Source organism: Streptomyces sp. AM6-12, from assembly GCF_044327085.1.
GTDB lineage: Bacteria > Actinomycetota > Actinomycetes > Streptomycetales > Streptomycetaceae > Streptomyces.
The window spans coordinates 1,409,151-1,636,868 of record NZ_JBIQWN010000001.1; the positions used below are offsets into that span (position 1 = coordinate 1,409,151).

Sequence of the window (227,718 nt, forward strand, 5' to 3'; positions counted from 1 at the left end):
CGCGCAGGTTCACCGGGTTCGCTGGCCGCTGCGACCGCTGGACTGGTTGGATTACGGCCGGCAATGAGGTGTTCGGTCCGGGGCGTGCACGGTTCCCCCGCGATCCTGCGTCGGGAGGGCACATGCAGCGCGGTGAGGTCTGGTTGGCGGACTTTGACGAGCGGCGGCCGGTGGTACTGCTGTCAGGAGACGAAGCGTCCGGGTTCCGAGCGATGCAGGTCGTCGCTCCTGCGGGGACCGAGATCAGCGGTGTGGCCGTCGAAGTGGCAGTGGGGGCGCCCGAGGGGCTGCCTGTCGAGGGCGTCCTTCGAGTGGCGCTGCCACGTCCCGGTCTTGTCCCGTGCACTTGGCTGGTCACGCTGGCCAAGGAAGATCTGACCGAGAAGGTGGGAGTCTTGTCGTCAGCGAAGCTCGGCGAGATCGAGGACGCCCTCCGTGCCGGTGGACTCGAGCAGGCGGCGCGCTAGGCTGCTTGATCAGGCAACGAGCGGGGGCGGCTTCCCCAGCGAAGGCCCTTCTCGGCGTGCAGGGCCCGGGTCTGGATCGTGTGGTTCGGATGATGCGTGTTAGCCAGGGTGAACTGCCGCAGCGGCCGGAAGCGGGCCTCGACGCTAGCCCCCAAGTAGTGTCAAAACTTGGCGATATCACTCTCCGCCAGCACCGGGCGGTGTCGCCGCCGCTCGACAACCGGTGTCAGGACTCACCGATAAAGCCAGAAGCCGTCGGCAGGTGTCAGTCGGTATCCGCTCCTCGAGTTGGTTAGAGAGACACTTCTCACGGGCGTCGATACCGTTGACGCCGAGGACAGGCCCAGGTTCGGGGCAGGTGGACGGCATGGACAGGCCCATGCGCACCACCAGACCGTTCAGAGACACGCACAGGCTCGTCAGCACGCTGTGCCGGTGCGTCCTTGGAACCCGACTGATATGCCCGCACGCTGGCGTCACAGCGATCGAGGGAGACGCGGGATGAGCGGCGTGGGAGGCATCACCACCCTGGTTGTCCATGAGGGCGGCACGGCGGTGGTGGGCGTCTTCGGTGAACTGGACCAGTTCACCGGTCCGGAACTGTGCGCTGTCCTGGCTGAATGTCTGGATCAACGGCCGGTCCGGCTGCTGCTGGACCTGTCCGGAGTGTCGTTCTGCGACGCGGCCGGCCTCACGGCCTTGGTGGCGGCCAGAAACGGCGCCTTACAGGCCGGGGCGGAATTCGCTTTGACCGGCGTCCAGCCGGTTCTGTTTCGCGTGCTTGCGATCACGGGCCTCGACGCCGTGTTCGTACTGCGACCACAGCACGGTCCCGCTGCCAGTTCCAACCCTGCTTCCTGACACCCTGTCGGCGCTCACTCGAAAGCCGCCGCCGCCGAGCAGCGCCAGCGGCTGCGGACAGGTCAGCTGTGAGGGTTCGGACAGGCGGACGATACGGCCCTGCGCAACGACCGCTGTCGGCTCAGGGGCACTGGCCCCGCCATGCGTCCTAGCGCCTGAGCGGAGTCCGATTCACCGTTCGCTCAGGGAGCAGGCATGGGTGCAGGATCGCGGGGTATGCGCGCTGTCGTCGGCCGTTTCGGCAGGCAGCAGCGGTGAGATCGATCGTGGGAGGGTATCAGCATGGCGCCCAGCACGCTGGCAACGCACACCCGGACGGCCGAGTTGCCGGAGGTCGCCGATCCTTCCCAGGTGGCGCCCAAGGACGCTCGCGAGCTGTCCAAGCTCTTCTTCCAGCAGTTGGCGGTGCTGGAGGAGGGCACCGCGGAGTACAGCTACGCCCGTAACACGCTGATCGAGATGAACATGTCCCTGGTCCGCTACGCGGCCGGCCGGTTCCGCAGCCGGGGGCCGGAGGAGATGGAGGACATCGTCCAGGTCGGCATGATCGGCCTGATCAAGGCGATCGACCGGTTCGAGCTGTCGCGCGAGGTGGAGTTCACCTCCTTCGCCATCCCCTACGTCGTCGGGGAGATCAAGCGCTTCTTCCGCGACACGACCTGGGCCGTGCACGTGCCGCGCCGGCTGCAGGAGGCCCGCGTCCAGCTCGCCAAGGCGACCGAGGAGCTGCGCAGCCGTCTGGACCGTGATCCGACGGTCAAGGAGCTGGCGGAGCTGATGAGCCTGTCCGAGGAGGAGGTCCGCGAGGCCCGCTTGGCCTCGAACGGTTACAACTCCTCCTCCCTGGATGCCACGCTCAACGGGAGCGAGGATGGCGAGGCGGCGCTCCAGGACTTCATCGGAACCGAGGACACGGCTCTGGAGCTGGTGGAGGACTTCCACGCCCTCGCTCCCATGATCGCCGAGCTCGACGAGCGAGACCGGCAGCTCATTCACATGCGGTTCGTGGAGGAGCTCACCCAGGCCCAGATCGGTGAACGTCTGGGTGTTTCGCAGATGCACGTCTCGCGACTGCTGTCCCGGTGCCTGGCACGGCTGCGCGAAGGCATGCTCACGACCGGCTGAGCCTATTAGCGGTACCCCTCTTGATACCCGCCATGGCTGCGGCGGGCATCAGCCGTGCTCAGCTCGTCCGGCTGACGGGGTCAGACGGCAAGTGCGTCGCGCAGGGTCGGGTGGCAGGGGATGACCTCGGTGAGGCCGACGATCCCGAGGGTCTCGGAGACAGCGCGGCTCGGTGCAGCGAGTCGCAGCCGACCGCCAAGGCGCTGCGCCGCGTGATGAGAGGCGATGAGAGCATTGATGCCGCTGGAGTCCATGAAGGTGACGCCGCTGAGATCCACCACCGTCACCTGAGCGGCAGCGTCATCAGCGGTCAGGGCATCCAGCAGCTGCGGAGCACTGTCGAGATCGATCTCGCCGCACGCCGTGACCACCCGGACGCCACTGGTATGGCTCAGGTTGATCGACAGACGCGCATTTCCTGCAGAACGGTTATCCGCCACAGTCCCTCAGCAAGTGTCGGTGCCGCCGAACCCAGCACTTCCTCGATGTGGATCTGCTCGCGCATGGTACTGGTACTGCACCCGGATGGCCCTGCCACCCACAGGTACATGTTGCGCGTGCGCGGTACCCGCCCGGAGGAACGGCCTACGCGAGCGGGGCGGGAGTGACAGGACTGATGGGCGCGGACCCGGAACGCGAGTGTTGCCACGGACCGAACTCCACGGCGGTCGAGGAAACCATCGCGCTGTCGGGAGACGGCTCCTGCATCGTCGAAGCCCGTCACCGAACCGGCGCCTTCTTCACCGGGGACGCAGCCGCCAACCGTCCAACGAAGGTGACGGGGCACCTCGTTGGCTTGGCGCAGCTCGTGGTTAGCGATCGCTTCGATGGAAGCGACCAGCCGCCGCAAGACGGCCGGGACGCTCTCGCAGCCGGGGTCGGCAGGGTTCGCCTGCGAGAAATGGCGCACGGTCCAATGCGCCGGCACGTGAGTCGTCCTTCGCACGGGTGATGCGCCGATGCAGGCGCGTGCCGACAAGCGGGCTGCGGCCAACACCACGCAGGCTCCGGCCCGCTGTCAGCGGTCCAGGCGCCGCCAGCAGGTCTGCCCTGATCCGACTCCCAGCTCCAGCGGCAGGAGTTGCCAGGCGATGTCCTGGTGCAGGACGTACAGGATGCCCTGCAGACAGAGCCGATCACCCACTGGCCTCGGCCTCGGCGACCGCATCGGCCAGGGCGGCCGCAGCGGCTCGATCAGCGCCCACAAGTCATCGTCCACGATCCACGGCCGAGTCGTCACACCCGCCGAACGATCAGATCGTCACAACAGTCACGCTCGACCGGGACACCTCAGCAAGATCTCGGGGGGCTTGGACAGCCATGCGTCGTGGTCCGATTTCGCCACCCAGTCAGCTGGGCCCGCCGTGAGGTTACGGGCGTGAGGTGCGTGTCAGGCGTCCGCCGCGTACCGCCAGAACTCCCTGATCACCGGTGCCGGCACGGGACCCATCGCCGCTACCTGAGTCAGCAGGATGGTGACCGCACCCGTGGCCGGGATGACGTGCGCCGCTGTGCCCGTGCCGCCGACCCAGCCGTAACGGCCGGGCACATTCCACGGGTTGGACCGGTCGATGTCGACCGAGCCGCCGAAGCCCCAGCCCTGGCCCTCCAGGAACAGCCGGCCGATGTCGCGCTGGACCGGATTCGTATGGTCGGTGGTCATCATGCGGACGGAGTCGGCCGACAGCACCCGGCGGCCGTCGGCCGCCACCCCGCCGGCCAGCAACATCCGCCAGAAGGCCAGCCAGTCGTCGGCGGTCGAGGCCAGCCCGCCGTTGCCGAGCGGTAGCGCGGGCAGGCTCCTCCACTCGCCGTCCGGGCCGTCGGCGAGCTCCAGGCTGCCGTCGTCGCCTGGCCTGTAGAAGCTGGTGAACCGGCCCCGCTTGGCGGTCGGCACCTCGAAACCGGTGTCCACCATGCCCAGCGGCCCGAAGATCCGCTCCGTCAGGAACTCCGGCAGCGGCTGGCCGGTGACCCGCGAAATCAATACTCCCTGCAGGACGGAGCAGGTGTCGTACAGCCAGGCGGCGCCCGGCTGGTACAGCAGCGGGATGCGGCCGAGCGCCGCCACCCACTCGTCGGCCGGCGGGAAGCTGCTCGGCACCCGGCCGTCCTTTTGCACCGTGAACAACTCCTGCACCGCCGGCAGTGTGAAGTCGGAGGGGAATCCGTACCCGGCCTGGGAGGCCAGCACGTCGAATACGGTGATGGGCCGGTCGGCCGGCACCACGTCGTCCACCGGGCTCGCCGGCGTGCGTACGACCACCGGCTTCCCCAGCTCCGGCAGCCACATCCGGATCGGGTCGTCCAGTGCGATCGTGCCCTCCTCCACGAGGATCAGCAGTGCGGCGGCGGTGACGGACTTGGTGATCGAGGCGACCCGGACGATGGAGTCCCTCGCCATCGGGGCGCCGTCGCCGGCATCCTGTGCGCCGACGGCCGCCACCTCGATTTGGTCACCCCGGGCCACGAGGCCAACCGCTCCCGGCAGCGCACCCGCACCGATGTGGGCTTCGAGCAAGTCGTGCAGGGTCGTCACAAGGTCCGCCTTCCAGAAGATTGCTGTCGAAAACAGACTCCCGCAGGGGCCCGGAATCATCGGCCTCGGCTGGTCTGGTGGCCGGAGCCTTGCCAGGTGGAGGAGGTGGTGGTGCGCACCCTCGAAGAGGTGCCGGAGGGTGCCACGCACTGGTCGAAACAGGAGCTGGCCAATTGGGTGCTGATCTCGCCCACGAGCGTGCTGCGGATCTGGCGGGTGTTCGGGCTGCAGCCATGGCGCACGCAGAACTTCAAGATCTCTCCAGACCCGCTGCTGAACGACACACTGGCGTGGACCGCATCGCCCTGCCGTTCCGGCTCGGGGCAGGCAATGACCAGTGCGTCTTCACTCGTACCCCGCCACTGACGGCAGTTGATGAGCGGGCCCCGAGCACCGAGCGGTGAATCGGGGCACAGTCGGCCGGCGACTCCCGCCCGCGAAGAGTGCGTAGGCGAGAGTCTGCTGTAGCGGAGGCGCTGGCTGGGATTGCAACCCGTGCCGGCAAGGCCGCGCGTCGCCGCAGCAGCGGTCATGGTTCAGCGGCTCTCCCGGCGGTCGCCCACCCCGGGGAACCTCGCCGCTGCCCCATAGCACCTCTGCACGCCAAGACCTCACCCGATCGGCCTACACGGCGCCCGCGCCGATGTGCGGCGTACCCCGTTCGGCCGCATGGTGAGGGTGGCCAGGTTGCCGCCGAGCAGCAACTGTGATCGCTGCAGCAGGGAGGCGTCGTGACCGTGATAGCTCTGCTCGTCCCGGTGGTGCTCATCCTCATTCTGTTCGGGACGTCCGCTCTGGAAGACCTTCTGTTCCCGCCGCCTCGAGCACCCTCCCCGGAAGGGCAGACGGCGAGGCCGAATGATTGACGCTTTCAGCCCTGGCAGAGATGCAAGAAATTAGGAGCGCAATTCGCAAAGCGTGCCCATCTTCGGCGCGCGGACGCGGCAGTGGGGCCGGACACGTCGATCCCGGCCCCACTCAAGTCCGGCTGCGCCACGATCGGCTGCAGCCCCGCCCCAGCTCGCCGTCAACTGACCTGAACGGTGAGCGGCGAGGAGTGGAACGTACCCGACTTGGTCGCCACCCGCACCTGCTCGGTGCCCCTCTTGGTGAACGTGCGCTTGATCGTGTAGGTGCCGTTCTTGTTGACGACGGCGGTGGTCTTCAGCGTGGTCCACTTGCCGTTGTGCCTGTGCTGGAGCACCAGCGTGGAGCCGGCCTTGATGCCTTTGACCCGGCCGGTGAACACGACGGTGTTGCCCACCTTGACGGCCTTGTGGTTGGCCGAGACGGTGATCGAGCCCATGGTGGTCGGTGTCCGCGACGGCTTCACGCTCGGCATGCCGGTGCGGGTCATGGTGGGCTTGGGGGCCGGTGTCCCGGTCGCTGCGACCGCTCCGGCCGTACCGGTCGACAGCAGGGCGGCGGACAGGGCACCGGCGGCGAGCGCACGGGTGTGATGACTTCGGGTGACGCTCATGTGGGTCTCCTGGACTGGTCGGAGTTCCCCCCTGGGAGCGAGTCGGCCATTCGGGACGGCTCGCGCATCCAGGCTGGCCCGAGCATGGCGGAGCGGCATGTCCAAGCGAGTACCGAAACCGTTGAAATATTCATCAATTCCCACGAAGCCGCAGGTCGGTCAGCAATATGCCACCGCCCACTGCTAGCTCGCTTCCACCGTTCGTCACTGGAATGGCCGAATGCGAATACGTAGAGCGAGCACTGAGGGATCGCAGGGCTGGCCGGTACGGCCTGTGCGCACCAACCTGTTCCACGGGGCGCGCCGCGCCCGGCGGGCCACCCGCTCGGAGGTCTTTGCCGGGCGCGGGTCGACCGGGTCAGGTTTGCTGAGTTGGTGTCCGGCGGGCGGACGAAGACCGGCCCGGCCCTAGGGTGTGTCGTCAAATGATCTTCGGTCGTGGATCATGGTCGGGTGATACGTCGCCATGAACTGTCCGATGCAGAGTGGGCCTTCGTGGAGCCGTTGCTGCCTCGGTCTGAGCGGGGCCGCAGACGGCTGGACGACCGGACGGTCCTCAACGGGATCGTGTGGAAGTTTCGGACTGGCACGGCTTGGCGGGACGTGCCCGAGCGGTATGGCTCCTGGGCAACGCTGCACACCCGCTTCCGCCGGTGGGCCAGGGACGGCACCTTCGAGCGGATGCTTCGGGCCGCCCAGGCGAGGGCTGACGCGGCTGGGGACATCGAGTGGCTGGTGTCGGTCGACTCCACGATCGTCCGGGCCCACCAGCACGCGGCCGGAGCACGAAAAGGGGGCTCCGTGCTCCAGGGCTGGGCCGGTCCAGAGGCGGTCTGACCAGCAAGATCCACCTGGCCTGCGATGCTCTGGGCCGACCGCTCGCCTTCACCGTCACCGGAGGGAACACCAACGACTGCACCCAGTTCACCACCGTGATGGAGACGATCCGGGTGCCCCGGCTCGGGCCAGGAAGGCCCCGGACCCGACCCGACCACGTCGTGGGCGACAAGGGCTACAGCTCCAAGGCCATACGCACCTGGCTGCGGCGGCGTAACATCCGGCACACCATCCCGGAACGGTCCGACCAGGTCCGCAACCGGCTCCGACGCGGCAGTCACGGCGGACGCCCGCCGGCCTTCGACAAGCAGGTCTACAAGCGGCGCAACGTCGTCGAACGGTGCTTCAACCGCCTCAAGCAGTGGCGCGGCATCGCCACCCGCTACGACAAGACCGCCGAGTCCTACCAAGCAGCCATCACCCTCGCATCGCTCCTGATGTGGGCGTGACACTTTGACGACAACTCCTAGACGAGAAGAAGTCGTGTTCCAGCACAGCATCAGTCGTGAGCGTTGGACCGCTCGGGGGCACCGGGGTAGCCCGATGAGCGGTATGAGGGCTGCCTCAGCTTCTTCGACGTGCGCGGCCTCGTCTCTCGTCCGCTGAGAATCACGGTGGAGGCCACCACCCTATCCGGCGAGACCACGACCACGGTGTACGAGCGCGGCCTCGCCCGCCTCATTCACCATGAGCTCGACCACCTCGACGGGCTGCTGTACACCACGCGGATGCGCGACGGAGTCACCCCGATCCCGGTCGAGGAGTACCGGCAGACCGTCCGCGCCTGGGCCTACGAGTAAGCCACCTCCCCGAGACCGGTCGCCGAAGGGAGCACCGCGGCCGAGCGGCCACCGATCCCCGGGCCGAAAGCCTTCACCCCCCTCGTCGCCAAGCAGGTCCGGCGCCGCGTGCAATCGGGTGTCTCCGCTCGTCATGGCCCTCGCGACGGTGCAGTCTGGACTGCATGAATGTTCGGCGGCGCGAGGCCGGGGTGCGGAAGCCCTGGCAGTCGAAGCAGGCGCTGCTGGCGGTCCCGATCGTGCTCATCGTCGTGATCACGGCGGTGGACCAGCTCGTACCGGAAGACGTTCACCTCAGCCCGCTGCTGGTGGTCGCTCCGGCGATCACCATCGCCTTCGCGGGCCCGTGGCTGACCGCCCTGGTCGGCTTTCTGACCGTGGTGGCGCAGGCGTACATCGGCTGGCGCTTCAACGTGCTGATGACCCGCAACGTCTTGGTACAGATTCTCGCTCTTGCGGTGATGTCGGCCTTGGCGGTGCTCTTCTGCGTGGTGCGTGAGCGCCACCGCCGTCAGCTGGCGCGGGTGCGGACGGTCGCCGAGGCCACGCAGCACGTGCTGCTGTGGCCGCTGCCCGACCAGCTCGGAAGTGTGCAGGTCGCGGTGCTGTATCTGGCGGCTGACGACGAAGCCCAGATCGGCGGTGACCTGTATGCAGCCACTTCCACCGAGACCGGTGTCAGGATCATGATCGGTGACGTGCGCGGCAAGGGACTTCCGGCCATCGGCGAGGCCGCCCTGCTCATCGGGGCCTTCCGGGAGGCCGCTCATGAGCACGCCGGATTGCCGCAGCTGGCCGCCGCACTGGAACGCAGCGTCACCCGAAACCTGGCGAGCCTGGCTCCCGTGGAGGAGAACGAGGAGAGGTTCGCCACCGCGTTGCTGGTCGAGATCCCTGAGGAGGACGGCATCGCGCGCATCATCAGCTGCGGACACCCCCCACCGCTGTTGATCAGCGCGGACGGCGTCGTCCTGGTTCCGGTGAACCCCGCTCCCCCCTTGGGAACCGGCTCGCTCGGCCCTGTGACCTACACGGTTGACATGTTCTCCTTTCAACCCGGTGACACCCTGCTGCTCTACACCGATGGCGTCATCGAGGCACGGGGCACCGACGGTGGCTTCTATCCCTTCGTCGAGCGGGCTGCGCAGTGGACCGGCTACAGCCCCGAGAAGCTGGTGCACTTCCTTCGCTGTGATCTCCTCACCCACGCGGGCGGCCGTCTCGACGACGATGCGGCGGTGATCGCACTGTGCCGCTCTCGCAGCACGCACAGCCAGCACCTGGAGATGCGGAGGTGAAAGAAGGGCAGAGGCCCGCCGGCCAGCGCCAGGGCCGCTGCGGGCACGCAGCACGCGATGCACGCAGCCGCCCTGGCTTCGCCCTCGGAGAGCAGGCGAAGTACGGCCCATCGAGCCGTCATCCGGTGACATGCTTTCCGATCAATCCCACACTCGAAACGCTCGCCCACCGTGTCGTGACCGGTTCGGTTGAGCGGGTTCCGACTCCAATAGACCGGACCTATCCGCGCCGGGCGCGCTTACACCTGGTGGGGACGTCCTCCAGTAGCGAGGTCGGTGCCCTGCCGCTCCAGCTGCCGGCCGGGGCGGTACATCGGCGCAGATCTGCTCGGCACCCGTACGCTCTTCAGATCGTGCCGGGAATCAGACAGGAAAGTGGTCCGGGCGACCCGCGCCATGTCCGGATCGGTGGCGCAGAAGCTGTTCTTCAGCTCCTCACCCAGCTCGGGCTGCTCCGCATTCCCCATGATCACCGGAGTCATCGCAGCCGACCAGCCCAGGCAGTTCACCTCCAACGATGCCAGCAGCTCCTCGATATCTCGGCACTGAAACCGCCCCGGTAGCCGTCGTCGATACAGCGCGGGGACGGCCCCGCCATCGCCAGTGCGGCGATCCGCTCAGGAGCCATGTCGGCGGCCAGTACGCCGATCATCGCGCTGACGGAGTGTCCCACGAACACCGCATCGCGCAGGTCGAGTGCTTCGCACACGTCCACCGCGTCCTGCGCGTATCCGGCCAGGGAGGCGTACCGATCCTCCGAGAGCGCGGAGGGGATCGGCGCGGCCGGAACCCGCGTAGTCGAACAGCACGACCCAGTAGTCGTCGGTCAGGGCAGGGACCGTCAGCCGCCACATGGTCTGGTCGCAGCCGAAGCCGTGAGCCAGTACCACCGTTCGCCCCTGCGGGTTGCCGGTGACGGAGATGTTGTTCCTGCGGAGGATGTTTCCGTGGCCGTCACTCTTTCAGACCACGTCCCGTCTGACGTGGCTGCGTGTAGCACCTCCCGCCCTGCCCACGACCTTCGCAAGTCTGTGTGTGGATGCCTTCTACGCTTCCATGGCGCCTGCAGCCTCGATCGCGATACCAAGGTCCACCGGATCGAGGTAAAAATCGGGCTGCCGCACAGGAGAGTTATGAGGTTTGAACGACCGGGTATCACCCTTTTGGCGGATATTGCCCCAATTGGACATTGAAGCCCGCACAGCTCTGCGCCGCCACCGGTCATTCTTCGACCGCCTGCTCACCGCCTCACCAAACGAAGGAGGCCACCATGATCGCCCTCGGCATCATCCTGCTCATCGTCGGATTCCTCCTGCATATCGGCATCCTGTGGACGATCGGGATCATCCTGCTCGTCATCGGGCTCATCCTGTTCCTTCTCGGCTCCGTGGGACACGCCGTTGGCGGCCGACGCCACTACTGGTAGGCGCGTGAGGGCATACAACTCGACGACGCTGGTGCACCGGCTACTGGGGGCCGGGACGATCCGGCCGCTCAGTGCTAGGCAGCCGAACGGCGTGGTCCATTGCCTGCACGACGGGTCAGGCCCACCTTGTTCGGATGAATTCCTTGCCGGAGATCCTCCTGAAAGCCTGCGCCGGTGGCCTGTTCGTCGTGGCGTTCGCCCTGGTGGCTGAGGCCGTCCAGCCCAAACGGCTGGCCGGCATCTTCGCTGCGGCGCCCTCGGTGGCCTTGGCCAGTCTGATCCTGACCGTCGTGTTCAAAGGCAGCCATGACGCGTCGCTGGCAGCCCGCGGCATGATCGGCGGAGCGGTCGCGTTCACCGCCTACACCATCGTCGATGTGCCCGCCTTGGGCAGGCTAGGGGCACTGCGCGGCTCGGCGGCAGCGCTCGTGATGTGGCTCGCGCTGGCGGCCGCCGTCACCCTTGCGGTGGCACCATGAACGCCCCGCAACCCGACAAGAACGCGGAGAACACCGACCGGGTACGGCTGACGCCGGGCGCCGCGCGGCAGATGCCGCGCAAGGACCTGCTCATCCGCTTCGCCTTCGGGGCGGGCGTGTCCCTTCTCGCCGCGATCGTCTCCACGGTGTTCGGTCCATTCCCAGGCGGGGCATTCCTCGCCTTCCCCGCCATCCTGCTGGCGAGCCTCACCCTGGTGGCCAAGGAAGACGGCCTTCGCAGCGCTCGCGAAGACACCCGCGGAGCGACCCTGGGCACGCTCGGCCTGCTGGCGTTCTCCCTTCTCGCCACCACGCTGCTGCGCAGCCACTCGGCCTGGCTCGCCTTGACCGTGGCCACTGCCGCCTGGCTCGCGGTCTCACTCGCCGCTTACGCCCTCGCTCGCGCAGCGGGCAAGAGGCAGTGATGCTCCCGGACCGAACGCATCGCCGGTCCGTCCGGCTTCCGAGGTCCCAGCGAAGCAACCCGGAGCGGCATGGCGCCCAAGTCCACACGCACGCGGTGAACGACCGGCCAGTCATGCATTCCGCCCGCGTACGACCGGGGCGGCCTGTCCTATCGCCGGGAGGGCGGTTCCGCCCGCCGGGACTCAAGCCTGCTCGAGGCTCTCCCCGAATTCGTGTAGAGCCTGGTGGTTCCGGTTGGCCGCCAGTAGGTGCCCAACGAGGATCACCCCGGCGACCGGCCATTCGATCAAACCGGTCACCGTGAGTAGACCAACCCCGCCGAAGAACGCCAGCTGGTCCGGCGAAGCCGGTAGGGCGAACTCACCCACCAGCGGCAGGGTCAACCGAACAGTGCCGCGGTCGGCCGCATTGGCCTCCACCCCTCGGCCATCATGCCCGGACGGTGCCGAGCTACCGGTAGGTGGATTTCTCCGCGTCGTCGAGGAAGCGGTATCGGCAGCCATCGAACTACCTCCGGTCCATTCCGTCGCCATCGACACGAGTCCCCGGATCGCGCCGCCGCATGCGAGCGGTTGCGCGTACTGCCGGTCCGGGGATTCAGCGTGTAGGAGCTCGCGTTCACCGCCCCAGGGCTGCAAGCCGTTGGCCGAAAGTGCCGGCGTATACGCCTTCGACAAACCGACAAACCTTGCGGCTCGCCGTGACCAGCGTGCGGCCTTCGCTGTGGCGAACATGGTCGCGTCTGGCGGTCGACCCGAGGTCCACCTGCGCCAGCAACGCTCTCGCCCAAGGTCTGTGTCGACCTGATCCCGTCCCCCTCTCACAGATGCAGAGCCGGGCCGAACCTGCAGCCGCTCGTGCCCAGCCGCCGTGACCGACGAACTCCGACATGGGGGGTCGAGGGCCACCGGGGCGAGTAGCTGTGGGGCGTGCCGTTCGACGAGCCGGGTCAGGCGTTGGCTCAGCTCATTGATCTGCCCGGTGAGCTGTTCTGGAGAGGCAGGCCCTGCTCGCAGTCCGCTTTCCCCCAGCGGCCTGATCGTCCTTCCACGACGTGCCCTCCGCTCCCGGGCGTGCTCTGCCGGGCCGGGCGGGCAGTCATGGTGGCGTGCACCGCATCCGCACGAGACGACCGGGTACAGGGACGGCAGCGCGGATCGGGACGATCGGGAATCGGCCAGGGGCTACCCTTTATGCCCGTGGTCCCGGCAATCGTCCCTGGCCCTCCCACTTGAGGTATAGAGGTGTGCTCAGCGTGCAGGACGTCCGGATCGACCTGTCGGCCTTCGGTCTCAGTGAAGCAGCCCGGTGTACTGCCCAGTTGCGGACGTCCGTCGCGCGTGTGCCCACCCAGGACGCGGCGGCACAAGCGATCGCCGACTTCTTCTACGACAGTCTGGTCGACGGGCAGGCCGGACGCGCCTGTGCTGCGGTAGGCGTCTTCCTTGCCGGGCCTCGGGAGGCCGTCACCGCGGCTGGACGTCCATGGCGGCGTATGTTTCTGGCTGGCTTCCGTGGACCGTGCGCCCGCTCGCCCGGCGCGGAGGGTGCCAGCCCGACGAACGTGCCCGCGCTGTCGCCCGGCACCTTCGAGAAGGCGCCGTCGGTGTATCGGCTGCTCGAACGCCTAAGAGTCACGGCCGAGGACGCGAACGGCGAAGTACCTCCCGTGAGGGACGTCGACGTCTTCCACCTGCCCGCCAGCCAGGTGGACGGCCTGGAGGAACTTCTCCCGGGGCAGGATGTCCGTTCCACACTCGTCTTCGGGGGAACCCTGGCGCCGGGCGAGCGGTTCGCAGTGGTGCTGTTCTCCCGGGTTCCGCTGTCCGCCGAGGTCGCCACGCTGTTCCGCACTGTCACCGGCAGCACGCGCCTGGCACTGCTGTCCGCCGGGCAGCCGTCGCCCACCGTGGAGGCGGACGCGGCCCGTTTCGCCCTGGAGAGCATGGAGTATTTGGTCGAACAGCGGGCCGGGCACCTGCAGACGGTGGTGGCGCAGCTGCGTTCGGCCACGACGGAGCTGCGACGATCTCAGAAGGAGTTGGAGCGGCGGGAACACGAACTCCGCGAGGAGGCGGCGATCGTTGAGCTGCTGCAGGAGGCCGGCAGCCTCCTGGCGGCGGAACTCGACCTCGACGCGCTGGTCCAGCACGCGGTCGACGCCGCCACCCGTCTGGCCGGGGCGGCGTTCGGCGCCTTCTTCTACAACATCCTGGGCGAGACCGGAGAGTCGTACCTGCTCTATGTGATCTCCGGTGTTGACCGGTCGGCCTTCGACAAGTTCCCCATGCCGCGCAACACCCAGGTGTTCGAGCAGACCTTCCGGGGCTTCGGCGTGGTGCGGTCCGACGACATCACGCAGGACCCGCGGTACGGGCACAACGCACCGCACCACGGGATGCCGGAAGGGCACCTGCCGGTGCGGAGCTACCTGGCCGTTCCGGTGATGTCCCGAGGGACCGTGCTCGGCGGGTTCTTCTTCGGCCATCCCGTGCCGGGGATTTTCAAGGAACGACACGAGCGCCTGGTCACCGGCGTCGCCGCGCAGACCGCCGTGGCGCTGCAGAACGCGCAGACGTACCGCCAGGAACGGGAGGCGGCCACAGAACTGCAACGTCATTTGCTGCCGGCGCTGCCACGCGTCGACGGGGTGGCCAGTACGTGGCGATACCTGCCCGCCGCGCGGGATCGCGGTGCCGGCGGTGACTGGGTGGACCTCATACCGCTCCCGGACGGCGAAGTGGCGCTGGTCGTCGGCGACGTGATGGGCAAGGGTGTCAGAGCGGCGGCGGTCATGGGTCAGATCCGCACCACCTGCCGTGCCTACGCGCAGCTTGGTCTCGCTCCCGCCGACGTGCTGGAGCAGCTGAGCGTCCTGGTGGACGACATCGCCCCCGGCTCCATCGCCACCTGCGTCTACGCGGTGCTCGACACACGCCGGGACCGGCTGCGCGCGGCCGTCGCCGGGCACCTGCCACCGGCCCGGCGCGACCAGGAAGGCACCGTCACGTTCATGGACGAGCAGGTCGGACCGCCACTGGGCGTGGGCAGGCACCGCTACATGGAGCAGGAGGTCCCGCTGCCACCCGGAGCACGGTTGCTGCTGTACACGGACGGCCTGGTCGAACGCCGCGGACGCCCCATCGACGACGGCCTGCGGCAGCTGCGGGAGCTGTTGGCCGGGCCCGTGGGCGAGATCGAGGCGGACTGCGACTCGTGGCTGGACGCCCTGGCCGGCGGGCAGCACGACGACGACATCGCCCTGCTGTACCTGCACCGGCCGGAGGACGCGTCGCACCAGGTGGTGACGGTCGTACGGGACTACGCCCCGGTCTCCAGCGCCGTCCCCGACGCCCGCGACCTGGTGGCCGACGTCATGCGCCAGTGGGGTCTGCGGCATCTGGCGAACGACATGATGCTCATCGCGGATGAAATGGTCGCCAACGCCGTCCGCCACGCCAGGACACCGCTGCGCGTCGAGCTGCGGCGAGCCGGTGAACGTATCGTCCTGGAGGTCACGGACAGCAGCGCTGAGGAGCCGCGTCTCATCGTGTCCCAGCCCGGCGAGTTCGGGCACCGGGGCATATTCCTGATCGACGCCATCGCGACACGATGGGGCACCCGCTGGATCGACGGAGGGAAAGTGGTGTGGGCGGAGATCAAGACCTCGTGACGACTCACCCCGGCCGTTTCCTCGGCCGGCACAGGAACAACCAGCCGACCCGTTCACCCCGGACACGGAAGAGACGCCCTCGATGACCTCTGCCCCCGGCCCCGGGGCTCGCAAGCCCTCCGACAGCTCGCCACCGGTCGGCTCCCGGAGTATGGTCCCGCCCGGCCCGACGCTGAGCCTCGCTTCGCACCGCGGTCCACGACACACGGTCGTCGCCGTCGACGGCCCCATCGACTACCACAGCGCGCCCCAGCTGCTGGGACATCTCACCACCACCGAGATCCAGAATGTGCCCCTGCTGATCCTCGACCTGACCCGCGTGGACTTCTGCGACTCCAGCGCTTTGGGAGCCTTCGTCGACATCCACCGCCGCCGTGCGGCCGCGGGGCACCGGTTCGCGTTGATCGGTATACAACCCGAGGTCAGACGCATCCTCGAGCTCACCCGTCTCGCGTCCGTGCTGCCGCTGCATGAGACGGCCGAGGACGTACTCCCCGAAGACTGACTCCCCAATCGCCGGCGAGGAATGAAGGTCGCCGCCCAGCCGAGGGGCACGGCCGACAAAGGGGGTTGCCGCAGGTCGTCAGCATGCCGTGCGCCCGGCGCCTGATCTCCTCAGTGGGCAGCGGTGGCCGGCAGGTATCCGACTCCTCCGGACGCCGCGCCGGAGGCGTCGGCACGGCGAGCACCATGGTGAGTCCGCCGCCGGGCGTGTCCTCGGCGCGCAAGGCGCCGCCGGTGGCCTCGGTGAAGCCGCGGGCGACCGCGAGGCCGAGTCCGACACCGTTGCCGCGCGGGGAGTCTCCGTAGCGCCGCCAATCTGACTCAGAAGATGCAGGGCGCCCTGATGAGCCGGCTGATGGCCGCCGCGGCTACCAACGATACGGTCGCGGCCCAGCTCATCCGGGTCTTGGCCCCCCTTGACCAGATTGATGGGCAGCAGGCCCAGGCTTCGGGCCCCAGCTGATCTGAGGGCTTGGGCAGGGCCTCGTTCGTACCGAAGCAGTCACGAAAGACCTGCCGAGATCATCGGCGCGCGAGCGAGACGATTCCGGCGGAGACCTGCAAGCGACCTTCTCGGACGAGCCGCAGACAGCCGGAGCAGGAAATCGACGGTGCCGGATCAACGCGTGGCCCCGCCGAACCGGAAAGAGGCCCCCTGTGGGGGCCTCTTTCCGGTTCGCGGAGGTCAGTGCTTGAAGGCGTCCTTGGCCTTTTCCTTGGCTTCGCGGGCGTCCCCGGTGCTCTTCTCTGCCTGACCTTCGGCGGCCATACGGTCGTTTCCGACGGCGCCTCCCAGAGCCTCCTTGGCCTTACCCTTGGCCTGCTCGGTCTTCGCCTTCGCCTTCTCGTTGGCAGTCACAGAACAACGCCTCCTCGCAGCTTGGGGACCGCAGTCGCGGTAACCGGCTCGTGCCCCTGCTTCCCCTTGATAAACAAGGTCCTGATCTCGAATGCCGAGGAAAAGGCAGGGAAGACGGGCGGGCAGGAGGTCGATAACTATGGTTCCCCTGCTTCTGGTCCTGCTTCTCGCGGTCATCCTGTTCGGTGCCGGTTTCGCCGTCAAGATCCTTTGGTGGGTGGCCCTCGCCGTCCTGGTCGTGTGGCTGCTCGGTTTCGTCATGCGCTCCACCAGTGCCGGGGGTGGTCGCGGCCGCTGGTATCGATGGTGACCTGACCACCCATCACGGGATGATCTCGCGTCGGGTCTTGCCTTCCTGGGTGCGGCGTTCGTAGTACGCCTGGGTGCGGGGGTCGTGGCGCAGGCGGGTGAACACGATGCGGTGCAGGGCGGCGTTGGCCTGACGGTCGCCGCCGTGGTTGAGCCGTCGCGTGATTCGCCGCCCGGAGGAGTACTCGGTGGGGCTGACTCCGCAAAGGGCCGCAAAGGACGCCTCGGTGTTCAGTCGCTCGGGGTTGTCTCCCATGGTGATCAGGAGAGTGACGGCGCTGTCCGGACCGATGCCCACCGGTACGAGCAGCTGTGGGGCGTGACGTTCGACGAGCCCAGTTAGGCGCTGTTTCAGCTCGTCGATCTGTCCAGTGAGCTGCTCGATACGCTCGGCGAGCATGCGCAGCGTCATGTGGGTGGCCTGGGCCACCGCGTCCTCGTCTCCCCCACCAACGGGTGGGCTGAGGGTCGCGCAGGTGCGGAACAGCTCGGCATTGCCCAAGCTCGACAACCGTTCCCGCAAGGCGGGATCGGCGATGACCAGGACGGCCTTTAGCTGGTTGATCGCCTGGGTACGGGCCTTGACCGCGGAGTCCTTGGCCAGCTTGAAGATCCGAGCGCTGTGCACCGGACCATCACCGGACTTTGCGCGAGCCCGGGCGCGACCGCTGAGCACGGCCCGCGCGGCGGCCTGAGCGTCGAGCGGGTCCGACTTCCCCAGCAGCCGGCGGGCCGAGCGGTCGGGCCGGTTCACTTCATATACCTCGACCTGCTGCGCCAGCAGGTAGCGGGACAGGCCCGCGCCGAAGGTGCCGGTGCCCTCCACCCCGGCACGGCGCACCGTACCCCGCTTGCGGGCCCAGACAAGGAGCTGTCGGTAGCCGGCCGCCGTCGCGGGAAAGGACTCGGTTCCCAGGACCTTCCCGAGCGGGGAGATCACGGCGGCGACATGAACCTCGCCGTGCGTGTCCACGCCCAGGACGACCTCGCCCGGAACAGGAGGATCCGTGCTGGTGGAGGAGGTGCTGCGCTGTCTGGTCGTCATGGTGGTTCGCCTCCCGCGGGTGACGTGCTGGGTGGATGGCACCGGCCCGCTCGGGCGGTCTGAACCGTGATGGCGCCTAAATTCGGCAAGGCCCCTATGGGGACACGCCCCGTGGCTCGGTGGCAGGCAGCATCCCGCAACGGCAGTCGACAGGTCCGTGACTGGACACTTCGGTCATAGATCTCACGAGTCAGTGGCTGTTGTCGTTCCGAATCTGAGGGCGGCGTTTTCGCTGTTCAGGCATAGGGTCGGTGATTCGGCGGGAGTGGTGACGTGTCCTGTCGTCGCTCCCCGGGAGGTTGCAGATGCCGTCGGTCGTCGGACTGCTGAAACAGCACGAAATCGCCGCTCGCCGTCGAGTCGACGGGTTGCGTGAGGAAGCTGATCGCATCCAGGCCGAGCTGGCCGCGGCCGAGCAGGAATGGCAGGAGTGGGCGATCGCCCGCAGGCGGGTGGGCACCGTCCTGGCTCCGGACGATGGCAACATCCCTGGTCAAGAGGCTGTCCCCGGCCCACAGGGCGAGGACACGCATTCGGCGCCCGGGCAAGCAGCGAAACCGAAGTCGCAGGTGCCGGTGCGGCGTGAGGGGCTGGCCCGGTCGGTGCTGTCGGTGGACTACCAGCGCATCCTCACCGCGCTCGCGGACCGGCACCGGCTCCATCAAGGGCCGCTGACCTGCCAGGAGTTGGCCGTGACGTTCGGCCTGGACGCAGTGCCGGCCAATGTGGAGGCACTGCGGTCGAAGGCGAAACGCCTGGTCGCGCGCGGCTGGCTGGCCGAGAGGCAGCCGGGCCGGTTCACCCTCGCCCAGGGGCCATCCGGGCAAGACGGCGCGTCATGAGCAGGGTCATCGACCAGTAGACCATCGCCTCGGCGCTGGCGGTGCGCCGCTCGAAGTCGCGCACCAGACGGCGGGTGCGCATCAGGTGGGCGAAGAACCGCTCGACGATCCACCGCTTGGGCAGCACCACGAAGCCGCGCGTGGCGTCGCTGCGTTTCACGATCGCCACGACCAGAGCCAGTGTGGTGAGGCAGTGGGCGACGAGGCCGCCGGTGTAGCCGCCGTCGGCCCAGACCAGTTCCAGCCGGGCGTGCACGTCGGCGACCTGCCCGAGCAGCACCTGGGCGGCGATGCGGTCGCCGGTGTCCGCGGCGGTGACCATCACGCCCAGCAGCAGGCCGAGCGTGTCGACCACGACATGCCGCTTGCGGCCATTGATCAGCTTGCCGCCGTCGAAACCGCGGCTGTCCGATCCGACGACGGCATCCGCCTTGACGGACTGCGAATCGATCACGCCGGCCGTCGGCTCCGTATCCCGTCCCTCCCGCTCGCGGATCCGTGCGCGCAGCCGGTCGTGGAACTCCTTGACCAGCAGGTGGTCGCGCCAGCGGCGGAGGAACGCATAAGCCCGGTCCCACGGCGGGAAGTCGGCGGGCATCGCCCGCCACTTGATCCCGTTGTCGACCAGGTAGCGGATCGCATCGAGCATCGCCCGGTGGCAATACGCCTCGGGCTGCCCTCCCCGGCCCCGCATCCAGGCCGGCACCGGCAGCAGCGGGCGGACCACGGCCCACTCCGCGTCCGTCATGTCCGACGGATACCGCCGAACACGTTCCGGGTGATCGGCCGCATTTCCGAACCGGTGGGCGACACAATCACACGACGAAAACGTCGAGTTGAACTCCACCGGCGCGAGCACGTAGAACTGCGGCAACAGGGTCTCCTGGATCTCGGTCGGCTTCGCAACCCCGAGCTACCAAGAGGCCCTGCCTTCATGCCCGCAGCCAGCGGCGATCACCCGATCGAGACTCCCGTTCGACGCGCACCCCTCAAGATCGGAAAGACAACAGCGTCTAAGTAGACGGCGCTCATCGGATGCGGCTCGTCCATCTGGTCATCGGACAGGATGTGTCGCAGCGTGTCCGGGGCCGCGTGCACGAGGAACTCGGGGTCGGCCAGGAGGGTGTCAAGGTCTCCTGCCTCATGGGCATGGCGGGCGGCGTGCACGAGCAGATAGGGGTGGGCCGTCGCCCAGCCGCCCGGTGCGGCCCGGATTTCGGAGAGCAGACGCGCCCACACCGCGCGCGCATGCCGGGCTCCCGGCTCACTGCCGTCGGTGCCCTCCGCGCGCTCGGGACCGCCGGTGTCCACGGCGGCCGGGGAGTGCCAGGGCTCGGCCCGGAGGTGATCGGCCAGGCCCTGGTGGAAGAGGCGGTAGACCGTGTTGCCCTCATCGTCGACAGCGGTCCGCAGATAGAACCGTGCCGCTTCGAGCGCGGCGCGCACGTCTTCCAGTGTCAGCTCCTCCGGCGAGGGGGCCGGTGATTCCGGGTCCTCTGCTTCGAGGGCGTTCGGCGCCGGGCCGTCCGGGTCCGCCTGCGGAGCGAGGAAGACTTCTGTGACGAGCCGGACGATTTCCTCCGGCATGCCTTGGCCATACGCGAAGGCCAAGGCTGCCAGCACCGGGCGCAGCAACACGGCCCCGTCTCCGCGCTGGCGCAGGTCCATCTCCAGGACCTGCCCCAGCCCACGCGGCACCTCCGCCGCCAGCCGCCGGGCGTGTGCCACACTGGTGACGGGCGGACGGTCCAGAACGTGCCGGGCGTACAGTCCGGCTACCAGGAACTCGCCCCATCCCAGCCGCCGTCCGAACCGCGGGACGAGGACGTGCGCCGCCGTCCGGGCGATGGTGTCGGCGGCGGGCTCGCGCTCGGCCGAACCATACTCGGGCGTGGCGGTCAGCAGATCGCGCAGATACTTGTGGATCTCCTGACGTAGCCGGGGCCTTGGCACCCGGCCCAGGTCCACTACGCCGCCGCTGCGGCGGGCGCTCGCCAGCAGGGCGGTGAAGCGGCTGTCACGGCGCAGGCCCACGAGCAGCCGGACCACGGGCTGTTTGTCCGCGCGCCGCTCGCGGCTCAACTGAAGCAGCATATGGCCCAGTCGCTCGGGTTCCTCGGCCTCATCGATCGCATCGACGATCAGGACGGGTGGCCTATCGCGGTCGCGCAGAGCGTCTGCGAGACATTCCATGTCCCAGTGGGGGATGTCTGGTGGGGCCTCCGACAGCTTCCACTGGCGGGCCACCGCCGCGGCTACTTCGGTCACGGAGCGGTGCCGTGCGTGGACGACAGCGAGGTCGGGCACGGCGGGAATATTGGCGAAGCGCTGCCAGAGATGGCGTGTTTTCTGTCGGAGCTTCGGGTGGGCGGCACACACCACCACTCCCAGAAGGGCCGACTTACCGACCCCCGCCTTGCCCGTGACGACGCCCAGTGCTGACCTCCGCCCACTTTCGCGCAGCCACCGGCACAGTTTCTGCACTTCCTCCTCGCGTCCCTGGAAGTAGGCGACGTGCGCGGCGCTGGGCACCTGCTGCGCACCGGATGCCCTGCTGGCGAAGTGCACAACGTCGACGGCGTCGTCGAGCGCGGGCAGCAAGCGCTCCGGCTCCGGTTCGAGGCCGGGCGCCGTACCAGCGAAGGAGGTGACATCGACGGATTCGTCGAGGAGTGCGGTCAGATCGGGATCCAGCACCTGCCCGGAGCCGAGCTGGGCGCTGTAGCGCGGGTTGCGGAAGAAACGCAGGTGCGAGAGGTCGGTACCCATCGGGACCCACGAGGAATAGGCGTCCTGCGTCCAGCTGCCCTGCGCCAGCCGGGCGACCTCTTTGTTCACCTCGCGGCAGAACTTGTTCAGCGGGATGTACTGCAGCGATTCATGAACCCGCAGTCTCTCCTCGCTGAAGCGGCACAGGACGTTGACGACGGCGCGGGTCAGGCGGCCGTCGTACGCGGGCGAGTCGCCGGAACTCGCAGCGATCACCCAACCCTTGCGCCGCTCGACGCGTGCCAGGGCCTGCCATGCGTACGCCGCGGCACGCCCCGAGTAGCAGGTGTCGAGAATGAACAGGGTGCTGGGGCGGTCTTCGTGGTCCTCAACCCACTTGATCCACCCCTCGACGTCTGTGTCGGGCCGCCGCCCGTCTGCCCTAAGACGTACAGGCCGCCACTTCCCTCCTCGGCGAGCACGCCATGGGCGAGAAGGTGGACGATCAGGACGCCGTGCCTGCCTTTGACGGCACTGCGGATCGCGTCCTCAAGGGCCTCCGCCGTCATGGCGGGGCCGGCCGGGCCAGGAGGCGTCTCAACACACGTGTAGCCGAACCCCTCCAGGGTTTCTCGGAGGTCATGTGCGTAGGCCTCGGCGAAGTCCAGGCGGGGCAGCTCCTCCAACGACGGTTCTGCACCGGCATTCCCGCCGTACTCCGGAGAGAGGCCCAGTACCAGGGCGCCGCGCGTCAACTCCATCCGCCCACCCCGCGTTTGGTCCGTCGTCCTTCCCGGGCCAGCGTATCCAGGACCCCGGCGAGTAGTCCCGGCCTGGGGTGTTGATCTAGATGTTGGGCCGCGGCCTCCTGTCCAACCACCGGGTCGCCGGCGGCCGTCCCCAGGCACCAGGCCGCCACTAAGGGCGCCGCCGGCGACCCGGCCGACGCCAGGTCAGGCAGGTGCTCCAGTGACCGTCCCGCGGTGGCCGCCGCCATGGCCGCGGCGCCACGTCCCGCCCGTTGCCGGGGTGCGGGGATGCGGGAAATCGTTCTGCCCAGATTGAAGACCTCTCGGGCGGCATACCGTTTGAGGCATCGCAGAGTTCCCGCGCCGCACGCTGCGACTTGACCCTGGAGTCTTGTGTCGCCGAGTCCCCGCCTCCGTGCTCGGAGAGGAGAACCTCCAGCGAAAGGACGGCATGACAGACGCAGGAACCCACCCGCTCTCGCCTGCGTCTCCGACCGGGCCACTGCAAACCCGACCGTGAACCCGCACCGGCCGCCGGAACGACCGGACAGCCGGCACGGTGTCACGCGGTGTCATCCGTGGAGCGCCACGCACTCACGGAGCAGTGGTTCCAAGCGCAGCTGGGTATCCTCGCGATCGAACACCTGAAGCGCGTCCAGGCAGCTGACGATCCACCGCGCCTCGTCCTCGTCATCGATCTTGAGCGCGACGGCGGTCACCGCGCCCTCCAGGTCGAAGAAGCCGTCCGTGAACTCGTCGCCGAGGGCCCGGTACCCGGCGGTCAGCAGGGGATCCGCGTACACGCCGGTCGCCTCGGCGAACTCCCGGGCCTCGCCCCGGTTCGCGCGGAGGCCCGCCAGGCGGCGCAACACCTGGTCGGAGTCGCCCAGTTCCTCGTGCAGGCGGTGGGCGCGGCCGACCAGGAGCGGCCAGCCGCCGGTCAGTTCATGGAGACGCTCCAGTCGGTCCTCCGTATGGAACATGTTGACGCGTTGGGCCCAGCCGCGCAGGCTACGGTGGTCATGCCGACGCAACACCACCGGGGCAGCCGAGGTGGGTTCGGTTCCCCCCAGCAGAGAGCGCCACAGGGCGAGCTGAGCGGGGTCGGTGACGAGTACGACCGCTCGGGTGACCCCCGGAGTGGCGGGCAACAGCGTCTCGGCCAGGTCGACGGCTTCCCGGCAGGTCTCGGGCCGGACGGGGTCCCGGTAGTTGACGAAGTCGCTGATGACGACCCGTCGTTCACGGGGGCGGCCGCCGGTGAGTTCCTGCTTGTAGGCGCTGGGCTTGCCGACCGGTGGCAGCGTCCAGCCGTCGATCGGTCCGGCGATCGTACGCAAGGTCCGTGCGACGTCGGTGACTCCGGTGGCGGTGGTGCCGAGGACCACCCTGGTCCGGTTGGACCGCTCGCCCAGGAGGTCGTCGAGCTGGGTGTTGGTCAGCGGAGCCGGCCTGCCGTCGGGCAGCTCGGGGCGGCCCTCCTGCACGATGCTCTCCTGCAGTTCACAGTCCTGCTCGGCCCTGAGCAGACGGGCCTCCACCTCGTGGGAGGTACCGATCATGCGCAGGGCGTTGGGACCGCGCAGATGCCATCCCAGGCCGTCGTGGTTGGGCGCGAGGATGCCAAGACCGACCATCTCGGAGAGGTAGGCGCGGAAGCCCTCGGTGTCGAGCTGTTCGAATCCTTTGCGCCAGTAGGTCTCGCACTCCTCACGCAGCTCGGTGTCGCTCAGCCGCACCTCCAGGCCGTGATGGCGGGCGTGGTACGCCAGCACATTGGCGATCACGTCGTAGCGGTGGTCGAGGCTCAGCGTGTCCTTGAAGGCCGCCGAGATGCCGTCCCGGAGCGCGGCGTCCGCCTCCACGATCTCGATGTCGGTCACCTCCACCTCATAAGGGGGTTCCCCGGCTCCGCGCCGCGCCCGCTTGCGGTGCATCAGCTCGACCAGCCGGTGCCCGAACATCTGTAGCAGGAACGGCTGGTACGAGCAGTATCCGAGGACGCGGTTGACGAGATCCAGGTCCTTGAACTCGAACCCGAGCGCCCGCATCGGCTCGACCAGCAGTTCCGCAGCCGACTGGGGAGCCAGCGGGCCGATGACCTTGGGGGTCTGAGCGAGGTGCCCGAACGGTCCGTTGCTCGCGAGCTTGGAGAAGCGCTGCACGGAGTGAAGTCCTGCGAAGACGACCTTCGCCGCGTCCTTGGTGTCGGACCCGAGGCCCTTGAGCTTCTTGGTCTGGTCGAACCGCGGGGCGTCGGCCTCGAAGAACTGGTCGCACTCGTCGAGCAGGATCAGCAGCCGGCGACGGGAGTCCCCGTCCAGCCACGTCCGGATGCCGGCGCGCACCCGCTCGGAGATCTCATGTCGCTTTCCACGTCCCTGCTGCCGTTCATCGAGTACCTGTGCCACGCTCAGCTCCCTCAGCAGAACGCTCCACAGCGCCTCCGGCCCGCGTGAGCTGCCTTTGCCGATGTTCTCCTGGTCGAGGTTGACGTACACCGTCTGGTGATAGCCGGGACGCTGCTCCATGAACCGTTCCCCCGCGTCGGCGAGCAGTGCCGACTTGCCCAGGCCCCGGCCACCGTAGATGACCTGGGTGCCGCGCGGGTCGAGGATGCTCTTGCGTTCGGCGTCGCGGCCGTAGAACATCTCGCCGCCGATCCGGCCGCGCTTCTCCCTGATGTACGGGTTGACGCCGGAGAAGGGCAGCAGGGTCTGCGTGGCGGCGCTGACCTGGCGGTTGCCGCAGGCAGCGAGATAGGCGAGGGCGGCGTCGTCCACGACCAGCAGCGGCTGCAACCGGTCGGAGCCGGCGGCGAGTTCGGCTCGGGCCTCGCGGCTCAGCGTGCCGAAGTAGACGACCAGAAGGCTCGCTCCGCTGGTGTCGCGCTCCGCCCAGCTCATGACGACCTTGGCGGGCGGCCTGCCCCAGACCATCATCACCCGCAGGTTGCCGCCCTGCTCCTTGATCTGCGAGCCGAACGCGGGCGCCTTCGCCCTGCCGTTGATCTCCACGCCGGTCGCTTCGAAGAGACGGTATTCCCGCCGGTGCTGGGACCGGTCGTCGAGCGGCCTGGCGCTCTTGGCGTCATAGCCGAGGAGCTTGAGGAGGGGCGGCACCTGCCGCGTCGGGGCCACCTGGAGCCTGTCCTTGCGCTCCGTTGCGGCAAGCGCGCGCCACTCGTCGAGAGCGTCGGCCGCCAGCGCCGCCTCGTCGGTGGAGAGACCGCCGTAGTCCAGGACGGGGAGCATCGGATGCTTGCCGCCGGACCGGACCAGCTCAACGAGGTCGCGGTCGATCCCTCCGGGCAGGCCGTCCGGCACGAGCGGGAAGAACTCGGTCAGATGGGACTCGCCGCCCTCGATCTCCGGGACGGGTTCGCCGATCTCCAGGAAGTAGACGAGGTCGGCGGCGGTGGCCAGGTCGTTCGTCTCCAGGCGCCGCAGGACCTGGGCCCGCTCCTCCACGGAGGGGTCCAGGGCGTCGAGCCGGGCCCGGATCCGGTCCGCCGCCTGTTGCCGGAAGGCCGGCAGGCCACTCCGTACCGTGTCGAGTGCCCGCCGCACGTGCAGCAGGTCGTGCCGGTCGGCGCTTTCGAGGCGGTTGTGGGCGTCGGCGAGCAGCTCCTGAAGGCGCAGGTCCTGGTCCTCGGTCACGGCGCCGTCGGCCTGAGCGCGGTGCAGCTCGGCGACGAGTGCGTCGTGTGCCTTCCGCAGTTGCGTGCGCCGGGCGGTCTCCCGGTCGGCGATCTCCACTTCCTCGGGCGGGACGAACTCCCCCGCCCCGGCGGCGGGCAGCAACCCGCGTCCGGCCAGCTCGACGATGTCCCGAGCCGCGGTGAACGCGTCGTGGGAGAGCCGCTCGTCCAGGGCCTCCTGCCAGCTCCGGTGGACCGCGGTCAGCAACTCGCCGAGTGACAGCGGCTCGTCACGGGTGTCGCACACCTTCAGCCGCTCCGCGTCCAGCACGAGCGCTGGGTCGACGGAACCAACGGAACGCGTGGTCACGGTGTCGCCGGCCAGCAGAGCGAACAGCTCCTCCATCGAGGCGTGGGCCGCCCAGGCCATCGCGCCGGAGAGGGCGTCCGGACGCCGCGCCAGCCCCTCCAGTTCACCCAGCGCCGCTTGCCTGCCGTCCAGCAGGGACTGGCGCAGCGAGGAGATCTCCTTGACCGCCCTGTTGCCGTCGGAACGGTCGCTGCGACGGGTGCCGTCGACCGCCAGGCACCACTCCTTGACCAGGCTGACGGCCCGCTCCACGAGATGCACCAGGTCTTGCCGCCCGGAGCCCTGCAGCGGCTTGCCGCTGGGCGCGCGGTACTTGCGGTCCATGCGGTCGATCTCGCTGTTGACCTCGGCCAGCTTCGACAGCCGGTCGACCTGCTCCCGCGCCTGTTGCAGTGCTTCCCGGTTGTCGCCGACGACGGTCGTGAGCAGCGATCCGAGCATCCCGTCGCCGGGAGCGAGCCAGCGCTTGGCGATCTCCGTCGCCCGTGCGAACCGCAGCCGCTGCGGTGTGAGCAGGGCACGGCTCTGATCGCGCAGCTCCCTCAGCCGGGCCTCGGTCTCGGAGACGTCGGCGACCAGCGGCGAAGCGATCAACAAGGCGCCGCTGAGGGCACGGTCGGCGACGGCGGTCGCCGCCTCCCCCAGCCGGTCCGGGAGCCGGGGCACCAGCGCCTTGAGCTGAGCGCCCGCGGTGTGGTCGCCGGTGATCAGCGCGGTACGCAGGAGGGCGGGCAGCAGGAGGAGTTCACTGCCCTCGGTGTCCTGGCCCGCATATCCGCCGTACTCCTGGAGCAGGTCCGCCGTCAGCCGGGCGCTCTGGCTGTCCCCGGAGGTCAGCAGCGCGGCGGCACCGGCCAGTCGGAGCGCCGCCACTTGGGGCTCGGGGTGGCCGGCGGCCTTCGCCACATGGTGGGCGAGCCCGAAGCGCCGCTCCACGACCAGCTGCGCCAGGGCCCGCTCGGCCGCGGCCCCATCGGCCAAGTCGTCCGCGGCCGGGGTCGCCTCCGGGCCGGGCGTGTGCTCGGCGGGAGAGACCGTGGGAGCAGCGGGCGTCTGGACAGGCGTGTCGGCAAACGTGGGGGGCTCCGGGTCGCTGTCGGCGGCCGGCGCGGCGTCTTCGGCGGGGGCGTGGACCGGCTCGGTGGTCGTCGTGGCTTCCGGCTCGGATGCGGGCTGGGGCGCGATCGCCTCGGTCTGTGCGGCCGATAGTACGGTTCCGTGCCCTGCGGTGGTCTCGGCGGCGGGCTCAGAGGCGCCGTACGCCTCGGCGGTCCCAGCCGGTTGCGGGTCACCGTCACCGTCCGTCGGCTGGTCCAGCGTCAGCTCAGGGGCGATGAGCACCGCCATGGCGCACGCGGGCAGGACCCGTACGACCTGCCCCTGCAGTGCCAGGATCTCCGTTGCGGCATCCTCCTGCCGTCCCAGCCTGATGAGCCGGGCCAGGGCGGCCAGCGCGGCGCTCTCCTCCCGTTGCGGCTCCCCCCAGGCCGGCACGTCCAGCAGGCGGCGGGCCGCGCCCCGCACGGCCTCGGCGGCAGCGACGGCAGCGACGGAGCTGTCCGGGCGGCAGGCGACATCCAGGAGTTCCCGCAGCGGTCGGCGGGCCTGGAGATCGGCTTCGCGAGCGTTGCGGTACGCGCGTGCGGCATGCGTCATGTCCTCCAGACGGCGGGGGATCCCCTCGATCCCGGCGCCCCGGAACACCGCGTCCACGTCGTCGAAGACAGCGCTCAGCGCGGCGAGCGGAGCCAGGTCCTCGCCCTGCGGAGGGCGGCCGTCCATGACCGCCCCGGTGACCTTCTCCGCGGCCTGGCGGGCCCTCGCGAGGGCGCTCTCCAGTTGCCGGCATGCCTCCTCGGGGGCCTCCACCTCGGTCCCGGTACCGACAGACGCGGGAACGATCTCCTCGTGCGAGGTGCCGGGGTCCGCTGCCGCGGTCTCCGGGGCGGGGGTGCTCATGCGCGGCCGGTCGGCTATGACAGCGCGCGCTGGTTCACTGTCCTCCACGAGCGCCAGCCCGTCCTCTTCCGCCGCTCCGAGGGCGACATCGGGGTATGCCTTCACCAGGGACCGCGCCGCGGCGCCGACGGCGGCGAGCCGGGCCGACTCCTCGTCGTCGGCCGTCGCCCCGAACCAGTTCTGGTCCGCCGCCCAGGCAAGGAGGTGGGCGTCGGTGACGGAGGCGTTGCACCACGCGAACACGGTGGCCCGGACCAGCGTGGCGCCCCACCGGGCAACCGGGTCGGGAACCGGCTCCCCGTCCCCCGCCAGGACGAAGTCGCCCACCTGGTTCATCACGGTGACCGTGAGGCTCCTGATCCCGCATGTGCAGGTGTGCTGCCGCGACTCGCGCCGCAGCCTGGCGAGGACGTCCCGGCACAGGGCGCTGCTCACCCGTCGAGGGGCCGACATACGGATGCCCAGATTGGTGAGCAACTCCTGGCGCTGCTTGGGCCGCAGGGAGTTGAAAGCGAGTTCCACCATGTCCGCCGTGAGGTCGTTCAGGGCGGCGACGGCCGGGGAGTCCAAGGCGTTGAGCGCGGTGGCCAGGCCGTCGAGGTCCTCGGCCGAGACGCTCGGCGGGGACCACGGTGGCCCTGTGACGACGTGGTAGCGGTCCTGCATGTACACGAACTCCGTTCCCGTGGGGTGATGGAAAGAAGAGAGAGGGCCGAAGCCATGGACGCGCGCAAGCCGTGGAAGGTCAGCGGCCACGCGTGTGCTCGGTCACGAACGTGTAGCCGTACGGCAGCTCCCAGCCGTCCGCCTTTCCCAGCCTGCGGCAGTACTCCCGAAAGGCCGCTCGCTGAACGTCGCTGGGCGAGCAACCCGGCCGCAGGCGGCGGAGGTGACCGGAGACGAACTGGGCCGCCAGCAGCCCCGCACCGTCCGGTTCCGTGTCCGTGCCGCCCCAGGGGCGTATCACCCGCCGCTGTACCGGGCGGTAGCCGATGAGAGGGATCATCGGCTCCCTGTCACGCGCCGGGAAGTGCGGTTGGCCCCAGGCGTCCCGGCTGCCGAGGGCCGGCTCCAGAAGCCGTTCGGCGAGCAGTTCCGCGACGGCCGATTCGAGGGCGTCGGCCTGCGACCGGGCCGGTCGGCGGCCGTAGACCGCGGTTGGCAGGACCGAGCGGTCCATCAGGGCGTGACCGTCAAGGGTGAGCAGGCCGCAACGGCGCACGGTGCGCATCACCAGCCGGCGGGGGCCGAGCCCGACCGCGCTGTCACCATGGCGGTCACTGCCCGGGGCGTCCTCCCTGGTGAGCACGCGAGGGTCGTAACAGTGCCCCGTCTCACGGTCACCGACGTGGACCCGTTCCCCGAGCCGCGTCGTGGCCAGGCGGATCACCGTACCGCCGTGGAGGTAGCGCAGCTCGAACATGAGACCGGGGAAGAAGTCGCGGGGCCAGGTGATTTCGGTCAACCGGCCCGAGTCGTCGGTGAGTTCGGCGGTGACGTCCTGCGTCGCCTCCTTCTCGTCCAACGCCTCGCCGACGTGGTCGAGTTCGAGGCGGACCGCGGGGCGCGTGCCATGGGACCGACGGAGGTCCTGCACGACGTACGGATGCAAGGGGAACCAGCCGTCGACGAGATGGGCCAGCCGCAAGGGTGCCCGCCAGGCGATCTCCTCGGCGTCGTTCCGCAGGAGTTCGCCGATGCCCAGGAAGGCGTCGTCGGCGAGAGGCAGATCGACGGGTTCGAGCTCTGCTTCCGGCTCCGGGTCCGGCGGCACGGACACCGTGGACTGCCAGCCGCGTCCGGCGGGGGCGAGGGGATCTCCGGGCGCCTCCGCAGCACCGGGATGGTGGGACCGCCACACGCCTCCCCCCTCGAAGGCGTCGTCGAGAGTGATCCGGGAGCCGTTCTCGAACAGACCCTGGTCGCTGTCCCCGTGCACGACGTCGGCGAGCGCCACGTTCGCCCGGCACACAGCGGCGGCGTAGCCCACTCCCCTGAGCAGTTCCGTCGCCCCCGGGAACCCGCGAAGCCGCGGTCCGACCGCGGTGAACACGGTGACCGGAGCGGTGAGGCCGTAGCGTCGTCTGCCTGGGGTGGCCGCGTGTTCCACCGCTGCCGCGAGGGACCTCATGTCATCGCCGCCCAGCGGTCCTGTGTCCCGCCAGCAGTCCGCGAGGGAGGCCCGGGTCAAGGCGTATTCACCCCATGTACGCAGGCGAGCACTGGAGTTGAGGACACCGCGCACCGTGTCGAGAAGACCCAGCAGCCCTGCCCGCAGGTCGTCGCCGCGCGTGCCGCCCACCAGTGCGGCGAGAGACACGGGAACGAAGGGGCTGAGCAACTGCTCGCGTGCCGTCGTCAGGAGATGGTCCGTGTAGGCCGTCAGCTCGTCGCACCGGGCCGCCTGCGGTGACGGATAGCAGACGTCGACGACGACATGCCCGTCCTCGTTGATCCATCGCCGACGCGTACGCAAGCGGTGGAGCTGGGCCGGTGACAGGCTCAGGGCCGGGCCGAAGGCTTGCGGGTCCGGGACGAGGAGTTCCCTGCGCTGCGGCGCGGGGTCCTTCCCCGGCCTGCCCGGACCCTCGGCGCCTGCGGGCGCCCCCGACACCCAGGCCGGTACGTCGCCGAGGGCGCCCACCCGGGGGTGGGCGCCCTCGCGATAGACGATCTCGGCGTAGAGCGGGTCCGACCCGGTGGCGACGCACACCATGGCGCCGACCGGAAGCACAGGCGCGCGCTCGCCGAAGGTGATCACGGGGAAGTCGTCGAGCCGCAGTGGGCTTCCGCCATAGCCCTCACCGCCGAGGTCGTACCCGAAGTAGGCGGCGTTGAAGGCGACGGTGGTGTGCACCGGCGCCGGCCGGGCCGCGACAACGGCTTCGAGATAGTGCCGCAGCCGGTCCCGTTCCTGGTCGGGTACGGCGTCGTAGCCCTTCGTCATGGTGGAGGTCAGCAGGGGCTGGTCACCGTACGGATCCGGAACCTCCTTCCCCCCGCGCTCACTGGCCGTTGCCGACGCATAAGGGTCCCCACCCATGACACCTCCGCCGCACTACAGGTCACCTCGGCCCGCCTGCGGTAATTCCGCAGACTATGCCCATCCGTGGGTTTCCCGTGGCACTTTCATCATTCCGCTATGACCGACAGCGGAAGCTTTGAGTCCCGGTGAGCCGGTCGCCGGGTCGCCGGGAGGTCGTGCCGTCCTTCCCCGTCCGCATGCCGTCGTCGTACCGGCTGATCGAGGCCGGCATCTTCGTGGAGTCGGAGACCTGGCCCGGCTGGCTGGAGCCGCTCTCGGTCTGCCCGAGGGACATCTCGTCTACGCCAAGGGGAACGTCCCACGCCGCCCATACCGTGCGGCACGCCGGTATCGTCATCCACCAGCACGCCCTCAACCTCGGCCAGGAAATGCCGCGTCGCCCATCGCGCTTCGTACGGCGGGCCGGTCCAGGCCGCCGCGAAAAGGGGTCACTCATTGACGGCGTCAACAACACCGGACTCCTGCGGCGGGTGTCCGTCGCGGAGCATGCCGAGGACCGCCCGTTCGACGGGGCCCCGAGTGGCGGGGACGCCGTAGGCTCCCTCGTCGCCCAGGTGTGGCAGAGCGGCGGCGACCGTGATGCCCTCCTCGTACAGCTCGATCACCCGGGGGTTGATGTAGGAGTTCCGGCAGACCGCGGGCGTGTTGCCGAGGTACCCGGCCACCTCGCGCGCCGCGCGGGCGATGGCGCGGCGGCGGGCGCTCTCGCTGCGGGCCACGGGCTGGGAGACGGCCAGCGCCACGGCCGCCATGACGGTGGCGTGCCAGGTGCGGAAGTCCTTGGCGGTGATCTCCAGGCCGGCCACTTCCTTCAGGTAGGCGTTGACGTCGTCGCCGGTCACGGTGTGCCAGGAGCGCCGCTCCCAGTAGGCCAGGAGCCGGTCGCCGTCGCCCCGGCGCTGGCGCAGCGCGGTGAGGCAGCGGCAGGCGGCGGGGTCCGCGACGGTCTGGACGATCTCCTTGCCGTGCTTGCCGGTGTAGGTGAACAGGACCGCGCCCGCGTGGCAGCGGGAGTGCTCGCGGAGCAGCGTGGTGAGGCCGTAGCTGTCGTTCAGTTCGGCGTAGCGGTCGCTGCGGATGCGGAAGAAGCCGAGGTCGAGCAGGCGTACGGCCGTGGCCAGGATCCGGTGCCGGGTCAGCCCACGGTCGTGCAGATGCCCCTCGACGGCCTCGCATACCGCGGGCAGGGCTTCGGCGACGTCGAGTACGTGCTCGTGCTTGGCCTGCTCCTGCTCCGCGCGGAAACGCGGGTGGTACAGGTACTGACGGCGGCCGGCGGCGTCCGTGCCGACGGCCTGTAGGTGCCCGTTGGCCCTGACGCAGATCCACACGTCCCGCCAGGCCGGCGGAATGACCAGTTCCCGGATCCGGGCCAGTTCCCCGGGATCGCGCAGCGAGGCGCCGTGCGGGTCCAGGTAGCGGAAGCCGCGGCCATGGCGCAGGCGGCGGAATCCGGGGTCGGTGGGACGGCTGTGGTAAAGGCGCATCCTCCTGCTGACCGGGTGGTTCAGCTTCCTGGACGGGGAGGCCACCGCCGGGGACGTGTTGGCGCTGAACCGGGTGCAGGAGGCCCTGCGGCAGGCGGGGCTGGAGCTCGAGGTCGCCTGGAGTCCCGGCTTCCGGTCGGCGGGGCCGTCCCTGACGCAGGTCCGCCCCGAGGACTACTCCCACCTGGTCTTCGTCTGCGGTCCGCTGCACGGCCCGCAGATCGAGGAGCTGCACCGGCGGTACCCGCACTGCGTGCGGATCGCCGTGGGCACCTCCGTGGTCGACGCCGGCAGTCCCGCCGTCACCGGGTTCCACCGGGTGCTGGCGCGGGACGCCCCCGGCGCGGAGCCCACGCCGGACCTGGCGGCCGACGCGCCCGTCCTCCCCGCCCGCCCGGTGGCCGGGGTCATCCTCACCCACGGCCAGCACGAGTACGGAGCGCGCCGGCGGCACGCGCGGGTCGCCGACGAGGTGACCCGCTGGCTGTCCGGCCTGGACTGCGCGCGCCTGGAGCTGGACACCCGGCTCGATGTGCACGACTGGCGGCTGAGTTCGGCGCCCGCCCAACTGGAGTCGGTGCTCTCCCGGCTCGACCTGGTCGTCACCGACCGGCTGCACGGCATGGTGCTCGCGCTGCGGGCGGGCGTTCCGGCGGTGGTCGTCGACCCGGTCGAGGGCGGCGCGAAGGTGACGGCGCAGGCGCGGGCCTGCGGGTGGCCCGCGCTGGTGCCCGTCGAGCAGCTGGAGGAGTCCGTGCTCGACCACTGGTGGGACTGGTGCCGGACCTCCGGCCGGGGGCGCCCGCGAGATCGGCGCCGGGTTGCGCCGGGGCGCGGCGGATCGTACCGGGGATCTGCTGGCGGCACTGCGGCCGGACGCCGGCGAGCAGCGGGACGAGCAGCGGGAGGGGTGACGGAACCCCCGGCGGGCCGGGCACCTTGTTTACGGCTCCGGCACCTTGCTTACGGCTCCGGTGCCGCCGCGTCACTCCGCGGCGATGCGGAACTCGAATTCGGGACGGTCCCATGGCACGGCGGGCGGGTTCGCGAGCGCGGTCCCGGTCCGCACCGCGCCGACGCGGTGGTAAAAGTCCTGGGACGGAACGTGCGAGACGACCTTGAGACGGTCGAGCCCGGCGGCGCGGGCCTCGGACCGCATGTGCGCGACGAGCTGTCGTCCGATGCCCTGCCCCTGCGCCTCGTCGGCGACGAACAGCAGGTCGAGCTCCGGCGGTGCGAGGATGAGCGAGTAGAACCCGAGGACCCGGCCCGCCTGCTCATCGGTGGCGACGGCCACGAAGGCGCGGTGGGCCTCGATGTAGTCGGGACCGACCCGGTAGCCCGCGACGGCGGACGCGTACTTGCCCTCGTACGCCTCCGACGCACGCACGAGCCGGGTGAGCCGTCTGGCGTCCCGCGCGACGGCCCGCCGTATCGTGACCGGCCGGCCGGCCGGAGAAGTACGTGGCGCCATCGGGCGAGTATGTCGTACCGGCGAGCGCCTCCGTACGGCGGGTCGGCCGCTCGGGACGGGGGCGCCCGGCTGTCCCTCCCCCACCTCCTCGCTGACGCGGTTTGACACCTCTTCAGGCGGTGACTACTTTCCCTAATCAATTAGGGAAAGGGTTACCTCGTGAAGTACCAGCTGCGCAGAGCCGGCGGCACCCCCGCCTATCAGCAGATCATCGAGCAGACCGAGCAGGCTTTGCGGCTGGGCGTCCTGAGGCCCGGCGACAAGCTGCCCACGGCCCGTGAGGTGGTCGAGACCGCCGCGGTCAACGGCAACACCGTGCTGCGGGCGTACCAGGAGCTCCAGCGGCGGGGCCTGGTCGAGTCCCGGACCGGGCTGGGCACGTTCGTGGTCGGCACGCTCGGCAGCGCCGACCGGGTCGACGGCTCCGGTCTGCGGCAGGAGCTGGAGCAGTGGATGACCCGCGCCAGGGAGCACGGCCTGGAGCGGGAGGACGTCATGGCCCTGGTCGTCTCCGTCGGGGACGCCTGCTTCGCGGAGCGGACGCGATGACGACGCTCACCGCGGCGGCCGTCCAGGCGGAGGGGGTCGGGCTGTGCGCCGGGCGGGGCGGGCGGCGCGGGCAGCTGCTCGCCGACTGCACCTTCCGCGTCCCGCGCGGCGCGGTGTGCGGGATCGTCGGCCCGAACGGCGCGGGCAAGTCCCTGCTGCTGTCGGCCGCGGCCGGGCTGATCCGTCCGGACTCGGGCCGGCTCACCGTGCTCGGGCAGCCGGCCGGCGCGGACGCGCTGCTCGGCGAGGTCGCCTTCGTGGACCAGCACCGCCCCCTGTACCCGCGGATGCGGGCCGCCGAGCTGCTGGCCATGGGCCGCGACCTCAATCCCCGCTGGGACGGCGAACTGGCCGAGGAACTGCTGGCGTTGGGTCGGATCCCGCTCACCAGCAGGGCCGGTTCCCTTTCCGGCGGCCAGCGCTCCCTGCTGTCCCTCGCCCTCGCCCGCGGCAAGCGGCCCCGGCTGCTGCTCCTCGACGAGCCGCTGAGCGACCTGGACCCGCTCGCCCGCCGCGCCGCCCTGGGCCTGCTGCTCGGTGACGTCGCCGACGGCGGTGGCACCGTCCTGCTCTCCTCCCATGTACTGGGCGACCTCGAAGAGGCCATCGACCACCTGCTGCTGATCGACGGCGGCCGGATCCGGCTGGCCGGCGAGCTGTCCGAACTCCTCGGCGCGCACCGCCTGCTCGACCGGCTCGGCCTGCTGGAGTGCCAGGCGGGTCTGGCGCCGTGGCGGGTGCACCCCGTGGACCCGGTGGACGCCGAGCCGCGGCACCTCACCCTCGTCCGGGTGGACCGGCAGGCGCGGACGCGGGAGACCGACGCCGAACTCCCCAGCCTGGAGGAGATGGTGGTCTCCTATCTGCGCTCCCCCTCCGTCGCGGGCTGGCTCGCCCCCGGCATGCGGCCGGGCGGGTACGGCGACGGCGGCGGGACGGTGGCTTCCCAATGCTGAAGTCAAGCCGCTGCGGTGACAGGAGGTGTCACTTGGTAGCACCGTCGGTCACGGATCAGGGCCCACGGAACGTTGACGCGTCGGCGGGCGAGCGCGATCACGGCTTGGGTGTGACGTTTGCCTTCGGCGCGTTTGCGGTCGTAGAACCTTCGCGAGTTGGGGTCGAACTGGATGCTCACCAGGGCCGAGGTGTAGAAGACTCGTTGCAGGCGTCGGTGGTAGCGCTGTGGGCGGTGCAGGTTTCCGCTGATCTTCCCGGAGTCGCGTGGTGCGGGGGTCATTCCCGCAAAGGCGGCGAGGCGGTCGGGCGTGGGGAACGCGTCCAGGCTGCCGCCGATGCCAACGAGGAGTTCGGCGCCGAGGACCGTGCCGATGCCGGGCATCGACTGGATCACTTCGGCGAGTTCGTGCTCGCGAAACCGGCCCTCGATGAGCTTGTCAGTCTCGCTGATCTTCTCGTTGAGGGTCATCACCTCCTTTGCCAGGGTCAGCACCATCCGCGAGATGGCGGCCTCGCCCGCAACGGCGGTGTGCTGCCGTTCGGCGGCCTCCACTGCTTTGGTGGCGAGGGCCTGGGCGCTTCGGACCTTGCGGTTGGTCAGCCAGGTGGTCAGCCGGCGCAGACCGGTGCGGCGGATCGCCGCGGGGCTCTGGTAGCCAGTCAGGAGGATCAGGGCACCGGCGGTGCCCATGTCCAGGGCTCGTTCCAGAGCCGGGAACATGCTGGTCAGCAAGGTCTTGAGCCGGTTGGTGACGCGAGTTCGGTCGGCGACAAGGTCGACGCGGTGCTCGGTCAAAAGCCGCAGTTCGATGGAGGCGTCGTCACCGGCACGGATCGGTTGCAGGTCGCGGCGCATGCGGGCCTGGTCGGCGATGACACGGGCGTCCCGGGCATCGGTCTTCCCCTGGCCGCGGTAGCCGTCGGAGGCCCGGTTGACCACAACGCCCGGGATATAGACGAGCTCCTGGCCGTGGTTGACCAGCAGAGCGATCAGCAGGGCCGGCTCGCCGCCGGTCATGTCCATCGCCCAGGTGACGTTCCGGCCGTCGGCGAGATCCAGAACGTCACCAATCAGCTTCAGCAGCTCGAGTTCATCGTTGGCCACCCGCCGCGACAGCAGGGTCTCGCCCTCGGCGTCCAGGACCAGACAGTGGTGATGGGTCTTGCCGCAGTCGGTCCCGGCCCATATCCGGCTCATCGTGCTCCAACTCGTCGTGCGTGTAGTGCGTACCACAGACGACCTCGCCGGCATTGCTCTACACAGCGACCTGTTCGCACTTCCCAATCGGCGGCCGAGTCGTCGTGGGGAGCCGGGCGGCCAAGCCACCGGAGCCACGGTCGGCAGCGGCATGAAAGCCACACCCAGCTCCCCTGGGTGCCACAACCCTACGAATGGCTGGGGCAGACCCAGGAAGAAGGTAGAGCGGCATGACCGTCTCCTCCCCCCTGCCGGTCGTACCGGTCCGGCTCGACCGGTCGGCCCTGTTCCCGGAGCCGGTGCCGTACCGGGCCCTGGTCCGGCTGAGCCTGCGGCGCCACCGCGGTGCCCTCGCCGTCATGGCGGTCTCCTCGGCCCTGCTCGCGGTGTGGGTGGTGCGCACGGCGGACGCGATGGCGCGGGCCCGTGCCGAACGCGCCGCGAGCTCGTGCGACCACCTCTTCTACCTCGACCGGTGCGCCGCGACGGCCCACCATGTCTCCGACGCGCTCCAGGCGGTGCAGCACGCGCAGTCCGCCCTCGTGGCCGTGCCCGCGCTCGTCGCCGCGCTGCTCGGCGCGCCGCTGCTGGCGCAGGAGTACGAGCGCCGCACGCACCGGCTGCTGTGGACGCAGTCGGTGCCCCGGCAGCGCTGGCTCACCGGTCAACTCCTCGTGCTGGGCGGCGCGTCCGTCGTGGTGGGTCTCGTCACCGCCGCCCTCGGCACCCGCCTCCACGCGGTCACCTCGCCGGCGCTCACCAACGACTCCTCCGCGTTCTCGGCGCTGCCGTACTCCTCCTTCGGTCCCGTCCTCGCGACGGCGACGCCGCTGGCCTTCGCGATCGGTGTCCTGGCCGGGGAACTGACGCGGCGCACGGTCCCGGCCGTGGTCTGCGCCCTCGCCGGTTACGCGGGACTGTTCTCCCTGCTGACCGGTCTGCGCCGGTTCTTCCAGCCGGCCCTCACCCGGTTCCCGCCGCACGGCTACGACCTCAGCCCCGACGACTGGCTGCTGCGGGACGCCGTGGTCACCGCGGACGGCCGCCGCCTGGCGTACGCCCAGTGCGGGCCCGCCGGCTGCCCCGACGGCTCACGGGTCTTCGACGTCTACCACAGCGCGGGGCAGCTGTGGCCCATGCAGTGGACCCAGGCGGCGCTGACGGTGCCGCCGGCCGCGCTGGCGGTCCTCCTCGTCTTCCGGTCCGTCCGCCGCCGCCGGCTCTGAACTCCGCCGCCCGTTCCGCGTTCCGCCGCCGGCTCCGACTCCGCGGCCACCTTCCCGATGCAGCAGCACACCCGTTGGAGGACACCTTCACCATGTCCGTCACCGCTGTCCCCGTCCCGCTCCCGCCGCCGGCCGCACGAAGCAGAGGCGGGGCGGGCGGCGGCCGGCTCGCCGCCGTGGACGCCCTGCGCCTGCTCGCGGCGGCCGGTGTGGCCGCCTACCACTACCTCGGCACCCCCACCCCGCACTTCTGGGGCAGCTACGACCTGACCCGGACCGCCCCCGTGCTGCACGCGCTGAGCCGGTACGGCTGGCTCGGTGTGGAGGCGTTCTTCCTGATCAGCGGGTTCGCCATCTGCATGAGCTGCTGGGGACGCACCCCCACGCAGTTCGCGGTCTCCCGGATCGCCCGCCTCTTCCCGCTCTACTGGACGGTCGTCCTCGCCATCGTCGTCGTCGCCTGGATCGCCCGGCTCGCCGGACAGCGGCCCGGAGCACCCACCGACCTGCGCACCACCCTCGGCAACCTGACCATGCTGCCCGGACCGCTCGGGCTGCGGACCACCGACGGGGTCGCCTGGACGCTGTGGGTCGAGGCCCGGTTCTACCTGCTGATGGCGGTGCTCCTGCTGATCGGCCTCACCTACCGCCGCACCATCGCCTTCTGCCTGCTGTGGCTGACCCTCGCCGCCATCGGCCGCGAACTGCACTCCGCCGTGCTGAACGAGTTCCTGCTCACCCAGTACGCCGGGCTGTTCGTCGCGGGCATGGCCCTCTACCTGATGCACCGCTTCGGCCCGAACCTGCTGCTGTGGCTGCTCACCGGGTTCGCCTGGTGCTACACGCTGACCCTGCTGGGCGACCGGGTCGCCGCGCACGCCGCCCCCGCGGCCCGCGGCGGGACGCCCGGCTGGGGCGTGTGCGCCGCGATCCTCACGGTCTTCCTGCTGCTGCTCGCCCTGTCCGGACCCGGTCCCCTCGGCCGGCTGCGCTGGCGCGCGCTGGTCTACGCGGGCGCCCTGACCTACCCCTTCTACCTGGTCCACCAGAGCCTGGGCATACCGGTCGTGCGCGGGCTGCTCAAGGCGGTGCCCGCGCTCGGCCTGGTCCCCGCCATAGTCCTCGGGCTGTGCTTCTCGCTCGCCCTGTCGGCCGCGCTCAACCACCTGGTGGACCGCAGACTCGGCGCCTGGCTGCGCCGCCACCTCACGGCCGACTTCGACGCCGCGCACGATCCGGTGGGGCGCCCCGCTCCCCCACCGGACCCGGCGGTGCGTCAGCCGTCCAGTCGTACCGGAACCGTCTGCCAGCCGTAGGCGATGAAGGACGGGACCTGCTTCAGCTCGCCGGGCGTGAAGGCGGGGGCCAGGCGGGGAAAGCGGTCGAACAGGGCGGACAGGGCGGTGCGGGCCTCCATCCGGGCCAGCGGGGCGCCGATGCAGCGGTGCACCCCGATGCCGAAGGAGAGGTGGTCGTCGGCGGCGCGCGCGGCGTCGAACGCCTCGGCGGTCTCCCCGTAGTGCGCCGGGTCCGTGCCGGCCGCGCCGAAGGTGGTGAGGATCGCGTCGCCCGCGGGGATGGTGACGCCGTCCACGGTGACATCGGTGACGGCGAACCGCAGCGGGAGAGCGGCGATGGAGGGCCGCACCCGCAGCACCTCGTCGATGACCTGGTCCCAGTCGAGGGCGCCCGCCCGGACAGCGGCGAGCTGCTCGGGGTGGGTCAGCAGCTCGACCACCGCGTTGGCGATCAGGTTCACCGTCGTCTCGAAACCGGCGCCGATGACCAGCAGGAGCGTGAACAGCAGCTCCTCCTCGCTGAGCCGGTCGCCCTCCTCGTCGCGGACCCGGATCAGCTCGGTGGTCAGGTCGTCGCCCGGATGCTCGGCGCGGTAGGCGATCTGCGCGGGGATCACCGTGCCGATCTGCTGCTGTACGAAGGCCGCGTGCTCGGGGCTCTGGTCGGTGGTGTCCATGATCGCCGCGACCAGCTCCCCCACGCTCTGCCGCAGGTGGTCGGGCACCCCGAACAGCTCGCAGATGATCTGCATCGGCAGCGGCTGCGCGAACGCCTCTTTCAGGTCGACGACGGCACCGTCCGCCCCCGACTCGGCCATCGTGTCGAGGAGTTCGGCGGCGACGGCATCGACCCGGCCGCGCAGGGCCTCGGTGCGCCGGGCGGTGAAGCTGGGCGCGACCAGGCGGCGCAGCCGGGTGTGGTCGGAGCCGTAGGTGGAGAGCATGTTGACCACGCCGATCCAGCCCAGCACCCAGCCCCACTCCGGGTGTTCACCGACCTCGGGCCACAACCGCCAGTGCTTGCGCGGGTCCTTGCTGACCCGCGGGTCGAGGATCAGGGTGCGCAGCGCGTCGTACCCGGTGGGCGCCCAGGCCGGGATGCCGCCGGGCAGCTCCACGGGGACGACGGGGCCCAGGGCGCGCAGCCGGGCGCTCTCCGCGACGATGTCGGACCCGAACGGGTCGATGGGGACGCGGGTGGGCGTAGTGGTCATGCTCGGGCTCCAGTCTGGGAGGACGAGGGGTCGGCGGCGGGACGGTCGGGGGTGCAGGGGGTGAACCGGACCGGCAGGGAGACCAGGGAGCGGTGGAAGGGGCCCGGCCGCCAGGTCAGCCGGTCGCGGGGCACGGTGGGCGCCATGTCGGGCAGCCACTGGGTGAGCCGTTCGATGGCCTCCGTGGCGATCAGCAGCCCCTCGTGCTTGACCGGGCAGGTGTGCGGGCCCGCGCCGAAGGAGAGGTGGGAGGCGTCCCGCGGGTGGTGCGCACCGCCGTGCTCCTCGTCCGCGAACAGCGCGAGGGCGCCGTACGACACGACGACGGGCACCGCGGCCCGCACCCACGCGCCGTGGAAGCTGAGCGACTTGCGGGCGTACAGCACCCCGTAGTTGGTGAGCGGGGTCTCGTAGCGCAGCACCTCGAGGACCGCGTCGCGCACGGTGCGCGAACCGCTGGTGAGGGTGGAGTAGTACGCCGGGTTGCCGAGGATGCGGGAGAGCGCGTTGCTGACCAGGTTGGTGGACGGTTCGTGGCCCGCGCCGAGGGTGAGGAAGACCTGCCAGGTGACCTCCTCGGGGGTGAGGCCCAGCGGGTGGTCGAGCAGCCGGCTGGTGAGGTCGTCGCCGCGTTTCGCCGTCTTGGCGGCGATCAGGTCCATGACGTACCTGCCGTACTCGGCCTCGCCCTGGGCGGACGCCTCGCCGCCCTCCATCAGCGCGCCCAGCGCGTCGTTGAGGCGGTCGGCCTCGCCCTCGGGGAAGCCGAAGAGGCTGTTGAAGACCAGCGTCATCAGCGGGCGGGCGAAGTCGTTCACCAGGTCCGCCTCGCCGCGCGGGCCGAACCGGGAGACCAGCAGGTGCACCGCCCGCAGCACCCGTTCGCGCAGGTCGTGCGGCTCGACCAGATCGAAGGCCTGGAGCAGGGCGGTGCGGTAGCGCACGTGCTCGGCGCCGTCGGAGAAGAGGGTGTTGGGCCGCCAGCGCATCATGCCGAGGATCGGCAGGTCCTCGGGGACCGTCGCCTGCCAGGGGCGCGGGTCGCGGGACCAGGTCGCGTCGTCGTGCAGCATGTCGAGCGCGGCCCGGCGGTCGGTGACCACGTACGCCGGTACGCCCGGCGCGAGTTCGGCCCAGCCGACCGGGCCCTGGGCGCGCAGCGCCTCGTAGTAGCGGCGCGGGTCGACGGCGAACCCGTCCTCCCACAGCCGTACCGGGGTGGAGCGGTCGAAGGTCTCCGCGGGGGCGGGGTACGCCGTCATGAGCGCACCTCCCCGGCCACCGCACGGGCGTTCAGGTCGATCAGGTGCTCCACGAGGGCGAGCAGCGCGTCCACGGAGGAGTTGCGGTCCCGCGCGTCGCACTCCACCAGCGGGGTCTCCGGTGCCAGGTCGAGGGACTCCCGCAGCTGCTCCTCGGGGTAACGGCGGGAATCCGGGAAGGTGTTGACGGCGACCGCATAGGTCAGCCCCGACTCCTCGACCAGCCCGAGGACGTCGAAGGAGGCGTCGAGGCGGCGGCTGTCCACGAGGACGAGCGCGCCGAGCGCCCCGTAGGCGATGTCCGCCCACAGCGCGCGGAAGCGTTCCTGTCCCGGCGTGCCGAACAGGTAGAGGACGGTCTCCCCGCCGAGGGTGATCCGGCCGAAGTCGATGGCGACGGTGGTGGTCCGCTTGTCCCGCACCCCGTCGAGGTCGTCGACGGCGGTGGACGCCTGCGTGAGGTGTTCCTCGGTGTGCAGGGGGCGGATCTCGGAGACCGCGTCGATCAGGGTGGTCTTGCCGACGCCGAACGGGCCGACGACGACGATCTTCACCAACTCCCGTGCCGCGGCGGGAAGGTGGAGTTCCCCGGCCCGGACACCAAAGTCGGCGGTCCGGTTCGCGGCCGGGAGGGGTTCAGAGCTTGAGGGCGCGGAGGCCATCGGCGACTCTCTTCAGCAGATCGTGATCGGGCTGGGCGGCGGGCGGGACGGGCGGGCGGGCCGTCACCAGACCCTGGTCGATCAGGGCGGCGGCGAGGACCCGGATGGCGGAGACCGGCAGCCGCAGCAGCGCCGCCGCCTCCACGACCGTCAGGGAGCCGCCCTCCAGCGACTGGAGCAGCGCGTGCTGGGCCGCGGGCAGGTCGCCGAAGACCGGCCCGGCGGCGGAGGTGAGCACCGACAGGCGCTCCAGGCTGTTGCGGCTGGGCCGGGCCACCCCCGAGGTGGAGAGGTAGGCGGGCACCAGCGGACGGCCGGACCGGTGGCCGTTCACAGCAAAGCGCCGCCCTCGGCCGCGCGGGGTGCCGCGGCCATCGCCTTCTCGCCGAGCCGCGCCACCTGGGAGTGCACGCGGTGGCCGAGCAGGTCGAGCCGGACCTCCGGGTCGCCGTACGCGGCCACGCAGGTGCCGTGGTCGGTGGGGGCGACCAGGATGTAGCCGTGGTCGGACTCGATCACGACCTGCCGCAGCTGGGCGGCGGGCATGTCCGCGAACGCGGCGGCGGCGGTGCGGCAGGCGCCCTGCACGGTGGAGGTGATCGCGGCGACCCGCTCGGCCGACTCCTGGGTGAGCGCCTCCGAGTAGCCGGATATCAGGCCGTCCCTGGTGAGCAGGACGGCGGCCTGCACATGCGGGACTTCGAGGATCGGGTCGAGAACCCACGCTGTGTCACCGGTGTCGCGGTTGGTCATCGGGAGGCGGTCCCTTCGGGTCGAGCTGCATCACGGGCAGCGGCGGTAGCCGACTGCAGGGCGCCGAGGGCCGCGGCGGTCTCCTCGGGCGAGCGGGCGGGGGCGGCGGTCCCGGCCGCGCTCGGCCGGATCATCGCCGCCTGGTCCGGCGAGACCTGACGACGGCGCCGGCGGGGGAGTTCGTCGGGACCGGGGGCGGGGTGGCCGGAGCCGGGCGCGGGGTGGCCGGAGCCGGGCGCGGGGTGGTCGGAAGCGGGGGTCGGGCGGGCGGTGGCGGGATCGGTCTCGGTTCCGGCCGTGGTCCCGGTCCTGGTCCCGGCCGTGGTCCCGGTCCTGGTCTCGGTTCCGGCGGCCTCGGGGCGGGACGCGCGCACCGGCTCCGGGCCGGGCGCGGGTTCCTCCGGGGCGGACGCGTGGGCGTGTTCGGGGTGCCCGGCGAGTTCGGCGAACGGTTCCGGCCGGGGCACCTCTCCGGTGCGGGTGGAGGGCGAGGTGCTCGCGGCGGCGGGGCGCAGCGCGGGGTCGATGTGGCTCAGCAGGTGCTTGTGGACCAGCAGGACCGCCCGTACGCCCCCGTACGGGGACGGCGTGGACAGGTCCACCGAGAGGTCGAACTGCCGGGTGAGCTGGCCGATCGCCGCGAGGCCCATCCGGGGCGGGTCGCCCAGGTCGGAGAACATGATCGGGTCGGTGCCCGCGACCACCCGCTGCGCGGCGGCCCGTTCGTCGGGCGCCATGCCGACGCCCGCGTCGTCCACGGTCACGGTGACACCGTTGTGGACGTGTTCGAGGTTGACCACGACGGAGGTGTCCGGGGAGGAGTGCCGCAGCGCGTTGTCGAGGAGTTCGGCGGCGATGATCGCGACGGGCTCCACGGCGTGCGAGACCAGCGCGGTACCGGGCTCCAGGTGGTTGTGCAGCTTGACCCGCCGGTAGCCGGCCAGCCGGGCCTGTCCGCCGGTGACGGCGTCCACGACGTGCGACTCCTCGCGGGCCAGGCCGACCCAGGCCCCGCAGACCACCGCGGCGACCTGGGCGCGGCGCAGCGACTGCTCGTTCTCGTGGTCCAGGCGGTAGAGGTCCTGCGCCAACTCCGGTTCGTCGTACCGCTGCTGGAGGCCGTGCAGGATGTCCTGGAGGCGGTAGAGGCTCGCCTGGATCTCGCGGGTGGTGCCGCGCATGCCGGCGCGTGCGGCGGCGTCGACCCGCTTGCGCTCCTGGAGGACCGCGGCGCGCAGGGCCTCCAGTACCGGCTCCATCGCCGCGCCCTCGGGGCCGAGCGGGCCGGGCACCGGTACGTGCGGGTGCGCGGTGCGGGACGCCTCGGTCGGCATGCGGCGGGTGACCAGGTGCTCCAGCTCCGTGGCGAACGCCTGCCGGATCCGTTCGGCCTCCTCGGCGCCGGCGCGGGCCAGTTGCTCGGCTTGGTGCCGCAGGCCGGTCATCTCCTGCCGCAGCCGGGCGCGTTCGCGCCGGGAGCGCCAGAGGCCGCTGCCCAGAGCTAGTGCCGACACCGTCCCGGCGGCCAGGCCGCCGAAGGCCAGCTCCGGTATCTCGATCATGGATGGGGACCTCGGGGATCTCGGATACGTCTGGGCGTGGAGTGGGCGTGGTGGGGCGTGGGACGGGCGTCCGGGTGAGGGGCTTCCGTGCAAGTAGTTGGCAAACTACACACTGTTCGCCGTCGGTTGCACCTGGCATTTGTCTGACTTCCGCGCGCTTTTGCCCATTTGACAGCCGCTCATCGCCCGATCCGTGGCCGAAATGGACTTCGGGACGCTCGCGCTCGGGAGGTTCGCGAGGAAAGGCGCCGGCTCGGTGGTCGGGGTGCGGTGGGCGGACTGGCGCCGCTGGAGGTCGGCCGGGGGCCGGTGGTCGGCGCTGTCCCCTTCGGCGCACGCCTTCGCCGGCACGGTGAGCGCGCACCTCGACGCGCGGGCCGGCCGGGAGGCGTCCATGAGCCGCGCCACCGCGCGCGCCGCCGGTCACAGGCGGAGGGGGACCACCGCCGGGCGTGCCGCGCCCCACCAACCAGACGGAAGGGGCCACCGCCGCACCTGCCGCGCCCCGCCGGCCAGACGGAGGGGAACCGCCGTCGCGCCTGCCGCGCCCCACCGGCCAGACGGAAGGGGACCGCCGTCGCGCCTGCCGCCCCCCGCCAGCCAGACGGAAGGGACCACCGCCGCACCTGCCACGCCCCGCCAGCCAGACGGAAGGGGCCACCGCCGCACCTGCCACGCCCCGCCAGCCAGACGCAAGGGGAACCACCGCCGCACCTGCCGCCCCCCACCGGCCAGACGGAGGGGACCGCCGCTGCGCCTGCCGCCCCCGCCGGTCAGGCGGAGGGGGCCGCCGTCGTGCCGTTGGACAGTTCCGTGACCAGCCGGGTGGCGAGGGGCACCTCGATGCCGTGACGCTCGGCCGCCCGCAGTACGGCGCCTCCGATCGCGTCCAGCTCCAGCGCCCGGCCGGCCTCCGCGTCGCGCAGCATGGAGGACTTGCTTTGCGGGGGGAAGGCGTCGTAGCGCGCCAGGATCCGGGCGGCGTCGCCCGGTCCGCCGCAGGCCCGGCTCACCGCGGTGGTCTCCTCGACCAGTGCCGCCAGCTCCTTCGAGTGCTCCTCCCGGATGCCGCCGATCGGCAGCCCGTAGCGCGTCGTGAGCAGGGCGAAGGGCGCGAGGAAGGCCAGCTTCGCCCAGAGGGCGGCGTTCTCGTCCGCGACGGTGCGCGTCGTGATCCCGGCGCCGTCCAGCACGGCGGCCAGCGGCGCGAGCCGGGCCTCGTCCGCGCCGGCCACATCGATCTCGGTGAAGGGGCTGCCGTGCTCGATGACGCCCGCGCCGGTACGGGTGGACTCGACCCGGATCACGGCCGGTACGATCCGCTGCGCGCCGTACCGCTCCCGCAGCGCGGCGACGTGCTCGACGCCGTTGAGCAGCGGCAGCACGAAGCCCCGCGTGAACCGGGCCGGGAGCCGGTCGAGGGCCGCGTCCAGCGCGGTGTGCTTGACGGTGACCAGGCACAGGTCCGCGGGTTCGCGCAGTTCGGTGTCGGCTTCCACGCGGGCGGTGAAGTCGCCGTGCTCCCCGCTGGACACCCGGATGCCGTCCCTGGCCAGCGTCCGCGCGGTGTCCTCGCCCGCCAGGCAGGTCACCCGGTGTCCGGCACGGGAGAGCAGGGCCGCGAGAAGGCCGCCGACGCCTCCGGGGCCCAGCACGGCGATGGTCCAGGGCGTTGTGGGTACGGCGTCCGGCGCGGTGTCCACAGAAGGGGTGCCCTCTCCTTGGGTCGCGGCTGCGACGGGGGAACGTCAGGATGTCCGGCAAGATCATCAGTTTGGGCCGGGGCCCCCGTCAAGCCCGGCGATCGCCGGTGACCCTTGGCGAAGCCCCGGCTTTCACACAGCGCGTCACGACTCTCTTACGCGCCGTCCCCGGATGACACGCCCTGCGGCACCCCTCGGCGCCGACGCCCCTCCCCCGGATCGGGCCCGTTCCGGGCCGTTTTGGGGCCCGATCCTGTGACGCCACCCATAGGAGCCAGATCACGTCCTAGGCCGGGCCGTAGAGACGGAACGCCCTGAGCTGCATGGACAGCGCCATATCGGTATATAACGGGCATTGCTCCGAAGTTGGGTAGTACGTCACATCCTTGCCAAGCACTTCGGCCCCGGCTAACCATTGCTGTCGTTGCCGGGAAGCAACGGGCCGGACCGAGCGGATCTCCGCCGGAACCATTCGCCCGGTCCCACCCGCAGCGCGGGGCACACCGCCCCACCGCCACCGCGGTCATCGCGGCAGGCACGACCTTGTCCCCCAGAGGAAGAGTTCACGCATGACCATGGCCACCACCCGCACCCGCATCGCCCGCCTCGCCGTCACCGGTCTCGCCGCCACCGGAGCCGCTGCCGCGGCCCTGACCCTGGTGCCGACCAACGCGCAGGCCGCCGAGATGCCCCAGGTGCACGCCTCTGTGGTCAAGGCCTCGCACACCACCGCCACCAAGGCGGGCTCCGGCAACAACCTCGACGGCTGGATCAAGCAGTCCCTCGCCATCATGAAGGCCAAGGGCATCCCCGGCAGCTACGACGGTCTGAAGCGCAACATCATGCGTGAGTCCGGCGGCAACCCGAACGCCCAGAACAACTGGGACGTCAACGCCAAGAACGGCGTCCCCTCCAAGGGCCTGCTCCAGGTGATCTCCCCCACCTTCAACGCGTACCACGTCGCCGGTACCGCGCAGAACATCACCGACCCGGTGGCGAACATCACCGCCGCGGCCAACTACGCCGCCCACCGCTACGGTTCGATCGACAACGTCAACTCGGCGTACTGATCGCACTGGTCGCACTGATCCACGCGGTCCCCGCGCCGAAGGCCGGTGCCGGCAGCTCCCACGCTGCCGGCACCGGCCTTTTCCATGCGCCGCGGAACGTTCGCTCAGGTGCCGTCCAGGGCGCCGAGTCCGGTGAGCGCGCCGACCGGGTCCAGATCGGGGGTGCCGCGGGGCCACCAGTCTTCCTCGCCGGGCTCGGACTCGTAGACGTACCACAGTCCGTCGCGGCCCAGCCGGAGCTGCACATGGCCGAGCGGATGGGTGAGCCGGTTGCGCCAGGGCCGGAAGGCGGGCAGGTCGGCGGCGAGCAGCAGCGGCCGGGCCCGGTCGAAGCGGCCGGCCGGCGGGTCCCACGGCTCCTCCAGGACGGCCAGCCCCTCCGCCCCGCCCTGCCGCCAGGCGGCGACCGCCCGCGCGAGGTCGGCCGGGGTGCGGTCGGTGGCCCGCGCGAGGGTCGCGTAGAGCGCACGGGTCGTCGCGGTCAGTCCGGAGCCGGGCCGGGCCGCGGCGAGCCGTACCGCGTCCTGCCACAGCGACAGGTCGCCGACCGGGTCGCGTCCGGTGGCGAGCAGCGCCTGCGCGCGGGCGGCGGCGTCGGTCGCCAGCTGGTCCAGCGCGAACGGGTCCGGCCCGCCGGGCGCGGCGGGATACGCCGGGGGCTGCTCGGGATGCGCGGGGACCGGCGCGGGCGGGGGCAGCGGGGGTAGGTCGCGCGGGGCGAGGGCCTCCGTGGCGCGTATGCCGGGCAGGGACGCGGACGCCCTGCCCTGTCCGTCGCGGGCCGCGCGCGCGGCGCTGCGCCGGGACAGCGCGTCGAGCAGCTCCCGCTCGCCCCGGCCGCGCAGGAGCAGCAGCACGAAGGGGTCGGCGTCGAGCAGCCGCGCCGTCTGGTAGCACAGGGCGGCCGCGTGTTTGCAGGGGTGGCCGGAGTCGGGGCAGGTGCACCGCGGGGCGAGATCGCCGGGGCCGGGCAGCAGCGGGACCCCGCAGTCGGCGAGGGAGTGCGGCAGTTCCTTGTCGAGCAGGGCGGCGATATGGCCGGGCCGGTCGGCCGCCGCGTCCAGGAACCGCTCCCACTCGGCGTCCGCCAGCGTCCGCACCCGCACCTGGACGCGGTACGGGCGGGGCCGGCTGCCCCGTACGTAGGCGAGGACCGAGCCCGGAGTGACGGTGATCGCGTCCACGTGCCCCTGATCCGCGTATCCCCGACCACGCGCCACCCGCTTGGCGTCCAGCGCGCTCCGCTCCAGCGCCGCCACCCACGCGTTGCCCCACCAGGTCCCGGCGAACGGCCCCTCCCCAGCCCGCTCCCCACGGGGCGCGAACGCCGGGAACGTACGCCGGTGTTCACCGTCCCGGTGCGGCGTGGCCATGGTCGGGGGCGCATGGGGGACGGCGGGCGCGGGCTCGGGCTCGGGGTGTGCGGAGGCGGCGCCGGCGGGCTCGGCTCCGGGACGGGCGGGCCCGGCACCGGCGGGCTCGGGCCCCGGGTGTGCGGGCGCGGCACCGGCGGGCTCGGACCACTCCGGCGCGGGGGCATACCCCGGCGCGGTGCCGACGGGCTCGGGACCGGGACGGCCGGGCGCGGTGCCAGTGGGCTCGGGACCGGAATGGGCGGGCGCGGCACCAGCCGGCTCGGGTCCCGAGTGTGCGGGCGCGGCACCGGCGGATCCGGACCGCTCCGGCGCGGAAGCGCCCCCCGGCGCGGTGCCGATTTCCGGGGCGGCGTCGGTCTCCAGGGCCGTTCCGGTCTCCGGGGCGGCGTCGGTCTCCGGCGGCATCCGGAAGGCGGTCTTGAGGAACTGCCGCATCTCACCGGCGGCCTTGAGTCGCGCGGCACGGGAGGTGTCGGCGGGGGGCTCGGAGGAACCCGCGGCGGAGATCACACCTTCGGCACCGGCCCGCGACGAGCGCCCGGCCGTACGCCGTCCAGCACGCTCCGCCTCCGCCTCCGCCCGCAACGCGTCACGCCGGGCGGCCCGCAGTGCTTCTCGGGCGATGTCGCCGGGGCGGGGGGCGGCGTCCGGGCGAGGCCCGGGGCCGGGGCGCGGTTCGGCGTCCGGCGTGGGTGTTCCGTCCCGTTGCTCCGCCCGCTGTTCCGCGCGCTCGGTGCCCTTGTCGGTGACGGCGGCCCGCAGGGCGGCCCTCGCGGCATCGGCGGGCCTCGGGGCGCGCTCGTCGGTACGACCGTCGAGGCACCCGGCGGTTCCCCGGGCTTCGGAGTCGCCGGGGACCACGGCACTTTCGCGGCCGTCGGCGCCGTCGAACCCCGGTGCATCCGCCCGCCCGGCGTCGTCGCCGCGGCCCGCCTCCGCACCGGGGTCCGTCCCCGCATCGCGACCCTCGCCGCCGCTTCCGGCGACCGGCCCGGCTTCCGCGGACCGGTCCCCCGGACCGTCACCGCCCGTCGTCCCCGATGCCGGCGTTGGGCAAGGCCGTTCACCGGCACCTCGCTCCCCGCCGGCCGGCACCGCCGAGGGCGCCCCCGGCTCCGGCAGGGACCGCGCCCGGCGCCGCGCCGCCCGCAGGGCCTCGCGGGCGAGGTCGGCCGGGTGGGCGGGATCGGCGGGGGTCATGGGGTGCTCCGCAGGGAGACGAGATCGGTCAGTTCGCGGTCGGTCAGCTCGGTGAGGGCGGCCTCGCCGGAGCCGAGGACGGCGTCGGCGAGCGCCCGTTTCGCGGCGAGCATCTCGGCGATCCGGTCCTCGACCGTGCCCTCGGTGACCAGGCGGTGGACCTGGACGGGCTGGGTCTGGCCGATGCGGTAGGCGCGGTCGGTGGCCTGTTCCTCGACGGCCGGGTTCCACCAGCGGTCGAAGTGCACGACATGCCCGGCGCGGGTGAGGTTGAGGCCGGTGCCGGCGGCCTTCAGGGAGAGGACCAGCACCGGCGTCTCACCGTCCTGGAAACGGTCGACCATGCGCTCGCGCTCCGGCACCGGGGTGCCGCCGTGCAGCAGGTCCACGGGGACGGCGCGGGCGGACAGGTGGGCGGTGATCAGCCGGGCCATGCCGACGTACTGGGTGAAGACCAGCACCGAGCCGTCCTCGGCGAGGACCGTGTCCAACAGCTCGTCCAGCAGGGCGAGTTTGCCCGAGCGGTGGACCAGCCGGTCAGCGGACGCGTCGTCCTTCAGATACAGCGCCGGATGGTCGCAGATCTGCTTCAGCGCGCCGAGCAGCTTCAGGACCAGGCCCCTGCGGGCGATGCCCTCAGCGGTCTCGATGGCCAGCATCGACTCGCGCACCACCGCCTCGTACAGCGCGGCCTGTTCGCGGGTGAGCGGCACCGGGTGGTCGGTCTCGGTCTTCGGCGGCAGCTCCGGGACGATGCCGGGGTCGGACTTCTTGCGGCGCAGCAGGAAGGGCCGGACCAGGCGGGCGAGCCGGTCCACGGCCTCCTGGTCCTCGCCGTTCTCCACCGCGCGGGCGTGCCGGGCGCGGAAGGACTTCAGCGGGCCGAGGAGTCCGGGGGTGGTCCAGTCGAGCAGGGCCCACAGCTCGGAGAGGTTGTTCTCCACCGGGGTGCCGGTGAGCGCCACGCGCGCGGGGGCCTTGATGGTGCGCAGCGCCTTGGCGGTGGCCGAGTAGGGGTTCTTCACATGCTGGGCCTCGTCCGCGACGACCATTCCCCAGGTGTGCCCGGCGAGTTGGGGCGCGGCGGAGCGCATGGTGCCGTACGTGGTCAGGACGAAGCCGCCGCCGGGGCCGGCCAGGGTGCGTTCGGTGCCGTGGAAGCGGCGGACGGGGACGCCGGGGGCGAACCGGTTGATCTCCCGCTGCCAGTTGCCCAGCAGGGAGGCGGGGCAGACCACGAGGGTGGGTTCCTCGCGCGCCCGCTTCAGGTGCAGGGCGATGAGGGTGACGGTCTTGCCGAGGCCCATGTCGTCGGCGAGGCAGCCGCCGAGGCCGAGGGAGGTCATCAGGTCGAGCCAGGCGAGGCCGCGCAGCTGGTAGTCGCGCAGGGTGGCGGCGAGCCCGGCGGGCGGCTCGGCGGGGCGCGGGCCCGCGGTGAGCCGGTCGCGCAGGGCGGCGAGGGCGCCGACGGGCACGGCCTCGACCCGCTCGCCGTCGATCTCGGCGGTGCCGGTGAGCGCCACGGACAGCGCGTCGACCGGGTCGAGCAGGCCCAGTTCACGCTTGCGCGCCTTGCGGACGAGGGCGGGGTCGACGAGGACCCAGCGGTCCCGGAGCCGTACGACGGGGCGGTGGGCCTCGGCGAGGGCGTCCATCTCGGCCTCGTCCAGCGGGTCGCCGCCGAGGGCGAGCTGCCAGCGGAAGCGCAGCAGGTCCTCGCTCTCGAAGAAGCCGGTGCCGTCGGTCGCGGAGCCGGGCGCGGGCCGTACCTCGGCGGTGGCGGTGAGGTCGCGGGCGAGGTCGCGGGGCCAGTGCACGGCGACCCCGGCGGCGGCCAGCCGGCCCGCGGCGACGCCGAGCAGGTCGCCCAGCTCCTCCTCGGACAGGGCGAGGACGTCGGGCACGTCCTGTTCGGCGAGCCGGTCCAGGGGCGGCCAGACCCGCCCGGCGCGGCGCACGGCGAGGGCCGCGTCGACGCGTGCGCGGGGGCCGAAGGCGGTGTCGGCCTCGCCCGCCCACAGGGCCGCCGCGTCGGTCACCAGGGTGGGGTCGGCGAGGCTGTGGACCTGCACGATCGCCGCTCCGGCAGCGCGGGCGCCCGCGCTCGCGCCGGAGTCGAAGGCGTCGTACGCGGACAGGTCCAGGCGCAGCGAGATGCGCACGCCCGCGTCCATGCCCGCGGCGACCTCGGCCGCCCACGCGTGCGCCCCCGGCAGGGGCTGGGGCTCGCGCGCGGCGAAGGGGCGGCCCAGGGCGTGGGCGGCGGCGGGGGTGCGGGGCAGGGTGTCGGCGATCGCGTCCAGGAAGGAGCGGACCAGCGCCTCCGGCTCGGGCAGCCGCAGCGGGCCGGGGGCCGGCAGCGGCACGGCGTGTCCCTCCGGGGGGAGGGCGGCGGCGATCGCGCGCAGGTGGGCGATGTCGTCGGGCCCCAGGGGTCCGGCCCGCCAGGCGTCCAGACCGCTCGGGGTGAGGCCGGGCAGCAGCCGCCCGCGGGCGACGAGCCGCAGGGCGTGCAGCGCGGCGGCGCCCCAGCAGGCCGTGGCCGGGTGTGCGGCGGGATCCCGGCGGGCGCGGACCAGCAGGGGCAGGGCCTCGGCGAGCGGCAGGCCCAGCGCGGGTACCTGCCGGCGGCGCACTCCCGCGCCGTGCCGGCGTACGACCGTCAGCTCCTCGGGGTCGGCGGCCGCGGGGGGCAGGGGCTCGCCCGCGGGGTCCCAGAAGGCGATGCGGCCCTCGCGCGGCAGCGGCGCGGGCACGTAGAGGGCGGCCAGGCGCACCGGCACCGGGTCCCCGCCGGACAGCACGCCGGGACCCACCGCCCGCTCTGCCGTCACCACCACACCGCTCATACCTTCTGCCACCTCCCGCCCGCACATCGGATCAGTCGTCTCCGACTCTACGGGCGGGGTCTGACAACCGGCCCCGCCACCGGGCGGGGACCGGACCGGACACCGGGCCGGAACCGGTCACGAGACCGCGCCAGGGCCGGTCCCGACGGCTCGCGCGGGGCCCGCCGGGACGGCACGCCGAGGGGACCGCCGGGAGGGCTGGCCGAGGGCCGCGACGACGGCTTGCCCGGAAGCGCCGGATGCCCGCTCGGGACCGCCGGGAGGCTCGCGCAGGGCCGCCACAGCGGCTCCGGGGCCGGCCGGAACGGCTCACTCAGGCCCGCCAGGACAGCTCACCCCGGAACGCCACGGCGGCTCGCTCCGGGACGTCGCGACAGCTCACCCCGGAACGCTACGGCGGCTCGCTCGCCGGTCCCGGAAGGCCGGCGCCCCGGTCGGGAACCGGCCGCCTGGCGCACCCGCGGCCCGGCACCACCCGTCACCGTGCCCGTACCGCCCCGCTACGGCACCGTCCTCGACACCACGTACACCATCGGGAAGTCCGGGTCGGCCAGGTTCACGACCACGTCCTGGGTGGGGGCCGGGTTCTTCTGGGTGTGGGTGAGGCCGTACCAGGAGCCGGAGCCGCCGAAGGTCCAGCCGCTGACCTTGCGGTCGCGGGCGCTCACCGCGATGTCGCCCTTCTTCAGCTCGTCGCGGCGGGCGCCCATGGACTGGAGGAAGGTGTCCAGGCCGGCCGGGTTGGTGCGGAACTGCACGTACAGGCGGCTGGTCTTCCAGTTGTTGGTCTCGTACGAGGCGATGTGGTCGGCCGGGCGCGGGACGTTCACCTGGTAGAGGCGGCGCTGCACCTTCGACGGCCAGCCGGCGGTGAGGCCCGTCGCGGAGTACTTGGCTTCCTTGTCCTTGCCGCTGTTGCGGCTCTGGTTCGCCGAGATCACCAGATAACCGGCCGGCACGCCGATGAGCAGCACGATGATCAGCAGGGTGAGCGCCCGGCGCCGGGCCTTGTGCCGGGGGTCCTCGGGGGGCCGCCGCGCCGGCTCCGGCGGGGCGGCCTGGCGGGGCAGGGAGGTGGTCATGCGGTGTCCCGTTCGCGGCGGGCCTGGGTGTACCGCTCGTAGCGCTCGTACCGTTCGACCCGGCGGCGCTTGGCGCGCCGGAACCGGCGGGCGACCAGGCGGGCCAGGTCGGCCGCGCCCACCATGCCGGCCTCGGGGCCGAGCTGGGCGCGGGTGATACGGGCCTCGGGGCGGTAGCCGCGGCCGGTGAGATGGCGCTTGAAGGCGTCCCTGGCGGGGCCGATGAGCAGATCGTCGGCGGCCGAGACGCCGCCGCCGATGACGAAGCAGGAGGGGTCGAGGGCGGCGGCCAGGTTGGCGATGCCGACGCCGAGCCACTGTCCGATGTCCTGGAGCAGCTCCACGCACATCGCGTCGCCCTCGCGGGCCAGCTCGGTGATCATCGGTCCGGTGATGTCGCCGATGTTGCCCTTGACGTGCTCGATGATGCCGTAGGCGACCGGCGAGTCGGCCTGGGCCAGCTCGCGGGCCTCGCGCACCAGGGCGTTCCCGGAGCTGTACTGCTCCCAGCAGCCGCGGTTGCCGCACGGGCAGCGGTGGCCGCCGGGCACGACCTGCATATGCCCGAACTCGCCCGCGACGCCGAACTTGCCCCGCTTGACCTGGCCGTCCTCCAGGATCGCGCCACCGATACCGGTTCCCAGTGTGATCATCACCAGGTGGTCCTCGCCGCGTCCGGCGCCGAAGCGCCACTCGGCCCAGGCGGCGGTGTTGGCGTCGTTGTCCACGAGCACCGGCACGGAGAGGCGACCGCTGAGCCGGTCGCGCAGCGGTTCGTTGCGCCAGGACAGGTGGGGGGCGAACAGGACGCGGTTGCGGTCCGCGTCGACCCAGCCCGCGGCGCCGATGCCGACCGCGTGCACGTCGTGCCGGTCGGAGAGGTCCAGGACCAGCTCGACGATGGTGTCCTCGACCACCTTGGGGCTCTTGGACTTGTCCGGGGTCTCCGTGCGGAGCTTCTCCAGGATGTTGCCGTCGGCGTCCACGACGCCCGCCATCACCTTGGTGCCGCCGATGTCGATGCCGACGGTGGGGACACGGGGGGCCGTCAGATGGGACCGGCGCTCCCGCGTACCGACCGTGCGCAGGACGGGGGCACGGCGGGAGCCGATGGGGGCCGTGAGGTCGCGGTAGGTGCTCATCGTTGGTCGATTGTGCCTCAACGACGGTAAGCGTGTCGTACGGGCGCGGGCCGCGGGCGGGCGATCGCGGGGGTGTCCCGGTTGACCGCCGCGCCCCCGCGATCCCTCAGTCGCGCTGGAGTTCGTGGCGCAGGACGTCCAGGTCGGAGCCGCCGGCCATCTGCGCGGTCAGCTCGTCCAGGGTGATCTCGTCCCGTGTGTGATTGCCCACCATCGCGCCGCGGCGCAGCAGCACGAACCTGTCCCCCACGAGGTACGCGTGGTGCGGGTTGTGGGTGATCAGGACGACGCCCAGGCCCTCGTCGCGGGCCGCGGCGACGTACTTGAGGACCACGCCGGACTGCTTGACGCCCAGGGCGGCGGTCGGCTCGTCCAGGACGAGGACCTTGGCGCCGAAGTGGACGGCGCGGGCGATGGCCACGCACTGGCGTTCGCCGCCGGAGAGGGTGCCGATGGGCTGGTCGACGTCGCGTAGGTCGATGCCCATGCGCAGCAGCGCCTCGCGGGTGGTGCGGCGCATCAGGGCGGTGTCGAGGCGCTTGAAGGGGCCGGTGCCCGTGCGCGGCTCGGAGCCGAGGAAGAAGTTGCGCCAGACCGGCATCAGGGGCACGACGGCCAGGTCCTGGTAGACGGTGGCGATGCCCCGGTCCAGGGCCTCGCGCGGGGAAGCGAGGCGGGTCTCCTCGCCCTCGATGCGCAGGGTGCCGGCGTCGTGCTGGTGCAGCCCGGCGATCATCTTGATCAGCGTGGACTTGCCCGCGCCGTTGTCGCCGAGGACGCAGGTGATCTCGCCCGCGTGCACCTGGAGAAAGACGCCGTCCAGGGCGCGGACGTTGCCGTAGTGCTTGCCGACGCCGGACAGCTCGACCAGGGGCGTCGCCGCGGGCGCCGTCCCCTCCGTCGTAGCCGTCGCCGTCTCGTCCGTCTGTGTCGCCGGCATCTCGTCCGTCATGTCGTCGCCTCCGCGCGCTTGCGGACCCAGGCGTTGAGCAGGGTCGCGAGGAGCAGCATCGCTCCGAGGAAGAACTTGAACCAGTCGGGGTTCCACTCGGCAAAGACGATGCCCTTGCTGGTCATGCCGAAGATCAGGGCGCCCACCGCGGAGCCGACCGCGCTGCCGTAGCCGCCGGTGATCAGGCAGCCGCCGATGACGGCCGCGATGATGTAGATCAGCTCGTTGCCGACGCCCTCGCCGGACTGCACGGCGTCGAAGGAGAACAGCAGGTGCTGGCCGGAGATCCAGGCGCCGAACGCGACGCCCATGTAGAGGCCGATCTTGGTCCTGGCCACCGGCACGCCGACCGCGCGGGCCGCGTCCTCGTTGCCGCCGACCGCGAAGATCCAGTTGCCGACGCGGGTGCGCAGCAGGATCCAGGAGCCGAGGGCGACCAGGGCGAGCCACCACAGGATGGTGATCTTGAAGTCGACGCCGCCGACGGTGACCGTCGAGGCGAAGACGGCGCGGGCGCTGGAGAAGCCCTGCATGTCGGCGATGGTCTTGGTGGAGACCGTGCCGTCGATCAGCTTGGTGAAGCCGAGGTTCATGCCGCACAGCATCAGGAAGGTGCCCAGCGTGATGATGAAGCTGGGCAGTCTGGTGCGGGTGAGCATGAAGCCGTTGAAGGCGCCGATGGCGAGGCTGACCAGGAGGGAGACGCCGACGCCGACCCAGGTGTTCGCCGTCATCTGGTAGCTGAACATCGAGGAGACCAGCGCCGAGGACGTCACGAGGACGCCGGCCGACAGGTCGAACTCGCCGCCGATCATCAGCAGGGCGACCGGCACGGCCATGATCCCGATGGTCGAGGAGGCGTACAGGACGGTGCTGAGGCTGGGGGCGCGCAGGAAGCCGTCGGCGACGAAGGCGAAGAAGACGAAGACGGCGAGGGCGCCGACGACCGAGCCCAGTTCGGGGCGGGCGAGGAGCTTCTTCAGCGGGGAGGTCCGCAGCAGCCGCTCGTCGACCGCCGGCTCGGCGGTCTGCTGGTCCGCGGTCATCGGGTGCCCCGCTCGGTGTACGGCGCCAGCGTGGCCGCCTGGTCCTTGGTGATGATCTGCGGGCCGGTCAGCACCGGCTTGCCGCCGCCGAGGACGTCGCCGTTGTACTTGTAGGCCCACAGCAGGTCGACCGCCTCGTAGCCCTGGAGGTACGGCTGCTGGTCCACCGCGAAACCCAGGGTGCCGTTCTTCAGCGAGGCCGCGACCTGTGCGTTGAGGTCGAAGGTGTCCACCTCGGCCTTGCTGCCCGCGTCGTTCTTGGCCTTGACGGCGGTGTCGGCGTAGGGCGCGCCGAGGGTGATGACGCTGTCCACCGACTTGTCGGCCTGGAGCTTGGCCTCGATGGCGGACTGCACGTCGGGCATGTTCGTGCCGTTGACGTAGAGCTTCTGGAGCGTGCCCTTGAAGGTCTTGGCGACGCCGTCGCAGCGCTGCTCGTGGCCCACGTTGCCCTGCTCGTGCAGCACGCACAGGGCCTTCTTCCGGCCGCGCTTGTTCAGCTCGTCGCCGACGGCCTCACCGGCGATGGTCTCGTCCTGGCCGATGTGGGTGAGCGCGCCGAACGCCTTGGACACCTCGGAGCCGGAGTTGACCGTGATCACCGGGATGCCGGCCTTCTCGGCGCGCTGGACGGCGGCCTTCATGGCGTCCGGCTTCGCCAGGGTGACGATGATGCCGTCGACCTTCTTGTCGACCGCCGCGTCCACCAGCTGGGCCTGCTGCTGGGCGTCGTCGTCGTGCGAGTACAGGAAGTTGATGTTGTCCTTGACTGCGGCCTGCTTGGCGCCGCTCTGCACGATGTCCCAGAAGGTGTCGCCGTCTCCCGAGTGCGTGATCATCGCGAAGGTCCAGCGGGGGGTGTTCACCGCCGACCTGCCCTGGGCGACGGCGGCCTTGCGGGCGTCCTCGGCCCGCTTCCCGCCGGTGCTGCTGCACCCCGCCAGGGACACCGAGAGTGCCCCTGCGAGCGCCATGACTGCCCAGGTCCGAAACCGTGCCACGAGGCCGTGCCCTTCTCGCTGTCTCCAGCTGACTCTCAGCTGTCCTTGCTCCGACGTGCCGATGGGGCGGGCGACCTCACCGTCGGTGTGTCCCGACGGCGACCGCACCGGCCCCAAACACTTCAGTATCGGACTCCGGGGGCGGCGGGCGGTCGGCCGGGGAGGAGATCCCGGTCACCTTGTCCGGACAATGCGACGAACGCACCGAGGCGGCCGAGGCCGTACGAGGGACCGGTCAGGGGCGTACGAGCAGCTGGAACTCGAAGGCGTAGCGGCTCGGCCGGTAGGTGTGGTCGCCGTACTCGACCGCGCGCCCTGTGTCGTCGTAGGTGGTGCGGCACATGGTGAGCAGCGGGGCGCCCCCGGTCTCCCCGAGCCGTTCGGCCTCCGCGGCGGTGGCGCCGCGGGCGCCGATCGACTGGCGGGCGCTGTGCAGGGTGATCCCGGCGGCGCGCAGCAGCCGGTACAGGCCGGTCGCCTCCAGCTGGGCGGTGTCCAGGTCGAGCAGGCCGGTCGGCAGATGATTGACCAGGTAGGCGATCGGCTCGCCGTGCGCGAGCCGGAGCCGTTCCACGCGGTGGACGTCGCCGCCCTCGGCGACCCTGAGCGCGGCCGCGATCTCGGGGGAGGCCGGGACGACGGTGTTGACCAGGACCCGCGTCGTGGGGCGCTGGCCCGCCGCCTCCAGGTCGTCGTAGAGGCTGCTCAGCTCCAGCGGGCGCCTGACGCGGCTGTGCACGACCTGGGTGCCGACGCCCCGGCGGCGGACCAGCAGCCCCTTGTCGACCAGGGACTGGATCGCCTGGCGGACGGTGGGCCGGGACAGGCCGAGCCGCGCGGCCAGCTCGATCTCGTTGCCCAGCAGGCTGCCGGGCGTGAGGCCGCCGTGCTCGATGGCGGCCTGGAGCTGCTGGGACAGCTGGAAGTACAACGGCACCGGCGAACCGCGGTCCACGCGGAGTTCGAGCGCGACGGTCGGGTCCACTTCTGGTTTCGGCACGGGCCCGAGCGTAGCCGTGCGCACAGTTGACGGGAAGTCGTGTAGTCCGGTTGTCCTGACATATGAATTGACAGGGGCCGTCCGCGCCGTCACTTTGTTTCCATGCGCATCGGGGTCATCGGTACGGGCCGCATCGGCGCCCTTCACGCGAACACGCTCAGCCGCCACCGCGAGGTCGGCTCGCTGATCCTGACGGACGCCGATCCGCCGCGGGCGCAGCGCCTCGCGCACCGCCTCGGCGAGACGGCGGCGCCGGGAGTGGACGAGATCTTCCGGTGGGGCGTGGACGCGGTGGTGATCACCACGACGACCGCGGCCCACGCCGAGCTGATCGGCCGGGCGGCCCGCTCGGGCCTGCCGGTCTTCTGTGAGAAGCCGATCGCCCTGGACCTCGCGGGCACCTTCCAGGCGCTCGCCGAGGTGGCGGCGGCCGGCACCGTGCTCCAGATGGGCTTCCAGCGCCGCTTCGACGCGGGGTACGCCGGGGCGCGCGAGGCCGTGCGCGCCGGGCGGCTCGGCCGGCTGCACACCGTACGGGCCCTGACCTGCGACCAGTCCCCTCCCCCGGCCGACTGGCCGGCACTGTCCGGCGGGCTGTTCCGGGACACGCTCGTGCACGACTTCGACATGCTGCGCTGGGTGACGGGCCGCGAGGTGAGCGACGTCTACGCGGTCGGCTCGGACGCGGGCCCCGCGATGTTCCGCGAGGCGGGCGACGTCTGTACGGGCGCGGCGCTGCTCACCCTGGACGACGGCACCCTGGCCACCGCGACCGCGACCCGCACGAACGGCGCGGGCTACGACGTCCGCATGGAGCTGGCCGGGGAGCGCGACACGGTGGTGGTCGGCCTGGACGACCGTACGCCGCTCGCCTCCACCGAACCGACCGGGCCGCCGCCCGCGGACAAGCCCTGGACCGGATTCCTGGAACGCTTCGCCCCCGCGTACGAGGCCGAGTTGTGCGCCTTCGTGGACGTGCTGCGCGGCGAAGGCCCCAACCCCTGCGACGGCCGGGAAGCCCTCCAGGCCCTGCGGATCGCCGAGGCGTGCGAGATCTCGCGCCGCGAGCGGCGGGCGGTGGCGATGGCGGAGATCCCGACGGCGGCGGGGCCCGGGGGCGGCTGAGAGCGGAGATTGGGAGTGCTGAGGGCCGGTCAGCGCTGCCTGCGGGCGGTCGTACGACGGTCACGCGCGCCGTACGACCGCCCGCAGGCACCTCTACCAGCGCACCGGCAGCTCCCGCAGTCCGCGCATGAGCATGCCCGGCAGCCACTGGTCGTGCGGGCCGTCCAGGGCGAGGGCGGGGGCGCGCTCCAGCAGGGTGGCGAGGGCGATGCGGCCCTCCATGCGGGCCAGGGGTGCGCCCAGGCAGTAGTGGAGGCCGTGGCCGAAGGCGAGGTGGCCGCGGGTGTCGCGGCGGATGTCGAAGCGGTCGGGGGCGGGGAACCGGGCGCCGTCGCGCTGGGCGGCGGTGAGGCCGACCATCACGTGTTCGCCCTTGTCGATGCGGACGCCGCCGATCTCCAGCGGCTCGGCCGCGTACCGGAACGTGGCGTTCTCCACCGGGCCCTCCCAGCGCAGCGTCTCCTCGACCACGCCGTCGATCAGGCTCATGTCGGCACGCAGGGCGGCGAGTTGGCCGGGGTGGGTGAGCAGGGCGAGGACGCCGTTGCCGATGAGATTGACCGTGGTCTCATGGCCGGCGATGAGCAACAGGAAAGCCATGCCGCGCAGTTCTCCGGGCGAGAGCCGGTCGCCGTCCTCGGCGGTGGTGCGCACCAGGTCGCCGAGGAGGTCGCCGGTGACCCCGGAGCGGCGCTTGTCCTCGATCAGTTCGGTGAGGTACGCGCCGAGCCGGGTGACCGCCTCGCGCTCGGCGACCGGGTCGGTCGGGGCGACCACCTGGGTGGAGATCTCGCGGAACTCCGTGCGGTCCATCTCGGGTACGCCGAGCAGTTCGCAGATGACGGTGAGCGGCAGCGGGTAGGCGAGGGAGGCGATGAGGTCGGCACGGCCCGCGTGGCCGGGTGCGAGCATCTCGTCCAGCAGTTCATCGGTGATCCGCTGGACGCGGGGGCGCAGTTGCTCGACCCGGCGCATGGTGAAGGCGCGGGTGACGAGGCCGCGCAGCCGGGTGTGCTGGGGCGGGTCGGTGACCAGGAGATATCTGCCGATCAGCGCCTGGTCGAGGAAGGTCACGCCGATCTTGCTGCCGTCCTTGGCGAGCCGGGGGTCGGCGAGCGCGGCGCGCGCCTCCTCGTACCCCACCACGAGCCAGGTCTCGTAGTCCTCGCCCGCCTCGGATAGCCGGACCCGGTGCACCGGGCCCCGCTCGCGCAGCCGGGCGTACACCGGATGCGGATCGCGCCGGAACGCGTCCCCGAACTCGCTCAGATCCACTGTCTGCCGTCGGTCCATGGCTCCCCTTCCGGACTCCCCCGAGGCCGACCGGGCGTATCCCGGTACCCGGAGAACGCGCACGGCGCCGGCGTGGTGCCCCGGCGGATGCGGATTCCCTCGCGGCGCGGGAGGGTTGGCCGGAACCGGTGGGCCGCGCGGCGGACAGGGGATCGCCCCACGGCCGTCGGGTGGGGTGGGGGCCGCGGGGCGAGGTCCGTGTGGATCAGCGGTCGGTCGGCGGTGCGTCAGCAGCCGAAGTCGATCAGATCGAACGTCTCGTAGTGGTCGGAGGTGTAGTAGTCCTCCTGGCTGCGCTCACCGGTGACGATGCGGCGGGCGCCGCGGGTGGAGGCGCCGGGGGTGACCACGGTGTACTCGTGGTAGTAGCCGGAGGACTCGCTGGGCAGGACGCCCTCGCGGTTGGAGAAGACCGTGCCGTCCTGCGAGTAGGGGAAGGGGCCGCCCTCGGCGATCAGGTCGAGGGTGTCGTCGGCCTGCGGCGGCAGGGCGCTGTGGCAGATGCTGCCGACGGAGGCGGCGGAGACGACGGAGGCGTTCGCCGTGGTGGCGGAGACGGTACCCCCGACGAGGAGTGCGGACAGGACTGCGGTTGCGGCGCCGAACCGAGCGGCGCGTGGGGGGAATCGCATGCCGCCATGATGATGCGGGTAGACAAGGACATGTCAACGACAACGCCGTGGAATTCCCCCGCAGGACACCCTGTTTTTCAACGAGTTCACTTTCCTCCGCAGGGCGCCCACAAGAAGGCCACGGGGCGGTCACCCCGGACGGCCGGGGGGCGCACACCTGGCATGCGTGGGGGCGCCCGGCGGCGCTCATCCGGCGTGCGTGGAGAACAGGCCCCCCGTCGGCCCCTGTTTGTCGCCGCCCTGGGCCTTCTTCAGGGCGTTGGCGAGGCTTTCGATGGTCAGGGACTGGAGGATGACGCGGCCGTTGCCCTCCAGGGTGGCCAGGGAGAGGCCCTCGCCGCCGAAGACGGCGTTCATGATGCCCTGGCGGTTGAGGCCGCCGACGCGCTGGACGCCGTACTGGATGCCCTCCTCGAAGGCGACCACACAGCCGGTGTCCACCTCGATACGGCCGCCGAAGTCCGCCGGGTTGAGGTCGATGAAGTTGCCCGCGCCGGCGATGATCACGGTGCCGTGCCCGGTGAACTTCTCCAGGATGAAGCCCTCGCCGCCACTCATGCCGGTGCGGCCGCCCGCGAAGGCGATGCCGAACTCCACCGAGGACTCGGCCGCCACGAAGGCGTCCTTCTCCGCGAACCAGGCACGGTGGCCGTCCAGTTCCAGCGCGCGCATCTCGCCGGGGAGCACGCCCGCGAAGCCGACCGTGCCCTGGCCGCCCTGCGCGGTGAAGTACTGGAAGGCCAGCGACTCCCCGGCCAGCATACGCTGCCCGACCTGCATGGCGGTGCCCATGGCCTGGCGCAGCAGGCCGCCCATGCCGCCGCTCCCGCCGCCCTGCTGCCCGCCGCCCCCGGAGGGGCCGGACAGCCGGGTCTCCATGGTCACGTTCGTGGTCTTGAACAGGAACTTCCCGGCCTCGCAGTACACGGTCTGGCCGGGATCCAGGTTGACGACCGCCATCTGCATGGCGTTGCCGACGATCTCTTGCTGAAGGGTCACGTCCGGAAGAACGAGAAAGGGCGGGGGAAGAGTTCCGGCCCGGCACGCGCGTGGCGCGGCTCACCTCCCGATGATCGCCGCCGGCGCCCCCGTACGGGACGGCCGCGCGGCCGGGGGCAGGGTGCCGTCGACCGGGTCGTGGAGGATACGGTCGGGCGGCGGGGTCAGCGCGGTCAGGCCGTATACCGTGGCGGTGACCATCAGGGGCGGCCCGCTGACGTAGGCGGTGTGCCCGGACCAGTCGCCGCGCCGGACCACCGCGTCGGCCACCGAACCGCTCTCGGCGCCGCCGCCGTCCTCACCGATCACCGGGACGACGCGCAGCCAGGGGCAGGTCTTCTCCAGGCGGGTGAGGGTGCCGGTGTCGTACAGCTCGTCCAGGGTGCGCGCGCCGAGGAACAGGTGGGTGCGGCGGCGCAGGGGGCTGCGGGACAGCTCGTCGAGCAGGGCGCGGGCGGTGGCCCAGCCGGTGCCGCCGGCCACGATCAGGAGGTCCCGCGCCGGGTCGCCGTCCAGGGTCATGGCGCCCTGGGCGGGGCCGAGGCGCAGCCGGTCGCCGACACGCGTCCCGGTGACCAGCGCGTCGCTGACGCCGCCGGGGCCGGTGCGGCGGACGTGGAACTCCAGTTCGCCGTCCGGGCGGGGCGCGCAGGCGACCGAGTACGGCCGCCAGGTCAGCGGCAGCAGCGGGGACTGGATCCGGGTGTACTGCCCGGCCTGGTAGGGAAACGGTTCGGCGGTGCGTACGCGCAGCACCGCGAGGCCGGGGCCGCGCAGCTCGTGGGCGGTCACCGTGCCGTTCCAGTACGGCGGTTCGGCCAGCGCGCCGGCCGCGCCCTCCACCATGGCCGCGACCGCGAAGCGCAGCATGCGCAGCCACGCCTCCTCCAGTTCCTCGCTCCAGCGCGCGCCGGCGCTGCGCCGCAGGGCCTCGGCGAGCGCCTGCTCGAACACCTCGAAGTGCACGGGCCGCACGCCGAGTTTGCGGTGGTCGCGGCCGAGGCGGGCGCAGAACCCGGCCACCTCCTGCGGCCGGTCGAGGTGTTCGACGAGGTACCAGAGGGCGCGCTCCAGATGGGCCCGCTGGAACTCCATGGAGTCGGGAAAGAGCGAGCGCAGATAGGGGTGGCGCTCGAACATGGCGTCGTAGAGGTGTCCGATGAGCTTGCCGAAGGGGGTGAGCAGCGGCAGCTGGCGGGTGATGATCCGCTGGTCGGCGGTGCCGTCGTACGGCTGCCCGCCGGCCCCCCGGGCACCGGCCGGCCGGCCTGCCGTGCCCGTGTCCGGGCGGGCGGACGGGGACAGGAGCCGCCGGCGCAGCCGCATCGCGTCCCGCCGGGCCAGGAGTGCGTGGTACTCGTCGCGGCCGTCGCTGCTGGTGGTGTTCACGGACTGGCTCTCTCCCTGCGGTTCCTGGCGCGCCGCCCTCCCGTGCCGGCCCCGTACCCGGCGGTCGTCGGCGCGCTTTTCCGGCGCCGTCTCCGGGTGGACCGCGCGGTGCGCCGGGTCATGGGCACCCGCGCAAGTCACCGCCGCGAGGGGCCCGTTCGCCGCTGGAAGTAGACGGTGGCGGTCGGACCGTGCCCCACGGCGCCGGAGGTCCGGCCGGAAGACGCGCCAGTATTGCACCGCGGGCGCGGTGCCGTCCGGCCCTGGCGATGGGGCCGTTCGGCCCTGTTCACCCCTGCCACCTGCTGGTTCGCTGGATGCGCGGCAGGCACCGCGGACAGCACGAGGGGCGGGCGCCCGCCTGGTCGCGGTGCCCGCCCCTCGCCTTTCCCGACGGTGTGTCAGCCGCCGAGTTCCTGGTGGCGCGCGGCCAGTCGCGCCGCCCCGGCCTCGGTCGGGGAGCCGTACAGGCGCAGCCGGGAGATGCCGCCGTCGGGATAGATGTCGATGCGCGCGTGGGTGCCGACGGCCGGCTCCGGCAGCACGAACCGGTGGTTGGTGTCGGGCTGGAGGCGGGTGCGGGGCAGGATCTCGCGCCAGTCGCCGTCCTCGCCGTCGCGCACCGAGACCGACGCCCAGCCGGCGCTGTTGCCCTTCAGGTAGGCGGTGTCGATCTCGACGGCGCCGATGCGGGACTGGGTGACGAGCCGGTAGCGGATCCAGTCGTGGCCCCGGTCGCGGCGGCGCCGGGTCTCCCAGCCGTCGTCCATCTTGCGGGAGCGGCCGGGCTGGATGGTGTTGGTGGCCGGGGAGTAGAAGCGGTCGGAGGCGTCCTCGACGCTGCCGCCGTTCTCCAGCGCGACTACGTCGAAGGTGCCGAGTGCCGTCAACCAGGCGGGATCCGGGGCGACTTCGCCGTACACGCGCAGGCGGGCGATGCCGCCGTCGGGGTGCTGGTTGACCCGCAGGTGGGTGAAGCGCTGCTCCAGCGAGACGGGGAAGCCGTTGGCGGCGTGGCCGCCGACGGGGGTGCGCGGCACCAGGGTCGTCCACTTGACGTCGTCGCCGAGCAGTTCCTCGGGCGAGGGCGAGCCGGGCACGGAGGCGGCCTCGACGGAGACGGCCTGCGGGTAGTTGCCGCGGAAGTGGGCGGTGTCCACGACGATGCCGCGGATCACTCCGGGGGCGCCGAGGCGGATCAGCGCCCAGTCGTGGTCCTCGGCGGTGGGCCAGGGGTCCTCGGTGGAGGCGCCGCGCCGGCGGCGGGTCTCCCAGCCGTCCATGATCTTGCCCTTGTGCCCGAAGTGCTCGGGGTCGAACTCGGCGCGCTCGGGCACCAGCAGGTTCTCGCGCATGGCGAAGAACTCGTCGTTCGCGGCGACGACACCGGCGCCGAGGCGGCGGTCGGCGAGGTTGGCGTACTGGGTGAAGGGGAAGTCGGCGGTGCGGTAGTCCGCGTACGGGTCACCGCCTCCGTAGGGGTTCGCGTCGCCGGTAAAACCTGGTGTCGCCGTCACGGTGATCAGGGGTTCCTCTCGGGAGTCGGGCGGATGGGTCTTCGGGGCCCGCGGGCGGGGCTCAGGGGCGGTCGAGCAGCGTGCCCTGGGGCGGGGTGAACTCGCCGTCGGCGACGATGCGCCGGCCGCGCAGCCAGGTGGACTTGACGACGCCGTGCAGCGTGCGCCCGGCGTACGCGGTGACCCGGTTGCGGTGCTGGAGTCCCGCCGGGTCGACGGTGAAGGTCTCGTCGGGGGCGAGGACCGCGAAGTCGGCGTCGTGGCCGGGGGCGATGGCGCCCTTGCGGCCGTCGAGTCCGACGAGGGCGGCGGTGCGCGCGGACATCCAGCGCACGACGTCCTCCAGGGTGTGGCCGCGCCTGCGGGCCTCGGTCCACACGGCGGGCAGGCTGAGCTGGAGGCCGGAAATGCCGCCCCAGGCGGTGGCGAAGTCGCCGGTCTTCAGGTCGGCCGTGGAGGGCGAGTGGTCGGTGACGACGCAGTCGATGGTGCCGTCGGCGAGCGCCGCCCACAGCAGGTCCTGGTTGGCGGCCTCCCGGATCGGCGGGCAGCACTTGAACTCGCTGGCGCCGTCGGGGACTTCCTCGGCGGTGAGGGTGAGGTAGTGCGGGCAGGTCTCCACGGTGATCCGGACGCCGTCGGCGCGGGCGGCGCGGATCAGCGGCAGCGCGTCGCTGGAGGACAGGTGCAGCACGTGCACCCGGGCGTCCAGCCGGCGGGCGTGGGCGATCAGCGCGGCGATGGCGGTGTCCTCGGCGTCGCGCGGGCGCGAGGCGAGGAAGTCGGCGTAGCGGGGGCCGCCCTGCTGCGGGGCGGCGGCCAGGTGGTGCGGGTCCTCGGCGTGCACGATCAGGAGGCCGCCGAAGCCGGCGATCTCGGCGAGCGAGCGGGCGAGTTGCTCCTGGTCGAGGTGCGGGAACTCGTCCACGCCGGACGGGGAGAGGAACGCCTTGAAGCCGAAGACCCCGGCGTCGTGCAGCGGGCGCAGGTCCTTGACGTTGTCGGGCAGCGCGCCGCCCCAGAAGCCGACGTCGATGTGCGCCTTGTCGCGGGCCACGTCCCGCTTGATCCGCAGGTGCTCGACGGTGGTGGTCGGCGGCAGGGAGTTGAGCGGCATGTCGACGAGGGTGGTGATGCCGCCGGCGGCCGCGGCGCGGGTGGCGGTCCAGAAGCCCTCCCACTCGGTGCGGCCCGGATCGTTGACGTGCACATGAGTGTCGACCAGGCCGGGCAGCAGCACGTCGTCGCCGACGTCCACCAGGCGCGCGCCGGCCGGGACCCCGGCGTCGTACGGCAGTACGGCCGTGATCGTCCCGGCGGACACGGCGACCGCGGCGGCCCGTGTCCCCTCCGGGGTGATGACGCGCGTCGAGCGCAGCACCAGTTCAGCGTCGGACACCCGGACCCCTTTCTGTACCGCCGTCGGACGCCCAGGGCATTGACGCCCGAGGAACGGGATATACGGCCACGAAACGGATTTCAACGTTCTGTTGAAGGAGTCTTCACTCCCGGTTCGGTGCCGTCAAGAGGCGTCCGCCCGGCGACGGCGCAGCGACGGGCACCCTGGACGTTTCCACAAAGCGGAATTAGAATTCCAGCAAGCAGAACGTAGCTCCGCACAAACGGGGAGTCAACCGCCCGCCGGGTAGGCTGCTGTCCCTCCGCCCGCCCCGAAAGGAACGTGCCGTGCCGACGTCGAGCGCCAGCACCCCCGAATCCGCCAAGGTCTCCGGCGGTGGCGGGGTCCAGTCCCTTGAGCGCGCCTTCGACCTGCTGGAACGGATGGCGGACGCGGGTGGCGAGGTCGGCCTCAGCGAGCTGTCCGCGACCAGCGGGCTGCCGCTGCCCACCATCCACCGGCTGATGCGCACGTTGGTCGCCTGCGGCTATGTGCGCCAGCAGCCCAACCGGCGGTACGCGCTCGGCCCACGGCTCATCCGGCTCGGCGAGTCGGCCGCCCGGTTGCTCGGCACCTGGGCGCGGCCTTACCTGGCGCGGCTCGTGGAGGAGACCGGCGAGACCGCGAACATGGCGCTGCTGGACGGCGACGAGATCGTGTACGTGGCGCAGGTGCCGTCCAAGCACTCGATGCGGATGTTCACCGAGGTCGGCCGCCGGGTGCTGCCGCACTCCACCGGCGTCGGCAAGGCGCTGCTGTCGGCGGTGCCGGACGACGAGGTGCGGGCGCTGCTGGGCCGGACCGGGATGCCCGCGGCGACGGACAAGACGATCACCACGCCGGAGGGCTTCCTCGACGCACTGGCGGAGGTGCGCAGCCAGGGGTACGCCGTGGACGACAACGAGCAGGAGATCGGGGTGCGCTGCCTCGCCGTCTGCGTGCCCGACTCCCCGACGGCCGCGGCGATCTCCATCTCGGGTCCGGCGGGCCGGGTGACCGAGGCCGCGACGGAGAAGATCGTGCCGATGCTCCAGCAGGTCGCGGCCGAGCTGTCGCGGTCGCTGGCGAGCTCCGGCGCGTAGGCCCGCGGGTCCGGCCGCTCCGGAACGGGAGTCGGTGATGAGGGAGCCCGGCGTACGGGAGCTGTTCGAGGTCATCGCGCACACCGCCCGGCTCCGCGAGGTCGAGCGGCACAACCACGCCACCCCGGAGCGCCGGGAGAGCGTCGCCGAGCACTCCTGGCATCTGGCGCTGGTCTGCTGGCTGCTGCACGCCGAGTTCGAGCGGGAGGCCGGCCGGCCGCTGGACCTGGCGCGGATGATCAAAATGTGCCTGATGCACGACCTGGTGGAGATCGACACCGGTGACCCCTCGGCCTGGAGCGGCGGCGACCGCGGCGAGAAGGCCCGGCGGGAGGAGGCCGTCGCGCTGCGGCGGTTCGGCGCGCTGCCGGGTGACCTGGCGGGCGAGTTCCTGGAGCTGTGGCACGAGTACGAGCGGGGGGACACGGCCGAGGCACGCCTGGTGCGGGGCGTGGACCGGCTCAACCCTGCCCTGATGCGCCTGCTCACCGGGCAGGGCTGGCACGGCGTGCCGGCCGGCGCCGAGGAGCTGGACCGGCTCCAGCTGCCCCGTGTGGAGGTGAGCGGGACGCTGACCGCGCTGTACCGGCACATCCGCGAACAGGCTCAGGAGCGGGGGCTGTTCGCGTCGGAGGGCTGATCCGGGCGGGGCAGCAGGCCCCGCGGCGCGGGTTCTCCGAACAGGTCCACCGCCGCCCTGACCTGCCGCAGCGCCCCCGACAGGGCGCTCATCGAGCCGATGGCGCCCGCGAGGAGCAGCAGGGAGCCGCGCAGCCGGGGTATCTCCGGGAAGCCGTCGCGGGCCATGGCGGCGAGCGCCGCCAGTTCCTCCTCCGCGATCGCGCGGTCCGGGAAGTCCGCGCGTACAGCGGCCAGTTCGCGGCGTAAGCGGGACACCGCCGTACGCAGCTCCGCCACCCTCGGGTCCTCTTCACCGCCGGCCCCCGGCCTGTGCCCCAAGCTCCGCAAAGCAGCCCTCCCCAGGCATGCCACGCCGTCGTGCGCGGGCCAGTAAACGCCACCCGGCCCGCGGAGCGCCACAGGGCGGGCCGAAATTCGGCCCGCGGCATCCCGGCAGCCGGGCCCCGGCCGGGTATGCAGGACCCATGACGGACATCCAGGACCCCACCGCGCAGGTCGCCGGTCTCGTGCTGGCCGCCGGGGGCGGCAGACGGCTCGGCGGACGACCCAAGGCACTGCTCGAACACCGGGGGCGACCGCTGGTCGAACACGCGGTGGGGGTGCTGCGGGCGGCCGGGGCCGCACGGATCCATGTCGTGCTGGGCGCGCGCGCCGGCGACGTGCGCGAGCGGGCGGACCTGGCCGGCTGCGTCCTCGTGGACAACCCGGACTGGGAGCGGGGCATGGGCTCCTCGCTGCGCGCCGGACTCGCCGCGCTCGCCCGGACGGACGCACGGGCGGCCCTGGTCCTCCTGGTCGACCAGCCGGGCATCGGCCCCGAGGCGGTGGCGCGGGTCCTCGGGGCGTACGACGGCGAGCACGCGCTGGTCTCGGCGGCGTACGACGGCACGCGCGGGCATCCCGTGCTGTTCGGGGCGGCCCACTGGGCGGGGATCGCCGAGGCCGCCACCGGGGACCGGGGCGCCCGCGCCTATCTGAAGGCCCACGAGGACGCCGTCCACTTGGTGGAGTGCGCGGATGTGGCGCGGCCGTACGACATCGACACCGAGGCCGACCTGAGCCACCTTGAGTGAACGGGGGTGTCGCCGGCCGGGTCCGTGGCACCCGGCGTCAGCTTGCCTCGACCCGGAGAATCTCGACATCAACAAACCATTGAAGTTCCACAATGAGGAAACTAGTATCCACTGCTCAGAAGCGTCCGGCCGCACAGCGGGCGCGATTCATCCCTTTCGTGCCTCTTGGCACGTGGTGCCACCGCTGAAGGAAGTGACAGCTCATGTCCGCACCAGCGCCGTCCCCGCTGGCCATCGTCGACGCCGAGCCCCTGCCCCGGCAGGAAGAGGTCCTCACGGACGCGGCGCTCGCCTTCGTGGCGGAGCTGCACCGGCGGTTCACCCCGCGCCGTGACGAACTCCTGGCCCGCCGGGCCGAGCGCCGCGCCGAGATCGCCCGCACCTCCACGCTCGACTTCCTGCCGGAGACCGCCGCCATCCGCGCGGACGACTCCTGGCGGGTCGCCCCGGCCCCGGCCGCGCTGGACGACCGGCGCGTCGAGATCACCGGCCCCACCGACCGCAAGATGACCATCAACGCGCTCAACTCGGGCGCCCGGGTCTGGCTCGCCGACTTCGAGGACGCCTCCGCGCCCACCTGGGAGAACGTCGTCCTCGGCCAGCTCAACCTGATCGCCGCGTACACCCGCACCATCGACTTCACCGATCCCAGGTCCGGCAAGTCGTACGCGCTGCGGCCGAACGAGGAGCTGGCGACCGTCGTCATGCGCCCGCGCGGCTGGCACCTGGACGAGCGGCACCTCGCCGACGCCGACGGCCGCCATGTGCCCGGCGCGTTCGTGGACTTCGGCCTGTACTTCTTCCACAACGCCCAGCGACTGCTGGACCTCGGCAAGGGCCCGTACTTCTACCTGCCGAAGACCGAGTCGCACCTGGAAGCCCGCCTGTGGAACGACGTGTTCGTGTTCGCGCAGGACTACCTGGGCATCCCGCAGGGCACCATCCGCGCCACCGTGCTGATCGAGACCATCACGGCGGCGTACGAGATGGAGGAGATCCTCTACGAACTGCGCGACCACGCTTCGGGGCTGAACGCGGGACGCTGGGACTACCTGTTCTCCATCGTGAAGAACTTCCGTGACGGCGGGCCCAAGTTCGTCCTGCCGGACCGCAACGCGGTGACGATGACCGCCCCGTTCATGCGCGCCTACACCGAACTCCTCGTGCGCACCTGCCACAAGCGCGGCGCGCACGCCATCGGCGGCATGGCGGCCTTCATCCCCTCCCGCCGGGACGCGGAGGTCAACAAGGTGGCCTTCGAGAAGGTCCGCGCCGACAAGGACCGCGAGGCGGACGACGGTTTCGACGGCTCCTGGGTCGCCCACCCCGACCTGGTGCCCATCGCCATGGAGTCCTTCGACCGGGTCCTCGGCGACAAGCCGAACCAGAAGGACCGGCTGCGCGAGGACGTGCACGTGACGGCCGCCGACCTGATCGCCGTCGACTCGCTGGAGGCGAAACCGACGTACGCCGGCCTGGTCAACGCCGTGCAGGTGGGCATCCGTTACATCGAGGCGTGGCTGCGCGGCCTCGGCGCGGTCGCCATCTTCAACCTCATGGAGGACGCGGCCACCGCCGAGATCTCCCGCTCCCAGATCTGGCAGTGGATCAACGCGGGCGTCGAGTTCGAGAACGGCGAGAAGGCGACGCCCGAGCTGGCCCGCAAGGTCGCCGCCGAGGAACTCGATCACATCCGCAAGGAGATCGGCGAGGAAGCCTTCGCCGCCGGGCACTGGCAGGAGGCACACGACCTGCTGCTGCGGGTGTCCCTGGACGAGGACTACGCCGACTTCCTGACCCTGCCGGCGTACGAGCAGCTCAAGGGCTGAGCCCTGGGGGACGGTCCGGGTGGCTCGGGGCTCGCCCCGGGCCACCCCGCCTTTTCCCGCCCGGTTCCCCGTCCGCCGTCAGCGCAGGTGGATCGCCCCGTCGTGTTCCACCGCCGGCTTTCCGTGCAGGTCGGGTACCTGCTTCAGCCAGTCCGGGCGGCCCGCGCGGGTGCGGGCGGCGCGGGCGGCGTCCTCGGCGGCGACCTGCTCGCGGCTCGGGAAGTCCGCGGGCAGCCACTCGGCCGACAGCCGCACGCGGGCCAGGAGATAGCCGACGTAGGCGTCCCGCACGTCGTCGGGCGTGGCGAACCCGGCGTCCTCGGCCAGCCACGCGTCCGGCACGTCGGCGACGATGGCCCGCAGCAGCTCCTCGGTGACGCGCGGGGCGAGTTCGGCGTCGGCGGCGCGGACGTCGGGGCCGTACGGGCCGAGGGCGTGGTGGCGGAAGTCGTAGCGCTTGCCCGGAGCCGTGGTGTCCCAGCGGTGGTGGAAGACGAGGGCGGCGCCGTGGTCGATGAGCCACAGCCGCGGCGGCACGGTGCCGAGCGTGGGCCACACCATCAGGTTGGAGCTGTGCACGGTGCGGTCGACGTTGACGGTCAGCGCGTCCAGCCACACCACGCGGCCCGCCTCCAGCGGGTCCACCGGGAAGTCGCGGGCCAGCTCCGGGGTGAGGTCGCGGGCGCCCGGCAGGTAGTCCATGCCGAGGTTCACCCCGGCGCTCGCGCTGTGCAGGTCGCGCACCTCCTGGTGCGGCTCCGCGTCGGCGACGGCCGGGTCGAAGTGGACGAGGACCAGCTCCGGGAACCGCAGCCCGAGCGCACGGGCCAGCTCCCCGACCACCACCTCCGCGACCAGCGCCTTGTGCCCCTGCGCCGAGCCGGTGAACTTCACGACGTACGTGCCCAGGTCGTCGGCCTCGACGATGCCGGGGACCGAGCCGCCGGAGCGCAGGGGTTCGACGTAGCGGGTCGCGGTGACCTCTCTCAGCATCGTTCGCGGCCCCACAGATCGTCTGCCTTGCTTCGCACGGTCGGCTCCGAGGCGGTGCGTCGGGCCGGGGCGGCTCCCCGGCCCGATCGATTATCCCCCGCGGCGACGGACCGCCCGGCGCGGTGTCCGCTCCGCGGAGCGGTTGCGTGACATCCCTCACAGGAAGGGGGCCACTAGGCGGCCCGGATAGTAGACGCCCCTTCGATGACATAGGGGATTTGTCCGTCTTGGGGCCGACGCGGGCCGCTCGACGGGCGAGGGCCTCCGGCGGGTGGAGCGGCCGTCCCTACTCGTCCAGGCAGCAGTGCTTTTGACGGTCCGCCGGATGGAGGCAAAGATCGCGATCGTGAAGTCGGCATCTTCGTGGGCGCCTGGCAAGGGTGCCGCGCGGCTACGAGGACGGGTCGTAGCCGGGCTCGTTGCGGTCCTGACCGGCACATGCTGAGACTGGGCGCTCGGCGATCACCGAGCGAGGTTCACACCATGGGCAAGCACCGCAAGACGCAGCACTTCCGGCGAATGGTCATCGGCGCCGTGGCGATCGGCGCGGTGGGCGTGCCGTCCGTCGCCCTGGCCTGTACGGACTGGCCGTCCGGCACGGCCGGGCAGAGCGCGGCCACGGACGCCACCCCCGTCGCACCGGCAAACACCCTCGTGCCCGCGGACACCCCCGCGCCCACGGACACGCCCGTGCCCGCAGGGACGGCGATACCCCAGCAGCCCGGCACCCCCCTGGCGATACCGACGCGGCGGGCGCACCCCCACCACCACGTACTGAAGGCCGCCGGCGCACCGGCCGCCACCCCGTCGGCCGGCACTCCCCCGGCCGACCAGACCGCGCAGACCGCGCAGACCGCGGCGGCCCCGGCGTCCGCCCCCGCCGCGACCAGCGCTCCCGTGACGACCACGCCGGCCGCCCCCGCCTCCGGCGTCGCCGCGCAGATCGTGCAACTCGTCAACGCCGAGCGCGCGAAGGCCGGTTGCCGGCCGCTCACCCTTGACGACAAGCTGACCAAGGCCGCGCAGGCGCACAGCGCGGACATGGCGGCCCACCAGAACATGTCGCACACCGGCTCCGACGGCTCCGACCCGGGCACCCGGATCACGCGGGCGGGGTACTCCTGGAGCGCGTACGGCGAGAACGTCGCCTACGGCTACTCCACCGCCGCCGAGGTCATGGAGGGCTGGATGTCCAGCCCCGGCCACCGGGCCAACATCCTCGACTGCGGGTTCCAGGAGATCGGGGTCGGTCTCGCGCAGCCCGGCAGCTACTGGACACAGGACTTCGGCACGGCCCGGTGAGCCGCCGGCCGTACGACGCGGGTCAGCCGTCGGCGAGCGGGTTGCGCAGCGGCAGATAGCGGGCGTCCGCCCCGTCCGCTCCCGTCCACCGCAGCAGCAGGTTGGTCTTGCCCGGCAGCGTCGGCGAGGCCAGCAGGGCGGGGATCTCCGGCAGGTCGTGCCGGGCGAGTGACCGGCGTACGGCGGGCCAGGGGTCGTACCCGCGGTGGTGCTCGGCCAGCGCGGCGGCGATCTCCATCAGGTGGTTGACCAGCAGGCAGTACACCAGCCGCTCCCAGCCGGCGGCACGCGGCACGTCCGGGAGCAGCTTGACGCCCTCGGCGTCCCGGAACAGCGCCTGCACGGGCGTACCGGCCGCGTCCACCGCGACCAGGGTGTTCTGGAGGTGTGCCTCCAGGACGACGCCGTGGGTGTCGAACGCGGTCAGCGCGGGCGGCACGACCTGGGCCAGGTACGCCTCCCACCAGGCCGCCGGGTCCGCCGCCGCGGTCAGCGGGCTGCCCTCGAAGCCCTCGGCGAGGCCGGCGGCGAGCAGCGGCACGGCGCCCGGCAGCAGATGGGCGCGCAGCCCGTCGCGGACCACCACGGCCAGCTCCTCGTACGCGAAGGCGGCGGTGCGGTGGCCGCGGTCGGCGAGCCAGGCGGCGCTCGTGCCCGTCGCGGCTCCCATCGCGGCGAAGGCGCGCGCGGCGGCGGTGTCGGTACGGCGCAGCCGGCGCAGGTCGTGCCGCCAGAGCCGGCGGATGTCGTTGGTGATGCGCACGTCCAGGCTGAACTTGAGGAACAGGTCGGCCCGCGGCTCGTACACCGTGCGGACGGCCGCCGTCGGCCAGGTGTCGAAGGCGGTGGTGCCGAGCCGGACCAGGCGGCCGTCGGCGAAGGCGGGGGCGAGGGTGTCGGCGACCAGGTCGAGCTGCCAGGGGTGGGCGGGCAGCAGCCGGTAGCCGGGCGGCGCGCTGCCCAGCGCGTCCAGGGCGCGCAGGTCGCCCTCCTCGGCCACCTGGTCCGCGCGCACCCCGAGCAGCACCAGCGGGAAGCGGGCGTGCGCCTCGGGGGCGTACGGCAGCCAGGACGCGACCGGGCCGCCCCCGCGCGCCTTGGGCGCCGGGTGGTAGGGGTGGCCGGTGATCAGGGACTGCTCGGAGCGCAGATAGGGGTCGTCGGGCGGGGCCGTGCGGGCGCGGGCGGCGAGCAGCGCGGCGACGGCCTCCCGGCTGTCGATCATCTCGGCGGGCAGGTCGCCGCCGGGCAGCCCGGTGTCCCGGCGCAGTTCCTCGGCGACGAGTTTGACCAGTTCGGGGTGGTCGAGGCGGTGCCAGGCGCCGGCCGCGAACACCTCGGGCTCGGCGGGCCGGCGGCCGGGGCGCACGCGCAGCAGCCGCCCGGTGCCGGGCAGCCGGTGGGCCGGCCGCTCGCCGGGGGCGGCGGGCAGCGGCTCGGCCACCTCCCGGAGCAGGCAGTTGAGCAGGGGGGCGGCCGCATAGGCGTCGGCGAGCCGGCCGACGGCGGCTGCGGGAGGCTTGGGGTCCACGCGTTCCATTCGTTCTTCGGCGGCGTTCTTCTGGGAGCCGTTCTCCTTCGAGCGTCGCACCCCTGGGGGGTGCGTTCTTCGCAGGGGCCCGGAAGCGATCAGTATGGCTTCGTATCCGGCCATGGTGCCGTCCTGCGACCATGGTGCCGTCTTCCGTACCCGGCCATCGTGCCCCGTACCGGCCGCGACCGAGGAGCCGTCCGTGTCCCACTCCCCCACCGCCGAGGCCGAGGTCGCCGCGGAGCTGAGGGCCGTACGCCCCGGACTGCTGCCCCGGTACCAGGCCGAGCTGCCCGGCGCCCGCGCGGCCGTGCTGACCCGGCTGTGGCGGGGCCTCGCGCACGAGCCGCTGCCCTGGATCACCGGCCGGACGCGCGGCGCGGGCGGCCTGGCGCTGCGGCTGCCCGGCGGCCGGACGCTGTACGGGCCGCACGCGGACCCGTACGCCACGCACGCCTACGCCGGCGCCGTGCGGCTGGACCGGGAGCGGTACGAGGATCCGGCCCGGCTGATGGCTCGGCTGGCGGCCGGTGGCGTGGCGGGGCCGGGGGCCGAGGGCTTCGCGGCGGAGCTGGGGCACAGCGTGGCCTCGCTGGCGCTGTCCCGCGCCGTCGCCGGTCACCCGGCGGACTTGCCGGTGGGGGGCCGCGCGGCCGGAGGTCCGGAGCGTGACTGGGAGTGGGAGCAGCGGGTGGTCGACGGGCACCCCTTCCATCCCAACTGCCGTTCCCGGCCCGGTCTGTCGGTCGCGGAGCAGCTCGCGTACGCCCCGGAGCACCGGCCCGTGGTACGGCTCGGCACGCTGCCGGTGCCGGCCGCCGAGTGCCTGGTGACCGGCGCCTGGCCCAAGGAACTGCGGGACGGGGGGCGGCTGTTGGTGCCGGTGCACCCGTGGCAGGCGGCGCATGTGCTCAAGCGGTCGTACGACGACTGGTGCGCGGCCCATCCGCTGATGTCCCTACGGACGCTGGCCGTGCCCGGCGGGCCCCATGTGAAGACGGCGCTGAGCGCCCGGCTGACCTCCTCGGTGCGGGACATCTCGCCGTACTCGGTCGAGGCGGCGGCGGTGCTGTCCGACTTCGCGGCCGAACTGGCCGGGTACACCGGCGGGTTGCTGCATGTCACCCGCACCCTGGGGGCGGTCGCCGCCGGGGGTCCCGACCTGGCCGCGCTGCTGCGGGAGTCCCCCGAGGGGTACGCGGGGCCGGGCGAGCGGGTCCTGCCGGTGGCCGTGCTCGCCACCACGCGGCTGCCCCACAACCCCGAGTGGCTGGCCGCGTTCACCCGGCTCGCGCTCACCGTGGGGCTGCGGCTGCTCGATCTGGGGGTGGCCCTGGAGGCGCACGGGCAGAACCTCCTGGTGGTGCTGGACGCCGACGGGACACCGCGGCGGTTGGTCTACCGGGATCTGGCCGACATCCGGATCAGTCCGGCCCGCCTCGCCCGGCACGGCATCGCGCCACCGCCGCTGGCCGGACGGCTGGTCACCGACGACGAAACCGCCCTGCGCCGCAAGCTGTTCGGCTCCCTGGTGGCGGGCGCGCTGGCCTCGGTGGCGGGCTCCGGTCCGGCGCTCGGGGCGGCGCTGGCGGCGGTCGTACCGGAACTGCCGGGCACGCCCGATCTCGCGGCGCTGTGCAAAGGTCCGGTGCCCGCGAAGGCGTTGATGCTGATGCGGCTGTCGCCGGGGACACCGGGCGACCAGTGGACGACCCTGCCCCACCCGCTCGTTTTGGAGCCCGGCACGGTTGATCAATAGGATCCGTCGATGATCAGAAGACAACGGCTGGCGGTAGGAGTGTGCGCTCTGCTCGCCGCCCTGACGGCCGGGCTCGCGTTCCCGGCCGCGGCGTCCGCCGACGAGACGGAGCAGGCCGCCCCGAAGGTCGAACTGGTGCTGGATGTCAGCGGATCCATGCGGACCCGTGACATCGACGGCGGCACCCGGATGGCGGCGGCGAAGCAGGCGTTCGACGACGTGCTCGACGCCACCCCGCAGGACGTGGAACTCGGCATCCGCACCCTCGGCGCCAACTACCCCGGAAACGACCGCAAGGAAGGCTGCAAGGACACCGCGCGGCTGTACCCGGTCGGCCCGCTGGACCGGACCGACGCGAAGACCGCGGTGGCCACGCTCCAGCCCACCGGCTGGACGCCGATCGGACCCGCGCTGCTGAAGGCGGCGGACGACCTCAAGGGCGGTTCCGGTACCCGCCGGATCGTGCTGATCAGCGACGGCGAGGACACCTGTCAGCCGCTGGACCCGTGCGAGGTGGCCCGCGAGATAGCCGCCAAGGGCATCGGCCTGACCATCGACACGCTCGGCCTGGTGCCCGACTCCAAGACCCGCGACCAGCTCAGCTGCATCGCGGACGCCACCGGCGGCACGTACACCTCCGTGCAGCACAAGGAGGAACTGACCGACCGGGTGGGCCAGTTGGTGCACCGGGCGGCCGATCCGGTGGTGACGCCCGTGGCCACCACCGGCGCCGGGCAGTGCGCGAGCGCGCCGACCCTGAAGTCCGGCCTGTACACCGACCGCGCGGCCTTCGGGCAGCAGCGCTGGTACAAGGTCGACGTCCAGCCCGGCCAGGAGCTGCGCGCCTCGGTGAGCGTCGCGGACGACCGGGCCGTGAACCCCTCCTACGGGGTGCTGTTGCGGGCGGTGACCCTCAAGGGGCGGGAGATCGTGCGCGGTGAGGCGGCCGGTACCGGGCGAACCGACATGATCTCCACCGGCCTGCGCTACCCGAAGCCGTCGAGCGACGACGACAACGCGCCGGCGGAGACGGTGTGCCTGGAGGTCGCGCACTCCTTCTCGGCGCCCGCGGGCGTGAAGACCACGCCGGGTCTGCCGCTGGAGCTGACCGTGGACGTGGTGAACGGTCCCCACCAGGCGCACGACGTGGCCTCGTTCGGGCTCGGGCGCGGCTGGTGGCTGCTGGGCACGCTGGTGCTCGTCGGCTTCGTCGCGGGTGTGGTGTGGGGCTGGCTGTCGCGCTGGCGGATCGCGATCTGGAGGACGAACTGATGCGGGCTGCACGCATATTGAGCGCCCTGGGCACGACGCTGCTGGCGCTCGGGCTGGCCGCGGGCCCGGCCGCCGCCGACTCCTCGCCCTCCCCCAGCGCCTCCGACGGCTCCGGGAACTCGGCGCCCACGCAGGCGGGCACGTCCTTCCGCACCGCGACCGAGCTCCAGCAGGGGCAGCGGGCCACGGCCTCCGGGTCCACCGGTGACTACCTGTACTGGTCGTTCCCCGCGGACACCGGGCAGCGGCCGACGGTCAGGGCGACCGTGAAGCTGCCGCAGACGCACGGTGCCGAGACCTGGCAGCTCGACGTGTTCGACGGGCTGCGCCGCCACCAGTCCTGCCAGTACGGCGCCTCCTCCCGCACCGCCGGACAGGGTGCGGGATCGGTCGAGTTGGCCTGTGTGCTGCGTACCGTGCGCGGCTGGGCGGAGCCGTGGTCCAACGACCCGCTGCCCGGTACGTACTACGTCCGGCTGACGGTCGTGGACCTCGGCGCGGCGGATCTCGGCCAGCCGGTGAACGCGCAGGTCCAGGTGGACTCCAAGGACATCGGCGGCTCCTCGGCCGTCGACGGCTCCCTGGGCAAGCCGCTCGTCCCCGGCATCGCGGTCAAGTCCGAGGCGCAGGGCGACGATTCCAGGACCGCCGTGCTCTCCAGCTTCGGCTCCCGTGACGGCTGGTCCTCCGGCTGGTGGTCCGACCGCTGGGTGTGGACGGGCATCGGCGCGGTGCTCGCGGCGCTGGCCGGCATCGGCGGGTACGCGCTGACGCGGGGCCACGGGCGTCCACCGACCGTCTGACCTCGCCGTAGCGCCACAGCGGAGTCTCGGCGTCCGGCTGTGGGGAAGGGCCCGCCCGCGTGGCGGGCCTTTTTCCTGCCCTCGCCCCGGCCGCCCGCCGCAGCCGATAACTTGGCGGCATGTCCGCGTTCATACAACAGCTTCCGGCGCTGGTCGGGGTCGTCATCGGGGCCATCGGCTCGTACCTGGCCATCGCCCGCGGCGACCGCATCCGCTTCCACCGCGAGCGGTCGGCCCGCTGGGAGGAGCGGCGGCTGGCGATCTACGCCGAGTACGCGAGGGCGCTCAAGCAGTCCGTCACCCTGGCCTACCGGATCGCGGCGCACCTGGGCATCGACCCGCACCCGCACCCGCTGTCCCCCGAGGAGGCCGCCTCCCAGCTGGCGGAGGCGACCGATGCCCGCGACCCCGCCGGGGAGGCGCTGCTCATGCTCGGCAGCACCGGCGTGGTGGACAAGGCCCGCGAGTGGGTCGTCGCGGTGATGGACATGGAGCGGTTCCTGCGCGACGGCACCCCCGAACCCGAGATCTGGGCGACCCTGATGACACGGCAGCGCGCCGCCCGCGAGGCGTACTACGCGGCCGTCCGGCGCGACCTCGGGCTGCCGCCCGGCCACTCGGCCGAATGGAGCCTGCCGGCATCCTCGTGAACCCACCGGCGCCGGCCGGGAGTTCGCTCACTCCTCCCGCAGCGCCTTCGCCACCGGCCCCTCGCCCTCCACCGTGACATCGCCCGCGCGCAGGGCCGCCGGGAGGGGAAGGGCGCCGCGGGCGACGGCCTCGGAGACCGGGGTCGTCAGGATGAGGCGCGCGTCCGCGGGGGTGGGCGCGGGGCCGTCGCCGTACACCGGCACCGCGTCCGCCGGCCCCAGGCCCGCCCGGACATGGAACTCGCCCTCCTCCAGGCTGACTTCGATCAGCCCCCGCACGCCGAGTCCCTCCAGGGCGCGCAGCACCGGCAGCGCGAACCAGTGGGCGCGGACCGCGTCCGTCGGGCGGCGTTCGCCGAGTTCGGTCTCGCCCCAGGCGCCGAACGCCTGGAGGACCGGCAGCAACACACGTCCCCGTGCGGTGAGTTCGTAGACCGTGGCCGCACCGGGCGGCGGCAGTCGGCGCTTGCCGGCCAGGCCGTCGCGTTCCATGTCCCGCAGCCGGGAGGCGAGGACGTCGGTGCTCACGCCGGGCAGATCCGCGTGCAGATCGGTGTAGCGACGCGGGCCGGCGAGCAGTTCCCGGACGATCAGCAGGGTCCAGCGGTCGCCCACGAGGTCGAGCGCGCGGGCCGCGGAGCAGTACTGGTCGTAGCTTCGGCGAGGTGGCATGCGACGCAGTCTAGACACCTTGTTGGACTTTCCAAGCTCCCGCTTGGTAAAACCAAGCAACACGAGTTCCGGGAGGGACGCATGGAGTTCCGGCAGTCGAACAAGCTCAGCGAGGTCTGTTACGAGATCCGCGGCCCGGTGATCGAGCACGCCGACGCGCTGGAGGAGGCGGGCCACAGCGTGCTGCGCCTGAACACCGGCAACCCCGCGGCCTTCGGCTTCGAGGCACCGGAGGAGATCCTCCAGGACATGATCCGGATGCTGCCGCGGGCCCACGGCTACACGGACTCCCGCGGTGTGCTCTCCGCCCGCCGCGCCGTCGCCCAGCGCTACCAGCACCTGGGCCTCGAAGTCGACGTGGACGACGTGTACTTGGGCAACGGCGTCTCCGAGCTGGTCTCCATGGCCGTACAGGCGCTCGTCGAGGACGGCGACGAGATCCTCATCCCCGCGCCGGACTTCCCGCTGTGGACGGCGGTGACCACGCTGGCCGGCGGCAAGGCCGTGCACTACCTGTGCGACGAGGGGGCCGACTGGAACCCGGACCTCGCCGACATGGCCGCGAAGATCACGGACCGCACCAAGGCCGTGGTCATCATCAACCCCAACAACCCCACGGGCGCGGTGTATCCGAAGGAGGTCGTGGAGGGCATCCTGGACCTCGCCCGCCGGCACGGTTTGATGGTGTTCGCGGACGAGATCTACGACCAGATCCTGTACGACGACGCCGTGCACCACTCGGCCGCCGCCCTCGCCCCCGACCTGGTCGTCCTCACCTTCTGCGGGCTGTCCAAGACGTACCGCGTGGCGGGCTTCCGCTCCGGCTGGCTGGTCGTCACCGGCCCCCGGCAGCACGCGAAGGACTACCTGGAGGGGCTGACCATGCTCGCCTCCATGCGGCTGTGCGCCAACGCGCCCGCGCAGTACGCCATCCAGGCCGCGCTCGGCGGGCGCCAGTCGATCCGTGAACTCACGGTGGCCGGCGGGCGGTTGTACGAGCAGCGCACGGTGGCCTGGGAGAAGCTCAATGAGATCCCCGGCGTCTCCTGCGTCAAGCCCAGGGGCGCCCTGTACGCCTTCCCGCGCCTCGACCCCAAGGTGCACCGCATCCACGACGACGAGAAGTTCGTCCTGGACCTGCTGCTGCGCGAGAAGATCCAGGTCGTCCAGGGCACCGGCTTCAACTGGCCCTCACCCGACCACTTCCGCATCCTCACCCTCCCCCAGGCCGACGACCTGGAGGCGGCGATCGGCAGGATCGGGCGGTTCCTCGGGGGGTACCGGCAGTAGGGGGCCGCGCGCTACGGCAGGCGCGGTCACACGCCGCACCACTGACCGGTGGCCGCCGTGCGCACATCGGCGGCCAGCACGTCCGGGTCGGTGTGCCACAGCAGCACGGAGACGCCGAGCGCGCCCGTGGTGCCGGTGTGGGTCTGCCGGGCGGCCCGGCGGACGTGCACGAGCCGTTTGCTCGTCGTCTCGGGGGTGTGCCGGTAGCGCTCGCCCGGCATAACGGGGATCCATACCCAGGCGGCCTGCGTGCCCGTGGGGCTCGGGGCGGGGACGGGCAGATCGGCCTGGAGGGCGAGATTGGCCTCCTCCAGGTTCAACCCCGCGTGCAGGCGGGCGAGTTCGGAGACCAGCGCGCCGGGGGCGCGCCCGGCGACCTCCACGACGACCAGCTCGCCCTCGCCGTCGACGGCGAACTCGGTGTGCACCACGAAGGCGCCCTCGGCACCGAGGGCGGCGACCACCGCGCGGTTCAACTCATGCGCGCGACGGGACAGTTCGCTGCCGAACGGGATGGTCCAGCCACCCAGTCTGCGGCCCTCGGGCAGGTCGAGCAGGGGGCCGAGGTACGTGCCGGTCTGGACCGGGTTGGGCACACCGTCACGGACCAGGGTGTTGACGTGGTGGAAGGTGCCGTCGAGGAACTCCTCGACCTGCCAGCCCTGTTCGCCCCGGCGCCCGGCGAGCCAGTCGCGCAGCTCGGGCTCCGTGCGGAGGATCGCGACGCCGCGCGAGTTGGCCTCCCGGCGGGGCTTGGCGACGGCCGGCAGTCCGATGGTGCCGGTGACGAGCGCGGTGCCGGGCTCCGGGTCCGGTACCCCGTCGGTGAGGGCGAGGAAGCGCGGCACGCGCACGCCGGCCGCGGCGAGGCGCTCCTTCATCAGCACCTTGTCGATGTAGTGCGCGGGGCGGGCCGGGTGCCGCGCGGGCAGGCCGAACTCGGCGCGCAGCTCGGCGCAGGAGATGAGGCAGTACTCGTCGTTGGTGACGATCTGCACCGCCCGGTCCCCGGCGAGGCGCCGGATCTCCGTGGCCCAGGTGTCGCGCGGCGCCCGGTGCACGGCCGGTGCCGTGCCCGGCGCGTCCTCGCGCAGCACGTCCTCGCCGTCGGCGTCGGTGAGGACGACGGTCTCCCAGCGCGCCGGGTCGAAGGTGGCCGCCGGGTCGGTGGTGAGCGGCTGCCGGGAGTGCAGGAGCACCGCCAGGGGGCGCGGGGCGGCGGCGTCCACCGGGCGGGGAGCGGGGGAAGAGGTCATGATCGGCCTGTCGGGTCGGCGCCGTCGCGGGCGGTCGGGGTGCGGGCGGCGGTCATGGGCGGTCCGGCGTCGGGGTGCCGCGGGCGTGTGCCGCCCGTCGCCGTAACAGGGTGCGGCGGGCCCGCCGGGGCCGGGGAACGGAGCGCCGTGAAAGTCCTCCGGCCGGAGCCGTACCGAGAACCGCCCCCGAGGTGGCCCGCGGTCATGCGGTCGCCGTCGATGATTCCCCCCTGAGCCTGCGGGCCCGTCAAGACGCACGGGCTTCGGCTGTCATCTCCGGGGAGTCAATCACCGCGGGTCCGGCCGGGGCAAGCGGTTCCGGCGGCACCCGGCGAAACGCGCTCCCCGTCGAAGGGGACCATCTGGCGCAGTCCGTCCTGCGGCGGCCGGGCCCCCGTGACACGGTGCTGCCAGACGAGCAGGAAGGCGCGGGGATGGGTGACCTCTTTCTCGTCCGGCACGGTGAGACCGAGTGGTCGCGGTCCGGACGGCACACCGGCTGGACCGACGTGCCCCTGACCGAACACGGCCGGCAGGAGGCGCGCCGGCTGGTGCCCCTGATCCGCTCGCACCGCATCGGCGCCGCCTTCGTCAGCCCCCTGCGGCGCGCCCGCGAGACCGCCGAGCTGATCGGCGTCCCCGACGCGCGCGTCGACGCCGACCTGCACGAATGGGACTACGGCGGCTACGAGGGCGTCACCACGGCGGAGATCCAGCGCACCCGCCCCGGCTGGTTCCTGTTCACCGACGGCGTCGCACCGGGCCCGCCCGGCCATCCCGGCGAGAGCCCGGAACAGGTCGGCGAGCGCGCCGACCGGGTGCTGTCCAAGGTCGACGCGGCCCTGTGCGACACCGAGGGCGTGGTGCTGCTCGTCGCCCACGGCCACTTCCTGCGCGTCCTGACCGCGCGCCACCTGGGCCTGTCCGCCCGCCACGGCGCCCTCTTCCAACTGGCCACCGGCACGCTGTGCCGCCTCGGTACGGAGCGTGGCCGGCCGGTGATCGCGGGCTGGAACATCCGGCCGAGCTGAGCGGTACGGCCCGTACCGCGCCCCTTGTCAGACCCTCGTCCTACGCTTCCCTCCGAGCCGCCGAACCCGCGGCCCGCCCCGGCGACACCCGGAGGGAGCGCATCGTGAGCCGAGAGCCGACCGCCGCCCAGCGGCGGGTGATCGACGCCGCCGACCCGGTCACCGGCCGACTGCGCGGCGCGGAGGCGCAGTTGACGGCGCTGGTGCGGCGGGGCCTCGCCTTCCGCCACCCGCGCCCGCCGCACGACCACTTCCTGACCCCGGCGGGGCAGCGGGTACGGGAGGCAGCGCCGGAGCCACGTATCCGGCAGGCGCCGGCCGAGCCCCCGCCGCGACCGGCGGCCGGCCTCGGGACCGGGGTGTTCGCCGCCCGGGTCGGCGGACCGGAGGAGGCTGCCCCCGCCTCGGACGCCGTACGCCTGCGCGAGGTGCGCGGCGCCTGGCAGGGCCTGCTGGAGCTGCGCCGGATGACCAACCCGGACGGCTCGGTGGACCGTCCGTGCGACTGGGAGCGCGGCCATCTGGTGCGGGCCGCCGCCCTCACCCTGGAGGCGGCCGGACACCGCCCGGAGACGGCGTCCGCCCCCGGCTACCGGGTGCGCCCGACCCCCCAGCCGGAGGCGGTCGCCGTGTACGCGCCGGACGCGGCGGCCCTGTCGGCCTGCGCGGACACGCTGGAGCGGGCCGGGTGGCAGCCGGGCGAGTACACCGCGCCGCGGACCCGGACCCGCTATCTGCTGGCGTCCCCGCGCCGTACCTGACCCGCGGGCGGCCTCCGCACCGTGCGTGGAAGGATCGGCGGTCAGACAGCGCCGCCGTACCGGAGCAAGAGGGAACAGCCGTGAGCGAACCGTTTTCCGTCCGTGTCACCGTCCGCGGGTACGAGACCGATGTCCAGGGCCACCTGAACCAGGCCGTATATCTGAACTACGCCGAGCATGCCCGCTGGTCGCTGCTCCAGGCCGCCGGCATCGGCCAGACCGCCCTGGTGCGGACCGGCGTCGGCCCCGTGGTCCTGGAGACGACCATCCGCTACCTTCGCGAACTCCTCGCCGGCGACGAACTGGACGTCACCTGCGCCTTCGAGTGGACCGCCGGCAAGACCTTCAAGGTCCACCAGGAGCTGCGCAAGACCGACGGCACCCTGGCCGCCGAAGTCACGGGCGTCGGCGGCCTCTTGGACCTGAAGGCACGCAAGCTGGTCGCCGACCCCGCCGGAATCTTCAGGGAACTCGCGAGCGATCCGGCGCTGTTCGGGCTGTGACCCACCGGACCACCACGCCCGGTATGGGGCGCGGCGACCGCCGCACCCCGTACCGGAGGCGTCAGTGCGCCGACGCCAACTCCTCCCCCGCCTCCATCGGATGTGTGACGTCCTGTGCGTCGCGGCTCCGGCCGAGGTGGTTGAAGACCAGGTTGAGCAGGACCGCCGTGACGCAGCCCGTGGAGATTCCCGAGTCCAGGACGATCCGGGCGGTGGCCGGGAAGGCGTGGTAGAAGTCCGGCGCGGTGATCGGCACGATGCCGACGGCCAGGGAGACCGCGACGATCAGGACGTTGTTGTCCTTGTCCAGACCGGCGCGTACCAGGGTCTGGATGCCGCTCGCGGCGACCGAGCCGAACAGGACGACGCCCGCGCCGCCGAGGACGGGGCGGGGGACGACGGCGATCAGGGACGCGGCCGCCGGGCACAGGCCCATCAGGACGAGGAAGCCGCCGCCGAAGGCCACGACGAAGCGGCTGCGGATGCGGGTCATGGCGACCAGGCCGATGTTCTGGGCGAAGGCGCTGCACATGAAGCCGTTGAAGAGGGGGCTGAGGGCGGAGCCCAGGGTGTCGGCGCGCAGGCCGGCCGCGATGGTCCGCTCGTCGGAGGGACGCTCCACGATCTCCCCGAGGGCCAGCATGTCGGCGGTGGACTCCGTCATGGAGACCACCATCACCACGCACATCGACAGGATCGCGGCGATGTGGAACTGCGGGGCGCCGAAGTGGAACGGCGTCGGGAAGCCGACCAGATCGGCCGCCGCGACCGGGGAGAAGTCGGTGGCCCCGAACGGTATCGCGATCAGCGTGCCGACGATCAGGCCGAGCAGTACGGCGATCTGCTTGAGGAACCCGCGGGTGAAGCGGCGCAGCAGCAGGACGATCAGCAGGGTGATGCCGGCCAGGGTGAGGTTGGTGGTGGAGCCGTAGTCGTGGGCCGCCGGGTCGGGGCCCTGGGCCCAGCCGAAGGCGACCGGGAGCAGGGAGACGCCGATCAGGGTGATGACCGAACCGGTGACGACCGGCGGGAAGAAGCGGACGGCCTTGCAGAACACCGGCGCGGCGAGGAAGCCGAGGAATCCGGCGACCATGACCGCGCCGAAGATCATCGGCAGCGCGTCGGACTTGTCCTTGGCGGAGGCGATGATCGCCGTCATGGGGGCGACACCGGCGAAGGTGACGCCGTTGACGAAGGGCAGCCGGGCGCCGATCTTCCAGAATCCGAGGGTCTGGAGGAACGTGGCGAGCCCCGCCGTGAACAGGCAGGCGCCGGTGAGAAAGGTGAGGCCGGTACCGGACAGACCGGCGGCCGCGCCGACGATCAGGGGCGGGGCGACGACCCCCGCGTACATGGCGGCCACATGCTGGAGGCCGCTGGTCGCCATCTTCAGGGCGGGGAGTTTCTCGTCCACCGGGTGGACGGGGACTGGCGCTGCTTCGGCGGGTTGGGCGGACACGGCGGGCTCCTCCGGTCGGTTAAGACACGTCGGCTGTGGACGTGGGTTTCAGGGAGGTGGGGCGCGACGGTCGTGCGGGACCGGGGGACCCGTGGGGGGTCGTGAACGGGACCCCTGGGGGTCGTGTATCGGGAACCGTTCCGGGGCGCGCACGCTCGCGCGCGCCCCGGAGCCGGCCGCCGTGGGCCCCGCTCGGGTCCACGGCTGCCGGCCGGGAGCCGTCCCTCCCGGCCGGAGTCGGGGGGCTCAGCCCTGGGCGGCGAGCTGCGCGAGGCGCCGGGCCTCGTCGCGGGTGGCGCGGGCGACGGCGTCCTCGTCGACGGTCAGCAGGCGGCCGTCCGCGACGATCTGACGACCGTTCACGAACGACGCGGTGACCGGGGCGGCCGCGCCGAAGACCAGCGCGGTCACCGGGTCGGCGATGGAGGCGTGGGCCAGTGTGTCCAGCTTCCACAGCACCACGTCGGCCAGCTTGCCCGCCTCCAGCGAGCCGGTCTCGGCGGCCCGGCCGAGCACGCGGGCGCCCCCGTGGGTGCCGAGCCGCAGCGCCTGGCGGGCGTTCAGCGCCGCCTCCTTGTGGGCGCCGAGCCGGTTGATGAGCAGGGCGTTGCGCAGCTCGGTGTGGAGTTCGCCGGACTCGTTGGAGGCGGTGCCGTCGACGCCGAGGCCGACCGGGACGCCGGCGGCGAGCATGTCGGGGACCCGTGCGATGCCCGCGGCGAGCCGGGCGTTGGACGAGGGGCAGTGGGCCACACCGGTCCTGGTGCGGGCGAAGGCCGCGATGTCGGAGTCGTTCATGTGGACGCAGTGCGCCATCCACACGTCCTCGCCCAGCCAGCCCGTGGACTCGAAGTAGTCGGTGGGACCCATGCCGAACAGCTCGTGGCAGAACTTCTCCTCCTCCACGGTCTCCGAGCCGTGCGTGTGCAGCCGTACCCCCAGTCGGCGGGCCAACTCGGCGGCGCTGCGCAGGAGTTCGGTGGAGACGGAGAAGGGGGAGCAGGGGGCCACGGCGACCTGGGTCATGGCGTCGAAGGAGGGGTCGTGGTGCTCCTTGACGGTGGCCTCGGTCGCGGCGAGCGCACCGTCCAGGCTCTCCACGGCGAAGTCCGGGGGCAGTCCGCCGTCCGACTCGCCGCGGTCCATGGAGCCGCGGGCGAGGGTGAAGCGGACGCCCGTCTCGCGGGCGGCGCGGATGATCGCGCCAGACAGGTCACCGGTGCCGCGCGGGTAGACGTAGTGGTGGTCCATGGCGGTGGTGACGCCGCCGCGGGCCATCATGGCGAGCGAGCCCTGGGCCGCCGTGTAGGCCATGGGCTCGTCGATGCGCGCCCAGATCGGATAGAGCGCGACCAGCCAGTCGAACAGGTTGTGGTCGGTGGCCAGACCGCGGGTGATCCACTGGTAGAAGTGGTGGTGGGTGTTGATCAGGCCGGGGGTCGCGAGATGTCCCCTCGCGTCGATCCGGCGGACCACGTTCTCCAGGTTCTCGGGGGCCGACCCCGCGCCGAGCGCCTCGATGCGGTTGCCGGCGAGGACCAGGTACCCGGAGGCGTACTCGGTGTCGTCGGCGTCGACGGTCGCGATCGAACAGTTCTCGATGACGATGCGCTGGGCTGCTGCCATGTTTCGTCCTTTTCGCTCAGCGGACTTCTGTGGGGAGGGCACGGCAGGACCCTGGGGAGATTTGAGTGCCGCGGCCGGGCTCCGGTGGGGTGGTACCCCGGCCGCGGGTGCCGAAAAGGAGGTCGATCAGAGTGCGGGGGAAATCAGAGGTTGGTGAGGTCCGCCGGGATGCGCGGCTCGCAGCCGTCCCGCAGGACGGTCGCCTCGATCAGGCCGTAGGGCCGGTCGGCGGCGTAGTAGACCTCGTTGTCGTTCTTGAGCCCGAACGGCTCCAGGTCGACCAGGAAGTGGTGCTTGTTGGGCAGTGAGAAGCGGACCTCGTCGATCTCGCTCCGGTTGTTGATGATGCGCGCGCCCATCTGGTACATGGTCTGCTGGAGGGAGAGCGAGTAGGTCTCCGCGAAGGCCTGGAGCATGTGCTTCTTGACCTGCTCGTACGACTTCTCCCAGTGCGGCATCTTCTGCTCGTCGTCGGTCCAGTTGAACCGCCAGCGGGCGGCGACGGAGGTCGCCAGGATGCGGTCGTGGGTCTCCTGGAGGGTCGTGTACTTGTCCTTGACGTAGCCCCAGAACTCGGAGTTGGTCGAGTTCATGACGGTCAGGTCCTTGAGGCCGGAGACGACCTCCCAGGACGAGCCGTCGTAGGTGATCTGGGTCAGCCGGGTCTCCTGGCCCTTGCGGACGAAGGAGTGCTTGACCTCGTCGGCGCCGATGAACCTGGAGCTGGCGTCGGAGGTGGCGATCCGCTCCCAGGCGTACTCCTCGATCCGGATCCGGGCGCGGTGGATCGGCTCCTGCGAGGTGACGAAGTGGCGGGCGAGGTGGATGCCGAACTGCTCGGCGGACTCGATGCCGTGCTCCTTGGCGAACGCGAACACCGTGTTCTTGGTGGTGTCGGTCGGCAGCACATGGGCGTTGGAACCGGAGTAGTGGACGTCCTCCATGTCGCCGCTCAGCGCCACGGAGACATTGAGGTCCTTGATGTGATGGGTGGCGCCGTCCCGCGTGATCTTGACGACTCGGTTCTCTGCCTTGCCGTACTGGTTCTGGCCCAGGATCACAGGGCGGGCAGGGCGGGAATTGACGGTCATGTAGCTAGCTCCCTCGGTAAACGGAGTAGCCGAACGGGTTGAGCAGCAGCGGTACGTGGTAGTGCTCGCCCGGTACGACGGCGAAGGTGATCGCCACTTCCGGGAAGAACACGGCCGGTCCGCTGTCCCGATTCGCGGGGGCGTCCTGCTGCGCATCGGCTTGCTGGTTCGCAGATTGCTCTCGGAAGTACGGCTCCACGGCGAAGTCGAGCCGCACCTGGGTGGTACCCGCCGGTGGGGCCGGCAGATCCTTGCACCGGCCGTCGGCATCGGTCGCGGAGCCGCCGAGCGATCGCCAGTCCGCGTCCCCGTCCGAGCGGGCGGAGAGGTGGACGGCGACGCCCTCGGCGGGGCGGCCGATCGAGGTGTCCAGGATGTGCGTGGACACGGAGGCGGTGGTGCTGGTGCTCATGGGTCAGGCGTCCTCTTCGACGAGTCGGGCCAGTCGGATGCGGTTGATCTTCCCCAGCTCGGCGCGGACGATCTCCCGCTCCCGCTCCGGCGCGTTGCCGATCCGCTCCTTGACCGCGTCCCGCATCCGCTCGCCGGTCAGACCGGTGGCGCAGATGAGGAAGACGTGCCCGAACCTCTCCTGGTAGGCCAGGTTGAGTTCGAGCATCTGGGCCTTGAGCTCCTCGGACGCGCCGGCCATGCCGCGCTGCTCGCGGGCCGAGGCCGGGTCGCCCGGCCGGGGCCGCCCGATCGGCGGGTGCCCGGCCATCGCCTCCGCCAGGTCGGCGGCGGTCAGCTCGGCCAGGGCGGCGTCGCTGGCGGCGTAGAGCTCGTCGGCGGTGGCGTAGGGGCGTGCGGCGGTCAGCCGTCGTACCCACGTCGTGGAGGCGCACGCCTCGTGGAGGGCGGCGGCGGCCGCCCGCTCCTCCAGATCGTTGAACCGGGCCAGACCCGGGGGCGTGGAAGTCGACGTCACGGGAGCCTCCGTGGCCGGATTCGGCCTTCGTGCTGAACGGGCTGCCGATAGCTAACGCCCCCGGAAACGCCGCGTCAACACTTTGTTGAAAAATCTGCGTTACGAGCCGTTACGAGCGCCGACACTTTCCGGACGCCTCAGCTGCCCTTCTCCCGGTTGAGGTAGTTGTAGACCGTGAAGCGGCTGACGCCCAGCGCGCTCGCCACGGTCTCCACCCCGTGCCGCACGGCGAAGGCGCCCCGTGCCTCCAGTATCCGCACGACCTCCTGTTTGGCCTTGCGGTCCAGGTCGGACAGGGGCCGGCCCTCGCGGCGCTCCATGGCGGCGAGGATGTGATCGAGGGAGTCGGCGAGCTGGGGCAGGCGTACGGCGACCACGTCGGCGCCCTCCCAGGCGAGCACGACGTCCTCCGGGCCGGCCTCGTCGGCCGGCACCATCACCCCGCCCATGGCGTCGACCAGCGGTTTCACGGCCGCGACGAAGGGCTCCTCCCCGGTCATCTATCACCCTCCCCGATCTCGCCACCGCCGTCGCCCAGCACGTTGACCTGGAGCGAGATCCGGGTGGCGCCCGCCGCGAGGCTCCGGCGCAGCAGCGCGTCCACCGCGGTGAGCACCTGCTCGGCGCCGCCCTCGGCGGTGTTGCCGAACGGGCCGACGTCCACGGCGTCCAGGGCCGCGGTCTCGATGACCTCCCGCGCCGCCAGGGCGTGCGCGGGGGCTTCTTCCAGGTCGAAGGGTTCGGTCGTGAACTCCACTCTCAATCGCACGCGCACAACCTAACGCGCGGTACGCGCCGTGGGGTGCCCCAGCCGGGAACCGTGGGCGGACCCCCTTGACAAGCGGCGACACACGACGGCAATCTTCCAATACGCAGAAACGAACTTCCGTAATGCGGAATAACTACCACGGAAGGGAGCGCGGCCCGACATGCCAGGTTTCGACTGGGGCACAGCCGCAGACCAGCGCTTCAACGTCAACCTGTCGATCCTCTTCACGGAACTCCCGCTCCTGGAGCGCCCCGCGGCAGCCGCCGCGGCCGGCTTCACCGCGGTCGAGCTGTGGTGGCCCTGGGTCGACTCCCCCACTCCCCCGCGATCCGAGCTGGACGCCCTGAAACGGGCGATCGAGGACGCGGGCGTACGACTGACCGGACTGAACTTCTACGCCGGACAGCTGCCGGGCCCGGACCGCGGCGCGCTGTCCGTCCCCGGCGAGGAGTCCGAGCGGTTCCGCGCCAACATCGATGTGACCGCGGACTTCGCCGCGTCCCTCGGCTGCACCGCGCTCAACGCGCTCTACGGCAACCGGGTCGACGGGGTGGACCCGGCCGAGCAGGACGCGCTCGCCCTGGAGAACCTGGTCCTCGCGGCCCGCGCCGCCGACCGGATCGGCGCGACGCTGCTGATCGAGGCGCTGAACGCGCCCGAGTCGCCGCGCTACCCGCTGGTGTCGGCGCCGGCCGCGGTGGAGGTCGTCGACCGGGTCAACGCGGCGACGGGCCTCGGGAACGCCTCGTTCCTGATGGACCTGTACCACCTGGCCATGAACGGCGAGGACCTGCCCGCGGTGATCGACCGGTACGCCGCGAAGACCGGCCATGTCCAGATCGCCGACAGTCCGGGCCGCGGCGCCCCCGGCACGGGCTCGCTCCCGCTGGCGGAGCTGCTGGACCGGCTGCGGAAGGCCGGTTACGAGGGCTGGGTGGGCCTGGAGTACAAGCCGGGCGACCGCCCGAGCGCCGAGGCCTTCGACTGGCTCCCGCGCGAGGCGCGCCCGGCGCGCTGAACGCCCCTGACATCGCACGGCTGTTGAGAGAGGCACCCCGAACATGAGCACAACGCTCCCGAAGATCGCCTGGATCGGCCTCGGCATCATGGGCTCCCCCATGTCCGAGAACCTGATCAAGGCGGGTTACGACGTCACCGGCTACACCCTGGAACAGGCGAAGCTGGACCGGCTGGCCGCCGCCGGCGGCACCGCGGCCCCCTCGATCGCCGAGGCCGTGCGCGAGGCCGACGTGGTCATCACCATGGTCCCCGCGTCCCCGCAGGTGGAGGCCATCGCCTACGGCCCGGACGGCATCCTGGAGCACGCCCGGCCCGGCACCCTGCTGATCGACATGTCCTCGATCACGCCGGGCACCTCGATCGAGCTGGCGGCCGCCGCGAAGGAGAAGGGCATCCGGGTGCTGGACGCCCCGGTGTCCGGCGGCGAGGCCGGGGCCGTGGAGGCGGTGCTGTCCATCATGGTCGGCGGTGAGCAGGCCGACTTCGACGAGGCGAAGCCCATCTTCGAAGCCCTCGGCAAGACCATCGTGCTCTGCGGGCCGCACGGCTCGGGGCAGACGGTGAAGGCGGCCAACCAGCTGATCGTCGCCGTGAACATCCAGGCGTGCGCCGAGGCCGTGGTCTTCCTGGAGAAGTCGGGCGTCGACCTCGCCGCCGCGCTCGACGTGCTGAACGGCGGCCTCGCGGGCTCGACGGTGCTGACGCGCAAGAAGGACAACTTCCTGAACCGCGACTTCGCGCCGGGCTTCCGGATCGATCTGCACCACAAGGACATGGGCATCGTGACCGACGCCGCCCGCAGTGTCGGCGCGGCCCTGCCGGTCGGCGCCGTGGTCGCCCAGCTGGTGGCGTCCCTGCGCGCACAGGGCGACGGCGGGCTGGACCACTCGGCGCTGCTTCGGTCGGTGGAACGGCTGTCCGGCGCGCAGGTCTGACGCCGCCCCAGGACCGGCCTCCCGGCCACCCCTGAGACTTCCGGGTCGCGGTGCCGTTGACACCTGTCCCGTCGCGCCCAATGCGGTGCCGCGGCCCGGAACCAAATTCAACAAACTGTTGACGCCCTGTTCACCCCACTCCTAGGCTCCACGCAGACTTCTAGGCTCCACAAAGCGGAAGACGATTTCCGCTGCCACCCGCATGGAAGGTCCACGATGTCGCAGCGCGTGCTCACGACAGAGTCCGGCGCCCCGGTCGCCGACAACCAGAACTCCGCCACCGCCGGCGTCGGTGGCCCGCTCCTGCTCCAGGACCAGCACCTCCTGGAGAAGCTCGCGCGCTTCAATCGCGAGCGGATCCCGGAGCGGGTGGTGCACGCCCGCGGCTCCGGCGCGTACGGCCACTTCGAGGTGACCGACGACGTCACCGGGTACACCCACGCCCACTTCCTCGGCGAGGTCGGCCGGCGCACCGAGGTGTTCGCGCGGTTCTCCACGGTCGCGGACAACCTCGGCGGCGCCGACGCGGTGCGCGACCCGCGCGGGTTCGCGCTCAAGTTCTACACCGAGGAGGGCAATTACGACCTCGTCGGCAACAACACCCCGGTGTTCTTCATCAAGGACCCGCTGAAGTTCCCCGACTTCATCCACTCGCAGAAGCGCGACCCGTTCACCGGCAAGCAGGAGCCGGACAACGTCTGGGACTTCTGGGCGCACGCCCCCGAGGCCACGCACCAGGTGACCTGGCTGATGGGCGACCGCGGCATCCCCGCGTCGTACCGGCACATGAACGGGTACGGCTCGCACACCTACCAGTGGACGAACGCGGCGGGCGAGGGCTTCTTCGTCAAGTACCACTTCAAGACGAACCAGGGCATCCGCTGCCTGTCCACCGAGCAGGCGCAGGAGCTGGCGGGCAAGGACCCCAACTCGCACCAGACGGACCTGCTCCAGGCGATCGAGCGGGGCATCCACCCGTCGTGGACGCTGTACGTGCAGATCATGCCGGCGGCGGAGGCGGCGGAGTACCGCTTCAACCCATTCGACCTGACGAAGGTGTGGCCGCACCGGGACTACCCGCTCCAGCGGGTGGGCCGGCTGGTTCTGGACCGCAACCCGGACAACGTGTTCGCCGAGGTCGAGCAGGCCGCGTTCTCGCCGAACAACTTCGTGCCGGGCATCGGTCCCTCGCCGGACAAGATGCTCCAGGGCCGGCTGTTCGCGTACGCGGACGCCCACCGGTACCGCCTGGGCGTCAACCACACCCAGCTCGCCGTGAACGCGCCGCGCGCCACGACCGCGGAGAACTACGGGCGCGACGGTCTCATGGCGGTCAACTCCCAGGGCCGGTACGCCAAGAACTACGAGCCGAACTCCTACGACGGCCCCGTGGAGACGGGTCGCCCGCTCGCGGCGCCGCTGCCCGTGTCCGGGCACACCGGCGCCCATGCCGCGCCGCTGCACACCAAGGACGACGACTTCTACCAGGCGGGCGAGCTGTACCGGCTGATGTCCGAGGAGGAGAAGCGGCGTCTGGTCGCGAACATCGCCGGGGGCCTCGCGCAGGTCTCCCGCGACGATGTGATCGAGAAGAACCTCGCGCACTTCCAGGCGGCCGATCCGGGGTACGGCAAGCGGGTGCGGGAAGCGGTCGAGGCACTGCGCGAGGACTGAGCGCTCCGATCGATCGGCAAGGCGGCGTGCGGGGCCTGACGGGAGGTCATGCCCGCGCACGCGGCCCGCGCCGCACGGACGGCCCGGATTGAGGGGTGGCCGTCCGGCGCGGCGCGGGCAGGGCGAGGACCGCGGCGGCGTGCGAGCCAGTGCGGTGGTCAAGGAGCCGGGTCCCTTCTCGACCAGAGTGAAGGGCCCCCGCCTCCGTCACACCCCCGCGGTCCCCACCCACCCCCTACCCCGTCCGGCGGCGCGACCGACCTGTCGCGCCCAGCGCCGCGCCGCCGGACGGCACCAACAGAACGCTCCCTACGCCGGCCCGACATCTCCGGCGAGGGAGCGTTCGGCATTGTCGAGAAGCTCCTTGTAGGTGAGGACTTCCACGCGGGTGACGTGCGCGTTGAACGTCCGCAGCGTCTCCCCGACCTCCTCCTCCGGCACATCGGAGTGCAGGGCGGGGTGGCCGACGAGCACAAGGGCGCCGGCCCGGCGGGTCTCGATGCCGAACTCCTCGCGGATACGCGCCCGGTTCTCGTCCAACCCGACGAGATAGTTGACCGCCTGTCCGACGGCCTCATGCACGGCGTCGGCCGGCACCCATGCGTTGCGGTGCCGTCTGATCAGGGGCCTCCTGAGCCCCATGGCCCGCTTCAGCTCCACGATGTGCAGGGCGCCGTCCGCCCGTATCAGCGGGATGTCCACCTCGTCGCCGGGCACCAGTCGCCGCCGGGCGGTCTCACCGACGTACCGGCCGCCGAAGATCCAGTGATTGCCTCGCAGGGCACGCTGAAGGTCCGCTTCCGTGGCGTCGGTGTCGTCCACGACGGCCCGCAGGGCCTGGAGGCCGGCGGTACGGCGCTGGAGTTCGGCGGCCTGGAGGAGCAGCCGGCCGTCGTGGTCGGCGGCGAGCAGCGCGAGCGTCTCCGGCGAGGTGGCGATCCGACGGGCCTCCGTCGCGGGATTCTCGATGTCGATCCGGTCACTGCGCAACAGGCGCTCCAGCCAGAGGGAGATTTCCGCTCGGCCGCGCGGGATGACATAGCGCCCCGGTCGGTCGTCGGGGGCTTGGAGGAAGCTTGTGTCGGCGCCTTGGGTCTTGAAGTGGGTGAGCACGTCCTGCGCGCTCGCGCCGGGGTGGTCCCGCAAGTACGCCTCGCTCGCCGCGATCAGCCATTCGTGCATGGCGCGCAGGGAGGACGCGACGAAGTCACGGTGCAGCTCCTTGCGCGCCCCGTCCTGGAAGATGCGGTACCGCTCCTTGAAATCAAGCTGGTTGATCCGGCCCTCCGCATAGTCCAAGGAGTCCTGCAACAGCCGTACGACGTGCCACTCCCCCGCGCCCGCCGCCGCGCCGCGCGCGGCCTCCACGTGCTCTACGAGTGCCTTTCCCCCTCTGCGCCTGCCGTTGCTCCCGCTGTGCATATGGGTGAGGGCGGCGGTCAGTGCCGACCGCACCGCTTCCTCGGACGTCTCCTCCTCCACCGCGCCGAGCTGCATCTCCAGAGCCATGTCGCTGCGTGTCGCCATGCGCGCCAGTCTGCCCGCGGGGTCTGACAAGCCCGGCGTGCGGGAATGCCGCAGGCGGGGCACGCTGGCGGTATGAGTAATTCGGGGCATCCGCACATCGTCGTGCACGCGCCCGCCCTCGACGGGTCCCGGCGGGTCACCGAAGGGGAGGTGACGCTGGGGCTGGCGTCGCATCTGGACGATGTGGTGGAGATCTTGCGGCTGGCCGATCTGGACCGGGTCGAGGTGGAGGAGGACGACCTCATCGAGTGGCAGGGGGGCGGGCCCGAGGACTGGCCGGGGCTTTCGGAGCACGAGGTGTAGGGGCGGACACGAGAAAGGGGCGGCCCGTACGGGCCGCCCCTTGCGTGTGCCGCGCGGCGTCAGCGGTTCAGCGCGCCGATCGCCGTCGGCGCGTGGGACGGCTCCGTGGCGAGGGGTTCGAACTCGGTGACGTCGCTGATGTCCATCGTGCGGCTCATCGAGATGTTCGTGACCCGCTCCAGGATCGCCTCCACCACGACCGGCACCCGGTACCGCGCCGCCAGCTTCTTCGCCTCCTCGAAGGCGGGGCCGAGCTGGTCCGGCTCGGTCACCCGCAGGGCCTTGCAGCCCAGGCCCTCGGCGACCTTGACGTGGTCCACGCCGTACACGCCGATCTCGGGCGTGTTGATGTTCTCGAACTCCAGATTGACCTGGAAGTCGATGTCCAGGCCGAGCTGCGCCTGGCGGATCAGGCCCAGGTAGGCGTTGTTGACCAGGACGTGCACGTACGGGATCCGGTGCTGGGCGGCGGCCGCCAGTTCCTCGATCAGGAACTGGAAGTCGTAGTCGCCGGACAGCGCGACCACCGCCGCCTCCGGGTCGGCCTTGGCCACGCCGATCGCGGCCGGGATCGTCCAGCCGAGCGGCCCCGCCTGGCCGCAGTTGATCCAGTGCCGGGGCTTGTAGACGTGCAGCATCTGCGCGCCGGCGATCTGGGAGAGGCCGATCGTGGTGACGTACCTCGTCTCCGGACCGAAGGCCCGGTTCATCTCCTCGTACACCCGCTGCGGCTTCATCGGCACGTCGTCGAAGTGCGTACGGCGCAGCAGCGTGGCCTTGCGCTCCTGGCAGGAGGAGATCCACTCGCCGCGGTCGGGGAGCCGGCCCGCGGCCTTCAGTTCCCGCGCCACCTCGACGAACAGCTCCAGCGCCGCCCGCGCGTCGGACACCACCCCGTAGTCCGGCGGGAAGATCCGGCCGATCTGCGTGGGCTCGATGTCCACGTGCACGAAGGTGCGGCCCGCGCGGTAGACGTCCAGCTTGTAGCCGGTGTGGCGGTTGGCCCACCGGTTGCCGATGCCGAGGACGAAGTCGGACTCCAGGAACGTGGCGTTGCCGTAGCGGTGCGCGGTCTGCACGCCGACCATGCCCGCGTTCAGCTCGTGGTCGTCGGGCAGCGCGCCCCAGCCCATCAGGGTCGGGATGACGGGGGTGCCGGTCAGCTCGGCGAACTCGGTGAGCAGTTCGCACGCGTCCGCGCCGATGACGCCGCCGCCCGCCACCAGCACCGGCCGATCGGCCGCGAGAAGGTACGACATCGCCTTCTCGATCTGCGCACGGGTCGCGGCGGGCTTGTACACCGGCAGCGGTTCGTACGTCTCCGGGTCGAACTCGATCTCCGTGAGTTGGACGTCGATCGGCAGGTCGATCAGCACCGGGCCGGGCCGGCCGGAGCGCATCAGGTGGAACGCCTGCTGGAAGACGCCGGGGACCTGGGCCGCCTCCAGCACGGTCACCGCCATCTTGGTCACCGGGCTCGCGATCGCGGCGATGTCGACGGCCTGGAAGTCCTCCTTGTGGATCACGTGCGTGGGCGCCTGCCCGGTGATGCACAGGATCGGGATCGAGTCGCCGGTCGCCGAGTACAGGCCGGTGATCATGTCGGTGCCGGCCGGTCCGGAGGTGCCGATGCACACGCCGATGTTGCCCGGCCGCGCACGGGTGTAGCCCTCGGCCATGTGCGAGGCGCCCTCGACATGGCGGGCGAGGGTGTGCTGGATGCCGCCGCCCTCCTTGAGGGCCTTGTAGAACGGGTTGATCGCGGCGCCCGGCACACCGAAGGCGTCGGTGACGCCCTCGAGCTTGAGGATCTCAACTGCCGCGCGAGCAGCGGTCATACGAGCCATCGAGTACTCCTGCCTCGGTGTCGGATGCGGTACTCCCGTCGCGCCCCGCGGTGAGCACAGTCTCCAGAGGTCCCATCAAATTCCGCATTATGGAATTTGCTTTCTACTATCTGGAAGCAATGTAGAGGTGGGTGTTGACCTCGTCAAGAGAGACAAAGACACCGGCAAGTGGCGCGGGAACGCCGGACAGACGCGGTACGGCGGGAGCACCATGGGTGCGCTGTCCCGAGGTGTCGTGCGAGAGTGAGTGGGCCATGCCCGAGAGCGTGCCGGTGCGCTGTCCGGCCTGTCGGCGCGAGCATGTCTACACCGCCCCGGTGTATCCCTGCGCCTGCGGAGCCCCGGCCACCCTGCGGCCTGACCGTCTCACCGCCCCGGCCGTGGCCGGACAGCGGTCCTGGGACGAGGAGTGGATCGGCGCCATGTGCGCCGTCTGCGGGCGGCTCAACCACTGGCCGCGCCCGGAACTGGGCTGCCCGTGCGGCACGGTGCTGCGCATCCCGGTGGTGGAGACGGACCCGGAGCAGGCGGGGGCCCCGACCGAGCCGCCCCCCGCACAGGCCGGCCCCCGCGCCGTCCGGCCCGAGCCCGCCCGGCCCCAGCCCGTCGGGACCGAGCCCGTCCGGCCCGAGTCCGCCGGGCCGACCCCGCCCCGCCGCGCCTTCCGGCCGCACGCCGTCCGCACCGCACGCGACGCCGTCACCGCGACCGCGCTGTATCTGCGCTGGCTCGGGTACGGGGACATCCGTCGCGCCGACCAGCGTCCGGCGCGCGGCATCGGGCTCGCGGCCCGCGGGCTGCTCGCCCAGGTGGACCCGGCGGTACGGCCCGCCGCGCCCCGCGATGTGGAGTGCCTGTGGCTGACCGCGATGACGGAGTCCGCCGACTGCGTCTACTTCTCCCTCGCCGGATACACCGACGCCGCCCGCGCCTGCGCGAACTCCCTGGGCGTACCGCTGTTCGTGCTGGACCTCGCGGGCGTCCCGCGGCCGGTGAACGACCCCGCCGACGCCCTGGACGCCGACGGCGCCCCGGAGACGGGGCGCCGCGCACGGCGGGGCTGACGCGGGGGGCTCAGTCCCGGTACCGCTCCCGCAGCTCGATCTTGCGGACCTTCCCGGACACCGTCATCGGGAAGGCGTCGAGGACGCTCAGCCTGCTCGGCACCTTGTAGTGCGCGAGCCGCCCCCGGCAGAAGGCGCGCAGTTCCTCCAGCGTCGGCGGGTCGCCCGCGTCGTGCGGGATCACGCAGGCCAGCACCTCCTCGTCGTACTTCTCGTCCGGCACCCCGACGACCTGTACGTCCCTGATCTTCGGGTGGGCGTAGAGGAACTCCTCGATCTCGCGCGGGTAGATGTTCTCGCCGCCCCGGATGATCATGTCCTTGATGCGGCCGACGATCTCCACGTACCCGTCCGCGCGCATCACCGCGAGGTCCCCGGTGTGCATCCAGCGGCCCGCGTCGACGACCTCGGCGGTCTTCTCCGGCTCGTCCCAGTAGCCGAGCATCACGCTGTAGCCGCGGGTGCACAACTCGCCTGCCGTGCCCCGGGGTTGCGTGACGCCGGTGGCCGGGTCGACGACCTTGACCTCCAGGTGGGGCAGGACGCGGCCGACGGTGGCGGTGCGGTGCTCCAGGTCATCGTCGGTGCGGGTCTGGAGGGACACCGGCGAGGTCTCGGTCATGCCGTAGCAGATGGCGACCTCGGCCATGTGCATCTCGGCGACGACCCGCTTCATCACCTCCACCGGGCAGGGCGAGCCCGCCATGATGCCGGTGCGCAGGGTGGACAGGTCGTACGACGCGAAGTCCGGGAGGTTCAGCTCCGCGATGAACATGGTCGGGACGCCGTACAGGGAGGTGCACCGCTCCCGCTGCACCGCCTCCAGGCCGGCCCCCGGTTCGAAGGACGGGGCCGGGATCACCAGGCAGGCGCCGTGCGAGGTGGCCGCCAGATTGGCCATCACCATGCCGAAACAGTGGTAGAAGGGAACCGGGACGCAAATGCGGTCCTGCTCGGTGTACTTGACCAACTCTCCTACGAAGTAACCGTTGTTGAGGATGTTGTGGTGGGAGAGAGTGGCCCCCTTGGGGAAGCCGGTGGTGCCCGAGGTGTACTGGATGTTGACCGGGTCGTCGCAGGACAACTCCGCTTCCCGCGCTGCCAGTTCAGACCGGTCGCCGACGACGCCGCGCGCGGTGAACTCCGCCCAGCCGGGGTCCCCGAGGTAGACGACCTCGCGCAGCTCCGGGCAGCCGCCGCGGACCTCCTCGACCATGGCGCGGTAGTCGCTGCTCTTGTGGCTGAGGGAGGCGAACAGCAGCCGGACGCCCGCCTGCCGCAGGACGAAGCCCACCTCGTGGGTGCGGTAGGCCGGGTTGATGTTGACCAGGATGGCGCCGGCGCGGGCGGTGGCGTACTGCACGAGCACCCACTCGGCGCGGTTGACCGCCCAGATGCCCACCCGGTCGCCCTTGGCGATGCCGCTCGCCAGCAGGGCGCAGGCGAGCCGGTCCACGTCGGCGTCGAAGGCGGCGTACGTCCAGCGGCGCCCGGCCGGCACGTCGACCAGGGCCTCGCGATCCGGCCAGGTCCGCGCCGTGCGGGCGAGGTTGGCGCCGATGGTGTCGCCGAGCAGCGCGGTGGTGCCGGTGCCGTGGGCGTACGACGGCTCGGGGGCGCTCACCGGAAGTCCTCCTCGCGGTACTCGTCCGCCGAGCCCTGCGCGGTCGCCTCGCGCAGTTCGATGCGGCGGATCTTGCCGGAGACGGTCTTGGGCAGCGCGCCGAACTCCAGTCGGCGGACGCGCTTGTAGGGGGCGAGCACCTGGCGGGAGTGCTCGAAGATGACCTTGGCGATGTCGGGGCCGGGCGTGTAGCCCTCGGCGAGCACGATGTACGCCTTGGGCACCGCGAGCCGCAGCTCGTCCGGGGCGGGCACCACGGCGGCCTCGGCCACCGCCTCGTGCTCCAGCAGCGCGCTCTCCAGCTCGAAGGGGCTGATCTTGTAGTCGGAGGCCTTGAAGACGTCGTCGGCGCGGCCGATGTAGGTCAGGTAGCCGTCCTCGTCGCGGGCCGCGATGTCGCCGGTGCGGTAGTAGCCGCCCGCCATGGCCTCGGCGGTGCGGTCCGGGTCGCCGTGGTAGCCGGCCATCAGGCCGATGGGCACGTCGGCGAGGTCCAGCGCGATCTCGCCCTCGGTGGCGCCGGGCGCGCCGGTGACCGGGTCGAGCAGCTCCACCCGGTAGCCGGGGCTGGGGCGGCCCATGGAGCCGGTCTTCAGCGGCTGGCCCGGCGGGTTGGAGACCTGGACGGCGGTCTCGGTCTGCCCGAAGCCGTCCCGGACGGTCAACCCCCAGGCTCGTCGCACCTGTTCGATGACCTCGGGGTTGAGCGGCTCGCCCGCGGCCACCACCTCGCGCGGCGGGGTGCGCAGTTGGCCGAGGTCGGATTGGATGAGCATGCGCCACACGGTCGGCGGGGCGCAGAAGGTGGTGACGTGGGCGCGGTCCATCTCGGCCATCAGCCGGCCCGCGTCGAACCGGGTGTAGTTGAAGATGAAGACGGTGGCCTCGGCGTTCCACGGGGCGAACAGGTTGGACCAGGCGTGCTTGGCCCAGCCGGGCGAGGAGATGTTCAGATGGACGTCGCCGGGCTTCAGGCCGACCCAGTACATGGTGGCCAAGTGGCCGATGGGGTAGGAGACATGGGTGTGCTCGACCAGCTTGGGGCGGGCGGTGGTGCCCGAGGTGAAGTAGAGCATCAGCGGGTCGTCGGAGCGGGTGGGCCCGTCGGCCGTGAACCCGGCGGGGGCGTCGTACGCGTCCTCGTACGGCAGCCAGCCCTCAGGCGCGCCGCCGACCGCGATCCGGGTGTAGGAACCGGGCACCTCGGCGAACTTGGGCGCGTCCCCGGACCGCACCAGCACATGCCTGACCCGGCCGCGCCCGACCCGGTCGCGCAGGTCGGCGGGGCCGAGCAGCGGGGTGGCCGGGATGACGACCGCGCGCAGCTTCATCGCGGCCAGCATGACCTCCCACAGCTCGGCCTGGTTGCCGAGCATGACCAGGACGCGGTCCTCGGCGGCGACGCCCCGCGCGCGCAGCCAGTTCGCGATCCGGTCGGAGCGCTCGGACAGCTCGGCGAAGGACAGCCTGGTCTCGCCGCCGTCCTCCTCCACGATGTGCAGCGCGGTGCGGTCGTTGCCGGCGGCGATCACGTCGAACCAGTCCAGGGCCCAGTTGAAGTGCTCCGGCCGGGGCCACGCGAACCCGTCGTAGGCGGTGGCATAGTCCTCGCGGTGTGCCAGCAGGAAGTCCCGTGCGTTCCTGAAGGCATCGGTCGCCGTCGTCATCCGTCGTCCTCCTATGTTCCCGACCATTGCCGGGCGGCTCCCCGGCATCGTCTAATCCGTGATGCAGGTCTCACTACCCCCGAACGGGGGTGTGGGCCCCGCGGGCACGGGGGTGTGGTCCGCACATCAGCCGCACCGAAGGAGCGATGAGGTGACAGCAGAGGCCGTGACGGTGGTGGAGATCCGCGGTGCGCTGCTCCGGCTGCGGCGCGCGACGGGGCTGCCGGTCGCCTTCGGCGGGCTGGTGGAGTCCGGCCGGCCGCAGGTGCGCATCAGCGAGCTGAGCGGCACGGCGACGGCCGCGCTGCGCTCGCTCGCGGTGAGTTCGGGCAGCGGTCTCGGCGGCAAGGCGGTGGCACTGGCCCGGCCGTGCGCGGTGACCGACTACTCCAGCTCCCGGCAGATCAGCCACGAGTACGACGTCCCGGTGGCCGCGGAGGGCATCCGCTCGGTGCTCGCGGTGCCGGTGGTGGTACGGCGCCGGGTGCGCGGGGTGCTCTACGGCGCGCTGCGCTCGGCCCAGCCGCTCGGCGACCGGGCGCTCGGCGCGGCGGTGGCGGTGGCGCGGGACCTGGAGCAGACGCTGGTGCTGCGGGACGAGGCGCGGGAGTTGCTGCGCGCGGCCGGCCGGGGCCCGCTCGGGGGCGCGGGGGCGCGGGCGTACGGCGGGGCGGGGGCGCAGCCGTACGGCGGGCCGGGGGCCTGGGAGCAGGTGCGGGAGGCGCACGCGGCGCTTCGGGCGCTCGCGCCCCGGATCACCGACCCGGTGCTGCGCGCCGATCTGCTGGCCGCCTGCGGGCTGCTGACGGCACCGCGCCCGGCCGGCGGCCCCGCTCTGGCGCCGCGCGAACTGGACGTGCTGTCCTGGGTGGCGGCGGGTGCGACCAACGCCGCGGTGGCCGAGCGGCTGGGGCTGCGCCCGGAGACGGTCAAGGGCTATCTCCGTTCCGCAATGCGGAAGTTGGGCGCACACACACGGGGGGAGGCGGTGACCGCGGCACGCAGGGCCGGGTTGTTGCCGTAGCCCCCGAGACGGGAAGGAAACGTTCCCATTCATGCGCGGATGCTTTGAATTTCCTCATGCTTGACCGTTTGTTATTTCCCTCACCACGGCTTCCGTCCGAATTTCAAGGATCGTTGCCTAGAATTTGGTCCGGACACGACATACGAGGGGAGCGGTGAACGTGCGACGGGACTTCCAGGAGTCTGCCCGATGCCGCTCGGACCTGGTCATCGGCCGCGAGGAACTGTGCGCCGCCGCCCGTGCCCACCTCGCCTCCGGCGGCAGTGTGCTGCTCCACGGACCGGCCGGAATAGGGAAATCGACCATCCTGCGGGCATTGGCCGAGGAATACGCCGCCAGCGCGCACATCGTCCTGCGCTGCTCGGCGACCGAGTCCGAATCCCACCTCCCCTTCCTCGCCCTCGCCGACCTCCTCGGACTGGTCCTCGACGACGTCTGCCCGCAGCTGCCCGCCGCCCAGCGCACCGCCCTGGAATCGGCGCTCACCGGCCGCGGCGAGTCCAGCCTCCAGCGCGACGGCCTCGCCCTGCGCCTCGCGGTGCTGTCCGCGCTGCGCGCGCTCGCCGCCCGCGGCCCGGTCCTGATCGTCGCCGACGACCTCCAGTGGCTGGATCCGGCCAGCGCCGAACTGCTCGGCTTCGCCGCCCGCCGGCTCGGCGGCACCCCGGTCCAACTCCTGTGCGCGGTACGGACGGAGGGCCAGGACAGCCAGGAATACGACCGGCATCTGCGGTCCTGCCCGCCGGACACCCTCGCCGTACGCATCGGGCCGCTCTCGCACGCCCGGATCGCCGAGCTGCTCGGCCACCGCGGCCACGGCGGGCTGCCCCGCTCCACGGTCCGCGAGGTGCACCGCACCAGCGGCGGCAACCCGCTGTTCGCGCTGGAACTCGGCCGCGCCCTCGCCGAGAGCCCCACCCCGCCCCGGCCCGGCGAGCCGCTGCCGGTGCCCACCTCGCTGCGCGCCCTGGTGCTCAGCCGCCTGGACATGCTGTCCGTGGAGGCCCGCCGCACCCTGCTGGTGGCCAGTGCCGGCGCCCGCCCCACCCCGGCGCTGCTGCACGCGGCCGGCCGTGAGAACGCCGAGGCGGAGTGCGCCCAGGCCGCCGAACTCGGGCTGCTGGCAACGGAGTCGGACGCCCCCGCCGTACGCTTCGCGCACCCCCTGATCTCCGCCGCGCTGTACGCGGAGGCGCCCGCACAGGAGCGGCGGGCCGCGCACGCGGCGCTGTCCACCGCCGCCTCCGACCCCATCGAGCGGGCCCGGCACCTCGCCCTCGCCACCACCGGCGCCGACCCGGAGGTGGCCGCCCGGCTCGCCGAGGCCGCCGCCCTCGCACGGGACCGCGGCGCGCCCTCGGTCGCCGCCCAGCTGGGGCTGCTGGCCGCCCGGCACACCCCGGCGGACGGCGTGCCCGGCCCGGAGGAGCGCCGGCTCGCGGCCGCGGAGGACGCCATCACCGCGGGCGAGGTGGACCTCGCGCGGGACATCGCGCGGGAGGTGCTGAGCCGGGCGAGCGTGCCCGCCGAACGGGTACGCGCCTGGATCATCGTCATCGACACCGCGGGCCACACCATGGCCGAGGTCGACGCCCTCTTTCCGCAGGCCCTCGCGGACGCCGGCGACGACCCGCGGCTGCTCGCCCTGGTCCACTACCAGCTGGGCTGGCGGGCGCTGATCGTGGAGGGCGACTTCACCGCGGCCCGCGACGCCGCCGCGCACGCCGCCGAGCTGGCCGCACACGCCAAGGACCGGCGCACCGAACTGCTCGCCCTCGCCTTCCAGGCGCAGACCGAGACCCTGATGGGCCATCCGGAGGCACCCCGCACCATCAAACGGGCCCTGCGCGAACCCCAGGACCCGCGGGTGGCCTGGCATCACAACGGGGCGGGCAGCGCCCGGTTCCGCTGGCTGGTCATGGGCGACCAGCTGGCGGAGGCGCGGGCCACCGTCACCGGACTGCTGCGCGAGGTGCGGCGGCGCGGCTCGGTGGAGAGCGAGGTGCACTTCCTGCGCGGTCTCGCCGAGACCGAGCTGCGCGCCGGGCACTGCGGGCGCGCCCTGGACCTGGCCCGCGAGAGCCTCAAGCTGGCCCGCGACTCCGGGATCGGCGAGACCGCCTCGGCCATGCTGACCTCCCTCGCGGAGGCGTCCGGCGGGGACGTGGACCGGGCGCTCACCCTCGCCCGCGAGGCGGTGGAGCACGCCGAGGGGGACGGCGACCAGATGTACCTCTCCCGGGCCCTGGGCGCGCTCGGGTACGCCCAGTTGGTGGCCGGGGACCCGGCGGGCACCGTGCGCTCGCTGCGCCGGGTGCGCAGCCTGGAGCTGGGCCTCGGCATCACCGACCCGGCCCGCGGCCGCTGGCAGGGCGACCTCGCCGAGGCACTGGTCCGCATCGGTGAACCCGCCGAGGCGCAGGACGTCATCGACACCGCGCGGGAGCACGCGCTCAGGCTCGGCCGGGAGAGCGTCCTCGCCGTCCTGGACCGCTCCGAGGCCCTGGTGCGGGCGGCACGGGGCGCGGGCGAGGCGGCGCTCGCCCAGCTGAGGTCGGCTCAGGACCGGCTCGGCAAGCTGGGCTACGGCCTGGAGGAGGCGCGGGCCGCGTTCGCGCTGGCCCGGCTGCGCGGCCGGCGCCCCGGGCCCGCGGCCTACGACGAGGCGACCCGGCTGTTCCGCCGCTGCCGGGCGCTGCCCTGGCTGCGCCAGGTGGACGAGGCGCTCACCATCCTCGCCGCGGAACCGCCGCGGACGGCGCCCACCGCGCCGCTGGACGCGCTCGATGTGCTGGACGTGCTGGCCGCGATGGAGCGTCAGGTGGCGGCGCTGGTCATGGAGGGCGCGACCAACCGGGAGATAGCCGCACGGCTGTTCATCAGCGTCAAGACGGTCGAGGCCACGCTCACACGGGTGTACCGCAAGCTGGGGATCCGGTCGCGGGTCGACATCGTCCGATTGGCCGCAGGTCGGCGCGCGCACTGAGCGCGGCGGCGGTTAACTGAGCCGGACCGAGGGTTTTCCCTCACCCGACCCCCTAGGGGGTTCCCTCATTGGGAGCCGAAGGTTCCGGACCTAGCGTAATGGGCGTACCGCTCGCCCGGGTACAGGGGGTCGGACCCACCCCCCACCACCGTGCACAACCCCTCTAGCCGTGCGAACCCCCCACCGGTGCAACCCCACTGAGGAGACTCATGTTCGGGCCCACACGTGCCAGACGGACCGCCGCGATCCTGACGGCGACCGCCGCCGCCGCGGCGACCGCGCTGCTCGCCTCCCCCACGGCGAGCGCAGCTCCCCAGCCCATTGTCGGCGGTACGACGACCACCACCACCGCGTACCCGTTCGTCATGCAGATCACGGACGCGTCCGGCAGTCAGTTCTGCGGCGGCACCCTGGTGGCCGCCACGAAGGTGGTGACGGCCGCGCACTGCATGGCCGGCGAGACCACCGGCAGCGTCCGCGTCGTCGGCGGCCGTACCAAGCTGAACGGTACCGACGGCACGGTGAGCAAGGTCAGCAAAATCTGGGTGAACCCGGACTACACGGACGCCACCAAGGGCGACGACGTGGCCGTGCTGACCCTGTCGACGTCGATGCCGTACCAGCCGGTGTCGTACGTCTCCTCCTCCCAGACGGGGGTGTACGCGGCCGGTACCACGGCGCGGATCCTCGGCTGGGGCACGACTTCGGAGAACGGCAGCTCCTCCAACCAGCTGCGGACCGCGACCGTACCGATCGTGTCCGACGCGAGCTGCCGTTCCTCCTACGGTTCGGACTACGTGCAGTCCGACATGGTGTGCGCCGGGTACAGCTCCGGCGGCGTGGACACCTGCCAGGGCGACAGCGGCGGTCCCCTGCTCATCGGGGGCGTCCTGGCAGGGATCACTTCTTGGGGCGAGGGGTGCGCGGAGGCGGGCTATCCGGGGGTCTACACCCGGCTGGCCACCTTCGCGGACCAGGTCACCGCACAGGTGAACTCGTGACCCGGAAGATCTCCCGAGTACCCCTCGGGTAAGGCCAGGGGGGCGTTGCGAGCGACCACGAGCAGCCCGCAGCGCCCCCCTCTCCACATGCTCGGCGACTCTCACCGAACCTTTCCCTGCCGGGGCTTTACCGCGGCGCGCCCGTGGACAGGGTGAGCGGAGGGAAAGGTTCCCCCTGTGACCGGCGCCGCCGGTGACGAAGGTGAGATCGCTGGAGGAGCAGAGATGACCGAGGCGTTGGTGCTGGGCGGCGGCGGAGTGGGCGGGATCGCCTGGATGACCGGGCTGCTCGCGGGACTCGCCGATGCCGGGCAGGACGTCACGGACGCCGGGCTGCTGGTCGGCACCTCCGCGGGTGCGGCCGTAGCGGCCCAACTCGGCAGCGGACTCGGTCTGGAGGAACTGTACGCGCGGCAGGTGGAGCCTTCCGCGCAGGCGCGCGAGATCATGGCGGACCTGGACATCGAGAGGTTCACCGCGGAGCTGGGCGGCGCGCTGGCCACGGCCGCCTCGACGGCGGACCTGCGGCGCGCGATCGGCGAGCTGGCGCTGGCCGCGCGGACGGTCGGCGAGCCGGAGCGGCGGGCGGTGATCGAGTCCCGGCTGCCCGTCCACGCCTGGCCCGAGCGGGAGTTGAAGGTCGTCGCGGTGGACGCCGAGACCGGCGGCACGAGGGTCTTCGACCGTGACTCGGGCGTCCCGCTGGTCGACGCGGTCGCCGCCAGCTGTGCGGTGCCGGGTGTGTGGCCCCCGGTGACGATCGCCGGGCGCCGCTACATCGACGGCGGGATCCGCTCGGTCGCCAACGCCGACCTCGCCTCCGGCGCGACCCGCGTCCTGGTCCTCGTTCCGCTGGGTCCCGCCGAGCCGCTGCCGAGCGACCACCCCCTGGACGAGACGATCGCCGCGCTGCGGGCGGGGGGCGCGGAGGTCCTCGTCATCGCCCCCGACGAGGCCTCCGCCACCGCGATCGGCCCCAACCCCCTGGACCCGGCGACCCGTACCCCGGCCGCGCAGGCGGGCCGCGCCCAGGGACGGGCACTGAAGCTGGATCGGGACCGGCATGGCCAGGCTCCCACCGCGGAGAGCCGCGGCAGCACGGCGTGGGGAGGGGTTCGGTCCACGGCTGGGGGGTGAGGGGGAACGGCGGGGACGGTCAGGGAGAGTCAGGGGCGGTGAGGGTGGGAGGCCCCGGCCGTGACGGGCGGTGAGCGGGGCCGGTGTCAGGGTACGCGGTCGGTACGGCGGTTCGGGCTCCGGCGCTCATGGACGACGCCGGAGCCGGTGAGCGGGCCCGGTGCCGGTGAGAGCGTCGGCAATGCCGTGCGCCTTCCTCGGCGGTGGGCGGGGTCGGCACTGCGGTGCGGACGCCGGCAGCGATGGGCGTGGCCGGTGTCGGCGAGCGGGTCGGGCGCCGGGTTCGGCTCCCGCCGGCCCACCCGCGCCGACCCGACCGCACCGAGTCACCCATGCCAGCCCGCATCCCCTTCGCACCCGCCCACACACACGCCAACGAGCCGGCGCCAATCCGCCTGCGTCTCACCGCGCTTGATCGCACACCGACGGCAGCCACGTCTGTCCCGGTGTCTCCCTCAGGGTGTCCAGGGTGGTGAGCAGGGCGGTCAGATCCCTGGGATGGGCCAGGTAGGTGATCGTGGATTCGGCGAAGGCGTCGCGGAGGGTCGGCGGCATGGCGTCGGAGGCGTCGAAGCAGTGGGTGGCGGACGGGGAGAGGAGCGTGGTGGCGAGGGAGCGGTGCCAGGCGGGGCCCGCGGTGGGCCGGACCCTGGTGTCGACGGAGAAGGCGGACTCGGCGTCGGCCCAGGCGCGTTGCGCGGCCGGCGCGGACAGGTAGCGGATCAGCCGCCGTGCCTGCGGGGTGGCGTGCAGGAGCGCGACCAGGTCGCCGGAGACCTCCCAGGAGTCCTTGGCGGTGGCGCCCGGAATGAGGTCGGCCGAGGGGTCGTAGCGGCCGTCGGCCCGCTGCCACGCGGTGGACTGGGTGCGGATGAAGGACGCCTGGTGTTCGAGCGTGCAGCCCCGAGGCGTGGCCGTGACCGGTGCGGAGGCCTGGGCGTAACCCGTCTTCAGGGTGCGCCGGAGCAGCTTCCCGGAGGTGCCCGCGCCCATCAGCCGGCCCCATGTCGTCCATGCCTGCCGTACCTCCGGCGAGCGCCAGGACAGCTTGCCGCTCGCCCAGGACTGGTAGACGCGCGGCCCGTGTTGCTGGAGCAGGATGTCCTCGATCCAGTCCGTGCCCGGCCACCCGCTGGTCGCGCCCGAGCCCATCCCCACGCACCACCGCTCCGGATCGTCCCGCGCCGCGAGACGCTGCCGCCCGCCGGTGCCGGCCGGGTACCAGACGATGCTCTTGAGGTCGGCCTTGAGCGGGAACCAGTACACATGCCCGTCCGCGAGCGGCATCGCCCAGGACGTGCCGAAGTCCTCCCGGGGGATGAGCCCGTCGAGCGGCTGGAGCTGCTTCTGGCCCGCGTAGTCGGCGAGTTCGCCGGGCCCGGTGAGCACCACCACGTCCGGTGGCGTCCCGGCCTCGACATCGGCGCCGAGCACCTGGCTCTCCGCCGAGCTGCCCTGGTAGTCCACGTGCACGTGGTACTTCCGCTCGAACGGCTCGATCACCGCCCGGCGCAGGTTCGTCTCGTCGCGGCCCGTCCAGTTCGCCAGCAGCGTCACGGTAGGCTCCCGGCCGAGGGCGCGGTCGCCCAGGACGAGAGCCGCCGCCAGCAGGACGAGACAGCCCGCGACCACGGTGACCGTCCGGGCGCGGCCGCGCAGTCGCCCGCTCACCGGGGCCTGAACCGGTACTCGTCGATGTGCCGCCGCAGTCCCGTCTCGGCCAGTGCCATGACCAGGATGCCTCCGATCAGTATCCAGCCGGCCGCCGCGGCGCGGAGACCGGTGTCCGCCAGGTACGTGGCGGTCGCCCGCCCCGCGTCGGTCAGTTCCCGCCCGGACAGCGGGCGGTCGAGCAGTCGCCGGGTGTCCGCCATCCCCGCGTGCGTCCACACCGTGAACAGCAGCGTGACGGCGAGCCCGGCCGCGAGCAGCGCGCCCGCGCCGAGCAGGCCCCGGTTGTAGCGGCGCCGGAAGCGGCGGCGCAGGAACAGCTGGGTCTCCAGCAGGCAGCAGGTCAGCGCGAGCGCGAGCAGCAGCGTCGCGGCCCAGCCGCACCACAGCAGCGGGCCGAAGGAGGTCTGCCGGTGCACGGCCGCGCGCTGCTGGGCCTGGAGGACCTTCAGCCGGGGCAGTATCCCGGCGCCGGGGTCCGCCAGGATGCTCGTCGCGTAGCTGAGGTACGCCTCGCGCAACACGCTCCCGGCGGACTGGACTTGGGCCTGCTGCACCTTGACCGCGTAGACGGTGATGAGCGCGGCGACGGTCTGGAGCGCCTGCCGTCCCGACGCTCCCCCCACGTCGTCCCCGGCGGCGGCCGCGACGCTCTGCGCGGCCACCGAGATCTGTTTCTGGAAGTCGCTGGTGGGGGTCGCCGCGCCGGCGTCCCGCTCGGCCTGCCCGAGGGCGTACAGCGCGGTGTCGAGGGACAGCACCGCCGGGGCGCTGGAGGTGCGCAGCGGATCGGCGTCGCCATGCACGCCCTCGTACGACAGGAAGAGGCTGAGCGTCAGCAGCGCCGACAGGGCGAGCAGCAGGCGGTGGCGGACGGCCAGGTCGCGGGCGGTCGTACTGCCGCGTACGGCGCCGGTGCCGGCGCTCATGCCGGCGGCCCGGCCAGCCGGCGGCCGCACTCGCCACCGCAGTACAGGGAGTCCGCCGGGCCGAGCCAGCCGCAGTCCGGGCACTCCAGGAGGGCGTCGGTGTCCGGGGGGATCTCGGGGGCGGGCGGCGGGGGCGCGGCCGGGTGGTGCGGCGGGGTGGTCATGGCGCTGGAGAGGATCAGGTGCTGCCAGTCGACGTCCTTGAGGCCACCGCGGACCCGGCCGCCGCCCGGCACGTCCTCGATCCGGCGCAGTGCGACGAGGAGGCGGGCGTCGCCGAGTTCGTCCGCCAGGCGCAGCGCGCGGGCGAGTTCGCGGTCCGCGGTGTCGCGGCCGTCGGTGCCGCGCAGCCAGGCCCGGTAGGCGCGGGCCACGGCGGCGCTCGCCTGCTGGTACAGCTCCTGCCGGTGCACTCCGGGGTGGCGCCGGGAGGCGTCGAGCGGGTTGTCGGTCCAGCGCACCAGGATGGGGCGGGCCCGTGGCAGTCGTACCGGATGCCCGAAGTCGGGTACGACGACCTCGGCGGCGGCGAGCTGGAGGTCCTCGCCGCGTTCCCGTCCGGTCGGATCGGCGGCCAGCACCACCTGGAAGTGCCGTACCTCCTCGCCCCAGGCGCGGGTGATGTACTCGGTGCAGCGTCCGGGGCCGGCGGCCGGCAGGAGTTCCTGTTCGCCGGGGACGACCTGTTTGACCTGGCGGATGACGGTGCCGGGGGTGGGGGTGAGCCGGATGCGCAGTTCGGGCACCGCCGTGCCGAGCAGTCCGTGCACCAACTCCTCGTAGGCGGCGGTGAGTTCGGACTCCTCACGGACGGCTCCGGCGCGGCCGTGCAGCCGCCGGGTGATGCGCAGCAGCAGTTCGGCGTCCCAGTCGTCGCCGATGCCCCAGGCGTCGCAGACGAAGCGGCCCTCGCAGGCGTCCAGCGCGGTGTCCAGGGTCATGGCGGCCCGGTCGTCGTGCTCGTTGCGGCCGTCGGTGAGCAGCAGGACGTGTTTGACGGGCGCGGGGTGGTCCTTCAGCAGCCGGCGGGCGAGGTCCAGCCACGTCCCGATGGCGGTGCCGCCGTTGGCGTCCAGGATGCGTACGGCCCGTACGGCGGCGGCGCGTTCGCCCGGCCCGGCGACGGCGAGCCCCGGATGGTCCGGGCCGGGGTGGACGACGGTGGCGTGGAAGTGGCCGGAGAGCACGGCGAAGGCGGTGCCCTCGGGCAGCAGCCGTACGGCGGCCACGGTGGCGTCCTTGGCCGCGTGCAGCTTGGCCGCCGGGTAGAGCATGGAGCGGGAGGTGTCCACGATCAGCACCTCGGCGAGCGCGGGCCCGCCGCCCGGCGCCCGTCCCCCGGTGAGCCCGGCGCCGCCGTGGCCGCGCACGCCGATCTCCAGGATGGCGTGCATCTCCCGCTCCTCGCCCCGCTCCTGGCCACTTGGTTCGGCGGGCAGGTCCTTCTGCTGGCCGACCTCAAGCGTCACCTCGATCTGCTCGGCCCTGTTCATCGGCGTCTCTTCCCGGGGGTCATGGGTGTCCTCAGAAGGTGGTCAACGGCCTTACCGCGTGGGCCAGATCGAGCAGCCGGCCGTGTTCCGGGGCGGTGCGGGCCTGGGCGGCGAGCTGGCGGAAGGAGTGTTCGAGGAGGGTGCGCAGGCCGCGTTCGTCGCCGGGCCCGAGGAGGTCCCCGGCCGGCCAGGACGCGGTGCCGCCGCCCAGCGTGTTCTCGCGGACCTCGGCGACCAGCCGGGCGCGGGTCTCGCCGTCCTCGGCGCCGCCGTCCAGGCGCAGTTCGGGCAGCCGCCGGGCCGCGTCGGCCAGGTCGGCGGGCGTGGGCGGCAGTCCGCCGAGGATGCCGGCGCGGATGCGGACGGCGGCGATCCGGGCGGCGTCGTGGTGGCGCGAGGTGGCCGGCACGTCGTCCAGGACGCGTACGGCGGCGTCCCGGTCGCCGCCGGCCAGGTGGCCGCGCGCGAGGCCGAAGGCAGCGGCGGTGTGCGCGCTGTCGCGTTTCCACACGGCCTCGTAGAAGCGCATGGCGCGTGCGGTGCGGGCGCCGTGCTCGGCGCAGTGGCCGAGGGCGAGCTTGGGCACGTACTCGCCGGGCAGCGCCCGGTACACCGCCTCGAACCGGGCGCCGGCGGGCTCCACTTCGCCGGTGGCGAGGTGCAGGACACCCCGGTGCCAGGCGATCCGCCAGTCGTGGGCGGCGGCGCGCTCGCCGAGCTGGGTCTCGGCCTCGGTGAGCCAGCCGGCCGCCGCGTCCCGCTCGCCGCGCCGGAGGTAGGCGCGGCACAGCCACAGCGCGGTCTCGGGGGTGCCGAGGCGGGAGTCGCGGGGCCACTGCCGGGCCACCTGGTCGGGGGCGTCGGGCGAGAAGGTGTCCAGGACCAGGGCGGCGCCGTCGGCGGGATCGGGGACCGGTTCGGGCAGGGCGCCGGCGACCTCGGCGGGCGAGGGCGGGCTCACGTCCAGCTCCGCCGGGCGCTCGCCGGGGCGGGCGGTCCAGTGGTCGAGGGCGGGGATCGCGCCGAGCCCGGCGTCCAGGCTGGCGGCGGTGGCGCGGAACCGGGTGGAGCTCTCGGGGAGCTGCTCGCCGAACCGGAGGCAGCGGAACTCCCTCAGCACTTCCCAGAGTTGGCGGGACATCTCGGCGGCCGACCGGAACCGGGCGCGGGGTTCGGGGTGGGTGGCGCGCTCGACGAGCCGGCGGAAGGAGTCGTGGGCGAGCCCGCGGGCCGGTTCGGTGTCGCGGGCCAGCGCCTGGAGGGTCATGCCGACGGTGTAGAGGTCGCTGTCGACGTGCCAGCCGCGCCGGTCGATCTCCGCCTTCGGCGGCGCGAACGTCGCGGTGTACACATAGGCGGACGCGCGGTCGCCGATCGCGCGGACCGCGCCGAGGTCGATGACCTTCACGGCCCGCCCGAAGTGGATGACGTTGGCGGGCTTCATGTCGCAGTAGAGCAGGCCCCGTTCGTGCATGTACTCCAGCGCACCGAGGATCTTGCAGCCGTAGGTGAGGACGTGGTCGAGGCGGGGGCGGCCGTGGAAGACGCGTTCGACGTCGTCGGCGTCGAACAGCTGTTGCAGGGAGCGGCCGCCGATGTAGTCCATGACCAGGTAGCCGGTGGACGTCCCGCCCGGCGGCCGGTGTTCGGCGTACGTGATGATCCGCACGATGTCCGGGTGGTGCAGGTCGGTGAGCGAGCGGCGCTCCTCGACGGCGGCGCGGCGGGCGAGTGCGCCGCCGGCGTCGATCTGGCTCTTGAGGACGACGCGGTGGCCCTCGGCACGGGTGTCCTCGGCGAGGTGGATCCAGCCGAGGCCGCCGCGGGCGAGGCAGCCGAGGACGCGGTAGTGCCCGGCGACCAGGTCGCCGCGGGCCAGTTGGGGCAGGAAGGAGTACGGCGTCCCGCAGCGGGGGCAGCGTCCGGTGGCGCGGGGGGGCTGGCCGCCGTACCCGAGCCCGATGATCATGCCGCAGCCGTCCGTGCCGCAGCGGCGGCCCTCGGTGGGCGGGCGCGGGTCGCCGACCAGCAGGACGTCCGCGGGTTCGGGCACCTCGGGGAGCACGAGCAGTCCGTGCTGGTCGAGTTCCCCGACCCCGGCCACGGCGTGCACGGCCGGCGGCCCCGGACTCTCCTCGACCAGGGCGGTCCTCGCGGCCGGTTCGCCGCGCGGCTCGGCGTGCCGGTGCCCGCAGGTGTCGCAGTAGCCGGTCCCCATGATGCGTCCCGCGCATCCGGGCCGGACACAGGAGCTGGTCATGAGCCGCACTCCTTCCGGGGGCCGGCGGCGCCGCGAGGGGGAGAGGGGAGGTGCTGGTCGGGGGTGCGGGCGTGTTCGCTGGGATGGGTGAGGGGCTCGGGCGGTGGGGTGGGGTGGCCGGGTTCGGCGTCGCTCCGCGGCCCGCCCGCCCCCGTCACGCCCGAGCAGAACCCGGTGAACCGGTCCGCCGCGGCCTCCGCGTGTTCGATGTCGCACGGTGTCCGGCGCAGTTGGGTGAGGGCGGCCTCGTAGAGGCGGTAGGCGGCCAGGACCCGGTCGCCCTGGTCCTCGGCGCGGCGGCGGCACAGGGGCCACTGGGCGGTGACCCGGCCGCGCAGTTCCTCCCAGCGGCGCAGCCGGGCGTCGAGCAGGTCGAGGGCCTGTTCCAGGCGTCGGCCGCGGCGTTCGGCGGCGTCCTCGAAGGTGAACAGCAGGTCGGCGCGCCGGGGTCCGCGGTCCTGTTCGGAGCTGTGCGCGACCCAGGCCCGCAGCATCAGGCTGCGGCCGACGGCGGTCTCGGCCTGGCCCATCAGCGGCTCGGTGCCGGGCCCCGCCGTCACCCGGTCCCGGCGGGCGTCCAGCGCGGGCCCCAGCACGTCGACGATCCGGTCGAGTTCCGCGCCGAGCCGGTCCCACCGCTCGCGCAGCGGCCGGTGCACCAGCAGCTCGGCGGCCCGCTCGGCCCCGCCCTCGCGGCGGTGGACCAGCAGCAGCCGGGCGCCGTGCCGGGCGAGCCGCTCCAACAGGGCGAGCAGCGCCTCGGGTTCGGCGCTCTGGTCGACGCCGACCAGCACCGCGGCGAGCGGCACGCGCAGGGTGGCGAGCCGTTCGGGCCGGGGGTCGTCGCGGACACCGAGGCGTTCGGCGATCCGGTCCATGACCTGGTCCGCCGCCAACTGCCGTACGTCCAGGGCGAGATCGTGCGCCCCGGCCGATGGCACGGTCTCGGGCGGGTCGTGACTGAAGGCGCTGGTGTTGCGGTGCGTGCGCAGCTCGCGGTCCGCGAGGGTGACGGCTCGCTCCAGGGTGAAGGCGCGATCGCCGCGGGCCGGTACGACCGTGACGAGCACCGGCCAGCCCTCGCCCCGGAACCACCCGGCGAGTTCGGTGGCGAAGGGCACGTCGAGCCGCCCCGCGCCGCCCGCCGCCCGGCCGCGCAGCCGGGGGTCGACCGCCGAGGCGCCGTCGGTCCAGGCGGCGACCTGCGGCAGATGGCTGAGGATGGTCTCGGTGGGGCTCATCTGGCTGAAGGCGGACACCTGCCCCTCGTCCACGCTGAGCACGATGCCGATCACCTGGTCGGTGGCATGGTCGACCACCGGGCCGCCGCTGAAACCGGGGGCGGCCAGTTCGCCGGGGGTGAGCGGGCGCAGCTGCACCCGGCTGTCCCGGCCGCGCGCGGCGACCAGGGTGGCGCCGTGCCAGCGACCGCCGTCGTCGCCGGCCGGGAAGCCGTACATGCTCACCGGACCGTGCGGCGAGGCCAGCCGGTAGAGGCGGGTGGCGTGTGCGGCGGGCAGTGGTTCGGCGAGGCGCAGCAGGGCGAGGTCGCCGCTGCGGTCGCCGAACGCGTCCTCCTGCTCGGGTACGTGCTCGTCCGGGTGGACGGTGGCGGCGACCGCGCCCTGTCCGGGCACGCCGACGAGCCGTACGGCGTACCGCACGCCGGGAGTGACGACATGCCCGGCGGTGAGCACCCGGTCGGGGGCGAGCAGCACCCCGGCACCGAGCACCCCGCCGTCCGGTGCCTCGATGCGGGCGATCCATGTCGGCGTGCGTAACCGGGACTTGACGGCTCGCTCCCCCGTGCGCGTCATGCCGCCGAGGTTACTCCCCGTACCGGCCCGGAACCACTGGTGTGCACGAGGCGGCCGGATGCGAAAATGCCCGCCCAGGTCGGCACCACCTCGCCGAGCACCGTGCGCAAGCAGGGGGCGCAGGCGGGCCTCGGCGGCACCGACTGCCGCAAGCCCACGCCGACGCGCGCGCCGCAGGGCCGCACGCGGCACCGTGCCCGCCGCGCCCCGCACCATCGGCGCCCTCGAGCAGCGCGGGTACACCGGCAAGGTCTACCGGCCCTGAGCGACCGCGGGACTGGGCCGACCGGGTGAGACGGTGGCGAGCTCCCGGTCCAGCCGGGCACATTGCCTACGATCGGCACGTGCCGACCTTCTGCCTCACCCGCACCGTGCCGCTCCCCCTGGACGAGGCATGGCGCCGGGTCACCGAGTGGCCCCGCCACTCCCGCACCGTGCCGCTGACCCGGATCAGGGTGCTCACCGGGGGCCCGACCGGCGTGGGCACCCGTTTCACGGCGCGCACCGGCGTCGGTCCGCTCGCCGTCGACGACACCATGGAGGTGACCGTCTGGCGTCCGCCCGCGAACGGGGAGGGCGGGCTGTGCCGGCTGGAGAAGCGGGGCCGGGTGGTGCTCGGCTGGGCGCGGATCGAGGTCCGGCCGGGGCCCGGCGGCCGCAGCCGGGTGGTGTGGCAGGAGGAGCTGCGGCTGCGCTTCCTGCCCCGCGCCCTGGACGGCGCGGTCGAGCGCACGGGCCGGGCGGTGTTCGGACGTGGACTGAACCGGCTGCTCAGACGGGCCTGAACGGGACGGCTACGCGGGCTTGAGCGGGGGGCTCGGCGGCCCCGGAGGGACCGGCTCGGGGCGGGCGAACAGCCTTACCTCCGGCCGGAGTTCAGTCCTTGCGTCCGGTCACCGCCACCGCCATGCCCAGCCCGATCATCGTCAGGCCACCGACGCCGCCGACCGCGGACAGCCGGCGGGGCGAGCGGGCGAACCAGCCGCGGGCGGCGGAGGCGGCCAGGCCCCAGACGCTGTCCGATACCAGCGCGAGGACGTTGAAGACCAGGCCGAGCAGCAGCATCTGGAGGGGCACCCGCCCCTGCGCGCGGTCCACGAACTGGGGCAGTACGGCGGCGAAGAACACCATCGTCTTGGGGTTGGCCACGCCGACCGCGAAGCCCTCCCCCAGGGTGCGCAGGCCACTCCGCTCCGGGGGTCCCGACCGGGTGAGCGCGGCCCGCAGCGAACCGCGTTGCCGCCATGTCCTGACGCCCAGGTGGACGAGATAGGCGGCGCCCGCGAGCTTGAGCGCGGTGAACAGGAGGGCCGAGCGCTCCACCACGGGTCCGATGCCGAGGGCCACGGCGGCGACGAGGACGTACGCGCCGAGGGTGTTCCCGGCGACCGTGGTCAGCGCGGCGCGGCGGCCGTGCGCCAGCGCCCGCCCGACGACGAACAGCACGCTCGGGCCGGGTATCACGATCAGCAGCAGGGACAGCGCCGCGAAGGCGAGCAGCCGGTCGGTGGAGACCATGTCCTCATGGAACACAGGGCCGGAGCGCGCGGCAATCGCTTTTCGCCGGGCGGCGTCGGGTTCTCGTGGCGGGTGGGGCGCGAGGCTCAGGCCACCGAGCCGATCCGCGCCGTCGTCGCCGTGCCCGTCGTCTCGTGGTGGATCGGCGTGTGCCCGCCGGTCAGGGCGGCGCCGCTGCCGCCGCGCCGGGCGGCGACGATCTCCGCGGCGATGGACAGGGCCGTCTCCTCGGGTGTGCGGGCGCCGAGGTCCAGGCCGATCGGGGACCGCAGGCGGGACAACTCGCGTTCACTTACGCCGACTTCGCGCAGGCGGCGGGCCCGGTCGAGGTGGGTGCGGCGGGAGCCCATCGCGCCGACGTAGGCGACCGGGAGGCGCAGCGCAACCTTCAGCAGCGGTACGTCGAACTTGGCGTCGTGGGTGAGGACGCACAGGACGGTTCGGCCGTCGGTCCCGGTGCGTTCCAGGTAGGTGTGGGGCCACTCGACCACGATCTCGTCGGCCTCGGGGAAGCGGGTGCGGGTGGCGAAGACCGGGCGGGCGTCGCACACGGTGACGTGGTAGCCGAGGAACTTGCCGACGCGGACCAGGGCGGAGGCGAAGTCGATCGCGCCGAAGACGATCATCCGGGGCGGGGGCACGGAGGACTCCACCAGGACGGTGAGCGGGGCGCCGCAGCGCGAGCCCCGGGCGCCGATCTCCAGGGTGGCCGTGCGGCCCGCGTCCAGCAGGGCGCGGGCCTCGGCGGCGACGGTGCGGTCCAGCTCGGGGTGGGCACCGAAACCGCCGTCGTACGATCCGTCGGGCCGCACGAGCAGGGCGCGGCCCGGCAGTCCGGCCGGGCCGGCCACGATCCGGGCGAGCGCCGCCGCCCGCCCGCGGGCGGCGGTCGCCAGCGCGGATGCGATCACCGGCCGGGCCGGATCGTCCGCCCGGACCGGGGTGACCAGGATGTCGATGACTCCGCCGCAGGTCAGGCCGACCGCGAAGGCGTCCTCGTCGCTGTATCCGAACCGTTCGAGGACGCTCTCCCCGTCCTTCAGCGCCTGTTGGCACAGCTCGTACACCGCGCCCTCCACGCAGCCCCCGGAGACCGACCCGATGGCGGTGCCGTCGGCGTCCACCGCGAGCGCGGCGCCGGGCTGCCGGGGCGCGCTGCCGCCGACGGCGACGACGGTGGCGACCGCGAAGTCACGCCCCTGGCCGATCCAACGGTTCAGCTCCTCGGCGATGTCCAGCATCTGTCGGTCTCCTCAGGATGGTTGCTCGAAAAGAGGGGCGCCGCCGCGTCCCTAGTGGACGCCGAGCCAGCCCTCGACGGGGTGCAGCGCGAAGTACACGAGGAAGACCGCGGTCAGCCCCCACATGAACGCGCCGATCTCCCGCGCCCTGCCCTGGGCCACCTTGATCGCCGTGTACGAGACGACTCCCGCGGCGACGCCCGTGGTGATCGTGTACGTGAACGGCATCAGGACGACGGTCAGGAAGACCGGAATCGCCGTGGCCCGGTCGCCCCAGTCCACGTGCCGCGCGTTCATCAGCATCATCGCGCCGATGACCACCAGCGCCGCGGAGGCCACCTCCTGCGGGACGATCGCGGTCACCGGGGTGAAGAACAGGCAGGCCGCGAACAGCAGTCCGGTGACCGCGGACGCGAGCCCCGTACGGGCGCCCTCTCCGACGCCGGTCGCCGACTCGATGAACACGGTCTGTCCCGAGCCGCCGGTCACTCCGCCGATCGCCCCGCCCGCGCCGTCGATGAACAGCGCCTTGGACAGCCCCGGCATCCGCCCCTTGTCGTCGGCGAGCCCGGCTTCCGTGCCGACGCCGATGATGGTGGCCATCGCGTCGAAGAACCCGGCGAGCACCAGGGTGAAGACGATCACCGCGATGGTCATCCCGCCGACCTTGCCCCAGCCGCCGAAACCGACGTTCCCGAACAGTGAGAAGTCCGGCATGGAGACCGCGCTGCCGTGCAGTTCGGGCGCGCCGGAGGCCCACTGGCGGGGGTCGATCACGCCGAGCCCGTTGAGGACGGCGGCGACGACGGTGCCGGAGACGATGCCGATCAGGATGGCGCCGGGCACGTTGCGGGCCTGGAGCATGAAGATCAGCAGCAGGGTGCCGGCGAAGAGGAGCACCGGCCAGCCGGTGAGCTGGCCCGCGGGGCCGAGGCTGAGCGGGGTGCCCTTGCCCGGGTGCACGAAGCCGGACTTGTAGAAGCCGATGAGGGCGATGAACAGGCCGATGCCCATGGTGATGCCGTGCTTGAGCGCGAGCGGGATCGCGTTCATGATCATCTCGCGCAGGCCGGTGACGACCAGCAGCATGATGACCGCGCCGTACACCACGCACATGCCCATCGCCTGCGGCCAGGTCATGTTGGGCACGACCTGCGCGGACAGCACGCCGGAGACGGACAGGCCGGCGGCGAGCGCGAGGGGCACCTTGCCGACGAAGCCCATCAGCAGCGTGGTGAGGGCCGCGGCGAACGCGGTCGCGGTGATCAGGGCCTTCTGGCCGAGGGTGTGCCCCTGGACGTCCTGGCCGGACAGGATCAGGGGGTTGAGGAGGAGGATGTACGCCATCGCCATGAAGGTGGTGACGCCGCCGCGCACCTCGCGCGCGACCGTGGATCCTCTCCGGGATATGTGGAAGTACCGGTCGAGCCAGGACCGGCCGGCCGGGACGCGGCTGCCGTCGCCGGCGTCCTCGGCCGTGGTCCTGGGCTCCACTGATGGTTGGGTCATGGTGCCGTCTCCCAAGGTTCACAGGGGCACCCGGTCAACTCCGGTGAGCTGAGCGGGATTTGGGATGTGCACGTAACCCGGGGGACGGCCCGGTGTGGCACGTGTTGGGGGGTGGGCCGGGGGTGAGCGATTGCCCGGCGGGGGGCGTTACGCCGTGCCCGTGAGGTGCTCCGGGCGTACCGGCGTCCTGTTCAGCTCCAGGCCCGTGGCGTTGCGGATCGCCGCGAGGACGGCCGGGGTCGAGGACAGGGTCGGTGCCTCGCCGATGCCGCGCAGCCCGTAGGGGGCGTGCTCGTCGGCGAGTTCGAGGACATCGACCGGGATGGTCGGCGTGTCGAGGATGGTCGGGATCAGGTAGTCCGTGAAGGAGGGGTTCCTGACCTTCGCGGTCTTCGGGTCCACGATGATCTCCTCCATCACCGCGACGCCCAGGCCCTGCGTGGTGCCGCCCTGGATCTGGCCGACCACGGAGAGCGGGTTGAGCGCCTTGCCGACATCCTGGGCGCAGGCCAGCTCGATGACCTTGACGAGGCCGAGTTCGGTGTCGACCTCGACCACGGCGCGGTGCGCTGCGAAGGAGTACTGGACATGGCCGTTGCCCTGGCCGGTGCGCAGGTCGAAGGCCTCGGTCGGCCGGTGCCGCCACTCCTCCTCCAGCTCCACGGCCTCGTCCTCCAGGACGTCCACCAGGTCGGCGAGCACCTCGCCGCCGTCGGTGACGACCTTGCCGCCCTCCAGCAGCAACTCCGCGGTGGCCCAGGCGGGATGGTAGGAGCCGAACTTGCGCCGGCCGATCTCCAGGACCTTCTCGCGCACCAGCTCGCAGGCGTTCTTGACGGCACCGCCGGTGACGTACGTCTGCCGGGAGGCGGAGGTGGAGCCGGCCGAGCCCACCTGGGTGTCGGCCGGGTGGATGGTCACCTGGGCGACACCGAGTTCGGTGCGGGCGATCTGGGCGTGCACGGTGACGCCGCCCTGCCCGACCTCCGCCATCGCGGTGTGCACGGTGGCGACGGGCTCGCCCGCGATCACCTCCATGCGCACCTTGGCGGTGGAGTAGTCGTCGAACCCCTCGGAGAAGCCGACGTTCTTGATGCCGACGGCGTAGCCGATGCCCCGTACGACGCCCTCGCCGTGCGTGGTGTTGGACAGGCCGCCGGGCAGCTGCCGTACGTCGGCGCCCTCGCTGGACTCCCACTGGCGCTCGGGCGGCAGCGGCATCGACGTGACGCGGCGCAGGAGTTCGGCGACCGGCGCCGGGGAGTCGACCGGCTGCCCGGTGGGCATGATGGTGCCCTGCTCCATGGCGTTCAGCTGCCGGAACTCCACCGGGTCCATGCCGAGTCGCTTCGCCAGCTTGTCCATCTGGGCCTCGTACGCGAAGCACGCCTGGACCGCGCCGAAGCCGCGCATCGCGCCGCAGGGCGGGTTGTTGGTGTACAGGGCGATGGCCTCGATGTCGACGTCGTCCACGACGTACGGCCCGATGCTGAGCGAGGAGGCGTTGCCGACGACGGCCGGGGAGGCGGAGGCGTAGGCGCCGCCGTCCAGCACGATGCGGCACTTGACGTGGGTCAGCTTGCCGTCGCGGGTGGCCCCGTGCTCGTAGTACAGCTTGGCCGGGTGGCGGTGGACGTGCCCGAAGAAGGACTCGAACCGGTTGTAGACGATCTTGACGGGCTTGCCGGTGCGCAGCGCCAGCAGACAGGCGTGGATCTGCATGGACAGGTCCTCGCGGCCGCCGAACGCGCCGCCGACGCCGGACAGCGTCATCCGCACCTTGCGCTCGGGAAGACCGAGCACGGGCGCGATCTGACGCAGGTCGGAGTGGAGCCACTGGGTGGCGATGTAGAGGTGGACGCCGCCGTCCTCCTCGGGCACCGCGAGCCCCGACTCCGGACCGAGGAACGCCTGGTCCTGCATGCCGAAGGTGTACTCGCCCTGGACGATCACATCGGCGCGGGCGGCGGCCGCGGCGGCGTCGCCGCGCACGATCGGCTGACGGTGCACGATGTTCGGGTGCGGGACGTGCCCGATGTGGTGGTCGTCGCGGTGCTCGTGGATGAGGATGGCGTCCGGGCCGAGGGCCGACTTCTCGTCGGTGACGACGGGGAGTTCGCGGTACTCCACCTTGATCTTGGCGGCGGCGCGGCGGGCGGTCTCCGGGTGGTCGGCGGCGACGATCGCGACCGGCTCGCCGTGGTGGCGCACCTTGCCGTGCGCGAGGACCGGGGTGTCCTGGATCTCCAGGCCGTAGTGCCTGACCTCGGTGGGCAGGTCGTCGTACGTCATGACGGCGTAGACGCCGGGCAGGGCGAGGGCCTCGGAGGTGTCGATGGAGACGATCTCCGCGTGTGCGACGGTGGAGCGCAGGATCTGGCCCCACAGCATGTCCTCGTGCCACATGTCCGAGGAGTAGGCGAATTCGCCGGTGACCTTGAGGGTGCCGTCGGGGCGCAGGGTGGACTCGCCGATGCCACCCTTGGTGCCCGAGCCCTGTGTGATCTTGGCAGGAACGCCGTTGGCCGGCATGTCAGACCCCCTCGGACTGGCGGGCGGCCGCGAGACGGACCGCGTCCATGATCTTCTCGTAGCCCGTGCAGCGGCACAGGTTGCCCGACAGCGCCTCGCGGATGTCGGCGTCGGACGGATTCGGGTTGCGCTCCAGGAGTTCGTCGGATGCGACGAGCAGGCCCGGCGTGCAGAAGCCGCACTGGACGGCGCCGGCGTCGATGAACGCCTGCTGGATCGGGGCGAGTTCGGTGCCCTCGCCGGCCTGGGAGTCGGTGCCGCCCTTGGCCGCCCAGCCCTTGGCCGCGTCCAGGGAGACGCCGTCCGAGTCGCCCTCGGAACGCTGCCGTGCGTGGTCGGCGAGGCCCTCGACGGTCACCACGTCCCGGCCCTCGGCCTGTCCGGCGGCGACCAGACAGGAACAGACCGGCACGCCGTCGAGCCGTACGGTGCAGGAGCCGCACTCGCCCTGTTCGCAGGCGTTCTTGGAGCCGGGCAGGCCGAGCCGCTCGCGCAGCACGTAGAGCAGGGACTCGCCCTCCCAGACGTCGTCGGCCTCCTGCGGGCGTCCGTTGACGGTGAAGTTGACGCGCATCACGCAGCTCCCTCGGTGTGGCGGGCGCCGCGGTACGACTCCCAAGTCCAGGTCAGCGTCCGGCGGGCCATCACGCCGACCGCGTGCCTGCGGTAGCTGGCAGTGCCCCGGACGTCGTCGATCGGGTTGCAGGCGGCGGCGCACAGGTCCGCGAACTGCTTGGCGACGGAGGGGGTGATGATCTTCCCGTTGTCCCAGAAGCCGCCCTCCGCCAGCGCGGCGTTCAGGAACTCCTCGGCGGCCTTGGCGCGCACCGGGGTGGGCGCGGCCGAGCCGATGCCGGTGCGCACGGTGCGGGTCTCCGGGTGCAAGGCGAGGCCGAAGGCGCACACGGCGATGACCATGGCGTTGCGGGTGCCGACCTTGGAGTACTGCTGCGGGCCGTCCGCCTTCTTGACGTGTACGGCGCGAATCAGCTCGTCGGGCTTGAGCGCGTTGCGCTTGACGCCCGTGTAGAAGTCGTCGATCGGGATCATCCGGGTCCCGCGCGCCGCCGACGCCACCTCGACCTCGGCGCCGGCGGCGAGGAGGGCGGGGTGGGCGTCGCCGGCGGGCGAGGCCGTGCCGAGGTTGCCGCCGACGCCGCCGCGGTTGCGGATCTGCGGGGAGGCGACCGTGTGCGAGGCGAGCGCGAGGCCCGGCAGCTCGGCACGGAGCTGTTCCATGATCGTGCTGTAGGGCACGGAGGCGCCCAGCCGTACGGCGTCCTCGCCGGTCTCCCATTCGTAGAGATCGCCGACGCGGTTGAGGTCGAGCAGGTACTCGGGCCTGCGGTGATCGAAGTTGATCTCGACCATCACATCGGTACCACCGGCGATCGGCACAGCGGTGGGATGCTCGGCCTTCGCGGCGAGCGCCTCCTCCCAGCTGGCGGGGCGAAGGAAGTCCATGACCGGCTCTCTTCTTCGTCTTGGGTTCTGCGGATTTGAGCCAATCCGTGTGCGGCGGGCCCGGCTCGTTCCTGTCGTGTTGACGTGGAGTGAAATCAGTACACCGCCGTGTACTCCGACGGGGTCAGTCACCGAAACCATGAAGGAGTTCGCTGGCCAGGTGAAGCATCTTGTAGATTCGTATGAACGGAGGACGTCGGCAACCTCTCCGTTTTCCCGGGGAAGCGGCCATTCCCCCGTCCCCCTCCGAAGATCCATCGTAGGTTTCGAGACAAGAAACGGCGGCAACTGAGATGCGGCTGCGCGCACTGCTGGACACCGACGCGCTGGGCCTGCTGCTGCTCGGCGGCGAGGACGAGCTGGACCGCTCGGTGCGCGGTGTGATGACGACCGACCTGCGCGACCCGAGCCGCTACCTGTCCGGCGGTGAGCTGGTGCTGACGGGCCTCGCCTGGCGGCGGGACGCGGCCGACTCGGAGCCGTTCGTACGGCTGCTGGTGCAGGCCGGGGTGGCGGCCCTCGCCGCGGGCACCGCCGAGCTGGGCGGGGTGCCGGAGGACCTGGTGGCGGCCTGCGCCAAGCACCGGCTGCCGCTGCTCGCGGTGGACGAGTCGGTGGCCTTCGCGACGGTCACCGAGCATGTCGTACGACAGGTGTCCGGCGAGCGCGCCGGGGACCTGGCCGCCGTGGTGGACCGGCACCGCCGGATGATGACCTCGGGCCCGGCGGGCGGCGGCCCCGACGTGGTGCTCGACCTGCTCGGCACCGACCTGGACCTGCGCGCCTGGGTGCTCTCCCCCACCGGCCGGCTGATCGCAGGCTCCAAGGTGGCGGGCCCCGAGCTGCCCGCCGGGACCTGCGCCCGGCTGGCCGCCGAGCACCTGGCCGCCACCCGCTCCGGCCGGCGCGCCCCGCACCGGGTCCCGCTGGGCGGCACGACGTACTCGCTCTTCCCGATCCGCTCCTCGGGGCGGGCCCCGGGCGCCGCGCGCGATGTCCGCGAGACGGTGCTGTCGGACTGGCTGCTGGCCGTGGAGGCGGACGCGGGCGACTGGGACGGGCAGCGCATGGACCTGCTCCAGGGCGTCACCCAGCTGATCGCCGTGGAGCGCGACCGCCGGGAGGCGGCCCGTACGGTACGGCGCCGGCTCGCCCAGGAGATCCTGGAGCTGGTGCAGACCGGCGCCGCGCCCGCGGAGATCGCGGCGCGGCTGCGGGTGGCCGCGCCCGTGCTGCTGCCCGGCCTCGGCGCGGCCCCGCACTGGCAGGTCGTGGTGGCGCAGGTGGAGTGGGACGGCGGGGACGTCGAGGGCGGTTCGGTGGCGCAGGCGCTGCTGGAGGAGGTCCTGGTGGACCCGCTGGCGACCGGCCCCGAGGCCGCAGACCGCATCGCCGTGGCGCACACCGGGGACGAGGCGGTGGCGCTGGTCCCGCTGCCCGCCGTACCGGCCGTCGCCGCGGACCGCGAGGGCGCGGAGACCGGGCTGCTCGCCGACGCGCTGCTCCAGGTGGTGCGCGAGCCGCTGTCGGCGGGGCTGGACGGCGACGGGCGGCTCACGCTCGGCGTCAGCGCGGCCGTGCACTCCGCGGAGGGGCTGCGCGGCGCCCTGGAGGAGGCCCGGCACGCCCGCCGGGTGGCGGCGGCCCGGCCCGGCCGGGTCTGCGCGGCCGGGCACCAGGAGCTGGCCAGCCATGTGCTGCTGCTCCCGTTCGTCCCGGACGACGTGCGGCGCGCGTTCACGGCCCGGCTGCTGGACCCGCTGACGGACTACGACCGCCGGCACCGCGCGGAGCTGATCCCGACCCTGGAGGCGTTCCTCGACTGCGACGGCTCCTGGACCCGCTGCGCCACCCGTCTGCACCTGCACGTCAACACGCTGCGCTACCGCGTCGGACGGATCGAGCAGTTGACGGGACGGGACCTGTCGCGCCTGGAGGACAAGCTCGATTTCTTCCTGGCGCTGCGGATGAGCTGAGCCGGGCGGGGCGAAGCGGACGAAGCGGGCCCCGCCGCGCCCCCACGACTTTGTGAAATCTTTCACCCACCCCCTTGGCCAGGTGTGGCGATCGGTGCTGGAATGCCGCCACCACTCAACAGCCCGATGGCGTGCCTGGGGAGGTCAACGTGGCGTATACCGCCATGTCTGGGAACGGAACGACCGCCGGTGACGATCCTCTCCAGACCGCGGTATGGCGGCTGCGCTCGCGGGCCTGCTGGGCCGACGCCGCGGCCCTGCTGCCGGCGGACACGCCGGACGCGGCGCTGCAACGGGCGATGCTGCTGGTGGAGCGCTGCCTGTACACGGAGGGCGGCTGGGCGGACGCGGAGGACGCGCTGCGCACGGCGGAGGCGCTCGCGCACACCGACGAGGAGCGGGGCGCGGCCGCGTGCGAGCGCGGGCAGCTCGCGTACGCCGCGACGCTGCACGGCGTCCGGGACCGGGTGGACGAGGCGCGGGCCGCGCTGGGGCGGGCGGCGGCGCTGATCCCGCCGGGGGCGGCGGGGCGGGCGCTGCTGGACTTCCGGCGCGGGCTGCTCGCGGAGAACCTGTCCCGGTCCCCGCAGGCGGCGCGCGCCGCGTACCGCCGGGCGCACGCGGGCGCGACCGCCCACGCCGATCCGCTGCTGCTGTCGTTCACCTGGCGCCATCTCGCCGGACTCGCCCTGCGCGACGGGGAGTTGGCGGAGGCGCGGCACGGGTTCGCCGAGTCGCTGCGGATCAGGGAGGAACTGGGGTACCTCGTCGGAACGGCGCCCGCGCTGGTGTCCCTGGCGGACACGGAGGACGAACCGGCGGCGTCCCGGCTGCGGGACGAGGCACGGCGGCTGTTCCGCCTCCTGGGGGGCGTGCCGACGTGGCTGGCGGCGCAGCTCGTCCCACCGGCCGCGGGACCGGCCACGGCGTGAGCGGGGGCGTGTGAGGCGCGGGGGCGTGCTCAGAGGGAACTGAGAGACGGCCGTGCCAGTGTGACGCGCCCCGAGACCCCCACTCCAGGAGAGCGTCGCATGACCCTCGTCAACGGGCTGCCGGCCCATGTCCTGCTCGTCCATGTCGTCGTGGTGCTGGTCCCGCTGACCGCCCTCGCACTGGTCGCCGCGGCGGTGTGGCCGCAGGCAGCGCGCCGGCTCGGCGTCCTGCTGCCCGCGCTGGGTCTCGTGTCCCTGGTCAGCGTGCCGCTCACGACGAACGCCGGTGAGTGGCTGGAGCGGCACGTCGACGACGATCCGCTCGTCCGCAGGCACACCGAGCTGGGCGACGGGCTGCTGCCCTGGGCGCTGGGACTGTTCGTGCTGGCCGTGGTCGTGTGGTGGGCGGCCCGCGCGGTGCTGCGCGCCGAGGGCGGCGGCTCGCGCTGGTCCGCGCTGCCCGTGCGGATCGTTCTCGGGCTGCTGTCCGCGGTGATCGCGGTGGGCGCGGTCGTGGACGTGTACCGGATCGGCGACTCGGGGGCGCGAGCGGCCTGGCACGACGGGTTCTCGAAGTCGGCGCACGGTGACCAGGGCGGCGACGGCTCCTGAGGCGCCCTGAAGGGGTGGGGTGCGGGGAGCCGCGCGGCAGCTCACGGCGGAGGGCGGCGCGCGTCGCCTCCGCTCAGGCCGCGCCCGCGAAGTGCTCCGCGACCAGGTCCCGCACCACCTCCAGGTCCCGCGCGACGAGCGCCTCCAGCAGGGACACGTGTTCGGCCGCGTCCGCGACCAGGTCCGCGCGGGCGTGCCGGACCGGGGCGCCGACCAGCGGCCACTGGGCGCGGCGGTGCAGCTCGCAGGCGATGCGGACCAGCTCCTCGTTGCCGGACAGGGCCAGCATCGCGCGGTGGAAGGCGCGGTCGGACTCGGCGTACGTCGCGGGGCAGCCGGACGCCGCCGCCCGGACCGTGTCCTGCGCGAGCGGCCGCAGCTCGGCCCAGCGCGCGGCCGGGACCGTACGGGCCAGCCGCAGCATCACCGGCACCTCGATCAGCTCCCGCACCTCCGCCAGCTCGGCCAGCTCCCGCGCCCCCCGCTCGACGACCCGGAAGCCGCGGTTGGGCACCACCTCGACGGCGCCCTCCAGGGCGAGCTGCTGCATCGCCTCGCGCACCGGCGTCGCCGAGACCCCGAAGCGGTCCCCGAGCACCGGCGCCGAGTACACCTCCCCCGGCCTCAGCTCGCCCGTCACCAGCGCCGTGCGCAGCGCCTCCAGGATCTGCCCGCGCACCGAGGACCGCTGTATCACGGGCCGCTCGCCCGCGGGCCTGCGCGGGCCCGGAACCAGCCCCTCACCGTGCGTGTACGCCGCCGCGGAGCCCTGCGCGCCCTGCCTCACGGGGTCCTCCTGGCGGCTTGTCGGTACTTGGGGTCATTAACGACGGGTTGTCGGTTGTTCGTCAAGCACCCTAGACGTACCGAGCGGTACGTCAAACTCGACCGAGGTCCGGGAGCAAGGTCCGGGGCGGGCGAGCGGGACGAGCGGACCCCCGCGGTCCACTAAGATCAACTCGATCCGGACCGCCTCGCACGGACAGGTGATGCACAACTTCCTCACCTTTCACGGGAACTTTCCGAGGAACCATCCGTACGGGTAGTCTTATTCGAACTCAACTCCCGCCCCTCAAGCGGCAGTTCGAGCAGATCGCCGTCCCCGGGCACCCCCTCGCACCCTCTTGGCGGCCTCTTGCCGCGAAACCCCCTGAGGGCCGCCCGGAGTGGGTCAATATGGCGGGCGTTACGCCCTATCCCAATGCAAGGGACCCCTGATGAGACTGACCGACATATCGCTGAACTGGCTGCTTCCGGGCGTCGTACTGCTCCTGGGCATGGTCGCGGCGGTGGCGGTACTCGCGCGCGGAAAGCGCTCTGCCGGGGAGAACGCGAGTGCGGACGACTCCTGGGAGCGCAGCGAGGAGCGCCGCAGGCGCAAGGAGGCCGTCTACGGCACCGCCTCCTACGTGCTGCTGTTCTGCTGTGCGGCGGTGGCGGCCGCCCTGTCCTTCCACGGCCTCGTGGGCTTCGGCGAGCAGAACCTCGGCCTGACCGACGGCTGGCAGTACCTGGTGCCGTTCGGCCTCGACGGCGCGGCCATGTTCTGCTCCGTCCTCGCGGTGCGCGAGGCCAGCCACGGTGACGCGGCCCTCGGCTCGCGCATCCTGGTGTGGCTGTTCGCCGCGGCCGCGGCCTGGTTCAACTGGGTGCACGCGCCGCGCGGCGCCGGCCACGCGGGCGCCCCGCAGTTCTTCTCCGGCATGTCCCTGTCGGCGGCCGTCCTGTTCGACCGCGCGCTGAAGCAGACCCGCCGCGCCGCGCTGCGCGAGCAGGGTCTGGTGCCGCGCCCGCTGCCGCAGATCCGCATCGTGCGCTGGCTGCGCGCCCCCCGCGAGACCTACAAGGCGTGGTCGCTGATGCTCCTGGAGGGCGTGCGCAGCCTGGACGAGGCCGTCGAGGAGGTCCGCGAGGACAACCGGCAGAAGGAGCAGTCGCGCCAGCGCAGGCGCGAGCAGCAGCGGATGGAGCGCGCCCAGCTCAAGGCCATCAGCCGGGGCCACGGCCGGTTCGTGAACCGGGTCGGCGGCGGCCGGCAGGTCGAGGTGCAGGCGATGGAGCGCGGCTCCTCGGGCGCCACCACAGCGGAGCCTGCCATAGCGACCGCGGAACAGCTGCCGGTGCCCTCCCGTCCCTCCCTCCAGCCGGTCCGCAAAGGGTCTGAGCCGGTGGCCAAAGGGTCCGAGTCGGTGACCGTCGACCTCACCGCGGAGGACGACACCATGGCCCTGCCCCGCCTGGACTCCCTGGAGCGCAAACTCAAGGACCTGGAGCAGCAGTTCGGCTAGGGATGACCGGTCTTCACGGGTCGGGGGCGCGCCCGCTCGGGTCGCGCCCCCGACCCATGTCCGCCGCCCGCCTCTGTCCGTGGTTCCTTATGCCGCCTCGGCGCCCAGCTCGAACCACACCGACTTGCCGACCCCGTGCGGCCGTACACCCCAGGCGTCCGCGAGGGACTCCACCAGGACCATGCCCCGGCCATGGGTGTCGTCGTCCGGATCCGGTGCGCGCACCTCGGGTCTTCGGGGCACGAAGTCCCGTACCTCCACGCGCAGTCCGCCGGGTGCCACGACCGCGGTGAGGACGGCGTCGTCGTCGGTGTGCACCAGCGCGTTGGTGACCAGTTCGCTGGTGAGCAGCTCGGCGATCTCCGAGCGGCCCGGCTTGCCCCAGTCCCGCAGCAGTTCGCGCAGCTCCCGCCGGGCCTCGGGCACGGAGCGCAGATCCGCCCGCCCGAGCCGGCGCCACAGCCGCTGCGGCGACTGCGGTGGTGGTGGCTGCGTCCGCTGTGCCGCCCGGCCGCGTCCGCCGCGCCGGTCCTGGGCGTCCCGCCGGTCGCGCCCGTTCTGTAAGGAATCGTCCCGCGGGGAATCGTCGGCGGGCACCCGCACCAGGCGCCCCGGCGACTCCCTGGCGACCTGCGCGGCCCCCGTGGCCCGCAGGGTGCCCACGGTCTCCCTGACGACGCCCTGAACTTCCCCCGAGGTTTCCCCCGTGCCGTCCCCCGGTTCCGCGGAGGGGGCCCCGGTGGTCACGGGACCGCCCCCTCGTGCCTGCCTCTTCATGGCCCCCGCCCGCACGCCGCTCGAACCCTGCCCCTCCTGGTCGAACACGTTCACGGGGGATGCTTGCCCAGTGGACCAACGGCCAGTCCTGGCACCGGCCCGATGACCGGCGGTTCGGCCACCGCCCGGGCCCGCCGTACCCGGGCGCAGGGTGGCCGCCACAGACACGCGAGAGCCTTCCGGGCGGCCCTGTGACGCCGCTGACGCCCCGTGACGGGCGGACCGCCGCGCCCGGCACAGCCGGTCGGCGGTCCGTCACGGCCCGTGAAACTGGCCGAAATCCGCTCCCCGATCCGGGTAATCCGCCCTCGACTCCGGGCGGTTCGCTCACCGATCCGGGTGGCGTCAGGGCCGGGGCACGTTGCGCAGATTGGAGCGGGCCATCTGGACCATGCGGCCGACCCCGCCGTCCAGCACGATCTTGGAGGCGGACAGCGCGAACCCGGTGACCATCTCTGCGCTGATCTTCGGCGGGATGGACAGGGCGTTGGGGTCGGTGACGATGTCCACCAGGGCCGGACCCTTGTGCCGGAACGCGTCCTTGAGCGCGCCGGCCAGCTGCTTGGGCTTCTCCACCCGCACGCCGTACGCCCCGCACGCGCGGGCCACGGCGGCGAAGTCGGGGTTCGCGTTGGCGGTGCCGTACGCGGGCAGTCCGGAGACCATCATCTCCAACTCGACCATGCCGAGCGAGGAGTTGTTGAACAGCACCACCTTGACCGGGAGGTCCTGCTGCACCAGCGTCAGGAAGTCGCCCATCAGCATGGAGAATCCGCCGTCCCCGGACATCGACACCACCTGCCGGCGCCGGTCGGTGAACTGCGCGCCGATCGCCATGGGCAGCGCGTTGGCCATCGAGCCGTGCGAGAAGGAACCGATGATCCTGCGGCGGCCGTTGGGCGAGATGTAGCGCGCCGCCCAGACGTTGCACATGCCGGTGTCCACGGTGAACACCGCGTCGTCGGCGGCGACTTCGTCCAGTACCGCGGCCACGTACTCGGGGTGGATCGGGACGTGCCGGTCCACCTTGCGGGTGTACGCCTTGACCACGCCCTCCAGCGCGTCTGCGTGCTTCTTCAGCATCCGGTCCAGGAAGCGCCGGCTGGTCTTCTCCTTGACCCGCGGGATGAGGCAGCGCAGCGTCTCGCGCACATCGCCCCACACGGCGAGGTCGAGCCGGGAGCGCCGGCCGAGCACCTCCGGCCGCACGTCGACCTGGGCGATCCGCACGTCGTCGGGCAGGAAGGCGTTGTACGGGAAGTCGGTGCCGAGCAGGATCAGCAGGTCGCACTCGTGGGTGGCCTCGTAGGCGGCGCCGTAGCCGAGCAGACCACTCATGCCCACGTCGAACTTATTGTCGTACTGAATGAACTCCTTACCCCTCAGGGCGTGTCCGACCGGGGACTTGACCTTCTCGGCGAACTCCATGACCTCGGCGTGCGCCCCCGCCGTGCCGCTGCCGCAGAACAGTGTGACCTTGCCGGCCTTGTCGATCATCTCCACGAGGGCGTCGATCTCGGCGTCGCCGGGGCGGACGGTGGGCCGGGAGGTCACCAGGGCGCTCTGCGCGGCCTTCTCCGGGGCGGGTTCGGCGGCGATGTCGCCGGGCAGCGAGACCACGCTGACCCCGCTGCGCCCGACCGCGTGCTGGATGGCGGTCTGGAGCAGCCGGGGCATCTGCCTCGGGCTGGAGATCAGCTCGCAGTAGTGGCTGCACTCCTGGAACAGCCGGTCCGGGTGCGTCTCCTGGAAGTACCCGAGGCCGATCTCGCTGGAGGGGATGTGGGAGGCGAGGGCGAGCACGGGGGCCATGGAGCGGTGGGCGTCGTACAGGCCGTTGATGAGGTGCAGGTTGCCGGGGCCGCAGGAGCCGGCGCAGGCGGCCAGCTTCCCGGTGATCTGGGCCTCGGCGCCGGCCGCGAAGGCGGCGGTCTCCTCGTGGCGGACGTGCACCCAGTCGATGTGGGAGTGGCGGCGGACGGCGTCCACGATCGGGTTGAGGCTGTCGCCGACGACGCCGTAGAGGCGGCGCACGCCGGCGCGGACGAGGATGTCGACGAACTGCTCGGCTACGTTCTGCTTGGCCATGTTCTCTCGTCTGCCCCTTCCGGGGTCCGGAACCCGTGCGAGGTCCCGGACCCGTCCCGGATCCGTGCGTGGTGCCCCGGTTCCATGGAGGCATACGAGGGGCGGTTACGCCTCCCACAGGGCGGCGGCCGTACGGTCGTCGGCGTAGCCCTTGACCCGTACCCGCGCGTCGGCGAGGAAGGCGGCGAGGCCCGGCGGGCGACGGCCGGACCAGCGCCGGGACAGATAGGCGCTCAGGGCGGGCTCCCCGCGCAGCGGCTCGGCCAGGCCCGGAGTGCACATCAGCAGGGCGTCACCCGGCCGGGCTAGCGAGACCTGGAAGCGGAAGGGGTCGCGGGCGGGCGGGGGCGGGGGCTCGGGCAGCGGTTCGTACGGGCCCGGCGGGGCGGGGACGCCGAGGTCGAGGGTGAGGCGGTCGCCGTCCTCGGCGGGCTCGGGCGTCCCGGGCGGCTCCGGGGGCCCCGCTTCCGTGGTGCCCGGCTCGATGTCCCGCCAGGTGCCGTCGCGCAGCAGGAAGAGGCCGCCGTCGCCGACGCCGAAGAAGACGCGGGTACGGCAGTGCGGATCGGCGGGCAGCAGCAGGCAGCGCAGGCTCGCCGTGTACTCCTCCGGCGAGGCGCCCCGTTCGAGGGCGCTCGCGCGGAGCCGGCCCAGGCCCCGGTCGGTGAGCCGGTGCAGGCCCGCCTTCAGGTCGGCGCGCCGGGTCGCGCGGATGTCCTCGGCCAGCCGCCGGTGGCTGCGGCCCACCGCCCGGCCGATCCAGCGGCACGCCTCGGCCGCGGCGAGGTGCGCCTCGGGGGCGGCGCGTGCGCCGGTGGCCATCGCGACGAGCACGAGCGCGTGTGCGCCGGTGCCGAACCGCGCGGTCAGCAGGGCGTCCCGGCGGGGCTCGCCCCGGTAGCGCGCGGAGTCCCCGCGCAGCGACACCGACCGCAGCGTCCACGTCCCGTACCGGGCCCCGTCCAGGACCGTGTCCGCGACCAACTCCCCCAGTTCCTCCGGGTCGGCGAGGGGAAGGGCGGTGGGCTCGGGGTCGTAGGTGGGCGGCCCGGACCCCACGAAGTCGAGGGCGGAGGCGGGCTCGGGCACCGGGGGGTGCTCGGGGGCGGCCGGGGTTCGGCGGGGCAGGCCGGATGGGGCCGACTGGACGGGGAGGTCCCGGAGGGTGGGGACGTCGGCGGGCCTCGGAGCGCCGGTCGGGGTGCGGGCGTCGGCGAGCCTCGGAGCGCCGGTCAGGGTCGGGGCGTCGGCGGGCCTCGAAGCGCCGGTCAGGGTCGGGGCGTCGGCGGGCCTCGAAGCGCCGGTCAGGGTCGGGGCGTCGGTCGGAGTGAGCGCGTCGGCAGACCTCAAAGCACCGGCCGGAGTGGGCGCGTCAGCGGGCCTCGAAGCAGCCGCAGGAGTGGGCGCGTCGGCAGGCCTCGAACCGCCGGCCGGGGTCGGCGCGTCAGCAGGCCTCGAAGCACCGGCCGGAGTGGGCGCGTCAGCAGGCCTCGAAGCACCGGCCGGAGTGGGCGCGTCAGCAGGCCTCGAACCGCCGGCCGGAGTGGGCGCGGCGGGGGCCGGGGCAACGGGCGCCCCCGGGGGGCCGGTCGGGGCCGCGCGATCGGGCGGCGGGGCCGGGGCGCCGAAGCGGGACGGAAGGTCGGCCGGGGGCGTGGCGTCAGACGATCTCCGGACGCCGGACGGGGCCGCGTCACCGGACGAACCCGGAACACCACCCGCACCCGATACATCGCCCCGAGACGGGACGTCCGCCGGGCCCGGGACGTCACACGATCTCCGGACACCGAACGCGACCACACCATCCGACGAACCCGGAACACCGCCCGGCCCCGAAACCTCGGCCCGAGACGGGACTTCCGCCGGGGCTGCGGCATCGGACGCTCGCGGAAGGCCAGTTGAAGCCGCGCGCTGGGACGGGCCGGGGACCTCGGGCAGGCCCTGCGCGTCGGCCGGAACCGGTGCGTCCGGCGGCGGTCTCAGGGGGCCGGACCGGACCGTGACATCCGGCGGAACCGAGACCCCGCCTGGGACCGGCACATCCGTCCGCCCCGAACCGTCGCCCCGGCCCAGACCGCCGTCCTGCCCCGAACCGTCGCCCCGGCCCAGACCGCCGTCCTGCCCCGAACCGTCGCCCTGGCTCGAACCGTTGTCCCGACCCGAACCACCGGCCTGCCCCGGACCGCCGGCCCGGCCCGGAACATCGACCGGCGCCGGTCTCTCCCGCACCGTGTTGCGGATCGAGGTGTAGCGGTCGTCCAGGGAGTCGGGCGCGGTGGTCGGGCCCGTGTCTCCGGTGGTGTCGTCGTACAGCCGACCCCACCAGTCGTCCTCGGGACGGGCGGTGGGCCTTCCCCCCTGCTGGCTCATGCCCTGATTGTCACCACGCGGGCGCCCGGAAAACGGGGCATCGGGAAATTCCGGCCGCGAAAAGGTGAACCGCCGCCGGGCGGTCCCACCCCCCACGGGGGGACCGCCCGGCGGCGGGCTCGGTCCTCGCGGACCGGTCCATGTCGGCCACCCGCCGGGTGGCCGGATCGCGGCGCACGCGTGGCTGCCGTGACTGCCGCGCCGAGGCCCACCCTGGCAGACGCACCTGTGATCCGGCGATGATGTCGGCGGCGGGTTTACGCCGTGGCCGGTTCCCGCCAGCCACGGCCCTCCGTGACGGCCTGTTCTCGGACGGCCGGTACACGGGACGCCGGGTACTCGGGTGGCTTGGATGTGCGCGGGACGTACGCGGGGAGGGGCGCGGTCGATGCTGACGGCGATAGGTCTGGACGAGCGGCACGAGGCGGCGTACCGGGCGCTGGTGGCGGTGGGCGCGGCCGATGTGGCCGATCTGGCGCGGCGGTTGACGCTGGGCGTGCCGGACACCGAGCGCGCGTTGCAGGGGCTGGAGCGGCAGGGTCTCGCGGCCCGTTCCTCGGCCCGGGCTGGGCGCTGGGTGGCGGCGCCGCCCGCGGTGGCGCTGGGCGCGCTGCTCACCCGGCAGCGGCACGAGCTGGAGCAGGCGGAGCTGGCGGCGGCGCTGCTCGCGAGGGAGTACCGGGCGGCGGCGGCCGAGCCCGCGGTGCACGACCTGGTGGAGGTGGTGACCGGCGCCTCGGCGGTCGCGCAGCGCTTCCTCCAGCTCCAGCTGGGCGCCGTGCAGGAGGTGTGCGCGCTGGTGACCGGGGACCCGGTGGCGGTGACCGCGCCGGAGAACGAGGCGGAGGAGCACGCGGCCGGGCGTGGGGTGCGCTACCGGGTGGTGGTGGAGCGGGCGGTGCTCGATCTGCCGCAGGCGCTCGGCGGGCTGACCGAGGCGCTCGGCCGGGGCGAGCGGGTGCGGATGACGGACCGGGTGCCGACGAAGCTGGTGGTGGCTGACCGTTCGCTGGCGATGGTGCCGTTGACCTCGCACAGCGCGGAGCCTGCCGCCCTGGTGGTGCACGCCAGTGGCCTGCTGGAGCTGCTGGCGGGGTTGTTCGAGTCGGTGTGGCGGGAGGCACTGCCGCTGCGGCTGAACACGGACGGCGCGGCCGAGGCGGTGCCGGACGGCCCGGACGCCACCGATCTGGAGGTGCTCTCGCTGCTGCTGGCCGGGCTGACCGACGCGAGCGTGGCCAAGCAACTGGGGCTGGGGCTGCGCACCGTGCAGCGTCGGGTGAAGCGGCTGATGGAGCTGGTCGGGGTGACCACCCGGCTCCAGCTGGGCTGGCACGCCTACGAACGGGGCTGGGTCACCCGTGGGCTGCCGGACTGAGCCGCCCGAGCGCCGTGCGCACCGTCTCCGCCACCGCCGCCATCCCCGCGTCGGTGAAGTGCAGGTGGTCACCGGGGTCGTACGCCGGGAGGATGCGGGTCGGCTGCGCCGGGTCGCGGACGGCCGCGTCGACGTCGGCGACCGCGTCGAACGCGCCGCCGGTGCGGATGAAGTCGTTGACCCGCTGCCGTACGTCCTCGCGGCCGTCCGTGTAGGCGGCGTAGCCGCGGAACGGGGTGAGGGTGACGCCGACGACCCGGATGCCGCGGGCGCGGGCGCGGGAGACGAGGGCGCGGTAGGCGTCGGCGTAGGCGGCGGGGTCGTCGGCCGGGGGCAGGCCCTTGATGTCGTTGATGCCCTCGAAGACGACGAGGACGCGCGCCCCGGCCCGGTCGAGGGCGTCGGCGTCGAGGCGGGTGAGGGCGCTCGGTCCGGTGCCGTCGCGCAGCAGCCGGTTGCCGCTGATCCCGGCGTTGAGGACGCCGAGCCCGTGGTCGCGCAGCCGGGCGGCGAGCCGGTCGGGCCAGCGGCGGTCGGTGTCGGGGGTGGACCCGGTACCGTCGGTGAGGGAGTCGCCGAAGGCCACGACGCTGCCGGTGGCGCGGCCGAGGACGTCGACGCCGGTCACGTAGTACCAGGACTTGATGATCGTCTTGTACGACGACCCGCTCGCGTCGGCGGCGTGGCCCGCGCCCTCGGGGGCCAGATAGCTGGTCTGGAGGGCGCTGGCGTGGTAGGTGGCGCGGCCGTCGTCCTCGGGGGTGTACACGGTGACGAGGAGGTCGGCGGCGTCCGGCACGGTCAGCGGCACCCGGTCGCTGACGGTGTCCCGCCCCGGCTGCACGGTCGTCGTGTGCGCCCCCCGGAAGGTGACGGGACGCAGGGTACCGGGTACGGCGTCCGGTCCCTGCGCCCGGCGCAGCGCCACGGTGACCGCGCCGAGCCGCAGCGGCTTGGTGCCGAGCCGGTTGCTGAGCCGGACCCGGACGGCGGTGCCGCCGACGCTGAGCCGGACGACGTTGCGGATGGCCGCGCCGGGCCGCGCGGCGGTGGTCCCGGAGGGCGCGGTCTCCCAACTGCCGCTCCAGCGCGGGGCGGTGCGGACGGCACCGGGTGCGGCGGCGACGCCCGCGGTGGCCCGTGCGCCCGGCAGGAGCAGCGCCGTCAGCAGGACCGCGAGGACCCGTTTCACCTTGCCCATGTGTGCCCGCCCTTCCCCGGCTGATCCGCCGCAGGCGACCGTGCCACAGCGACGGGCCGCGCCACCGCACGTCGGCGGCGATTCCACCCGGTCGGCGCAATGGGCGGGCGGAACGCGGGACACCGGGACGCGGGGCTCGGGACGTAGGGCGCGGGGTCCAGGGCGATCGGCCGATGCGGGGAGCGGCCGGCGGTGGTTGGCTGGCGGTATGACCGGATTCAGCGCGGCGGAACTGTCGTATCTGCGCACCCAGCGCCTCGGCCGGATGGCCACCGTCGATCCGCACGGGCAGCCGCAGGCGAACCCCGTCGGCTACCACCTCCAGGACGACGGCACGATCCTGATCGGCGGCTACGCCATGGGCACCACCAAGAAGTGGCGCAATCTGCGGGAGAACCCGAGGGTCGCACTCGTCGTGGACGACATCGTGAGCGTCGATCCCTGGCGGGTGCGCGGTGTGGACATCCGGGGCGAGGCCGAACTCCTCACCGGACCGCACGACGTGGGAGCGCAGCTCAGCGAGGAGGTGATCCGGATCCATCCGAAGCGCGTGCTCAGCTGGGGACTTGAGGAGCCCGCGCCGTGATCGGCTCCTGGTCGACGTCGGCCATGAAGTCCAGCGTCGCCCGGTTCGTCGCCCCGGCGTGGTCGATCTGCGGGCCGTGGCCGGTGTCCGCGACGATCTCGGCACGGGCGCCCGGCACGAGCCGGGGAACGCGCTCGACCTGCCGGTCGGGGTGCACGAGCAGACTGCGCCGGCCGAGCAGCAGGTACAACGGCGTGCGCACGCTGGCCAGTTCGGCATCGGTGAGCGGCTTCGGCGCGGGCCGCCGGATGCGGTAGGCGCGCACGCCGGTCCGGATCATCCGCTGGCTGAACCGCCTTGGCGATGCCGGGAGTTCACACCCCGGAGAGCACCGCGAGCCCGGCGGCCACCGCGAACAGGAGGACCGCGGCGAGGACGATGAACACCGCCTCGGCGCCGCCTCCGGGCCTGGTCCGGGTCCTCGGGCAGAGGCCGGCCAACTTACCGGCGCCCCAGGTCATCCACAGCGGCGCCGACAGCAACACGCCGAAGAGGACCGCCACTACGAGGTCACCCATGTCACCCATGTCACCCATGTCCATGTTCCTCCGACCGCACGACCGCGCATCACGGCTCGGTCAGCCTACGGGGCGTCTTCCGAGCACGCCTTCCAGGGCCAGCAGTTGGGTCTTGCGGTCGAGGCCGCCGGCGTAGCCGGTGAGGGAGCCGTCGGCGCCGATGACGCGGTGGCAAGGGCGCACGATCAGCAGGGGGTTGGCGCCAAGGGCGGCGCCGACGGCGCGGACGGCGGCGCGCGGGGCGCCGATGCGGGCGGCCAGTTCACCATAGGTGAGCGTGGTGCCGTACGGCACCTCGTCGAGGGCGGCCCAGACCCGGCGGCGGAACTCGGTGCCGGGGGCCCGCAACGGCAGCCGGAACGAACGGAGTTCACCGGCGAAGTAGGCGTCGAGCTGCTCGCGTGCCGCGGCGAACGGCTCCGGGTCCTCGCGCAGCCCGGCCGGGACGTCCCGCGCGCAGTGCAGCGAGGTGAGGGCGCCGTCCGGGTCGGCGGTGAGCAGCAGCCGGCCGAGGGGCGTGTCGAGGTGGGTGTAGCTTCCGGCGGTCATCGGGGCAACTCTCCTGCCACGTAGAGGTGTTGTACGGCATAGGTCCGCCAGGGACGCCAGGCGTCGGGCGTCCGCACGCCGGGCGGGGCCACATCGGGGTCGCCGAGCGCGCGGGTCCGGACCAGCGCGGCGGTGGCCGCGTCCATCCCCGGCAGCGCGAGCAACTCCCGCTGTGCGTCGTCCCGGTCGGCGCCGGGGTCCAGACGCAGGGCGCCGTCGGCGAGGGCGGCGGCGAGCGCGGACAGCGGCGCGGGCACGCCCCGCGCCCCCGCGAGCGCCGCCGGTTCCGGGAAGAGGTGGGTGAGGACGCCGTCCGGGGCGTCGAGACTCTTGCCGTACGCCTGGGCCAGCCGCCCGCACCCCGCCGGGCCCAGCAGCGCGCGGGCCGCCGCCTCCAGGGGGTCGGCGGCTGCGGGGGCCCGCAGACCGGGGCGGGCCGCGACCAGGGGGGCGAGGCGGGGGTCGGCGCTCAGCCGCTCGTCGATCGCGTAGGGGTCGGCGTCCAGGTCGAACAGGCGGCGCAGCCGCTGCACGGCGGTGGTGAGGTCCCGCGGGTCGGTCAGGCGCAGCCGCGCCTCCAGCCAACCGCCGGGGCGGGTGCCGCCGCCCGCGCGCGGCGCCCCGCCGCGCTCGGCGACGGCAGCGGTCCCGGCGCCGTACGGCAGCCGCAGGGTGCGCCGGTAGGTGCGCGCGCCGGGCCGGCCCGTGACCTCCTCGACCCCCGGCACCGCCTCCCGCGCGAGCTGGTCGAAGACGGGGGCGGCCGGGTAGGGGCCCCGGTGGGCGAGCCGCAGCGGGATGCCGGTCCCGTCGGCGGCCCGGCGGGCGCCGCCGCGCGGGGCGGCCGCCCGGACCTCGGTCGGCGTCGCGTCGTACACCTCGCGGAGCGTGTCGTTGAACTGCCGCACGCTGGCGAACCCGGCCGCGAAGGCGATCTCGGTGACCGGCATCCCGGTGGTCTGGAGCAGCACCCGCGCGGTGTGCGCGCGCTGCGCGCGGGCCAGGGCCACCGGTCCCGCGCCCAGCTCGGTGGTGAGCTGCCGCTGCACCTGCCGGGCGCTGTAGCCGAGCCGCGCGGCGAGCCCGGCGACGCCCTCACGGTCCACCACGCCGTCGGCGATCAGCCGCATGGCCCGGCCGACGACGTCCGCGCGCACGTTCCACTCCGCCGAGCCGGGCACCGCGTCCGGCCGGCACCGCCGGCAGGCCCGGAACCCGGAGCGCTGGGCGGCGGCGGCCGTCGGATAGAAGCGCACGTTGCGCCGTTTGGGGGTCACCGCGGGGCAGCTGGGTCGGCAGTAGATCCCGGTCGTCTCGACGGCGAAGAAGAACGCCCCGTCGAACCGCCCGTCCCGGCTGCGCACCGCCTCGTACCTGCTGTCCTCGTCCATCACGCGTTCCAGTGTGACCCTCGTCCGGGTCACCGGCTGGCGGAAAACGGACACGTAGCCGACCCGGTAGCATGGGCGTGTTCGTGTGGGATCAGGAGCCGAGGACACGGAGGGGGGGTCGATGACCGCGCTGATGGCCACCCCGTGCGGTGTCCGGGTCTCCCTCATGCCCTGGGCCATGGCCTGACTCCGTCCCTCCTGTCCTGCCCCGCCGAGAGCGTGAGCTCGCGGGGCACCACTCGAACACCTCCCTGAACGGACATCCGACGTCATGGGCAACACCTGGGTCACGCGCGCCGAGACCGGCGCCGACATTCCCGCCATCCGCGACATCAACCTCACCGCCTTCCCCACCCCCGCCGAGGCCGACCTCGTCGACGCGCTGCGCGCCGATCCGGCCGCCTGGATCGAGGGCCTCTCCCTCGTCGCGGCGGACGAGACCGGCCGGCTGGTGGCGCACGCCCTGCTGACCCGGTGCCACATCGGCACCACCCCGGCCCTGTGCCTGGCTCCCTGCGCGGTCCGGCCGGAGCGGCAGCGGACCGGCGCGGGCGGCGCGGCGATCCGCGCCGCCCTGGCCGCGGCGACGGCACGGGGCGAACACCACGTGGTCGTCCTCGGGCATCCGGCCTACTACCCCCGGTTCGGGTTCACGCGCGCCTCGGACCACGGCATCGGCCTGACCGTCGACGTCCCGGACGACGCCCTGATGGCGCTCGGTCTCCGCCCCGGCCACCCGCTGCCCGGCGGAACCGTCCGCTACGCCGCCGCGTTCGGCATCTGACCCGGCCCGTGCCGCGCGGACCCGGCAACCCGCGCGGCACACCCGGCCCCGCGGCACACCCCGGTCCTAGAGGCTCTCCCACTGGTCCAGGATGTCGTCCGCGCTCTCCTCGTCCGCGTCCCCGGCCGGCTGGGGGGCGTTCTGCTGGGGGGACAGCTCGGCCCAGATCACCTTGCCGCGGGCGGTGTAGCGGGTGCCCCAGCGGCTGGCGAGCTGGGCGACGAGGAACAGCCCCCGGCCGCCCTCGTCGGTGGCCGCCGCCCGGCGCGGATGCGGGGCGGTGCTGCTGCCGTCGGCGACCTCGCAGATCAGGCCCCGGTCGTGGAGCAGGCGGACGCGGATGGGCGCGGAGCCGTAGCGCACGGCGTTGGTGATCAGCTCGCTGAGGATCAGCTCGGCGGTGTAGCCGATGTCCCCGAGCCCCCACGCCTCCAGCGTGGCCGCGCACTCGGCGCGGACCGGGCCGACCGCCGCCGGATCGCGGGGCACGTCCCACTCGGCGACGTGCTCGGGGCCCAGCAGCCGGGTGCGGGCCACCAGCAGGGCCACGTCGTCGATCGGCCGGGCCGGCAGGACCGCGTCCAGGACGGCCGCGCACAGCGCCTCGGGGCCGTGCCCCTCCGCTTCCGCCAGCGTGTCGCGCAGCAGGTCGAGGCCGGTGCCGAGATCGCGCTGCCGGTCCTCCAGCAGCCCGTCGGTGTACAGCACCAGGTACGAGCCCTCCGGCAGCTCCAGCTCCAGCGTCTCCACCGGCATCCCGTCGCCGAGGCCCAGCGGCGGGGAGACCGGCACGTCGGGGTAGGTGGCGGTGCCGTCGGGCAGGACGAGGGCGGGGCCGGGGTGGCCGGCCCGCGCGATGGTGACGCGCCCGGCGACCGGGTCGTACAGCGCGTACAGGCAGCTCGCGCCGGTGACGTTCGCGATGCCGTCGCGCGCGACCCGCCCGTCCCGCAGCAGCCCGTCCAGCCCCTCCTCCCCCGCGCCCTGGGCGTCGCCCCGCTCGTCGCTGTCGATGCGGCTGACCAGTTCGTCCAGGTGGACGAGGAGTTCGTCGGGGCCGAGGTCGAGGGCGGAGAAATTGGCCACGGCGGTGCGCAGCCGGCCCATGGTCGCCGCCGCGTGCAGCCCGTGCCCCACCACGTCGCCGACGACCAGCGCCACCCGCGCGCCCGGCAGCGGGATGACGTCGAACCAGTCGCCGCCCACCCCGGCCTGCGCGGGCAGATAGCGGTAGGCCACCTCCAGCGCGGACTGCTCGGGCACGCCGCGCGGCAGCAGGCTGCGCTGGAGGGTGACGGCGGTGGTGTGCTCGCGGGTGTAGCGGCGGGCGTTGTCGATGGCGACCGCGGCCCGCGCCACCAGTTCCTCGGCGACCGCCCGGTCCTCCTCCTCGAACGGCTCGGCCCGCGCGGTGCGCCAGAAGCTCGCCACGCCCATCAGGACGCCCCGGGCGCGCACCGGCACCACCAGCATCGAGCGGATGCCGTGGGCGAGGATGCGGTGCGCGTTGTCGGGGTCGTTCTGCTGCCATCCGCTGTCCTCGCGCAGATCGGGCTCCAGGACCGGGGTGCCGGTGCCGAGCCCGATGGCCTGCGGGGTCTGGGAGGCGAAGTCCACGAGGGTGCCGACCGGGTAGAGCGGGTGGTCGCCGTCGATGGCGGTGAGGGCCGTACGGCGCATGAGCGTGCCCTCGGGCTCGCCGCCCCTCAGGACCGAGTCGAGCAGGTCCACACAGGCGTAGTCGGCGAACCGGGGGACGGTGAACCGGGTCAGTTCCTCGGCCGTGCGCCGCACGTCCAGGGTGGTGCCGATCCGGCTCATGGCGTCGTACAGCAGCCGCAGCCGCCGCTGGGCGACGGCCGCGCGGCCGGCCACGGCCCGCAGTTCAGTGGTGTCGCGCAGGGTGACGACGCTGGAGGACCGGCAGCCGTGCGGCGCGGTCGGCCGGACGCTCACCGCGAGCAGCCGGTCGCCGGCCTCGCAGACCTCGTCGGTGGCCGGGTGGTCGGAGGACAGCAGCGTGTCCAGGGGCGCCGCGAACCCGAAGTCGGTCAGCCGCCGGCCCTCGGCGTCCTCGGGGAGGCCGAGCAGGCGCCGGGCCTCGTCGTTGGCCAGGAGCAGGGTGCCGTCGGCGGAGACGATGAGGACGCCCTCGCGGGCGGCGTGCAGTACGGCGTCGTGGTGGTCGTACATCCGGCGCAGCTCGGCCGGTTCCAGGCCGCGGGTCTGCCGCCGCAGCCGCCGGTTGACCAGGGCGATGCCGCCCGTCGCCAGCAGCAGCGCGCCGGCGCCGGCCGTGAGCAGCACGGGCAGTTGCCGGCGCACCTGCTGCTGGATGTTGCGCACGGTGATGCCGGCGGTGACCAGCCCGACGACCTTGGCGTGGCTGCCCATGACGGGCACGGTGGTCTCCACGGCCACGCCGATGGGGGTGGACAGGTCGTGGGTGTACGGCTGTCCGCGCAGCGGCCGCGAGAAGTCGCCGATGACGTGCTTGCCGATGAGGTGCACATTGGGGTGGGTCCAGCGGAGCCCGGCCGGGCTGAACGCCACGATGTAGTCGATGCCGGTCTCCTTGCGGACCTGCTCGGCGCGGGGTTGCAGTACGGCGGTGGGGTCCGGGGAGCGCATCGCGGCGAGCGTGCCGGGGGCGTGGGCGAAACCGGCGGCGGCGGCGAAGGTGCGCTGCCGCGCCGCGGTGACACCGCCCTGGGTGGCCTGGACCACGAGGACGGTGCCGGCCACCACCCCGAACAGCAGCAGGATGATCAGTTGCAGCACGAACATCTGTCCGGCGACGGTCCGGACACCGGGCGGCAGCCACCTCGGCCGTCCGGAGTCGGCGGCAGCCGGGGACGCTTCGACCGGGGCGGAAGCGTCCCACCCCGAAAACAGGCCGAAACGCCTCTTCATGGTGCATTTCTAGCATTCACCGGGGAGAGCGACACAGCGCAAGCCTGCCGCGCCCCCGCCCCGATCCCGGCGCCGCATGGACGAGGGACGCCGGTCAGGCCCCCCGGAGCAGGAGGATCCCGAGGGCGGGGGTACGGCCGTCGGGGTGGGGCGGTGCGGCATGGGGCGGTGCGGCATGCGGGTGAGGGGGACGGGCTCGGCCGGCGGGGGTGGGGACGGGGGTGAGCCCGCCCGCTCACGTCCAGCGGCCCTGTTTGGCTCGCAGGGCGGCGCGGCCGTCGACGCCCTTGCGTTTCCAGTCGCGGCGGATTTCGGCGCGCAGCCGGGCGTCGGTCTTGGCGACGATCCACTGGTTCTCGCGCAGGAGCTTGCGGTAGCTCTCCAGGCGGCGGACGGACAGTTCCCCGCCGTCCACCGCGGAGCGCACCGCGCAGCCCGGCTCGCTCTCGTGGGCGCAGTCGTGGAAGCGGCACCGCCCGGCCAGTTCCTCGATCTCGGCGAACACCTGCCCGACCCCGCTCCCGGCGTCGTACAGGCCGACCCCGCGCAGCCCCGGCGTGTCGATGAGGACCCCGCCGCCGGGCAGGACGAGCAGGTTGCGGGTGGTCGTGGTGTGCCGCCCCTTGCCGTCGACGTCACGGGCGGCCCGTACGTCCATCACGTCCTCGCCGACGAGCGCGTTGGCCAGCGTGGACTTGCCCGCGCCGGACTGGCCGAGCAGCACGCAGGTGCCCTCGCCGACGAGGGCGCGCAGCACGTCGAGACCGTCGCCGGCGTGCGCGCTGACGCCGAGCACCGGCACGCCGGGCGCGCTGTGCTCGACGTCCTGGACGAGGTGGGCCAGGGTGACCGGATCGGTCACCAGGTCGGCCTTGGTGAGCACGACCACGGGCTGCGCCCCGGACTCCCACGCGAGGGCGAGGAAGCGTTCGACGCGGCCGAGGTCGAGTTCGACGGCGAGGGAGACGGCGATGACCGCGTGATCGACGTTGGCCGCGAGGATCTGCCCGTCGGACCGCTTGGAGGAGGTGGACCGCACGAAGGCGGTGCGGCGCGGCAGGTACACCCGGACGTACCGGGGGTTACCGCCCGCGTCCACGGCGACCCAGTCGCCGGTGCAGACGACCCGCAGCGGGTCGTGGGGGGTGACGAACGCGGTGTCGGCGCGGACGGTTCCGTCGGCGGTGACGATGTCGCACTGGCCGCGGTCGACCCGTACCACCCGGCCGGGCAGCAGCCCTTCGGTGGCGTACGGGGCGAACGCGCGCGCCCAGTCGTCGTCCCAGCCGTAGGGGGCCAGGGCGGAGTACACAGCGGAGCTGGAAGTCAAGGGGGACCCTTCACAGGGGTGGCCCCGGAGGGAGCGGTCGGCTGCGACGCGCTCGGGTCAGCCGGTGGCCACGGAGGTGGACTTGAGGAGTTCCTGGATGCGGGCAGCGCCCACCGCGGTGACAGTCATCGGTCACACCTCCCCTTCTCCTGCTCGGCCGGCGGCGACCGAACGGCCGCCGCGCGAAGTGATCTCACCCTAGGACGCAGCGCCCGCGAGCACCATCGAATTAACGCGCCCGCGGCCGGACCCGACCCCGCGCCGACGGAGCCGCGGAGGTGCCCGCGGTACCGGAGTGGCGGGCGGTGGCGGCCGGTATTTGACTGGTCGGGGGCCCGTATTCCGGCCGGGGAGAGTGCCATGACCGCGTCCGCCGCCTTCGATCCGACCCGTGTCGCCCATCTCACCGGACGGTTCGCGCCGGTCACCGAGGAGGTCGACGCGGTGGACCTGGCGGTCACCGGGGAGCTGCCGAAGGAGCTGGACGGCGTCTACCTGCGCAACGGCCCCAATCCGCGCTTCACGCCGATCGGCAGCTATCTGTACCCGCTCGACGGCGACGGCATGATCCACGGGGTCTGGCTGTCGGACGGCCGGGCCCGTTACCGCAACCGCTTCGTCCGCACCCCGGCCATGATCGCCGAGGAAAAGGCCGGCCGGGCCCTGTGGGGCGGCCTGGAGTCCATGATCCTTCCCGGCGCCGACGAGGTCGGGGACGTGCTCGCGCACACCTTCAAGCCGCTGCCCGACATCAATGTCGTCCGGTACGCCGGCCGTCTGCTCGCCCTCGCCGAGTCGGACTGCCCGTACCGGATGAGCCCGGAGCTGGACACCCTCGGCAAGGAGACGTTCGGCGGGCAGCTGCCCGCCGGCATCACCGCGCACCCCAAGATCGACCCGGTGACCGGGGAACTGGCCGTGTTCTGCTACGCCCTCGAACCGCCTTACCTGACCTGGGCGTTGATCGGCCCGGACGGCGCCGTCCGGCGCGGTCCCACGCCGGTGGACGGCGTCGACGCGCCGCAGATGATCCACGACATGGCGCTCACCCGCCGCTATCTGGTCCTCGTGCTGGCGCCGGCGTTCTTCGACATCGAGGCGGCCCTGAACGGCGGTTCGTTCCTCGCGTGGCGTCCCGAGCGGGGCACCCGCATCGCGCTGATCCCGCGCGACGGCGGTCCCGTCCGCTGGGCCGGCGACGAGGCGTTCTGGCTGTGGCACACGGTCAACGCCTACGAGGACCCGCGCGACGGCCGCGTGATCGTGGACTACGTGCAGTGGCCGGCCCTCTCGCTCGGCCCGGACCCCGGCGCGGGCCGGCCGCGGCAGGACGGCCGGCACGGCCTGACGCGGGCCGTCGTCGACCCGGTCGCCGGCCGCGTGCGGCGGGTCCGGCTGGACGACGCGCGGGTCGAGTTGCCGCGTGTCGACGACCGCGTCCTCACCGGCCCCTACGAGCGGCTCGCCGTCGCCGCGGACAGCGGTCGCGGCGAGGGGCTGCTGCCGGGCGAGTACGACGCGCTGCGCTGGTACGACGTCCGCGCGGGCGGCGCCACGGCGCGGACCTGGGACGCGGGCGACCTGTCCGTCGGCGAGCCCGTCTTCGCGCCGGTGCCCGGCACCCGCGGCCCCGAGCACGGTTACTGGCTGACTTTCGCCACCGACCGCACGGACGACACCAGTTGGCTGCTCGTCCTGCCCGGAGCCGACCCCCCCGACGGACCGGTGGCCCGTGTCCGCATCCCCGTCCGCGTCCCGCTCGGTCTGCACGGCACCTGGCTGCCCACCGAGGAATGACGCCGGACGGGCCCGCACCGACACGACAACGCTGTCATTTCCCGATCCTGTAACACGTATTTGAACGTTCGGTTTCGCGGGCGAGTCCGGCGAGTATGACAGAGTGGCAGCCACCTCGATTCATCACCGATCATGATCGGTACCAGAGCAAATTGAGTCTTGGACGGCTCGGGGTCCGATGCTGGACTTGGCGCGTGACGGACCACGCGCGACGAACGGCCCCCGCATGCGACGGTATATGGGAAGTAAATTCTTTCACCAATGCGACGCGGCATGAGAGTGACGTACCGTCACCGCACCTCACCTTGCACCTTCCGCGCCGAAACCGCTAGCATCCGTTCCGCCTTCGGGAGCATGGCCGGTAAATTGACTACGCATTAGCCAGGCTCCCATGAATTCCGGGTTCGCATTCACACGGACCCGTCGAAGTATCAATCAGGGCAATGGGGGACGGGGGGAATCGCCACCATGTGTCAGTTATTCATCGGCACCGGTTTTTCGTTTGCGGTTCACGACGCACATCAAATTTCTCGCCTTCCCGGCCGCCACCTCGGACAGTCAACGGAGGAGACATGGTCACCAATCTCGATGTGACGCTGCGAGACGGGGGATACCGCAATAACTTCGGCTTCACGCTCGACTACGCCCTGCGGCACGCACAGGAGAGCGTCGCGGCCGGCATCGAGTGGGTCGAGATCGGGTACCGCAAGGGGTCCTTCCAGCCGAGACCGGACCTGGGGCTGACCGGCGTGGGCGCCGACGACTACATACGCGCCATGGCCGAGGTCATACCGCCCGAGCGGATCTGCATGATCCTGCACCCGAAGAACATCGGCGACGACGACCTCACCCGGATGCACGAGGCCGGCGTACGGCTCGTACGGTTCTGCCTGCCCGCCACGACGCCCGAGCCCGGTCTCGCCGTGCTCCGCAAGGCGGCCGGCCTCGGCTTCACCACCACCGTCAACATCACCCGCGTCAGCCAGCTCGACCGGCGCCGGCTCGTGGAGCTGGCCGCGATGTCCGAGGACGCGGGCGCGGACGTGATCTATCTGGCGGACTCCAACGGCAGCCTGCTGCCCGACGAGGTCGCGCGGCTGGTCACCCTGGTGCGCTCGGTGACCCGCTGCGCCATCGGCCTGCACGCGCACAACAACCTGGGCCTGGCGCTGGCCAATTCCATCGCGGCGGTCGACGCGGGCGCCACCTGGATCGACTCCTCGGTCCTCGGCATGGGCAAGGGCCCCGGCAACCTGATCACCGAGCAGTGGCTGGCCTACCTGGGCCGGGCCGGCCGCGCCGACCGGTACGACCTCGGGCGGATCCTCACCCTCGCGCACCGCATGGAGTCCGAGATCGCCGAGGCCAGGCCCTCGCTGCCGCTGCCCGACCTGGTCCTCGGCCACTTCGACCTCTCCGTCGAGGAGCGCGCCAAGCTGCCCGCGGACCACATCGGCGCCGCCTTCAGCGCCGCGCGCGAGCTGACCTCCCCGGTGGTCGCGGCATGACCTCGCCCACCACACTGAACACCCCGGTCGCGGTGCGCCTGGGCGAGGCGGGCGCGTCCCGCACCGCCTGTGTGCTCGCGCCCGTGCTGGCCCGGTGGGACCAGGGCGCCTTCTTCGCGCCGGTCGCCGGGGCGCTGGTGACGACCGGTCACCGGGTGACGGTGTACGACACCCTGTCGCTGCTGCGCGACGGGGACGACCTCGCGGCCCTCGCCGACCGGTGGGCGGGGGTCCTGCGCGCCGAGGAGCCCGACGTCCTGGTGGGCAACGCCCTGGGCGGCGCCGTCGTCCAGCATCTCCTCGGCCAGCCCTGGACGCACCGGGCCGACGTGGTCCTGCTGTCCTCCCCCACGGTCGCCGACGCCGCGCTCGATACGACCCTGGAGCGCATCGCGGCGGCCGTTTCCGAGGGGGGTACGGCCGCGGCGCTCGACCTGCTGCACGAGGTGGTCCGCGGCCCGGCGGACCCCGCGCCCGCCCCCGGCGATTCCCCCCGCGACGAGGACCCGCTGTCCGGATGGCGGCTGGCCACCGGCCTGCGGCTGCTCCACCGGGCCGACCTCCGCGAGCGCGTCGAGGCGTTCCCCGGCAGGCTGCTGCACGTCTACGGCACCGCGTCGCACCTCGTGGGACGGCAGCACCTCGCAACCGGCCCCGGCCACACGAGCGTCGGCGTTCCGGGGGCGGGCATGCGTCCCCACGCCGACCAGCCGGAAGCCACCCGGCGGGCCGTCGCCGCGTTCCTGGCACCACAGCACACGAAGAGGATCCATGACCAGTAAGACCGTCGCGGTACTTCCCGGCGATGGCATCGGCCCCGAGGTACTCGATGCGGCCCTCCCGGTGATCGACGCCCTCGGGCTGCCGATCACCCTCGAACACGGCGACATCGGCTGGGAGTTCTGGCGCACCGAGGGCGACCCGGTGCCGCAGCGCACCTGGGACCTGATCGGCCGCAGCGACGCGGTGCTGCTCGGCGCCACCACCAGCAAGCCGGGCCGCGAGGCGCTCGCCGACCTCGCGCCGCAGCTGCGCGAGCGGGCCCCGCAGTACGTGTCGCCGATCATCCAACTGCGCCAGCGCCTCGACCTGTTCGCCAACCTCCGGCCGGTCGAGAGCCACCTGGGCGGGACGCCGTACCGCTTCTGCGTCGTGCGGGAGAACACCGAGGGCCTGTACGCGGGCCTCGACTGGGACCAGGTGCCCGAGGAGATGTGGCCGCTCGTCGCCGGCCACCCCAACGCCCGGTTGAGCGGCCGCGAGGCCACCACCGCGAGCGTGCGGATGCTCACCCGGCACGGCCTCGACCGCATCCTGCGCTTCGCCTTCGAGCACGCCCGCGCCCACGGGCACCCCCGTGTCACCCTCGCCGACAAGCCGAACGTGCTGCGGCGCAGCAGTGCCTACGCCCGCGAGCGCCTCGAACTGATCGCCGCGGACTACCCGGAGATCGAGTACGAGATCCTCAACGTGGACGCCGTCGCACTGTGGATGGCGCGCCGCCCGGAGCGCTTCGGCGTCATCGTCGCCGAGAACATGTTCGGCGACATCCTGTCCGACCTCGGCGGCGGTGTGATGGGCGGGCTCGGCCTCGCGCCCAGCGCCAACATCGGGGAGCGGGGCAACTACTTCGAGCCGGTGCACGGCAGCGCCCCCGCCCTCGCCGGGACCGGCCGGGCCAACCCGCTCGCCGCGTTCCTGACCATCGGGCTGCTCCTGGAGCACCTCGGCTTCGGCGAGGCCGCGGGGCAGGTGCGGGAGGCGGTCGGGCATGTGACGCGCCGCCGGGACCGGGTGACGTACGACCTGGGCGGTACGGCGACCACCAGCGAGTGCGCCGCGTCCGTGCTGGACGCCTGCCGTGCCGTGCCGCGCGTCCACACCGCGGCCGTCGTCACCGTCGGGGACGAGCTGCTGCGGGCCGTCCTGGAGGACAGCAACGCGGGCGAGGCGTCCCGCAGGCTCGCCGCCCGCGCCGTACCGGTCCGCGTCCGGCACACCGTCGGCGACGACGAGGCGGCGATCGCGGACGCCGTGCGCTCCTCCCTCGGCCGCGACGACGTGATCGTGGTGATGGGCGGCCTCGGTCCCACCTCGGACGACGTGACCCGCGTCGGTGTCGCCCGCGCGGTGGGCCGCCCGCTGGAGCACCGCGAGGAGGCGTGGCAGGGCGTGGTCGAGCGGCTCACCCGCTTCGGGGTCGCCGTGCACGAGGACAACCGCCGTCAGGCGCTGTTCCCCGAGGGCGCGGAACTGCTGCCCAACGCCAACGGCACCGCCTGGGGCTGCCGCGTCGAGGTGCAGGGCACCATCGTGGTGATGCTCCCCGGCCCGCCGCGCGAGTGCCTGCCGATGCTCGACGCCTTCCTGCGCGACGGCATCGCCCACCTTCCCGAACCGGAGCCCGTCGTCACGGTGTTCCGGCGCACCCTCGGCGTCATCGAGGCGGACGCCGCGGCCGCGGTGGACGCCCTGGTCGGGGACCTGGGGCTGCGGGTCAAGCCCGCCTACCGCTGGCACTACCCCTACGTGGACATCCGGATCGACTGCCCGCCCGAGAGCGCGGCGGAGCTGGCGAAGCGGCTGGACGACGCGCTCGGCGCGTACGTCGTCACCAGCCGCGAGCGCACCGCCGTCCAGGAACTCGCCGAGCTGCTGGACGCGCGCGGCCTGGACCTGACGGCCGACGACCGGGTCACCGGCGGCCGGTTCGCCGCCGAGGTGGCCGCCGAGCGGCGGCCGGCCGGGGACGGGGAGCCGTCCGGCCGGGTGACCGTGACGCTGGACGCGGCCTGGGACGGCGGCGGCCCGCGGGACCACACCGGCACCGTCCGCCTGCTGTGCACGGTGCACGACGGGGACCGGGAGCACACCGGTGAGCTGGCCGTCCCCAACCGGGGCCCCGAAGTCCTCGGGTACGCCGGACAGTTCGCCGCCTGGACCATCGCCCGCCGCCTCGTGGAGGAGACCGCATGACCACCGCATCCGCCGAGCCGCTGCTCGGCAGCGAGCTGCGCGCACGCCTGGCCCGGCTGGACACGGCCGCCCTCTCCGACGCGATGGACAGCCTGCGATCCGCGCCGTGCGTGCTGCCCGGCATCGCCGCCCGCACCCCCGGCACCGTGGCCTTCGGGCCCGCGTTCACCCTGCGCTACCGGCCCATCGAGGACGACTGCGCCTTCCACAACGCCGCCAACTACATCGACGACGTGCCGCCCGGCTCGGTCGTCGTGGTGGACAACGGCGGCACCGGCGCCTGCACCAACTGGGGCTCCCTGCTCACCTCCGTGGCGCTGCGCCGCAAGCTCGCGGGCACCGTCGTGCACGGCGCCGTGCGCGACGTACGGGAGACCCGCGAGGCCGGGTACCCGCTGTTCAGCACCGCCGTCACCATGGTCAGCGGCAAGAACCGGGTGGTGCTCGAACGCACCGGCGCCGACCTGGACATCGCCGGCACCACGGTCCACCCCGGCGACCTGGTGTTCGCCGACGACAACGGGGCGCTGCGCATCCCCGCCGACCTGGTCGCCGAGGTCGTCCGGCGCGCCGAGGCGGTCGAGCGGACCGAGCGGCGCATCCGGGCGGCCGCCGCGGACGGCACCCGGCTGGACGAGGCGCGGGCCCGCTACGGCTACGCGCGCCCCTGGGAGGACGAGGGCCGTGACGACGACTGAGCAACGGCCCGCGGCGACCGCCGCGCGGGCGGCGTTCGTGGACGTCCACTACCACGTCGGCCCGGACGCCTATGTACGGCGGCACACCGCCGCCTCGGCCGGCGAGCAGTACGCCCGGCTCGGCGGCTGGGTGGTGCTGAAGAACCACCTGGGCTCCACCGCGGCCCAGGCGTGGGAGGCCCGGCAGCAGGGCCTGCCCGTCTCCGGGTCGATCGTGCTCAACGACATCGCGGGCGGCCTGGATCGGCGGGCGGTGGAGCAGGCGGTCGTGCAGCACGGGGAGGACAGCGGGCTGCGCCTGATCGTCCATCTGCCGACGGTGACCGGGCGGACCCACACCAGCCGCCTGGCCCGTACCCCGGCCCATCCGCTGCTGGCCCGCGACGGGCTGCGGCCGCTCACCGTCACGGACGCGGACGGCGCGCTCAAGGCGGAGGTGCGGGAGATCCTGCGCATGGCCCGCGACCTGCCGGTCGTGATCTCCACCGGGCACGCCGACGGACGCGAGGTGGCACTGCTGGTCGAGGAGGCGGTGCGGCTCGGCGTGCCGCGGCTGATGCTCAACCAGCCGGCCAACCCGATGACCGGTCTGAGCTGCGCCGATCTGCTGGACATCGCCTCGGCGGAACCGGTCTGGGCCGAGCAGACCGCGCTGACGTACCTGCTGGGCTACCAGGACTGGGACGACTTCTCCGCCGTCCTCGCCAGGGTGCCGCGCGTGGTCTACAGCTCCGACCTGGGGCAGACCTCCCAGATGGACATCGGGGAGTGGACGGCGCAGAGCCGGGACTGGTTCGGGAAGGCCGGTCTGGACGAGGCCCGGATCACCGAGGTGGTGCGCGACGCGCCGCTGCGGATGCTCGCCCTGTAGCCCGGCCGGGCAGGCCGGACGGCAACCGCCCCGTGCGGGCCCGGAGTCCGGGTCCCGTACGGGGCGCGGTGCGTGCCGGTCAGGCCCCGCCCATCGTCTTGTGGCGGACCCGTGCCGCCGTCTCGGTGAGCAGTTCCAGGCGCAGCGGGTCCGCGTCCTCCCGCAGCGCGAGGAACATCCGCATGGTGATGGGCTCGCCGTCCAGCGGGAGCAGCGCGATCCGGCGCGAGGTGACCGTGTCCGCCGCCGTCGGGTACATCAGGGTCCAGCCGTCGCCGCTCGCGCCGATCTCCGCGAGGGTGTCCTGGAACCCGGTGAACGGCGCGCCGTAGGTGGGCTCGAAACCGGCCTTGCGGCACGCGGCGACCACGGCGTCGAACAGCGCGGGGTTCTCGCCGCGGGAGGCGATGCGCAGCGGCACTCCCGCCAGGTCGGCGAGGTTCAGGCTGGTGCGGCGGGACAGCGGGTGGGCGGCGGGGAGCGCCGCCACCAGGGGGTCGTGCCAGAGGGTGAGCAGCCGCAGTCCGGGGGCGCTCTCGACGCCGCGCACGAACGCGGCGTCCAGCCGTCCGGCCCGCACCCCCTCCAGGCGGTGGTGGGCGCCGAGGGTCTGGAACTCGAAGCGGGTGCCGGATGCGGCGTCGGGCAGCGCGTCCAGGAAGTCGTCCAGACGCTCCCCCAGCGCGGAGCTGATCCCGACCCGGAAGGTGGCGTCCTTCTGGGCGGCCAGCCGCCGGGCCTTGGCGGCGAAGGAGTCCAGCGCCTTCAGCAGTTCGCGGCCCTCGGGCAGCAGGGCCTGCCCGGCCGCGGTGAGGGTGACCGAGCGGCTGGAGCGGTCGAACAGCTGGGTGCGCAGCTCCCGTTCGAGCCGGCGCACCTGCTGGCTGACCGCGGGCTGGCCGATGTGCAGCCGCTCGGCCGCCCTGCCGAAATGCAGTTCCTCCGCGACGGCGACGAAGTACTGGATCTGGCGCAGTTCCACAGGACCCCCCAATCCTCGACGGCGGCCCTGTGCGGGAAATGCGGAAAACCTGTGCTGATGAATAGATCAATACAGACTTCGGGGCCGTCGCAGAGGAATCCTCGCACACGTGACAGCGGTACCCGTACGCGCACCAGCGTCATACGGGTACCGCTGCCGTCGGCCGTGCGGCCCTGCGCGGTCTTATTCCATGGCGGCTTCCTGGAGGTCGGCGGCGGGCCGGTCGGCGGGGTGCTCGCCGCCGTCGCGCACCGGCACCGGCGCGGGTGCGGTCGCGGTCGTGCGGGAGGCGAGCGAGAGGAACAGCCCGAAGGCGCAGATGCCCAGCACCGCGGCGGTCAGCACGAACCAGCCGAGGGCGAACAGGTCACCGGCGGGCAGCCTGCTGGAGAGGTAGATGCCCAGCGAGGCGGAGAGCAGCTGGAGCGCGCCCATCAGGCCGGATGCGGAACCGGCGGTCGAGCGGAACGTGGTGACGCCCGCGCTCATCGACAGCGGCAGCAGGAACCCATTGCCGAACGTCATCACCGGCATGAAGACCAGCACCAGCAGACCCCAGCGGCCGCCGGCCCCGCTGAGCCCGAGGCCCAGCATCATCAGCGCGCCCACGAGAAAGAAGCCGTGGCCCGTCCACAGCAGCCGGTTGACGGACCGGGTGCGGACCAGGGCGCGCGAGGTGAGGTTGCCGGCGACGTAGGCGAGGGAGACGGTGATGTAGCAGTAGCTGGTGGTCTCGGTGGCCAGCCGCATCTTCTCGAAGACCAGCGGGGAGGCCGCGAGGTAGCCGAAGTAACCGCCGTACGCCACGCACAGGTTGACGGTGTAGGCCCAGAACAGCGGGCGGGACAGCAGCTTGGGGTAGCTCTTGAGGGTGGCGCCCAGGTGCTTGCTGCGCCGCTCCGGCGGCAGGCTCTCGGGGATCGCGGTGACCATCGCGACCAGGGTCACCAGGCCGATCGCCGCGGTGACCACGAACGGCGCGCGCCAGGAGACGTACGTCGTCAGGTAGCCGCCGATCAAGGGGGCGACGGACGGGGAGACGCCGACGATCGGCATGACCGTGGCGAACATCCGGGCCGCGTCCTTCTCCTCGTACAGGTCGCTGATCACGGCCCGGCCGAGCACCATGCCGGAGCCGGCGCCCAGCGCCTGGAGGAGCCGGCTCGCGCCGAACACCTCGACCGTGGGCGCCGCGGCGCACACCAGCGAGGCGAGGACGAACAGGCCGAGCCCGGAGACGATGACGCGCTTGCGGCCGTACGCGTCAGATATGGGGCCGTAGACCGCCTGCGAGAGGGCGATGCCGATCATGAAGGCGCTGAAGGTCCACTGCACCGACGCGACCGGGGTGTGGAAGGCGTGCGCGGTGGCCGGGACGCCCGGCAGGTTGATGTCGGAGGCGAACAGGCCGCCCGCGTTCAGCGAGGACAGGACGGCGAGCAGCAGCGCGTAGGGGGTCCGGGTGGATGCGGTCTTCATGACACGTGGCAACTTCCTTGGGTCACCGGAAGGGAAGCCGTTTCCGGGCGGAACGGGGGATGTGCGCCCGGAAACGGCGGATCGGGGCCGGCCCGTGGATTCAGCGCTTGGCGGCGCGGGCGGCGAGCGTCTCACCGGCGATGGACCAGCTGTCGGTGCCGATCTCCTGCACGGTCACCCAGACGCTCTCCGGCTTGCTGCCGGTGGCCCGGACGTACGCGTCGGTCAGCTCGCGGACCAGCTCGGCCTTCTGCTCGGCGGTCTTGCCGGGGGTCTGCTGCACGTGGATGAGAGGCATTGCGTTCTCCTGGATCGAGGTGGCGCCGATGGCGCACGGTCCGCGGCCCGTTCGGCCGGGATCCGCCGTGGCCCCAGTCCAGCACCGCGCCGGAGGCCGTCCAAGACGCAATCCGCTCTGAGAACGATCACGACTCGTGATATGTCCAGGTGGGACGGGTGTACGACGCCTCGTGAGGTAGAGACCAATCGGCCCGGCCGGGGTTTGCGGCGGGGCTATCCGCAGGGCCGGCCGTCGAGCGCGAAGGCGGCGGGGGCCCGGTCGGCGGCCGTCCGGGTGCCGGTGAAGCCGAAGGACACCGGGGTGCGGGCCGGGACGGTCCGGTCGGGGCCGGTGGCGGTGATCCGGGCGCCGTTCTGATGGGCGGTGGCGCCCCACACGCGGACGACCTGCTGGCCGTCCGGGAACGTCCAGCCGACCCGCCATCCGTCCAGGGCCCGCTCGCTGGTGACGGTGACGGTGGCCTGGAAGCCGCCGGACCACTCGCCGGCCAGGTCGTAGGCGACGTGGCAGGGCGGCGGCGGGGTGGTCGGGAGCGCGGGGACGCCCAGCGGGCCGTGGACCAGGGAGGAGAGGCCGCGGGGCGGGGAGGCGGGGGCCGGCCCGGGCTTCGTGCGACCGGAGTCCCGGCTGCCGGGAGTGGCGGGGACGCGGGCGGGGGCGGACGGGGAGGCGGACTTCGGCGCCGGCTTGGCCGGGGACGTCCGCGCCGGCTTCTGCGCCGGGTCCGGCGTCGGGGTCGGCTTCGGCTCGGGTGCCGGGGCGGAGTGCACGGGGGTGGGGCGGGCGCCGGTACGGCCGCGGGCGGGGGCGTCGCCGGGCGCGCCGGTGTCGTCGGGGGTCGAGGCGTCGTCGCGGGTGGCGGCGGTGTCGTCCCGCGCGGTGAAGGAATCCGCGCCCGAACCGCCGGGTGCCATGAGCGAGGCGCCCAGCGCCAGCGCCGACAGCAGCAGGGCGGTGGCGAACATCCCGCCGCCGCGCAGCAGCCGCCCGAGCCCCGGGCGCTCCTCGGGTTCACCCCTGGGGGGTTCACCCGCACGCCCGTTCCCGAGCCGTGTCTCGGCGGACCGCCGGCGCCGCTCCAGATAGTCGGGGCCGCCCCAGCCGAGCACCCCGTCCGCCAGCACGGCGGCCAGCCGGGCGCTCTCCGGCTCCGGACCGTCGCCCCGCGCGCGCCGCCAGCGCTCCCGGAACAGGGCCCGCGCCCGGTCGAGTTCAGCCCGGGCGGCGGCCGGGTCCAGCCCGAGCCGGTGGGCCGCCGTGGGCAGCGGCAGCGCCTCCACCTCGGCCAGCCACAGCAGCGCCGCGTCCCGCCCGCCGAGTTCCCGCAGGGCGCGCAGCGCCGGCGGGTGGGCGCGCGGCGAGCCGGAAAGGCGGGACGCCTCGGGCGAGGCCAGCCACTCGGGCAGACCGGGGGCGAGCAGCCGGTCCTGGCCGGCGGCCGACCAGGCGGCGGCCGTGGCGCGGACGGCGGTGAGCAGGGCCGGGATCACGGGCAGCGGGGCGGGACGGCGGCCCGCGCCGCGCACATGGGTGCGCCCGGCGGCGCGGACCTCGCGCATGCCGCGGGTGAACGCCTCGGTGGCCAGCCGGTGGGCGGTGCCGGGACCGGAGGCGCACAGGGCGGCGTACGAGAGCACCGCGGCCCAGGACTCCGCGAACAGCGCGGCCTCGGCGTCGTCCTGAGGGGTCGGCAGGTCGGGCATGGGACTCCTGCATCACGGACGAGGTCAACTCACCACAGGGACGACGGAGTTGGCGTAAACCTCGCGGAACCGAGCCTTTCACGGGCCCGGCCCCGCTGACAAGCGCCCCGTGCGCGGCCGGTCACTCAGGGTCGCGGTTCAGGCCGTGACCGGCGCCTCGTCCCCGGCCGTCTCCTGCGCGGGCAGGCTGTCCATGAAGGAGCTGACCGAGAAGACCGCGCGGCCGGGTCCGGGCGGGCCGTAGCCGGGCGGGGAGGACAGCCCGAAGTCCTCCATGGTCTGCCGGTAGGCCTGGAGCAGCCGGATGTGGTACTCCAGCGGGGCGCCCTGCGGGTTGGCCTTGCCGAGCGGGGTGGTCGGCTCCGGGCACCAGGTGGTGAAGCGGGGCGTGATGCCGTGGGACATGAAGAAGCGCAGGCCCTCGGTGGTGGACGCGATCGCCTTGTCGACGGTGGTGAAGCCGAAGGGCTCCGCCATCTCCACGCCCGCCACGAAGTTGGGGATCACATTGCGCGCGCCGAAGATCTCGGCGGAGTCCAGGATCCGCTTGTGCCACTCGTCGCGGCCGACGTAGCGCTCCTTGCCGGGGCAGTACAGCTCGAACAGCCGCCGGTCCCACACCTCGAAGTTGGGGTGGTAGATCTGCACGCCGTAGTCCTTGAACCGCTGCACGTCGTCCCTCGGCAGCGCCTGGGCGACGACCTTGCCGATCCAGCGGCCGGGGAAGCGCTCCTCGATGGCCTTGGCGTAGTGGCCGTAGAAGTCGGCCTCGTCGCGCCCGCCGACCGTCTTGGTGATGGCGCCGCCGGTGAGGGTGTAGGCGGTGGACGCCTTCTGGGTGTCGTACCGGTCGATGATCTCCAGGGCCTCCAGGACCTCTTCCACGTCCTTGACGCCCGTGTAGGGCCGCCCGGCGGCCTTGTGCTGGCGCCAGTTGTGGTTGATGTCGCAGTACTGGCACTCCTCCTTGGCGCCGAAGTACTGGCAGACCCGGAAGACGGTCAGATAGATGAGGTAGCCCCACTGGATGGTGGGTGCCACCTCCATCACGGACTTCCCGTTGGAGAGGGTGTGCCGGTAGTACTCCGGCATCGGCGGCACCCCGACGTCGGCGATGCGCTTGCCGTCGAGGTAGAGGCCGAGAACTCCGGAGTCGTCGGCGGCGACCCGGTAGGGGGAGGCGGGGTTCACCCGTACGGAGACGACCGTACGGCGCAGGTCGTACGGCCCGCCGGTGAGGATGATCTCCTCCGGGGGCCGGCGCAGCGCGGCCTCGCCCAGCTCGGGCAGGGTGCCGTGGTCGAAGGAGAAGATGAAGTAGGACTTCGGCTTGACGTCCCCGCCCTCGTTGTCGCTGAGGGCGGATTTGTCGAAGGCGACACCGCCGCGGAGCAGGTCCTCCTTGAAGACGGCCTCCCGCGGCACGTGCGGGAAGCGCTCCATCAGATCCTCGACCAGTGCGGTGCGTGTGCCCATCCGTATGTCTCCTCCCGGCTCAGGCGTACGGCCCAACGGTATGCCCCCGGCTCGCGCGGAGCGGTGCCGGGTCCCGTGGGCGCGTCCGTCAGGGGTTCCCCGGCGGTCCGGGATCAGACCATCCGGTCCGGGATCAGACCATCCGGTCCGGGTTCAGGCCATCCGGTCCAGTGTGGCCGGGTCGACCGCGTGGCGCGGTGCCTGGCCGGCCGCGAGCCGGGCGGCCTCCTCGACCACCACCCGGCCGAGGCGGGCCAGCTCGTTGCCCTGGGAGCCGGCCAGGTGCGGGGTGACGAAGGCGCCCGGCAGGTCGAACAGCGGGGAGCCGGCGGGCAGCGGTTCGGGATCGGTGACGTCCAGGACGGCGCGCAGCCGCCCGGTGCGCACCTGGGCGGCCAGCGCGTCATGGTCGACGAGACAGCCGCGGGCGGTGTTCAGGAGCACCGCCCCGGTGGGCATCAGGGCCAGCTCGCGGGCGCCGATCAGATGCCGGGTCGCGGGGGTCCCGGGGGCGTGCAGGGTGACGATGTCGCTGGTGCGCAGCAGCTCGTCCAGGGGCAGCAGCGGTACCCCGAGGCGTTCGGCCTCGGGGGCGCCGATGGTGGGGTCGGCGAGGCTGACGGCGAGGTCGTGGGGGCGCAGCAGTCCGATCAGCCGGCGGCCGACGCGGGAGGCGCCGACGACGCCCACGCGGCGGCCGTGGTTGCCGAGGCCGGGGCGGATCGCGCCGTACGGGAAGTCCCGGCGCTCGCGCAGTTCCTCGCGCAGCGCGAAGACGTCCTTGCCGGTGAGCAGGATCATGGCGAGGGTGTACTCGGCGACGGGCAGGGCGTTGGCGTCGGCGGCCGAGGAGACGAGGATGCCGCGCCGCCACACCTCGGGGGTGGTGAACCCCTTGACCGACCCGGCCGCGTGCAGCACGGCCCGCAGCTTCGGGGCGCGGTCCAGGGCGGCCGCGTCCAGGCGGGGGCACCCCCAGCCGGTGACGAGGACCTCGGCGCGGGCGAGGGCCGCGCGCGCCTGCGGCCCGGTGAAGTCCTGTGCCACCAGGGCGGGATCGAGGCCGAGGTGGGTGCGCAGGCGGGCGAGGAGGCCGGGCGGGAAGAGGTACGGCACGTTCTCGGCCGCCATGGCGAACACGGCCGGCGGGCGCTCGGGCAAGGACGGACCCCTCGGGCTCGGTGCGGCGCGGGTGGCAAGCGGTCTCTACGGTAGGTCGCGGCGGATCAGAGGGTCAACGGACCCGCCGCCCCGGCGAGAGGATCGGCAGCATGAGGGAGACGGTGACCAACTGGGCCCGCACCATCGCCTACGGGGCGAAGGAGTTCCAGCGCCCGGCGACGCTCGACGCGCTGCGCGCCGTGGTGTCCGGTGCGGCGAAGGTACGGGTGCTGGGCAGCGGGCACTCCTTCAACCGGGTCGCCGATCCGGGACCGGACGGTGTGCTGCTGTCGGCGGCGGGACTGGCGCCGGTGATCGAGGTGGACGCGGCGGCGCGGACGGTCCGGGTGTCGGGCGGGGTCCGCTACGCCGAGCTGGCCCGCGCGGTGCATGCCCGTGGTCTCGCCCTGCCGAACATGGCCTCGCTGCCGCACATCTCGGTGGCCGGTTCGGTGGCCACCGGCACCCATGGCTCGGGGGTGGCCAATCCGCCGCTGGCCTCGGCGGTGCGGGAGGTGGAGCTGGTGGTCGCGGACGGTACGACGGTGACGATCGGCCGGGGCGACGCCCGCTTCGACGGCGCGGTGACCTCGCTGGGCGCGCTGGGCGTGGTCACCGCACTCACCCTCGACCTCGAACCGGCGTTCGAGGTGGAGCAGCACGTGTACACCGAACTGCCTTTGGAGGGGCTGGAGTTCGAGGCGGTCGCCGGATCGGCGTACAGCGTCAGCCTGTTCACGGACTGGCGGGAGCCGGGTTTCCGCCAGGTGTGGGTCAAGCGGCGCACCGACCAGCCGGCGGTGGAGTTCCCCTGGGCGGCACCGGCCGCGCGACCGGTGCATCCGGTACCGGGCATGCCCGCCGTCAACTGCACCGGGCAGTTGGGCGTCGCGGGCCCCTGGCATGAGCGACTGCCGCATTTCCGGGCGGAGTTCACGCCCAGCAGCGGGGAGGAGACGCAGTCGGAGTACCTGGTGCCGCGCGCGGCGGCCCTCGGCGCGCTAGAAGCGGTCGACGGGATACGGGAGGCCGTCGCGGGGGTGCTCCAGACCTGCGAGGTGCGGACGGTCGCCGCCGACCGGCAGTGGCTCAGCCCGGCGCACGGGCGGGACTCGGTGGCGCTGCACTTCACCTGGGTGCGGGACGAGGCGGCCGTACTGCCCGTGGTGCGGCGCCTGGAGGAGGCGCTGGAGCCGTTCGAGCCGCGTCCGCACTGGGGGAAGGTGTTCGGCATGCCGGCGGGGGTGGTGCGCGGGCGGTACGCACGCCTCGGCGACTTCCGGGAGCTCGTGCGGTCCCTGGACCCCACGGGCAAGTTCACCAACGCCTTCGTCGCCGACGTCCTGGACGTCTGAGGGTGTTCCGGCCCCCTTGCCGGGGCCGGGCGCCGGGCCTAGCCTCGCGTGAGCATCCCTCCCGGCTGACCCCGCCTCTCGTCGCGTGTGGCACCAGATCGGAGCCCGATGTCCGCCGCCTCCTCTCCCGGCAACGACCACGACACCGAGTACGTCGAGGATGTCTCGCCCGGTTCCGGTGCGCTGCCGCCCCGCGCCTGGTACGCGTCCTCCGACGCCAAGTCCCTCTCCCTGAACGGCACCTGGCGCTTCCGGCTGTCACCGACGGCCGGGGCGGGGCCGTTCGCTCAGCAGGGGTACCGGGAGGGGTACGACGCCGGGGGCTGGACCGGCATCACGGTCCCCGGTCACTGGGTCCTCCAGGGCCACGGCTCCCCCGTCTACACCAACCACCGCTACCCGTTCCCGGTCGATCCGCCGCGCGTGCCGACCGAGAACCCGACCGGCGACCATCTGCGGGTCTTCGACCTCCCCGACGACTGGCCGCAGACCGACGGCGACGGGGCGGTGCTGCGCTTCGACGGGGTGGAGTCCTGCGCACGGGTATGGCTGAACGGCACGGAGCTGGGCACCTTCAAGGGGTCGCGGCTGCCGCACGAGTTCGCGGTCGGACCGCTGCTGCGGACCACCGGCAATGTGCTCGCCGTCCGGGTGCACCAGTGGTCGGCGGGGTCCTATCTGGAGGACCAGGACCAGTGGTGGCTGCCCGGCATCTTCCGCGATGTCACCCTGCTGCACCGCCCGCCCGGCGCCGCACGGGACTTCTTCGTGCACGCCTCCTACGACCCGCGCACGGGCACCGGCACCCTGCGCGTCGACTCGGACGTGGCGGGCAGGGTCACCGTCCCGGACCTCGGCATCGACGTCCCGGCCGGGGAGCCGGTGACGGTGCCGGTGCGGCCCTGGTCGGCGGAGGTGCCGCGGCTGTACGACGGGGCGCTGGCCACCGGCGGCGAACGGGTGCCGCTGCGGATCGGCTTCCGCACGGTGGAGGTGGCGGACGGGCTGCTCAGGGTCAACGGGCGGCCGGTGCTGTTCCGGGGCGTCAACCGGCACGAGTGGCATCCGGAGCGGGGCCGGGCGCTGGACCTGGCGACCATGCGCGCGGACGTGCTGCTGATGAAGCGGCACAACATCAACGCCGTGCGCACCTCCCACTATCCGCCGCACCCGGCCTTCCTCGACCTGTGCGACGAGTACGGCCTGTGGGTGATCGACGAGTGCGATCTGGAGACCCACGGTTTCACCGAAGCGGGCTGGCGGGACAACCCGGTTGACGACGACCGCTGGACCCCCGCCCTGCTGGACCGGGCGGCCCGGATGGTCGAGCGGGACAAGAACCATCCGTCGGTCGTGCTGTGGTCGCTGGGCAACGAGGCCGGCACGGGCCGGGGCCTGACCGCGATGGCCGGGTGGATCCGCGCCCGCGACCCCTCCCGCCCGCTGCACTACGAGGGGGACCGCGGCTGCCGTGACACGGACGTCTATGCACGGATGTACGCCGGTCACGCGGAGGTGGAGCGCATCGGCCGGCACCTGGACGGCGGCCCGGCGCGCAGGCGCCGGCTCCCCTTCATCCTGTGCGAGTACGCGCACGCCATGGGCAACGGGCCCGGTGGACTCGCCGACTACCAGCGGCTGTTCACGTCGTACGACCGGCTCCAGGGCGGCTTCGTGTGGGAGTGGATCGATCACGGCATCGCCCATCCGGAGCTGGGGTTCGCCTACGGCGGGGACTTCGGGGAGGAGCTGCACGACGGGAACTTCGTCTGCGACGGGCTGGTCTTCCCGGACCGGCGGCCCTCCCCCGGCCTGGCCGAGTACAAGAAGGTGCTGGAGCCGGTCGCCATCACGGGCGACGGCGGGGACGGCACGGTCCGGGTGGTCAACGGGTACGACACCGCCGATCTGTCCGCGCTCGGCTTCTCCTGGTCGTACCAGGTGGACGGGGTGACGCTGGCCTCCGGACCGCTGCCGGTGCCCGCCCTGGCGCCCGGCGCGTCGGCGGAGGTCGCGCTGCCCGCGCCGCCGGCCGGGGCGCCGGACGGTGAGGCGCACTGGCTGATCAGGGCGGTACTGGCGGCCGACGCGCCGTGGGCGGAGCGGGGGCATGTCGTCGCGTGGGGCCAGTTCCCGGCCTCGGACCGCACGCCGCCACGGGTCCCGGCGACCGCCCGACTCCGCTCCGCTGGAGCCGAGTTCATCCTGGGCCCCGGCAGGTTCGACGCGCGCACCGGTGCCCTGACGGCGATCGGTGGCGTGGCCGTCACCGGTCTGAGGCTGGACGTGTGGCGGGCGACCACCGACAACGACGAGGGCGCCGCCTGGCAGGACGGCCCGCGCTGCGGACCGCTGTGGCGCCGGCTCGGCCTGCACCGGATGCGGCACCGGCTCGACACGGCTGAGGCGGACGGTGACGCGCTGACCGTACGCACCCGAGTGGCGCCCGCCGCAACGGAGTTGGGGCTGTCGGCGGGGTACCGGTGGACGGCGGACGGGGACCGGCTGCGGCTGACCGTGAGCGTCGTGCCGGAGGGCGACTGGACGCTGCCGCTTCCCCGGCTCGGCATCCGCTTCGGGCTGCCGGCGGTCTCCACCGACCGGGTGCGGTGGTTCGGCGGTGGTCCGGGAGAGGCGTATCCGGACACCAAGTCGGCTGCGCTGGCAGGGCGTTGGGAAGCGGCGGTGGCGGACCTCCAGACGCCGTACGTACGTCCGCAGGAGAACGGCGCCCGGATCGACGTCCGCTGGGCGGAGCTGGGCGGTCTGCGCGTCGAGGGCGACCCCGTCTTCCTCCTGACGGCCCGCCGCTGGACGACCGAGCAGCTGGACGCCGCCACCCACCGGACCGATCTGGTGCCGGGCGACACGGTCTGGGTCAACCTGGACCACGCCCAGCACGGCATCGGCTCCCAGTCCTGCGGCCCCGGCCCGCTCCCCCCGTACCAACTGCGCGCCGAGCCGACGGAGTTCTCCTTCGTCTTCTCCTCCGATCCGGGCGCCGCGTAATCCGGAGGCTCCGGCGCCGGGCGGGACGTAGGGTCGGCCGGTCAGGAAGATCGGCGCCCGTGCCTCGGGCGCCGGCCCCGGAGAGGATGAGCGATGAGCGAGCCGGCGGACGAGCGCCGTGACCACTACGACGTCATGGGCGAGGGGCCCGTGCTGTTGCTGCTGCCGGGCGGCGCCGGGCACCCGATGGGGTTCGGGCCGCTGGTCAAGGCGCTGGCGGCGCGGTTCACCGTGGTGACCTACGACCCGCTGGGTCTCGCCCACGGCCGGCTGGGCCTGCCGGTGCCGGAGCAGCGGGTGGCGGACTGGAGCGAGGGGGCGCACCGGGTGCTGGCGGCGGTGCTGCCCGAGGGCGAGTCGGCGTACGTGTTCGGGACCAGCTCGGGCGGGATCGCGGCGCTCGACCTGCTCGCGCGGCATCCGGAGCGACTGGCACATGTGGTCGCGCACGAGCCGCCGTGCGTCACCGTGCTGCCCGACGGTGCCGAGCGGCGCGCCGAGCTGATCGGACAGCTCGACGGTGGCGAACGGCCGCCCGCCGAGGGCGAGTCGGCGACACCGATGGGGGTCTTCCTGGGCCGGGTGCTGCGTCCGTTCACCAGCTACGCACCCCTCCCCGCGCCGGGCCCGGCCCCCGCGCTCACCCTCGTCGCGGGCACCGGCTCACGCGGTCAACTCCTGTACCGTACGGCCGAGTTCCTGGCCGGGCGGCTGGGCGCGGCGTTCATGGAGTTCCCCGGCGGGCACCTGGGCGCGCTCGATCACCCGGCGGAGTTCGCGGACCTGCTGACCGGGACGCTGCGCTCCAGCGCGCACACCTCGTCGTAAGAGGGCGTCGTACCGCCCGGCGCCCGCCCCGCGGCGATGTCGGTCATCGCGTCCAGCGCCGCGCCCAGCGCCCTGCGGTACAGCAGGGAACCGAGGCTGATCCGGGCCACGCCGAGGTCGGCGAGCTGCGCGACGGTGGGTCCGGTGGGCGAGTGGAGGATGTTGAGGGGAGCGCCGAGGCGCGGCACCAGGCCGGCGATGCGGGCCGGGTCGGTGAGTCCGGGCACGAACACGCCGTCGGCGCCCGCCTGTTGGTAGGCGTCCAGACGGCGGAGGGTGTCCTTCTCGTCGCCGTCGCCCAACCAGTACGTGTCGGTACGGGCGTTGACGAACATCCCCGGTACGGCGGCCTTGACGGCGCGGATCTTCGCCGCGAGCAGCTCGCTCGCCCCGAGGCCGTCCTCCAGGTTGACGCCGACCGCGCCGGCGGCCCACAACTCCGCCGCCAGCCGCGCCGCTCCCTCGGGGTCGTCGCTGAAGCCGCCCTCCGCGTCGACGGACAGGTGGAACGGCCCGGAACCGAGGTTGCGGGCGAGCCGTACCGTGTGCTCGCGGGTCGCCGCCGCCCCGTCGGGCAGCCCGACGGCCGCCGCCACCGCAAGGCTGGACGTGGCGATCGCGGCGAAGCCACGGGCGGCCAGGGCGGCGGCCGAGGCATGGTCCCAGGCGTTGGGCAGCAGCAGCGGCTCGCCGGGCCGGTGCAGCGCGGCGAAGGACGTTCCTCTGGAGTCTGCGGTCATACGGCCACGCTAGCCCCGGACCGTTTCGGCGCGCACCGAAACGCGTGGCCCGGTGGCCTGCCCACCTCCTGGGCACCGGGGCCGCTCCCCGTCCCGGTGGACTAGCGTCACCGGTATGACCGGCAACGCCTCCACCCCCACCCTCGCCGCGGCCCTCGCCGCCGGGACGGTCGTCCTCGACGGCGGGCTGTCCAACCAGCTGGAATCCGCCGGGCACGACCTGAGCGACGAGCTGTGGTCCGCGCGGCTGCTCGCCGAGCGGCCGGAAGCGATCACCGAGGCGCACCTCGCCTACTTCCTGGCGGGCGCGAGCGTGGCGATCACCGCCAGCTACCAGGCCACCTTCGAGGGCTTCGCCCGGCGCGGCATCGGCCGTGCGGAGGCGGCGCGTCTGCTCGCACTGAGCGTCCGGCTGGCTCGGGACGCGGCCCGGGGGGCGCACGGCGCGGGCGTCGACCGTCCCCTGTGGGTGGCCGCTTCGGCCGGGCCGTACGGCGCGATGCTCGCGGACGGGTCCGAGTACCGGGGCCGCTACGGACTCACCGTCACCGAGCTGGAGCGCTTCCACCGGCCCCGGCTGGAAGCGCTGGCCGCCGCCGGTCCCGACGTGCTGGCGCTGGAGACCGTCCCGGACACCGACGAGGCCACCGCGCTGCTGCGGGCGGTACGCGGCCTCGGGGTCCCGGCCTGGCTGTCGTACACGATCGACGGCCCCCGTACCCGAGCCGGGCAGCCCCTGGAGCGGGCCTTCGCCCTCGCGGCCGATGCGGACGAGATCATCGCGGTCGGCGTGAACTGCTGCGCCCCGCAGGACGCGGCCCCCGCCGTCGGCCTCGCCGCCCATGTCACCGGCAAACCGGTGGTCGTCTACCCCAACAGCGGCGAATCCTGGCACCCCGGCAGCCACTCCTGGACCGGCCCCGCCACTTTCGGCCCGGCCGAGGTCACGTCCTGGCGCGCTCACGGTGCACGGCTGATCGGCGGCTGCTGCCGGGTGGGCCCGGAGAGCATCACCTCGATCGCGCGGACCCTGGAGACGGGGGCGGGGGTGGGGGCGGACTGACGGACGGTTTCCGGGTCCCGGCCGGCGTTTTTCCGGGTCGTCCGGCGGTTTCCGGGTCAACCAGCGATGTCGCGGGCCGGCCGGCGGCTTCCCGGGCGGCCCCGGTCACCGGTGGCCGCGGTGCGCCGTTTCCGGGCCGAGGACGTGCGGCAGATCGAGGGCGGCGGCCCTCGGTGAGCCCGGCGGGGGCGTGAAGGCCGGCGGCCGCTGGTCCTCGGCGGGGCTGAGGAGTGCCTCGTAGTCGCATTCGATCAGCCCGACCTCCCGGTGCCGCACCCGCAGCCGGCTGTCACGGGCCGCCGCCGCGGCCTGGTCCCCCCTTCGCCGGACTCAGTGGCGCCGCGCCCCCACCGAGCGGCGCAGCCGGCGCATGGCGGAGGCCAGTTCGGCGCCGGGGGCGCGGGGGACGGAGGCGGGGCGCGGCGGCGGGGTGCGGGGGGTGGTGGACCAGAGGGCGTACTCGGCGTCGCGGGGGCCGTGGACGGTGTAGGGCGCGCCGTCGCCGAAGACGCGGACGGGGTGGGTGGGGTTCCAGCTTTCCCAGCCGGGGTCGCCGGTGGTCGCGAAGCGCACCCAGGCGCCGTGCATCTCGTCGCACAGCTCCTGCGGCGCGCCCTCCCCCGCCAGTTTCTGGGATTCCGGGATGTCGCCGGAGTCGAAGACGAAGCCCAGCTCCAGGGCGTGGCAGGCGCGCAGGTCGGGGCGGCGGGAGGGCCAGGCGAACTCGTAGAGGTGGCTGGTGGCGGGGCGGGCGTCGGCGAGGCGGTGCAGCGGTACGCGCAGGATGTGGTCGGTGACCATCTGGCCGACGGTCTCGGCCGCGCCGGCCTCGGGGTGCAGGGCGCGGTAGCCACGCGGGATCTCATGGCTCGCGTGGCAGCGGGCCATGGCCCCGGCGACGGCTACGGCACCGAGCCGGTCGATGTGCTCCAGCAGGCCGCCGGGCACCAGCCACAGCCGGTACTCGTCCCGTGTCCAGCCCATCAGCAGGTCCACGCCCCGCGCGGTGTCGCCGTCGATCAGGGCGTCGAGCGGGTCGCGGGGCACGAGGTCGCCGTCCACGACGATGCCGAACGCCGGTCCGCCGAGCACCGGGCTCGCGAGCCGGCCGACCTCGGCCTGGGTGCGCAGCAGCAGGTCCCGGTCCACCGCGGCGAAGGCGGCGGCGGTGGCCGGGATCTTCAGCCGGGTGGCCATCCGGCGCACCATCCGCCGTACCTTGTCCCGTTCGAAGACCTCCGGCGGGCCGCTCTGCAACACCGCGCGGCGGATCAGGCCGTCGGTGTGCGGGGAGGCGAGCAGGACGCCCGCGCTGATCGCGCCGGCCGACTGGCCGCACAGGGTGATCCGGTCCGGGTCGCCGCCGAACGCCGCGATCGTCTCGTGCACCCAGCGCAGCGCGGCGAGCTGGTCGCGCAGGCCGGGGTTGGGCGGGGCGTCCGGGAACAGCCCGTAACCCTCGATGCCCAGCCGGTAGTTGACGGAGACGCAGACGACGCCGTCGCGGGCGAAGGTACGGCCGTCGTAGACCGGCACGGCCGAAGAACCCCTGGTCAGGGCGCCGCCGTGCAGCCAGACCAGGACGGGCAGCCGGGCGCCGGGGGCCGGGTCCGGCGTCCATACGTTGAGGTTGAGGCAGTCGTCGCCGGGGATCGAGGGGTCGGACAGGTACTGGGCGAACGCCTCGGAGTACGGCGGTTTCGGCGGGGTCGGGCCGAACGCGGCGGCCTCCCGCACACCGTCCCAGGGCTCGGGCGGCTCGGGGGGCCGGAAGCGGCGGGGGCCGACGGGCGGGGCGGCGTACGGGATCCCCCGGAACACGGCGACGCCGTGTTCGTAGCGGCCGCGTACGGCGCCGTGCGCGGTGCGGACCACCGGGCCCGTCGGGTCTGCCGCCATCGCCCACCAGCCCTTCGCCGTCATGCACCTTTCACATTTACAGCACCACAGGACGGTGTTGTATTCCGGTGCACAGACCTCTGACTGGGCCGTTCGGCGTACCGGGGCCGGGAGGGCTCCGGCGGGATGTCGGTGTGGGCGACGAGGGCCGGGGGCCTCCTCGCGGAGGTGCCCGGCCCTCGTCGCCCCGGCACACGGTCGTACCCGCCGACCGCGTGCGCGCGACCGCTCTCTCAGGCCCTCAGTCCTCGTCCGGGGTCGGAGGGTTGCCGAAGAGGGCCTGGATCGCGTCCACCGCGCTGCCGTCGTGGTCGCTGCCCGCGTCGCCCTTGCCGGTCTGCACGTTGGCCGTGCGGTCGACCTCCAGCCAGGAGTCGGCATGCGAGTTGTCGACCAGGGTGACCAGGCTGTTGTCCGCGAGCGCCGGCGCGGCGCCCGCGCCGAGGAAGGCGGCGGTGAGCGCGGCCGCCGTACCGATGCGGGCGGCCCTCACACGCCCACGCCCTCGGCGACGAGCCGGTCGCGGGCAATGTTGCGCTCCAGCAGGCTGGTGGACGCCTGCACCCCGACCCCGCTCGCCGGGTCCACCACGGGCAGCCGGCCGTCGGCGGCCTTGAGCCCGCTGAGCGCCGAGTCCATCGCCTCGTGCGCCGCGAACAGGCAGGGCGTGCTGTAGATCGCCACGTCCACGCCGAGTTCGGAGAGCTCGCTCAGGGACAGGCGGGGGGACTTGCCGCCCGCGATCTGGTTGAACAGCAGCGGCTTGTCGCCGACGACCTCCCGGATCCGCTTGATCCACTCCACGCTGCGCACCCCGTCGACCAGCACCACGTCGGCGTCGGTGGCGGCGAGCCGCTCGGCGCGGTGCAGGATGTCGTGCTCGTCGGTCGCGTCGGTGCGGGCGACGACGACCAGATCCCTGCGGGTCTCCAGGACCTGGTGGAGCTTCTCCAGGTACTCCTCCAGCGGCAGCACCTGCTTGCCATCGGCGTGACCGCAGCGGCGGGGCCGCTTCTGGTCCTCCAGGATCACGCCGGAGGCACCGATGCGCTCCAGGTGCTCGACGACATGGCAGGCGACCTCGGGGTCGACGTACCCGTCGTCGATGTCCACGAGGAGGTGGTGGTGCGGGAACGCGCCGCGCAGGCGCTGGACGAAGGCCACCATGTCGGGCCAGGCGATGAATCCGATGTCCGGCAGGCCGTAGTACGAGGCGGCGAAGCCGAATCCGGAGACGAACATGCCGTCGTAGTGCTTGGCGGCGATGGACGCCGAATACATGTCGTAGACGCCGATCAGCGGTGTGGTCCCGGGCCCGGCGATGCGGTCGCGCAGCTTCTTACCGTGGGTCAAGGTCCGGCTCCTTCTGTGGGTACGGCACGGCGGCGGGAGCCGCCGCACCTCAGTGCCCTTTACCAATCCAAGAGCATCTCTAGGTACTCACATTTACATGCCGTGACGCCAGCTTTACTCACTGGAATGGCGCAATCCGTTCACCGCAGAAACGTCACTGAAGGGGCCGATCCGCCCAACGATTCCGCCGTCCGGGTGAGCGCGGGAGGCGGAACGGAACCGGTCCTGTGCGGCCGGGACGTCCGATTTCTTCAAGACCCGCCGCCCGGCCGCTGCCTACGGTGGCCGCATGACCGCACACTTCGCCCTGATCGGCGTGGTGGCCTCCGACATGGCCGCCTCGCTCGCCTTCTACCGCCGCCTCGGCCTGGTGTTCCCGGAGGGCGCCGAGACCCTGCCGCACGCCGAGGCCGGACTGCCCGGCGGGCTCACCCTCGCCCTCGACAGCGAGGAGACCGTCCGCTCCTTCCACCCCGGCTGGCGCCCGCCCGCCGCCGGGGGCCGGATCTCGCTCGCCTTCCGGTGCGGCGCGCCCGAGGAGGTGGACCGGGTGTACGGGGACCTGGTCGGCGCCGGGTACCACGGGGAGCTGCGGCCCTGGGACGCCGTCTGGGGGCAGCGGTACGCCACCGTCCTCGACCCCGACGGCAACGGCGTCGACCTGTTCGCGCCGCTACCGGCCGCCGAGTAGTTCCCCGAGCGGCACGCCCGTCAATCGGCGCACCTCGCGGGCGAGATGGGGCTGGTCGGCGTAGCCCGCGCGGATCGCCGTCTCGGCGCCCGGGACGCCGGCGCGGGCCAGCGCGAGGGCGCGGCGCAGGCGCAGGATGCGGGCCAGGGTCTTGGGGCCGTAGCCGAAGGCGCCGAGGCAGCGGCGGTGCAGGGTCCGGGCGCCGAGGCCGAGTTCGGCGGCGGCGTCGCCCACCGGGGTGCCCTGGTCGAGGCGTCGTACCAGCCGGTGCACCCAGGGGTCGGGGGGCCCGGCCGCCGCGGCGCGGTCCAGCGCGATGTCCTCCAGGGCCCGCGCCGGCTCGCCGGCCGCCGCCGTACGGTCACGCAGCCGGCGGACCCGCGCGGCGGGCCACAGATCGGCCAACTCCACGCGCCGGTCGAGGAGTTCGTGCGCGGGGAAGCCGAGCAGGGCGGGGGCGGTGCCGGGGTGGAAGCGGACCCCGGCCCAGCGGCGGGGCGGGCCTTCGGGGAGGTAGGGGCCGGTGTCGGGACCGGCGACCAGCAGCCGCTCCCCGTCCCAGAGCAGATCCATGCACCCGTCGGGCAGCACGGCCCGGCCGGGGCTCCCACCGGCGTCCGGCGCGTTGACCCACACCACCGCCCCGGCCAGCCGGGAGGCCCGCTGCGTGTACATGGGGGCCAGGGTACGACGGCGGTGGGTTCCGGTGGCTGGTTCAGCGGCGCCAGCCCGGCCCGCCCGGCCCCGGTCAGGCCCCCGGCCTCCCCCGGCTCACCACTGGCGGTAGGGGTTCTCGCCGTTTCCGTTGCCGGGGAGGTGGGGGCCGTTTCCGTGGGGCAGCACCGGCGGACCGCCGCTGTGGGTCTGCGGGCCGGTGCCATTGGTCTGCCGGTCCGTTCCGCTGGTCTGCGGGCCGGCCCCGTTCACCTGGGGTCCGGGCCCGTTCGTCCGCGAGCCGCCGCCCGCCGCGTGCGCACCGCCGGTCTTCGCGCCGCCGCCCTTCTCCTCCTTGTGCGGTTCCCGTCGGTGCGCTCCGTGGCCGCCGCGGGTATGCGTCCGCAGCCGGGAGGTGACGTCCTCCGGGGGGAGGAAACGCGACCAGCGTTCGGGGAACTCGGACGGCATGTCCGGGTCGTCGGGGTCGCTCTCGCGGGCCGCCGTGGCGCGGGCGACGTACTCGGCGACCTGCGCCCGCCGCACCCGCTCGTTGGCCTCGCGCGCGGCGGCCGTGGCGGCGGCCGGCCAGACCCGGTCGATCGCGGCGTTGACCGCCGCGCCGACCAGCACGGCGAACGCGGACACCCCGATCCACAGCATGATGGCGACGGACGCGGCCAGCGAGCCGTAGATCGTGGCGCCCTCGATGGTGTGCACGAGGTAGATGCGCAGCAGGAAGCTGCCGAAGACCCACATCGCGAGGGCCACCAGCGCGCCGGGCACGTCCTCGATCCACGGCGAGCGCACCGGCACGGACACGTGGTACAGCGTGGTCAGGAAGACGACGGACAGGACGATGACGACCGGCCAGTACAGGACCTGCACCACCGTCTCCGACCAGGGCACCACCCGTACCACCGCGTCCGGCCCCGCCACCATCAGCGGCAGCGCCACCGAGCCGATCAGCAGCGCCACGATGAACAGCACGAAGGACATGATCCGGGTGCGCACGATGCCCCGGACGCCGTCGAGGCCGTACATGACGGTGATGGTGTCGATGAAGACGTTCACCGCGCGGGAGCCCGACCACAGGGCGAACAGGAAGCCGAGGGAGATGACGTCGGGCGGCCCGCCCTTGATGACGTCGTGCAGGATCGGCTCGGTGATCTCCTTGACGCCCTTTTCGGACAGGACGGTACGGGAGGCGTCGAGGAGGTTGGTCTCCAGGCTGCCGATGGTGTGCGCGCCGGTCCAGGTGTCGACGTAGGCGAGCAGCCCGATGAGGCACAGCAGCAGCGGGGGCACCGACAGCAGGGTGAAGAACGCGGCCTCGGCGGCGAGGCCGAGGATGCGGTACTCCATGCAGGAGTTGACGGTGTCCTTGAGCAGCAGCCAGGCGGTCCTGCGCTTGGACACGTTCCGGTAGAGAGCGCGGGCCCGGTGGAGCCGTCCGGCCGGCCGTTCGGGGGAATCACTTGCTGGCTGCACCACCCAAAGGTATCCGCAGCGAGCGCCCCTCCTCACCTCGCGGGGCGATCCGGCGCCCGCCCGCGCACCACCCGCACCCGGCTGTCCCGTTTCCTCCCGCCGGACCGGCCACCCGGTGGCACCTCGCAGGCTCGTTCCGCCGCCGCTGCGGGTAGGTTCGGCCCTATGGCAGGCCTCTCCACCCACACCGTGACGAACCAGCCGCCCCCGCTGGCCGGCTACGACCTCTTCGCCGCCGACCGCGCGCTGGTGGACGCCGTCGGGCGGCACACGCCGGGCGAGCTGCTCGGCGAGGTGCGCGCGGAGCTGAGCGCGCTGGGGCGGGCCGGGGGCTCGGCGCAGCTCCAGGAGTGGGGCAGGCTGGCGAACGAGCAGCCGCCCCGGCTGCGCACGCACGACCGGTACGGCCACCGGATCGACGAGGTGGAGTTCCACCCGGCCTGGCACCGGCTGCTCGGCAAGGGCGTCTCGGCGGGGCTGACCGGCGCCTGGACCCGGCCCGCCGGGCATGTGCGCCGGGCCGCCGGGTTCCTGCTGTGGACCCAGGTCGAGGCGGGCACCTGCTGCCCGCTGTCCATGACCCACGCGGCCGTGCCCGCGCTGCGCGCCGATCCCGCGCTCGCCGCCCGCTGGGAGCCGCGGGTGACGTCCACGGTGTACGACCCGGAGCCGCGGCCCGCCGCGCGCAAGCCCGGCGCGCTCATCGGGATGGGGCTGACCGAGAAGCAGGGCGGCAGCGACCTGCGCGCGAACACGACCGAGGCCCGGCCGCTCGCCGAAGAGGGGGCCTACGCGCTCACCGGGCACAAGTGGTTCTGCTCCGCCCCCATGTCGGACGCCTTCCTGGTGCTGGCGCAGGCCCCCGGCGGCCTGACCTGCTTCCTGGTGCCGCGCGTCCTGGAGGACGGCACCCGCAACGCCTTCCTGTTCCAGCGGCTGAAGGACAAACTGGGCAACCGCTCGAACGCCTCCGCCGAGGTCGAGTTCGCCGGCACCTGGGCGCGCCGGGTGGGCGAGGAGGGGCGCGGGGTGCGGGCCGTCATCGGGACGGTCGCGGCGGCCCGCCTCGACTGCGTGCTCGGCTCCGCGGGCCTGATGCGGCAGGCGGTGGCGCAGGCGGTGCACCACTGCGCGTACCGGGAGGCGTTCGGCGGGCGGCTGCTGGACAAGCCGCTGATGCGCAATGTGCTCGCGGACCTCGCGCTGGAGTCGGAGGCGGCGACCGCGCTGGCGCTGCGGCTGGCGGCGGCGTACGACGACGGGGGCGAGCGGGAGCGCGCCTTCCTGCGGCTCGCGGTGCCGGCCGCCAAGTACTGGATCACCAAGCGGTGCCCGCCCGTTGTGGTGGAGGCCGCCGAGTGCCTGGGCGGCAACGGGTACGTGGAGGAGTCGGGGATGCCCCGGCTGGTGCGCGAGTCGCCGCTCAACTCCGTGTGGGAGGGCGCCGGGAACGTGCAGGCGCTCGATGTGCTGCGGGCGCTTCAGCGGGAGCCGGGCGCGCTGGACGCGTGTCTGACAGAGATCGGGCGGGCGCACGGTGCCGACCACCGGCTGGACCGCGCGGTGAAGGGCCTGTTCACCGAACTCGCCGATCTGGAGGGGGCGGAGGGCCGGGCGCGGCGGCTGGCGGAGCGGCTGGCGCTGGTGCTCCAGGGCTCGCTGCTCGTGCGGCACGCGCCGCCACAGGTCGCCGACGCCTTCTGCGCCTCCCGGCTCGGCGGGGACCACGGCGGGACGTTCGGCACGCTGCCGGGGGGCCTGGATCTGGCGCCGGTGGTGGAGCGGGCGCGGCCGGTCTCCTGAAGGACAGGGTGGAATACGGGGGTTGACCGTCCGCTGGCCGGAAAGCGCTGGTGCCCGGCCGGGGGTGGTGCCGCGCCGACACGGCACCACCCCCGCCGTACGGGCCCGGTACGGCCCGTGCACGCCACGCGGGGCGTCCTGGTCAAGTCTCGGCCGGGATGCGAGGGTTCACCAGGGTTGCAGGGGGTTGCAACTTGTCGGCGCACATGCGCGGAGTCTGTGCCTCCGGCGTGCGCGGACCGGCAGTATGTGAGGGACAGCCGACCGGAAAGCGCCGCCCGGACGGCCGGAAAAGTGTGTACGCCCCCTTCTCCGGGAGGAGAATCCGTGATGAACCCGCCGATGAACGTGGCGCGCCTGGCCGCCGTGGACGCGGTGCGGGCGGCGCGGGTGCTGAGCGAGGTGCGCGAGGCCGCGCTCACCGGCCGGCGTGCGCCGCTCGCGCCGCGGCCGGTGATCGAGCAGTCCTGGGGGCGGATGCTGCGCAGCGGCGTCGACCCGGACCGCGACTTCAGATCCCGTCCGCTGCCCCCGGACGAGGTGCGCAGACGGCGCGAGGAGTCGCCGCTGCGGCATGTGCTGCCGGTGCTGCGCGAGGGGTTGCTGTCGGTCGCGGACGAAGCGCAGCACATCATGGTCGTCGCCGACGCGGACGGGCGGGTGCTGTGGCGCGAGGGGTCCCTGCCGGTGCTGCGCAAGGCGGACGGGCTGGGCTTCGAACTGGGCGCGGACTGGCGGGAGGACGTCGTCGGCACCAACGGGGTGGGCACCCCCGCGGTCGTACGCCGGCCGGTACAGGTGTTCGCCGCCGAGCACTTCGTACGGTCGCACACCTCGTGGACGTGCACGGGGGCGCCGATCACCGATCCCAGGGACGGCCGGCTGCTCGGGGTGGTGGACGTGAGCGGCCCGCTGGAGACCATGCATCCGGCGACCCTCTCCTGGGTGGACGCGGTGGCGAAGCTCGCCGAGGCGCGGCTGCGGGAGTTGCACCTGGGCTCGCTGGAGCGGCTGCGGGCGGTGGCGGCGCCGGTGCTGGCCCGGCTGGACGGGCGGGCGCTGGTGGTGGACCGGGACGGCTGGACGGCGGCCGTGACCGGGATGCCGTATCCACGGCGGGTGACGCTGCCCAAGTCGCTGGTGCCGGGCCGCCGGTGGCTGCCCTCGCTCGGCTGGTGCGCGGCGGAACCGCTCGGCGAGGGCTGGCTGCTGCGGGCCGACGAGGAGCCGGGCACCGCGGCCGCCTCCCGCGTCGTCCTGGACCTGTCCCGGCCCGAGCGCGCCACGGTAAGCGTGTCGGCGTCCACTCCCGCGGGCGCGTGGACGCGGGAACTGAGCCCGCGCCACGCCGAGTTGCTGTTCCTGCTGACCGAACACCCGGACGGGCGGGGGGCGGCGGAACTGGCCGGGGACCTCTTCGGAGACCCGTCACGTACGGTGACGGTGCGGGCGGAGATGTCGCGGATCCGCCGCTATCTCGGGGGACTTCTCCAGCATCGGCCGTACCGCTTCTCGGACGCGGCGGATGTCGCGGTGGTGCTGCCCGAGAACCCCCGTGACCTGCTGCCCCGCTCCACGGCGGCGGTGGTGGCGCGCCGCCGGACGGCCCCGCCGACGGAGCGTCCGGCGCCCGCGTGACGGTGGGGGCGCGGCGCTTCCGGCGGGACTTCCGGGTATTTGCGGGGTCTTCGCCCTGCGCGGACCGTTACTGCCGTAGCATCCCCTACGGGCCCGACCGCGGCGTCAACGCAAGGACCGGCGGGCGCAGTTGACCCGCCCCGGCCGGGGGCAGGCCGGGGCGACGGCGCGCGCCGGAGCGAAAGGGCCCTGAAGAGGGGACGACATGAAGCAACGCGGCAGACATCGCCGGCGCAGGCGGGGCGCGGCCCTGCGCGCCGTACTGACCGGGACCGCGCTGGCCCTGACCGCGGCCGCCACCCTGATCAGCACCTCTCAGGCGCAGGTCACCGAGCGCCCCGGCGCGCTCCAGCCGCTCACCTCCCCGGCGGACACCGGCCTGCTGCGGCTGCGCGAGCACCTGGTGCCCGCCCGCACCCTGGACACGCTGGCGGCCTCGATGGGCCGCCCGGTCGGTGTGGACGCCGTGCTGGCGAGCGCGGACCGGGCCCTGCGCGAGGGCTCCGGCTGCACCGACACCGACCGCGCCTCCCTGCCCGTCGCGCCCTCACCCGCCCGCGCCTACTGCTGGGACCCTGCCGACACCGGCGCCACGGGCTGGCGCCCGGCCTCGGTGACCGCCGCCGGGGACACCGGCGACGACGGGGTGCGGGGCGCCCACCGGGTCCTCCTCAGTGGCTGGACCCACAGCACCCGCACCGGCCCGAGCGCGGAGCGCGGCCTGGCCCGCGTGGCCTTCGTGGACGCCGACGATCCGGACCGGCCCACCTACCGCTGGGTGCTGCTGGTGGTGCCCGAGGACGGCGGGCGCGACTACCGGGGCCTGGGCTCACGGGTCTCCTCCATGGTCTGGTACCGGGACAAGCTGCTGGTCACCGCCCGGCGGGGCGGCGCCGCGGCGCTCTATGTGTACGACCTGGACCGGATCCAGCGCGCCACGGTCGACGGGCCCGCGATCGGCCGGGTGCGCGGCGGCTGGTCCGCCGACGGGTACCGGTACGTGATGCCCGCGGTCGGCAGCTACAGCTTCACCGCGGGCGACTGCTCGGCCGGCGGGGCGCCCTGTCCCGGCGCGCTCTCCCTCGACGCGGGCACGGCACCGCCCAGCCTGGTCGCCGCGGAGTGGACCTCCCCCGGTGGCGACCGGCCCGCCCGGCTGTGGCGGTACGCGTTCAGCACCGACCCGCGCCGCGCGGGCCTGCTCGCCGCGGACGCCGGGGGCCGGGTGGACGCGGTGGAGGAGTACCGGACGAAGGTGACCGGGATCCGGGGCCTGCTGTCGTACCGGGAGGCCGGCGCCCCGCGCACGTCCTGGTATGTGGGACGGCTGCCCGGCTCGCAAGACGGGCACGGGGGGCTGTGGCGGCAGGACACCGAGGGCGCGAAGGCCGCGCAGTGCGGCGCGGACGCCACGCAGCGCTGCTGGGCCGAGTCACCGGGCTCGCTGGCGTACGGGCGGGATTCCGGCGAGGTGTGGTCGCTGTCCGACCGGATGCTGTTCGCGGTGCCGCTGACGGAACTGGACCGGTCGCTGGGCTGACCCCCGGCCGGGCTCGCCCCCGGCCCGGCCTCGCGCGAACGTTCGCGGTCCGGCCTCGTACGACCGTTCCCGGTCCGGCCTCGCGCGCGCGGGGGGCCGGTCGATCGACAGACGGCGGGGCGGGATGATTCCCTGGCCCGCATGAGCAGCGTTCCCGTCACCACCTGGTACCTGGAGCAGACGTCCCCGGCCGATCTGCTGCCCGCCGCCGCGCCCGAGGGCGACGTGCGGATCGTACGGGCCGAGGTGCCGTCGCCCGAGTTCAACCGGTTCCTCTACACGGCCGTCGGCGGGGACATCCGCTGGACCGACCGGCTCGGCTGGCCGTACGCGCGCTGGCGGGAACTGCTGGAGCGGCCCGGCGTGGAGACCTGGGTGGCGTACGACCGCGGCACCCCGGCCGGCTTCCTGGAGCTGGCGGCGCAGGAAGAGGGCGCGGTGGAGATCCTCTACTTCGGGCTGCTCCCCGCCTTCCGCGGTCGCGGCATCGGCGGGCACCTGCTGGCGCGCGGCACCGCCCGCGCCTGGGACCTCGCCGAGCGCTGGCCGGGACTGACGCCGACGAAGCGGGTGTGGGTGCACACCTGCGACAAGGACGGCGAGTTCGCCATGGCCAACTACCAGCGGCGCGGCTTCAAGCTGTACGACACCCGGGTCGAGCTGGAGCCGGACGTGCCGAATCCGGGCCCCTGGCCGGGCGCGTACCCCGCCTGACCTGCCCCGACAAGCCGCCTCGCGGCACATGTGAGCGAAGCCACCCTTGTCCCGGCATCCGAGACAAGGGTGTCCACATGTCGGAAGAAGCTGGACTGTGTCCAGATCGCCGTGACACGCTGCCGTCATGCCTGGAACTGGAATTGCCTTGGTGAGTCGGCGGCACGTCGACCTCGGCCGCATGTCCAGCGCCATCTGTCCGGCGAGCTGACCCTTACAGCACCGCCGTCCCCCCCTGCCCCGGTCCGCACCCGGCCCCTGTCCGCGCACGGCCCCCACCCCTTGCCGTGGCGAGCGCCTTTGCGCAGGTCAGAGCCCTTGCAGCGCCGCTTCTCCCTGTCCGCAGTCTGTCCGAAGGACGTAGCCACCATGGCCGCCACCCCACAGAACCCCGCCGCCTCAGCGCCCCGCCGCAAGGTGAGCCGTCACCGCGGTGAGGGCCAGTGGGCCCAGGGCCACTTCACGCCGCTCAACGGCAACGAGCAGTTCAAGAAGGACGACGACGGTCTCAACGTACGGACACGTATTGAGACGATCTACTCCCAGCGCGGCTTCGACTCCATCGACCCGAACGATCTGCGCGGCCGGATGCGCTGGTGGGGCCTGTACACCCAGCGCAAGCCGGGGATCGACGGCGGCAAGACCGCGATCCTGGAGCCGGAGGAGCTGGACGACGAGTACTTCATGCTGCGGGTGCGGATCGACGGCGGCCGGCTGACCACCGGCCAGTTGCGGGTGATCGGCGAGGTCTCCCAGGAGTTCGCGCGCGGCACCGCCGACATCACCGACCGGCAGAACATCCAGCTGCACTGGATCCGCATCGAGGACGTGCCGGAGATCTGGCGGCGGCTCGAAGAGGTCGGCCTGTCCACCACCGAGGCATGCGGTGACACGCCCCGCGTGATCCTCGGCTCCCCGGTGGCCGGCATCGCGGAGGACGAGATCATCGACGGCACCCCCGCCATCGAGGAGATCCACCGGCGGGTCATCGGCAACCCCGCGTACTCGAACCTGCCGCGCAAGTTCAAGTCCGCGATCTCCGGCTCGCCGCTGCTCGACGTGGCGCACGAGATCAACGACATCGCGTTCGTCGGCGTCGAACACCCCGAGCACGGCCCCGGTTTCGACCTGTGGGTCGGCGGGGGACTGTCCACCAACCCGAAGATCGGCGTCCGGCTGGGCGCCTGGGTGCCCCTGGCGGAGGTCGCCGACGTCCACGAGGGCGTCATCTCGATCTTCCGCGACTACGGCTACCGGCGGCTGCGCAACCGCGCCCGGCTGAAGTTCCTCGTCGCCGACTGGGGCGCGGAGAAGTTCCGGCAGGTGCTGGAGGACGAGTACCTGGGGCGCAAGCTGATCGACGGCCCGGCGCCCGCACAGCCCGTGCAGCGCTGGCGCGACCACGTCGGGGTGCACCGGCAGCGGGACGGCCGCTTCTACGTCGGGTTCGCGCCGCGCGTCGGCCGGGTCGACGGCACCACGCTGGCCAAGATCGCCGAGGTGGCCGAGGCACACGGCTCGGGCCGGGTACGGACCACCGTCGAGCAGAAGATGATCGTGCTGGACGTCGAGCAGGACCAGGTCGAGTCGCTGTCCTCGGCCCTTGAGTCGCTCGGCCTCACCGTCTCCCCGTCCACCTTCCGGCGCGGCACCATGGCCTGCACCGGCATCGAGTTCTGCAAGCTCGCCATCGTGGAGACCAAGGCGCGCGGCAGCTCCCTGATCGACGAACTGGAGCGCCGGCTCCCCGAGTTCGACGAGCCGCTGACCATCAACCTCAACGGCTGCCCGAACGCCTGCGCCCGGATCCAGGTGGCCGACATCGGCCTCAAGGGCCAGCTCGTCCTGGACGCCGACGGCAACCAGGTCGAGGGCTACCAGGTGCACCTGGGCGGCGCGCTCGGCCTGGAGGCGGGCTTCGGCCGCAAGGTGCGGGGTCTGAAGGTCACCTCCGAGGAGCTGCCCGACTACATCGAGCGGGTGCTGCGGCGCTATCTCGCCGAGCGCGCGGACGGCGAGCGGTTCGCCGTCTGGGCGGCCCGCGCCGACGAGGAGGCCCTGTCGTGAGCGAGCGCGCGGCCCCCTTCTACTGCCCGTACTGCGGCGACGAGGACCTGCGGCCCAGCGAGCAGGGCCATGGTGCCTGGGAGTGCGGGGCGTGCAACCGGGCGTTCCAGCTGAAGTTCCTCGGGCTGCTCGCGCAGGGCCTGCGCCGGGCCGACGACCAAGGGAGCGAGCAGACATGACGAGCAGTCAGGACGTCCTGACCGACGACGAGTTGCGGGCCCTGGCCGAGCGGGCGGGGCGTGAGCTGGAGGACGCCCCCGCGCTGGAGATCCTGCGCTGGGCGGTGGACACCTTCGGCGCGGGGTTCTGCGTCACCTCCTCGATGGAGGACGCCGTGGTCGCCCATCTCGCCTCGCGGGTGCGTCCGGGCGTGGACGTGGTCTTCCTCGACACCGGCTACCACTTCCCGGAGACCATCGGCACCCGGGACGCCGTGGCGGCGGTGATGGACGTCAACGTCCGCACCCTCACCCCGCGGCAGACGGTGGCCGAGCAGGACGCCGAGTACGGGCCGAGGCTGCACGACCGCGACCCCGACCTGTGCTGCGCCCTGCGCAAGGTGCGCCCCCTTCAGGAGGGCCTGGAGAACTACCGGGCGTGGGCGACCGGTCTGCGCCGCGACGAGTCCCCGACCCGCGCGGGCACCCCGGTGGTCGGCTGGGACGAGAAGCGGCGCAAGGTCAAGGTCTCCCCCATCGCCCGCTGGACCCAGGACGACGTGGACGCCTACGTCGCCGAACACGGCGTCCTCACCAACCCGTTGCTGATGGACGGCTACGCCTCCATCGGCTGCGCTCCCTGCACCCGCCGGGTGCTGGAGGGCGAGGACGCGCGCGCCGGACGCTGGGCGGGGCGCGCCAAGACCGAGTGCGGGCTGCACGGATGACGGCCCATCAGGTGCAGCTTCGGCATATGACGCAAATGCAGCCTCAGACTCAGGAGAACGACGTGACCACCGGAGCCACCGTCTGGCTCACGGGTCTGCCGAGCGCCGGCAAGACCACCATCGCCCATGAACTGGCGGGTCAACTGCGCGCCGGGGGCTACCGGGTGGAGGTGCTCGACGGCGACGAGATCCGCGAGTTCATCTCCGCGGGACTCGGCTTCTCCCGCGAGGACCGGCACACCAATGTGCAGCGCATCGGCTTCGTCGCCGAACTGCTGTCCCGCAACGGCGTGCTGACACTCGTACCGGTGATCGCGCCGTACGCGGACAGCCGGGACGCCGTGCGCAAGCGGCACGAGGAGAACGCCACCCCGTACCTGGAGGTGCATGTGGCGACGCCCGTCGAGGTGTGCAGCGTCCGCGACGTGAAGGGGCTGTATGCCAAGCAGGCCGCGGGCGAGCTGACCGGGCTGACCGGGGTGGACGACCCCTACGAGGAGCCCGCCGCGCCCGAACTGCGCATCGAGTCGCAGCACCAGACCGTGCAGGAGTCCGCGGCCGCCGTGTCCGCCCTGCTCAGCGAGAAGGGACTGATATGACCACGCTCGCCGGGGTCCAGGGCGGTACGGACAGCCCGTACGCGCTGTCGCACCTGGACGCGCTGGAGTCCGAGGCCGTGCACATCTTCCGTGAGGTGGCGGGCGAGTTCGAGAACCCGGTGATCCTGTTCTCCGGGGGCAAGGACTCGATCGTCATGCTGCACCTCGCGCTGAAGGCGTTCGCGCCGGCGGCGGTGCCGTTCTCGCTGCTGCACGTGGACACCGGGCACAACTTCCCCGAGGTGCTGGAGTACCGGGACCGCGCGGTCGAGCGGCACGGGCTGCGCCTGCACGTGGCCTCGGTGCAGGACTACATCGACCGGGGGGTGCTCAAGGAGCGCCCGGACGGCACCCGTAACCCGCTCCAGACGCTGCCGCTGACGGAGAAGATCCAGTCGGAGCGGTTCGACGCGGTCTTCGGCGGCGGGCGCCGGGACGAGGAGAAGGCCCGCGCGAAGGAGCGGGTGTTCTCGCTGCGCGACGAGTTCTCCCAGTGGGACCCGCGCCGCCAGCGCCCCGAGCTGTGGAACCTGTACAACGGGCGGCACGCGCCCGGTGAGCACGTCCGGGTGTTCCCGCTGTCGAACTGGACCGAGCTGGACGTGTGGCAGTACATCGCCCGCGAGGGCATCGCGCTGCCGCAGATCTACTTCGCGCACGAGCGCGAGGTGTTCCGGCGGGCCGGGATGTGGCTGACGGCCGGCGAGTGGGGCGGCCCGCGCGCGGACGAGCCGGTGGAGAAGCGGCTGGTGCGCTACCGCACGGTCGGCGACATGTCCTGCACCGGCGCCGTCGACTCCGAGGCGACGACCCTGGACGCCGTGATCGCCGAGATCGCCGCCTCCCGGCTCACCGAGCGGGGCGCGACCCGCGCCGACGACAAGCTGTCCGAGGCCGCGATGGAAGACCGCAAGCGCGAGGGGTACTTCTAGCCATGAGCACTGTCACGACCGAGGCGCTGCCGGCCACCACGCTGCTCCGCTTCGCCACCGCCGGTTCCGTCGACGACGGCAAGTCCACCCTCGTCGGGCGGCTGCTGCACGACTCCAAGTCGGTGCTCGCCGACCAGCTGGAGGCCGTGGAGCGGGCGTCGGCGAGCCGCGGCCAGGACGGCCCGGACCTCGCCCTGCTCACCGACGGGCTGCGCGCCGAGCGGGAACAGGGCATCACCATCGACGTGGCCTACCGCTACTTCGCCACCCCCCGGCGGCGGTTCATCCTCGCCGACACCCCCGGCCATGTGCAGTACACCCGCAACATGGTCACCGGCGCCTCGACCGCCGAGCTGACGGTGATCCTGGTCGACGCCCGCAACGGGGTGGTCGAGCAGACCCGCAGGCACGCCGCGATCGCCGCGCTGCTGCGCGTGCCGCATGTGGTCCTCGCCGTCAACAAGATGGACCTGGTCGGCTACCGGGAGCCCGTCTTCGCGGCGATCGCCGAGGAATTCTCCGCCTACGCCACCGAGTTGGGCGTCCCGGAGGTCACGGCCATCCCGATCTCCGCGCTCGCCGGGGACAACGTGGTGGAGCCGTCCGCGCACATGGACTGGTACGGCGGTCCCACCGTCCTGGAGCACCTGGAGACCGTCCCGGTCAGCCACGACCTGGCGCACTGCCACGCCCGGCTGCCCGTGCAGTACGTGATCCGCCCGCAGAGCGCCGAGCACCCCGACTACCGGGGGTACGCGGGCCAGATCGCCGCGGGCAGCTTCCGGGTCGGCGAGCAGGTCACCGTCCTGCCGTCCGGGCGGACCACGACGATCTCCGGCATCGATCTGCTGGGTGAGCCGGTCGAGGTCGCCTGGACCACCCAGTCGGTGACCCTGCTGCTGGCGGACGACATCGACGTCTCGCGCGGCGACCTGATCGTGCCGGCCAAGGACGCGCCGCCGACCACGCAGGACGTGGAGGCGACGGTGTGCCATGTCGCCGACCAGCCGCTGACCGTCGGCCACCGGGTGCTGCTCAAGCACGGCACCCGCACCGTCAAGGCGATCGTCAGGGACATCCCGTCCAGGCTCACCCTGGACGACCTGTCCCTGCACCCGCACCCCGGCCGGCTCGCCGCCAACGACATCGGCCGGGTGAAGATCCGTACCGCCGAACCGCTGCCCGTCGACGCCTACGCCGACTCGCGCCGCACCGGCTCCTTCATCCTGATCGACCCCGCCGACGGCACCACCCTGACCGCGGGCATGGTCGGCGAGTCCTTCGCCGCACCGGAGCCCGTCAAGGACGCGGCCGACGACGAGGGCTGGGACTTCTGAGCATGAACTCCCCCGATTTCTACTCGACGTTCGCGAAGGAGGGCGGCCGCGTCGGCAGCGGCGCCCTCGGCAGCGGACAGGGCGGGGTCGCGCGATGTGTGCGCTGACGTACGCGCACCGCTCGCGCGCCCTCACCCCCCACCCCCGTAGACGAAGACCTGCCGACCTCCCGGCCACGACCTGAGAGACCGTGACCCGCCGGGCCAACGAGAGGAACACCTCCCGTGCCTGCCCTCAACTCCCCGCTTCTGCGCCGCTCGATAGCCGCGCTCGCCGCACTGCCCCTGCTCACGCTCGCCGCGTGCGGCTACGGCTCCGACGCCAAGAGCAACGAGACCGCCAAGGTCGCCGCCGGGGCGAAGAAGATCGACGGTCTCGGCTCCGTCAAGATCGGCTACTTCCCGAACGTGACCCACGGCACCGCACTGGTCGGCCGGGAACAGGGCTTGTTCCAGAAGGAACTGGGCGCCACCAAGGCCGAGTACGCCACCTTCAACGCCGGGCCCTCCGAGATCGAGGCGCTGAACTCCGGCTCCATCGACATCGGCTGGATCGGACCGTCCCCGGCGATCAACGGCTACACCAAGTCCGACGGCAAGTCCCTGAAGATCATCGGCGGTTCGGCCTCCGGCGGGGTGAAGCTGGTCGTCGACCCGAAGAAGATCACGTCCCTGAAGGACGTCAAGGGCAAGAAGATCGCCACCCCGCAGCTCGGCAACACGCAGGACGTGGCGTTCCTCAACTGGGCCGCGGAGCAGGGCTGGAAGGTCGATCCGCAGAGCGGCAAGGGCGATGTCACGGTCGTCCGCAGCGACAACAAGGTGACCCCGGACGCCTTCAAGGCCGGCTCCATCGACGGCGCCTGGGTGCCGGAGCCGACCGCGTCCAAGCTGGTCGCCGAGGGCGGCAAGGTGCTCCTGGACGAGTCCTCGCTGTGGCCGGGGCACAAGTTCGTGATCACCAACATCATCGTGCGCCAGGCGTTCCTCAAGGAGCACCCGAAGGCGGTCGAGGCGGTCCTGAAGGCGTCCGTCGAGGCCAACAAGTGGATCAACGCCAACCCGGAGCGGGCGAAGCAGGCCGCGAACAAGCAGCTCGCCGACGACTCCGGCAAGGCGCTGCCGGCCGATGTGCTCGACCCGGCGTGGAAGTCCGTCCAGTTCACCGACGACCCGCTGGCCGCCACCCTCGACACCGAGTCGGCGCACGCGGTCAAGGCCGGCCTGCTGAAGCAGCCGGACCTCAAGGGGATCTACGACCTGACGATCCTCAACAAGGTGCTCAAGGCCGAGGGCGAGAGCCCGGTCGACGCCGCCGGCCTCGGCACCAGCTGACGGCCGCCCGAAGACGTCCCAGGAGGTGACGACCATGGCCACGACCCTCGCCAAGGCCGCGCGGTCGGTGGAGTACGCCGCACGCCTTGAGCATGTCTCGAAGTCCTTCGCCACACCGGGCGGCTCCCAGCTCGTCCTGGACGACATCAGCCTCGATGTCGCGCCCGGCGAGTTCGTCACCCTCCTGGGCGCCTCGGGCTGCGGAAAGTCCACGCTGCTCAACCTGGTGGCGGGCCTGGACCAGCCCACCGCCGGCACCATCCGCACCGACGGCCGCCCCGCGCTGATGTTCCAGGAACACGCCCTGTTCCCCTGGCTGACCGCCGGGAAGAACATCGAACTCGCCCTGAAACTGCGCGGGGTTCCCCGCCCCGAGCGGCGTGGCAAGGCCGAGGAACTCCTCGAACTGGTCCGCCTCCAGGGCGCGTACGGCAAGCGGGTGCACGAACTGTCGGGCGGTATGCGGCAGCGGGTCGCGATGGCCCGCGCGCTCGCCCAGGAGAGCCGGCTGCTGCTGATGGACGAGCCGTTCGCGGCCCTGGACGCCATCACACGGGACGTGCTGCACGACGAGCTGACCCGGATCTGGTCGGAGACCGGCCTGTCCGTGCTGTTCGTCACCCACAACGTGCGCGAGGCCGTGCGCCTCGCGCAGCGGGTCGTGCTGCTGTCCTCCCGGCCGGGCCGGGTGGCCCGCGAGTGGGAGGTCGGCATCCCGCAGCCGCGCCGCATCGAGGACGCGCCCGTGGCGGAGTTGTCCCTGGAGATCACCGAAGTACTGCGTGGGGAGATCCGCCGCCATGGCCAGCACTGACACGACGACCACCACCGGCGCTCCGGCCGCGGGCAGCGTGGAGGCGGGCCTCGACGCACTGGAAACGACCGCGCGAGGCCGGACACCGTTCCGCAAGACCCTGGTCGACAAGGTCCTGCCGCCGATCGCCGCGATCGTCGTCGTCCTCGTGGTGTGGCAGGGCCTGATCACCCTGAAGATCGTGGACGACCCGACCAGGCTGCCCACGCCGGGCGCGGTCTTCGCCGCCTTCCGCGACGACTGGCTCCAGGGCAAGCTGCTCGGCTACATCTGGACCTCCGTCTCGCGCGGGCTGCTCGGCTTCTGCCTCGCCCTAGTGATCGGCACCCCGCTCGGGCTCCTGGTGGCGCGGGTGAAGTTCGTGCGCGCGGCCATCGGCCCGATCCTGTCCGGCCTCCAGTCGCTGCCGTCGGTCGCCTGGGTGCCCCCGGCCGTGATCTGGCTGGGCCTGGACAACTCCATGATGTACACGGTGATCCTGCTCGGCGCGGTGCCGTCCATCGCCAATGGGCTGGTGTCCGGGGTGGACCAGGTGCCCCCGCTGTTCCTGCGCGCGGGCCGCACGCTCGGCGCCACCGGCGTCAAGGGCACCTGGCACATCACCCTGCCGGCCGCGCTGCCCGGCTATGTGGCCGGCATGAAGCAGGGCTGGGCCTTCTCCTGGCGTTCCCTGATGGCCGCCGAGATCATCGCCAACTTCCCCGACCTGGGCACCGGTCTCGGCCAGCTCCTGGAGAACGCGCGCACCGCCAGCGACATGGCGATGGTGTTCGAGGCCATCCTGCTGATCCTGTTCGTCGGCATCGCCATCGACCTGCTGATCTTCAGCCCGCTGGAGCGGTGGGTGCTGCGCAGCCGCGGCCTGCTGGTGAAAGGCTGATCCGTATGGCAGCGCCCGTGCTCCTCGTCATCGCCCACGGCAGCCGCGATCCGCGGCACGCCGCCACCGTGCACGCCCTGGTGGAGCGGGTGCGCGCGCAGCGCCCCGGACTGCGCGTGGAGACCGGCTTCCTCGACTTCAACGTGCCGTCCGTGCACGGCGTGCTGGAGTCGCTGGCGGCGGAGGGCGTCCGGGACGTGGTGGCGCTGCCGCTGCTGCTCACCCGCGCCTTCCACGCGAAGGCCGACATCCCGGCGGTGCTGCGGGCGGCCCCGGCGCGGCTGCGGATCCGGCAGGCCGCGGTGCTCGGCCCGTCGCCGCTGCTGCTCGCGGCGCTGGAGCGACGGCTGTACGAGGCCGGGCTCGGCCCCGCCGACAAGTCCTCGACCGGGGTCGTGCTGGCCTCGGCGGGGTCCAGTGACCCGGAGGCGAGCGCGGTGATCGCCGACATCGCGCGGGAGTGGTGGGGCACCGGTTGGTGCGCCGTGCGGCCCGCGTTCGCCTCCGCCCGGCTGCCGCGCACCGAGGACGCCGTACGGGAGCTGCGCGCGCTCGGCTGCGCCCGGGTCGCCGTGGCGCCGTACGTCCTCGCCCCCGGCTTCCTGCCGGACCGTATCGCGCGCGGCGCGGCCGGGGCCGACGTGCTCGCCGAGGTGCTGGGGCCCGCGCCGGAGGTGGCGCGGCTGCTGCTGCTCCGGTACGACGCCGCGTGCCGACCGGCGCTCCAGGTGCTCGGCGCCTGAGCGGCCGCCCGGACGCGGCCGGGCGTCACAGCCCGAGGGCCTGCACCAGCTGCCGGGTGTAGGCGAGGCTGACGGTGCCGGCCGACGCCCCGATGCAGATGTCGTCCAGGGCGGAGCGGATGCGGCCGCGGTTGGGCGGCAGTCCGTCGTCGGCGGACTCCGCGAACGCCGCCTCGATGATCTGGCCCTGCCGGATCAGTCCGGGGCACTCCCGGCGCAGCGCCTCGGTGAGCCGGGCGGAGACCTCGATCAGGGCCTCCAGCGGCGGGGTGCCGTGGGTCAGGTCGAGTCGGAGGAACTCACCGTACTGTCCGGGTCCGTTGTGGTGTCCGTAGTCATAGGTGCTCATGTCCAGTCCTCGTTCGTGGATCGGAGGTAGGCCGAAAATCGCCACTTCCGCGGCTGGCCGGGGGCCGGTCGACGGCCCCGGACTCGGGAGCGGAACGGCGCGCACGCGTTCCGGCGCGGTGATGGGCGGTGTGCCGTTCCGGCCGTCCGGCGTGCTTCACCCTAGGGACAACGGCATGGACTTGTCGCGTTGTTCGCGGAGCCGTCCCCTTACGGGTGAGGCCCGTGGTAAAAGGCCGGCGCGGTCCGGCGTTCCCCTGTGACGTCGGACCGCGGCGGCACTCCGTTCTGCGTCCCGGACGAGCGGGGTGTCACAGGGGAAGGCCAAGTCGACGCGATGCGGGGGCGGTTATCGGCCACATCGGCGGGGGCTGTTCGAACTCCGGTTCACGGCAAGCGGAGTTCGGCGCGCGGGTCCGTTCCCCGCGCGCCGGGCGTGGTTCAGGCCGACGCCCGCTGCGCCTCGTCGGCCATCCGGATCAGGTCGGCGAGCGGCAGGGAGCCGGCCGCCCGGCGCTCGCGGGCGAAGGTGCCGGCGAGGCGCTGGAGGAGTTCGTTCAGAGGTGTGGGAACTCCGTGCAGCCGGCCGAGGAGGACGATCTCGCCGTTGAGGTAGTCCGCCTCGATGCTGCCGGTGGAGCGCGCCAGGGACTGCCAGGAGGAACCGCCGCCGCGCGGGGCGCCGTCCAGCGGCACCAGGGTCACCTTGTCGCCGCGCACCGCGCGCTGTTCCGTGGCGCTCGCGTGGGCGATCTCGGCGGCGGCCAGCACCGCCTCCCCCTCGGCCCGCACCCTCGCGCACAGCGCCTCGGCCTCCGCGCCCTGGACGGGACCGCTCAGGGCCTCCTGCGCGTTGGCGAGGTTGCCGAGCAGCTTGGCGTACTGCCAGCGGGTCACGTCCGGCACGACCGGCGCCTCGAAGCGGGCGGCCGCGAGGTCGGCGGCGATCCGCCGGGCGGTGCCGTCGGTGCCGCCCTCGGCGCGGCCCAGGTGGAGGATGCCGGTGAGCGGGGTGCCCGCGGCGGAGACGACGCCGGGCTCCACGAAGCCGGCGGGCAGCCAGACGCAGACGCCGTACACCCGGCGGAAGCGGCGCAGCGCCATCCGGGGGCTCTCCACGCCGTTCTGGAGGCACAGCAGCGGCAGCCGTTCGCCGGCGGTGCCGCCGCCGGCCACCGGGGCGCCCGCCCAGGCGTCCAGGGCGGCGGCGGTGTCCTGGGTCTTCACGGCGAGCAGCAGGACGTCGTCGGCGCGCAGCTCGCCGAGCGGTTCCGGCCCCGCGACGGCCGGCAGCCGGAGGGTCACTTCCCCTTCGGGAACGCGCAGCCGCAGCCCGTGCTCGACCAGTGCCGCCAGATGCCCGCCGCGGGCGACGAGGACGACCTCGCGTCCGGCCTGCGCCAGCCGTCCGCCGACGGCACCGCCGACCGCTCCCGCCCCGATCACGATGTAGCGCATGATCCCGATCCCATCACACCGCGCTCACGCCGGGGAGGCGGTCAGCTCGGCGAGTTTCACCACGGTGTTCCAGTTCCGGCTGGTCGCGATGAGGCCCTTGGCGGTCCGCGGGCGGCTCAGCGCCTCGGCGAGCTTGGAGCGGCCGAGGCCGTCGGGGGCGTACAGGTACAGGCAGCGGTCCCCGAGGCGGAACTCCTCGGGGAGATGGTCGACTTGGTCGAGGTGCGCGTAGCGGTCGGGGGTGACGGGAGCCGAGAAGTAGGTGACGTGCAGCTGCCTGGCCTCCAGTTCGGCGGCCGGGAAGGGGCAGGCACGGACCACCCCGGCGAGGTAGGCGTGGTCGCGCACGAGCACGTCCACCGCGAAGCCGAAGCGCTCCTCGATCGCCCGGCCCAACTCCGCTGCCAGGGACTCCTCGTCGCCCCGGCCGGTGGTGAACACGGCCTGTCCGCTCTGGAGATGGGTGCGCACGCCGGTGTGGCCGAGGGCGGCGAGCAGGGCGCGCAGGTCGGCCATCGGGAGCTTCCGGTTGCCGCCGACGTTGATCCCGCGCAACAGCGCCGCATAGGTCGTCACGGCGTCAGTTTAGAGGGGCCGTCGTGCCCCGTGGGGGCGGGCACGACGGCCGGGGCCCGGCCTCGTGGGGGCGGGCTGCGCGAAACAATGCCGGTTCGGCGGGGGCCGGATCAACCTCTGAACACAGCTGTGACTTGTTCAACAAGCTTTCGTAATCACAAAGTGGATCTCTGACGGCGGAACGGACATCCCATGACGCCCGGCCCGGCCGGCGCCGGCCGGGTGGGAGACTGACCGGGGGAAACGGCGGCTGCCGGGTCCCCGGACAACTGCTCGGCGAAGACGGCGGCACGGAGGCACCACGATGGACGAGGCACGGGCGCGGCGGGTACTGGCCACGGCGGGGCTGCCCGCGGTGCCGGCCGGGGACGCGAGGCTGCTGGCGCTCGGCGAGAACGCGGTGTTCGCCGCCGGTGACCTGGTCGTCAAGGTGGGGCGGGACGCGGAGCTGCTGGAGCGGGCCCGGCGGGAGCTGGCCATCGCCGGCTGGCTCGCCTCGGCGGGTGTGCCGGCGGTGCGGGCGGCCGAGCCGGAGCCGCTGCTGGTGGAGGGCCACCCGGTGACGGTGTGGCACCGGCTGCCGGACGCCGTACGGCCCGCCGAGCCGCGCGACCTGGCCGGGCTGCTGCGCCTGGTGCACGCCCTGCCCGCACCCCCGTTCACGCTGCCCCGGCGTGAACTGCTGGGCGGGGTGGAGCGCTGGCTGCGGCTCGCGGGCGAGGCGATCGACCCCGAGGACGCGGCCTATCTGCGGGCGCGCCGGGACGGTTTCGCGGCGGCCGCGGCCGCGCTGACGCCCCATCTGACGCCGGGCCCCATCCACGGCGACGCGCTGCCCCGCAACGTCCACATCGGGCCCGAGGGTCCGGTCCTGGTGGACCTGGAGACCTTCTCCGCCGATCTGCGCGAGCACGATCTGGTGGTGATGGCCCTCTCCCGCGACCGGTACGGGCTGCCCGCCGCGGCGTACGACGCCTTCACCGAGACCTACGGCTGGGACGTGCGCGCGTGGGTGGGCTGCTCGGTGCTGCGCGGGGCCCGCGAGACGGCAAGCTGCGCCTGGGTCGCCCAGCACGCGCCGGGCAATCCCAAGGCGCTGGCCGAGTTCCGCCGCCGGGTGGCGTCGCTGCGGGACGGGGACGAGTCGGTGCGCTGGTACCCCTTCTGACCCCTCCGCGTCCGGGTCCTCCGCTCCGGCCCTTGCGATCCGCCGCCGTCCCCCCTTGGGGAGGGCCCTCCTCACACCGCCTCGGCCTCACGCCGCCTCGGTTGTCAGCTCCCGCAGCGGCCACAGCTCGTCCACCACCGCCGTCCCGTCCCCCTTGCGGCGCAGGAAGGCCTGGAAGTCGGCCGCCCATTCGGCATACCACTCGATCTGCCGGCGGTGCAGTTCGGCCGGGCCGAGGGCGGCGATCTTGGGATGCCGGACGGCTATCGCGGCGGCCAGCCGGGCCGCGGCGAGGGCGTCGGCGGACGCGTTGTGCGCGGCGTCCAGGACGATGCCGTACTCGGCACAGACCGCTTCCAGGTTGCGCTTGCCGCGGCGGAAGCGGTCCGCCCAGCGGTCGATGGTGTACGGGTCGATCACCGGCGCCGGGGCGGGGCCGCCGAGGCGGTCGGCGAGGGAGGGCAGCCGGTGGCGGCGCAGTTCGGCGGAGAGCAGGGTGAGGTCGAACGCCGCGTTGTAGGCGACGACCGGGACGCCCGCCTGCCAGTACGACACCAGTGCCCCGGCGATGGCGTCGGCCACCCGGTCGGCGGGTTCGCCCTCGGCGGTCGCCCGTTCGCCGCTGATCCCGTGCACCGCGACCGCGTCGGCCGGGATCTCGACGCCCGGATCGGCCAGCCACTCCCGGTGGCCAAGCGGCTCACCGGCCCTGACCTCTATCACCGCGCCGGTGACGATGCGCGCCTCGCGCGGATCCGTGCCGGTCGTCTCCAGGTCGAAGCCGACCAGCAGCTCCTGGTGCCAGCCCATGGGCGGTCCCCCTTCGTGATGGTGCGTTCCCCCAGTGGTCATAACCCTCGCACGGGGCACTGACAATCGAAGGACCGCGTTCCGCTTCGCGCCGGATCCAGGGGGACGCTTCAGGACACAGGGCGCGAATCCGCCCAGGCCAGCTCGAATTCCTCGCGGTATGTCGGGAACAGCCCGACTTCGCCCGTCTCGTCCGAGGTGACCAGCCGGCTGCCGTTGCGCAGCACCAGGACCGGCGACTCCATCCCCCGCGCCCCGCGCAGGTAGGACTGCACCACGGCGACGCCGTCGGTGCCGTCGCCGTCCACCAGGTAGGCGCTGAAGCGCGGTGTCTCGTCGTAGACCTGGATCTCGAAGGCGCCCGGATCGCGCAGCCGGGAGCGCACCCGGCGCATGTGCAGGATGTTCATCTCGACGGACCGGCTCAGTTCGCCCCGTTTCATCCCGAGTTCGCGCTCGCGGCGCTTGACCGAGCTGGAGGCGGGGTTGAGGAACAGCAGCCGGACCCGGCAGCCGGACTCGGCGAGCCGGACCAGGCGCCGCCCGGAGAAGTTCTGCACCAGCAGGTTGAGGCCGATGCCGATGGCGTCCAGGCGGCGGGCGCCGCCGAAGATGTCCTCGGCCGGGAACTGCCGCATCAGCCGCACCCGGTCGGGGTGGACGGCGACCACGTCGGCGTACCGGTCGCCGACCAGGTCCTCGACCGCGTCGACGGGCAGCCGGCGCGCGGAGGGCACGTCGCCGCCCGCGCCGAGCATCTCCAGGAGCCGGGCCGAGGCGCGCTCCGCCTGGCCGAGAACGGCCTGGGACAGGGCGCGGTTGCGGGAGACGACGTTGCGGGTCACCTCCAGCTCGTCCAGGGCGAGTTCGAGGTCGCGGCGCTCGTCGAAGTACGGCTCGAAGCAGGGCCAGTGCTGCACCATCAGCTCGCGCAGCTGGGGCAAGGTGAGGAAACTGAGCACGTTGTCGTCGGCCGGGTCGAGCAAGTAGCCTTTGCGGCGGCTGACTTCGCGCACCGCGACCGCGCGCTGCACCCACTCCTGCCCGGCCGGTCCGGCCGCGGCGACCACCCATTCGTCGCCGTGCACGGGCTCGTAGACGGGCCGCAGGACGGCGGCGACGACCGAACGCAGCCGCTGCTCCACGAGGTTCAGCCAGATGTAGGCCCGGCCGGCCCGCTGGGCGCGGGTGCGCACCTCGTGCCAGGCGTCGGCGCCCCAGTCCAGCTCCGGGCCGATGGATCCCGCGTCCATCGGCCGTGCCAGGGACACCGCGCCGGGCGGGACGTCCGCGGAGTCTCCCTCGTGACCCTCGCCACCAGGGGGCAGCTCCAGCCCTCCCGAGCCCACCCGTGCACCGCCTTCCGCCACCGGGGCCTTTCCCGTCTCAACGATCAAGGAAGGGTACTCCGGGAGCGCCGCGCGGTGCAGCCGGATGGACAGGTCGGTTCCCCGGTTGCTTCGCTCAACTGCTCGGCGTTTCCGTGCCGTTTGGCACCGCCCGGACGCCGGGAGTGAGCGGTTTCATAACCGGGGGTACCCGGCCGGCCCCATTCCTGCTTTCGGGGAGACTTCGTGCCGTCGCGCGAACCGTCCCCCGCGCGCGCCGCTCACCTGGGAGAGTCGTCACCATGCAGGTCTGGCCTGGAGAGGCGTATCCGCTCGGCGCCACCTACGACGGCGCCGGTACCAACTTCGCGGTGTTCACGGAAGCCGCGGACCGAGTGGAGCTGTGTCTGCTGCACGACGACGGCTCGGAGACGGCGGTGGAACTGCGCGAGAGCGACGCGTTCGTCCGGCACGCGTACGTGCCGGGGGTGATGCCGGGACAGCGCTACGGGTTCCGGGTGCACGGCCCCTACGATCCCGGCCGCGGGCTGCGCTGCAACGCGGCGAAGCTGCTGCTCGACCCGTACGCGAAGGCGGTCGGCGGCGCCGTGCGGTGGGGCGAGGAGGTGTACGGCTACCACTTCGACGCGCCCGAGCGGCGCAACGACCTGGACTCGGCGCCGCACACCATGGCCTCGGTGGTGATCAACCCGTACTTCGACTGGGGCGACGACCGCCCGCCGCGCACGGAGTACCACCACACGGTGATCTACGAGGCCCATGTCAAGGGTCTGACCATGCGGCATCCGGGCCTCCCTGAGGAGCTGCGCGGCACGTACGCGGGGCTCGCGCACCCGGCGGTCATCGACCACCTGACCCGGCTCGGCGTGACCGCGCTGGAGCTGATGCCCGTACACCAGTTCGTCAACGACCACCGGCTGGTCGACCTGGGCCTGAGCAACTACTGGGGCTACAACACCATCGGCTTCTTCGCCCCGCACAACGCGTACGCCTCCTGGGGCGACCGGGGCCAGCAGGTGCTGGAGTTCAAGTCGGCGGTCCGGGCGCTGCACGAGGCCGGGATCGAGGTCATCCTGGACGTCGTCTACAACCACACCGCCGAGGGCAACCACCTGGGCCCGACGCTCTCCTTCAAGGGCATCGACAACCCGTCGTACTACCGGCTCGCGGACGATCCCCGGTACTACATGGACACCACCGGCACCGGCAACTCGCTGCTGATGCGGTCCCCGCACGTGCTCCAGATGATCATGGACTCGCTGCGCTACTGGGTCACCGAGATGCATGTCGACGGCTTCCGCTTCGACCTCGCGGCCACCCTGGCCCGGCAGTTCCACGAGGTGGACCGGCTGTCCTCGTTCTTCGACCTGGTGCAGCAGGACCCGGTGGTCTCCCAGGTGAAGCTGATCGCCGAGCCCTGGGACGTGGGCGAGGGCGGCTACCAGGTGGGCAACTTCCCGCCGCTGTGGACCGAGTGGAACGGCAAGTATCGCGACACGGTACGGGACCTGTGGCGGGGCGAGCCGCGCGCGCTCGCGGAGTTCGCCTCCCGGCTGACCGGCTCCTCCGACCTCTACCAGGACGACGGCCGCCGCCCGCTGGCCTCCATCAACTTCGTCACCTGCCACGACGGTTTCACGCTGCGCGACCTGGTGTCGTACGACGAGAAGCACAACGAGGCCAACGGGGAGGGCAATCGGGACGGCGAGAGCCACAACCGGTCCTGGAACTGCGGGGTGGAGGGCGAGACCGACGACCCCGGGGTGCTCGCGCTGCGCGATCGCCAGACGCGCAACTTCGTCGCCACGCTGATGCTGTCGCAGGGCGTGCCGATGATCAGTCACGGCGACGAGTTCGCCCGCACCCAGGGCGGCAACAACAACGCCTACTGCCAGGACAACGAGATCTCCTGGCTGCGCTGGCCCGAGGACCCCGAGGACGGCGGGCAGCTGCTGGAGTTCGTGCGCACGATGGTGTGGCTGCGCCGCGACCACCCGGTGCTGCGCCGCCGCCGCTTCTTCCACGGCCGCCCGGTGGAGGGCAGCCACGGCGAGCTGTCCGACATCGCCTGGTTCACCCCGGAGGGCGCGGAGATGACCCGGCGGGACTGGGACGCGGCGCGGGTGTCCGCGCTGACCGTGTTCCTGAACGGCAACGCGATCTCCGAGCCGGGCCCGCGCGGGGAGCGGATCACCGACGACTCCTTCCTGCTGATGTTCAACGCCTCCCCGGAGGCTCTCGGCTTCCGGGTGCCGGTGAACCACGGCCGGCAGTGGCAGGTGGTGGTCGACACGGCCCGCGCGGAGGGGGTGCCGCCGGGTTCGGGCGCGAAGGCGGGGGCGGGCGACCGGCTCACGCTGGAGGGCCGCAGCCTCCTGGTCCTGCGCCGGCCGGAGTAGGAGCACGCGGAGCGCCGTCCTGGGGGGACGGCGCGGCACGGCGCGGGGCGCCGTAGGCCGTGTGGGTGAGCGCGAATGAGCCGCCTCGCCCACCGGCACCGCCTCGGGTGACACGAAACGCGGCGGGGCGGGTACGTAGGTCCCCATGACCTCTGCCCGACCCGGACCGGGGGTGCCCACGGCCACCTACCGGCTTCAGCTCCAGCCCGCCTTCCCGTTCGCGGCCGCCGCGGCGGCCGTCCCGTACCTGGCCTCGCTCGGCGTCTCCCATCTGCACCTGTCCCCCGTCCTGGAGGCCGTGCCGGGCTCCACGCACGGCTACGACGTGGTGGACCACGGCCGTGTCCGCGCGGAGCTGGGCGGCGAGGAGGGGCTGCGCGCGCTGTCCCGGACCGCCCGCGAGCACGGCCTCGGCCTGGTCCTGGACATCGTGCCGAACCACATGGCGATGGCGCCCGCGCACAACCGCGCCCTGTGGGAGGTGCTGCGCGAGGGCCCCGAGTCGCCGTACGCGCGCTGGTTCGACATCGACTGGGACGCCGGGGGCGGCCGGGTGCTGCTGCCCGTCCTCGGCGCCCCGCTCGGCGCCGAGCTGGAGCACCTGCGGACCGACGGCGACACGCTCCGCGTCCACGACCACGTCCTGCCGCTGCGCGCGGGCACCGAGCGGCTGCCCCTGCCCGAGCTGCTGGACGCCCAGTGGTACCGCCCGGTGTGGTGGCGGCTGGCCCGCACCGAGCTGAACTACCGGCGGTTCTTCAGCATCTCGGAGCTGATCGGGGTGCGGGTGGAGGACCCCGAGGTGTTCGACGCCACCCACGCCAAGATCCTCCAGCTGCTGGACGAGGGCGTGGCCGACGGGCTGCGCATCGACCATCCCGACGGGCTCGCCGACCCCGACGGCTATCTCGCCCGGCTGCACGAGGCGAGCGGCGGCCGCTGGACGGTGGTCGAGAAGATCCTCGCCGACGACGAGCGCCTGCCCCCCTCCTGGCCGGTCGCGGGCACCACCGGCTACGACGCCCTGCGCCGGGTGGACGGCCTGTTCACGGATCCGGACGGGGCCGCCGAACTCCTCACCGAGTACCGGATGTTCGCGGCCCCGCAGGCGGACCGGGGCGGGGTCTGGGACGCCACGGCGCGCCGGGCCGCCTACAAGGTGCTCACGCACGAGCTGGCCACCGAGACCGAGCGGCTCACACGGGTCGCGGCGCGGCTGTGCGCGACCTCGCCGGACCTGGCGCTGCGCGACCGGGCCCCCTGGGCGCTGCGTACGGCCCTGGAGGAACTCCTGGTCCGGATGCGGGTCTACCGGCCGTACGCCTCCGGGGACGCGGCCGCCGTGATCACCGAGGAGGCCGCCGAGGAGGCCCGGCTCGCCTTCGTGGTCCGGGAGGAGGCGGAGGCGGTCGACCTGGTGCGGCACCTGCTCGTCGAGGCGCCCGGCGACCCGGCCGCGCCGGACCACGCCGACCGGCTGGAGCTGCGCACCCGGTTCGCGCAGACGGCCTCGGCGCTGCGGGCCAAGTCCGTGGAGGACACGGCGTTCTACCGCTATGTGCCGCTGCTGTCGGCGAACGAGGTGGGCGGCGACCCGGGCCGGCCGGGGATCTCCCCGCGCGAGTTCCACACGTACTGCGCCCGTGTGCAGAGCGAGTGGCCGCTCACCGGTACGGCCGTCACCACGCACGACACCAAGCGCAGCGCCGATGTCCGTGCGGCCCTCGCTGTGCTCACCGAATGCCCCGGTCGCTGGGCGGAGTTGGTGGCCGAGGTGACCCGGCCCGCGGAGGGCGCCCCGGACGGGCAACTGGTGTGGGCGGCCTGGCAGACGGTGTTCGGGCTCGGCCCGGCAGGGGAGGAGCGGGTGCGGGAGTACCTGCTGAAGCACGTGCGCGAGGCCGGCATGTACACCAGCTGGACGGAGCGGGAGGCGCCGTACGAGGAGGCGGTGGCCGCGTTCGTCGCGGCCGGTCCTTGCGGGCCGCCCGGCGACCGCGTGTCCGCCTTCCGCAAGGCGCTGGAGCCGCACATCCGGGCCAATGTCCTCGGCACGGCCCTGGTGCACCTGACGATGCCGGGCGTCCCCGACGTCTACCAGGGCGCCGAGGGCGAGTTCCGGGCGCTGGTGGACCCGGACAACCGCCGACCGGTGCCCCTGCCGCCCCAAACCCAGGGCGAGAAGGGCGGGTTGACGCGCGCGGCGCTGGGGTTGCGGGCCCGCAGGCCCGGTGCGTTCGGGGCGTCCGCGTCGTACGACCCGCTGCCCGCTGAGGGCCCGGCGGCGGAGCACTGCACGGCCTTCGGCCGCTCCGGGGAGGTGGTCACGGCGGTGACCCGGCTGTCGCTGCGACTGGCGGAGTCGGGCGGCTGGCGGGACACCGGCCTGCCGCTGCCGCCCGGCCGGTGGCGTGACGTGCTGGCGCCGGAGCGGGAGTTCACCGGCCGCGTGCTCCTCGCGGACCTGTTCGGGCCGCTGCCGGTGGCGCTGCTTGAGCGGGTCACGCGGGAGTGAGCGGCAGCCGTCCGGGCCGCTCCGGAACACCGCTCAGGGCGGGCCAGCGGGCGCGCAGCAGCTCGGTGAAGGCGGCGGCGGCTCCGGTGGGTGCCGACCGGGCGTAGACGGCCAGCGGGCGCCGCCAGCACGGGTCGGGGGTGAGCAGCACACAGTCCTCACCCACGGTCCCCCGCACGATGTGCGCGGGCGCGGCACACACCCCGGCCCCGGCGGCGGCCATCCGCACGGCCGTCGAGGACTGCTCGGTCCACACGGCGGTCCGGGGCGTGAACCCGGCCCGTCCGCAGGCCCAGTCGAGGAAGCGGGCGCCGTGTACGACGGGTTCCATGGCGCAGCGGACCCAGGCGCGGTCGGCCAGTTCGGGCAGCGTCACCGTGGCACGGCCCGCGACCCGGTCGTCGAGCGGCACCACCAGGACGATCTCCTCCGCGCCGATCGGCACCACGGCGCCGACCGGTTCGGCGGGCTCGGGCCCGATGGCGAGGTCGGCGGTGCCGCGCCGTACGGCCTCCTCCAGGGCCTCGGCGGTGGCGTACTCGCGCAGCCGCAGGAGGACTCGGGGGTGGGCGGCGCGCCAGCGGGCGAAGACGTCGGGCAGGGCGCCGACGGCGATGGAGTGCAGGGCGGCGATGTGCAGTTCGCCGCCCTCGGCGCCGGCGGCGGCGCGGGCCGCCCGGCGGGCCTGGCCGGCGCTGCGCACGGCGAGTTCGGCGCCGGGCAGGAAGGCGCGGCCCATCGGGGTGAGCCGGGCGCCGCGGGGCAGCCGCTCCAGCAGGGCCCCGCCGACCTCCCGCTCCAGCGCCTTGATCTGGTGCGATAGCGCGGGCTGGCTGACGTGCAGGATCTCGGCCGCGCGGGTGAAGGACGCCTCCTGGACGACCGTCACGAAGTACTCCATCTGCCGCAGGCTCAACTCCGCGCCTTTCCATAAGCGTTGTGCATGGAAGCTACAAGAACATTGCCTTGGACGCATGGCAAGGGGCGGCCGCAGAGTGGTGACCATGAGCACGAACACAGCGGATGCCACGGGCAGGGCGAAGGCGACGGGCACGGCGGGGGCCGCGGGCGGGGCGGAGGTCACGGACGGCACGGCGGATGTCGTCGTCATCGGCGGCGGCACGGGCGGTTACGCCACCGCCCTGCGCGCCGCCGCCCTCGGTCTCGGCGTCGTCCTCGTCGAACGCGACGAGCTGGGCGGCACCTGTCTGCACCGCGGCTGCGTCCCGAGCAAGGCGATGCTGCACGCCGCCGAACTGGTCGACGGCATCGCCGAGGCCCGTGAGCGGTGGGGGGTGAAGGCCACGCTGGACTCCGTCGACTGGCCGGCGCTGGCGGCCACCCGCGACGACATCGTGGCGCGCAACCACAAGGGGCTGCGGGCGCATCTGGCGGCGGCGGGGGTGCGGGTGGTGCGGGGCAGCGGGCGGCTGACCGGGGCGCGGACGGTGCTGGTGGAGGGCGTACGGGAGGAGGGCTCGCGCGCGGGGGACGCGCCCGGCGTGCACCACCTCACCGCGCGCCGTGGCATCGTCCTCGCCACCGGTTCGCGCCCGCGCGCGCTCCCCGGTCTGGTACCGGACGGGCGGCGGATGGTGACGAGCGACGACGCGCTGTTCGCGCCGGGCCTGCCGGACTCCGTCCTGGTCCTCGGCGGGGGCGCGATCGGGGCGGAGTACGCCTCCCTGCACCGCTCCCTGGGCGCGGAGGTCACCCTGGTGGAGGCGGCCGAGCGGCTGCTGCCCCTGGAGGACGCGGACGTGAGCCGGCATCTCGCCCGCGGGCTGCGAGGACGCGGCGTCGACGTCCACACCGGGGCGCGGCTGCTGGACGCGGAGGTGCTGGACGACGGCGTACGGGCACGGGTGCGCACCGCGCGCGGCGAGACCCGGACGCTGGGCGCGCGGCGGCTCCTGGTGGCGGTCGGCCGGGTACCGGTCACCGAGGGCCTGGGCCTGGCCGCGGCCGGTCTCGCGGCGGACGCGCGCGGATTCGTCGTACCGGCCGACTGGGACCGGCTGGAGACGGCCGTACCCGGCATCCATGTCGTCGGCGATCTGCTGCCGCCGCCCTCGCCCGGCCTCGCGCACGCCTCCTTCGCCGAAGGACTCGTCGTCGCCGAGACGCTCGCCGGACTGCGGCCCGCCCCGGTCGACTACGCGGCCGTACCCCGTGTGACGTACTCCTCCCCGCAGACCGCCGCCGTCGGGCTCACGGAGGCCGAGGCGCGGGCGCGGGGGCACGAGGTGGCCGTGCGGGGCATGCCGCTGACCGCGCTGGCGAAGGGGATGGTGCACGGCCGGGGCGGGATGGTGAAGGTGGTCGCCGAGGCCGGTGGCGGGCGGGTCCTCGGGCTGCACCTGGTCGGCCCGGGCGTCTCCGAACTCATCGCCGAGGGTCAGCTGATCGTCGGGTGGGAGGCCGAAGCGGCCGATGTGGCGCGGCTCGTGCATCCGCATCCGACGCTCTCGGAGGCGCTGGGCGAGGTGTTCCTGGCGCTCGCGGGACGGGGTTTGCACCAGCGGTGAGCACGGCGGATGCGGTGGCCGCGGCTCCGGTTGGCATGTGCCGTGCGGGCATCTGGTTCAACGCTTGACAGTCACCGCGCACCGTGCGGGACTGGGAGGGCGAAGCAGGGCGGACGCATCGGGGGTGAGTCTCCTGCCGGAGCTGCGCTATCCCAGCGTTCCCGAACTGGTGTCCTGTGCAGAGGCGTTGGCCGCCGCGGAGCCGGGGCTGTGCGTGCTGCGGCAGGTGGGCCGCTCGCGCGCGGGACGGCCGCTGCACCTGCTGTCGGTGGGGCACGCACGCCGGTCGGTGCTGGTGGTGGCGGGCGCCCACGCCAACGAGCCGGCCGGCGGCTCGACCCTGCGGGCGCTGGCCCGACGGGTGCTGGCGGAACGGGAGTTGCGCACCGGCATCTCCTGGCACTTCCTGCTGTGCGCGGACCCGGACGGCGCCGCCCTCCATGTCACCCCCGCCCCGCGCACCCTGCTCGACTACCACCTCGGCTTCTACCGGCCGACCAACGCCGAACAGCCGGAGTGGTCGCCGTCCGTGCTGCCCCCGGACCGGCTGCCGCCCGAGACCCGCGCCCTGACCGGCGTCATCGACGAGCTGCGCCCCTACCTCCAGGTGACCCTGCACGGCACCGATCTGGGCGGCAGCTGGGTGCAGTTGACCCGTGACGTACCGGGCCTCGCGGAGCCCTTCGCCAAGTCGGCGGCGCAGCTGCACATCCCGGTGGAGACCGGCGCCTCGGACGCCGCGGGCTGGCCGGCGTCCGGGCCCGGAGTGCATGTGATGCCGGGCCCCGAGACGGGCGCGGCCTACCCGAGCATGCCGGACGACGCCCGGCACAGCACCTGGTACCACGCACACCGCCACGGAGGTCTGACCGCGGTGGTGGAGGTGCCGATGTGGGCCAGCGACCTGGTGGACGACCCGGCGCCGCACCCGGCTCCCGAGGCGGCGATGCGACGGCTGGCCCGGCGGCTGCTGCGGGACTCGCTGGAGGTGGAGCGGGTGCTCGCGCAGGCGCTGCCCCGGCTCGACGGCGCCGACGGGCCGCTGCTGCGGGCGGCGCGCTGGGCGCTGGAGCTGATTCCGGGGCTGGCCGAGGACTGGACCCGCGCCGCTCCGGCCGCCACCACGATGGCGTACGTGGGCAGCGTGGACGCGTTCGGGCGGCGGCTGCCGCTGCGGGCCGCCGCGATGCTGCTGCGGGTGCTGCGGGAGAGCGGGGACCGGGCGGCGCCGGACCTCGAACGGCTCGTCGCCGCCTGGTCCGACGCCTTCGCCCGCCGCTTCCGGGCCCGCTGGGTGCCGCTGGACCACCAGGTGGAACACCAGTCCCGCACGGTGTTGCTGGCCGCCCGGCAGGCCCGCGAGCAGGCGTGTCAGTGAGGTCGCCGGCGGATCAGCCGCCGAGGGCGAAGACCGAGCCGGTGCGCGCCCGCAGTTCGCAGGAGTTGGTGTACGTCCGCCGGAAGTCGACCAGCCGACCGTTCCAGCGGCCGTGCGCGGTGGCGGTGACCGGGGAGTAGATCCGCGGGCAGAACACCTTGCGGGCCGGGATGCGGTCGATGTCGCCGCGGGCGGCGGTCAGTTCGGCGCAGGCTTCGGCCGCGTACGGGTGTCCGTGCGGCGGCAGGCAGCGCAGCAGGGCGCTGTGCTCGCCGCCGGCCCGGTCGCCCGACGGGGTGATGGTGAGGTGCAGCCGGTTGCCGTGCAGACGGGGCGCCGCCTGGGCCGGGGTCGCTGCGAGGAGACCGGCGGCGGCCAGCAGCACGCCGGCTGCCGCGGCCGCTCTGGTGGTGAAGTGCGTCATGCCCGTTGCATCGGCAGGACGCCTCCGGTTCCGCAGTGCGGGTCACCCGTTCGAACGACCGCGGTGGCGGCCGCGCGCTCAGCTCACCGACAGCCGGTACGCCACCCGTCCGAACGCGACCTGGTCGCCCTCGCGGACCGCGACCGCGCCGATCACCCGGCGGCCGTTGACGGTGGTGCCGTTGGTGGAGCCGAGGTCCCGCAGGATCCACAGCCCGCCCTGATGACTGAGTTCGGCGTGCACCCGCGAGACCGTCTCGTGGGTCAGCCGCAGCCCGTTGCCGGGGTCGCGGCCTATGCGCAGCGGGCGGGTGTGGTCCGGTCCCGGCAGCAGCAGCTTGGGCAGCCGCTCGGCCTGCCAGGCGCGGCGCAGTCGTACCGTGAACCCGGAGACGGCCTCCACGGTGCCGAACACCGCGCGGGAGAGGCGGCTCTCGCGGGGCAGGTCGGCGACGAGGACGGCGAGTTCGCCGGCGTGGCGCGCGGCGAGCGCCAGTTCCATGCGGCGCACGAACGTGTCGTGCGACAACCGGCCCTTGGCCGCGCCGTCCCGCAGCACCTCCAGCGCCGCTTCCCGCTCCGTGTCGGACAGCCGCGCGGACGCCGGGGCCGGGGCGGTGGGGAACTCGAAGGACGACGTCACGCCTGTGATTGTCGGTCAGCGGGCGGCGGGTGTCCAGAAAGCGGGCAATCGGCGCCTCCGCGCCGGTACTTCCGTGCGGCCCGCCGGGAAACATCGCACGACACCCGGTGAAAAGCCCCCGATGGAAGGAGGGATCGGCGGCGCGGGCGGGCACGATGGGAACGCGGGACATCACGGTGAGCAGACGAAGGGGAACCGTCCGTGCAGTTCGAGGTGTGGGCACCGCAGGCAGACCGGGTGACGCTCCAGTGCGAGGGCGCCGCACAGGCGTTGGCGCGCGATCCGGAGCGCGCGGGCTGGTGGAAGGGGGAGGCGCGGGCGGGCGACGGCGCCCGCTACGGGTTCGCGCTGGACGACGGTCCGGTGCTGCCCGACCCGCGCTCGCGCCGCCAGCCGGACGGCCCGGACGGGCTCAGCGCGGTCGTGGACCAGGAGCGGTACGCGTGGCGGGTGCCGTGGCCGGGGCGGGAGTTGCCGGGCGCGGTGCTCTACGAGCTGCATGTGGGCACGTACACCCCCGAGGGCACCCTGGACGCGGCGGCGCGGCGCCTCGGCCATCTGGCCGAACTGGGCGTCACGCACATCGAGTTGATGCCGCTGTGCCCGTTCCCCGGACGGCACGGCTGGGGGTACGACGGGGTGGCGCCGTGGGCGGTGCACGAGCCGTACGGCGGCCCCGAGGCGCTGAAGCGGTTCGTGGACCGGGCGCACGAACTGGGGCTCGGTGTCGTACTGGACGTCGTGCACAACCACTTGGGGCCCTCCGGGAACCATCTGCCGTCCTTCGGGCCGTACTTCACCGACGCGTACTCCACGCCGTGGGGCGCGGCGGTGAACCTGGACGGGCCCGGTTCGGACGAGGTGCGGGCGTACTTCGCCGGCAGCGCGCTGGCGTGGCTGCGGGACTTCCGGCTCGACGGGCTGCGCCTGGACGCGGTGCACGCGCTGTACGACACCCGCGCCGTCCACTTCCTGGAGGAGCTGTCGGCGGCCGTCGACCACCTCGCGGCGGAGCTGGACCGGCCGCTGTTCCTGATCGCCGAGAGCGACCTGAACAACCCGCGCTTCATCACGCCGCGCGCGGAGAACGGGCTGGGGCTGCACGCGCAGTGGAACGACGACTTCCACCACGCCCTGCACACCGCGCTCACCGGCGAATCCCAGGGCTACTACGCGGACTTCGCGCGCGATCCGTTCGCCGCGCTGGCCAGGACGCTCACCGGGGGCTACTTCCACGACGGCACGTACTCCGCCTTCCGCGAGCGGCACCACGGGCGTCCGCTGGACCGCGCGCGCCTCGCCGGGCACCGGCTGCTCGGCTATGCCCAGACCCACGACCAGATCGGCAACCGCGCCCAGGGCGACCGGCTGTCCGCGCACCTCTCCCCCGGCCTGCTGGCCTGCGCGGCGACGCTGGTGCTGACCGCGCCGTTCACGCCGATGCTGTTCATGGGCGAGGAGTGGGCGGCCGGCACGCCCTGGCAGTACTTCACCGACCACACGGACCCCGACCTCGCGGAGGCGGTACGACGCGGCCGGCGCCGGGAGTTCGCGGCGCACGGCTGGGCCGAGGAGGACGTACCGGACCCGCAGGACCCGGCGACCCGCGAGCGCTCCTGCCTCGACTGGTCGGAGCCCGGACGCCCGGACCACGCGAGGATGCTGGACTGGTACCGGCGGCTGATCGCGCTGCGCCGCGACCAGCCGGACCTCACCGACCCGGACCTCGCCGACACGAAGGTGGCCTACGACGGACAGGCCCGCTGGCTGGCGTTCCGGCGCGGCGATGTCCGGGTCGCGGTGAACCTCGGCAAGGAGCCGGCCGCCATCCCCCTGGGCTCCCGCCCGGCGCTGGTCCTCGCCGCGTGGGAGCCGGTGGCCGCGCCGGGCGCGGACGGCGTGCTCCAGCTGCCCGGCGAGTCGTGCGTGGTGCTCAGCCAGCCCTGAGCGGCGGTCACGGCTCCTCCCCCGCCGTCTTGAAGTCCGTCACCCGCTCCAGCAGGATCGGCTCCCACGCCCGGCGCAGCCGGGTGCGCGGCAGCGCCGGGTCGCCCGCGGTGCGGCCGTCGAGGCGGTCCGCGAGGCGCAGCACGGTGTCGCAGCGGGCGAGCCACAGGCCGCGCAGGCAGGGGCGGGCGCCGTACCCGGCGAGGGTGGCGGCGCGGACGGCGGCCGGGGAGCCGACGGCGACGGCGAGCCCCGCGATGTCCTCGGCGGGGTCGCCGAGCGCCGCCTCGGTCCAGTCGAGGACGCCGCGCACCCGCCCGTCGGCGGCGACCACCACGTGTTCGCCGGTCAGCCCGTGGTGGGTGAGCACGGCGGCACCGGGCTGCGCGGCGAGCTGGGCGGCGCCGGCCGGGGTGAGCTGGTACATCGGCGCGGCGTCGAACTCGTCGGCGGCGGCGAGCCGTTCGGCCGCGTGCACGGCCATCCGGCGCAGCGCCTCCAGGGAGCGCGGGGCGGCGCGCGGCACGCCGAGCGAATCGGCCTGGCGCACCGGTACCGCGCGCAACCCGGTGAGCAGCCCGGCGAGATCGCCCTCGCCGGCCGCCGACACCTCGTGCTCCTCGGCGGTGCCGCCGGGCACCACGGTGTCCAGGGTGCAGGCGAGGCCGGGCGCCCAGTCGGCGTGTGCGACGCTGACCGGCACCGCGACCGGGACGTGCGGGCGGACCAGGGCGCGCAGCCGCAGCTCCCGGCGGCGCCGGGCGGACGCCTCCCGGTCGGGGGCGAGGCGCAGCACGTGGCGGGTGCCGACCCACCAGGTGTACGGGTGCTCCTCGCGCACGGGCCGTACGTCGGGCCCGTCGCCCCGCGGCCCTTCCTTGAGCAGCGTACGGACCAGTTGGCGGACGGTGTCCGCGGTGGGGGTCGGTGCCTGGTTCATGGATCGCGCGTCGCCGTTCCGGGTGTCGTCGGGTGTTCTCGCGCCGGGCCCGCCGTGGGCTCGGGCTCGGGCCGTCAGTCCACGAGGATCATCTCGCGGGTCGTGTTGTTGAGGCGGCGGGCGCCGTCCCCGGTCACCGTGACGATGTCCTCGATGCGCACCCCGAACCGGCCGGGCAGATAGATGCCGGGCTCCACCGAGAAGCACATGCCGGGTACCAGCGGCAGCTCCTCGCCCTCGATCATGTACGGCGGCTCGTGCGTGGTGACGCCGATCCCGTGCCCGGTGCGGTGGATGAAGTACTCGCCGTACCCGGCGTCGGTGATCACTTCGCGGGCGGCGCGGTCCACCTCCTGGCAGGCCGCGCCCGGCCGCACCGCCTGGCAGCCGGCCTCCTGGGCGGCGCGCACGATGTCGTGGACCCGGCGCTCCTCCTCGGTGGGCTCGCCGACGTGCACGGTGCGCGTGGTGTCGGAGCCGTAGCCGTCCTTCAGGCCACCGAAGTCGAGGACGACCATGTCGCCGCGCCGGATGACGCGGTCGCCGACCTCGTGGTGCGGGTTGGCGCCGTTGGGGCCGGAGCCGACGATGGTGAAGTCGACCTGGGAGTGGCCGAAGCGGCGCAGCAGCGCGGCGAGGTCCCGGCCGAGGTCGGACTCGCGGCGCCCGGCGAAGGACACTTTGCGGATCTCCTCGAACGCCGCGTCGGCCGCGGCTCCGGCGGCCGCGAGCAGCTCCACCTCGGCGGCGTCCTTGACCGCGCGCAGCATGGGCAGGGCGTCGGTGAGGGCGGCGTAGGAGCTGTCGGGCAGGGTGCGCTGGAGGCCGAGGACGTGCATGCCCCAGGTGTTGTCGCTGATGCCGTAGCGGCCGCGGCCGTCGAGCAGCTCGGCGGTGACGGCGTAGGGGTCCTTGCCGTCGGTCCAGTCGCGCAGGGTGAGTACCTCGCCGGCGGCGGAGTGCTCGGCGTCCGGGGCCTCCAGGGTGGGGACGACCAGTACGGGGTCCTGGCCGGGGGCGAGGACCAGCAGGGTGAGCCGCTCGGTGACGGCGGTGGGGGTGTAGCCGGTCAGCCACACCATGTCAGGACCCGGTGCCACGAGCAGCCCGGCGAGACCGGCGTCGGCCGCGGCACGCGCGGCGCGCTCCATGCGGGCCCTGTGGTCGGCTGCGCTGAAGGGCGTGGTCGTACTGCCGGTCATCCGGGCCTCCGGGCGGTTCTGGCTGGTCGGGCGGGTGCGGGCACCGTCGGCGCCCCCAGGGCAGCATCCTGCCCGCCCGGACCGGGCCACGCGACCCCATCGGCCGATCGCGGGTCACCGGACATGACCCAGCAGCCCGGCGGACTCGGGCAACCTCAGGCCGTCACCCGGTGAACTCGGGCAGGCCCCGGAGGTCCGGCACACTCACGTCACCACCCCCGGTACCACCGTCAGCTGCTGGAATCCGCCGTCGCGGTGCCGCACGGTGAGCAGGACCTCGCTGCCGGGGCGGGCGTGGGCGACCGCGCGGGCCAGGTCGGCGGCGGTGTCGACGCGGGCGCCGCCGAACTGGAGCAGGATGTCCCCGCGGGCCAGGCCCGCCCGGTAGCCGGGGCCGGGCGTGTGCACGCCCACCACCAGTGCGCCGGGGCTGCCGTAGTCGACGGCCTCCACGCCCAGGGTGGCTCCCGGCACGCTCTCCCGCGCGACCGCCGCCCGTGGACCCGCCCCGGTGCCGCGGCCCGCGCCGAGCACCGTGGCGCCGACCGCGCCGATGCCCACGCCGGACAGCACCAGCAGCGTGCCCGCGCAGGCGCCGAGCACGAGGGTCCGCAGCCGCCGGCCGCGCCGGGACGCGGCATGCGGGTGGTGGGCGGGGCCGCCGCCCGCCCGTGGTCCCCGGCCCGGCAACGGCCTGGGCCGCAACGCAGTGTGTTCCATGGTTCGCTCGCCTCCGGCCGGTGATCTACCCGGCGCACCGGCCCGCGACGAGACACGAACGAGTGAGACTGCCCGGAGGCCGGCGACGGGTAGTCACTACGGACGCGCCGGCCCCGGCCCCGGCCCGGAGCCGGCTCGGCCCATGTGCCCCAGCGGCCGGTCAGCCCAGAGCGAGGAGCGGGTGCGCGGGCGGGCGGTCGGGCAGGAAGCCGTGGGCGCGCCGCCCGAGCCAGGCGTCCTTGTAACGGTCCACGCTGCGGTGCCAGTTAAGGATTCCGGCCAGCCAGTTCCGCAGGTCGTCGACATAGCCGTCCATCGCCCTGCGGGCCTGCGGGGACAGCCCGAAGTCGTCGTACAGCACGGGCAGTTCATGGGCGACCACATGTTCGAACTGCCGCATGCGCTGGGTGGTCAGGTCGTGGACGACGCCGAGCGCGGTCGGGTAGTCGACGCCGAAGAAGTTCTGCACGACCAGGATCGCGTTGTGGATCTCACCCTCGTACTCGATCTCCTTCTGGTAGGAGAAGATGTCGTTGAGCAGGCAGGCGTAGTCGATGGCGGCGTTCTCCAGGGAGCGCACCGGGCCGCTGCGGTAGAGCTCGGGCGGGACCGCGGGGCCCCGGCCCATCCGGCACAGGCTGAGGGTGAGGTCGGAGCCGAAGGTGGCGCGGCGCATCTCCAGGTAGTCGACCGGGTCGGGGACGCGGTTCTGGAGCTGGTTGGACAGTTCCCACACCCAGCTCTCGGTCATGGAGTCCACGGCTCGTCTGAGGGTGCGGCGCTGCCCGGTGCTCATCGGGGCGGTGGTGCGGGCCCACAGGTCGAGCAGGGAGCGCTCCATGGCGTTGGCGGGCACCAGCGGGGGCTCGCCGTCGACGGGCATGCAGGCGGACAGCCGGGCGGTGCTGAGGCGGGCGGCGGCCAGGTCCCTGCGGTGGCCGTAGACCAGGGGGTAGTAGTCGTCGCCGTAGGTGCCGAAGGCGAGCCACTGGGCGCTGAGGTCGAGGGCCTCGGGGGTGGCGTCGGGGTCGAGTCCGGCGGAGCACAGGGCGAGGTCGCAGGCGCGCAGCTTGTCCTCGTCCCAGACGCCCTCCTGGAGGATGCCCATGCGATCGCACCAGACGCGCAGATTACGGCGGGCGGCGTCGAGGTGGGGGCTGAGTTCCAGGGCGAACGGCATGTGGAACTCGGGCAGGATGGACGGACCGACCTTCTGGTGGGGCACATGGGAGTAGGCGCGCAGGCGTTCGTGCGCGGCTGCGGCGAGCAGGGCGCCGACTTGGGCGGCGGAGGTGCCGGGGCCGCTGGGCAGCCGCCAGGGCGAGTCGTCCCGCGCGCCCTTGTTCATGTAGCGGCTGGAGCGCAGGTGCCATTCGTGGCCGCCGCTCTGCCAGTCCTGGAGTCCCTTGGCGTAGGCGGCGATCGCGGCCGTCTCGGCGGGGGTGAGGCTGTGCTCCAGGGCGACGGCGGGCACCTCGGTGAGCGCGGTGTGCTCGAACTGGTGCAGGCGCGAGGTGAGGATGTCGTTGACGATGTCGGCGGCCTGCTGGGTGGTGCAGCCGAAGAAGGTCTCCAGGACGAGCACGCCGTTGCTGTTCTCGCCCTCGTCCTCGACCTCGCGCTGGTAGGAGAAGAGGTCGTTGCGCAGGTGGACGGCGTCGGCGAAGGTCTCCATGAGCACCCGCAGCGGCCTGGTCCCGGCGACGGCGGCGGGCACCTCGGCCGTCGCGTACTCCACCAGCCCGGCGGACCAGGGCGCGCCGCCCACCTTGCGGCGCATCTCGATGTACTCGACGGGGTTGGCGATCCGCCCTTCGTTGATGTTGGACAGCTCCCACATCGACTCGTTGAGCAGGTGCTCGGTGGCCACGGAGAAGCGGCGGCGCCAGTCGGCGGACATCGCGGGCACCGTACGCGCCCACAGGTCCTTCAGACCCGCCTCGACCGGGTTCTCGGGCTCGGGTACGGGGGTCTGGGGGTCGATCGGCATGAACAGCGGCAGCCGGTCGAGGTGGGCCTTGCCGGCGGCGCGGTCCTGGGTGCGCTTGAACATGTCCAGGAAGTGGTCGTCGAAGAAGAACACCCATACGTACCAGTCGGTGATCAGCGACAGGGCGGGGCCGTCGCAGTCGGGGTGGGTGTAGGCGCACAGCAGTCCGTAGTCGTGCGCGTCCAGGTCGGCCTGGTCCCAGATCCCGGAGCCCTCCAGCATGCCCATCTCGCGCGCCCACGCGGTGGAATGGGCGCGGGCCTCGTCGAGGTGCGGATTGAGCCGCGCGGGGAACGGCATGTAGAAGTGCGGGAGTTCGAACGGCTGCGTCATGGCCGGGCCCTACCCCCGGCCCCGAACACCCATCCCCCGCACGGGACATGATCACACCATCGCGTGAACCCGCCCCGAGGTGTGCCCCGTCCGCGCCCTTGCCGTGCTCGGGCGTCCGGGTCACGGTAGGCGCATGAACTCCTTCGTACTGCCCCATGAGGTGCACGGCGGCGGCGCCCACCGGGTGTTCGCCGTGCACGGCTGGTTCGCCGACCGCTCGGCCTACGCGGCCGTCCTGCCCGACCTGGACCGCGCCGCCTTCACGTATGTGGCGGTCGACCTGCGCGGCTACGGCGAGGCCGCGGACGCCGAGGGGCCGTACACGACGACCCGCGCGGCCGGGGACCTGGTGGCGCTGGCCGACCGGCTCGGCTGGGGGCGGTTCTCGGTGATCGGGCACTCCATGGGCGGCGCGGTGGCCCAGCGGCTGCTCGCGCTCGCCCCCGAGCGGCTGCGCCGGATCGTCGGCGTCTCCCCGGTGCCCGCCGCGGGCATGCCGCTTTCGGGCGAGCAGGGCGCACTGTTCACGGACGCGGCGCACAAGGCGGCCAACCGGCGCGCGATCATCGACTTCACCACCGGCGGGCGCCGCCCGGACGCCTGGCTGGACCGGATGGTCGCGCTCTCCCTCGGGCGCAGCGACCCGAAGGCGTTCCGGGCCTGGCTCGACTCGTGGGCGGGCGAGGACTTCCACACCGAGGTGACCGGCAGCGAGGTGCCCGCGCTGGCCGTGGCGGGCGAGCTGGACCCGGCCGTGTCGCCCGGGCTGCTGCGGGAGACCTGGCTGTCCTGGTACCGCAACGGACAGCTCGTCACCCTGCCCGGTGCCGGGCACTACGCGATGGACGAGACACCGCTGGAGCTGATCCGGGTGGTGGAGGACTTCCTGCGCGCGGACGGCCCCGCATGAGCGTGCGCGAGGCGGCGCCGGTGCCGGACGTCTTCGATCCGCGGCGGTACGCCACCGGGGTGCCGTACGACGCCTACCGCGTCCTGCGCGACGAGCACCCGGTGGCCTGGCAGGCGGAGCCCGAGGTGCTGGGCTGGCCCGCCGGTCCGGGGTTCTGGGCGGTGACCCGGCACGCGGACGTCGTCCGGGTCCTGAAGGACTCGGCCACGTACTCCTCGCACCTCGGCGCGACGCAAATCCGCGACCCCGACCCGGCGGACCTGCCGTTCATCCGGCGCATGATGCTCAATCAGGACCCGCCGGGACAAGGGAGGTTGCGGCGGCTGGTGAGCCGGGCGTTCACGCCGGGGCGGATCGAACGGTTCGCGGCCCTCGCCCGGAACCGGGCGCGCGCCCTGCTCGCGGCGGCGCTGGAGCGGGCCGCGCACCAGGACGGCACCCTCGATCTGGTGGCGGCCGTCACCGACGAGTACGCACTGCTCAACCTCACGGACCTGCTGGGCGTCCCGGAGGGCGACCGGCGGCTGCTGCTGGACTGGACCCGGCGGGTGATCGGCTACCAGGACCCGGACGAGGCCGCCCCCGTGGTGCTGGACGGCTCGGGCAAGCCGCTGAACCCGCGCTCCCCCGCGCTGCTGGGGGACATGTTCGGCTACGCGCACAAACTGGCCGCCCACAAGCGCCGGCACCCCGCCGACGACATCATGACGACCCTCGCCACCGACCCCGAGCTCACCGCCCCCGAGCTGGAGATGTTCTTCTTCCTGCTCACCGTCGCGGGCAACGACACGGTCCGCGGCGCGGCCCCCGGCGGCCTGCTGACGCTGGCCGGGCATCCGCAGCCGTACGCCCTGCTGCGCGCCGGGAAGATCGAACTCAGCACGGCTGTCGAGGAGTTGCTGCGCTGGCACCCACCGGTGCTGACCTTCCGGCGCACCGCCGCACGGGACACCGAGCTGGCGGGCCGGCGCATCGCGGCGGGCGCGAAGGTCGTGGTGTTCCACGCCTCGGCCAACCGCGACGAGCGGGCCTTCGCCGACCCGGACCGGCTGGACCTCGCCCGCTCCCCCAACCCGCACGTCTCCTTCGGGGACGGCCCGCACGTCTGCCTGGGCGCCCACTTCGCCCGGCTGCAACTGCGGCTGCTCTACGCGGAGGTGCTGCGCGCACTCCCCGTCCTGCGGCCCGCGGGCCCGCCCGAGCGGCTGGTGTCGAACTTCATCAACGGGATCAAGTCGCTTCCGCTGTACGCGGGTTGACCTGGATCAGCGCATACGTGCCGGCCGTACGCCAGTGCTGTCCCTCCGCTGCCACCAGCCGGGACTCGGTGGCGGCGGTCAGCCCGGTGACCACCTCCGACTTCAGGGTGCGCAGTGCGGCCACCGGACCCGGGAAGTACGCGGTCGCCGCGGCGAAGGAGGTGGTCGGCGGCCATCGCCGGTCCCCCACCAGACGGCGGTAGTTGAGGTCGCCCTTGAAGACGGTGAGGGTGGCGGCGGCGAACTCCGCGCGCAGCTCGGGCGGCATCCGCTCGTACGGCAGCGGGGCGCAGGAGAAGGGGTGGGCGCGCACCACGAGCCGCCCGTCGGTCATCGCGGAGCGCAGCAGCCGCCCGTGCTCACCGGCCGCGCCCGGCGCCGCGCTCAGCCGCTCCAGGGCGTCGAGCACATCGGCCATGACCGCGTCCGAGACGTAGTACGGGTACGGCTTCACGTGCAGCACCGCCCGCGCGATCCGGCCCCCGGCGATGAGGTGGGCGAGCAGCAGCAGGTCGGGGACGAGTTCCCGGCCGGCGTTGTCCGCGACCAGGACCAGGGTGGCAGCGGCGCCGGGCGGCAGCAGCGACCACAGCCGCTCGCTGTCGTCGGCGACCAGCGCGAGCGCCGGTTCCCCGGCCTCGGCCCCCTCGGCGGACAGCCGGAAGCCCAGGTCGGCGCGGTTGCCCCACAGCGAGCCGTGCAGCAGGGCGCGGCCCCGCTCCGGCTCCGGCAGCTCCCGCAGGCCGTCGAGGGCGGCGAGTTCCCGGTCGGTCTCCGGCGCGTCCAGCTCCGCGCGCTTGACGGGCCGGAAGGGATCGATGCCCCGCCAGGGCCCGTCGCCGAAGTAGCCGACGGCTTCGAGGAGCCGCCGGTAGAAGTAGCTCTCGGACCACAGCCACGGCACGTCGAACCAGGACCGCCCGGCGTACTCGGCCAGCCCCCACGCGTGCCACGCCGCCCGGTCCGGGGCGTCGGCGGGCAGGGGTTCGACGGTCCCCTCGGCGCAGCTCCTCAGCAGTTCGTCCAGCGCCCGGTGCCGATCGGGGCCGTACGGCAGACAGTCCCGCACCTGGCGGATGATCGCCGGGTGCCGCTCGGCCAGCACACCGTGCGGGAACGATCCGGGTTCGTTGCCGAGGATCACGGATGCGAACGGGGTTTCGGGCATGTCCGTCACCGTACCGCGCGTCTCACGCGGTCCTGATCTCCCGCTCCAGCTGCGTGGCGAGGGTGACGTAGCGGGGGCGGCGGTGCACCGGCACCAGGCCGCGGATCATCAGGTGCCACATCTCGGCGACCCGGCGCGGCAGGCGTCCCACGGGTTCGAAGCGGCCTGCGACACGGGTGCCGAAGAAGAAGCAGACGAGCGAGTGGGCGGCGGCGGAGACGTCGAGGTCTCCGTGCACATCGGCCTCGCGCACGGCCCCGGTGAACTTGCGGCCGGCGAACTCCAGCCATTCGGTGTAGGGGTGGCGCAGCGGCGGCCGCACGGTGACGTCGGCGGTGGCGAGGCGCAGCCCGGCACGGGGTACCGGGTCGTCCACGGCGAGCCGGGCGATCCCGAAGGTGGTGCGCATCAGGCCCTCCAGGGAGGAGTAGCCGCGGCCGTCGAGATCGGCCACCAGCCGGCGGGCCGCGCGGGCCTCCAGCTCCAGGATCGCGTGCGCCAGGTCCTCCTTGGCGGCGAAGTGGAAATAGAGAGCCCCCTTGGTCACCTTCGCGTGTGCGACGATGTCGCTCAGACTGGTGGATTCATAGCCATGCTGGTCGAAAAGATCGGCGGCGGCCGTGATGATCGTGGCCCTGGTCTGTTCGGCGCGTAACTGCCTCGCCATGTCGGGACCCCTCCTCGCGAGACGAACGAACGGGACGTGCGGTTTGTTTTTAACCCCTTGCATACGATAACTCACCGCATGGCAACGGGAGCCCCATGATCGCCACGATACGAGGCCGACGACCGGCTCCTCAACGGCGTCTCGCCGGAGGGTCGAAAAAGCGCAACTGCCTTGCGCCGTAAGGGATTAGGGCCATCCTCGGCATGACTGCGCACAGCAGGGCGGCGCCGCCGCGATGCCGGAATGCACCGCGTCGACGCCGCCTGGGCGCTGCGTTCAGATTGGCCCGAAATGACCGACCGCAGGACGTCAGTTGACGTAGACCGAGGCCCCGCCGTCCGTCACCGGCGCGTACTTGGCGCTGAAGTACGCGGTGGAGAAGCAGAGCGAGGACCCGGAGGTCTTGGTGAACTGCTGGTTGGTGAAGCTGATGCTGTTGTCGGCGTTGGCCGCCTTCCCGGACAGGCTCGGGCCCTGGTAGACACAGGTGACGCTGCCCAGCAGGGTGTTGAGCTTGACCGTGGACTGGATGACGGAGCCGCTCGGGGGCGCGACGGTGAGGGCGCCGGAGGAGGCGACCGACGCCGTGTAGGGCAGGTTGTCGATGGTCACGCTGCCGACGCCGAGGACGCCGGTGACGTTGCTGGTGCAGCCGCTGAAGGTCTGCCCGGTGAGGGACTCGGTGGCGGTGCCCGGCGCGGCCGGGTTGGCGGTGACCTTGGCGGTGAACTGGGAGGTGCCGCACTTGACACCGCTGGTCCCGGTCGAGCTGGAGTAGAAGGTGGCCGAAGTGCCGCTCGCCAGCGGCGCGGTGAGCGTGTCGCCGACCGCGACGGCGGTGCCGCCGGCGCTGCCGGTGGTGAGGACCGTACCGGCCGCGGAGGCGGGACCGGCCGATACGAGGGCGAGCGCGGTGGCCGTGGCGGTGCCGGCGAGAGCGATGAGGGTACGCGTACGCATGCGGGTGCCTCTCTGATGGGTGTGGGGAAACGGGGCAGTGGGGGGTGGGGGAATCGGGGACGTGAGGGGTGGCGGGGGCGGTGCGCGGCGGTGCTGGTGCGGTGGGGATGTCGCCGCCGGCGCGGGTCCGTCACGCCTTCTCCTTACGCGACGGACCGGCGACGGCGGCGGGCCGGACACCGGCCGGTGCCCGGAGGGAATCGGCCGGGCCGGACGAACAAGGGAGTGCCGGTACGGACACGTGGGGGAGCTGTCCGTGCCGTGCTCGCGCGAAGTGCGGGAAGATCACCGTGCGTGAACGGCCGCCGCTCACAAGGGAGCCGGCGTGCGCGGCGACCAGCGGTTCGCATCGATCGCCGTGTGCTGGAGCGGGTGCCGCGTAAGGGCCGGGAACGCGGCCGGTGCCCTTGCCGGACACGGCCGCTGCCGCTCGGGGATCCGGCGCCACGGATCCATGGAATCTGAAGAATTTGTAACGCCGTCAACCACCGGCGTCAACCCGTCGGACCGGTCAACACCTTGATGTGCGGCGGAAGTTGAGGGATCCGAGGGGCCCGCGCGGGCCCGCACGCACCGCCGACACCCTTTTTTCACATCTCCCTTGACCCCAAAATGTAACCGGCGGTAACTTCCTCGAAAGGCTACCGCCGCGTAACGAGAAAGCCCTTGCGCCCGCCGGGAGTGCGAGGAGGCGTCCGCGGCGGCCGCTGTCCGCGCCAGGACATCGCGCCACTGAAGCCCAACCCGCATTGATCCATGCCCATGGGAGCAGACATGGCCTCGTCCCCGGACAACCCGTCCACCGGCAACACCCCCGAGAACCCGGAGAGCGCTTCCCCGTCGCAGGCACCGGGCGGCACCACGCCCCCCGCGGCCGGCAGACGGGGCCGCGTCCGGGCCCGGCGCGCCGCGATCATGGCGGTGCCCGCCACCCTGGTCGCCGCCGGCCTCGCGGTGCTCACCGCGCAGGGCGCGCTCGGCGTGCAGTTCTCGATCTCCGGCATGCCGTTCACGGTCACCGCGAACGAGCTGCACGGCACCGGCTTCGAACAGTTCGGCGGCCTGGACAACATGGCCGACGGCAGCCCCAACGCCGGTGACACCGGCGGCCAGGTCCTCATCGTCACCTCGGCGATCAAGAAGGCCACGCTGTCCAAGCTGTGCCAGAGCGTGGACCTCGGCGGCACCAACCTGCTGATCACCGCGGGCAACGGCAGCACCCAGGTCAGCGCGTCCGATCTGACCACCGACTCCACCGAGATGTCGGGTGACGCGTCGTTCAACAACATCGAGATCGGCAACGACGCGAGCGAGCTGACCGAGGCCAACGCCAAGGGTCCGAAGGGCGTCTTCAGCCAGCAGGCCGACAGCGTGTACATCAAGAACCTGCGGCAGACCAACTACGCGACCACGGCAGGGGTGTTCAAGCTGCCGGGTCTCAAGCTGCGCTTCAGCGACTCGGGTTGCTGAGCGCCGTGGCGGACCGTCCCCGACCGGGTCCCCGGCGCGCCTTCCGCGCCTGGCGGTCCCGGCGGCCGTTCTGGGGCGGGCTGCTGCTCGCCCTGGCCGGCGGCGAGATCCTGCTGACCGAGAAGGCGTCGCTGAAGGTCGTGATGCACATCGGCATGCAAGGGCTGGCCGGCTATCTGCTGCCGGGCCTGATGGCGCTGCTGGGACTGCTGATCCTCTTCAACCCCGCCCAGCGACTCTTCTACTCCATCCTCGGCGTGTTGGTGTCGCTGGGCACCTGGGTCACCTCCAATCTGGGCGGCTTCTTCATCGGGCTGCTGCTCGGCGTCATCGGCAGCTGCCTCGCCTTCGGCTGGCTGCCGGACCAGGAGCCGCGCACCAGCCGCCGCAAGCGCCGCCGCCAGGCGCGGGCCCTCGCCGAGGAGGGCGGGACGACCGCGGCCTGACGTCCCGGAACTTTCCGGCCCCACCGTCAGTTTCTACGGTGTTGTAGAAGTTGCCGGTGGGTGCCGCGGGGCATCCGCCGTGGAATACGAGGAGCGAGCATGGCCCTGTGGGACCGCGTCAAGGAGTCCGCGTCGCAGATGCAGACCCAGTTGGTGGCGAAGAAGAACGACCTGAAGAGCGGTGCCTTCCGGGACGCGAGCATGGCCATGTGCGCCCTCGTGGCCGCCGCGGACGGCACCGTCGACCCCGCCGAGCGCCAGCGCGTGGCCCAGCTCATCGCCACCAACGACGTGCTGGCCAACTTCCCCGCGGACGACCTGCGCCGCCGCTTCGAGGACAATCTGAACAAGCTCACCACCGATTTCGCCTTCGGCAAGGTGAGCGTCCTCCAGGAGATCGCCAAGGCCAAGAAGAAGCCCGCCGAGGCCCGTGCCGTCATCCAGATCGGCATCGTCATCGGCGGCGCCGACGGCGACTTCGACAAGACCGAGCAGGCCGTCGTCCGCGAGGCGTGCTACACCCTGGAACTGCCGCCGCACGAGTTCGATCTCTGAGCCGACGCGACGGAGGCGGGTCGCACGGCCGTGGTTGCCCGGTCGTGCGCCCGCCCCCTCCTGTGCGGGACGGCTCAGTCGAGCCCCGCGGACTTCAGCCACGCCTTCGCGACGTCCAGCGGGTCCTTGTGCTGGAGCTGCACCTGCGCGTCCAGGCTCAGCAGGGTCGTGGTGTCGAGCTTGGCGGAGACCGCGTTCAGGGCGGCGACGCCCTTCTTGGGCACGGCGGTCTTCGAGACGAGGGGCTGGACGTTCTGGAAGCCGAAGAGGTTCTCGGGGTCCTGGAGGACGACGAACTTCTCCTTGGTGATGGTGGGATCGGTGCTGAACAGGTCGGCGACCTGCACGTCGTTCTTCTTCAGCGCCGTCTGGGTGAGCGTGCCGCCCGCGTCCAGGGCCTTGAAGGACTTGAAGTCGAGCCCGTAGACGGACTTCAGGCCCGCCAGCCCCTGCTGCCGGGTCTGGAACTCCGGCGAGCCCCCGATCACCAGGTCCTTGGCGACGGCCTTCAGGTCGGCGGCGCTGGAGCGGGTGGTGAGGTCGTACTTCCGCGCGGTCGCGGCGTTGACCACCAGGGTGTCCTTGTCCTGCGCCGCCGAGGCGTCCAGCAGGGTCAGCTTGGAGTCGAGCTTGGCCTTGATGGCCGCCGTGGTCGCCTCGGCGGTCTTCGGCGTCGCCTTGGGGTCGAGGTAGGCCAGCAGCGCGCCGTTGTACTCCGGCAGCACGGCGACGGAGCCGTTCTTCAGCAGACCGTACGTGGTCTCCCGGCTGCCGATGTTCGGCTTGTACGTGACATCGACCCCCTTGGCCTTGAGCGCCTCGCCGTAGATGTCGGCGAGCAGGTTGCTCTCGGGGAAGTTGTTGGAGCCGACGACGACGCCGCCGGACTTGGCGGAGCAGCCCGCGAGCAGGGCCGTGGCCGTCGCGAGCGCGACCACCGCCGCCGCGCCCCGGTTCCTCCGTATGGTCCTGCTGATCTGGGTTGTTGAAGTCACCACCTGATCCAATCCACGGGCTTGACACGGAGTCAACCGCGCGCCCCGCTCTTGTAACGCATTCTTGATGAAGTCGGCGGTCGATCGCTCAGACGCTTCTGCGTACGCCCCGCGACACCGTGATCCGGGCCACCGCCCAGAACAGCGCGAGGGTCAGCAGGGCGAGCCCGGCCACGAGCGCGGCACCGCCGACGACCTTCTCGTAGTCGCGCTGGGCGAGGCCGCCGATGATGTACGGGCCGAGCCCGCCGAGGCCGACGTACGCGGCGATGGTGGCGGTGGAGATGATCTGCACGGCCGCCGTGCGCAGCCCGGACAGGATCAGCGGCAGCGCGACCGGCACCTCGACCCGGAACAGCACGCGGGCCTCGGACATCCCCATACCGCGGGCGGCGTCCACCGGGGCCGGATCGACGGCCCGCACCGCCTCGTAGGTGGTGACCAGGATCGGCGGTACGGCGAGCACCACCAGCGGGATCATCACCGGCACCAGGCCCAGCCCGAGCCACAGGACCATGAGCACCAGCAGACCGAAGCTGGGCAGCGCCCGTCCCGCGGTGGCGATCAGCGCGAGCGCGTTGCCGCCCCGGCCGTAGTGCCCGGTGAGCAGGCCGACCGGCAGCCCGATCACGGCGGCGGCCAGCAGCGCCTCCAGCGAGTAGGTGACGTGCTCGGCGAGCCGGGCCGGTATGCCGTCGTAGCCGTGCCAGTGGGCGCCGTCGCCGAAAAAGGCGTGGACCAGGTTCAGTACGTTCACCGGGTGGCGCCCTTCCTCGGCGTCCAGGGGGTCAGCAGCCGGCGCAGGAGCACCAGCAGGGCGTCGGCGAGGATCGCCAGCACCGCCGTGGTCAGGACCGAGTTGGCGGCCAGGGCGGGCCGGTGGTAGGCGTTGGCGTCGTAGAGCATGTTGCCCAGGGCACCCTGGTTGCCGATCAGCATGCCGACGCTGACCAGGGACAGGCTGGAGACGACCGCCACCCTGAGGCCGGCGATGATCGCCGGTGCGGCGATGGGGAGTTGGACCTGGAGATAGCGGCGCAGCGGGCCGAAGCCCATCGCCTCGGCGGCGGCCAGCGTCTCCCGCGGCACCGAGCGGACGCCGTCCACGATGCCGGGGACCAGCACCACCAGGCTGTAGACCGCGAGCGGGATCATCACCGTGGTCTCGCTCTGCCCGAAGTAGTCGATGAGGACGACGAAGAAGGCCAGCGAGGGGATGGAGTAGAGCACGGTGGTCAGCCCGAGCACGGGCGGGTAGACCCAGCGGAACCTGGCGCACAGCTGGGCGATGGGCAGCGCGACGAGCAGCCCGGCCAGCACCGGGATCAGCGCCTCGCGCAGATGCAGTCCGACCAGTCCGAGGTAGCTGTACTGGAGGTCGCTCGGCAGATCGAAGAAGCCGTTCATGAGGCGGCCTTCGCCTCGGCGCCCGCCCGGCCGTGGGCGGCGCGGATCGCCTCCCCGATGGCCGTCTGTGATACGACGCCCACCGCGCGTCCCTCGCCGTCCACCGCGACCGCCCACCCGGTGGGCGACAGCACGGCCCCGTCCAGGGCGGTGCGCAGCGAGTCGGTGCCGGGCCGGAACGGCCGCCCGTGGTCCAGGAGTTGGTCCGGGTCGAGGGGGCCGCCGGGCGTGGCCCAGCCGAGCGGGCGCCCGTCGGTGCCGGTGGCCAGGAGGTAGGGGGCGCCGCCGGCGGCGGCGAGCCGTTCGGCGTCCGCGTCCAGCGGGACCAGCGGCGCGGCCGTCAACTCCAGTCCGCCGGCGGGGAAGAAGGACAGCCGCCGGATGCCCCGGTCGGCGCCGAGGAAGTCCTCCACGAAGGCGTCGGCCGGTGCGCTGAGCAGTTCGGCCGGCGGGGCGAACTGCGCCAGCCGGCCGCCCTCGCGCAGCACCGCGACCATGGTGCCCAGTTTGATCGCCTCGTCGATGTCATGCGTGACGAAGACGATCGTCTTGCCCAACTCGGCCTGGATCCTCAGCAGTTCGTCCTGGAGGCCCTTGCGGACCACGGGGTCGACGGCGGAGAACGGCTCGTCCATCAGCAGCACCGGCGGATCGGCGGCGAGCGCGCGGGCCACCCCGACGCGCTGCTGCTGGCCGCCGGAGAGCTGGTACGGATAGCGCCGCGCGAGCGAGGCGTCGAGCCCGACCCGCTCCATCAGCTCCGCGGCCCGCCCGCGCGCCTTCTGCCTGCTCCAGCCGAGCAGCCGGGGCACGGTGGCGATGTTGTCGAGGATGGTGCGGTGCTGGAAGAGACCGGCGTTCTGGATGACGTAACCCATCGAGCGGCGCAGGGAGTTGACCGGCTGCTGCCGGATGTCCGCGCCGTCCAGGAGGATGCTGCCCTCGGTGGGCTCCACCATCCGGTTGATCATCCGCAGGGTCGTCGTCTTGCCGCAGCCGGAGGGCCCGACGAGGACGGTGATCGCGCGGTCCGGTATCTCCAGCGACAGCCGGTCGACCGCGACCGTGCCGTCGTCGTACCGCTTCGTGACTGCATCTATCCGTATCAAAACGCCGAACACCCTTCGGGTCTGACAGCTCTCCGCCCGCCCGCGGCCACGGCACGGCCTACGACGCGCGGGCCGCTGCCGCGAGAGTCTAGACGGCAACGGCCCGGTTCCTCCGGCGCGTTCGAGGTGTGTCAGCTCTCCTCGGGCGCCAGGCGCAGCGAGATCGAGTTGATGCAGTACCGCTGGTCGGTGGGGGTCGGATACCCCTCCCCCGCGAAGACATGCCCGAGGTGCGAGCCGCAGCGGGCGCAGCGCACCTCGGTGCGGACCATCCCGTGGGAGCGGTCCTCGACCAGCTCCACCGCGTCGCTGTCCTTCGGGTCGAAGAAGGACGGCCAGCCGCAGTGCGAGGCGAACTTGGTCTCGGAGGTGAACAGCTCGGCCCCGCAGGCGCGGCAGGAGTAGACGCCCTTGGTGGTGGTGTCCGTGTACTCACCGGTGAAAGCGGGCTCGGTCGCGGCCTGGCGCAGCACCGCGTACTCGCTCGGACTCAGCTCCGCGCGCCACTGCTCGTCCGGCTTCTCGATGTCGTACGACATGGGTCTCAGCCCCTTACTGCTGCGACAGGCGGTCCAGGATCAGCGGGCCCAGGTCGGTCACGTCGCCCGCGCCCATGGTGAGAACGAGATCGCCGGGCTGGGCCATTCCCGCGATCACGGCCGGGATCTCCGCCTTGTCGTGCACCGCGGTGACCTGGGCGTCCGCGGCCCGCGCGGACTCGATGACCAGCTCGCTGGTGACCCCCGGAATCGGGTCCTCGCGGGCCGGGTAGATGTCCAGGACCACGGAGGCGTCGGCGAGCGCCAGGGCCTGGCCCATCTCCTTGCCCAGCTCCTGGGTGCGGGAGAACAGGTGCGGCTGGAAGACGACGAGGATCCGGGCGTCGCCGGCGGCGGCCCGCATCGCCTCCAGGTCCGCGGTCATCTCGGTGGGGTGGTGGGCGTAGGAGTCGATCACCTGCACCCCGGCGGCCTCGCCCTTGAGCTGGAGGCGCCGCTTGACCCCGGTGTAGGCGGCGATGGCGGGCGCCAGCTGTGCGGCCGGGATGCCGAGCGCGGCACCGGCGGCGAGCGCGGCGACGGCGTTGAGGGCGTAGTGCCGGCCGGGCACGGAGACCGCGAAGGTCAGCTCTTCGCCGTCGAACACCGCGGTGACCAGGCTTTTCAGGCCCTGCGGGACGATGGCAGTGACCCGCACATCGGCGTCCGCGGCCTCACCGTACGTCACCGTCCGCACCGATCCGGCCAGCCGCCGGGTCAGCTCGCGGGCGCCCTCGTGGTCGGCGGAGATCACCAGGGCGCCGCCGGGCACGATCTTCCCGGCGAAGGTCTCGAAGGACTCGTAGATCTCGTCCATCGACGCGTAGTTGGCGTGGTGGTCCAGCTCCACGTTGAGGACGATGGCGACCTCGGGCGCGTACTTGTGGAAGCTGCGGTCCGATTCGTCCGCCTCGGCGACGAAGATGTCGCCCTCGCCGTGCAGCGCGTTGGAGCCGGGCGCGTCCAGGTCGCCGCCGATGGCGTACGACGGCTTCAGGCCCAGCTCGCCGAGGGAGACGGCCAGCATCGAGGTGGTGGTCGTCTTGCCGTGCGTCCCGGCCACGGCGATCGGGCGCAGCCCCTCCATCAGCGCGGCCAGCGCGTCCGAGCGGTGCACCACCGGGATGCCCAGCTCGGCGGCGCGGGCCAGCTCCGGGTTGTCCGCGCGGATGGCGGACGAGACGACGACACAGCTGGCGTCGTCGGCGAGGTGCCCGGCCGCGTGCCCGAGGTGCACGGTGACCCCGAGCGCGCGCAGCGCCCGCGCGGTCGCCGAGTCCTTGGCGTCACTGCCGGCGACCTCGGCCCCGCGCTGGGCGAGGATCTTCGCGATCCCCGACATCCCGGCGCCGCCGATGCCGATGAAGTGCGGTCGGTCCATGGCGGCAGGAAGGCCGGGTGCCATGCGTTTCTCCCCAGAGACGGTACGAGCTTGAGCGGGGCCTAGCCTATGCGCTCGGCCCCTGACTTCGGCGAAGCCCCTACGCCTTGCTGTGCGAGAACAGCTTCAGCACCGGCACCCCCACCTTGTGCCGGGCCCGCGAGGCCCAGTCCCGGTGGAAGAACTCCTCCACGTAGTGCGGATCCGTGAGGACGATCACCTCGTCCGCGCCCACCTCCGCCACCATCGCCTTCAGCGCGTCCAGCGGATGGTCCTCGACCAGCCGCCCGTCCGCCGCGCTGCCGGAGGCCCGCAGGGCGGCGACGGAGACGTCCAGCGCCTGCCGGCCGACGCTGCGCGCGTCCTCCCCCTCCGGGGTCTCGTGCTCGCGCACCGCCTCGTCCAGCTCGCCGAGCGCGATGTCGTCGATGGCCCGCAGCAGGCGGTCCGCCTGGTCACCGCGCGGCTGGAGGAGCACATGGAAGGCGACCGGCTCGTCGCCGTGCAAGGTGGTGACGAACTCGACGTCCGCGGACGTCAGCGCCTTCTCGATCATCAGTACGCTCGTGAACACCAAACGCCTCTTCTCCTCCGTGGGCCACGGCAGCCCCCTGCGGAAACCATTTTTCCCCGCGCCTGCACGGGTACTGCGGGACTAAGTGTGCCCGCCGAAGGTCAAACGGAA

Annotated in this window: 191 protein-coding genes and 7 pseudogenes; 87 read left to right on the forward strand and 111 right to left on the reverse strand. The window is 72.9% G+C overall.

Translation table 11 applies throughout. The features are described 5' to 3' along the window. Positions 1–122 precede the first annotated feature (122 nt). Positions 123–467, forward strand: coding sequence for a type II toxin-antitoxin system PemK/MazF family toxin (locus tag ACE4Q9_RS06345; protein ID WP_397983235.1), 345 nt, complete (start codon positions 123–125; stop codon positions 465–467). Here the strand turns inward: ACE4Q9_RS06345 and ACE4Q9_RS06350 are convergent. Next, a pseudogene (locus tag ACE4Q9_RS06350) lies at positions 464–610 on the reverse strand (IS630 family transposase); the annotation flags it as partial. The gene ACE4Q9_RS06345 and the pseudogene ACE4Q9_RS06350 overlap by 4 nt on opposite strands. A gap of 358 nt (positions 611–968) precedes the next feature. Between ACE4Q9_RS06350 and ACE4Q9_RS06355 the strand changes: the two are divergent. Continuing rightward, complete coding sequence (locus tag ACE4Q9_RS06355) at positions 969–1,328, forward strand: STAS domain-containing protein (protein WP_397983236.1); 360 nt, start codon at positions 969–971, stop codon at positions 1,326–1,328. A gap of 282 nt (positions 1,329–1,610) precedes the next feature. Continuing rightward, positions 1,611–2,453, forward strand: a complete 843-nt coding sequence (locus ACE4Q9_RS06360; protein WP_397983237.1) for an RNA polymerase sigma factor SigF — start codon at positions 1,611–1,613, stop codon at positions 2,451–2,453. A gap of 80 nt (positions 2,454–2,533) precedes the next feature. Here the strand turns inward: ACE4Q9_RS06360 and ACE4Q9_RS06365 are convergent, their stop codons facing one another. The 3 genes from ACE4Q9_RS06365 to ACE4Q9_RS06375 all read right to left on the reverse strand — a co-directional run bounded on the left by ACE4Q9_RS06365 (position 2,534) and on the right by ACE4Q9_RS06375 (position 4,992). Beyond that, on the reverse strand, positions 2,534–2,893 hold the full coding sequence (locus ACE4Q9_RS06365; protein WP_397983238.1) for an STAS domain-containing protein: 360 nt from the start codon (positions 2,891–2,893) through the stop codon (positions 2,534–2,536). A 578-nt stretch (positions 2,894–3,471) separates the two neighbouring features. Continuing rightward, positions 3,472–3,693 (reverse strand): transposase, encoded by a 222-nt coding sequence (locus ACE4Q9_RS06370; RefSeq protein ID WP_397983239.1) that lies wholly within the window; start codon positions 3,691–3,693, stop codon positions 3,472–3,474. A gap of 150 nt (positions 3,694–3,843) precedes the next feature. Further along, entirely contained in the window at positions 3,844–4,992 is a 1,149-nt protein-coding gene (locus ACE4Q9_RS06375; protein WP_397983240.1) for a serine hydrolase domain-containing protein, read from the reverse strand. A 96-nt stretch (positions 4,993–5,088) separates the two neighbouring features. Between ACE4Q9_RS06375 and ACE4Q9_RS06380 the strand changes: the two genes are divergently transcribed. Beyond that, positions 5,089–5,358 carry a hypothetical protein gene (locus ACE4Q9_RS06380; RefSeq protein WP_397983241.1) on the forward strand — a complete coding sequence of 90 codons (270 nt, stop codon included), beginning with the start codon at positions 5,089–5,091 and terminating at the stop codon, positions 5,356–5,358. A gap of 661 nt (positions 5,359–6,019) precedes the next feature. Here ACE4Q9_RS06380 and ACE4Q9_RS06385 read toward each other — a convergent pair. Then, positions 6,020–6,472 (reverse strand): hypothetical protein, encoded by a 453-nt coding sequence (locus tag ACE4Q9_RS06385; protein ID WP_397983242.1) that lies wholly within the window; start codon positions 6,470–6,472, stop codon positions 6,020–6,022. A 495-nt stretch (positions 6,473–6,967) separates the two neighbouring features. Between ACE4Q9_RS06385 and ACE4Q9_RS06390 the strand changes: the two are divergent. The 3 genes and pseudogenes from ACE4Q9_RS06390 (at position 6,968) to ACE4Q9_RS06400 (ending at position 9,407) form a co-directional block, all read left to right on the forward strand. Beyond that, positions 6,968–7,758 (forward strand): annotated as a pseudogene (locus tag ACE4Q9_RS06390) (IS5 family transposase). 108 nt (positions 7,759–7,866) lie between these two features. After that, positions 7,867–8,109, forward strand: a pseudogene (locus ACE4Q9_RS06395) (peptide deformylase); the annotation flags it as partial. A 164-nt stretch (positions 8,110–8,273) separates the two neighbouring features. Further along, positions 8,274–9,407: a PP2C family protein-serine/threonine phosphatase gene (locus ACE4Q9_RS06400; RefSeq protein ID WP_397983243.1), complete on the forward strand. Its 1,134-nt coding sequence runs from the start codon at positions 8,274–8,276 to the stop codon at positions 9,405–9,407. Between the two features lie 326 nt (positions 9,408–9,733). Here ACE4Q9_RS06400 and ACE4Q9_RS06405 read toward each other — a convergent pair. Then, positions 9,734–10,348, reverse strand: a pseudogene (locus ACE4Q9_RS06405) (alpha/beta fold hydrolase); the annotation flags it as partial. A gap of 329 nt (positions 10,349–10,677) precedes the next feature. On the opposite strand from ACE4Q9_RS06405, the gene ACE4Q9_RS06410 reads away from it, so the two are divergent. The 3 genes from ACE4Q9_RS06410 (at position 10,678) to ACE4Q9_RS06420 (ending at position 11,737) form a co-directional block, all read left to right on the forward strand. Beyond that, positions 10,678–10,833, forward strand: a complete 156-nt coding sequence (locus tag ACE4Q9_RS06410) for a DUF6131 family protein (RefSeq protein WP_167528460.1) — start codon at positions 10,678–10,680, stop codon at positions 10,831–10,833. Between the two features lie 134 nt (positions 10,834–10,967). Beyond that, positions 10,968–11,312, forward strand: coding sequence for a DUF3147 family protein (locus tag ACE4Q9_RS06415; RefSeq protein ID WP_397983244.1), 345 nt, complete (start codon positions 10,968–10,970; stop codon positions 11,310–11,312). Next, the gene (locus tag ACE4Q9_RS06420) at positions 11,309–11,737 is read left to right on the forward strand and encodes a DUF3147 family protein (RefSeq protein WP_397983245.1); all 429 of its coding nucleotides are present in this window, start codon (positions 11,309–11,311) and stop codon (positions 11,735–11,737) included. The genes ACE4Q9_RS06415 and ACE4Q9_RS06420 overlap by 4 nt, the downstream gene beginning before the upstream one ends. A 183-nt stretch (positions 11,738–11,920) precedes the next feature. Here the strand turns inward: ACE4Q9_RS06420 and ACE4Q9_RS06425 are convergent, their stop codons facing one another. Beyond that, on the reverse strand, positions 11,921–12,157 hold the full coding sequence (locus tag ACE4Q9_RS06425) for a hypothetical protein (RefSeq protein WP_397983246.1): 237 nt from the start codon (positions 12,155–12,157) through the stop codon (positions 11,921–11,923). Positions 12,158–13,302: 1,145 nt separating this feature from the next. Here ACE4Q9_RS06425 and ACE4Q9_RS06430 point away from each other — a divergent pair. Both ACE4Q9_RS06430 and ACE4Q9_RS06435 read left to right on the forward strand, forming a co-directional pair. Then, positions 13,303–15,411, forward strand: a complete 2,109-nt coding sequence (locus ACE4Q9_RS06430) for a SpoIIE family protein phosphatase (protein ID WP_397983247.1) — start codon at positions 13,303–13,305, stop codon at positions 15,409–15,411. A gap of 151 nt (positions 15,412–15,562) precedes the next feature. Beyond that, positions 15,563–15,916 carry an STAS domain-containing protein gene (locus tag ACE4Q9_RS06435; protein ID WP_397983248.1) on the forward strand — a complete coding sequence of 118 codons (354 nt, stop codon included), beginning with the start codon at positions 15,563–15,565 and terminating at the stop codon, positions 15,914–15,916. 115 nt (positions 15,917–16,031) lie between these two features. Here ACE4Q9_RS06435 and ACE4Q9_RS06440 read toward each other — a convergent pair. Further along, positions 16,032–16,229, reverse strand: a pseudogene (locus ACE4Q9_RS06440) (hypothetical protein); the annotation flags it as partial. A gap of 371 nt (positions 16,230–16,600) precedes the next feature. Continuing rightward, on the reverse strand, positions 16,601–16,774 hold the full coding sequence (locus tag ACE4Q9_RS06445; RefSeq protein WP_171151391.1) for a CsbD family protein: 174 nt from the start codon (positions 16,772–16,774) through the stop codon (positions 16,601–16,603). Between the two features lie 139 nt (positions 16,775–16,913). Here ACE4Q9_RS06445 and ACE4Q9_RS06450 point away from each other — a divergent pair, with 139 nt between their 5' ends. After that, positions 16,914–17,084, forward strand: a complete 171-nt coding sequence (locus tag ACE4Q9_RS06450) for a hypothetical protein (protein WP_055495969.1) — start codon at positions 16,914–16,916, stop codon at positions 17,082–17,084. A 12-nt stretch (positions 17,085–17,096) separates the two neighbouring features. Here the strand turns inward: ACE4Q9_RS06450 and ACE4Q9_RS06455 are convergent, their stop codons facing one another. Then, entirely contained in the window at positions 17,097–18,128 is a 1,032-nt protein-coding gene (locus tag ACE4Q9_RS06455) for an IS110 family transposase (protein WP_397983249.1), read from the reverse strand. A gap of 305 nt (positions 18,129–18,433) precedes the next feature. On the opposite strand from ACE4Q9_RS06455, the gene ACE4Q9_RS06460 reads away from it, so the two are divergent. Beyond that, entirely contained in the window at positions 18,434–18,970 is a 537-nt protein-coding gene (locus ACE4Q9_RS06460) for a hypothetical protein (RefSeq protein ID WP_397983166.1), read from the forward strand. On the opposite strand, the gene ACE4Q9_RS06465 is transcribed toward ACE4Q9_RS06460, so the two are convergent. The 6 genes from ACE4Q9_RS06465 to ACE4Q9_RS06490 all read right to left on the reverse strand — a co-directional run bounded on the left by ACE4Q9_RS06465 (position 18,927) and on the right by ACE4Q9_RS06490 (position 34,404). After that, positions 18,927–19,718 (reverse strand): IS5 family transposase, encoded by a 792-nt coding sequence (locus ACE4Q9_RS06465; RefSeq protein ID WP_397983250.1) that lies wholly within the window; start codon positions 19,716–19,718, stop codon positions 18,927–18,929. The two genes, ACE4Q9_RS06460 and ACE4Q9_RS06465, sit on opposite strands and share 44 nt — an antisense overlap. Before the next feature lie 206 nt (positions 19,719–19,924). After that, the gene (locus ACE4Q9_RS06470; RefSeq protein ID WP_397983251.1) at positions 19,925–21,955 is read right to left on the reverse strand and encodes an AAA family ATPase; all 2,031 of its coding nucleotides are present in this window, start codon (positions 21,953–21,955) and stop codon (positions 19,925–19,927) included. 1,045 nt (positions 21,956–23,000) lie between these two features. Next, the gene (locus ACE4Q9_RS06475; protein WP_397983252.1) at positions 23,001–29,063 is read right to left on the reverse strand and encodes a hypothetical protein; all 6,063 of its coding nucleotides are present in this window, start codon (positions 29,061–29,063) and stop codon (positions 23,001–23,003) included. A gap of 79 nt (positions 29,064–29,142) precedes the next feature. Next, on the reverse strand, positions 29,143–31,344 hold the full coding sequence (locus ACE4Q9_RS06480; protein WP_397983253.1) for a hypothetical protein: 2,202 nt from the start codon (positions 31,342–31,344) through the stop codon (positions 29,143–29,145). A 527-nt stretch (positions 31,345–31,871) separates the two neighbouring features. Continuing rightward, complete coding sequence (locus ACE4Q9_RS06485; protein WP_397983254.1) at positions 31,872–32,930, reverse strand: DNA topoisomerase IB; 1,059 nt, start codon at positions 32,928–32,930, stop codon at positions 31,872–31,874. 985 nt (positions 32,931–33,915) lie between these two features. Further along, positions 33,916–34,404, reverse strand: a complete 489-nt coding sequence (locus tag ACE4Q9_RS06490) for a GNAT family N-acetyltransferase (RefSeq protein ID WP_397987138.1) — start codon at positions 34,402–34,404, stop codon at positions 33,916–33,918. Between the two features lie 159 nt (positions 34,405–34,563). Here ACE4Q9_RS06490 and ACE4Q9_RS06495 point away from each other — a divergent pair, with 159 nt between their 5' ends. Both ACE4Q9_RS06495 and ACE4Q9_RS06500 read left to right on the forward strand, forming a co-directional pair. Further along, the gene (locus ACE4Q9_RS06495; protein ID WP_397983255.1) at positions 34,564–34,953 is read left to right on the forward strand and encodes a GntR family transcriptional regulator; all 390 of its coding nucleotides are present in this window, start codon (positions 34,564–34,566) and stop codon (positions 34,951–34,953) included. Beyond that, positions 34,950–35,909 (forward strand): ATP-binding cassette domain-containing protein, encoded by a 960-nt coding sequence (locus ACE4Q9_RS06500; RefSeq protein ID WP_397983256.1) that lies wholly within the window; start codon positions 34,950–34,952, stop codon positions 35,907–35,909. Before ACE4Q9_RS06495 ends, ACE4Q9_RS06500 begins: the two co-directional genes overlap by 4 nt. A 2-nt stretch (positions 35,910–35,911) precedes the next feature. On the opposite strand, the gene ACE4Q9_RS06505 is transcribed toward ACE4Q9_RS06500, so the two are convergent. Then, positions 35,912–37,108: an IS110 family transposase gene (locus tag ACE4Q9_RS06505; protein WP_397983257.1), complete on the reverse strand. Its 1,197-nt coding sequence runs from the start codon at positions 37,106–37,108 to the stop codon at positions 35,912–35,914. 230 nt (positions 37,109–37,338) lie between these two features. Here ACE4Q9_RS06505 and ACE4Q9_RS06510 point away from each other — a divergent pair, with 230 nt between their 5' ends. Beyond that, the gene (locus ACE4Q9_RS06510; protein WP_397983258.1) at positions 37,339–38,334 is read left to right on the forward strand and encodes an ABC transporter permease subunit; all 996 of its coding nucleotides are present in this window, start codon (positions 37,339–37,341) and stop codon (positions 38,332–38,334) included. Positions 38,335–38,426: 92 nt separating this feature from the next. Then, complete coding sequence (locus ACE4Q9_RS06515) at positions 38,427–39,650, forward strand: acyltransferase family protein (RefSeq protein WP_397983259.1); 1,224 nt, start codon at positions 38,427–38,429, stop codon at positions 39,648–39,650. Here the strand turns inward: ACE4Q9_RS06515 and ACE4Q9_RS06520 are convergent. The 7 genes from ACE4Q9_RS06520 to ACE4Q9_RS06550 all read right to left on the reverse strand — a co-directional run bounded on the left by ACE4Q9_RS06520 (position 39,611) and on the right by ACE4Q9_RS06550 (position 46,788). After that, positions 39,611–40,846 carry a cytochrome P450 gene (locus tag ACE4Q9_RS06520; protein WP_397983260.1) on the reverse strand — a complete coding sequence of 412 codons (1,236 nt, stop codon included), beginning with the start codon at positions 40,844–40,846 and terminating at the stop codon, positions 39,611–39,613. The two genes, ACE4Q9_RS06515 and ACE4Q9_RS06520, sit on opposite strands and share 40 nt — an antisense overlap. Next, positions 40,843–42,108, reverse strand: a complete 1,266-nt coding sequence (locus ACE4Q9_RS06525) for a cytochrome P450 (RefSeq protein ID WP_397983261.1) — start codon at positions 42,106–42,108, stop codon at positions 40,843–40,845. The genes ACE4Q9_RS06520 and ACE4Q9_RS06525 overlap by 4 nt, the downstream gene beginning before the upstream one ends. Continuing rightward, entirely contained in the window at positions 42,105–42,770 is a 666-nt protein-coding gene (locus ACE4Q9_RS06530; protein WP_397983262.1) for a GTP-binding protein, read from the reverse strand. The genes ACE4Q9_RS06525 and ACE4Q9_RS06530 overlap by 4 nt, the downstream gene beginning before the upstream one ends. Further along, a complete protein-coding gene (locus ACE4Q9_RS06535; protein ID WP_397983263.1) occupies positions 42,745–43,104 on the reverse strand; it encodes a DUF742 domain-containing protein in 360 nt (119 codons plus the stop codon). The genes ACE4Q9_RS06530 and ACE4Q9_RS06535 overlap by 26 nt, the downstream gene beginning before the upstream one ends. Further along, positions 43,101–43,523 (reverse strand): roadblock/LC7 domain-containing protein, encoded by a 423-nt coding sequence (locus tag ACE4Q9_RS06540; RefSeq protein WP_397983264.1) that lies wholly within the window; start codon positions 43,521–43,523, stop codon positions 43,101–43,103. Before ACE4Q9_RS06540 ends, ACE4Q9_RS06535 begins: the two co-directional genes overlap by 4 nt. Further along, positions 43,520–45,085, reverse strand: coding sequence for an ATP-binding protein (locus ACE4Q9_RS06545; RefSeq protein WP_397983265.1), 1,566 nt, complete (start codon positions 45,083–45,085; stop codon positions 43,520–43,522). Before ACE4Q9_RS06545 ends, ACE4Q9_RS06540 begins: the two co-directional genes overlap by 4 nt. Before the next feature lie 773 nt (positions 45,086–45,858). Next, on the reverse strand, positions 45,859–46,788 hold the full coding sequence (locus ACE4Q9_RS06550; RefSeq protein WP_397983266.1) for a ketopantoate reductase family protein: 930 nt from the start codon (positions 46,786–46,788) through the stop codon (positions 45,859–45,861). A 569-nt stretch (positions 46,789–47,357) separates the two neighbouring features. Between ACE4Q9_RS06550 and ACE4Q9_RS06555 the strand changes: the two genes are divergently transcribed. Next, entirely contained in the window at positions 47,358–47,858 is a 501-nt protein-coding gene (locus tag ACE4Q9_RS06555) for a transglycosylase SLT domain-containing protein (protein WP_397983267.1), read from the forward strand. A 104-nt stretch (positions 47,859–47,962) separates the two neighbouring features. Here ACE4Q9_RS06555 and ACE4Q9_RS06560 read toward each other — a convergent pair whose 3' ends face one another. The 8 genes from ACE4Q9_RS06560 to ACE4Q9_RS06595 all read right to left on the reverse strand — a co-directional run bounded on the left by ACE4Q9_RS06560 (position 47,963) and on the right by ACE4Q9_RS06595 (position 59,491). Beyond that, positions 47,963–50,434 (reverse strand): SWIM zinc finger family protein, encoded by a 2,472-nt coding sequence (locus ACE4Q9_RS06560; protein WP_397983268.1) that lies wholly within the window; start codon positions 50,432–50,434, stop codon positions 47,963–47,965. Then, on the reverse strand, positions 50,431–53,283 hold the full coding sequence (locus ACE4Q9_RS06565) for an SNF2-related protein (protein WP_397983269.1): 2,853 nt from the start codon (positions 53,281–53,283) through the stop codon (positions 50,431–50,433). The genes ACE4Q9_RS06560 and ACE4Q9_RS06565 overlap by 4 nt, the downstream gene beginning before the upstream one ends. Positions 53,284–53,783: 500 nt before the next feature. Continuing rightward, entirely contained in the window at positions 53,784–54,365 is a 582-nt protein-coding gene (locus ACE4Q9_RS06570; protein ID WP_397983270.1) for a sugar kinase, read from the reverse strand. Continuing rightward, positions 54,362–55,507 (reverse strand): ROK family glucokinase, encoded by a 1,146-nt coding sequence (locus tag ACE4Q9_RS06575; protein WP_397983271.1) that lies wholly within the window; start codon positions 55,505–55,507, stop codon positions 54,362–54,364. The genes ACE4Q9_RS06570 and ACE4Q9_RS06575 overlap by 4 nt, the downstream gene beginning before the upstream one ends. Before the next feature lie 106 nt (positions 55,508–55,613). Then, positions 55,614–56,447, reverse strand: a complete 834-nt coding sequence (locus tag ACE4Q9_RS06580; protein ID WP_397987139.1) for an ATP-binding cassette domain-containing protein — start codon at positions 56,445–56,447, stop codon at positions 55,614–55,616. Positions 56,448–56,455: 8 nt separating this feature from the next. After that, positions 56,456–57,505: an ABC transporter permease gene (locus ACE4Q9_RS06585; protein WP_397983272.1), complete on the reverse strand. Its 1,050-nt coding sequence runs from the start codon at positions 57,503–57,505 to the stop codon at positions 56,456–56,458. Further along, positions 57,502–58,506, reverse strand: a complete 1,005-nt coding sequence (locus ACE4Q9_RS06590; RefSeq protein ID WP_397983273.1) for a sugar ABC transporter substrate-binding protein — start codon at positions 58,504–58,506, stop codon at positions 57,502–57,504. Before ACE4Q9_RS06590 ends, ACE4Q9_RS06585 begins: the two co-directional genes overlap by 4 nt. Before the next feature lie 235 nt (positions 58,507–58,741). Beyond that, entirely contained in the window at positions 58,742–59,491 is a 750-nt protein-coding gene (locus tag ACE4Q9_RS06595; RefSeq protein WP_397987140.1) for a GntR family transcriptional regulator, read from the reverse strand. Between the two features lie 117 nt (positions 59,492–59,608). Between ACE4Q9_RS06595 and ACE4Q9_RS06600 the strand changes: the two genes are divergently transcribed. Further along, positions 59,609–60,631, forward strand: coding sequence for a Gfo/Idh/MocA family oxidoreductase (locus ACE4Q9_RS06600; protein WP_397983274.1), 1,023 nt, complete (start codon positions 59,609–59,611; stop codon positions 60,629–60,631). A 93-nt stretch (positions 60,632–60,724) separates the two neighbouring features. Here ACE4Q9_RS06600 and ACE4Q9_RS06605 read toward each other — a convergent pair whose 3' ends face one another. The 6 genes from ACE4Q9_RS06605 to allB form a co-directional block, all read right to left on the reverse strand. Further along, entirely contained in the window at positions 60,725–61,924 is a 1,200-nt protein-coding gene (locus ACE4Q9_RS06605) for a cytochrome P450 (protein WP_397983275.1), read from the reverse strand. Between the two features lie 227 nt (positions 61,925–62,151). Then, complete coding sequence (locus tag ACE4Q9_RS06610) at positions 62,152–62,556, reverse strand: ribonuclease domain-containing protein (RefSeq protein ID WP_397983276.1); 405 nt, start codon at positions 62,554–62,556, stop codon at positions 62,152–62,154. Between the two features lie 186 nt (positions 62,557–62,742). Next, a complete protein-coding gene (locus ACE4Q9_RS06615; RefSeq protein WP_397983277.1) occupies positions 62,743–63,555 on the reverse strand; it encodes an AIM24 family protein in 813 nt (270 codons plus the stop codon). A gap of 60 nt (positions 63,556–63,615) precedes the next feature. Continuing rightward, positions 63,616–64,944, reverse strand: a complete 1,329-nt coding sequence (locus tag ACE4Q9_RS06620; RefSeq protein ID WP_397983278.1) for a globin domain-containing protein — start codon at positions 64,942–64,944, stop codon at positions 63,616–63,618. A 401-nt stretch (positions 64,945–65,345) separates the two neighbouring features. Next, positions 65,346–66,461 (reverse strand): allantoicase, encoded by a 1,116-nt coding sequence (alc, locus tag ACE4Q9_RS06625; RefSeq protein WP_397983279.1) that lies wholly within the window; start codon positions 66,459–66,461, stop codon positions 65,346–65,348. 61 nt (positions 66,462–66,522) lie between these two features. Further along, a complete protein-coding gene (gene allB / locus ACE4Q9_RS06630; RefSeq protein ID WP_397983280.1) occupies positions 66,523–67,860 on the reverse strand; it encodes an allantoinase AllB in 1,338 nt (445 codons plus the stop codon). Between the two features lie 287 nt (positions 67,861–68,147). On the opposite strand from allB, the gene ACE4Q9_RS06635 reads away from it, so the two are divergent. Both ACE4Q9_RS06635 and ACE4Q9_RS06640 read left to right on the forward strand, forming a co-directional pair. Next, positions 68,148–68,942 carry an IclR family transcriptional regulator gene (locus ACE4Q9_RS06635; RefSeq protein ID WP_397983281.1) on the forward strand — a complete coding sequence of 265 codons (795 nt, stop codon included), beginning with the start codon at positions 68,148–68,150 and terminating at the stop codon, positions 68,940–68,942. Between the two features lie 37 nt (positions 68,943–68,979). Further along, positions 68,980–69,582, forward strand: coding sequence for an HD domain-containing protein (locus ACE4Q9_RS06640; RefSeq protein ID WP_397983282.1), 603 nt, complete (start codon positions 68,980–68,982; stop codon positions 69,580–69,582). On the opposite strand, the gene ACE4Q9_RS06645 is transcribed toward ACE4Q9_RS06640, so the two are convergent. After that, a complete protein-coding gene (locus tag ACE4Q9_RS06645) occupies positions 69,549–69,911 on the reverse strand; it encodes a DUF5955 family protein (RefSeq protein WP_397983283.1) in 363 nt (120 codons plus the stop codon). The two genes, ACE4Q9_RS06640 and ACE4Q9_RS06645, sit on opposite strands and share 34 nt — an antisense overlap. Positions 69,912–70,048: 137 nt before the next feature. On the opposite strand from ACE4Q9_RS06645, the gene ACE4Q9_RS06650 reads away from it, so the two are divergent. Together ACE4Q9_RS06650 and aceB are read left to right on the forward strand one after the other, a co-directional pair. Beyond that, positions 70,049–70,657: an NTP transferase domain-containing protein gene (locus tag ACE4Q9_RS06650; protein ID WP_397983284.1), complete on the forward strand. Its 609-nt coding sequence runs from the start codon at positions 70,049–70,051 to the stop codon at positions 70,655–70,657. A 203-nt stretch (positions 70,658–70,860) separates the two neighbouring features. After that, complete coding sequence (gene aceB, locus ACE4Q9_RS06655; RefSeq protein ID WP_397983285.1) at positions 70,861–72,486, forward strand: malate synthase A; 1,626 nt, start codon at positions 70,861–70,863, stop codon at positions 72,484–72,486. Between the two features lie 78 nt (positions 72,487–72,564). Here the strand turns inward: aceB and ACE4Q9_RS06660 are convergent, their stop codons facing one another. Next, positions 72,565–73,479 carry a HipA family kinase gene (locus ACE4Q9_RS06660; RefSeq protein WP_397983286.1) on the reverse strand — a complete coding sequence of 305 codons (915 nt, stop codon included), beginning with the start codon at positions 73,477–73,479 and terminating at the stop codon, positions 72,565–72,567. Positions 73,480–73,962: 483 nt separating this feature from the next. Between ACE4Q9_RS06660 and ACE4Q9_RS06665 the strand changes: the two genes are divergently transcribed. Next, positions 73,963–74,781 carry a CAP domain-containing protein gene (locus ACE4Q9_RS06665; RefSeq protein ID WP_397983287.1) on the forward strand — a complete coding sequence of 273 codons (819 nt, stop codon included), beginning with the start codon at positions 73,963–73,965 and terminating at the stop codon, positions 74,779–74,781. A 22-nt stretch (positions 74,782–74,803) separates the two neighbouring features. On the opposite strand, the gene ACE4Q9_RS06670 is transcribed toward ACE4Q9_RS06665, so the two are convergent. Then, positions 74,804–76,321 carry an IucA/IucC family protein gene (locus tag ACE4Q9_RS06670; RefSeq protein WP_397987141.1) on the reverse strand — a complete coding sequence of 506 codons (1,518 nt, stop codon included), beginning with the start codon at positions 76,319–76,321 and terminating at the stop codon, positions 74,804–74,806. 193 nt (positions 76,322–76,514) lie between these two features. Here ACE4Q9_RS06670 and ACE4Q9_RS06675 point away from each other — a divergent pair, with 193 nt between their 5' ends. From ACE4Q9_RS06675 to ACE4Q9_RS06690, 4 genes are all read left to right on the forward strand, one after another. Beyond that, entirely contained in the window at positions 76,515–78,071 is a 1,557-nt protein-coding gene (locus ACE4Q9_RS06675; RefSeq protein ID WP_397983288.1) for an IucA/IucC family protein, read from the forward strand. Positions 78,072–78,080: 9 nt separating this feature from the next. Beyond that, the gene (locus ACE4Q9_RS06680; RefSeq protein WP_397983289.1) at positions 78,081–79,343 is read left to right on the forward strand and encodes a VWA domain-containing protein; all 1,263 of its coding nucleotides are present in this window, start codon (positions 78,081–78,083) and stop codon (positions 79,341–79,343) included. Then, on the forward strand, positions 79,343–80,146 hold the full coding sequence (locus ACE4Q9_RS06685; protein ID WP_397983290.1) for a hypothetical protein: 804 nt from the start codon (positions 79,343–79,345) through the stop codon (positions 80,144–80,146). Before ACE4Q9_RS06680 ends, ACE4Q9_RS06685 begins: the two co-directional genes overlap by 1 nt. 119 nt (positions 80,147–80,265) lie before the next feature. After that, entirely contained in the window at positions 80,266–80,796 is a 531-nt protein-coding gene (locus tag ACE4Q9_RS06690; protein ID WP_397983291.1) for a hypothetical protein, read from the forward strand. 27 nt (positions 80,797–80,823) lie between these two features. On the opposite strand, the gene ACE4Q9_RS06695 is transcribed toward ACE4Q9_RS06690, so the two are convergent. Further along, complete coding sequence (locus ACE4Q9_RS06695) at positions 80,824–81,468, reverse strand: winged helix-turn-helix transcriptional regulator (protein ID WP_397983292.1); 645 nt, start codon at positions 81,466–81,468, stop codon at positions 80,824–80,826. Between the two features lie 81 nt (positions 81,469–81,549). Here ACE4Q9_RS06695 and ACE4Q9_RS06700 point away from each other — a divergent pair, with 81 nt between their 5' ends. Beyond that, a complete protein-coding gene (locus tag ACE4Q9_RS06700) occupies positions 81,550–82,758 on the forward strand; it encodes a pyridoxal phosphate-dependent aminotransferase (protein WP_397983293.1) in 1,209 nt (402 codons plus the stop codon). A gap of 26 nt (positions 82,759–82,784) precedes the next feature. Here ACE4Q9_RS06700 and ACE4Q9_RS06705 read toward each other — a convergent pair whose 3' ends face one another. Then, positions 82,785–84,014 carry an acetyl-CoA carboxylase biotin carboxylase subunit family protein gene (locus ACE4Q9_RS06705; RefSeq protein WP_397983294.1) on the reverse strand — a complete coding sequence of 410 codons (1,230 nt, stop codon included), beginning with the start codon at positions 84,012–84,014 and terminating at the stop codon, positions 82,785–82,787. A gap of 434 nt (positions 84,015–84,448) precedes the next feature. On the opposite strand from ACE4Q9_RS06705, the gene ACE4Q9_RS06710 reads away from it, so the two are divergent. From ACE4Q9_RS06710 to ACE4Q9_RS06720, 3 genes are all read left to right on the forward strand, one after another. Further along, the gene (locus ACE4Q9_RS06710) at positions 84,449–85,045 is read left to right on the forward strand and encodes a histidine phosphatase family protein (RefSeq protein ID WP_397983295.1); all 597 of its coding nucleotides are present in this window, start codon (positions 84,449–84,451) and stop codon (positions 85,043–85,045) included. A gap of 104 nt (positions 85,046–85,149) precedes the next feature. Continuing rightward, positions 85,150–85,806, forward strand: coding sequence for a hypothetical protein (locus ACE4Q9_RS06715; RefSeq protein ID WP_397983296.1), 657 nt, complete (start codon positions 85,150–85,152; stop codon positions 85,804–85,806). 80 nt (positions 85,807–85,886) lie between these two features. Beyond that, on the forward strand, positions 85,887–86,309 hold the full coding sequence (locus tag ACE4Q9_RS06720; protein WP_397983297.1) for an acyl-CoA thioesterase: 423 nt from the start codon (positions 85,887–85,889) through the stop codon (positions 86,307–86,309). Positions 86,310–86,370: 61 nt separating this feature from the next. Here the strand turns inward: ACE4Q9_RS06720 and ACE4Q9_RS06725 are convergent, their stop codons facing one another. The 7 genes from ACE4Q9_RS06725 to ACE4Q9_RS06755 all read right to left on the reverse strand — a co-directional run bounded on the left by ACE4Q9_RS06725 (position 86,371) and on the right by ACE4Q9_RS06755 (position 92,182). After that, complete coding sequence (locus ACE4Q9_RS06725; RefSeq protein ID WP_397987142.1) at positions 86,371–87,696, reverse strand: nucleobase:cation symporter-2 family protein; 1,326 nt, start codon at positions 87,694–87,696, stop codon at positions 86,371–86,373. Between the two features lie 318 nt (positions 87,697–88,014). Beyond that, entirely contained in the window at positions 88,015–89,394 is a 1,380-nt protein-coding gene (locus tag ACE4Q9_RS06730; RefSeq protein WP_397983298.1) for an 8-oxoguanine deaminase, read from the reverse strand. A 143-nt stretch (positions 89,395–89,537) separates the two neighbouring features. Next, on the reverse strand, positions 89,538–90,485 hold the full coding sequence (pucL, locus tag ACE4Q9_RS06735) for a factor-independent urate hydroxylase (protein ID WP_397983299.1): 948 nt from the start codon (positions 90,483–90,485) through the stop codon (positions 89,538–89,540). 4 nt (positions 90,486–90,489) lie between these two features. Then, a complete protein-coding gene (gene uraH / locus ACE4Q9_RS06740) occupies positions 90,490–90,897 on the reverse strand; it encodes a hydroxyisourate hydrolase (protein ID WP_397983300.1) in 408 nt (135 codons plus the stop codon). Positions 90,898–90,900: 3 nt separating this feature from the next. Continuing rightward, positions 90,901–91,413, reverse strand: a complete 513-nt coding sequence (uraD, locus tag ACE4Q9_RS06745; protein ID WP_397983301.1) for a 2-oxo-4-hydroxy-4-carboxy-5-ureidoimidazoline decarboxylase — start codon at positions 91,411–91,413, stop codon at positions 90,901–90,903. A 137-nt stretch (positions 91,414–91,550) separates the two neighbouring features. After that, entirely contained in the window at positions 91,551–91,913 is a 363-nt protein-coding gene (locus tag ACE4Q9_RS06750) for a helix-turn-helix domain-containing protein (RefSeq protein WP_397983302.1), read from the reverse strand. After that, positions 91,910–92,182, reverse strand: a complete 273-nt coding sequence (locus ACE4Q9_RS06755; protein ID WP_397983303.1) for a hypothetical protein — start codon at positions 92,180–92,182, stop codon at positions 91,910–91,912. Before ACE4Q9_RS06755 ends, ACE4Q9_RS06750 begins: the two co-directional genes overlap by 4 nt. Positions 92,183–92,342: 160 nt before the next feature. On the opposite strand from ACE4Q9_RS06755, the gene ACE4Q9_RS06760 reads away from it, so the two are divergent. The 3 genes from ACE4Q9_RS06760 (at position 92,343) to ACE4Q9_RS06770 (ending at position 95,811) form a co-directional block, all read left to right on the forward strand. Next, positions 92,343–93,200 carry a TIM barrel protein gene (locus ACE4Q9_RS06760; protein ID WP_397983304.1) on the forward strand — a complete coding sequence of 286 codons (858 nt, stop codon included), beginning with the start codon at positions 92,343–92,345 and terminating at the stop codon, positions 93,198–93,200. Positions 93,201–93,243: 43 nt separating this feature from the next. After that, on the forward strand, positions 93,244–94,137 hold the full coding sequence (locus ACE4Q9_RS06765) for a 2-hydroxy-3-oxopropionate reductase (protein ID WP_397983305.1): 894 nt from the start codon (positions 93,244–93,246) through the stop codon (positions 94,135–94,137). Positions 94,138–94,353: 216 nt separating this feature from the next. Further along, complete coding sequence (locus tag ACE4Q9_RS06770; RefSeq protein WP_397983306.1) at positions 94,354–95,811, forward strand: catalase; 1,458 nt, start codon at positions 94,354–94,356, stop codon at positions 95,809–95,811. A gap of 309 nt (positions 95,812–96,120) precedes the next feature. Here the strand turns inward: ACE4Q9_RS06770 and ACE4Q9_RS06775 are convergent, their stop codons facing one another. Continuing rightward, the gene (locus ACE4Q9_RS06775) at positions 96,121–97,338 is read right to left on the reverse strand and encodes a Shedu anti-phage system protein SduA domain-containing protein (RefSeq protein WP_397983307.1); all 1,218 of its coding nucleotides are present in this window, start codon (positions 97,336–97,338) and stop codon (positions 96,121–96,123) included. 72 nt (positions 97,339–97,410) lie between these two features. Here ACE4Q9_RS06775 and ACE4Q9_RS06780 point away from each other — a divergent pair, with 72 nt between their 5' ends. Further along, positions 97,411–97,641: a hypothetical protein gene (locus tag ACE4Q9_RS06780; protein ID WP_397983308.1), complete on the forward strand. Its 231-nt coding sequence runs from the start codon at positions 97,411–97,413 to the stop codon at positions 97,639–97,641. A gap of 59 nt (positions 97,642–97,700) precedes the next feature. Here ACE4Q9_RS06780 and gcl read toward each other — a convergent pair whose 3' ends face one another. Continuing rightward, on the reverse strand, positions 97,701–99,479 hold the full coding sequence (gene gcl, locus ACE4Q9_RS06785) for a glyoxylate carboligase (protein WP_397987143.1): 1,779 nt from the start codon (positions 99,477–99,479) through the stop codon (positions 97,701–97,703). A 263-nt stretch (positions 99,480–99,742) separates the two neighbouring features. Between gcl and ACE4Q9_RS06790 the strand changes: the two genes are divergently transcribed. Further along, positions 99,743–100,552, forward strand: a complete 810-nt coding sequence (locus ACE4Q9_RS06790) for a hypothetical protein (protein WP_397983309.1) — start codon at positions 99,743–99,745, stop codon at positions 100,550–100,552. 10 nt (positions 100,553–100,562) lie between these two features. Here ACE4Q9_RS06790 and ACE4Q9_RS06795 read toward each other — a convergent pair whose 3' ends face one another. Both ACE4Q9_RS06795 and ACE4Q9_RS06800 read right to left on the reverse strand, forming a co-directional pair. Beyond that, positions 100,563–102,176, reverse strand: coding sequence for an AMP-binding protein (locus ACE4Q9_RS06795; RefSeq protein WP_397983310.1), 1,614 nt, complete (start codon positions 102,174–102,176; stop codon positions 100,563–100,565). Next, positions 102,173–103,843 (reverse strand): AMP-binding protein, encoded by a 1,671-nt coding sequence (locus tag ACE4Q9_RS06800; RefSeq protein WP_397983311.1) that lies wholly within the window; start codon positions 103,841–103,843, stop codon positions 102,173–102,175. The genes ACE4Q9_RS06795 and ACE4Q9_RS06800 overlap by 4 nt, the downstream gene beginning before the upstream one ends. 151 nt (positions 103,844–103,994) lie before the next feature. Here ACE4Q9_RS06800 and ACE4Q9_RS06805 point away from each other — a divergent pair, with 151 nt between their 5' ends. The 4 genes from ACE4Q9_RS06805 (at position 103,995) to ACE4Q9_RS06820 (ending at position 109,991) form a co-directional block, all read left to right on the forward strand. Beyond that, complete coding sequence (locus ACE4Q9_RS06805; RefSeq protein ID WP_397983312.1) at positions 103,995–104,867, forward strand: LuxR C-terminal-related transcriptional regulator; 873 nt, start codon at positions 103,995–103,997, stop codon at positions 104,865–104,867. A 154-nt stretch (positions 104,868–105,021) separates the two neighbouring features. Then, on the forward strand, positions 105,022–107,853 hold the full coding sequence (locus tag ACE4Q9_RS06810; RefSeq protein ID WP_397983313.1) for an ATP-binding protein: 2,832 nt from the start codon (positions 105,022–105,024) through the stop codon (positions 107,851–107,853). Positions 107,854–108,062: 209 nt separating this feature from the next. After that, positions 108,063–108,854, forward strand: a complete 792-nt coding sequence (locus tag ACE4Q9_RS06815; RefSeq protein WP_397983314.1) for a S1 family peptidase — start codon at positions 108,063–108,065, stop codon at positions 108,852–108,854. Between the two features lie 225 nt (positions 108,855–109,079). Beyond that, complete coding sequence (locus ACE4Q9_RS06820; RefSeq protein WP_397983315.1) at positions 109,080–109,991, forward strand: patatin-like phospholipase family protein; 912 nt, start codon at positions 109,080–109,082, stop codon at positions 109,989–109,991. A gap of 402 nt (positions 109,992–110,393) precedes the next feature. On the opposite strand, the gene ACE4Q9_RS06825 is transcribed toward ACE4Q9_RS06820, so the two are convergent. From ACE4Q9_RS06825 to ACE4Q9_RS06845, 5 genes are read right to left on the reverse strand one after another with little or no spacing between them, the layout of a single operon-like run. After that, entirely contained in the window at positions 110,394–111,662 is a 1,269-nt protein-coding gene (locus tag ACE4Q9_RS06825) for an ABC transporter substrate-binding protein (RefSeq protein WP_397983316.1), read from the reverse strand. Further along, entirely contained in the window at positions 111,659–112,591 is a 933-nt protein-coding gene (locus tag ACE4Q9_RS06830) for a hypothetical protein (RefSeq protein ID WP_397983317.1), read from the reverse strand. Before ACE4Q9_RS06830 ends, ACE4Q9_RS06825 begins: the two co-directional genes overlap by 4 nt. Next, positions 112,588–114,084, reverse strand: a complete 1,497-nt coding sequence (locus ACE4Q9_RS06835; RefSeq protein WP_397983318.1) for a VWA domain-containing protein — start codon at positions 114,082–114,084, stop codon at positions 112,588–112,590. The genes ACE4Q9_RS06830 and ACE4Q9_RS06835 overlap by 4 nt, the downstream gene beginning before the upstream one ends. Positions 114,085–114,115: 31 nt before the next feature. Next, entirely contained in the window at positions 114,116–116,344 is a 2,229-nt protein-coding gene (locus ACE4Q9_RS06840) for a tetratricopeptide repeat protein (protein ID WP_397983319.1), read from the reverse strand. Next, on the reverse strand, positions 116,341–118,161 hold the full coding sequence (locus tag ACE4Q9_RS06845; protein WP_397983320.1) for a trypsin-like serine peptidase: 1,821 nt from the start codon (positions 118,159–118,161) through the stop codon (positions 116,341–116,343). The genes ACE4Q9_RS06840 and ACE4Q9_RS06845 overlap by 4 nt, the downstream gene beginning before the upstream one ends. A 344-nt stretch (positions 118,162–118,505) precedes the next feature. Here ACE4Q9_RS06845 and ACE4Q9_RS06850 point away from each other — a divergent pair, with 344 nt between their 5' ends. Then, on the forward strand, positions 118,506–118,946 hold the full coding sequence (locus ACE4Q9_RS06850) for an SRPBCC family protein (protein WP_397983321.1): 441 nt from the start codon (positions 118,506–118,508) through the stop codon (positions 118,944–118,946). 91 nt (positions 118,947–119,037) lie between these two features. Here ACE4Q9_RS06850 and ACE4Q9_RS06855 read toward each other — a convergent pair whose 3' ends face one another. The 6 genes from ACE4Q9_RS06855 to ACE4Q9_RS06880 form a co-directional block, all read right to left on the reverse strand. Next, a complete protein-coding gene (locus ACE4Q9_RS06855) occupies positions 119,038–119,679 on the reverse strand; it encodes a LysE family translocator (protein WP_397983322.1) in 642 nt (213 codons plus the stop codon). A gap of 86 nt (positions 119,680–119,765) precedes the next feature. Continuing rightward, a complete protein-coding gene (locus ACE4Q9_RS06860) occupies positions 119,766–120,920 on the reverse strand; it encodes an XdhC family protein (protein WP_397983323.1) in 1,155 nt (384 codons plus the stop codon). A 51-nt stretch (positions 120,921–120,971) separates the two neighbouring features. Beyond that, a complete protein-coding gene (locus ACE4Q9_RS06865; RefSeq protein ID WP_397983324.1) occupies positions 120,972–122,429 on the reverse strand; it encodes an NCS2 family permease in 1,458 nt (485 codons plus the stop codon). Between the two features lie 147 nt (positions 122,430–122,576). Further along, positions 122,577–124,961 carry a xanthine dehydrogenase family protein molybdopterin-binding subunit gene (locus tag ACE4Q9_RS06870; RefSeq protein ID WP_397983325.1) on the reverse strand — a complete coding sequence of 795 codons (2,385 nt, stop codon included), beginning with the start codon at positions 124,959–124,961 and terminating at the stop codon, positions 122,577–122,579. 1 nt (position 124,962) lies between these two features. Then, the gene (locus ACE4Q9_RS06875; protein ID WP_397983326.1) at positions 124,963–125,535 is read right to left on the reverse strand and encodes a (2Fe-2S)-binding protein; all 573 of its coding nucleotides are present in this window, start codon (positions 125,533–125,535) and stop codon (positions 124,963–124,965) included. Further along, positions 125,535–126,425, reverse strand: coding sequence for an FAD binding domain-containing protein (locus tag ACE4Q9_RS06880; RefSeq protein ID WP_397983327.1), 891 nt, complete (start codon positions 126,423–126,425; stop codon positions 125,535–125,537). Before ACE4Q9_RS06880 ends, ACE4Q9_RS06875 begins: the two co-directional genes overlap by 1 nt. A 293-nt stretch (positions 126,426–126,718) precedes the next feature. Here ACE4Q9_RS06880 and ACE4Q9_RS06885 point away from each other — a divergent pair, with 293 nt between their 5' ends. The 3 genes from ACE4Q9_RS06885 to ACE4Q9_RS06895 all read left to right on the forward strand — a co-directional run bounded on the left by ACE4Q9_RS06885 (position 126,719) and on the right by ACE4Q9_RS06895 (position 129,945). After that, entirely contained in the window at positions 126,719–128,401 is a 1,683-nt protein-coding gene (locus tag ACE4Q9_RS06885; RefSeq protein WP_397983328.1) for a PucR family transcriptional regulator, read from the forward strand. Positions 128,402–128,565: 164 nt separating this feature from the next. Then, a complete protein-coding gene (locus tag ACE4Q9_RS06890) occupies positions 128,566–129,333 on the forward strand; it encodes a hypothetical protein (protein ID WP_397983329.1) in 768 nt (255 codons plus the stop codon). 99 nt (positions 129,334–129,432) lie between these two features. Continuing rightward, a complete protein-coding gene (locus ACE4Q9_RS06895; protein WP_397983330.1) occupies positions 129,433–129,945 on the forward strand; it encodes a DUF2231 domain-containing protein in 513 nt (170 codons plus the stop codon). 73 nt (positions 129,946–130,018) lie between these two features. On the opposite strand, the gene ACE4Q9_RS06900 is transcribed toward ACE4Q9_RS06895, so the two are convergent. Continuing rightward, a complete protein-coding gene (locus ACE4Q9_RS06900; RefSeq protein ID WP_397983331.1) occupies positions 130,019–130,732 on the reverse strand; it encodes a GntR family transcriptional regulator in 714 nt (237 codons plus the stop codon). Positions 130,733–131,162: 430 nt separating this feature from the next. On the opposite strand from ACE4Q9_RS06900, the gene ACE4Q9_RS06905 reads away from it, so the two are divergent. Continuing rightward, complete coding sequence (locus tag ACE4Q9_RS06905) at positions 131,163–132,233, forward strand: DUF2637 domain-containing protein (protein WP_397983332.1); 1,071 nt, start codon at positions 131,163–131,165, stop codon at positions 132,231–132,233. Positions 132,234–132,320: 87 nt separating this feature from the next. On the opposite strand, the gene ACE4Q9_RS06910 is transcribed toward ACE4Q9_RS06905, so the two are convergent. The 3 genes from ACE4Q9_RS06910 to ACE4Q9_RS06920 all read right to left on the reverse strand — a co-directional run bounded on the left by ACE4Q9_RS06910 (position 132,321) and on the right by ACE4Q9_RS06920 (position 136,187). Beyond that, on the reverse strand, positions 132,321–132,695 hold the full coding sequence (locus tag ACE4Q9_RS06910; RefSeq protein WP_397987144.1) for an ATP-binding protein: 375 nt from the start codon (positions 132,693–132,695) through the stop codon (positions 132,321–132,323). A 660-nt stretch (positions 132,696–133,355) separates the two neighbouring features. Beyond that, on the reverse strand, positions 133,356–135,098 hold the full coding sequence (locus ACE4Q9_RS06915) for a pyruvate dehydrogenase (protein ID WP_397983333.1): 1,743 nt from the start codon (positions 135,096–135,098) through the stop codon (positions 133,356–133,358). Between the two features lie 105 nt (positions 135,099–135,203). Further along, complete coding sequence (locus tag ACE4Q9_RS06920; protein ID WP_397983334.1) at positions 135,204–136,187, reverse strand: protein phosphatase 2C domain-containing protein; 984 nt, start codon at positions 136,185–136,187, stop codon at positions 135,204–135,206. A gap of 1,669 nt (positions 136,188–137,856) precedes the next feature. On the opposite strand from ACE4Q9_RS06920, the gene ACE4Q9_RS06925 reads away from it, so the two are divergent. Then, on the forward strand, positions 137,857–138,846 hold the full coding sequence (locus ACE4Q9_RS06925; protein WP_397983335.1) for a winged helix-turn-helix transcriptional regulator: 990 nt from the start codon (positions 137,857–137,859) through the stop codon (positions 138,844–138,846). Here ACE4Q9_RS06925 and ACE4Q9_RS06930 read toward each other — a convergent pair. Further along, complete coding sequence (locus ACE4Q9_RS06930) at positions 138,824–140,047, reverse strand: SGNH/GDSL hydrolase family protein (protein WP_397983336.1); 1,224 nt, start codon at positions 140,045–140,047, stop codon at positions 138,824–138,826. The two genes, ACE4Q9_RS06925 and ACE4Q9_RS06930, sit on opposite strands and share 23 nt — an antisense overlap. Before the next feature lie 208 nt (positions 140,048–140,255). Here ACE4Q9_RS06930 and ACE4Q9_RS06935 point away from each other — a divergent pair, with 208 nt between their 5' ends. After that, entirely contained in the window at positions 140,256–140,633 is a 378-nt protein-coding gene (locus tag ACE4Q9_RS06935) for a PPOX class F420-dependent oxidoreductase (RefSeq protein WP_397983337.1), read from the forward strand. Here the strand turns inward: ACE4Q9_RS06935 and ACE4Q9_RS06940 are convergent. From ACE4Q9_RS06940 to ACE4Q9_RS06955, 4 genes and pseudogenes are all read right to left on the reverse strand, one after another. Next, a pseudogene (locus ACE4Q9_RS06940) lies at positions 140,602–140,913 on the reverse strand (alpha/beta fold hydrolase); the annotation flags it as partial. The gene ACE4Q9_RS06935 and the pseudogene ACE4Q9_RS06940 sit on opposite strands and share 32 nt — an antisense overlap. Before the next feature lie 34 nt (positions 140,914–140,947). Further along, positions 140,948–141,151 carry a hypothetical protein gene (locus tag ACE4Q9_RS06945; protein ID WP_397983338.1) on the reverse strand — a complete coding sequence of 68 codons (204 nt, stop codon included), beginning with the start codon at positions 141,149–141,151 and terminating at the stop codon, positions 140,948–140,950. A 60-nt stretch (positions 141,152–141,211) separates the two neighbouring features. Continuing rightward, entirely contained in the window at positions 141,212–141,700 is a 489-nt protein-coding gene (locus ACE4Q9_RS06950; RefSeq protein ID WP_397983339.1) for a methylated-DNA--[protein]-cysteine S-methyltransferase, read from the reverse strand. Next, positions 141,697–143,091 carry an AlkA N-terminal domain-containing protein gene (locus ACE4Q9_RS06955; protein ID WP_397987145.1) on the reverse strand — a complete coding sequence of 465 codons (1,395 nt, stop codon included), beginning with the start codon at positions 143,089–143,091 and terminating at the stop codon, positions 141,697–141,699. Before ACE4Q9_RS06955 ends, ACE4Q9_RS06950 begins: the two co-directional genes overlap by 4 nt. A 271-nt stretch (positions 143,092–143,362) precedes the next feature. Here ACE4Q9_RS06955 and ACE4Q9_RS06960 point away from each other — a divergent pair, with 271 nt between their 5' ends. Continuing rightward, positions 143,363–143,875, forward strand: coding sequence for a GNAT family N-acetyltransferase (locus ACE4Q9_RS06960; RefSeq protein WP_397983340.1), 513 nt, complete (start codon positions 143,363–143,365; stop codon positions 143,873–143,875). Positions 143,876–143,941: 66 nt separating this feature from the next. Here the strand turns inward: ACE4Q9_RS06960 and ACE4Q9_RS06965 are convergent, their stop codons facing one another. Both ACE4Q9_RS06965 and rsgA read right to left on the reverse strand, forming a co-directional pair. Beyond that, positions 143,942–146,788 (reverse strand): SpoIIE family protein phosphatase, encoded by a 2,847-nt coding sequence (locus ACE4Q9_RS06965; RefSeq protein WP_397983341.1) that lies wholly within the window; start codon positions 146,786–146,788, stop codon positions 143,942–143,944. A gap of 235 nt (positions 146,789–147,023) precedes the next feature. Further along, complete coding sequence (gene rsgA, locus ACE4Q9_RS06970) at positions 147,024–148,118, reverse strand: ribosome small subunit-dependent GTPase A (RefSeq protein ID WP_397983342.1); 1,095 nt, start codon at positions 148,116–148,118, stop codon at positions 147,024–147,026. A 360-nt stretch (positions 148,119–148,478) separates the two neighbouring features. On the opposite strand from rsgA, the gene ACE4Q9_RS06975 reads away from it, so the two are divergent. The 6 genes from ACE4Q9_RS06975 (at position 148,479) to ACE4Q9_RS07000 (ending at position 155,968) form a co-directional block, all read left to right on the forward strand. Then, the gene (locus ACE4Q9_RS06975; protein WP_397983343.1) at positions 148,479–149,915 is read left to right on the forward strand and encodes a carotenoid oxygenase family protein; all 1,437 of its coding nucleotides are present in this window, start codon (positions 148,479–148,481) and stop codon (positions 149,913–149,915) included. 572 nt (positions 149,916–150,487) lie between these two features. Next, a complete protein-coding gene (locus tag ACE4Q9_RS06980; RefSeq protein WP_397983344.1) occupies positions 150,488–151,423 on the forward strand; it encodes a hypothetical protein in 936 nt (311 codons plus the stop codon). Beyond that, positions 151,420–152,205 carry an alpha/beta fold hydrolase gene (locus ACE4Q9_RS06985; RefSeq protein ID WP_397983345.1) on the forward strand — a complete coding sequence of 262 codons (786 nt, stop codon included), beginning with the start codon at positions 151,420–151,422 and terminating at the stop codon, positions 152,203–152,205. Before ACE4Q9_RS06980 ends, ACE4Q9_RS06985 begins: the two co-directional genes overlap by 4 nt. Then, the gene (locus ACE4Q9_RS06990; protein ID WP_397983346.1) at positions 152,195–154,399 is read left to right on the forward strand and encodes an isocitrate/isopropylmalate family dehydrogenase; all 2,205 of its coding nucleotides are present in this window, start codon (positions 152,195–152,197) and stop codon (positions 154,397–154,399) included. The genes ACE4Q9_RS06985 and ACE4Q9_RS06990 overlap by 11 nt, the downstream gene beginning before the upstream one ends. Further along, positions 154,396–155,097, forward strand: a complete 702-nt coding sequence (locus tag ACE4Q9_RS06995; protein WP_397983347.1) for an RraA family protein — start codon at positions 154,396–154,398, stop codon at positions 155,095–155,097. The genes ACE4Q9_RS06990 and ACE4Q9_RS06995 overlap by 4 nt, the downstream gene beginning before the upstream one ends. Next, positions 155,084–155,968, forward strand: a complete 885-nt coding sequence (locus ACE4Q9_RS07000; RefSeq protein ID WP_397983348.1) for a DUF6282 family protein — start codon at positions 155,084–155,086, stop codon at positions 155,966–155,968. Before ACE4Q9_RS06995 ends, ACE4Q9_RS07000 begins: the two co-directional genes overlap by 14 nt. Before the next feature lie 79 nt (positions 155,969–156,047). On the opposite strand, the gene ACE4Q9_RS07005 is transcribed toward ACE4Q9_RS07000, so the two are convergent. The 6 genes from ACE4Q9_RS07005 to ACE4Q9_RS07030 form a co-directional block, all read right to left on the reverse strand. Then, positions 156,048–156,950 carry a LysR substrate-binding domain-containing protein gene (locus ACE4Q9_RS07005; protein WP_397983349.1) on the reverse strand — a complete coding sequence of 301 codons (903 nt, stop codon included), beginning with the start codon at positions 156,948–156,950 and terminating at the stop codon, positions 156,048–156,050. Positions 156,951–157,133: 183 nt separating this feature from the next. Then, positions 157,134–158,429: a multidrug effflux MFS transporter gene (locus ACE4Q9_RS07010; protein WP_397983350.1), complete on the reverse strand. Its 1,296-nt coding sequence runs from the start codon at positions 158,427–158,429 to the stop codon at positions 157,134–157,136. Between the two features lie 100 nt (positions 158,430–158,529). Next, complete coding sequence (locus ACE4Q9_RS07015; protein ID WP_397983351.1) at positions 158,530–158,727, reverse strand: 4-oxalocrotonate tautomerase family protein; 198 nt, start codon at positions 158,725–158,727, stop codon at positions 158,530–158,532. 215 nt (positions 158,728–158,942) lie between these two features. Further along, the gene (locus tag ACE4Q9_RS07020; RefSeq protein ID WP_397983352.1) at positions 158,943–160,433 is read right to left on the reverse strand and encodes a cellulose binding domain-containing protein; all 1,491 of its coding nucleotides are present in this window, start codon (positions 160,431–160,433) and stop codon (positions 158,943–158,945) included. A gap of 138 nt (positions 160,434–160,571) precedes the next feature. Continuing rightward, positions 160,572–161,909, reverse strand: a complete 1,338-nt coding sequence (locus ACE4Q9_RS07025; RefSeq protein ID WP_397983353.1) for a radical SAM protein — start codon at positions 161,907–161,909, stop codon at positions 160,572–160,574. Between the two features lie 153 nt (positions 161,910–162,062). Next, entirely contained in the window at positions 162,063–163,070 is a 1,008-nt protein-coding gene (locus ACE4Q9_RS07030) for a hydroxyacid dehydrogenase (protein WP_397983354.1), read from the reverse strand. A 110-nt stretch (positions 163,071–163,180) separates the two neighbouring features. Between ACE4Q9_RS07030 and ACE4Q9_RS07035 the strand changes: the two genes are divergently transcribed. From ACE4Q9_RS07035 to ACE4Q9_RS07045, 3 genes are all read left to right on the forward strand, one after another. Next, entirely contained in the window at positions 163,181–164,425 is a 1,245-nt protein-coding gene (locus tag ACE4Q9_RS07035) for an FAD-binding protein (RefSeq protein WP_397983355.1), read from the forward strand. 108 nt (positions 164,426–164,533) lie between these two features. Next, positions 164,534–167,434: a glycoside hydrolase family 2 TIM barrel-domain containing protein gene (locus ACE4Q9_RS07040; RefSeq protein WP_397983356.1), complete on the forward strand. Its 2,901-nt coding sequence runs from the start codon at positions 164,534–164,536 to the stop codon at positions 167,432–167,434. Positions 167,435–167,527: 93 nt separating this feature from the next. Then, positions 167,528–168,262 carry an alpha/beta fold hydrolase gene (locus tag ACE4Q9_RS07045; RefSeq protein WP_397983357.1) on the forward strand — a complete coding sequence of 245 codons (735 nt, stop codon included), beginning with the start codon at positions 167,528–167,530 and terminating at the stop codon, positions 168,260–168,262. Here the strand turns inward: ACE4Q9_RS07045 and ACE4Q9_RS07050 are convergent. Then, on the reverse strand, positions 168,196–169,002 hold the full coding sequence (locus tag ACE4Q9_RS07050; RefSeq protein WP_397983358.1) for an isocitrate lyase/phosphoenolpyruvate mutase family protein: 807 nt from the start codon (positions 169,000–169,002) through the stop codon (positions 168,196–168,198). The two genes, ACE4Q9_RS07045 and ACE4Q9_RS07050, sit on opposite strands and share 67 nt — an antisense overlap. Before the next feature lie 115 nt (positions 169,003–169,117). Between ACE4Q9_RS07050 and mmuM the strand changes: the two genes are divergently transcribed. Beyond that, a complete protein-coding gene (gene mmuM, locus ACE4Q9_RS07055) occupies positions 169,118–170,065 on the forward strand; it encodes a homocysteine S-methyltransferase (protein WP_397983359.1) in 948 nt (315 codons plus the stop codon). Positions 170,066–170,170: 105 nt separating this feature from the next. On the opposite strand, the pseudogene ACE4Q9_RS07060 reads toward mmuM, so the two are convergent. The 4 genes and pseudogenes from ACE4Q9_RS07060 to ACE4Q9_RS07075 form a co-directional block, all read right to left on the reverse strand. Continuing rightward, positions 170,171–170,368 (reverse strand): annotated as a pseudogene (locus ACE4Q9_RS07060) (hypothetical protein); the annotation flags it as partial. Positions 170,369–170,395: 27 nt separating this feature from the next. Continuing rightward, complete coding sequence (locus tag ACE4Q9_RS07065) at positions 170,396–171,964, reverse strand: carboxylesterase/lipase family protein (RefSeq protein ID WP_397987146.1); 1,569 nt, start codon at positions 171,962–171,964, stop codon at positions 170,396–170,398. Between the two features lie 241 nt (positions 171,965–172,205). Next, on the reverse strand, positions 172,206–172,457 hold the full coding sequence (locus ACE4Q9_RS07070) for a hypothetical protein (RefSeq protein ID WP_397983360.1): 252 nt from the start codon (positions 172,455–172,457) through the stop codon (positions 172,206–172,208). Then, positions 172,454–173,317 (reverse strand): oxaloacetate decarboxylase, encoded by an 864-nt coding sequence (locus tag ACE4Q9_RS07075; protein ID WP_397983361.1) that lies wholly within the window; start codon positions 173,315–173,317, stop codon positions 172,454–172,456. Before ACE4Q9_RS07075 ends, ACE4Q9_RS07070 begins: the two co-directional genes overlap by 4 nt. Before the next feature lie 289 nt (positions 173,318–173,606). Between ACE4Q9_RS07075 and ACE4Q9_RS07080 the strand changes: the two genes are divergently transcribed. Then, on the forward strand, positions 173,607–174,008 hold the full coding sequence (locus tag ACE4Q9_RS07080; RefSeq protein WP_397983362.1) for a VOC family protein: 402 nt from the start codon (positions 173,607–173,609) through the stop codon (positions 174,006–174,008). Here ACE4Q9_RS07080 and ACE4Q9_RS07085 read toward each other — a convergent pair. Next, the gene (locus ACE4Q9_RS07085; protein ID WP_397983363.1) at positions 173,991–174,683 is read right to left on the reverse strand and encodes a helix-turn-helix domain-containing protein; all 693 of its coding nucleotides are present in this window, start codon (positions 174,681–174,683) and stop codon (positions 173,991–173,993) included. The genes ACE4Q9_RS07080 and ACE4Q9_RS07085 overlap by 18 nt on opposite strands. Positions 174,684–174,779: 96 nt before the next feature. After that, positions 174,780–176,153 (reverse strand): YihY/virulence factor BrkB family protein, encoded by a 1,374-nt coding sequence (locus tag ACE4Q9_RS07090; RefSeq protein WP_397983364.1) that lies wholly within the window; start codon positions 176,151–176,153, stop codon positions 174,780–174,782. Between the two features lie 165 nt (positions 176,154–176,318). On the opposite strand from ACE4Q9_RS07090, the gene ACE4Q9_RS07095 reads away from it, so the two are divergent. The 15 genes from ACE4Q9_RS07095 to ACE4Q9_RS07165 all read left to right on the forward strand — a co-directional run bounded on the left by ACE4Q9_RS07095 (position 176,319) and on the right by ACE4Q9_RS07165 (position 191,440). Beyond that, positions 176,319–177,956: an acyl-CoA dehydrogenase family protein gene (locus tag ACE4Q9_RS07095; protein WP_397983365.1), complete on the forward strand. Its 1,638-nt coding sequence runs from the start codon at positions 176,319–176,321 to the stop codon at positions 177,954–177,956. A 330-nt stretch (positions 177,957–178,286) separates the two neighbouring features. Further along, a complete protein-coding gene (locus ACE4Q9_RS07100; protein ID WP_397983366.1) occupies positions 178,287–179,594 on the forward strand; it encodes a GAF domain-containing protein in 1,308 nt (435 codons plus the stop codon). 205 nt (positions 179,595–179,799) lie between these two features. Beyond that, on the forward strand, positions 179,800–181,134 hold the full coding sequence (locus ACE4Q9_RS07105; RefSeq protein WP_397983367.1) for a hypothetical protein: 1,335 nt from the start codon (positions 179,800–179,802) through the stop codon (positions 181,132–181,134). A gap of 141 nt (positions 181,135–181,275) precedes the next feature. Beyond that, complete coding sequence (locus ACE4Q9_RS07110) at positions 181,276–181,848, forward strand: GNAT family N-acetyltransferase (protein ID WP_397983368.1); 573 nt, start codon at positions 181,276–181,278, stop codon at positions 181,846–181,848. Between the two features lie 127 nt (positions 181,849–181,975). Then, positions 181,976–182,059 (forward strand): putative leader peptide, encoded by an 84-nt coding sequence (locus tag ACE4Q9_RS07115; RefSeq protein ID WP_310739661.1) that lies wholly within the window; start codon positions 181,976–181,978, stop codon positions 182,057–182,059. 158 nt (positions 182,060–182,217) lie between these two features. Next, positions 182,218–183,915: a nitrite/sulfite reductase gene (locus tag ACE4Q9_RS07120; protein ID WP_397983369.1), complete on the forward strand. Its 1,698-nt coding sequence runs from the start codon at positions 182,218–182,220 to the stop codon at positions 183,913–183,915. After that, positions 183,912–184,094 carry a hypothetical protein gene (locus ACE4Q9_RS07125; RefSeq protein ID WP_397983370.1) on the forward strand — a complete coding sequence of 61 codons (183 nt, stop codon included), beginning with the start codon at positions 183,912–183,914 and terminating at the stop codon, positions 184,092–184,094. Before ACE4Q9_RS07120 ends, ACE4Q9_RS07125 begins: the two co-directional genes overlap by 4 nt. After that, positions 184,091–184,801 carry a phosphoadenylyl-sulfate reductase gene (locus ACE4Q9_RS07130; protein WP_397983371.1) on the forward strand — a complete coding sequence of 237 codons (711 nt, stop codon included), beginning with the start codon at positions 184,091–184,093 and terminating at the stop codon, positions 184,799–184,801. The genes ACE4Q9_RS07125 and ACE4Q9_RS07130 overlap by 4 nt, the downstream gene beginning before the upstream one ends. 62 nt (positions 184,802–184,863) lie before the next feature. Further along, positions 184,864–185,400 (forward strand): adenylyl-sulfate kinase, encoded by a 537-nt coding sequence (gene cysC / locus ACE4Q9_RS07135; RefSeq protein ID WP_397983372.1) that lies wholly within the window; start codon positions 184,864–184,866, stop codon positions 185,398–185,400. After that, on the forward strand, positions 185,397–186,332 hold the full coding sequence (gene cysD / locus ACE4Q9_RS07140; protein WP_397983373.1) for a sulfate adenylyltransferase subunit CysD: 936 nt from the start codon (positions 185,397–185,399) through the stop codon (positions 186,330–186,332). Before cysC ends, cysD begins: the two co-directional genes overlap by 4 nt. A gap of 2 nt (positions 186,333–186,334) precedes the next feature. Continuing rightward, the gene (locus ACE4Q9_RS07145; protein WP_397983374.1) at positions 186,335–187,669 is read left to right on the forward strand and encodes a sulfate adenylyltransferase subunit 1; all 1,335 of its coding nucleotides are present in this window, start codon (positions 186,335–186,337) and stop codon (positions 187,667–187,669) included. Between the two features lie 224 nt (positions 187,670–187,893). Further along, positions 187,894–189,003, forward strand: a complete 1,110-nt coding sequence (locus ACE4Q9_RS07150; RefSeq protein ID WP_397983375.1) for an aliphatic sulfonate ABC transporter substrate-binding protein — start codon at positions 187,894–187,896, stop codon at positions 189,001–189,003. Between the two features lie 34 nt (positions 189,004–189,037). Then, positions 189,038–189,817 (forward strand): ABC transporter ATP-binding protein, encoded by a 780-nt coding sequence (locus tag ACE4Q9_RS07155; RefSeq protein ID WP_397983376.1) that lies wholly within the window; start codon positions 189,038–189,040, stop codon positions 189,815–189,817. Further along, the gene (locus ACE4Q9_RS07160; RefSeq protein ID WP_397983377.1) at positions 189,804–190,697 is read left to right on the forward strand and encodes an ABC transporter permease; all 894 of its coding nucleotides are present in this window, start codon (positions 189,804–189,806) and stop codon (positions 190,695–190,697) included. Before ACE4Q9_RS07155 ends, ACE4Q9_RS07160 begins: the two co-directional genes overlap by 14 nt. 5 nt (positions 190,698–190,702) lie before the next feature. Further along, positions 190,703–191,440, forward strand: a complete 738-nt coding sequence (locus ACE4Q9_RS07165; RefSeq protein WP_397983378.1) for a sirohydrochlorin chelatase — start codon at positions 190,703–190,705, stop codon at positions 191,438–191,440. 25 nt (positions 191,441–191,465) lie between these two features. Here ACE4Q9_RS07165 and ACE4Q9_RS07170 read toward each other — a convergent pair whose 3' ends face one another. The 3 genes from ACE4Q9_RS07170 to ACE4Q9_RS07180 form a co-directional block, all read right to left on the reverse strand. After that, positions 191,466–191,789: a hypothetical protein gene (locus tag ACE4Q9_RS07170; RefSeq protein ID WP_397983379.1), complete on the reverse strand. Its 324-nt coding sequence runs from the start codon at positions 191,787–191,789 to the stop codon at positions 191,466–191,468. Positions 191,790–192,229: 440 nt separating this feature from the next. Next, complete coding sequence (locus tag ACE4Q9_RS07175) at positions 192,230–193,246, reverse strand: ketopantoate reductase family protein (RefSeq protein ID WP_397983380.1); 1,017 nt, start codon at positions 193,244–193,246, stop codon at positions 192,230–192,232. Positions 193,247–193,270: 24 nt separating this feature from the next. Further along, positions 193,271–193,822: a DUF1697 domain-containing protein gene (locus tag ACE4Q9_RS07180; protein WP_397983381.1), complete on the reverse strand. Its 552-nt coding sequence runs from the start codon at positions 193,820–193,822 to the stop codon at positions 193,271–193,273. Between the two features lie 304 nt (positions 193,823–194,126). On the opposite strand from ACE4Q9_RS07180, the gene ACE4Q9_RS07185 reads away from it, so the two are divergent. After that, on the forward strand, positions 194,127–194,990 hold the full coding sequence (locus tag ACE4Q9_RS07185; RefSeq protein WP_397983382.1) for a phosphotransferase enzyme family protein: 864 nt from the start codon (positions 194,127–194,129) through the stop codon (positions 194,988–194,990). A gap of 87 nt (positions 194,991–195,077) precedes the next feature. Here the strand turns inward: ACE4Q9_RS07185 and ACE4Q9_RS07190 are convergent, their stop codons facing one another. Together ACE4Q9_RS07190 and ACE4Q9_RS07195 are read right to left on the reverse strand one after the other, a co-directional pair. After that, positions 195,078–195,800, reverse strand: a complete 723-nt coding sequence (locus tag ACE4Q9_RS07190; protein WP_397983383.1) for a 3'-5' exonuclease — start codon at positions 195,798–195,800, stop codon at positions 195,078–195,080. 110 nt (positions 195,801–195,910) lie between these two features. Then, positions 195,911–197,149 carry an SAV2148 family HEPN domain-containing protein gene (locus ACE4Q9_RS07195; RefSeq protein WP_397987147.1) on the reverse strand — a complete coding sequence of 413 codons (1,239 nt, stop codon included), beginning with the start codon at positions 197,147–197,149 and terminating at the stop codon, positions 195,911–195,913. A 281-nt stretch (positions 197,150–197,430) separates the two neighbouring features. Between ACE4Q9_RS07195 and glgX the strand changes: the two genes are divergently transcribed. Together glgX and treY are read left to right on the forward strand one after the other, a co-directional pair. Next, on the forward strand, positions 197,431–199,548 hold the full coding sequence (gene glgX, locus ACE4Q9_RS07200) for a glycogen debranching protein GlgX (RefSeq protein ID WP_397983384.1): 2,118 nt from the start codon (positions 197,431–197,433) through the stop codon (positions 199,546–199,548). Between the two features lie 145 nt (positions 199,549–199,693). Continuing rightward, the gene (gene treY / locus ACE4Q9_RS07205; protein WP_397983385.1) at positions 199,694–202,063 is read left to right on the forward strand and encodes a malto-oligosyltrehalose synthase; all 2,370 of its coding nucleotides are present in this window, start codon (positions 199,694–199,696) and stop codon (positions 202,061–202,063) included. On the opposite strand, the gene ACE4Q9_RS07210 is transcribed toward treY, so the two are convergent. Continuing rightward, on the reverse strand, positions 202,050–202,979 hold the full coding sequence (locus ACE4Q9_RS07210; protein ID WP_397983386.1) for a LysR substrate-binding domain-containing protein: 930 nt from the start codon (positions 202,977–202,979) through the stop codon (positions 202,050–202,052). The two genes, treY and ACE4Q9_RS07210, sit on opposite strands and share 14 nt — an antisense overlap. An 88-nt stretch (positions 202,980–203,067) precedes the next feature. Here ACE4Q9_RS07210 and lpdA point away from each other — a divergent pair, with 88 nt between their 5' ends. Together lpdA and ACE4Q9_RS07220 are read left to right on the forward strand one after the other, a co-directional pair. Beyond that, a complete protein-coding gene (gene lpdA, locus ACE4Q9_RS07215; RefSeq protein ID WP_397983387.1) occupies positions 203,068–204,591 on the forward strand; it encodes a dihydrolipoyl dehydrogenase in 1,524 nt (507 codons plus the stop codon). Between the two features lie 124 nt (positions 204,592–204,715). Continuing rightward, a complete protein-coding gene (locus ACE4Q9_RS07220) occupies positions 204,716–205,969 on the forward strand; it encodes a M14 family zinc carboxypeptidase (protein ID WP_397983388.1) in 1,254 nt (417 codons plus the stop codon). A 13-nt stretch (positions 205,970–205,982) separates the two neighbouring features. Here ACE4Q9_RS07220 and ACE4Q9_RS07225 read toward each other — a convergent pair whose 3' ends face one another. Together ACE4Q9_RS07225 and ACE4Q9_RS07230 are read right to left on the reverse strand one after the other, a co-directional pair. Continuing rightward, entirely contained in the window at positions 205,983–206,393 is a 411-nt protein-coding gene (locus ACE4Q9_RS07225) for an SSI family serine proteinase inhibitor (protein ID WP_397983389.1), read from the reverse strand. Between the two features lie 78 nt (positions 206,394–206,471). Then, the gene (locus tag ACE4Q9_RS07230) at positions 206,472–207,035 is read right to left on the reverse strand and encodes an FHA domain-containing protein (RefSeq protein WP_397983390.1); all 564 of its coding nucleotides are present in this window, start codon (positions 207,033–207,035) and stop codon (positions 206,472–206,474) included. A 201-nt stretch (positions 207,036–207,236) separates the two neighbouring features. On the opposite strand from ACE4Q9_RS07230, the gene treZ reads away from it, so the two are divergent. Next, entirely contained in the window at positions 207,237–208,982 is a 1,746-nt protein-coding gene (treZ, locus tag ACE4Q9_RS07235) for a malto-oligosyltrehalose trehalohydrolase (protein WP_397983391.1), read from the forward strand. 7 nt (positions 208,983–208,989) lie between these two features. Here the strand turns inward: treZ and ACE4Q9_RS07240 are convergent, their stop codons facing one another. From ACE4Q9_RS07240 to cyc2, 4 genes are all read right to left on the reverse strand, one after another. Next, entirely contained in the window at positions 208,990–209,922 is a 933-nt protein-coding gene (locus ACE4Q9_RS07240; RefSeq protein WP_397983392.1) for an aminoglycoside phosphotransferase family protein, read from the reverse strand. 74 nt (positions 209,923–209,996) lie between these two features. Next, entirely contained in the window at positions 209,997–211,124 is a 1,128-nt protein-coding gene (locus ACE4Q9_RS07245; protein WP_397983393.1) for a M24 family metallopeptidase, read from the reverse strand. A 204-nt stretch (positions 211,125–211,328) separates the two neighbouring features. Then, positions 211,329–211,844 carry a PDZ domain-containing protein gene (locus ACE4Q9_RS07250; RefSeq protein WP_397983394.1) on the reverse strand — a complete coding sequence of 172 codons (516 nt, stop codon included), beginning with the start codon at positions 211,842–211,844 and terminating at the stop codon, positions 211,329–211,331. A gap of 160 nt (positions 211,845–212,004) precedes the next feature. Continuing rightward, positions 212,005–214,167, reverse strand: coding sequence for a germacradienol/geosmin synthase Cyc2 (gene cyc2, locus ACE4Q9_RS07255; RefSeq protein WP_397983395.1), 2,163 nt, complete (start codon positions 214,165–214,167; stop codon positions 212,005–212,007). Positions 214,168–214,300: 133 nt separating this feature from the next. On the opposite strand from cyc2, the gene ACE4Q9_RS07260 reads away from it, so the two are divergent. Continuing rightward, positions 214,301–215,077 (forward strand): alpha/beta fold hydrolase, encoded by a 777-nt coding sequence (locus ACE4Q9_RS07260; RefSeq protein WP_397983396.1) that lies wholly within the window; start codon positions 214,301–214,303, stop codon positions 215,075–215,077. Next, positions 215,074–216,336: a cytochrome P450 gene (locus ACE4Q9_RS07265; RefSeq protein WP_397983397.1), complete on the forward strand. Its 1,263-nt coding sequence runs from the start codon at positions 215,074–215,076 to the stop codon at positions 216,334–216,336. Before ACE4Q9_RS07260 ends, ACE4Q9_RS07265 begins: the two co-directional genes overlap by 4 nt. On the opposite strand, the gene ACE4Q9_RS07270 is transcribed toward ACE4Q9_RS07265, so the two are convergent. The 3 genes from ACE4Q9_RS07270 to ACE4Q9_RS07280 all read right to left on the reverse strand — a co-directional run bounded on the left by ACE4Q9_RS07270 (position 216,308) and on the right by ACE4Q9_RS07280 (position 219,131). Beyond that, positions 216,308–217,504, reverse strand: a complete 1,197-nt coding sequence (locus tag ACE4Q9_RS07270; RefSeq protein ID WP_397983398.1) for a damage-control phosphatase ARMT1 family protein — start codon at positions 217,502–217,504, stop codon at positions 216,308–216,310. The two genes, ACE4Q9_RS07265 and ACE4Q9_RS07270, sit on opposite strands and share 29 nt — an antisense overlap. Positions 217,505–217,526: 22 nt before the next feature. Continuing rightward, positions 217,527–218,171, reverse strand: a complete 645-nt coding sequence (locus ACE4Q9_RS07275) for a ScbR family autoregulator-binding transcription factor (RefSeq protein WP_397983399.1) — start codon at positions 218,169–218,171, stop codon at positions 217,527–217,529. A 309-nt stretch (positions 218,172–218,480) separates the two neighbouring features. After that, entirely contained in the window at positions 218,481–219,131 is a 651-nt protein-coding gene (locus ACE4Q9_RS07280; protein WP_397983400.1) for a Tat pathway signal sequence domain protein, read from the reverse strand. 774 nt (positions 219,132–219,905) lie between these two features. Here ACE4Q9_RS07280 and ACE4Q9_RS07285 point away from each other — a divergent pair. The 3 genes from ACE4Q9_RS07285 to ACE4Q9_RS07295 all read left to right on the forward strand — a co-directional run bounded on the left by ACE4Q9_RS07285 (position 219,906) and on the right by ACE4Q9_RS07295 (position 221,602). Then, positions 219,906–220,601, forward strand: coding sequence for a DUF6230 family protein (locus tag ACE4Q9_RS07285; RefSeq protein WP_397983401.1), 696 nt, complete (start codon positions 219,906–219,908; stop codon positions 220,599–220,601). A gap of 5 nt (positions 220,602–220,606) precedes the next feature. Next, positions 220,607–221,047: a DUF6114 domain-containing protein gene (locus ACE4Q9_RS07290; RefSeq protein WP_397983402.1), complete on the forward strand. Its 441-nt coding sequence runs from the start codon at positions 220,607–220,609 to the stop codon at positions 221,045–221,047. Between the two features lie 99 nt (positions 221,048–221,146). Next, positions 221,147–221,602: a tellurite resistance TerB family protein gene (locus ACE4Q9_RS07295; RefSeq protein WP_397983403.1), complete on the forward strand. Its 456-nt coding sequence runs from the start codon at positions 221,147–221,149 to the stop codon at positions 221,600–221,602. A gap of 74 nt (positions 221,603–221,676) precedes the next feature. On the opposite strand, the gene ACE4Q9_RS07300 is transcribed toward ACE4Q9_RS07295, so the two are convergent. The 7 genes from ACE4Q9_RS07300 to ACE4Q9_RS07330 form a co-directional block, all read right to left on the reverse strand. Continuing rightward, on the reverse strand, positions 221,677–222,597 hold the full coding sequence (locus ACE4Q9_RS07300; RefSeq protein ID WP_397983404.1) for an ABC transporter substrate-binding protein: 921 nt from the start codon (positions 222,595–222,597) through the stop codon (positions 221,677–221,679). Positions 222,598–222,685: 88 nt separating this feature from the next. Further along, the gene (locus ACE4Q9_RS07305) at positions 222,686–223,354 is read right to left on the reverse strand and encodes an ABC transporter permease (RefSeq protein ID WP_397983405.1); all 669 of its coding nucleotides are present in this window, start codon (positions 223,352–223,354) and stop codon (positions 222,686–222,688) included. Continuing rightward, positions 223,351–224,004 carry an ABC transporter permease gene (locus ACE4Q9_RS07310; RefSeq protein ID WP_397983406.1) on the reverse strand — a complete coding sequence of 218 codons (654 nt, stop codon included), beginning with the start codon at positions 224,002–224,004 and terminating at the stop codon, positions 223,351–223,353. Before ACE4Q9_RS07310 ends, ACE4Q9_RS07305 begins: the two co-directional genes overlap by 4 nt. After that, positions 224,001–225,113 carry an ABC transporter ATP-binding protein gene (locus ACE4Q9_RS07315; RefSeq protein ID WP_397983407.1) on the reverse strand — a complete coding sequence of 371 codons (1,113 nt, stop codon included), beginning with the start codon at positions 225,111–225,113 and terminating at the stop codon, positions 224,001–224,003. Before ACE4Q9_RS07315 ends, ACE4Q9_RS07310 begins: the two co-directional genes overlap by 4 nt. Positions 225,114–225,244: 131 nt before the next feature. Then, complete coding sequence (gene msrB, locus ACE4Q9_RS07320) at positions 225,245–225,652, reverse strand: peptide-methionine (R)-S-oxide reductase MsrB (RefSeq protein WP_397983408.1); 408 nt, start codon at positions 225,650–225,652, stop codon at positions 225,245–225,247. 13 nt (positions 225,653–225,665) lie between these two features. Next, complete coding sequence (gene murC, locus ACE4Q9_RS07325) at positions 225,666–227,057, reverse strand: UDP-N-acetylmuramate--L-alanine ligase (protein WP_397983409.1); 1,392 nt, start codon at positions 227,055–227,057, stop codon at positions 225,666–225,668. A 76-nt stretch (positions 227,058–227,133) separates the two neighbouring features. Further along, positions 227,134–227,607 carry an indole-3-glycerol phosphate synthase gene (locus ACE4Q9_RS07330; RefSeq protein ID WP_397983410.1) on the reverse strand — a complete coding sequence of 158 codons (474 nt, stop codon included), beginning with the start codon at positions 227,605–227,607 and terminating at the stop codon, positions 227,134–227,136. Positions 227,608–227,718: the final 111 nt, after the last annotated feature.

Coding starts and splice junctions, on each gene's coding strand:
- ACE4Q9_RS06345 (WP_397983235.1), top strand. CDS start 123: ATGCAGCGCGGTGAGGTCTGGTTGGCGGACTTTGACGAGCGGCGGCCG.
- ACE4Q9_RS06355 (WP_397983236.1), top strand. CDS start 969: ATGAGCGGCGTGGGAGGCATCACCACCCTGGTTGTCCATGAGGGCGGC.
- ACE4Q9_RS06360 (WP_397983237.1), top strand. CDS start 1,611: ATGGCGCCCAGCACGCTGGCAACGCACACCCGGACGGCCGAGTTGCCG.
- ACE4Q9_RS06385 (WP_397983242.1), bottom strand. CDS start 6,472: ATGAGCGTCACCCGAAGTCATCACACCCGTGCGCTCGCCGCCGGTGCC.
- ACE4Q9_RS06400 (WP_397983243.1), top strand. CDS start 8,274: ATGAATGTTCGGCGGCGCGAGGCCGGGGTGCGGAAGCCCTGGCAGTCG.
- ACE4Q9_RS06410 (WP_167528460.1), top strand. CDS start 10,678: ATGATCGCCCTCGGCATCATCCTGCTCATCGTCGGATTCCTCCTGCAT.
- ACE4Q9_RS06415 (WP_397983244.1), top strand. CDS start 10,968: ATGAATTCCTTGCCGGAGATCCTCCTGAAAGCCTGCGCCGGTGGCCTG.
- ACE4Q9_RS06420 (WP_397983245.1), top strand. CDS start 11,309: ATGAACGCCCCGCAACCCGACAAGAACGCGGAGAACACCGACCGGGTA.
- ACE4Q9_RS06435 (WP_397983248.1), top strand. CDS start 15,563: ATGGTCCCGCCCGGCCCGACGCTGAGCCTCGCTTCGCACCGCGGTCCA.
- ACE4Q9_RS06450 (WP_055495969.1), top strand. CDS start 16,914: ATGGTTCCCCTGCTTCTGGTCCTGCTTCTCGCGGTCATCCTGTTCGGT.
- ACE4Q9_RS06455 (WP_397983249.1), bottom strand. CDS start 18,128: ATGACGACCAGACAGCGCAGCACCTCCTCCACCAGCACGGATCCTCCT.
- ACE4Q9_RS06460 (WP_397983166.1), top strand. CDS start 18,434: ATGCCGTCGGTCGTCGGACTGCTGAAACAGCACGAAATCGCCGCTCGC.
- ACE4Q9_RS06465 (WP_397983250.1), bottom strand. CDS start 19,718: ATGACGGACGCGGAGTGGGCCGTGGTCCGCCCGCTGCTGCCGGTGCCG.
- ACE4Q9_RS06475 (WP_397983252.1), bottom strand. CDS start 29,063: ATGCAGGACCGCTACCACGTCGTCACAGGGCCACCGTGGTCCCCGCCG.
- ACE4Q9_RS06480 (WP_397983253.1), bottom strand. CDS start 31,344: ATGACGAAGGGCTACGACGCCGTACCCGACCAGGAACGGGACCGGCTG.
- ACE4Q9_RS06485 (WP_397983254.1), bottom strand. CDS start 32,930: ATGCGCCTTTACCACAGCCGTCCCACCGACCCCGGATTCCGCCGCCTG.
- ACE4Q9_RS06490 (WP_397987138.1), bottom strand. CDS start 34,404: ATGGCGCCACGTACTTCTCCGGCCGGCCGGCCGGTCACGATACGGCGG.
- ACE4Q9_RS06500 (WP_397983256.1), top strand. CDS start 34,950: ATGACGACGCTCACCGCGGCGGCCGTCCAGGCGGAGGGGGTCGGGCTG.
- ACE4Q9_RS06505 (WP_397983257.1), bottom strand. CDS start 37,108: ATGAGCCGGATATGGGCCGGGACCGACTGCGGCAAGACCCATCACCAC.
- ACE4Q9_RS06510 (WP_397983258.1), top strand. CDS start 37,339: ATGACCGTCTCCTCCCCCCTGCCGGTCGTACCGGTCCGGCTCGACCGG.
- ACE4Q9_RS06515 (WP_397983259.1), top strand. CDS start 38,427: ATGTCCGTCACCGCTGTCCCCGTCCCGCTCCCGCCGCCGGCCGCACGA.
- ACE4Q9_RS06520 (WP_397983260.1), bottom strand. CDS start 40,846: ATGACCACTACGCCCACCCGCGTCCCCATCGACCCGTTCGGGTCCGAC.
- ACE4Q9_RS06525 (WP_397983261.1), bottom strand. CDS start 42,108: ATGACGGCGTACCCCGCCCCCGCGGAGACCTTCGACCGCTCCACCCCG.
- ACE4Q9_RS06530 (WP_397983262.1), bottom strand. CDS start 42,770: ATGGCCTCCGCGCCCTCAAGCTCTGAACCCCTCCCGGCCGCGAACCGG.
- ACE4Q9_RS06540 (WP_397983264.1), bottom strand. CDS start 43,523: ATGACCAACCGCGACACCGGTGACACAGCGTGGGTTCTCGACCCGATC.
- ACE4Q9_RS06545 (WP_397983265.1), bottom strand. CDS start 45,085: ATGATCGAGATACCGGAGCTGGCCTTCGGCGGCCTGGCCGCCGGGACG.
- ACE4Q9_RS06555 (WP_397983267.1), top strand. CDS start 47,358: ATGACCATGGCCACCACCCGCACCCGCATCGCCCGCCTCGCCGTCACC.
- ACE4Q9_RS06560 (WP_397983268.1), bottom strand. CDS start 50,434: ATGACCCCCGCCGATCCCGCCCACCCGGCCGACCTCGCCCGCGAGGCC.
- ACE4Q9_RS06565 (WP_397983269.1), bottom strand. CDS start 53,283: ATGAGCGGTGTGGTGGTGACGGCAGAGCGGGCGGTGGGTCCCGGCGTG.
- ACE4Q9_RS06570 (WP_397983270.1), bottom strand. CDS start 54,365: ATGACCACCTCCCTGCCCCGCCAGGCCGCCCCGCCGGAGCCGGCGCGG.
- ACE4Q9_RS06575 (WP_397983271.1), bottom strand. CDS start 55,507: ATGAGCACCTACCGCGACCTCACGGCCCCCATCGGCTCCCGCCGTGCC.
- ACE4Q9_RS06580 (WP_397987139.1), bottom strand. CDS start 56,447: ATGCCGGCGACACAGACGGACGAGACGGCGACGGCTACGACGGAGGGG.
- ACE4Q9_RS06585 (WP_397983272.1), bottom strand. CDS start 57,505: ATGACCGCGGACCAGCAGACCGCCGAGCCGGCGGTCGACGAGCGGCTG.
- ACE4Q9_RS06600 (WP_397983274.1), top strand. CDS start 59,609: ATGCGCATCGGGGTCATCGGTACGGGCCGCATCGGCGCCCTTCACGCG.
- ACE4Q9_RS06605 (WP_397983275.1), bottom strand. CDS start 61,924: ATGGACCGACGGCAGACAGTGGATCTGAGCGAGTTCGGGGACGCGTTC.
- ACE4Q9_RS06610 (WP_397983276.1), bottom strand. CDS start 62,556: ATGCGATTCCCCCCACGCGCCGCTCGGTTCGGCGCCGCAACCGCAGTC.
- ACE4Q9_RS06640 (WP_397983282.1), top strand. CDS start 68,980: ATGAGGGAGCCCGGCGTACGGGAGCTGTTCGAGGTCATCGCGCACACC.
- ACE4Q9_RS06650 (WP_397983284.1), top strand. CDS start 70,049: ATGACGGACATCCAGGACCCCACCGCGCAGGTCGCCGGTCTCGTGCTG.
- aceB (WP_397983285.1), top strand. CDS start 70,861: ATGTCCGCACCAGCGCCGTCCCCGCTGGCCATCGTCGACGCCGAGCCC.
- ACE4Q9_RS06660 (WP_397983286.1), bottom strand. CDS start 73,479: ATGCTGAGAGAGGTCACCGCGACCCGCTACGTCGAACCCCTGCGCTCC.
- ACE4Q9_RS06665 (WP_397983287.1), top strand. CDS start 73,963: ATGGGCAAGCACCGCAAGACGCAGCACTTCCGGCGAATGGTCATCGGC.
- ACE4Q9_RS06670 (WP_397987141.1), bottom strand. CDS start 76,321: ATGGAACGCGTGGACCCCAAGCCTCCCGCAGCCGCCGTCGGCCGGCTC.
- ACE4Q9_RS06680 (WP_397983289.1), top strand. CDS start 78,081: ATGATCAGAAGACAACGGCTGGCGGTAGGAGTGTGCGCTCTGCTCGCC.
- ACE4Q9_RS06685 (WP_397983290.1), top strand. CDS start 79,343: ATGCGGGCTGCACGCATATTGAGCGCCCTGGGCACGACGCTGCTGGCG.
- ACE4Q9_RS06690 (WP_397983291.1), top strand. CDS start 80,266: ATGTCCGCGTTCATACAACAGCTTCCGGCGCTGGTCGGGGTCGTCATC.
- ACE4Q9_RS06695 (WP_397983292.1), bottom strand. CDS start 81,468: ATGCCACCTCGCCGAAGCTACGACCAGTACTGCTCCGCGGCCCGCGCG.
- ACE4Q9_RS06700 (WP_397983293.1), top strand. CDS start 81,550: ATGGAGTTCCGGCAGTCGAACAAGCTCAGCGAGGTCTGTTACGAGATC.
- ACE4Q9_RS06705 (WP_397983294.1), bottom strand. CDS start 84,014: ATGACCTCTTCCCCCGCTCCCCGCCCGGTGGACGCCGCCGCCCCGCGC.
- ACE4Q9_RS06710 (WP_397983295.1), top strand. CDS start 84,449: ATGGGTGACCTCTTTCTCGTCCGGCACGGTGAGACCGAGTGGTCGCGG.
- ACE4Q9_RS06725 (WP_397987142.1), bottom strand. CDS start 87,696: ATGGCGACCAGCGGCCTCCAGCATGTGGCCGCCATGTACGCGGGGGTC.
- ACE4Q9_RS06730 (WP_397983298.1), bottom strand. CDS start 89,394: ATGGCAGCAGCCCAGCGCATCGTCATCGAGAACTGTTCGATCGCGACC.
- pucL (WP_397983299.1), bottom strand. CDS start 90,485: ATGACCGTCAATTCCCGCCCTGCCCGCCCTGTGATCCTGGGCCAGAAC.
- uraH (WP_397983300.1), bottom strand. CDS start 90,897: ATGAGCACCAGCACCACCGCCTCCGTGTCCACGCACATCCTGGACACC.
- ACE4Q9_RS06750 (WP_397983302.1), bottom strand. CDS start 91,913: ATGACCGGGGAGGAGCCCTTCGTCGCGGCCGTGAAACCGCTGGTCGAC.
- ACE4Q9_RS06760 (WP_397983304.1), top strand. CDS start 92,343: ATGCCAGGTTTCGACTGGGGCACAGCCGCAGACCAGCGCTTCAACGTC.
- ACE4Q9_RS06765 (WP_397983305.1), top strand. CDS start 93,244: ATGAGCACAACGCTCCCGAAGATCGCCTGGATCGGCCTCGGCATCATG.
- ACE4Q9_RS06770 (WP_397983306.1), top strand. CDS start 94,354: ATGTCGCAGCGCGTGCTCACGACAGAGTCCGGCGCCCCGGTCGCCGAC.
- ACE4Q9_RS06775 (WP_397983307.1), bottom strand. CDS start 97,338: ATGGCGACACGCAGCGACATGGCTCTGGAGATGCAGCTCGGCGCGGTG.
- ACE4Q9_RS06780 (WP_397983308.1), top strand. CDS start 97,411: ATGAGTAATTCGGGGCATCCGCACATCGTCGTGCACGCGCCCGCCCTC.
- gcl (WP_397987143.1), bottom strand. CDS start 99,479: ATGACCGCTGCTCGCGCGGCAGTTGAGATCCTCAAGCTCGAGGGCGTC.
- ACE4Q9_RS06790 (WP_397983309.1), top strand. CDS start 99,743: ATGCCCGAGAGCGTGCCGGTGCGCTGTCCGGCCTGTCGGCGCGAGCAT.
- ACE4Q9_RS06800 (WP_397983311.1), bottom strand. CDS start 103,843: ATGACGACGGCGACCGATGCCTTCAGGAACGCACGGGACTTCCTGCTG.
- ACE4Q9_RS06815 (WP_397983314.1), top strand. CDS start 108,063: ATGTTCGGGCCCACACGTGCCAGACGGACCGCCGCGATCCTGACGGCG.
- ACE4Q9_RS06820 (WP_397983315.1), top strand. CDS start 109,080: ATGACCGAGGCGTTGGTGCTGGGCGGCGGCGGAGTGGGCGGGATCGCC.
- ACE4Q9_RS06830 (WP_397983317.1), bottom strand. CDS start 112,591: ATGAGCGCCGGCACCGGCGCCGTACGCGGCAGTACGACCGCCCGCGAC.
- ACE4Q9_RS06835 (WP_397983318.1), bottom strand. CDS start 114,084: ATGAACAGGGCCGAGCAGATCGAGGTGACGCTTGAGGTCGGCCAGCAG.
- ACE4Q9_RS06840 (WP_397983319.1), bottom strand. CDS start 116,344: ATGACCAGCTCCTGTGTCCGGCCCGGATGCGCGGGACGCATCATGGGG.
- ACE4Q9_RS06845 (WP_397983320.1), bottom strand. CDS start 118,161: ATGACGCGCACGGGGGAGCGAGCCGTCAAGTCCCGGTTACGCACGCCG.
- ACE4Q9_RS06855 (WP_397983322.1), bottom strand. CDS start 119,679: ATGGTCTCCACCGACCGGCTGCTCGCCTTCGCGGCGCTGTCCCTGCTG.
- ACE4Q9_RS06860 (WP_397983323.1), bottom strand. CDS start 120,920: ATGCTGGACATCGCCGAGGAGCTGAACCGTTGGATCGGCCAGGGGCGT.
- ACE4Q9_RS06865 (WP_397983324.1), bottom strand. CDS start 122,429: ATGACCCAACCATCAGTGGAGCCCAGGACCACGGCCGAGGACGCCGGC.
- ACE4Q9_RS06870 (WP_397983325.1), bottom strand. CDS start 124,961: ATGCCGGCCAACGGCGTTCCTGCCAAGATCACACAGGGCTCGGGCACC.
- ACE4Q9_RS06875 (WP_397983326.1), bottom strand. CDS start 125,535: ATGCGCGTCAACTTCACCGTCAACGGACGCCCGCAGGAGGCCGACGAC.
- ACE4Q9_RS06880 (WP_397983327.1), bottom strand. CDS start 126,425: ATGGACTTCCTTCGCCCCGCCAGCTGGGAGGAGGCGCTCGCCGCGAAG.
- ACE4Q9_RS06885 (WP_397983328.1), top strand. CDS start 126,719: ATGCGGCTGCGCGCACTGCTGGACACCGACGCGCTGGGCCTGCTGCTG.
- ACE4Q9_RS06890 (WP_397983329.1), top strand. CDS start 128,566: ATGTCTGGGAACGGAACGACCGCCGGTGACGATCCTCTCCAGACCGCG.
- ACE4Q9_RS06895 (WP_397983330.1), top strand. CDS start 129,433: ATGACCCTCGTCAACGGGCTGCCGGCCCATGTCCTGCTCGTCCATGTC.
- ACE4Q9_RS06905 (WP_397983332.1), top strand. CDS start 131,163: ATGAGACTGACCGACATATCGCTGAACTGGCTGCTTCCGGGCGTCGTA.
- ACE4Q9_RS06915 (WP_397983333.1), bottom strand. CDS start 135,098: ATGGCCAAGCAGAACGTAGCCGAGCAGTTCGTCGACATCCTCGTCCGC.
- ACE4Q9_RS06925 (WP_397983335.1), top strand. CDS start 137,857: ATGCTGACGGCGATAGGTCTGGACGAGCGGCACGAGGCGGCGTACCGG.
- ACE4Q9_RS06930 (WP_397983336.1), bottom strand. CDS start 140,047: ATGGGCAAGGTGAAACGGGTCCTCGCGGTCCTGCTGACGGCGCTGCTC.
- ACE4Q9_RS06935 (WP_397983337.1), top strand. CDS start 140,256: ATGACCGGATTCAGCGCGGCGGAACTGTCGTATCTGCGCACCCAGCGC.
- ACE4Q9_RS06945 (WP_397983338.1), bottom strand. CDS start 141,151: ATGGGTGACCTCGTAGTGGCGGTCCTCTTCGGCGTGTTGCTGTCGGCG.
- ACE4Q9_RS06950 (WP_397983339.1), bottom strand. CDS start 141,700: ATGACCGCCGGAAGCTACACCCACCTCGACACGCCCCTCGGCCGGCTG.
- ACE4Q9_RS06955 (WP_397987145.1), bottom strand. CDS start 143,091: ATGGACGAGGACAGCAGGTACGAGGCGGTGCGCAGCCGGGACGGGCGG.
- ACE4Q9_RS06960 (WP_397983340.1), top strand. CDS start 143,363: ATGGGCAACACCTGGGTCACGCGCGCCGAGACCGGCGCCGACATTCCC.
- ACE4Q9_RS06965 (WP_397983341.1), bottom strand. CDS start 146,788: ATGAAGAGGCGTTTCGGCCTGTTTTCGGGGTGGGACGCTTCCGCCCCG.
- ACE4Q9_RS06975 (WP_397983343.1), top strand. CDS start 148,479: ATGACCGCGTCCGCCGCCTTCGATCCGACCCGTGTCGCCCATCTCACC.
- ACE4Q9_RS06980 (WP_397983344.1), top strand. CDS start 150,488: ATGGTCACCAATCTCGATGTGACGCTGCGAGACGGGGGATACCGCAAT.
- ACE4Q9_RS06985 (WP_397983345.1), top strand. CDS start 151,420: ATGACCTCGCCCACCACACTGAACACCCCGGTCGCGGTGCGCCTGGGC.
- ACE4Q9_RS06990 (WP_397983346.1), top strand. CDS start 152,195: ATGACCAGTAAGACCGTCGCGGTACTTCCCGGCGATGGCATCGGCCCC.
- ACE4Q9_RS06995 (WP_397983347.1), top strand. CDS start 154,396: ATGACCACCGCATCCGCCGAGCCGCTGCTCGGCAGCGAGCTGCGCGCA.
- ACE4Q9_RS07010 (WP_397983350.1), bottom strand. CDS start 158,429: ATGAAGACCGCATCCACCCGGACCCCCTACGCGCTGCTGCTCGCCGTC.
- ACE4Q9_RS07015 (WP_397983351.1), bottom strand. CDS start 158,727: ATGCCTCTCATCCACGTGCAGCAGACCCCCGGCAAGACCGCCGAGCAG.
- ACE4Q9_RS07020 (WP_397983352.1), bottom strand. CDS start 160,433: ATGCCCGACCTGCCGACCCCTCAGGACGACGCCGAGGCCGCGCTGTTC.
- ACE4Q9_RS07025 (WP_397983353.1), bottom strand. CDS start 161,909: ATGGGCACACGCACCGCACTGGTCGAGGATCTGATGGAGCGCTTCCCG.
- ACE4Q9_RS07035 (WP_397983355.1), top strand. CDS start 163,181: ATGAGGGAGACGGTGACCAACTGGGCCCGCACCATCGCCTACGGGGCG.
- ACE4Q9_RS07040 (WP_397983356.1), top strand. CDS start 164,534: ATGTCCGCCGCCTCCTCTCCCGGCAACGACCACGACACCGAGTACGTC.
- ACE4Q9_RS07045 (WP_397983357.1), top strand. CDS start 167,528: ATGAGCGAGCCGGCGGACGAGCGCCGTGACCACTACGACGTCATGGGC.
- ACE4Q9_RS07050 (WP_397983358.1), bottom strand. CDS start 169,002: ATGACCGCAGACTCCAGAGGAACGTCCTTCGCCGCGCTGCACCGGCCC.
- mmuM (WP_397983359.1), top strand. CDS start 169,118: ATGACCGGCAACGCCTCCACCCCCACCCTCGCCGCGGCCCTCGCCGCC.
- ACE4Q9_RS07065 (WP_397987146.1), bottom strand. CDS start 171,964: ATGGCGGCAGACCCGACGGGCCCGGTGGTCCGCACCGCGCACGGCGCC.
- ACE4Q9_RS07080 (WP_397983362.1), top strand. CDS start 173,607: ATGACCGCACACTTCGCCCTGATCGGCGTGGTGGCCTCCGACATGGCC.
- ACE4Q9_RS07085 (WP_397983363.1), bottom strand. CDS start 174,683: ATGTACACGCAGCGGGCCTCCCGGCTGGCCGGGGCGGTGGTGTGGGTC.
- ACE4Q9_RS07095 (WP_397983365.1), top strand. CDS start 176,319: ATGGCAGGCCTCTCCACCCACACCGTGACGAACCAGCCGCCCCCGCTG.
- ACE4Q9_RS07100 (WP_397983366.1), top strand. CDS start 178,287: ATGAACCCGCCGATGAACGTGGCGCGCCTGGCCGCCGTGGACGCGGTG.
- ACE4Q9_RS07105 (WP_397983367.1), top strand. CDS start 179,800: ATGAAGCAACGCGGCAGACATCGCCGGCGCAGGCGGGGCGCGGCCCTG.
- ACE4Q9_RS07110 (WP_397983368.1), top strand. CDS start 181,276: ATGAGCAGCGTTCCCGTCACCACCTGGTACCTGGAGCAGACGTCCCCG.
- ACE4Q9_RS07115 (WP_310739661.1), top strand. CDS start 181,976: ATGCCTGGAACTGGAATTGCCTTGGTGAGTCGGCGGCACGTCGACCTC.
- ACE4Q9_RS07120 (WP_397983369.1), top strand. CDS start 182,218: ATGGCCGCCACCCCACAGAACCCCGCCGCCTCAGCGCCCCGCCGCAAG.
- ACE4Q9_RS07130 (WP_397983371.1), top strand. CDS start 184,091: ATGACGAGCAGTCAGGACGTCCTGACCGACGACGAGTTGCGGGCCCTG.
- cysD (WP_397983373.1), top strand. CDS start 185,397: ATGACCACGCTCGCCGGGGTCCAGGGCGGTACGGACAGCCCGTACGCG.
- ACE4Q9_RS07145 (WP_397983374.1), top strand. CDS start 186,335: ATGAGCACTGTCACGACCGAGGCGCTGCCGGCCACCACGCTGCTCCGC.
- ACE4Q9_RS07155 (WP_397983376.1), top strand. CDS start 189,038: ATGGCCACGACCCTCGCCAAGGCCGCGCGGTCGGTGGAGTACGCCGCA.
- ACE4Q9_RS07160 (WP_397983377.1), top strand. CDS start 189,804: ATGGCCAGCACTGACACGACGACCACCACCGGCGCTCCGGCCGCGGGC.
- ACE4Q9_RS07165 (WP_397983378.1), top strand. CDS start 190,703: ATGGCAGCGCCCGTGCTCCTCGTCATCGCCCACGGCAGCCGCGATCCG.
- ACE4Q9_RS07170 (WP_397983379.1), bottom strand. CDS start 191,789: ATGAGCACCTATGACTACGGACACCACAACGGACCCGGACAGTACGGT.
- ACE4Q9_RS07175 (WP_397983380.1), bottom strand. CDS start 193,246: ATGCGCTACATCGTGATCGGGGCGGGAGCGGTCGGCGGTGCCGTCGGC.
- ACE4Q9_RS07185 (WP_397983382.1), top strand. CDS start 194,127: ATGGACGAGGCACGGGCGCGGCGGGTACTGGCCACGGCGGGGCTGCCC.
- ACE4Q9_RS07190 (WP_397983383.1), bottom strand. CDS start 195,800: ATGGGCTGGCACCAGGAGCTGCTGGTCGGCTTCGACCTGGAGACGACC.
- glgX (WP_397983384.1), top strand. CDS start 197,431: ATGCAGGTCTGGCCTGGAGAGGCGTATCCGCTCGGCGCCACCTACGAC.
- treY (WP_397983385.1), top strand. CDS start 199,694: ATGACCTCTGCCCGACCCGGACCGGGGGTGCCCACGGCCACCTACCGG.
- lpdA (WP_397983387.1), top strand. CDS start 203,068: ATGAGCACGAACACAGCGGATGCCACGGGCAGGGCGAAGGCGACGGGC.
- ACE4Q9_RS07225 (WP_397983389.1), bottom strand. CDS start 206,393: ATGACGCACTTCACCACCAGAGCGGCCGCGGCAGCCGGCGTGCTGCTG.
- ACE4Q9_RS07240 (WP_397983392.1), bottom strand. CDS start 209,922: ATGAACCAGGCACCGACCCCCACCGCGGACACCGTCCGCCAACTGGTC.
- ACE4Q9_RS07245 (WP_397983393.1), bottom strand. CDS start 211,124: ATGACCGGCAGTACGACCACGCCCTTCAGCGCAGCCGACCACAGGGCC.
- ACE4Q9_RS07250 (WP_397983394.1), bottom strand. CDS start 211,844: ATGGAACACACTGCGTTGCGGCCCAGGCCGTTGCCGGGCCGGGGACCA.
- cyc2 (WP_397983395.1), bottom strand. CDS start 214,167: ATGACGCAGCCGTTCGAACTCCCGCACTTCTACATGCCGTTCCCCGCG.
- ACE4Q9_RS07260 (WP_397983396.1), top strand. CDS start 214,301: ATGAACTCCTTCGTACTGCCCCATGAGGTGCACGGCGGCGGCGCCCAC.
- ACE4Q9_RS07265 (WP_397983397.1), top strand. CDS start 215,074: ATGAGCGTGCGCGAGGCGGCGCCGGTGCCGGACGTCTTCGATCCGCGG.
- ACE4Q9_RS07270 (WP_397983398.1), bottom strand. CDS start 217,504: ATGCCCGAAACCCCGTTCGCATCCGTGATCCTCGGCAACGAACCCGGA.
- ACE4Q9_RS07275 (WP_397983399.1), bottom strand. CDS start 218,171: ATGGCGAGGCAGTTACGCGCCGAACAGACCAGGGCCACGATCATCACG.
- ACE4Q9_RS07280 (WP_397983400.1), bottom strand. CDS start 219,131: ATGCGTACGCGTACCCTCATCGCTCTCGCCGGCACCGCCACGGCCACC.
- ACE4Q9_RS07285 (WP_397983401.1), top strand. CDS start 219,906: ATGGCCTCGTCCCCGGACAACCCGTCCACCGGCAACACCCCCGAGAAC.
- ACE4Q9_RS07295 (WP_397983403.1), top strand. CDS start 221,147: ATGGCCCTGTGGGACCGCGTCAAGGAGTCCGCGTCGCAGATGCAGACC.
- ACE4Q9_RS07310 (WP_397983406.1), bottom strand. CDS start 224,004: ATGAACGGCTTCTTCGATCTGCCGAGCGACCTCCAGTACAGCTACCTC.
- msrB (WP_397983408.1), bottom strand. CDS start 225,652: ATGTCGTACGACATCGAGAAGCCGGACGAGCAGTGGCGCGCGGAGCTG.
- murC (WP_397983409.1), bottom strand. CDS start 227,057: ATGGCACCCGGCCTTCCTGCCGCCATGGACCGACCGCACTTCATCGGC.